This window comes from Microbacterium sp. GQ128 (assembly GCF_059758615.1).
Genome location: NZ_JCAXDY010000003.1, coordinates 339,276 through 569,961, shown reverse-complemented (window position 1 = coordinate 569,961; position 230,686 = coordinate 339,276). Strand labels below are relative to the sequence as shown.

The following is a 230,686-nucleotide window of genomic DNA, read 5'->3' as shown; positions in this document are numbered from 1 at the left end:
CGCGTCCTTGATCTCGGCGCGGTCGTAGAACTTCGTGCCGCCCATGATCTTGTAGGGCACGGCTGAGCGGATGAAGATCTCTTCCAGCGCACGGGACTGGGAGTTCGTGCGGTAGAACACGGCCATCTCGGAGTAGGGCATGCCCGCGCGGTGGAGCGCCTCGACCTCATCGGCGACGAACTGCGCCTCGTCGTGCTGCGAGTAGCCGGTGAAGCCGATGATGGCGTCGCCGTCGCCCTTGTCGCTCCAGAGCTTCTTGTCCTTGCGGTCGAAGTTGTTGCCGATCACGGCGTTCGCCGCGGAGAGGATGTTCTGCGTCGAGCGGTAGTTCTGCTCGAGCAGCACCACGCGGGCGCCGGGGAAGTCGCGCTCGAACTCGCTGATGTTGCGGATGTCTGCGCCGCGGAAGGCGTAGATCGACTGGTCGGAGTCGCCGACCACGGTGAGCGAGGCGCCGGGTTCGCCGGCATCCGCCGTGGGCTCGGGATCGGGCTCGAAGATCATCATGCCGTTCGAGGCATACGGGTCGGGAGCAGAGCCCGCGGCGCCGGAGACCGGGCGCGTGAGCTCGTGGATCAACGCGTACTGCGCGTGGTTGGTGTCCTGGTACTCATCGACCAGGATGTGCCGGAACCGGCGGCGGTAGGTATCGGCGACCTGCGGAAAAGCCCTGAACAGGTAGACGGTCTGTCCGATGAGGTCGTCGAAGTCGAAGGCGTTGGCCTTCTGCAGCTGCCGCTGATAGTCGGCGAAGACCTCGACGAAGACCCGCTCGGCCGGATCGCTCATGTTGGCCTGACGCGCATACGACTCGGCGTCGGACAGCTCGTTCTTCAGCTTGGAGATGCGCGACTGCACGGCTGCCGGGGTGAGGCCGTAGGCGTCGGCCTCGTGCTCCTTGACCAGGCGCTTCAGCAAGGCGCGCGAGTCGCCGGAGTCGTAGATCGTGAACGACTTCGTGTAGCCGAACTGCTGGGCCTCGCGACGCAGGATGCGGACGCAGGCGGAGTGGAACGTCGAGATCCACATGCCGCGGGCGGCGTCGCCGATCAGCCCCTCGACGCGCTCCCGCATCTCGCCAGCCGCCTTGTTCGTGAAGGTGATCGCGAGGATCTGGCTCGGCCAGGCCTCGCGCCCGCGGAGCAGCGAGGCGATGCGGCGGGTGAGCACGCTCGTCTTGCCCGATCCGGCACCCGCGACGATGAGCAGCGCGGGGCCGCGGTAGGTGACGGCCTCGAGCTGCTGCGGGTTCAGGCCGGCGAGGAGATCGTCCTGCCCCGGGGCCCCGGAGGAGCGGGGGCCGACGGATCCGGGGACGATGAGAGGAGCTTCGGTCATGGCCTTATGAGTCTAGGCGTCGGCACCGACACTGCGGCACGAGGATGCCGCGCCGGAGACCGCTGCGGACGGGTGCGCGGGTTCGACCGCGCACCCCTCCGGTCTCAGGCGGTGCGTGTGCGACGTCGGACCGCCACGCCTCCCGCGACGAGGAGAATCAGCGCCAGCGCGATCGCCGCGACCGGGAACTCCGCACCGGTCGCCGCGAGCCCGCCCGCACCGTCGGCGATGCGGATGTCGGCCCAGCCGAGCAGTGCGCCGTCGGCGTCGTACACCGCGATCCGATGCGCACCCAGTGCGGCATCCGTCGGCACCGTCACGGTGATCGCGCCCGCCGCAGACAGCGTGCCGGTCGCGAGCTGCACCGGGTCGGAGTACATCCACACCGCGATCTCCTCGCCCGCCGCGTCCGCTCCGACGGTGACCGTGACCTTCTGACCGCGGGTGGCGACCGAGGGATCGACCGTCACGCCGTTGCGGTTGCCGTCGACCAGATCCGTACCGGGCAGCGGCGGGTTCTCGCCACCGGGGTTCTCGCCACCGGGGTTCTCGCCACCGGGGTTCTCGCCACCGGGGTTCTCGCCTCCGGGGTTCTCGCCGTCGACGCCCGGAAGCGTTCCGGTTCGCAGCGCTTCGGACGCGAAGCCGTCGGCGAACCACCACACCGGACGCTTGCCGTCGACCGACAGCGATGCCGGCGAGGTCGCGAAGCCCTCGTTGTTGATGTCGGGCATGCCGGCCGGACGGTCGTACTGGGCGATGCCCGGCTTGGCAGTGCCGTTGAGGGTGATCTCGGCCGACCGGCCGTGGCAGCCGTCATCGCAGACGGCCCAGAGGGTGCCCCGCACGCTGTCGTAGTCGAGAGCCATCACACCCGCGAGTCCAGGGGCGATCTCCGACACGAGCGTCGCTGAGCCGTCACCGCCGAGCGCGAAGGCGTACACGTGACCGTTGTCCTCGACCGCGACCAGGAACAGTCCGCCACCGTGGCCGGCGTAGTCCGCGGGCTTGTAGGCCGCGCCGGTGTTGTCGTCGAAGAGCTTTCCGGCGAGCGCGGCATCCGGCACCCACTGCACGGCCTCCATACCGAGGTTCGCCCCGACGGCCGGCAGCAGCGCGGTGAGGTCCCACTCCTGCTGGGCGACGAGGTCCCCCTCGGCGGACTCGGGGTCGACCTTCAGCACCTTGTTCTGGTTGACGCCCTTGGCGCCGTTGTCGCGCTCGGACGCCACGTAGACGAAGCCGTCGCCGTCGACCGTGATGCCCTCGGTGTCCGGACCTGCGGCACCCGCATCCGCGGCATCCTTCTGGAAGCGCACGCGCTTGCCCGCATCCCAGCCGTCGACCTTCTCGACCGAGCCGTCGGCGTGCGCCTCGAGCTTCCAGATGCGGCCCTCACCGTTGTCCACGGCCCAGAGGAACGCGCCGTCCGCCGTCTCCTGCACATCCAGTCCCGAGCTGTCCTCGAGGAAGGTCGGGACGCTGTCGAGCACGCGGACTTCCGCCGAACCGGGCCACGGCGAGACCGCGACCTCGCCGGCGCAGACGTTCGCTGCGCCCTTCGTGGACTCGGCCGTGGCGGCGAAGGCACCCGTCGTGTCGGCGCAGCGGCCCCAGGTGACGGCCGCGTGACCCTCGCCCCAGGTCGTCTCGTCGATGACCAGCGCACCGTCGAACAGCCGAACCGCGTCGCCTCCGCCCAGGCCGAAGCCGAGCTGCTCGCGCTCGATCACGAGGTAATCCCCCGCGCCGATGCTGGTGCCGGACGGGATCGAGTACGCGTGGGTGTCGTCGTCGTCCTTCACCACGATGCCCGAGACGTCGATGGCCGCGTCGGTCGGGTTCACGAGCTCCACCCAGTCGTCGGGCGACCCGCCGTCGGACTCGACCTCGTTGAGGCGCACCGGGTTGCCGCAGGCGTTGCGCAGCCCCTTGGTCGAGACCGCGACATCGGCGAAGTCGCCGGAGCCGTCGGCGCACCGCGCCAGGACGCCCGCCGCGTGCGCGGTGTACACGTGCTCGTCGACCGTGTTGCCGTTCGCGTCGCGGATCGTCACGGTGTCGCCGTTGCCGAGACCGAAGACGAAGTTCGCGGGCTGGTCGAAGACGAAGTAGGCGCCCGGCTGCAGCGTCGTTCCGGCCGGCAGCGGTGTCGTCTCGGCCGCGTGACCGGTGGGGTCGCTGTCCATGACGGTCCAGCCGGAGAGGTCGACAGCGGTGCTGCCGGTGTTCGTGACCTCGACCCAGTCGGTGCTGTCGCCGTTCGACTCGATCTCGTTGATCACGACCTCGGGCATGACGCACGAGTTGGCTGCTCCGGGCGTCGAGTGGGCGAGCACGAACGCGCCGACGCCGTCCGGGCAGCGCGCAAGCGTGGCTGCGGCGAAGTCACCGTCGATCGCGGCATGCCCCTCCCACGGGAGGGTGTCGTCGATCTGCGCGCCGGCCGCGTCGAAGAGGCGGATGCGGTCGGCGCTGCCGATGCCGATCGGGTCGCGGAACGCCGCCTCCGCGCCTCCGACGAGACCGATCGTGCCCTCGTCGACCACGAGGAACTCGCCCGCCTCGATCTTCGTGCCGGCCAGGAACCGCCAGCGGTGATCGTCGGAGTTGTCGCGGATCTCGTAACCCGAGATGTCGAGCGCCTCGGTACCGGAGTTGTAGAACTCGACCCAGTCGGCGGGCTGCGAGTCGACCTCGTTGATCACGATGGATCCCGATACGGGAGCGACCGAGCAGTCGTTGGCCGCACCAGGGGTCGCCGCCGTGGCATGCGCCCACTCGCCCGTGCCGTCGGCGCAGCGCGCCCACACCGACAGCGGCGCGGTGTTCTCGTATGCATAGGAGTCGGCCTCGGTGCCGCTCGGGTCGAAGAGCACGACCTCGTCACCCTTGCCGAGACCGAACGGGAAGTCGACGTCCTTCACGAGCACGAGGAACTCTCCGGGTGCCAGCGACGTGCCCGCGGGAGCCGCGCCGAAGCTGTCGCGCTTCTCGTCGGCGACCTTCCATCCCGCGAGGTCGACCGTCTCGGTGCCGGCGTTGTAGATCTCGATCTGGTCGGCGAGGCCGGTCGCCGCGTCGTCGTAGACGATCTCGTTCAGCACGAGGCTCGGGGCGGCCGCGACCGTCTCCGCCGGGCGGATGCCGGGATCGGCGCCGATGGCGGCGGTGGGAGTGGCGAGCAGGGCGGCGGCGCTCAGTGCGCACACCGCCGCGACCGCGGCTGCGGATTGCAGGCGGGGCATGGAGGACTCCTGGTGGGCTCGGCCGGCGGGCCCACGCGGGCCGACCGGACTCAGTCGGGTACCAGCCCAGACCACCGATCCCGCGTGGCCGCCGGGAGTCCGCCCGGTGCACGGAAGGTGAACGGGAGGTGGCGACTTCCGGGCGCCCCGTCACGCCTCGCCCGTTCCGGTCGCAATTTGTGCCGCCTGAACGGGATCAGGGCGGCAGAAAGTGCGACCGGAACACTCCGGGGAACGGATCAGGCGATGCGGGTTCCCGGCGGCAGGCGGCGCGCGGGAGTCCGCGTGCGCGCCCATGCCCCGGCGAACAGCGAGCCGGCGATGACGACCTGCACCCCGAGTCCGACGAACCAGCTGGGAACCGAGGACTCCATGGTCTCTTCCGGAGTACGGTAGCCGCCGTCCGGGTCGCACTCGTCCCAGCGCTGCTCGAGCGGCGATTGCTGCGCGCTGCGCACGCCGAGCTTGATCTGGCCGAACAGATCGACCGGGTAGCCCTCGGGCGAGAACTCCGTGGGCGTGGCATCGGCGAGCACGACGAACGGGTTGGCCGACAGCGCCCACCAGACGTAGTCGAACCGCGGCACCTCGTAGGTGGTGCCGACCTCCCACTCGTCGCAGATGGGGGTGCCGTTCGCGTCGTAGGGGCGGGAGTACGTGGTCGCTTCGCTGCGCACGGCCATGCCGCCCAGCCCGAAGGCGATGAGCGTGCCGAACACCAGGCCGGCGACCACGAGGTACGTCGCTGCGACCGAGAACAGCGGGCGGGCGATGAGTCCGCTCAGGCCGACGCCGATCGCCGCGACCACGATGATCTCGACGGCGAGCACGAGCAGCGACACCAGCAGCACGAGGGCATCCGCTCCCCCGCCCACCAGCGACAGGGCGAGGAACGGCACGGCGACCAGGAGGAACGCTCCTCCGGTCGCGACGGCGGCGAGGAGCTTGCCGAGCATGATGTCACCGGTCGAAGCCGCTGTCACCTGGACCGCTGCGAGCGTCGCAGCATCGCGGTCGCCGTTGATCGCGTTGCCGCTGAGGGTCGGCGAGACCAGCACGACCAGCAGCAGCACGATGTTGACGACGATCGAGTAGACGCCGGCACCGACGAAGTCGCCCCAGGAGTACACCGCGAACGCGAGTGCCGTGACCCCGAGCAGGATGAGGGCGAACACGCCCAGCAGGACGTACCAGCCGACGCTCCGCAGCCGCTGGGTCAGTTCCAGTCGGGCGATGATCCCGATGTTCGCGAGGCTCATGCTCCCGCCTCCGTTCCGGTCGGTGCCGCGGGCGGCGCAGCGGGCGGCGCTGGTGGCGCGGCGGGCGAGGGTGCCGCCGGCGGCGCCGGATGCTGCGGGGCGGAGGCGGCGGCCTGCGGCATCGGCGCCTGCGGCAGGTTGAGGAACGTGTGCTCCAGGTCGCTCTGCGCCGGGGCGAACTCCGCGACGGGCAGCCCCGCCTCCACGAGGCGGCGCAGCGACTGCGCCGCCGCGTCGTCACCGGCGAATCCGACCAGGACGCCGCCACGGTCGGTGGCGAGCGACTCGGGTGCGAGGCCGAGGTTCGACGCCACCTGCCACGTGTCGGCATTCAGGCGTTCCGGCGTCGCGCCCGCCAGCCGCACTCGCCAGGCGCGCACCGAGGTCTGTGCGGGCGCGGCATCCACCACGGCGCCGGCGACCAGGAAGACGGAGTCGTCGACGACCTCTTCGAGTTCGGAGAGGATGTGGCTCGAGATCAGGACCGTGCGGCCCTCGGCGGCCAGTCGGCGCAGCAGCACGCGGAGCTGGACCCGCGCCTCGGGGTCGAGTCCGGAGGCCGGCTCGTCGAGGAGCAGCACCTGCGGGTCGTGCACGAGCGCACGGGCGAGGCCGAGCTTCTGCTTCTGCCCGCGCGAGAGCACCTTCGCGGGAGAGTCCGCGAGCTCCGCGAGGCCGACGAGGGTGAGCAGGTGCTGCGCCCGAGCGGCCGCATCCGGCTTCTCGATGCCGTACAGGCGGGCCGTCGTGACGATGGTCTCCCTCGCCGTGAGCGAGGGCCAGGCGCCGAGCGCATCCGGCATCCAGCCGAGCAGACGCCGTGCAGCGAGCGGGTCGACCGACGGGTCGACGCCGCCGATGCTGATCGTCCCGGAATCGGGCGCGAGGAGGGAGGCGAGCATCAGGAGCAGGGTCGTCTTGCCCGCGCCGTTCGGCCCGACCAGTCCGGTCACGCGGCCCGGCTCGGCTCGCAGGGTGGCCCCTCTCACCGCCTGTACCGTCCCGAACGCTCTACTGACGTCTTGCACCACGATTCCGGTCATGCGGTCAGTCTGGCATCGGGAACACCGGAGGCCGGGGACCTCGGGGCGGATGCTCAGACAGCGAGTCACGCGGGTGACACAATCTCCCCATGCGCACGATCCTCAACATCATCTGGGTCATCCTGGCCGGATGGGCCCTGTTCCTCGGGTATGTCCTGGCCGGCATCCTGCTGTGCATCCCGATCATCACGATCCCCTGGGCGATCGCGTCGTTCCGCATCGCCGCCTACGCGATCTGGCCGTTCGGGCGCGAGGTCGTCAGCAAGCCGACGGCGGGCGTCGGCTCGTTCCTCGGCAACGTCCTCTGGGTGATCCTGGCCGGCTGGTGGCTCGCGATCGGGCACATCGTCTCCGGCATCCTGCTCTGCATCACGATCATCGGCATCCCCATGGGCATCGCCGACTTCAAGATGGTCCCGATCTCGCTCATGCCGCTCGGCAAGGAGATCGTCTCGACCCGCCGCGGCGCCTTCGACCGCACGCTCTGACCTCTGATGCGTAGCCCGCACGCACCTCAGCTGCGGAAGAACGCGACGCCCAGATCGGGGTGGTCGACGAAGACACCGTCGACGCCCTGACGCGCGATGACGCCCCACTCGGACTCGTAGTCCCCGAACTCGGAGCGTCCGCCCGAACCCCGGAACTCCGGCGACAGGAACGCGTTCTCCGGCCGGCACGTCCAGGTGAAGACCTGCAGGCCGCGGGCATGCGCATCGGCGACGATCGTGTTGCCTCGGGCGAGCAGCATCTTCTTGTTCACGCTGATCCCGTCGACGCGTCCGACCAACCCGTCGAGCCCCTGGGGCGTGACGGTCGCCTTGTACGTGAGCGCCTGCTTGCCCTCGGCCACCAGCCGGTCGTAGGGGCGGCCCTTCGCCTCGATGAGGTAGATGTACGACGCGGAGACACCGCGCTCTCGCAGCTGCCCGAGCACCGTCGACTCGAAGCACTCGATCACCAGCGGGAGTTCGCCGTCGGCCCACCCGGCATCTCGCAGCTCACGCTCGATCAGCGGAGCCAGGTCGAGGCCGATGCTGGCGAAGTAGGTGGCGTGCTTGACCTCGAGCACCACGCCGATCTCCCGACCGTGCTCGCTCGAGCCGTCGCGCACGATGTCGAGCACGTCCCGCAGGCGGAGGATGGCCTGCGAGTCGTCGAAGCTCGCACTCGAGACCCGCACCTCGGGCAGTCGCTCGCGCCCGCGCAGGGTCGACAGCTCCGCCCAGGTGAAGTCCTCGGTGAACCAGCCGGTCAGCGCCTGCCCGTCCACGCGCTTGGTCGTCTTGCGGTCGGCGAACTCCGGATGCAGGGCGACGTCGGTCGTGCCCGAGATCTCGTTCTCGTGCCGCACGACGAGGACGCCGTCCTTGGTGGCGACGACGTCGGGTTCCACGGCATCCACGCCCATGGCGAGCGCCAGTTCGTAGGAGGAGCGGCTGTGCTCCGGGCGGTAGCCGGGCGCACCGCGGTGCCCGATGACGAGGGGTGATTTCCTGGGCACGCTCTCAGCGTAGAACACGCCCGGAGCGGCACCACCCGAGTATCGTGGAGGAAAGAGACCTACAACCCCCTTTGGAGTGAGGCCCACCAATGAGCAACTTCGCTTTCAACAACCCTGCTTTCCAGCAGCAGGACCCGCGCAATGTCGCGACATACCCGGGCGGACCGCAGGCTGCTCAGGGCGCGCAGAACGCCTCGCTCCAGCACGGGGCGATGGATGCCGCGGCCAACGCACAGCTCGAGGGCATGTACGCGGCCCCGCCGGCAGGCGCCATCGAGACCGACCGGATGTCCGTCGAGGACACCGTCTGGAAGACCGCCGGCCTGTTCGCCATCCTCCTCGTCACCGCGGCGATCGGCTGGGTGTGGACGCTCGGCGGCGTCGACGCCCCGCCGTACAACCCCGAGAACCCCGCGCCCGTCAACATGCTGCCGTGGATCATCGGCGCGCTCGGCGGCTTCGTGCTCGCGATGGTCATCACCTTCACCTCGCGCAAGAAGGTGCGCCCCGCGCTCATCTTCGGCTACGCCGCGCTCGAGGGCCTCTTCATCGGTGGCATCTCGGCCTTCTTCGAGGTCATCTACCCCGGCATCGTCTTCCAGGCGACCCTCGCGACCGTCTCGGTCGTCGGTGTGACCCTGGCGCTCTTCGCGAACGGCAAGATCCGCGCGTCGAAGAAGGCGACCAAGATCTTCATGATCGCGATGATCGGCTACCTCGTCTTCTCGCTGCTGAACCTGGTCCTCATGTGGACCGGCGTGCTGCCCGAGGGCCAGGAGTTCGGCCTCCTCAGCGCCAACATCATGGGCATCCCGCTCGGCGTCATCATCGGCGTCCTCGTCGTGATCATGGCCGCATACTCCCTGGTGCTCGACTTCGACCAGATCCAGCAGGGTGTCCGCAACGGCGCCCCGCGCCAGTACGGCTGGCTGGGCGCCTTCGGCATCATGGTGACGGTCGTGTGGCTCTACGTCGAGATCCTGCGCATCATCGCGATCGTGCGCGGCAACAACTGACGCGAATCGCCCTTCGAGAGGCCCGTCTCCCCCGTGGAGGCGGGCCTTTTGGCATACCCGGGGAGGTGAGCGCAAGGGGTTGTCGCGCGGCCTCGAAGACCGGCAGTGTTGTCATCACGAAGCCCCGGCACCCCGGGGCTCCCGACACATAGGAGCTGACCATGAGTTTTCTCGGCTTTCTTCTCCTCGGCCTCATCGCCGGGGCCATCGCCAAGCTGATCCTGCCCGGCAAGCAGGGTGGCGGGTGGTTCATCACCCTCCTTCTCGGTGTCGTCGGCGCCCTGCTCGGCGGCTGGCTCGGCAGCCTGATCCTCAACCGGCCCCTGACCGAATTCTGGGACCTGGGCACCTGGCTCCTCGCCATCGCCGGCTCGATCGTCGTGCTGCTGATCTACGGCCTGATCGCCGGTCGCGGCCAGAAGGTCAACGACTGACACCACGCTATCCCTACGCCCGTCCCCTTCGGCAGCCTCGCGCTTCCCGAAGGGGGCGGGTCATTTCTCTGCCCCGGCGGCCTTCCGCTCGAGCAGGGAACGCTCCCGATCGTTGCCCGCGAGCCCCGCGGCGACCGCGAACTCGCTCCTCGCCTCCTCCTCGCGACCGAGCCGCCGCAGCAGCTCACCCCGGGTGGCGGGCAGCAGGTGGTAGCCGCGCAGCGCCCCCGAGCTCGAGAGCTGATCGATGATCCGCAACGCGGATGCGGGGCCGGTGGCCATCGCCACAGCAGCGGCACGGTTGAGCTCCACGACCGGCGACGGCGAGATCCGTCCGAGCGCCTCGTAGAGCAGCACGATGCGGTCCCAGTCGGTGTCGTCGACGGATGCCGCCACCGCATGGCACTCCGCGATCGCGGCCTGCAGGCAGTACGAACCGCGACCTCGACCGAGCGCGTCGGCGGTCGCCAACGCCGCGCGGCCGCGGGCGATGCGCCCGCGATCCCACCGTCCGCGGTCTTGATCGGCGAGCAGCACGGGGTCGCCGTTCCGATCCACCCGCGCGGCGAACCGGGCCGCGGTGAGCTCCATCAGTGCGAGCAGGCCGTGCACCTCGGGCTCGCGCGGCATCAGCGCCGCGAGCACCCGGGCGAGGCGAATGGCCTCGTCGCTCAGCTCGGGGCGCATCCACTCCGGCCCGCTGCTCGCCGCATGCGCCTCGTTGAAGATCAGGTACAGCACTCCCAGGATCGCGCCGAGACGAGCGGCGTGCTCCTCGCGAGGCGGCACCTCGAAGGGTGCGTTCGCCGCCGCGAGGGTCTTCTTCGCCCGCACGATCCGCTGCTGCACGGTCGCCGTCGGTACGAGGAAGGCGCGGGCGATCTCCTCGCTCGACAGGCCACCGACCACTCGGAGGGTCAGAGCGACCTGCGCCTCCTTCGACAGCACCGGGTGGCACGCGATGAAGATCAGGCGCAGCACGTCGTCATCGACGGCATCCGGGTCCCACAGCATGTCCGGAGACTCGGCCTGTTCGCGCTCGAGGTCTTGGGCGAGAGCGGCGACCCGGGCATCCAGTCGCTCCGCGCGTCGCCATCCGTCGATCGCCTTGCGCTTCGCCACCGCCGTGAGCCAGGCCCCGGCGTTGCGCGGCACCCCCTCGACCGGCCATTGCCGAAGCGCATCCACCAGTGCCTCCTGGGCGAGGTCCTCGGCGAGACCGAAGTCCCCGACCATGCGGGTCAGCGCGCCCACGATGCGGGCCGATTCGATGCGCCACACCGCGGCGACCGCGCGCTCCGCCGACCCGTCATCGGGGGCGGAACGCACGGTCTCGCTGTGTGCGGAAGTGTCCATCACTGCTGTGCGCGCTGGGCCTGCTCTTCGCGCCAGCCGGCTTCCTTCTCGATCCACTCGTTGTCGGCCGGGAAGTCCTCGACGCCGGTCACGCGACGCACCTCGAGGAAGGATCCGGGGCCGAGGGGGGCACGGCTCGCCCACTCGGCCGCCTCTTCGCGTGAGGAGACCTCGAGGATCCAGAAGCCGTTGAACAGCTCCTTCGTCTCGCCGTAGGGGCCGTCTGTGATGAGCGGCTTCTCGGCGCTGAAGTCGACGACGAAGCCCTCGGCCGCGTCGGTCAGGCCCTCGCCGGCGACCAGCACGCCGGCCTTGATCATCGACTCGTTGTACTTCCCCATGGCCTCGATGACCTGCTCGAAGGGCATCTCCTTGTATGCCTCGACACCGCTGTCGTCTGCGCGCATGATGAGCATGAACTTCATGATGTTCTCCTTGTTCGAAGGGCCGTCTCTCGACCCTCTCACTACAGACGTCGAACGGGAATGCCACAGATCGACATCGGCGAGAACTTTTTTCTGGACGCTGCTCCGGTCGCACTTTCTGTCGGTTTCAGCGCGGGGAAGCGACAGAAACTGCGACCGGAGCGGGAGCGCAGGTGACGGGAGCGGACGGCTCAGCGACGCGGAGGGGCGGAGGCTGCTTCAGCGATGACTGCCGTGAGGGCGTCGAGGGAGCGCTGCGGGCTCCACGCCGCGGCGACCGACGGCGCCTCTGCGCTCAGAGACGCGAGTCGGTCGGGGTCGGTCAGGAGGGAACGGATCGCCTCGCCCAGCGCGTCGACGTCCCCGCTCGGCACCAGGACGCCACCGCCATGCTGCAGCACGTCGCGGATGCCGTAGCGGGCGTCGTACGCCACCACGGGCGCGCCGTGCAGGAGCGCCTCGACGACGCCGAGCGGCTGCCCCTCGAAAGCGGTCGACGTGACGACGAGCGCGGCGCGGTCCAGGACCGTCCCAGGCGAATCGGTGTATCCGGCGAGCACGATGCGGTCCCCGGCGTCGAGCTCCTCGATCAGGGCCTGCAGGCGTTCCTGTTCCGGACCGCCGCCCCAGATCTCCATCCGGGCGCCCGGGACGTCGGCTGCCAGGAAGGCACGGATCGCATGATCGATGCGCTTGCCGGGCGCGAGGCGGCCCAGCACGACGACGAGCCCGTGCTCACGAAGCTCGTCCCGCGGCTCCACGGGGGCGATCGGATTCGGCACGACACTGTGGTTCGCGGCCTCTCCGAAGCGAGACACCACGTCATCGCGCTGCGTGGCGGTCGGCCAGATCACGGCGTCGAAGCGGTCCGCCAGGCGGAACCAGCGCGTCCAAAGGGTGTTCATGGAGGCGTCCGGCGTGTAGGGCGCCTCCACGTGCATGGTGTGGATCGTGTGGACGATGCGTACGCGCGGGTCCGCCCAGTCCGCGATGAGCTCGCCCAGCTGGCGGGACTCGCAGATCACGACGATGCGACGACCGCCGAGCGCGGCCGTCACGTGTTCCAGCCAGGCGCGGTAGAGGCCGCGGAAGCCGTGCAGGGCCCCGATGACCTCGCCGGACCCGTCGTACACGAGGACCGGCTCGTCGGTGAGGTGCCAGTCGGGGTTGCCCGGGATGACGGGCAGCGCCGCGAACGGCCGCTCGTCGGCATCGCTCAGCACCCGGTACTCGACGTCGGGGTCGGGGGTGACGGCAGCATCCGCCGCATCACGCAGCCACTCGGCCGCTCCGCCGTCGGGCGCGACCCCTTCGTCGAAGAGGTTGCGCAGCCGCGACGGGTCCGCGAGCGCACCCTGCTCCGCGAACGTCTTCCGGTGCGCGGCGTGATCGGCCGCGGTTCCCGGATCGAACGTGAGCAGCTGCGGACCGGCACCGTCGGCGACGCCCGCTCCGGCGAGCTGACGGGCGCGCGCGAGCGTCGCGATCGTGTACCCGCCGTCCAGGCCCGGGATCAGCCGGCTGGACAGCACCAGGTACTCGGCGTCGGGAAGGCCCGGCGCCGCATCGGGGAGCAACGCGCTCCCTACTCCCACTCGATGGTCCCCGGCGGCTTCGATGTGACGTCGAGCACGACGCGGTTCACGTCGCGCACGCCGTTCGTGATGCGGTTGGAGATCTTCGACAGCACGTCGTAGGGCAGACGCGTCCAGTCGGCGGTCATGGCATCTTCGCTCGACACCGGACGCAGCACGATCGGGTGACCATAGGTGCGGCCGTCGCCCTGCACGCCCACCGAGCGCACGTCGGCCAGCAGCACGACCGGGCACTGCCAGATCTCCTGGTCGAGCCCTGCCTTGGTCAGCTCTTCGCGGGCGATGGCGTCGGCCTCACGCAGAATCTCGAGACGGTCAGCGGTGACCTCACCGATGATCCGGATGCCGAGACCGGGCCCCGGAAACGGCTGGCGTCCGACGATCGCCTCGGGGATGCCGAGCTCGCGACCGATCGCACGGACCTCGTCCTTGAAGAGGGCCCGCAGCGGCTCGATCAGCTCGAAGTCGAGGTCGTCGGGAAGACCGCCCACGTTGTGGTGCGACTTGATGTTCGCGGTGCCCGCACCGCCGCCGGACTCCACCACGTCGGGGTAGAGCGTTCCCTGCACGAGGAACTTGACGGGAGCGCCGCCCGAAGCCTTCGCCTCGGCGACGAGATCGAGCTGCACCTTCTCGAACGCGCGGATGAACTCGCGGCCGATGATCTTGCGCTTCTCCTCGGGGTCGGTCACACCCTGGAGGTGACCGAGGAAGGTGTCTGCCGCGTCGACGGTGATGAGACGCACACCGGTGGACTCGACGTAGTCCTTCTCGACCTGCTCGCGCTCGCCCTTGCGGAGAAGGCCGTGGTCGACGAAGACCGCGGTGAGCTGGTCGCCGATGGCCTTGTGCACGAGGGCCGTGGAGACTGCGGAGTCGACCCCGCCCGAGAGCGCCGAGATGACGCGGGCGTCACCCACCTGCTCGCGGATGCGCTCGATCTGCTCGGCGATCACGTTGCCGCTGTTCCAGTCGGAGGCGAGACCCGCCCCCTTGTGCAGGAAGTTCTCGATCACGCGCTGGCCGTGGTCGGAGTGCTTGACCTCGGGGTGCCACTGCACGCCGTAGAACCCGCGCTCCTCATTCGAGAACGCCGCGACCTTGGTCGCATCCGTGGTCGCGAGCACGTCGAAGCCCTCGGGCGCCTTGGCGACCTGGTCGCCGTGGCTCATCCACACGTTCTGCTCCGCGGGCTGACCGCCGAGCAGCGTGCCGCCGTCGCCGGAGATCGCGGCATCCGTCGCGCCGTACTCGCGCAGGCCGGTGTTCGCGACCTCGCCGCCCAGCGTCTGGGCCATGTACTGGAAGCCGTAGCAGATGCCGAGGGTCGGAACCCCGAGGTCGAAGACTGCCGGGTCGAGCTTCGGCGCGCCCTCCTCGTACACCGACGAGGGACCGCCGGAGAGGATGATCGCGACGGGGTTCTTGGCGGCGATCTCTTCGGCCGTGGCCGTGTGGGGCACGATCTCGCTGTAGACGCCGGCCTCGCGCACACGACGGGCGATCAGCTGCGCGTACTGCGCGCCGAAGTCGACGACGAGCGCAGGACGCTGCTGGGTCTCGGACTGTTCGGTCAACGGACACCTTCCGGGGCGGGGGTGGAGGCCTCGGCGGCCTCTCTGGTGGCGAGATAGGTCTTGACTTCACGGGCGACGACCGCCTCCATGAAGAACGACAGCAGCGGCACGACTCCGCCGAGCGCGAGCATGATGAACCGCGGGAAGCGCCAGCGCATCAGGCTCCACATGCGGAAGCACGCGAAGAGGTACACGACGTAGAACCAGCCGTGCGCCACGAGGATGAACAGCGAGAGGTTGAACCCGTCGCCCAGCGAGGTCATCTCGCAGGAGTTGGTCATCGGGGCGAAGAGCGACCACCACTGGCAGTCGGGTCCGGCGAGCACTCCGGCGAACCAGAGCGGTCCTCCGGAGCCCCCCATGAAGAGCTCGAGGTGGATCGGCGTGTACTTCAGCACCATCTCGGTCAGCAGCAGGAGCAGCATGACTCCTGTGATGATCGACGCGATCTGGTAGAACTTCAGCGCACCGCGGATCGCCGGAAAGCTGGCGACTTTCGGTTCGGGCATGCGTCCAGTCTAGCCGCCGCGAATTCGCGTCGAATCCGCCCTCGCCGCGGTCGCGCTGCCCACCCGCGACGGCACAACTTCGGAGATCGGAAGCCACACGCCGGTCCTCGGGCGTTCAGCCCGGCGTGTCTGCCTCGGACTCCGAAGCTGTGCCGAGGAGCGGGGGGGCGGAGACCGACAGGCGACGACGAAGGCCGCCGGGATCACCCCCGACGGCCTCCGCCTGTGTCATCCGACTACCGGATCAGAATTACTCGTCCCGGATCAGAACCACCGCGTGAGCAGTTCCCAGAGCCAGTCGAGGATCGCGCCGACGATTCCGCCGGCACGGTTGACCGTGACCGTCGCGGTCGCCGCATCCCCGTCGGCCTGCGACGCGGCGACGGTGTACTTGCCCGACGGCGCGCTCTTCGGCACGGTGACCTGGGTGCTGAACGTGCCGTCGGCACCCACCTGGACGGTGCCGACCGGGACCGGCTTGCCCTTCTTCGGTCGCAGCTCGATGCTCACCGTCTCACCGGGCACGTAGCCCTCACCGGTGACCTTGAGGCTCTTGCCCGCGGTCACCTTCGACGAGCCGAGGGCGATCGTGCCGGCGAATTCCTCTTCACCGGCGATCGTGAACGGCACCTGCACCGTCGTCCCCGTCCCGGCGACGGCGACGGTGAGCGACTGCTCCCCGAAGACGCCGGAGGGCACCGTGAAGGTGAGGCTCGCGCGCCCGCCCTCGTCGGTGGTGTCGACGACCGCCGGATCGACGGCTCCGGTGGCGAGCGCGGTGTCGCCCAGTGAGAGCGTCACCTCGCCCGGTGCCGGCTCGCCCGCGCTGAACGCCAGCGAGGAGAGCGACACCGTCACCTGGTCGCCGGCGCTGTATCCGTCGGCATCGGCGGGGCTGACCGCCACTCCGACCGCGCGCTGGGCGTAGTCGGGGCTCGCGGTCTTGTTCGCGTCGAACCAGTCGACCATGGACTGCAGATCGATCTTGCCGGTGTCGCGCTTGCCCGCCCCCTCCTTGAAGGTGAAGAAGTTGTCTCCACCCGCGGCGAGGAACGAGTTGGCGGCGACCGTGTAGTTCGCCGCCGGGTCGACCGGCGTGCCGTTGAGCGTCATCGATGTGATCCGTGCGCCCTGTGCCGCGGCGGGGTCGTAGGTGTAGACCAGACCCTCCGAGACTCCGAGTTTCAGGAACGGACGCGCCGAACCCGCCGGCTGCCACTGCTCCTCGAGCACGCCCTTGAGCTGCGCACCGGTGAGCGTCAGCGTCACCAGCGTGTTGGCGAACGGCTGTACCGTCGCCGCCTCGCGATAGGTGACGTTGCCTGCGGGATCGTTCGCGTTGGACGAAGCGTAGGTGAGGTTCGCGCGGATGCCGCCGGGGTTCATGAGCGCCAGGTCGGCGCCCGTGGACCACTGCTGCACGTCGGCGACGAAGTTGCCGATGGTGGACTCGCCACCGCGGTTCTCCGTCTTGCCGTCGCTCTGGCGCGCCCGGTTGAAGTCGGCCGTGATGTCACCGACCTTGATCGCGCCCAGGACGTCGGCCTCGGCCTTGGCCTTGTCGACGATCGCCTGCACCTCGGGAACCGCCGGATACAGCGGCTTGCCCGCCGCGGTGAGGGGCTTGATCTCGTTGGTGATCGAGATCAGGTCCTTGGTCTTCGGGTCGACCTTGATGTTCATCAGGCCCAGGTTCTCGCCGTACTGCCCCGCGGAGACGACCGGGCGGCCGTCGATCACGTGGTTGTAGGCGAGGTGGGTGTGTGCCGACACGATCGCGTCCACGTCGTCATCGACGCCGTAGACGATCTCGCCGAGCGGCGAATCCGGGGTGATGCTCGACAGCTCGACGCTGGAAGCGCCCTCGTGCACGAGCAGGATGACGACATCCGCCTCGCCGTTGGACTCGTCGCCGTCGCGCAGATCGTCGGCGACCGCGTTCACGGAGTCGGCGATGCTGCGGACCTCGAGGTCCTTGATGCCCTCGGGCGAGACGAGCGAGTCGAGGTCTTCGGTGACGGCACCGACGAAGCCGACCTTCACGCCGTCGAGCTCCTTCACCCAGGCCGGTGCGAGCGCGGGCTCGCCCGTCTCGGTCACGAAGACGTTCGAGGAGATGTACTCCCAGTCCGCGCGCTCCTGCACGCGATCGCGCAGGTCTTCCCAGCCCTGGTCGAACTCGTGGTTGCCCGCGGCGCTGACATCGAGACCGGCCGCGTTCAGCGCGTCGATCGTCGGGTTGTCGTCGTTGATGAACGAGGTGAACGTCGATGCACCGATCAGGTCACCGGCACCGGCGAAGATCGTGTTCGGGTTCGCATCGCGGAACTGCTTCACGGCTCCGGCCAGCACGGCGGCACCGGCGGCGGCGCCGTCGGCCTCGATCCGACCGTGGAAGTCGTTGACCGTGACGACGTCGATGCTCACCGGCGGGATCTCCGAAGAGACGCCGACGATGATCGGATCGTGGTCACTGGACCGGTACGGCGTTCCCGACTCGGTGGCGCCGTACGCGTAGCCGCGATCGCTCCACTCCGGCGAGTTGATGCCCCACACGCCTGCGCCCGTGATGGACGTGGTGAGCGACGGCGACGCGATCACGTGGTCGAGCGAACCGAGCTCACCGTCGAACGTGTACGTGTACTGACCATCGGTCTTGTCGGCGACGAGGTCGCTCCACCCCTTCGAGGTGAACACGTCGATCGGGTCTTCCTTGCCATAGGCGTTGAAGTCGCCGATCAGCAGCATGTCGCTGCTGCCGGTGGTCTCCTCGAGCTCGGCGGTGAAGGCCAGGATCGCGTTCGCCTGCTTCACGCGGTCGGCGTTGAAGAAGCCCTGTCCGTCGGCCGGCTCCGCACCTGCGCCCTCGGGCGGCGACTTCGACTTCAGGTGGTTCGCCACCACAGTGACGACGCGGCCGTCGATGTCGAACGCCTGCGCGATCGGCTCGCGCGCGTTGCCCCACACGGTCTCGTCGGTGACCGTGGCGCTGTCGCCCACGGTCTCGACGGCATCCTTCTTGTAGATGATCGCGTTGGTGATGTAGTCGGTCGTCGCCGCGTCGTTCAGCGCGGCGGGCGTGGGCACGTAGTCCCACACCTCGCTGCCGGCGTCGGCGTTGAGTCCGGCGACCAAGTCCTTGAGGGCCGTGTCGACGGGCTTGCCCAGCTTGACCGAGTTCTCGATCTCCATGAGGGAGACGATCTCGGCGTCGAGTCCGTTGATCGCCGCGACGATCTTGGACTTCTGGATCGCGAACTGCGCCGCGTTCGCGGCCCCGCGGGCGTTGGAGTTCTCGCTCTTCAGCGTCGTGAAGTAGTTGTAGACGTTGAAGGACGCGACCTGCACGTCGCCGCCCACCTCAGGCGCGGAGTCGGTGCGCGGGTTCGTCGCCTCGAACCCGACCTTGAGGTCGGCGGACGAGGAGTCGTCGATCGGCACGACCGGCTGCAGACGCCAGTCGTTGAAGCCCCACTGGAGCACGTAGCCGTTGTCGCGGAAGTCGACGGTGTCGCCGTTCCGGACCACCGTGTCCTTCGTGAAGTACGGCTGCTCGCCGGGGTGCCCGCTGTTGGACACCTGGATGGACCAGCCGTCGTCGAGAAGGATGCGGTTGGCGCGGTTGGCCGCGGCGATGGCCGACGCCTCAGCGCCGGGACGCGTGGTCTCGGTGCTCTTCACGGCCAGATCGGCACCGGCATTCAGCCACAGCGTGCCGAAGTTGAACAGCTGGTGGCTGGAGGCGAGGCGGTAGCTGCCCTCGGGAGCGACGTACATGTTCTCGTACTGCTCGCGGTCGGCACCCTGCACCGTGGCGGGCAGCGGAGTGACGGCCGGAACGCCGACGCCGGCGGTCACGACCTTGACGTCGGCGGCTGCGGCGGGGTTCAGCTGCGTCTGCCCGAAGTACTCGCTCACGGAGCCCGTGACCGAGACGAGGTCTCCGATCTCGAGGCTCGGAGACAGTGCGTTCAGGAAGACGAACACGCCGTCGGAGGCACCGGGAGTCGCGTCCGTCGCGCCGCCGGAGCCCTGCGTCTGGATGACGATGCCCTTGTAGCCGCCGGTGCGGTAGTCGGCCGTGACGACGCCTTCGACCTGCACGGTCTTGCCGCTCAGCGGCGACACGTCGGTCGTGCCCTGCACCTCGGCGATGGTGGCCTTCGTCGGCTCGCCGCCCGGGTCGGTGCCCGGGTCGGTGTCGCCGGAGTTCTGCGGGGTGATCGTGGCCGAGAGCGTGAAGTCGGCGCTGTTGTCGTCGGTGTCGACACCTTCGGTGCGGTTCAGCGACTTCACGTCGGTGTTGCCGGCGGGCGGGGTCGCGGCCTTCGTCTCGAACGTGTTGGAGGTGCCGTAGCCCAGCACGTCGATCACGCCGTCGACACCCACGACCGATCCCGGAGTAAGTGTCACCGCGGCCGTGCCCTCGACGAGAGCGAGCGTGCCGTTCGTGCCGCTCGGAGTCAGGGTGCTCGTGGCATCGGGAGCGGGCAGTTCCGCCCCGTTCGCGCCGTTGCTGTTGCCCTGCACGAGGTAGTGGCCGCCGGCCGGGATCACGCCCGTGAGCGGGGCGACGCCATTGGAGGCGCCGGTGCCGGTCGCCGACCGGTACTGCAGCGACATGCCGTCGAGCGTGATCGCCGCCGAGGTCGGGTTGTACAGCTCGACGAACTTGTTCTTGAACGCCGCCCCCGCGCTGCCGCCGGAGAGATACGCCTCATTGATCACCACCCCCGTGCCCGTGGTGTCGGCTGTGGCGGGCACAGCGGCCAGCGAGCCGAGGCTCAGCGCGGCGACGCAGGTCACGGCGAGAGCGCCGATGCGCCCCCGACTTCTACGGTGCGAGACGGGAACCCGGCGGTTCTCGTCGTCTGAAGCGGACATCATCGGTGCTGTCTCCTCGGTCGGGTTCGACACTTCTCAGGACTGTCACGGCGCACAGGGAGAACTCCCAGCGTGCTCACATGGTGCGAGCATACGTAGCGGTCCGGACATCCTCAACGGAGTTTTCCGATTCGTCATCGAGCGCTCACCGGATGGCCTCGACGACCCCTGACGAAGGTCGCTATCGCGGAGAGACGGCACGCAATTGCGCATCGATTCGCGCGCGGATGCGCGCGATGATCAGGGTGTCTTCGCTGCAGCCGCGTCTTCGAACTCCTCGACCTCGCGCTCCCAGGCATCCTTCGCCAGGCGGTACCAGAGGTAGAACGCGAAGCCCGCGAAGATCGCCCACTCCACCGCATAGAAGACGTTGAGCCAGTTCACCGGCGACATCTCATCAGGCGCCGGCGACGAGATGTCGATCAGGCCGGCGGTCGCTGTCGTCGAGGCCAGGTAGGGGCGGTAGACGTCGAGCTGCTCGATGTCGTGCCAGCGGCTGAGGAGAGCAGCCGGCGACATCCGATCCAACCGCTCCGGATCGGAGTGCGGGGGAACCTTGGGCCCCTCGTCGGAGATGATGCGCCCCGAGATCTCGACCACCGACCCGTCGGCACCGGACTCGAGTTCCTTCACTGCCGCATCCGCGGCCTGGCGATCGGCGGCCCAGCCGATCGCGACGGCGATGGACGTCCGTTCGTCGACGCGCAGCTGACCGGTGACCCAGTAGCCCTCGACGTCGTCGTTGAACCGGCTCGACACGACGATGAAGTCCTCGGGGACCCAGGCCCCGGACGTCTCCACACGCTGTCCCACCAGCGGCTCGGGGAGGTACTGCCCCGGCTCGAGGACCTCGGTGAGCTGCTGCACCTGCTCGGTCGCACCGGGCTCGGGCGGATCCGTCTCGATCGCCCGCTCGAGCTGCCACTGCCCGAGCCAGGCGAACACACCGGCGACGAGGAGGCACAGCAGCAGCATGCCGATCCAGCGTCCCCGGAGCATGACCTCACGAAGGGTCGGGGGGAACAGTGCGGGCGTGGTCACGGTGGTGCGCTGAACCTCAGGCCTCGTACGGCGCGAGCACGACCTCGACCCGCTGGAACTCCTTGAGGTCGGAGTACCCGGTGGTCGCCATCGACTTGCGCAGCGCGCCGATCAGGTTCGCGGTGCCGTCGGCGACCGGAGCGGGACCGTAGAGGATCTCCTCGAGCGTGCCGATCCCTCCGACCTCGACCCGGCGGCCGCGCGGGAGCTTCGGGTGGTGGGCTTCCGGACCCCAGTGGAATCCGCGTCCCGGGGCGTCGGTGGCGCGAGCCAGCGCGACGCCGAGCATGACCGCATCCGCACCCATGGCGAGCGCCTTGACGATGTCGCCCGAAGTGCCCACGCCACCGTCGGCGATCACGTGCACGTAGCGGCCGCCGGACTCGTCGAGGTAGTCGCGTCGCGCGGCGGCGACGTCGGACACAGCGGTCGCCATCGGCGCGTGGATGCCGAGGGTCGCACGCGTCGTGGACGCCGCTCCCCCGCCGAAGCCGACGAGCACTCCGGCTGCTCCGGTGCGCATGAGGTGCAGGGCCGCGGTGTAGGTGGCGGCACCGCCGACGATGACCGGGACATCGAGGTCGTAGATGAACTTCTTGAGGTTCAGGGGTTCGGCGACGCTCGACACGTGCTCGGCCGAGACCGTGGTGCCGCGGATGACGAACAGGTCGACGCCGGCGCGGGCGACGGTGTCGTAGAACTCCTGGGTGCGCTGCGGCGTCAGTGAGCCCGCCACCGTGACGCCCGCCTCGCGGATCTCAGCGAGGCGGCTCGTGATGAGCTCGGGCTTGATCGGCTCGGCGTACAGCTCCTGCATGCGGACCGTGGCCGTGCCCTCGTCGAGGCCGGCGATCTCGGCGAGCAGCGGCTCCGGGTTCTCGTACCGCGTCCACAGTCCCTCGAGGTCGAGCACGCCCAGCCCGCCCAGCTGGCCCAGCATGATCGCCGTCTGCGGGCTGACGACCGAATCCATCGGCGCGCCGAGCACCGGGATGCCGAACCCGAAGGCGTCGATGGTCCAGGCGGTGGACACATCCTCCGGGTTGCGCGTGCGCCGGGAAGGCACCACCGCGATGTCATCGAACGTGTACGCGCGACGTGCACGCTTTCCTCGGCCGAGCTCGATCTCCATGGTCACCCGACCAGCCTACCCGGGCGGGGCCGTCGCCTCGGGCAGAGCTCGCGACAGTGCGGAGCGGTGAAGGTCCGCGACGGCATCGGGAAGCGGGCCTGCCGCCTTTCACCCCGATGAGGGGATGACGCCCCTCATCGGCGGGAGCGAGTCTGAGACCGCGGGATCCGAGTGGGTCCCGTTCTCTATGAGAGGTGACTTCATGACCCTTTGGGCCGGTTTCTGGGACATCGTCTGGTGGTTCCTGGCAGCGTTCGTCCTGTTCGCGTACCTGTTCGCGCTGTTCGCGATCATCACGGACCTGTTCCGCGATCACAAGCTGAACGGATGGGCGAAGGCGGCCTGGCTGATCTTCCTGGTCTTCGTTCCGTTCCTCACCGCCCTGATCTACCTGATCGCCCGTGGGGGCGGAATGGCAGAGCGCGGTGCTCGCGACACGCAGGCCACGCAAGCAGCCGCCGCCGACTACATCAGGTCGGTCGCCGGCAGCAGCCCGAGCGACGAGATCGCGAAGGCGAAGGCCCTCCTCGATGCCGGCACGATCGACGCTGCGGAGTACGAGCAGATCAAGAAGCGCGTACTCGCGGGCTGACCGGATGCGAAGAAGGGGCTCGTGGTCTCACATGGCGGCGAGCCCCTTCCCGATCGGTGAGATCAGAGGAGACCCACGCGTCGAGCGGCCTCGACCGCCTCGGCGCGTCCGTTGACCTGCAGCTTGCTGTAGATGCTGCGCAGCTGGGACTTGACGGTATTGGCGCTGACGTACCGACGTCCTGCGATCTCGGCGATGCTCTGATACGCGGGAAGCTCACGCAGCAGCTCGTGTTCCCGCGTCGTGAGTTTCGCGATCTCGACGGGTGCGGTCTGCTCCGACATCGCCAGGTCCGGATGGGCGAGGATCGCCTCCGCCATCGGCCGCCAGGCTCCGAGTCGCTCGATGCGTGCGCGCAGCACGGCAGCCGGCTCCTGCCCTTCCTGGAGGAACGGCCGCACCGCCCTCAGCGGGGCCGCACACATCAGCGCGTTCAGGATCGCCGTCGTCGCCGAGGCGTCGCGACGCTGCCGCTCCGCGTGCACGGCGAGCGCCACCCACGCGGAGGCGAGAGTCAGCGGAGCGGAGCGCGGGGCGCCGTCGGCCAGCGCCTCACGGAGAGCGTGATCGCCCTCCCGATTCGGATGACGGAGGAACGCGACGGTCGCCGTTTCGATGCTGTACTCGCCGAGGACGCGTCGGCTGCGCGCCAGCAGACGGTCGGCCAGGGGGCCGTCACCCTGACGGACGGCGGAGCCCATGGCGGGGATGACGGCGTAGGCGAGGCTGACGAGCGAGGCGGCGAGATCGTTCTCGATCAGAGCCGCAAGGTGCGCGAGCGCGTCGGTGCCACCGCGGCGAGTGAGTTCGTCGAGCGCGAGGAGCGTCTGCGTCAGATGATCGACGCGCGCGCCGGCGCGCGGGCTCCAGCGTCGCAGCACGCTCACCGCGAGAGGATCGGCCCGATGGTACGCCTGCGTCGCCTGGAGGCACACGACCCGCGCTGCCACGTCGTCGCGTTCGTCGGCACCACTGAGCGGGTTTCGTTCGAGCTGAAGGAGGACGGGCTCCATCCCGATCCGACTCGGCGCCCGGGAGACGATCGACAGCGCACTCTCCAGGATCAGCATCCGCAGCCACCGCAGTTCCGAGGTGTCTGCGGTCGGCGAGCCGAGTTGCACGAGGGCCGCGCTCCTGTTCTCCTCCATCTCGCCGTCCCTCGCGCCTGCGGTCCACACCTGCGCGTACTCGAGCAGGAGCGCGGTTCCGCGCGAGACGCGTGCGGCGACGGGCAGCAGTGCCACGTCGCGGGTGCCATCCTGCCGTCGGTTCGCGTGCGCCCAGAGAGCGTCCACGATCTCATCCACCACGCTCGGAGGCCTTCTCTGCGTGGCGCGACTGCGCACACGCAGCAGCTGCGCCGCGCCGCGGCGGTCGTCGAAGTGCGGGATCGCGAGGAGGAGGCCCATATCCGCCTCCAGCCGCTCGCGATCCTTCTGCGCGACCGCGCGAACGGCGCGCATCACGGAACCGGACTCGCCGCGGAAGATCAGCTCGTAGCCATGCTGATCGAGGAATGCAGCGAGAGCGGTCGAGTCGGAGGCCCGGACAGCCTGATCGAGGGCGCGGCGCAGGTCTCCTCTCGCCGAGAACCACTCGGCTGCCGCGGCATGAGCGCTGTTCGCTCGCGGGAGGTCACGGCGACGCTGCTCCGCTGCGAGGAACGCCCAGAGGATCGGGTGGAAACGGAAGGAATCGTCCTTCGTGCGCACCACGAGCATGGTGATCCGCGCGAGCCGATCGAGCACACGACCGGCATCGGGGATCCCCGTGACCTCGACCGCGAGCGCTGCCGACACCGTCCTCGCGACAGCCGACCAGACCAGCACTTCTTCCTGCTCGGGCGTGAGCGGGGCCAGCACCTCGGCGACGAGGTAGTCCGCGACGGGGCGGCTGTCGCCGTCGAAGCGTTCCATCGCCGCACTGTCGCCGGTCTCCAGCAGCCGGCGCACGAGGACGAGCGCCGTCACCCATCCCCCGGTGCGTGAGAGGAGTCCCCGCAGCGTGTTCCCGGCCGGATCCGTCGCGCCGGCGAACAGTGTGGCGGCCTCCTCGGCGGTGAACGCGAGATCTGCTCCGGATATCTCGCGCGTCCGCGCCCATCTCGCGGGCGACGCGGGAAGCGCGTCGAATCGTCCGGCCAGGACCACCCGAAGGCGGGCGTCGCCGCTGTCGATCGCGGACGCGATGGCGTCCATCACGCGCGCCGACCCGCGATCCAGCTGGTCGATGACGAGGTACACCCGGGGGTTCCCCGGTTCCCTGCTCCGCGCGATGGCGTCGAGGACCTGTTCCTCGACGCCGGCGTCCGCGATCCACACAGGGCCGTCGAGCGTCGCCGTCCACTGCTCGAGAAGAGCGGACTTGCCCGAGCCCGCAGAGGCCCAGATGCCCACGATGCGGAACCCCTGCTCGAGAGCGTCGAACATCTTCCGCAGCCGAGGCCGGTCGACCAGGCCGCTGCGATGCACGAACGCAACCGCCTCGGATCCGCGTGAATGAGTGTCCCCGAGATCTGTCATCTCGGTATTATTTCACCTTTTACAGGTGGGTCCGCGTCAGCGTGGTCCACCCCTCATCGTGCGCGAGCCACCCGCTTCTCCTCCCACACGGGCTCGTCCGATTCATAGACCTCGCCGTCGGCCCCGAAGACCAGGAAGCGATCGAACGACCGGGCGAACCACCGGTCGTGCGTCACAGCCAGCACGGTCCCCTCGAATCGCGCGAGCGCCTGCTCCAGCGCCTCCGCCGACTCCAGGTCGAGGTTGTCGGTCGGCTCGTCCAGCAGCAGCAGCGTCGCCCCGGAGAGCTCGAGCAGCAGCACCTGGAACCGTGCCTGCTGCCCGCCCGACAGCGAGTCGAACGTCTGCTGCGCCTGCCGCACGAGTCCGTACCGGTCGAGCGCGGAACTCGCGGCGTCCCTCGGCATCCCGGCGCGGCGGTCGTCGCCCCGATGCAGGATCTCCAGGAGCGTGCGTCCCAAGAACTCCGGATGCGCGTGCGTCTGCGCGAACAGACCGGGCACGACCCGTGCGCCGAGAGTCACGGTGCCGGTGTGCTCGACCGCGCCCAGCTGCTCCCCGCTCGAGGTGACATGACCGAGAGTCGCATCGGGGTCACTGCCGCCGCGGGCGAGCAACCGCAGGAAGTGCGACTTGCCCGACCCGTTGGATCCGAGCACCGCGACCCGGTCGCCGTACCAGACCTCCGCATCGAAGGGACGCATGAGCCCCGTCAGCTCGAGCCGCTGCGCGACCACAGCCCGCTTGCCGGTGCGTGCGCCGCGCAGACGCATGTCGAAGTCCTGCGCGGGCGGGCGCTCCTCGGGCGGACCCGCCTCCTCGAACTTGCGCAGGCGCGTCTGCGCCGCTTGATAGCGCGAGGCGAAGCCGTCGTTCGCCGAGGCCTTGACTTTGAGATTCGCGACGAGGGTGCGCAGCTTCTCGTGCTGCTCGTCCCAGCGCCGTCGCAGCTCGTCGAGCCGATCCAGCCGGTCGGTCCTTGCCTGCTGATAGGTCGAGAAGCCACCGCCGTGCACCCATGCCGTGGCGCCGGCGCCGCCCGGCTCCAGCGTGATCAGCCGGTCGACGGCGCGCGCCAGCAGCTCACGGTCGTGTGACACGAGCAGCACGGTCTTCGGCGTCTGGCGCAGCTGCTCCTCCAGCCACCGCTTCGTCGGCACATCGAGGTAGTTGTCCGGCTCGTCGAGCAGCAGCACCTCATCGGGTCCGCGCAGCAGGGCTTCGAGCGCGAGCCGCTTCTGCTCGCCGCCGGAGAGCGTGGTGAGCTCGCGGTACCGCGCCCGCTCGAACGGGACGCCCAGCGCGGCAACCGTGCATTGATCCCAGACGGTCTCGTGCTCGTAGCCGTCGGCATCCGCGTACTCGGCGATCGCCGACGCGTACGCCATCTGCGTGTCATGCTCGTCGCGTTCGATCAGCGCGTTCTCCGCCGCCTCCAGGGCTTCGGCCGCCGCGCGGATGCGCAGGGGCGCGACCCGCACCAGCAGCTGGTGCACCGTCTCGCCCGCTTCACCGTGGCCGACGAACTGGTCCATGACGCCGAGCCCGCCGTCGATCGTGACGACACCGTCATCGGCCGCCTGATCGCCGCGGATGATGCGCAGCAGCGTGGTCTTCCCCGCCCCGTTCGGGCCGATCAAGGCGCTGGTGGAGCCGGCACCCACCCGGAAAGTCGCCTCGTCGAGAAGCGGTCTGCCGTCGGGGAGCGTCAGCGAGACACTGGAGACATCGATGTAGCCCACGGTGCGTGGCCGTCCTTCCGCCCGCGCATGCCGAGCCGACCAGGCTATCAGGCATGGCCGCCGCGCACCGCCCCGCGCTCAGGCGAGAGCGCTCGAGGTCGGCACAGGAGCCGCGAAGAGATCGAGCACCGGGCAGTGCGCATCCACGACCGTGCGCAGGTTCTCGTACTGCTCGGCGCTGTCCGGACCCGTGATGTCGACCGAGACCCGCACATCGTGGAAGCCGGCCCTCCCCGATTCGTCGATGCCGAAGAGCTTGCGCACATCGAGGTCGCCCTCCGCCGTGATCTCGATCTGGTCGATCGTGAGCCCGAGCGCCTGCGCGTAGAGCCGGTACACGACCACCTGACAGGAGATGAGTGCACCCAGCGCGTACTCGACGGGGCTCGCCGCGACGTCGTCGCCGGCCAGCGCGCCGGGCTCGTCGACGAGGAACCGGTGCTTCCCGGCGCGGATCTCGGTGGCGACGGAGCCGATGCCCCGACCGCTCACGCGGTAGGTGAGCTGTGCGTTCGCGGCGTCTGCGGCGATCCGCTCGTTCCATGCGGTGCCGGCGTCGGTGAGTCGCTGAGCGCGGTCGGCGGGAGTGACATCGGCGATACCGGCGAGCTGGTCCTGGAGGAGAGTCATGGCCCGACGGTAGCGATCCATGGGCTCGGGCGGCAGGATGCCCGTCATCCGGCTTCACACCCGGACACGAAGCGTCACGGATGCGACGATCCGAGTCTCAGGTCACTGCCGGAGCTGCTCGACGCGTTCGGCTTCGATCAGTCGGCGCGGCTCAGACTCGTCAGCACCTCGGTGCGGGGTGCGGAGGGCAGGACGAAGCGGAACTCGGTGCCCACGCCCTCCTGGCTGGTCACATCCATGCTCCCGCCGTGCGCCAGAACGATCGCCCGCGTGATCGTGAGACCGAGCCCGACACCCGGCACGGCGTTGCGCGTGGCTGTCGATGCACGGAAGAAGCGGGTGAACAGCATCCCCTGCTCGTCTTCCGGGATCCCGACACCCGTGTCCTGCACGGCGAGCTCCACTCCCCCGTCGACCAACCGGACGCGGGCACTGACGCGCCCGCCACGCGGGGTGAACTTGATCGCGTTGGAGAGCAGGTTGTCGAGCGCCTGACCGATTCGTCCGGAGTCGATCAGGAGGGGGATCGCGTCGGCCCCCACCTCGGCTTCGATCGAGATGCCCTCGCGCTGCGCGTGCGGTCCCGCGGAGACGACAGCCGATCGCACCAGTTCGACGACATCCGCCTCTTCGCGCTCGAGCGGGAACCGCCCGGATTCGACCTGCGCGGTGAACAGCAGGTCACCGACCAGGTTGAGCAGACGCTTCGCATTGCGCTCGATGATGCCGACGAACTCCTGCTGATCCTCGGTCAGCGGCTGTCCGGGGTCGTTCTGCAGCAGATCGAGGAACCCGATGATCGCGCTCAGCGGCGTGCGGAGCTCGTGGGAGATCATCCCGACGAACTCGTCCTTCATGCGCGCGACCTCGACGGCCCTGGTCTCGTCGGTGAGCACGAACAGATACCCCTGCTGCGCACCCGCGCCGTCTTTGTGCGGGGTGACGGTGACCCGGGCGGGAACCGTCGTGCCGCCCGCCGTCGTCACCTCGATGTCTCCGTCGACCGAAAGGCCGGCGTCGGCCTGGGCGAACAGCGCCTGGATTCCGGGCGAGAGATCCGCATAGCCGGGCAGAAGCTCGTGGTCCGAGCCGGGGCGGTCGGCATTGTCGGCCGCCAGCATCGACAGGACCGCCGTGGAGAAGAAGCGGTCGATGCGCACGGCGTCGCGGGCCTCCTCCGCCGAGAGCCCCAGCAGGCGTTCCGCCCCGGGATTCCAGGCGGTGATCTTGCCGCTGCAGTCCGTCGCGATCACCGCCTGCGCCGTGATCGACGCCCACAGGCTCTCGAACGAGTCCAGCAGTTCCCGGTACTGGCGCTCCTTGTCGCGCAGCTGCACGATCATCGCCACGTTCTCCGACAGCGCCTTGGTGCGCTCGACGACGAGTTCCTCCGCCTGCTCCACGCGCATGCGCTGCTGGCGGGACAGCTCGTTGACGACCGCGGCGACCGCGCAGAACACCAGCGGCCCGACGACACCGCGCAACCACTCGACCGAGGTCGACGGCGGGTCGGCGAAGTACGGCATGAGCAGTGCGATGGAGGTGAGTCCGCCGACGACGAAGACCCAGCGGATGCCCGGGGCAGCCGCGATCCAGACCACGGGGAGGATGACGAGCGAGCCGAAGATCGACGAGGCGCCACCGGTACCGGCACGGAACAGCCCGAACCCGATGATGTCGACCATGGGGATGAGCAGCACGACCCAGCCGTCGTAGACATGGCGGGCGCTCAGCACCACGGCTTGCACGGTCGCTGCGAGGACCAGTCCGAGACCCAGGAGGGCGACGCCGAGATGTGTGAACGGCAGGTCCGCGTTCCCCCAGGACAGGAGCGCCGCGATGACGATGGCGGCGGCGGACGGCAGCTGCTTGACCAGAGGGCTCGGGTTGTCGAACATCCGGTACCACCGGCTCTCGGCCCGGTCGATGGCCGTCGCCCTCACTTCTTCACCTGCTCCACGATCCGATGCAGATCCGCGCCCGTGATCGGCTTCGGCAGCGCGGCATCCGCCGGCGGGTAGTCGGCGGCATCGAGCACCGAGCTGATCACGAGGAAGCAGTCGGGGAACTGCTCCTGCACCAGGCGCGCGCACGCCTGCCCCGAGATCCCCGGAAGCAGCAGATCGAGTACGGCGACCACGGGATCGATCTCCGGGAATGCCGCGATCGCCGACTCGGCGTCATGCGCGATGAAGACGTCGAAGCCCTCGCGCTCGAGATAGCGGCGCAGGAGCGCAGCCTGATCGGGGGCGTCCTCGACGACGAGAGCCAACGGCCTCCCGGTCATCGAAGGAACAGCTCTCGCACGACGACCACGACGATGACGACAGCGAGCGCGAGGGCCGCCTGCGGGATCAGTCGTCGCTCGCGTCGGGCATCCGCGACGATCTCCTCCCGCTCGGCTTCGGGTGACGGTGCAGCGGTCATGAGTCGACGCGTCCGATCTTCTCGGTCTTGATCCAGGAGGCGTCTGCGCGACGCCACTCTTTGATGTAGGAATCCACGGTGATGGCACACAGCAGGGAGCCGTACCCGCAGACGTAGAGCAGGAGCCCTGCGAAGAACCGCCCGCCGGGAAGCGGTTCCACCGCGCGCGCCAGCCAGATGCCCAGCATCGAGATCGGACCCCACAGGTAGAACACCACGGCCCAGAAGATGCGGGACTGATCCGTGAGGCCCAGCCCCACAGCGGCGAGGAAGGACTCGAAAGCCCAGGGGAACAGGGCGATCGCCATCAGGATGAGCGCCCCCAGCCCCGGGAACATGATCGCCTCGCGCCAGGAGTGCCGGCCCGTCCGTGGATCGAGCTGCACCGAGTACAGCATCGAGAACAGGTAGATGCAGGCGGCCGAGATCCACATGAAGCGGAAGACGAACTCCGCGATGTCGCTGTGCAGGAAAAGCAGGGCGAGCATTCCCGCCGCCGCCAGGAGCATGAACGCGGGGAGCAGCAGGATGGTGAACCAGGCCAGCCCGAACGAGAAGCTGCCCAGGTTGTGCTCCCGGCTCGGTCGGAACCACAGCTTGCGGTAGATCGAGGTGAGCTGCACGTTGCCGCGGGCCCAGCGCAACCGCTGCTTCCAGAGGCTGTCGATCGTCCGGGGCTCTTCGGCCAGCACGACGGCGTGCGGCTCGAAGACCATCCGACGACCCTTGAGCTGACCCTCGAACGTCGTCATCGTGTCTTCGGCGAGAGTCCCCGTCGGGATGCGCCCGCCGATCGCCTCGAGGTTCGCCCGCGAATGCAGCTGGGCGCCCCCGGCGAGACAGGCGATCGCGCCACCCACGTTCTGCACACGGCGAGCGGACAGCTGGCCGATCACGTACTCGATCGCGATGAAGCGGGTGAGGTAGTTCCGGTCACGGCTGCCCTCCGCGATATAGGCGGTGACGGCCCCGACCTTCTCGTCGGCGAGATGCCGGCTGAGTTTGCGTAGGGAGTCGCGCGCGAAGATCACGTCGGCATCCATGATGAGCACGGCTTCGGTCCAGGTATCGGCGAGCACCACGTCCAGGCCGTGGTTGAGCGTGTGAGCCTTGCCCTCGCCGCCCTTCTCCCGACGCAGGTGCACGACCCGTCCAGGGTGGGCATCGGCCTTCGCCGCGACGATCGCGGGGGTGTCGTCGGTGGACGCGTCGTCGACGACGAACACGCGCAGGCGCTCGGCGGGGTACTCCAACTGGAGCAGCCGCTCGATCGCCGGGCCGATGACCGCCCCCTCGTTCCACGCCGGGATGATGACGGCGACGTTCGGATGGTACGGCGCCGCCTTGCCGTAGTGGTTGCGGAAGGCATGCACCGGAAGCATGAGGAACTGCAGCCCGGTGTTGATCACCGGCAGCGTGCCGACCAGGACGCACAGCAGGAGGATGACCACGAAGACGGTCTGCAGCCAGGTCAGGTCGGCCATCAGGGAGCCTCCACCGCGTCGAGCAGGGGGATGACACGCGAGTATCGGCCGACCTCGGCGGCATCGTGGCTGTCGGTGGAGGCGACGATCTCTCCCCCGGCACGCAGAAGAGCCGACAGCGCGTCGGCGCCGGGGCACCCCCACTTCTCATTGACCTCGACCAGAGTGTCGGTCTCTGCCGCCGCGCGCGCCCACGCCTCCGTGCGCTCTCGCCCGAGATCGAGCTCGGACAGGCCGATCTTCGGGAGGATCGAGAAGCAGTGGGCGAGCTGGTTGCCGGGATGCCGGCGCATCGTCGCGATGAGCGCGTCGACCAGCTCGTCCAGCACGTCGTCGGGGGCCCAGCCCGCGGCGATCCGCTCACGGACGGCTGTGGGGCCGAGCGGGCCGTCGACGCCCGGGAACTGGTGATCGGCGATCAGGATCCGGTCGACGCCGTCCGGAAGGGCCGGGATGTCGAGCGACCCCGCGGCGTCGAGGATCTTGGCCTCCACGCCCGAGAGCACGGTCAGCCCCTCGGGCACGCGCAGCGCGCGGACGGCAGCCAAGTACTCCGGCACCCACGTGGTGCTCTGGCGCACATGATCGACGAGACGCAGTGTGGTCAGCCCGGCGCGCGCGGCCGCCTCGACGTTCTCGGCGAGCGTCGACACCGCATCGTCCGAGAAGGTCGAGTGCACGTGGAAGTCACCGCGCAGCACGGCGTGACTCACAGCTCCTCCTGATGGCCCGCGTGGGCGGAGACCAGCACATCGTCGACCTCGACGATCACATCCTCCAGGAAGCGCACCGACGCGACCTCGCGGAATGGGACGCGCACCGGCAGCTCGCGTCCGAGGAACAGGTCGGCCACGAGTGACGGGATGTCGACACCGGCCGCGATCGTCAGTGGCAGCGCGCCGGGGAAGCGCGGGTTGACCTCGAGCAGCACGGCCCGGCCGGCCCGGTCCCGACGCAGCTGCACGTTCGCGACGCCGACGAGTCCGATGGCGCGGGCGATCGCTGCCGCCGCGTCCTCGAGCTCCGGATCCTGCAGCGTACGTCCGGCGATGGCGACCCCGGAATCGACCCGCGCGCGGGTGCGGGGCACCGCGGCGACCACGTGTCCCGCCGCATCCGCGATGACGTCGACCGAGTACTCCTCCCCCGGAAGGAAGTCCTGCACGATGAGACCCTCGTCCGTCGGGAGCGCCTCGAGTGCCGCCCGGTCGGGCACGAGGCGCACGCCCCGGCTGCCGGCGCCCTGACGCGGCTTGGCGAAGACCGGGAACTCCCAGTCGACCGCCTGCGCGTCAGAGCCGGCGAGAACCGTGCGCGGGGTGAGTCCGGTCGGCGCGCACCGTTCGGCGAGCGCGAGCTTGTCGAGAGCCGTGTTGAGCGTGTCCGCCGACGGGGCGGCGAGCACGGCGGGCGCGAGTTCCTCCCGCCGCTCGGCCAGGGCGATGAGCTCGACATCGACCGTCGAGATCACGAGGTCGAGCTGATCGGCCTCGACCAGCCGCGCGATCGCCGGCACGAAGTCGTCATCCCTTCCCGGCGGGACCAGGCGACGCTGCTCCGCCGGCACCAGGTAGATACCACTCGCCCAGCCGTCCATGTCGGCGGCGAACACGGTCAGATCGGATCGGCGGAGGAGGGATCGGATCACGGCGACTCCGGCCGGTCCGCCTGCTCCGGTCACCAGCACACGCTTCGTCATCAGCTCTCCCGTCGGCTGAGTTCATGGGCGCCGATGAACTCGGCCGTCTCGCGCACCACTTCCAAGGGTTCGACGGCTGTTCCGCCCCCGAACCGCGACCAGTACCGCGCCGTCGCGGTGACGAACTCGGGCGCCAGATAGTCGCGGCTCGCCGTCTGCGAGCCGAAGCGCTCCAGCAGACGGAGCTTGTCGTCGAGATACTGATCGATCCGCACGAACCGGGTCGGACGGAAGTCGATCGTCGACGACGGGCTCTGGTAGCAGGCGACCGTTCCCACTCGGCGGGTCGCCACGATGGTGGCCTCGCTCACGGCACGGTGATCCTGGTGGCGGTCGTTGCTCGAGTGCGTGTAGACGATCGTCGGCTGGATCTCCTGCACGACCTCCTCGATGAGGCGCACCGTCGAACCGCCGCCCGAGATCTCGGTGTCCACGAGATCCTTCAGGAACAGCCGGGCACCGAGCATCTCCGCCGCCGCCAGCGACTCGTCCTGCCGGCTTTCGGCATCGCCCCCGCGCGCTCCGCGGGAAAGGGTGAGGATCGTGATCTCGTCCTGCGCCCGGGAGTGCGCCGCGAGGAGTCCCCCGACCCCGATCTCGACGTCGTCGGGATGGGCGCCGATCGCGAGCACGCGCTCCTTCGGACGTGCTTCCTCGCGGCGGCGGCGGCCTTCTTCGACCAGTCGCGTGACCGACTCGACGAGCTTGGCGTTGTCGAGAGGCTTGGTGAGGAACTCATCCGCCTGCGCGCGCAGCGCCGAGACCGCGTACTCCACCGACACATGGGCGGTCATCACCACGACGGGCACGGTGGGAACCGTGCGACGGAGCTCGGCGAGAAGCTCGAGCCCGTTGAGTCCGGGCATCTCGATATCGGTCACGACGACGTCGGGCCGCACCTGCGCCACGCGTTCGACAGCGGCCCTCCCGTCCTCGGCGACGTCGACGATGCAGCCGGCGCGCCTCTCGAGCACGGTCTTCACGAGCAGGGCGACGTCCGAGTCGTCGTCGACGACGAGTACGCGAGGAGCATCCTCTGGCATGGGTGCGGCTCTCCTTGGGGAGGTTCCCTGACCGATGGGGATCGGTCGTGCGACCTCGGCGCCTTCATCACCGGGGCCGCTGGGAAAGTCGAGCGGGGTATGTCGATTCTGGCATAGGCCCGCGCGCACCGAGGGAGGCGCATCCGCATGCGTTCATGGACGAGATCGATCCTCGTCGCGCCCGCCGATCGTGCCCCCTCCTGCGTGGCGCTGTCTCAGGATCCGGCCGCCGCAGCGCGCTTCTCCTGCTGGAAGACGCGGATGGCCTCGTAGCGGTCGGCCGAGCGGGCGCGGCGCTTGGCCGCTTCCTCGTCGCGGTTCTTCGGCGGCGCGGTCGTGACGAGCTCGTCGAGGAGGGCTCTCGTCGCCTGTGCGATGTCGGCGACCGCACGGTCGAACACGGCGCGATTGGCACGCGACGGCGCGTTCGCTCCGGAGATCTTCCGGACGAACTGGAGGGCCGCGTCGTGGCACTCGTCATCGGTCGCGGCAGGCTCGAGGTTGTTCAGCGGGACGATGTTTCGGCACATACCGGCACGCTACGCCGCGTCCCGGACAGACGGAAGAGGAGCAGGTCGCGGCACCGGTACCGCAGCAGGGAGGGGATGGTGCGACCGGTACCGCCCTCGCTACGCTCGGGGCAATCGGAACCGCAGCACGTTTCTCGTTCCCCCGTTGACAGGACAGAACATGACGAACCCTCCGTTCCCCGACCAGCCGAACCCCGATTCCTCGGTCCCCGAGACACCGCCGCCGCCACCAGCCGCGCCCGCACCGACCGAACATGTTCCCTCGGCGCCCACGCCGGACTGGAACACCGCACCGGACGGAGTCCCGGGCGCCGGGGTCGGCTCCCCCGCAGACGACCACCCGGCCCCCGTAGGCGCGGCGTACTCCGCTCCCCCTGCCGCCGACTATCCGGCGCCCGGCACCTCGGCCTACGCGCAACCCACCTCCGCGCCTCCGGGGCGGATCCTGTCGATCGTCGGGTTCGTGCTCGCGTTCGTGGTGGCACCGGTCGGACTGATCATCAGCATCGTCGCCGCCGTGAAGCTCGGCAAGACCGGTCAGCCGAAGGGCCTCGCCATCGCCGGCATCATCGTCGGCGCGCTCATCACGATCTTCTGGGTGATCCTCCTGATCGTGCTCTTCACCGCCTTCGCCGCGCTCATCGGCATGTGCGCGGACCTCGGGCCCGGAGTCTGGGAGGTCGACGGCATCACCTACCGATGCGGCTGACCTGCACCGACGACACACAGCGAGAGGGGCCGGATGCGCACAGCATCCGGCCCCTCTCGCTGTCTGACGACTACTTCTTGTAGTTCGGCGCCTCGACGACGATCTGCACGTCGTGCGGGTGCGACTCCTTGAGTCCCGCAGAGGTGATGCGCACGAACTTGCCGCGCGTCTTGAGCTCTTCGATCGTGCGGGCTCCGACGTAGAACATCGACTGACGGAGTCCGCCGACCAGCTGGTAGGCGACGGCGGCGAGCGGGCCGCGATAGGGGACCTGCCCCTCGATGCCCTCGGGGATCAGCTTGTCGTCGCTGGGGACGTCGGCCTGGAAGTAGCGGTCCTTGGAATAGGAGGTCTGCTTGCCACGCGTCTGCATCGCGCCCAGCGAGCCCATGCCGCGGTACTGCTTGAACTGCTTGCCGGACTGGAAGACGATCTCGCCCGGGGACTCGTCGGTTCCGGCCAGGAGGGATCCGAGCATGACGGCATCCGCACCGGCGACGAGCGCCTTGGCGATGTCGCCGGAGTACTGCAGCCCCCCGTCGGCGATCACGGGCACGCCGGCAGGACGGGCGGCGAGAGAAGCCTCGTAGACGGCGGTGACCTGCGGCACGCCCACACCCGCGACGACGCGCGTCGTGCAGATGGAGCCGGGACCCACGCCGACCTTGACGGCATCGACGCCCGCGTCCACCAGAGCCTGGGCACCCTCACGGGTGGCGACGTTGCCGCCGACGATGTCGATGTGCTCGAACGACGCGTCGGCCTTCAGGCGGCGGACGAGGTCGATGACACCCTGGGACTGCCCGTTGGCGGTGTCGACGACGAGCACGTCGACACCGGCGTCGCGCAGCGCCTCGGCACGCTCCCACGCGTCTCCGAAAAAGCCGATCGCGGCACCGACGCGCAGCCGACCCTGGTCGTCCTTGGTGGCGAGCGGGTACTTCTCGCTCTTGTCGAAGTCCTTGATGGTGATGAGGCCCGCGAGCTTGCCGTCTTCATCGATGAGCGGCAGCTTCTCGACGCGGTGCTTCGCGAAGAGCGCGATGACCTCCCCGGCGGCCACCCCGACGGGGGCGGTGACGAGGTTCTCGCTCGTCATGACGTCTTTCACGAAGGTGCTCTGACGCTCGAAGCCCGAGACGAAGCGCATGTCGCGGTTCGTGATGATGCCGACCAGCTTGCCGTCGTCGTCGACCACCGGCAGTCCCGAGATGCGGTACTTCGCACACAGGTTGTCGACCTCTTCGACGGTCGCGTCCTGGGTCGTCGTGATCGGGTCGGTGATCATGCCGGACTCGCTGCGCTTGACGCGGTCGACGTGCGCGGCCTGGTCAGCGATCGAGAGGTTGCGGTGCAGGATGCCGATGCCGCCCTCGCGCGCCATCGCGATCGCCATGCGGGACTCCGTCACCGTGTCCATCGCGCTCGACAGCAGCGGGGTGGCGACCGAGATGCGACGGGTGATCCGGGACGAGGTGTCCGCCTCGCTGGGGATGACGTCGGTGTGCCCCGGCAGGAGCAGCACGTCGTCGTACGTCAGTCCGACGAAGCCGAAGGGATCGTGCTGTTCCATGGATTCTCCTTCTGCGCGAGTCGCGCATGTCCGAGTGCGAGGGGGTGGTCGACGTCGGCCTTTGCGGGGCCGCGGCCCGTATGAAGATTCTAAGCGCGACGCGCCCGAGAACATTCCCGGAGCCGGCCGTTACCGGACCGTTGGACCCGACGGTAGGTGATTCGCAGATCGCACACTACGCTCAAATGCGTCGTCCATCCCTGCGGTTCATACCCGATGCCGCAGTGACAGCACTCACAGTGGAGGTTGCGTGGGACCCACAACAATCGCCGTGCAGCGAAGGCGCCCCTGGGCCGTCGCCTGCCTCGGTATCCTCATGGCGCTCATGGCGTTCCTTTTCCTGCCCCCCTCATCGGCGTCGGCCGAGACGACGGACGACGGGCAGGAGGTCACGGACTTCTACTTCGCCGGTGTCGTCACCAACGCGGATGAGCCGGTAGAAGGCGTCGTCATGTCCATCGAGGGCAACGGCTTCGAAGCCGAGACCGAGACCGACGCCGAAGGCAAATGGCGCCTCTATGTGCCGGAGATGGAGACGTACACCCTCACGGTGGACGAATCCACGCTGCCGAAGGGTGTCATCGTCGACGCGACGCAACTCCCCGAGGGCATTCAGCCCGTATCGGGGACCACCGCGTCGTTCGAGCTCGAATTCGGCCTCACGGGCACAAAGATCGTCAACTTCTTCCTCGGAGCGGGCGAGCGGGTCACCGTGTCGTTCCTCGATCAGCTCCTGTCGCGCATCGTCGGCGGCTTGAACTTCGGGCTCCTCCTCGGACTCGCGTCGATGGGTGCCGCACTCATCTACGGCACCACTCGCCTCTCCAACTTCGCCCACGGCGAGATGGTCACGTGGGGTGCCGTGGTCGCGCTGCTGTGCACGACCTTCTGGAACCTCCCCCTCTGGCTCGGCATCATCGCCGCCGTCATCGGCGGAGCCGCGCTCGGGTGGGCGCTGGATGCCGGGATCTGGAAGCCCCTGCGTCGAAAAGGTCTCGGTGTGGTCCAGCTCATGATCGTGAGCATCGGCCTCTCCCTCGCCCTCCGCTACGGCATGCAGTACTTCATCGGCGGCAACACCTATCAGCTGCCGGGCGCGAGCCCCGAGCCCATCCGCCTCGGACCCATCTCGCTGTCGTACATCGACATGATCGCGATGGCGACCAGCATCATCGTGATCCTCGGCGTCGCGTTCTTCCTCACCAGGACCCGCACCGGAAAGGCGACCCGAGCGATCTCGGACAACCCGCAACTGGCCGCGGCATCCGGCATCGACGTCGACAAGGTCATCCGCACGGTGTGGATCCTCGCGGGGGCGCTCGCCGCGATCTCCGGCATCCTGTGGGCGTACTTCCGCCCCGGCGTGAAGTGGGACATGGGCATGCAGATGCTGCTGCTGATGTTCTGCGCGATCACACTCGGCGGCCTCGGATCGGCGATCGGCGCCCTGATCGGCTCGATCATCGTCGGTCTCGCCGTCGAGGTGTCGACCTTGCTGGGTGTGCCGTCGGATCTCAAGTACGCCACGGCACTCGTCGCGCTGATCATCATTCTGCTGGTGCGGCCGCAAGGCATCCTCGGACGCAAGGAAAGGTTGGGCTGACGCATGGACTTCGGAAGCATCTTCGGCAACACCGCCTCCTATCTCTTCAGCCCGACGACGATCGCCTACGCCCTGGCGGCCACCGGCCTCGCGGTGCACTTCGGCTACACCGGCCTGCTCAACTTCGGTATGGCCGCGTTCATGGCCATCGGCGGCTACGGCTACGCGATCTCGATCCTGACCTTCGGGTTCCCGTGGTGGGCAGGCGTCCTCGTCGGCATGCTGGGCGGAGCGGCATTCGCGCTCATCCTCGGTATCCCGACCCTGCGCCTGCGCGCCGACTACCTCGCCATCGCGACGATCGCCGCCGCCGAGGTGGTGCGGCTCATGTTCGTGACCGAGCTCTTCAAGGACTGGACGAACTCCGCCGGCGGACTCTCCGGGTACCACCAGAGCTTCCGCGACTCGAACCCCTTCCCGCCGGGAACCTACGGCTTCGGCCCGTGGACGTACAACGCGACCGACCTGTGGGTGCGCGTGGTCGGACTGATCGCGCTCGTCATCGCCGTGCTCGTGGTGTGGGCGCTCATGCGCAGCCCGTGGGGCCGTGTGCTCAAGGGCATCCGCGAAGACGAGGACGCGGTGCGCTCGCTCGGCAAGAACGTCTTCGCCTACAAGATGCAGGCGCTCGTGGTCGGTGGTGTGATCGGCGCCGTCGGCGGCATCGTCTTCATCCTGCCGTCGGCGGTGATCCCCGGCAGCTACTCCACCTCGCTGACGTTCTTCCTGTGGACGATCCTCCTGCTCGGCGGCGCGGCCACCGTGCTCGGACCGACGCTCGGCGCGGTGCTGTTCTGGGTGGTGTTCGCCTTCCTCGGCGCACTCCTCCCCGCGATGGCGAACGCCGGATACCTGCCGATGTCCGGCGCACAGGCCGACGTCGTGCGGTACATCGTGATCGGCATCGTGCTGATGCTGATCGTCATTTTCCGCCCGCAGGGCATCCTCGGAAACAAGAGGGAGATGACCTTTGTCAAGTAATGACGACGCGGCTGTCACATCCGCGAAGAGCACGCCCCGCGCGAAGACCCAGGGGCTCGCCGCTGGACCCGCAGCGCCGGGCGTCAAGAAGGTCGACCCGATCCTCGTCGTCGATGCCGTCGAGCGCCGCTTCGGCGGTCTCACCGCGGTCGACGTCGATCACCTGGAGATCCCGCGCGGCGCGATCACCGCACTGATCGGCCCGAACGGCGCCGGCAAGACGACCCTGTTCAACCTGCTGTGCGGCTTCGACAAGCCGAACAGCGGCACGTGGTCGTTCGACGGCACCAACCTGTCGGGCATCCCCTCGTTCAAGGTCGCGCGGATGGGACAGGTCCGCACCTTCCAGCTGACCAAGTCCCTGTCGCTGCTCACCGTGCTCGAGAACATGAAGCTCGGCGCGAAGGATCAGCGCGGCGAGGGCTTCTGGGCGGGGCTGTTCCCCTTCCTCTGGCGCAAGCAGGATCAGGAGATCGAGGCGCGTGCGCACGAGCTGCTCACCCGCTTCAAACTCGACGCCAAGGAGCAGGACTTTGCCGCATCGCTCTCGGGCGGTCAGCGCAAGCTCCTCGAGATGGCCCGCGCCCTCATGAGCGACCCGACCCTGGTGATGCTCGACGAGCCCATGGCCGGCGTGAACCCCGCGCTCACGCAGTCGCTGCTCGAGCACATCCTCGACCTCAAGGATCTGGGGATGACGGTGCTGTTCGTCGAGCACGACATGCACATGGTCCGGCACATCGCCGACTGGGTGGTCGTGATGGCCGAGGGCCGCGTGGTGGCCGAGGGTCCGCCCGACCAGGTCATGGAGGATCCGGCCGTGGTCGACGCCTACCTGGGCGCGCACCAGGACGTCGACCTCGGGGCCGTCACCGGCCGACTTCCGGTGATCTCGGAGGAGGACGCGATCCGCATCCGAGAGCAGATCGAGACCGAGGTCGAGGCTGAGGTCGAGGCCGAAGACGTCGAGGAGGAGAAGGCATGACCGACGCATCCGCGCCCACTCCGGCACCCGCACCCGCCGAGCGCAACGAGATCAAGAACGACGACGTCATCGTCGAGCTGACCGATGTGCACGCCGGATACCTGCCAGGGGTGAACATCCTCAACGGCGCGAACCTCGTGGCCCACAAGGGCGAGCTGATCGGCATCATCGGCCCGAACGGCGCCGGCAAGTCGACGCTGCTCAAGGCGATCTTCGGCATGGTCGAGATCCGCTCGGGCGATGTCACGGTGAAGGGCGAGAGCATCGTCGGTCTCAAGGCCGACAAGCTCGTGCGCCGCGGCGTGGCCTTCGTGCCACAGACGAACAACGTGTTCCCGTCGCTCACCATCCAGGAGAACCTGGAGATGGGGCTGTACCAGAACCCGAAGATCTTCGCGGAGCGGCTGGAGTTCGTCAGCAGCATCTTCGGCGAGTTGGGCAAGCGCCTCAAGCAGCGCGCAGGTTCGCTCTCGGGCGGCGAGCGGCAGATGGTCGCCATGTCGCGGGCGCTGATGATGGACCCGTCCGTTCTGCTGCTCGACGAGCCCTCCGCCGGCCTCTCCCCTGTGCGTCAGGATGATGCGTTCATCCGCGTCTCGGACATCAACAAGGCGGGGGTCACGACGATCATGGTCGAGCAGAACGCGCGGCGCTGCCTGCAGATCTGCGACCGCGGCTACGTGCTCGATCAGGGCAAGGACGCCTATGAGGGCTCCGGGCGTGAGCTGCTGAACGACCCCAAGGTCATCGGCCTGTACCTCGGCACACTCGGCACCGACGCCGCCTGAGCGCGTCACACAGAAAGGGGGGATGCCACGCGGCATCCCCCCTTTCTGTGTGTCCGCGCCGTGGGCGAGCATCCGTCGGGCTTCCCGTGTGAGCATCCGTCGGCCCCCTCGTGCGCATCCGTCGGGAGTTCGCGCATCCGTCGGGTACTCACCCGGCGTTTCTCCCGACATCCGTACAAACTCCCGACGGATGAACCGGGGACACGGACGGGGACGGGGAACCGGACGCGGACCGGGCCGGAGCGAGCCGGGACGAGCCGGGGACGAGAGCCGGGGACGAGCCGGGGACGAGCCGGGGACGAGCCGGGGACGAGCCGGGGACGAGCCGGGGACGAGCCGGGGACGACGAAGGCCCCGGATGCCGAGCATCCGGGGCCTCGTCTGTGCGCTTACTTGAGGCGCGTCGTGGTGTTGTCGGCGCCGAACTCGTAGACGCCGATGGCGGCGCCCTTCGGGTCGTTGTTCTCGTCGAACGTGATCTCACCGGAGAGGCCGTCGTAGTCCGCCGTGCCGCCGCCGTTGATGATGTCGGCGCACTCCGCGTACGTGGTGCACTTCTCGCCCTCGTCGCCGCCGCCGGACACGGTGGCCATCTGCTCGGCCATGTCGGCACCCTCGACGGAGCCGGCAGCCAGAGCCGACAGCGCCATGAGGATGACGGCGTCGTACGCCTCGGCCGAGTAGGTCACGGCGTCGATGGGGTCGTTGCCGTCGGCGGTCCAGACCTCGTTGAGCTGGTCGAGGAAGTCCTGCGGCAGCTCGGCGCCGGCGCGGGTACCCTTCGAGCCCTCGAGGTTGACCGAGACGTCGGTGCCCCAGTCCTTCAGGTTGCCGTCCACGAGGTACAGCGAGCCCGTGTCGACGCCCGCGTTGCCGAGCAGCGGCGCGATGGTCGCGAACTGGTCGTACGAGACGACGGCGACCGCGTCGGGCTTGGCAGCCGCGATCTCTGAGACCTGAGCGTTGAACTGGCCGTCACCCTGGTTGAAGGACGCATCGGCGACGACCTCGCCACCGGTGCCCTCGAACGTCGACTTGATGGCTTCGAACAGGCCCGTGCCGTAGGGGTCGTTCTGGTAGATGATGCCGAGGGTCTTGTGACCGTCTTCGGCGATCTGGTTGCCGAGGACCTCACCCTGCAGGTTGTCGCTCGGTGCCGTGCGGAAGTACAGCGGGTTGATGCCCGAGAAGTCCGGCGAGGTGTTCGACGGCGAGACGGTGAGGATCCCCGCTCCGGCGTTGCCGTCGAGGATGAGCTTGGTGACGCTCGACGATGCGGCGCCGACCATCGCGGTGATGCCCTCGTTCTGGAGGTTGGTGATCGACGTCTCGTACGCCTTGTTGTCGAGGTCGCCCTCGTCGGCGGTGGTGAGGTCGATGGTCACACCGGCGTCGGCCTCGTTGATCTCGTTGACGGCCAGCTGGACGCCGGCCTCCATCGGTGCGCCGAGGAACGCGAGCGAACCGGTCGCGGGAAGCAGCGAGCCGAGCTTGAGCGTCAGATCGACGGCCGGCTTCTCACCGCCTTCGCTCGGCTCGGCGTTCGGCGTGCTGCTGCAGCCGGCGATGACGATGGCGGATGCGCTGATCAAAGCGATCCCGGCGAAGACCTTCGCGGTGCGCGAGCCCTTCAATGCGTTCATGATGCTCCCTTGCGTAACTGAACGTGGATTGTGACCACGGGCGGGTGCTCTAACACTAGGGCGTGGGGCCCGCGCACAGGGGGTGCAAGTATCTCGGTGCGTTAACGATCCGACACCGGGTTTCCGGGCCGGAGAACCGCGGGTTCACACCAGTTCGGGCTGCGCGATCCTGCGCCCTCGGCGGGCGGCGATCAGCAGGTCGACGACGAAGACGCCGATCGCGATCCAGACGATGATGAACCCGGCCCAGCGCTCGGGCGGCATGGGCTCGTGCAGGACCGCGACACCGATCACGAACTGCATCACCGGGGTGATGAACTGGATCATCCCGATCACCGTGAGGTTGATCCTCCGGGTGCCCGCCGCGAACAGCAGCAGAGGGACCGCCGTCGCGACGCCGGCGAATGCCAGCAGCACCGCGTGGGCCCATCCGTTCCCGCCCATCGTGAGGCCTGCGGGGGTCGAGGCGACCACGATGAGCTGCACGACGGCGATCGGGATCAGCCAGAACGACTCCAGGGTCAGACCGCTGACGGCGTCCACCGCCGAACCGATCTTCTTCTTGATGAGCCCGTACACCCCGAACGACGCGGTCAGCGAGAGCGCGATCCACGGGAAGGCGCGGTAGGCCACGACGATCACGACCACCGCGATCGCGGCGATGGCGATCGCGGCCCACTGCAGCTTCCGGATGCGCTCCTTCAACACGAAGACACCCAGCAGCACGGTCGTGATGGGGTTGATGAAGTAGCCCAGGCTCGTCTCGACCACGTTGTCGCTGAGGGTTCCGATGAGGAACACCTGCCAGTTGACGTAGATCAGCAGACCGGCGAGCGCCGTCCACCCCAGCAGCTTCGGCTGCCTCAGGATCACACCGAACGGTGCCCAGCCGCGCGTGACCGTGAGCAGCAGGAGGCAGAAGACGAACGACAGGAGCACCCGCCATGCGACGACCTCCCACGGACCGGTCGGGACGAGGAGGAGGAAGTAGAGCGGGAGCACGCCCCAGAGGAGGTAGGCGGATCCGGCGTACGCGACTCCGGCGGTCTGAGTGGCGCGGGTCGTCTCGGGGGTCACCGCACAACCCTATTCCCGCGGTGGAGGCGCGGAGTGCGCCGGTCGGCCGCCCCGCGGAGATCGGCAGGAATCGGATGCCCGATGGCGGGATGCAGAAGGGGCTCGGATGCACACGCATCCGAGCCCCTTCCGGGACCTGGCCCGCCCTCTTCGAGAGGGACGGAGCCGGGTTCAGCAGATCAGCGGACGACGACCGCCAGGACGTCGCGAGCGGACAGGACGAGGTACTCGTCTGCGCCGAACTTCACCTCGGTGCCACCGTACTTGCTGTACAGGACACGGTCGCCGACGGCGACGTCGATCGGAACGCGGTTGCCGTTGTCGTCGATGCGGCCGGGGCCGACAGCCACGACCTCGCCCTCCTGGGGCTTCTCCTTGGCGGTGTCGGGGATGACCAGGCCACTCGCGGTGGTCTGCTCGGCCTCGACCTGCTGGATGACGATGCGGTCTTCGAGCGGCTTGATGGAAACCGACACGGTCTACCTCTTCTTTCTTGACACTGACACGAAAGACTTGTTCGCACTCTCAACCCGAGAGTGCTAATCCAGTCTATGCGCTGGGCTGGCACTCATGCAATGCGAGTGCCAACGCACGCCGCGATTCACGGGCACGGGCGGGAATAGGCTGAGGGCGTGGAGATGTCCGAGCTGCGTGCCCTGCTGACCCCCGCCGGTCTCGAACTGCTCGACGCGGTCGGGGCCGTCGAGTCGACGGCCGACGTCGCGCGCGCCGTGTCGCGGCTGCGCGCCGCCGGGCACTCCCCCGAGCTGGTCTCGGCGGTCGTCGGTCAGGCGCACCTGCGATCCAAGGCGTCGGCGAAGTTCGGCCCCTTCGCCGCGCGGATGCTCTTCACCAGAGCCGGGCTCGAGCAGGCGACACGGCTCGGGGTGGCCGCACGACATGCACAGCGGATCCGCAGCGCGGGTTTCACGGCCGTGGCCGACCTCGGGTGCGGGATCGGCGGCGACGCGCTCGCGTTCGCCGGAGCCGGGCTCGATGTGCTCGCCGTCGATGCCGACGAGGTCACCGCCGCCATCGCGGCCTACAACCTCGCGCCCTTCGGAGAGGGTGCGGTGGTGCGGCACAGCACGGCGGAGGACGCCTTCGACGACTCGGAGGCCGGGCGCGCGACCTGGATGGACCCCGCGCGGCGCACCTCCGGGCACAGCGAGACCCGTCGCGTGTCCGCCGACGACTACTCCCCCTCGCTGGACTGGGCGTTCGACGTCGCCGCGCGCGTGCCGACGGGCATCAAGCTCGGCCCCGCGCACGACCGCGACGCGCTTCCCGCCGACGCCGAGGCGCAGTGGGTGAGCGCCGACGGCAGCGTCGTCGAGCTGGTCGTATGGAGCGGCGCCCTCGCCCGCGACGGCGTGCGGCGCTCGGCACTCGTGATCCGGGGCGACCGGTCGCACGAGATGACCGCACCGGCCGACGTCGCCGACGAACCGGTGCGCGAGCTCGGCGCGTTCCTGCACGAGCCCGACGGCGCCGTGATCCGTGCCCGCCTGATCGGCGATGTCGCCCGGAGCCTCGATGCCGGGATGCTCGACGAGCACATCGCCTACCTCACGTCGGATGCCGCCCTGACGAGCCCGTTCGTGCAGTCGTTCCGCGTGCGCGAGACCCTGCCCGCCAACCCCAAGGCCATCAGCGCCGCTCTCAAGGCGCACGGCATCGGTCGCATCGAGATCAAGAAGCGCGGCGTCGACATCGACCCTGCGACGTTCCGGAAGAAGCTCGTGCTGCGCGGCGATCAGGAAGCGACGCTGATCCTCGCGCGCATCGGCGATCAGCGGCGGGCGATCCTCGCCGATCGGGTTCCTGCCGCGAGCTGACCGCCACCGCGCTCGGACGCGGTCAGCCGTCGTCGCCCGTGTCCGGGATCTCGATCTGCTCACCCGGCGACACCTGAATCATGTGGGGGTCGTCCACGGCCTCGAGCTCCTCAGCCTCGAGTTCCTCGGCCCCGACCGAGACCGTCAGATACGGCGTGTGCTGGCTCGTGAACCGCAGGTCGAGCGCAGTGACCGCCTCTGTGCCGCCCGTCGCCTGGTCGACCGATACGAGCTCCATGCCGAGCCCCTCCGCGACCGCGGTGTCGACGCCCTTGCACACCACGGGACCGGCGGCATCCACGATCAGGCATCGCTCCGTCACTCCCGCATCCGAGAGCCGATCCGCCAGCCACACCGGCGCGCTGCGGAACGTCCCGACGAGCGAGAGACCGAGTTCGAAGCCATCCGTGAACAGCGACTCGGCGCGGTCGCGCACCTCTTCGGGGAACTGGGCCGTGAGCGAATCCACCCCGCCCCACCGTTGGATGGCGACCAGCGGCTCCCCCGCCGTCGACATCAGCATCGTGGCGTAGACGGTGTCGGAGGTTGCCACCTCGCCCGAAGCTTCGGAGGGCAGCGACAGAGCCGCCGACAGTCCGCGCTCCGTCTCCTCCACGGCGAGACAGTTCGTCTGCGACAACTCATCGACATCGAGGATCAGGCAGGCCACGGATCCGCCATCCTGCGTCGCGTACCAGACCAGTGCGCCGGCGTTCTGCGCGACCGCACGGAGGGAACCGGGGTCGAACGCGTCGGTCGCCAGCTCTCCGCGGCGCTGCTGCTGCTCCGGCGTCAGCGGGATACTCGCGTCTCGCGGCGCGAAGAGCGCCCCGCCGATGCCGACCCCGATGGCGAGGACAGCGGCGGTCGCGGCGATCAGCGCCACGATGGCCCGCCGGCGCGTGACGCCACGGGCCGGCGTCTCCTGCGTCTCCTGCGTCTCCTGCGCATCCCGCGTGTGCGACCGCGTCTCCTGCGCATCCTGCGTCTGCGACTGCGACTGCGTCTCCTCCGCCTCCTCCGCCTTCGCCTCCGGCGCGCCGTGGGGCTGGATCGGGTCGGGAGCGTCCGCGACATCCGCGGTCGGCTGCGCGGTGCCCCCGTCCTCGAGCGCGCGCAGGCGCTCGGATTCCACCTCCGTCAGCTGCCCGCCTCGCCCATAGGCCTTCCGCTGCAGCGCCCGGAGCTCCGCGGTGTCAGTCTCCCCCGGCACCGGAGGTGCCTCCCTCCCGGGTGATCACCAGATACCCGGGCCCCTGATTCGACCTCATCTCGAAGTTCGTCACGCCACCCGTCTCGGCGTCGACGACGTTGAGCACGAGACTCGAGGCCTGCTCCTGCATGGTCTGCGGGTCAGCGCAGGTGACCGGAGCCTCATCGGTCGATCCGTCGTAGATGAGGCACTGATTCTGCGACTCGATCTGCACCGCCGTCCAGATGGGCACGTCGCCGTCGTAGCCGACCACCCAGAGCGAACCGGCCTGGAATCCGTTCTCGGCGAGTCGAGCCGCCGTCTCCGATTCGGCCTCGTTCGCGTAGGTGATGCCGCTGTCGCTCGGGTCGAAGTCGTAGGCGCTCACCGCGACTGCGGGTTCGCCCGACACGGTGAACAGCATCTGCGCACTGACCTCTCGCTGCAGAGCTCCGTCGCCCTTGACCGAGATCGAACCGTAGATCCCGGTCTCGGCGAGAACCTCGGTTCGATCGCACGACGGAACCGTCGCCTCACCCGTGCCCAGGATCAGGCAGGTGCGCTCCTTCGCATCCTTCGTCGCCGTCCAGATGACCACGTCCTCTTGGACACCGAGCGCGCGGATCGAGCCGGGGTCGTACACACCGGCCGCGACGAGCTCGTTCTGCCATGTCTGCTGCTCGGCGGTCAGCTCCACCGCTGCGGCTCCGGACCGGCCGAACGCGAGCCAGCCGACACCCACCCCGATCGCGAGCACCACGACGGCTGCGAGGGCGACCGGCCGCCAGCGCGTGCGCAGCAGGGAGAACAGGGAGCGCCAGGACGACGATGCGGATGCGGTTGCATCGACCGCGTCGTCGCTCGCTGCATCGGCGGACGCCGCCACAGCCGCGTCCTCCGCATCACCCTCGCCGACGGAGACATCGGCGTCGTCATCGGCTGGCGCCTCATCCGACTCGCGCTGGTCGGAAACGGCGTGCTCGGCGTCCGGTGCGGCCCCGGCTGCCGGTGCGAGTCGACGGTCCTCCAGCTCCCGAAGACGTTCGGCTTCGGCCGCCGTCAGCGAGGAATCGCGCCCGTACGCCCGTGCCTGCAGGGCGCGCAGCTCCTCCGACTCCTCCGGCTCGAGCATCCGCTCAGCCGAGCTTCTCGAACTGCATGCCGGCCCAGACCAACCAGCCCAGGCTGTACACCGTCGCGCAGAGCCCGAGCACGAGCGCCCACATCGCGATCGCGCGACTCTCGAGCGGACGACGCAGCGACATGATCGCCGCGATCACCGCCACAACTGCGACGGGGATCCCCCAGCCGACGAAGAACGACGCCCCGAGGGCGACGATCGCGGCGAGCAGTGCCCAGGGTGCGAGCCGGGTGTCGTCAACGGGGATGGCGCCGGTCGTCGGCTCCCACTCCGCCTCGCCCGGGGCATCGATATCGGGCCCGCTCACCACCACCGGCTCGATGCCGACGGGTCCGGTGGGAAGTTTCGTGTAGCCGTCGCGCCGGGCGCCCGGCAGCCGAGGCGCTGCTCCGGGATGCTGCTCGACCTCGTGACTGGCGCGTTCGACGCGCGCCCGCGGCGCCTGGGGAGTCTTCGCGTCGGGCGAGCCCGAGACATCGCTCATGCGGGCACCGCCTCGGCGATCTGGATCTCGGTGACCGGGAGGGTCGAGTCCGCCCCGAACGCCAGTGTCGACGGTCGGCGGCCCGAAGAGATCAGCTCGGCGGCCAGCGCGGCGATCATCGCGCCGTTGTCGGTGCACAGCGACAACGGCGGGATCCTCACCGTGACACCCGCCTCGGCGGCACGTCGGAGCGCAACCTCACGCAGCCGACGGTTCGCGATCACCCCGCCGCCCAGGAGCAGGCGCGGCACCCCCAGATCGGCGCAGGCCGCGAGCGCCTTGGTCACCAGCACGTCGACGACCGCCTCGCGGAAACTCGCGGCCACATCGGCCACCGGCACCTCGACCCCGTCGGCTTCGCAGCGCTCGACCCACCGCGCGACGGCGGTCTTCAGCCCCGAGAACGAGAAGTCGTACCGATGCTTCGCCAGATCCGATGCGCGGGAGAGACCCCGCGGGAACCGGATCGCGTCCGGGTCTCCGTCGGCCGCCGCTCGGTCGATCTCCGGGCCGCCGGGGTACGGCAGCGACAGCAGGCGGGCGACCTTGTCGAAGGCTTCGCCGGCAGCGTCGTCCATCGTCTCCCCGAGCAGTTCGACGTCGGTGGTGAGGTCGCGGACGTGCAGCAGGGACGTGTGGCCGCCGGAGACCAGCAGCGCGATGGTCGGGTACTCGAGCGGCGCGGAATCGGCCGTGAGGATGTCGGCGGCGATGTGTCCCACGAGATGGTTGACGGCGTACAGCGGCTTGTCGATCGAGACGGCCAGGCCCTTCGCCGCTCCCACTCCGACCATCAGGGCGCCGGCGAGACCGGGACCGCTCGTGACGGCGACGGCATCGAGGTCGTCGAGACGCACCCCCGCCTCGGCGAGCGCCGCATCGATCGCGGGCTGCAGTGCCTCGAGGTGGGCTCGGGCGGCGACTTCGGGCACGACGCCGCCGTAGCGGGCGTGCTCGTCCATGCTCGACGCGATGGTGTTCGAGAGCAGGGTGCGCCCGCGGACGATGCCGATTCCCGTCTCGTCGCAGCTCGTCTCGATGCCGAGGACCAGCGGCTCGCTCATGCCTTCGCCTCCTCGGAAGTGTCGTGCGACGCCGGGTGTCGGCGCAGTTCCAGACGCATCACGATCGCGTCGACGTCGTCCGGCTGATAGTAGCGGGGACGGCGGCCGATCTCTTCGAAGCCCTCCGCGAGGTACAGCCCCTCTGCGGCGGGGTTGTCGGCCCTGACCTCGAGGAACACCTCACGAGCACCGCGTGCGGCCGCGGCGGCGAGCAGGGCGCGCAGGAGCGCGCGGCCCCGACCCTGCCCGCGGTGCTCGGCGAGGAGCGCGATGGTCTGGATGTCGGCATCGGCACTGCCACGCAGAGCACGCACACCGCCGTAGCCGATAATCGCGTCGTCGTGCTCGTCGACGAGGTAGCGGCCGTGCGGGCTCGCGAGTTCGGCGGCCATCGTCTCGCGGCTCCACGCGTCGGTCGGGAAGGAGCGCTCCTCGATCGCCATGATCGCATCGAGGTCGTCCGCGGTGGCGTCGCGGAGGGTCATGAGCCGACCTTCTTCGGCGCGCCCGGCACCGTCACGTCCGGGTGGCGCATGTACAGCGGCTCGTCACCCGTGAGTGTCCGACCGGCGGCGAGGGCGCGTGCACCGACGCGCGCCAGGTCCACCGCCGACAGCGTGGCGACGTCGACGCGGCGAACACCCTCGAGGTGCGCGTCGGCGTCCGCCGCCCGCACGAGGACGGTCTCGGCGACCACGTGCGGGATCCCATCGGCATCCAGCCCGTCGAAGACCGTGATCGCGACCTCGCGACGGCGGGCGTCGGTGACGATCGCGAACGGCTGCGTCTCGGTCTCGAGCGCGGTGAGCGCAGCAGCGAAGTGGCTGGGAACCGGGACGACCGGGATGTCGCGTCCGAGCGCGAAGGCGCGGGCCGCGGCGATCCCGATGCGGAGACCGGTGAAGGGGCCGGGGCCCATGCCGGCGACGACATGCGTCACCTCACCGGGACCGGCATCGGCGAGCGCCTCGACGAGCAGGTCGCCGATCACCTCGGCGTGGCCCAGCGGATCGGCGGCGGCCGCCTCGGCGCGTCGCGCCCCGTCGGCATCGATGAGGGCCACAGCAGTACCCAGGGAGGTGTCGACGGCAAGGATCACGTCTCCAGGGTAGCCGTGCATGCGCTGTGAGAGCGGCCCGGGGCGCCCGCTGCCCGTGCCTCAGCCCAGCGGAGCGCGGAGCGGGTAGTCCTGATCCTCGAGGATCACCTGCGAAGCGGCTCCTGTGGTGCGATTGACGATCACCGGAGCCATCAGGTTCACGCTCACGCCTTCTGCGGAGGGGTGGGCGACCACGAGGACCAGCGCATCATCGGCCGAGCCGAGCGCCAGGCTGTCGGCCTGCTCGTCGGAGAGGATCGGCGCGTACTCGCCGAGCACGGTCCGGGGGTCGACCAGGTACAGCCGCAGGTCCACGTCGTCCACGGCCCGCATCGAGAACAGACCGTCAGCACCGTCGACCGGCGCGAGAGCGAAGTCGACGTGCGGAGCGAGGCCCGGAGGGGGCGTCAGGAAGCTGAGCGCGGCGGTCATCGCAGGAAGTCCATCAGCGAGGGCTGCAGCACGCGGGCGTTGACGGCGAGCGCGGAGCGGTACACGAGCTCCTGCGCCTGCAGACGCACCAGCACCTCGATCGAATCGACGTCCTCGACCGCCGTGCGGCGGGATTCGAGGGACACGGAATTCTGCACTGCCGCCTCCTTGGCGCGTTCGATCTGAGACTGGCGGGTTCCGACGGAACCCTGCACCCCGAGCATGGCCGTGCGTCGGTCGTCGATCTCCGCGAGGCGCGGACCGACGTTCGTTCCGGAGCGGAGGTCGGCGACGATCTTGTCGACCAGCGCGAACACCGAGTCGTCACCGGTGCCGAACACCGCGGCGCCGTCGGTGTCGACGCGCACGGATGCCGCGTCGGAGACGCGACGGCTGACCTCGGACCCGGCCACGCCGCTGTACGAGTAGTCCGCGGCGAACGCCGCCGTGTCGGAGGTACCCGCGAACACCGAGCGACCGAGCAGCCGGGTGTTCGCCTGCGTGAGGAGCTCCTTGCGGATGCCCTCGAGCTCGACGGCCAAGGCCTCCTTGGCCGTCGCGTCCAGTGCACCGTCGTTCGCACCCTGGGAGGTGAGGTCGCGGACCCGGCTCAGCAGCGAGGTGCTCGCGGTGATCGCGACATCCGCCGCCGTGACCCACGCGAGCCCGTCGTCGATGTTGCGCGCGTACTGGTCGTTGCGGCGCTGCTCGGCATGCAGGGCGAGGGCGGCTGCCGCGGCTGCCGGGTCTTCGGACGGAGTGGCGAAGGCGCGCTGCGACGTCGCCTGCTCCTGCAGACGTGCCAGCTCCGTGAGATTCGACTGCAGCTGGCGCATCGCCGTCTGCGTCATGGATGACGATGTCACTCGAGAGATCACGATGCTCCTTTATCAGCGTCCGACGAGGCCCGTGCGGTTGATGAGGACGTCGAGCGCCTCATCCACCGCCGTCATCACGCGGGCTGCGGCCTGGTAAGCGGTCTGGTAGGTGAGCAGACTGATCGTCTCCTCGTCGCCGTCGACGGCGGCCACGGACTGCTGCGCCCCGACCGCGGCGACCGCCGCCGAATCGGAGACCTTCGCCCGCTGCACGTCGGCGGCCGTCGCCACCCCGAAGCGCGTGACGTGATCGGACCAGAGCGCGTCGGGCGAGGTGGCGCTCCGCCCGATCTGCGAGATCAGATCGGCATTCGTCGCATCCAGCGCACCGGCGCCCGGTGCGGCGAGCGCCAGCTCAGACGGACTCGTCACGGCGACCCGCAGTCCGAGCGCGGCCGAACCGGTCGTCGGGAGGGTGAAGAAGTCGCCGCCCGGCTGGCCGGACGAGGTGACACCCGCGCGGTGCTGCGCGTTCAGCGCACCGGCCAGTGCCGTCGCCACCGCGTCGTAGGTCGAGGCGAGCTGAGCGAGCATCCCGCCGTCCGCTGCCGGTGCGAGCACGGCGAGCGAACCACCGAGCTCGCCGCCGTCGATCGAGGCCGGGAGGTCGGGGGCGGACGCCCACGAGACGGTGAAGCGCTGACCCGCGTCGATCGAGGCCGGACCGGTGAGCGCGAGGTGTCGGGAATCGGACCCCGAGACCAGCGCGTTGCCACCGACGCGGAGGGTCATCGACCCGTCGCTCTCGATCGTGGCCGCCGCGCCGGACATGCGGGCGACGTTCTGCGCGAGGACGCTGCGCTGGTCCATGAGCTCGTTCGCCGAGCGGCCTGAGGCGAGGGCGTCGCGGATCTCGCCGTTGAGCACGGCGATCTGGTCCGCAGCCGCGTTCACCTGGGTCACGGTGCGCTCGGCCGTCGCGCGCGCATCGTTCCACTGCGAAGCCACGGTGCGGTAGCCGCCGGCGATGTGGGAGGCGAGCTCCTTCGCGGATTCGAGGATGGTGGACGCCGCCGCGCCGGAGTCCGGCGTGTTCGCGAGGTCCTGCCACCCGGACCAGAACTTCGACAGCCGGGCCGCCAGTCCGTTCTCGGTGGGCTCGGCGAGCGAAGCCTCGATCGTGGTCGCGGCCACCGCGCGCGTGGACCAGAAGCCCGATGCGGCGAGCGAGTCGCGGACTCGGGCATCGAGCAGCGCATCACCGAGCCGGGCCACGCCGTCGATCGAGACGCCGTGCCCGGGGAGGGCGCCGACGCTGAATCGGCCCGACTGGGCGATGGCGGCGACCGCAGAGGTCTGCACCCGCTGACGGGTGTACCCCTCGGTCTTCTGGTTGGCGATGTTCTGCCCGACCACATCCATACCGCGTCGCGCGGCCGCGAGTCCGCTGGCTGCGGTGTTCAATCCACTGAAGGTCGACATGATCCCCTTCCGGTCACATCTCGGTGTCGATGATGCGCGCTGCGTCGTCGCGTGCGCGGTCACCGTTCGTCGTGTATTCGCCCGTCTCGTGCCCCAGCGCGGCGAGCGTCTCCTGGGTGGCGCGGAGCACTCCGCTGAGCTGCTCCGTGTTGGCGTCGCGCAGCTGTTCGACCTCGGCGGCGAGTCTGGTCAGCGCGCGCATGTGGTCTGCGAACACCTCCTGCCAGGCTCCCTCCGGCGCATGCGCGACCAGTTCTCGGATCGTCGCGCCCTCGGGAGCCCCCCACTCCTCGGCGACCGCGGCGACCTCGACGGTGCGCGCGAGTCCTGCACCGCGCAGGCGATCGAGGACCTGATCGATCTCGCGGGCGGCAAACTGGATCCACTGGGATCGTCCGGCGGCGAGCAGCAGCTGCTGTTCGTCTAGTTTGAAGAGCAGCATCTCGAGCAGTTCACGCTCTCGCCACAGCTGTATCGATAGTTCGTTGGCTCCCATGATCCCCTTTTCCCCAGTGATCGCCACGCCTGTTAACGCGGCCAAAGGTCACTATCGGCTGCCGCGCCCCTAAGGTTACTATGTGGAACGGCGGTGGGTAGTTCTCCCCATGTACAGATCGCGACAAGTGTGATATGTGCATCTACTCATCTCCTTGGAGCTTCCGGAGTGAATCCAGAGAGGTGGATCATCCCCCATGTCGTCGCGCGCTGAGCGCAATCTCCTCATCGAGAGCAACCTCCCCCTGGTCGGCTACCTCGCTTCCGAAACGCACGCTCGAGCCACTCATATCCCCCGTGACGAGCTGGCGTCGGTCGGAGCGCTCGCGCTCGTGACCGCCGCCGACGCCTTCGACCCGGCTCTGGGCGTGCCCTTCGGCGCCTATGCACGCCGCCGCATCCTCGGTGCGTTCGCCGACGAGATGCGTTCCATGGACTGGGCATCCCGCGGCATCCGCAAGCGCATCAAAGAGACGGTCGCCGTCCGCGAGACCCTCACCGCCGGTCTCGGCAGGACGGCGACAGCCGCCGAGGTCGCCACGGCCATGGGTGTCGCGAAGGATGTCGTCCTCGAAGCCCTCGGCGATGCCGCCCGCACCGTCACCACACTGGAAGATCCCGCCGCACGCGATGTGGCGACCGAGGTCCTGCTGCCCGAGGAATCGGCGCTGGTCGGCGAACGGCGTGAGGTGCTGGAGCAGGCCGTAGCCGCGCTGCCCGAGCGCATGCGCCGGATCGTCCAGAGCGTCTACTTCGAAGAACGCCCCGTGAAGGAGATCGCCGAGGAGCTCGGCGTGACGCATTCCGCCGTGTCGCAGCAGCGGTCGGAGGCCATCCGCCTGCTGCGCGACGCCCTGGACCGGTACTTCGCCGAGGGCGCAGCCCCCGCCACCACCACACGGGTCTCGGCGAGCGCGCGCGATGCGTACTTCACGCGGATCGCCGACGCCGCCAGCGCGCGGATCGCCGGCGTCTTCCGTGAATCGGCCCCCGCCTGACGGCGTTCCCCGCTCACTCGGCTAACGCCCACGCTCCCTCCGCCGATAGGTGTGTGCGGGAGACCACGGATGGTCTCCCGCACAACGAAATTCACGGAGGAGAACCCTTATGGGTATGCAGATCAACACCAACGTGTCGGCGCTCAACGCCTACCGCAACCTGTCCAACACCCAGAACGACGTGTCGAAGTCGCTCGAGAAGCTGTCGAGCGGTCTGCGCATCAACCGGGCAGCGGACGACGCCGCCGGCCTCGCGATCTCCGAGGGCCTGCGCTCGCAGGTCAACGGCCTGAACGTCGCGGCCCGCAACGCCCAGGACGGCATCTCGGTCATCCAGACCGCGGAAGGCGCCCTGACCGAGGTCCACTCGATTCTGCAGCGCGTTCGCGACCTGACCGCTCAGGGTGCGAACGACTCGAACAACGCGAAGTCGCGTGAGGCGATCCAGAAGGAGATCAACACCCTGGGTGATGAGCTCACCCGTGTCGCCGAGAGCACGAACTTCAACGGCATCAAGCTGCTCTCGGGCGGCTCGACGCTGACGTTCCAGGTCGGTGCGGGCGCGGTCGCCGCCGAGGACCAGATCTCGGTCGCCCTGACCAACTTCGCCACCCTCGGAGCGGACATCAAGGGCTACGCGGCGACGATGACGAGTGCGGCAACGTACGGCGCCGCACTCGCGGACATCGACACGGAGATCCAGGCGGTCTCGACCGCACGTGCCGGCTACGGTGCGCTGCAGAACCGCTTCGAGTCGACCATCAACAGCCTCAACGTGTCGGCAGAGAACCTGTCCGCTGCGGAGAGCCGCATCCGCGACACCGACATGGCGTCCGAGATGGTCAAGTTCACCTCGGCGAACATCCTGTCGCAGGCGGGCACGGCCATGCTGGCCCAGGCGAACCAGTCCAACCAGGGCGTTCTCCAGCTCCTGCGCTGATCCACGCCATAGGGTCCGGGCGGCGGCTGCGACCGTCGCCCGGACCCTGTCCGCTCCCGACCTGAAAAGGCGATCATGTCTCTCTCGCTCGACGGCCTCGTCTCCGGCCTGAAGACCACAGAGGTCATCAAGGCCCTGATGGACGTGCACGCCATCCCGCGCTCGCTGCTCAAGGCGAAGATGGATGACAAGAACGGCATCGTCGCCCAGCTGCAGACGCTGAACACCGCGATCCAGAACCTCGCCACCGCCGCGGGGAAGGCCGCGTCGCCCGACGGACTGGCCCGGTTCACGACATCGTCGTCGTCGAACACCGTCACGGTCGCCACCCGCACCGGCGCCGCCCCGGTCTCGGCGGAGATCGTCGTCGACAAGATCGCGAAGAACCACACCATCGTCTCGGCCGCCTCGAACGGGTGGCCCGTCGACCCGCCCGTGATCACCCTCGAGAACGCCAAGGGAGAGCGTCTGCAGATCGAGGCCGACGGCGCCTCGATGCAGGACGTCGCCCAGGCCATCAACGAGGCGGGCTTCGGAGTCGTCGCCTCGGCGGTGCCCGCGGGCCGCGACGCCGACGGCAACCCCCTGCACCGCCTGCAGCTGCGCGCGGCCGACTCGGGCGAGGGCGCTCAATTCCGCGCCTACCGAGGAGATGTCGCCGCGGTCGAGGCAGGCACCGCGTCCGACCTCGCCACCGAAGCGGGAGCGGCGGTCATCGCGGTGGGCGCTGACGCGCAGCTGCGGCTCTGGGCCGGCACCAGTGCCGAGCAGGTGCTGACCTCGTCGAGCAACACCTTCACCGACCTCTTCGACGGCGTCGACGTCACGGTCTCCGCGGCATCCGCCGACCCCGTCACGATCGGCGTGACGGTCGACACCGCGGCCCGCACGAAGGCCTCCGCCGAATTCATCGCCGCGGTCAAAGACATCCTGACGCGCATCGACAACGGCTCGAAGGCGACCGTCGCCGCGAACGCGGGCGAGAAGACGACACTGGGCGTCTTCACGGGCGACAGCACGGTCCGCTCGCTGCGGACGGCGCTCGCCGATGCCATCCAGCATCCGATCGACGGAGTCTCCCCCTCTTCCATCGGCATCTCGACCGACATGTACGGCGTGCTGAGCTTCGACGAGGAGAAGTTCGCCGAAGCCCTCGCGAAGGACCCGGATGCGGTCGCCGGACTGTTCTCCGACGTCGCCTCGCGCGTGCAGGAGACCGCGAAGGTCTACTCCGACAAGTACGAGGGCCTGCTCACGTCCCGCATCACCGGACAGGAGAGCGAGGTGAAGAGCCTCGGCGAGCAGATGGAGCGCTGGGACGTGCGTCTCGCCCAGCGCAAGGCGAACCTGGAGCGCACCTACGCCCGACTCGAGGTCATGCTCTCACAGCTGCAGTCGCAGTCGACGTACCTGTCCTCGCAGATCGCCGCGCTGCCGACCTCGAGCTCGGGGAAGTGAGCATGAACGCCGCCCTGCGCGCTCAGCAGCGTTACCGGGACGATGCCGTCCTGTCGGCACCGCCCGAGCGTCTCGTGACACTGCTCTACGACCGGCTGATGCTCGACATCGAACGCGGCGAGGCCGCACAGCGGGCCGAGGACTGGACCGAGGCGAACGCCCAGCTCCAGCACGCGCAGGCCATCGTGGCAGAGCTGTCCTCCTCTCTCACCGACGACTGGAACGGCAGCGCCGGGCTCCGCTCGGTCTACGTCTTCCTGTCGCAGACCCTGATCGGCGCCAACATCGGGCGCGATCCCGAACGCACGCGCGCCTGCCACGGGATCGTCGCCCCGCTGCGGGATGCCTGGCACGAAGCAGCGCGAACCGTTGCGGAGACGCGCTCGTGAGCGCCGACGAGGAGTTCGGCCGGCGGAACATCGACGAGTGGACCGACCTGCTGGATCGTCTCGAGCTCGACGCCGACCGGATTCTGACGGCCGCCCCCGGAACCGCGGACACGGCCGTCATCGAACCGTGGACACCGCCCAGCACTCCCCTGCCCGTGCACCTCGCCGACCGCGCCCGCCGAGTGATCGAGCGCCAGCGCCTCGCGATGGAACGCACCCGCACGGATCTCGACGACCTCCGCCAGCACCTCGGCGCCGTGGACCGGATCCCGGGAACCCGTCGCCCCGACGCACCCGCCTACCTCGACGTGGACGGCTGAGACCGCTCCCTAACGCCGCGCGCGACCCTGCCGATAGACCAGGGAGAGCACGGATGGCTCGCAAGACTCGGCCAGGGATCGGCCACACCACCACACACGGGGAGCGGTCGTGTTCGATTCTGTGACCATCAACGCGCTGACGAGCGCGCTCGACGGCCTCGCGCTGCGCCAGCGGGCGATCGCCGACAACATCGCCAACATCAACACCCCCGACTACCACGCCAAGCGGGTGCGCTTCGAAGAGGCGCTCGCCGACTCGGTCCAGGCGGGCGACGGGCGGGTCGGTGCGACGGTCGGTGCCTCGCTCGAGCCGACGCGCCTGAACGGCAACAACGTCAATCTCGACACCGAGACCCTGTCCAGCGTCGACACGATGCTGCGCTACCAGTTCGCGACGCAGGCCGTGAACGGCTCGTTCGCGTCGATGCGCGCGGCGATGAGGACCTCATGACCTTCGACGCGATCGGCATCGCGAGCACCGGACTGACCGTGCACCGCAAGTGGCTCGACGCCATCAGCGACAACATCGCGAACATCAACACCGTCACCGCGACCGACGGCGCCGCCTTCCGGGCCCGGTACATCACCGCCCAGACCAGCGACCAGTCGCCCGGGGTCTATGTGGCCGGTGCCGTGCAGGGCAGCGCCGAGGGTCGTCTCGTGCACCAGCCCGACCACCCGCTCGCCGACGCCGACGGCTACGTCCGCTACCCCGACATCGACCTCGGCGACCAGATGAGCCAGCTCATCCTCGCCCAGCGCGGCTACCAGGCCAGCGCCGGCATCGTCGACCGTGCCCGCAACGCCTACGAATCCGCCCTCCAGATCGGACGCAGCTGATGGATCCCCTCTCCGGCGTCGAGGGCATCTCCTCGGCCTTCACCCTCGCCCCGCCCACAGCTCCCGTGAAGGCGGCGGACGACACCGCCTTCGCGAACAGCGTCACCGGCGCGATCGACGAGCTGCGCGCGCTGCAGTCCGAATCCGACGCGCTCAAGGTCGCCGCCGTCACCGGCGACCTCGACGACATCCACTCGGCCATGATCGCCTCCTCGCGCGCTTCGGTCACCCTCGAACTCGTCGCCGCCGTGCGCAACAAGGGCGTCGACGCGTTCAACGAGATCATGCGGATGCAGGCCTGATGCCTCAGGCAGTGAGCAATGTCTTCCAGCGGATCGGACGTGTGATCGCGGGCTTCACCCTCGCGCAGCGCACGATCGCGATCATCGGTGTCGCCGTGCTCGCGCTCGGAATCGTCGCGCTCTCCAGCTGGCTGAGCCGCCCGACCTACACCCCGCTGTTCTCCGGGATGAGCGCCTCCGACGCGAACGCCGTCGTCGAGCAGCTGCGGTCGTCGTCGGTCCCCTACGAGCTCGCCGACGGCGGCGCCACCGTGCTCGTGCCGGAGAAGGACGTCTACGACCAGCGGCTCGCCGCCGCCTCCGCCGGACTCCCCGGTGCGAGCTCCGGCGGATACTCGCTGCTCGACGACATGGGCGTGACCACCTCGGAGTTCCAGCAGTCCGTGACCTACAAGCGCGCCATCGAGGGCGAGCTCGCCGCGACCATCTCGTCGATCGAGGGCGTGACCGCGGCCTCCGTGCAGCTCGCCATCCCGGAGGAGAGCGTCTTCGTCTCGGAGACGGTGGACTCCACCGCATCGGTGTTCGTGGAGACGTCCGGCAGCGCGTCGCTCACGTCGAAGCAGGTCGAGGCGATCGTGCACCTGACCTCCGCGGCGGTCAGCGGCATGAAGCCCGAGAACGTCGCCGTCGTGGACCAGAGCGGCCAGACGCTCTCGGCCGCCGGCGTCGGTGCCACCGGCGGCGTCGACCAGCAGGCCGGCGACTACGAGGCGCGGGTGACGGCGAGCGTGCAGCAGATGCTGGACACCGTCGTCGGACCGGGCAACGCCACCGTGACGGTCGTCGCCGAGATCGACCGCTCTGTCAACGAGCGCGTCGAGGAGACCTACACCCCGGCGGAGGGCGCACCTCCGCTGACCGAGCAGTCGCGAACGGACACCCAGAACGGGTCGAGCTCCAACGCCGGCGTGCTCGGACCGGACAACATCGCGGTGCCGTCGGCCGGCGCGGACGGCACGTCCGAATCCACGGAGACCTCGAAGACCAACGCCGTCAACAAGAGCACCCAGAGCACCTCGACCCCGGCGGGGAACGTGCTGCGTCAGTCGGTCTCGGTCGCCGTCGACGCGGGAGCCGGGGGCGACCTGAGCACCGCGCAGCTGACCGACCTCGTCGAGACCGCCGCCGGGATCGACACCGAACGCGGAGACTCCATCGCGGTCGAGCTCGTCTCCTTCAGCCAGACGGATGCCGAAGCCGCTCAGGCCGCGCTCCAGGCTGCCAAGGACGCCGAGGCCGCCGAACGTCAGGCCGTGCTCCTGAACACCGCGATCATCGCCGCCGCGATCGCTCTGCCGCTGCTGCTGGCGGTGATCGCGGCCCTCGTTCGCATGCGGCGTCGCGCCAACTCGGCGACTGAGTTCGACCAGCTGTTCGGCGAGCGGCCCGCCCCGCTGTCGGCGGCTCTCGACCCCGGTGCGGCCACCACCGCCATCGAGCAGGCGCCCACGACCCCACTGGCTTTCCTGGAGACGACGCCCGACCCCGAGCCGGAGCCGGACCCCGAGCCCGCACAGGTGAGCCTCGAGCGCCGCCGCGCCGAGATCGACTCGCTGACGCGTCAGGACCCGAAGCGCACGGCCGAGCTGCTGCGGACCCTCATCGACGACAGGCAGCACGTATGAGCGGCCTGACCGACCGGCAGACGGCGGCCGTCGTGCTGATGAACCTCGACCGCGCCCAGGCGATCGAGGTGATGAAGCACCTCTCGGAGTCGGAGGCCGAGGCCGTCGCCGCCGAGATCATCGAGCTGCAGGATCTGGACGCCGCCACCACCGCCCAGGCGCTCGGCCAGTTCCACCGGATCGCGACCGGGCACCTGCCGCCCGCGCGCGGTGGCCGCGACCTCGCAGCCGGGCTGCTGGAGGCCTCGTTCGGGGCGGAGCGCGCCGCGGCCGTGCTCGGCAGGGTGGGTTCGGCGTCGATGAACTCGTCGTTCGAGTTCCTCGGTTCGGCCGACCCGGCGCAGCTGGCGACCCTCCTCGACGGCGAGCTTCCGCAGACCGTCGCCCTGGTGCTCGCGCACCTGCCCACCGACCGGGCAGCCGCCGTGCTGGCTGCTCTTCCCGACCCGACCCGCACCGATGTCGCCCACGCGATCGCGACCATGGGCACCGCGTCGCAGGAGGCGATCGCTATCGTGGCCGACGCGCTGAAGGCCCGCACCGGAAGCTTCGCGAGCCGTGATGCTCCGGACACCCTCGGCGGTGTCGAGCCGCTCGTCGAGATCATCGCCCGGTCGGGAGCGACCGTCGAGAAGGCGCTGCTGGCGAGCATCGAGGACCGCGACAGCGCCCTCGCGGAAGACATCCGGTCGCGCATGTTCACCTTCGCCGACATCGTCAAGCTCGACGACCGCGACACGCAGCGGGTGCTGCGCGGCATGGACATCCGCTCGCTGGCTCTCGCCCTGAAGGGCGCCAACCAGCCGATCGTCGACCTCATCCGCCGCAACGTCTCGGAGCGCAACCGCGAGAACCTGGACGAGGAAGCACGGACCCTCGGGCCGGTGCGCATCTCGCAGGTCGAGGAGGCCCGAGCCGAGATCGTGCGCACGATCCGCGCGCTCGAGGCCGCCGGCGACATCACGGTGCAGCGCGCCGACGAGGATGAATATGTCTACTGACGCGTTCTCTCCGGTGCTGTTCCCGCGTCTCGACGGACGCGCGGACGGCGCGGAGCATGCGCGTGCCCGCATGCGGGGCTATGCCGAAGGGCATGCCGAGGGCTACCGCGCCGGGCGGGCCGAGGCCGAGGCGGAGCAGCGGGTCGCCGCCGCGGAGCAGGCGGCCCGCGACGCGGCGGCCGCGCGCGAGATGGAGACCGCCGTGTCCGCCCTGCACGCTGCGGCCCGCTCGCTGGGCGACCGGGAGCGCGAGCTCTCCGCCGCCGCACACGACGAGGTGCTGCGCTGTGCGATCGAACTCGCCGAGCTCATCGTCGGCGCCGAGCTCTCGGACGCCGGTTCATCTGCGGCGGCAGCAGCCCGGCGAGTGCTCGCTGCCGCCGAACCCGCCGAGATCCGCGAGGTGCGTCTGCACCCCGACGACCTGCGCACGCTGCAGACCGCGGACGCGCAGTTGACCGCGTTCGCCCTCGTCGGCGATGACACGCTCGAGCGCGGCGATGCCGTCGCGACACTCGCGCACGGGCACATCGATGCCCGGATCGGCAGCGCTCTCGAGCGCGCTCGCCGCGCACTCGTCGAGGCCGGGTCATGACGGCCTGGACCGCCGTGCGTGAGGCCGTTCGGCCGGAGCGGATCGGCGTCGTCTCCCAGGTGCGCGGTCTGAGCGTGCAGGTGCGCGGCCTCGACGGCGCCGTCGGCGATGTCGTGACCCTCGACGGGGTCGATGCCGAGGTCGTCGCGATCGGTGAGGGCGGCCTGCGGTGCATGCCTCTCGGAGCCGTCGCCGGTCTGACCGTCGGGGCTCCGGTGCGCGGTCGCGGTGGTCCGCTCCGGGTACCGACCGGAACCGCACTGCTCGGACGAGTCCTCGACGGGCTCGGACGGCCGATCGACGGCAAGGGGCCGTTGACGGGCGCGATCCCCGTGAGCCTCGATCACGCTCCGCCGTCGATCATGGGGCGTGACCGGATCGAGGCCCCTCTTCCGCTCGGCGTGCGCGCGCTCGACACGCTCGTCAGCGTGGGACGTGGACAGCGCGTGGGGCTCTTCGCCGGCTCCGGAGTGGGCAAGTCGTCGCTGCTGTCGATGATCGCGCGCGGCACCGAGGCCAAGGTGACCGTGATCGCCCTCGTCGGCGAGCGCGGCCGCGAGGTGCGCGAGTTCATCGAGGACGACCTGGGGCCCGAAGGCCTCGCCCGTTCCGTGGTCGTGGTCTCGACCTCGGACCAGCCCGCGATGGCCCGCATCCGGGCGGCGTACACCGCGACGAGGATCGCCGAGGCCTTCCGCGATGACGGGGCGCACGCCATCCTCATGATGGACTCGCTGACCCGCGTCGCGATGGCGCAGCGCGAGATCGGCCTCTCCGCCGGAGAGCCCCCCGCGACCCGCGGCTATCCGCCGTCGACGTTCTCGCTCCTCGCCGGGCTGCTCGAACGCGCCGGCACCGATCGTCGCGGCTCGATCACCGGCATCTACACCGTGCTCGTCGACGGCGACGACCACAACGAGCCGATCGCCGACACCGTGCGCTCGATTCTCGACGGCCACGTCGTGCTCGATCGTGCACTCGCCCTCTCCGGACACCATCCGGCGATCGACGTGCTCGGCTCCGTCTCTCGCGTGGCGGGGAAGATCACCGCCTCGGAACAGCGGTCGCACGCGGCGACGCTGCGAGCGGTCCTCGCCGCGCGTCGCCGGGCGAACGACCTGATCGATATCGGCGCCTACCAGCCGGGAGCCGACGCGCGCATCGACGCGGCCATCACCCACGAACGGGCGATCTCGGCCTTCCTCACCCAGCCCCTCGACGAGACGAGCCGGATCGACGAATCGTGGCGTCGCCTCGACGAACTCGTCTCCGGCTTCGGAGGTCTCTCATGACACGGTCCTTCTCCCTGGCGGGCCTGCTGCGCGTGCGCGAGATCCAGGAGCGGGCCGCCGCCCAGCGACTGTCCCGCGCGGTGCTCGACGCCCAGCACACCGAGGCACGCGATCGATCCCTTCGCGCGCACCTCTCCGGAGCCGGGAGCGAAGCGGTCGACGTCCGCTCGCTCGCCGCGCTCGCTGCCGCCCGCGTCGCCGGTCGGACGCTCCTCGCCGACCTGACGACGCTGTCGCACCTGCAGGCGCAGACCGTCGACGACGCCCGCACCGAACACGCCGAGGCGAGACGGGCGATGCGCGGACTCGATCGTCTCGCCCAGGCGCACGCCGCGCGGGTGCGGGCTGCCGAGCTGCACGCCGAGCAGGCGGAGCTCGACGAGATCGGATCGCGCACCGATACGGAGGGGCAGTCGTGACCGCCCTCGGCATCGTCGACATGCTCGACGCTCGCGCGTCGCGCCCGACCGGCGGCTCGCCGTCGCGCGGCACCACCCCGGGCGCCGCGGCCTTCGCCGACGTGATCCAGGATGCTGCCCGGGCTCAACGCGCGGATGACGCCCCCGCCGACGGCATCCCTGCTGAGGGTTCGTCGACGGGAAGCACCACGACGGAAGCCCCCACCGAGCCCGATGGCCAGGTTCTCCCCGTGGTCCCGGCGCCCCTCGCCCCTCTCCCGAGCGATTCGGGCACGGCGGCTCCCGTCGAGGGAAGCACCACGGATGCGACCCTCGACCTCGACCTCGACCCGATGCAGCCGCCGGTGGATGCTGCGGAAGACGCGGGAGTGGCGGATGCCCCTGCGGCCTCCGCCGACCTCCCGCCGATCGCGGCGTCCAGCACGGTCGCCGCATCGGTCGATCCGGCTCGCGCCACCGCATCGGCGGGAGCCCTGGCAGCATCAGCCGCGCCGCCCGCCGTCCCCGGGGCATCGCCGCGCACCTCGTCTAGCCCCGGCGTCGGTGCCGCATCCCTGCCGGTCAGCACCGCCGCGGTGGCGGGAGCGTCCGACACGAACAGCACCGCGGCCGACGTCCCGGCCGACGCGGCTCTCCGCCTCGCCCCCGTCCCCTCCAGTGCCGCTGCCGCTGCCGGCGAGCACGGTGCCGTCGCCGCGGCTCCCGCGCCGGCATCGGCGTCGAACACCGACCCGGCACTCCGGATCGCGACGGCCACCGCACCCGACACGGTGGCGTCTCCTGCCGGCTCGGCTCCGGTCGTCGCCGCCCCCGCCGCATCCGCACCCGCCACGGCAGACGCCGCCGGCACGACAGTCGCCGTCACCGCACCGTCTCCCGCATCACCACCCCCGGTCGCCCCGAGCACTCCTGCCGCCACAGCGGCGCTCGCCCGGCCGGTCCCGCTCCCCCAGATCTCGGCGCCGGTCGTCGCACTCGCCCAGGCCGCAGACGGCGATCACAGCCTCACGCTGACCGTGTCGCCCGAGAACCTCGGCCCGGTGACCGTGCGTGCGCACATCTCCGGAGGCGCCATCCACATCGAACTGCACGCCCCGAACGACCTCGGGCGCGAGGCGCTACGTGCCGTCCTCGCCGACCTGCGACGGGATCTCGCGGCAGCGGCACCGCACGCCTCCCTGATGCTGTCGAGCTCGGACGACGGCCCCGGCTCGGCGAACCCGCAGAGCTCGCCGAACGGCGGCTCAGCAAACGGCAACGCCGCGAACGGCAGTGCGGCGAGCGCGGGCGGCGGACAGACCCGCGGCGACGCACCCACCGACCGGAACGCGGGCGCACGACCGAGCACCGACGTCGCCCCCTCCGCGCCAGACGGCACACCGCCCGTCCCCCTCGTCTCGCCGCACGGCGGCATCGATGTCTTCGCCTGATCCGAGAGGAACCCCATGACCACGGTCGACCCCATCACCGGCACCATCCCGCCCAGCGGCGTGCAGACCGGCAGCACCACGCCCCCGGTCGAACGCAAGAAGACGCTCGACTCGGAGGTGTTCTTGAAGCTGCTGGTGACCCAGCTAACCAATCAGGACCCCAGCTCTCCCATGAACACCAACGAGATGATCTCGCAGACCACGCAGCTGGCCTCCATGGAGCAGCTGACCGCACTGTCGGCCACCTCGACCGAGAGCTTCGCGCTCAGCATGCGGCAGACCGCCGCCGCCCTGATCGGCCACGAAGCGCAGTACGTGGACGAAGACGGTGTCACTCAGAAGGGCATCGTCACCTCCGTCTCCTATGCGGGCGCCGTCCCCCTCGTCACCATCGGCGACGCCACCATCGCCCTCGACGCCGTCTCCGGCGTCTCCCTCGTCCCCAAATCCTGATCAGCCCCGCACCCAGAAAGGCACCACCATGCTCCGCTCCCTCTTCGCCGGAATCTCGGGCCTGCGCTCGCACCAGACCATGCTCGACGTCACGGGTAACAACATCGCCAACGTCAACACGACCGGCTTCAAGGCCTCGGCCGTGCAGTTCCAGGATTCGCTCTCGCAGCTGCTGCGCAACTCGATGATGCCGCAGACGAACCTCGGCGGTCAGAACCCCGCCCAGGTCGGCCTCGGCGTGCAGGTCGCCGGCATCAGCACCAACTTCGCCTCGGGCGCACCGCAGCCCACCGGCGTCCCCACCGACCTCATGATCGCCGGCGACGGCTTCTTCGTGGTCCGCTCCGGCGGCGAGACGCTGTACACCCGCAACGGCGGCTTCTCGTTCGACGCGAGCGGCAAGCTGGTCTCGGCCGACGGTGCGCTCGTGCAGGGCTGGACCGCGCGCGGCGGAGTTATCGTCCCTGGCCAGGGCGTCGGCGACATCACGCTCCCCGTGGGTGCGCTGAGCCCCGCCGCCGCGACGACCACCGCGCGGGTGACCGGCAACCTGCCCTCGGGCGCAGCCGTCGGCGACACGCTCGTGCGCGACATCAAGACCTACGACGCGCAGGGCACCGAGACCTCGATGCGTCTCACCTTCACCCGCACGACCGCCGGCTGGGACGTCACCGACGCTGCCGGCGCGCGCACCCCGCTGGCCTTCACCGACGGCAAGCAGGCCGGCGCCTCGTCGATCGTGTCCGGCGGCATCACGGTCGACCTGTCGGCGGTCACCGGCTTCGCCGACGTCAGCGACGTCGCCATCAAGGAGCAGAACGGCAAGCCGGCCGGCACCCTGAGCTCCTACGCCCTGACGAACGACGGCAGCCTCGTGGGCACGTTCAGCAACGGCGACACCGAGGTGCTCGCGCGCATCGCACTGGCCGGCTTCGTGAACCCGGGCGGCCTGGAGAAGACCGGGTCCTCGCAGTTCCGCCCCAGCGGCAACTCGGGCCAGCCGACGCTCGGTCAGGCCGGGACCGACGGTCTGGGCGGCATCATCAGTGGCGCGCTGGAGATGTCGAACGTCGACCTCTCGCAGGAGTTCACCAACCTGATCGTCGCCCAGCGCGGTTTCCAGGCGAACGCCCGCATCATCACCACGAGCGACGAGGTTCTGCAGGAACTCACGAACCTCAAGCGCTGAGTCGCGGCCGCTCGCTGCTTCCCGGGAGGGTTCTCCGCGTGATCGCGGGGAGCCCTCCCGGTCTGCGTTCGGGCACTATCGCGGACGCCCCATTCGAAACTAAGGTTTAGCGCCCTTAACCACGAGTAACGGGGCCCGTACTCGTGGTTAAGGCACCAGCGCGCCGGTTCCGCGCCCACCGGCCCCGTCGCTAACGCCCGACGCCCACCGGCCGACAGTCACCTCCGACAGCCCAGGACGGGCCGTCGGGTCCGCGCTCCCCGGAACGCGGACGGATCTTTCCAGGATGGAGCCCATGATCGTCCTCACGCGCCTGAACCGTTCCCGGTTCGCGGTGAACCCCGACCTGATCGAACGTGTCCAGGCAACGCCCGACACGACGCTCATCATGGTCGACGGTGCGACGTTCGTCGTCACCGAGACGATGGACGACGTGATCGCGCAGATCACCCGGTTCCGGGCCGGAGTGCTCGCCACCGCTGCCGCCCTGATCGCCGCACCCGACGGCGACTCCCGCACTCCCGAGGTCGGTCTCTGATGGATCCGTCCCTCATCCTCGGCCTGATCCTCGCGTTCGGCGCTTTGATCGCCATGATCAACCTCGAAGGCGCGACCATCGGATCGCTGCTGATCCCCGCCCCGATGGTGCTGGTCTTCGGAGCCACGATCGCCGTCGGTATCGCGAGCGGCACCGTGCGCGATGCGCTGCATGCGGTCAAGTCGCTCCCCCGCGCCTTCCGCGGCGAGCGCCGCACCGCGTCGAGCATGATCGACACGGTGGTCGGCTACGCCGAGAAGGCGCGCGCCGAAGGGCTCCTCGCCCTCGAGCAGGGGCTGGAGGACGAGAAGGACCCGTTCCTGCGCCAGGCGCTGCAGAGCATCGCCGACGGCACGGACGCCGAAGACCTGCGAACCCTGCTGGAGGATGAGCTCACCTCGACCGCTGCCCGTAACCGCACCGCCTCACGCTTCTACATGACGCTCGGCGGCTTCGCGCCAACGGTCGGCATCATCGGCACGGTCGTCTCCCTCACGCATGTGCTGGAGAAGCTCGACAAGCCGGACACCCTCGGTCCCATGATCGCGACGGCATTCGTGGCGACGCTGTGGGGTCTCCTGTCGGCCAACTTCATCTGGCTGCCCATCGGCGGACGTCTCCAGCGTCTCGGCGAGCTCGAGCTCGAACGCATGACCGTGCTCATGGAGGGCATGCTGGCCGTACAGGCCGGCGCCCCGCCGCAGTTCGTCGGCGAACGTCTGCGCGCACTCGTGTCCGAGCGCCCCTCCGCCCGCTCCGGTCGGAAGGCTCGCACCTCGGAACCCGAGGAGACGGAGCAGGGGTCATGAGCGTCCGGGCCCGTCGCCGCGTGCCCCAGGAGGAGCACAGCGGTCCGGACGAGCGGTGGATGGCGTCCTACATGGACATGGTGACCGTGCTGATGTGCATGTTCATCGTGCTGTTCGCGATGTCGACCGTCGACCAGGAGAAGTTCGAGGCGCTCAGCGCCTCCCTCGCGACCGGGTTCGGTCAGGAGCCGTCGAAGGACGTGGATGCCGTCACCGGGGTCGTCGTCCCTCCGGAGCTGGTCGACGAGAAGGGCGAGGACTTCGCCGACGTCGACCTGGCGGCCGCGCAGACCGAGTTCGACGAGCTCTCCGCCCTCCGTGAGCGTCTGCGCCAGGTGCTCGCCGAGAACGGCCTCGAAGCCGACGTCACCTTCACGATCGACGAGCGGGGCCTGACGATCGGACTCGTCAGCGCCGAGACGTTCTTCACCACGAACAGCACCACCCTCAGCTCGAAGGCGGTCCTGGTGCTCGATGCACTCGGCTCGGTCCTGGTCACCGCCCCGAACGAGATCTCGGTCGAAGGTCACGCCGACGTCCGCGGATCGGTCGCCCCGTTCCCGACGAACTGGGAGCTCTCGGCCGGCCGATCCACCCAGGTGCTTCGGCACCTCGTCGAGTCGTCCGGGCTGCCGCCGGGGCACCTGAAGTCGGTCGGGTTCGGCGACACGCGGCCCGTCGCGGCGGGTTCCTCGCCCGCGGCGCTGGCCCAGAACCGGCGCGTCGACATCGTCGTCCTCTCGGATGCGAAGGAGGAGGTGCGAGCACTCATCCCCGAAGCGCAGGCCGCGCAGCCGTCCTCCTGACCGTTCCCGCCTAACGCACGCCGATCACCGCCCGATAGTCGGGTTCGTGGTGATCGAGGACAGCGTGCGCTCCGACGTGCGCACAGCGACGGCGACGAAGACCGCCGAGGTCGAGGTGTACGACTTCGGCCGTTCGGCGACCCTCTCGCGCGAGCACACCCGCGCCCTGGAGCTGGCCTTCGAGACGTTCTCCCGGCAGTGGTCGGCGCAGCTCTCGGCGAAGATCCACGTGCGTGCCACCATCGCCGTCGAGCATGTCGGGATGTTGACCTACGGCGAGTACGCCGCCTCGCTGCCGACCACGACGACCCTCATCGTGTGCGCACTGCCCGATTCCGACGAGCGGCTCATCGTGCAGCTGCCGACCTCCGCTGCCACGACCTGGATCGTGCAGATGGTCGGAGGGCGCGCATCGTCGACGTCGGAGGACCGCACCTTCACCCCGATCGAGCAGGCGCTGATCCGCTCGCTCATCGTCGACGCGCTCGACCACCTGACCGGCTCCCTCGACGGATTGCTCCCCTCCGGTGTGACCGTGAGCGGCATCCAGTACAGCTCGCAGTTCGCGCAGGTCGCGGCATCGGGCGAACCGGTCATCGTCGCCCGCTTCTCGATGCGCCTCGCTGGCCGGGCGGTGCCGGTGAGCGTCATGCTGCCGGCGTCGGTCCTCGCCGGCTTCACCGTGCGCACCTCCGACGCCGACCGCGCCGCAGCGCCCGGGCTGGTCCGACGCCAGGTCGAGGTCTCCCCCGTCGAACTCTCGCTGCGGCTCGCTCCGCGCGCGGTGCTCCCCCGCGAGGTGCTCGACCTCGCCGTCGGCGACATCGTCTCCTTCCCGCACTCCGCCGACCGCCCGATGCTGCTCGCCGTGGGCGATCAGACCGTCGCCACCGCCGCCGTGGGCAGCGCCGGCGCCCGTCTCGCATGCGTCGTCGCCACCACCGTCCCCGATCCCGTCTTCGCCGAGGAGCCCGCGTGACCAGCACCACCACCTATGAGTCCGCCGTCGCCGCCGCCTTCGCCGCGTCGCTGCCGACCGCGGCTGCACTGACCGCTCGCGCCTCGCAGGTCTCCGGAGACACCGGCGACGCCGTGATCGTGCAGTTCGTCGGCGAGGCGAGCGCGCAGCTCGCCGTGCAGCTCTTCGACCCCGAGATCCTGGTCGACGGACTCGCGGGCGCGCCCCTGGCCGACCGTCTGCGCGATGCCCTGGAAGCCTCGACGAGCGCGCTGGGAGCCGGCGCGCTGGGCGAGGCCGTGATCGGCGACGCCTCTCCGCTCTTCTCGAACCCGTCGGCGCAGCTGTTCGACCTGCAGGACGACACGGACCGCACGATCGGCCGCCTTGCCGTCGTCGTCACGCGCACCCCGGCAGCGGCATCGAGCCCGTCCCGCCGACTGCACCGCATCGCCGGCGTCGAGATGGAGCTCACGGTCGAGATCGGACGCACGCGGATGGCGGTGCGCGACGTGCTCGACCTGGAGCCGGGCCGCATCGTCGAGCTCGACCGCTCAGCCGGCGCTCCGGCCGACATCAAGCTCAACGGCCGCATCATCGCCCATGGTGAGGTGGTCGTGGTCGACCAGGACTACGCGGTGCGGATCACCCGCATCCTCGAGAACGTCGAGGCCTGACCCTGGACGACCTCCTGCTCGGCCTGCGGGTCGTGCTCTCGCTCGCCGCAGTGCTCGGGGTGCTGTGGTTCCTGCAGCGTCGCGTCGCGCGCACGCAGGCTCGTCGTCGCGACGGTGAGGTCATCACGGTGCTCGGGCGGCAGGGCGTGGGTCCGAAGGCGCAGGTCGTCGTGGTCCAGACCGAGGACGCCCGCTACGTCCTCGGTGTCACCGAACACGGCGTGAGCGTGGTCGACAAGCTGCCGGTGAAGGCCGCTGCTCAGCCCGACGAGGACACCCGTCCCGTGTGGTCGGCGGCGACGTCGGAAGCGGCGTCCGATGCCGAGGAGTTCGACCGCATCCTCGCCGCGACCGCCCGGACCGAGACGACCTCGGCATCGGCCTCTGGGCCGGCTCCGCAGCGCCGCGTCCGTCACCGGAACGATCCGCTGCGCGGCTCCATCCTCTCCCCCGAAACCTGGCGGCAGACCGCCGAGGCCATCCGGCGCACGCGATGAGCGCGTCCCGTGGGGTCGTCGACGGCCGCGCGCTGCGACGTGTCGCACTGATCCTCGTCGCAGCCCTCGTCCTGGTCGCGGCGCTCACGCTGCTCTCCGGCCCCGCCGCCCACGCCGAGGTCACACCCGACGACCCGGGCGAGGGCGTCACGATCGACATCAACGGCGTCGACGGCGGCCCTTCGGGATCGATCCTGACGCTGCTGGGCATCACGCTGCTCTCGGTCGCCCCCGCACTCCTGCTGATGATGTCGTCGTTCACGAAGATCTTCGTCGTGCTGGCGATGACCAGGAACGCCCTGTCGCTGCCCACGATCCCGCCGAACCAGGTGCTGGCCGGGCTCTCCCTGTTCCTGTCGCTGTTCATCATGTGGCCGGTGCTGACCGAGATCAACACGGTCGCCGTGCAGCCGTACATCGACGGCACGCTCACGTTCACTCAGGCGATCGACGTCGGTCAGCTGCCGCTGCAGGAGTGGATGCTGCGCTTCACGCGCGAAGAGGACCTGGCCCTGATGACCCGGATGGCGGGCCAGCCCAATCCCGAGGATCCCTCGAGCGTGCCGATGTACACGCTCATCCCCGCGTTCATGATCTCCGAGCTGCGCGCCGCCTTCATCATCGGCTTCGTCATCTTCATCCCGTTCCTGGTCATCGACCTGGTCGTCGCGGCCGCGCTGATGTCGATGGGCATGATGATGCTGCCGCCCGTGATGATCTCGCTGCCCTTCAAGATCCTGCTGTTCATCCTCGTCGACGGCTGGGGGCTCATCATCCGCGCCCTGCTGGAGAGTTACGGAGGTGTGGGATGAGCCCGGAGGCGGTCATCGACATCGGCACCCAGGGCCTGATCATCGCGGCGAAGCTGGCCGCCCCGGTGCTCGTCACGGCGCTGGTCGTGGGTTTCGCGATCTCGCTGCTGCAGTCCATCACCCAGGTGCAGGAGGTGACGCTGTCGTTCGTGCCGAAGATCGTCGCCGTGGGTATCGCACTGCTCATCGCCGGCAACTGGATGATCGCCGAGATGATCGCCTTCACGAACGAGATGTTCGCCCGCATCCCCTCACTGCTGAGCGGGTGACGACGTGTACATCCCCATCGACTTCGCGTGGCTCGAGGCGACCATGCTCGCCGCGGTGCGCATCACGGCGTTCATCATGATCGCCCCGCCGTTCTCCTACGGGGCGATCCCGGTGCGGGTGAAGGCGATGCTCGCGATCGGCCTGTCCCTCGCCGCGGGCACGGCCGTCGCTCCCGGCTACGAGAACCTCGACACCGGGCCCTTCCTCGGAGCCCTGGTGCTGCAGCTGCTCACCGGAGCGCTCCTCGGCTTCCTCGTGCTGCTGTGCTTCTCGGCTCTGCAGGCCGCCGGCAGCCTGATCGACGTGTTCGGCGGTTTCCAACTGGCTCAGGCCTTCGACCCGCACTCGCTCGTGAACGGCGCCCAGTTCACCCGGCTGTTCCACATCACCGCGCTGACGCTGCTGTTCGCCTCCGGTGGATATCAGCTCATCCTCGCCGGCCTCGCCCGCAGCTTCGAGGCTGTGCCCGTCGACGGCATCTTCGAGGTGGCCGCACCGGCGGAACTTCTCATCGACGGGGTGTCGCAGATGGTCCTGGCCGCCGTGCAGATCGCCGGCCCGCTCGTGCTGGTGCTGTTCCTCGCCGATGTCGGGCTCGGACTGATCACCCGCGTCGCGCCCGCGCTCAACGCGTTCGCGATGGGCTTCCCGGTGAAGATCCTGCTCACCCTGCTGCTGGCCGGCGCCGTGTACGCCGTGCTCCCCGGCATCGTCGACGCCCTCTCCGGGCAGGCGTTGAAGATGATGCAGGGGGTGCACGAATGAGCGGCACCGACACCGGCGAACGCAGCGAGAAGGCCACCGACAAGCACCTCAATGAGGCCCGCAAGAAGGGGCGCCTCTCACGCAGCCAGGACCTCACCGCGTGGCTCGGGATCGGTGCCGCGGCCATCGCCATGCCGGCGGCCATCGCGCTCGGCGCTGCCGCCGGGACCGAGCAGCTCCTCACCGTCACCTCCTTGGTGTTCAGCCCCACACCCGAGGCGGCGCTCGGCGCGCTCGGACGCGGTCTGGCCTCGGTGCTGCCGACCCTCGCGGTGATGCTCGCCGCCGTCGCGATCGTCACGCTGATCGGCGCCGTCGTGCAGGGCGGCGTGCATCTGAAACCGCTCACCGGACGTTTCGAGCAGTTCAACATCGTCACCGGCATCCGTCGCGTGTTCGGGCTGCAGGCGCTGTGGGAGGGCGCCAAGGCCCTCCTGAAGACCGCGGCGATCGGCCTCGCGCTCTGGGTCGTCATCGCGGGGCTGATGCCGGTGCTCACCGCCAGCGGCGCCCATTCGATCTCGCGCCTGCTCGGCACGGCGTCCGAGGGCACGGCCGCCCTGCTGCAGACCGCGATCGCCGTGGGGCTGGTCCTCGCCGCGATCGACATGTTCGTCGTGATGCGCCGCAACCGCAAGCACACCCGCATGACCAAGCGCGAGATCCGCGACGAGAACAAGAGCTCCGAGGGCGACCCGCTGATCCGTCAGCAGCGACGCTCCCGGCAGCTCGCCGTCAGCCGCAACCGCATGATCGCCGCGGTCGCGGGGTCGGATGTGGTCGTCGTCAACCCGACGCACATCGCGATCGCCCTCCGGTACGAGCCCGGTCGCGCGGCCCCCAAGGTCGTCGCGAAGGGCAGCGGCGTGATCGCGGAGCGCATCCGCGACGAGGCCGTGCGCGCCGGTGTGCCCCTCGTGCGCGAGATCACGCTCGCCCGCGCCCTGCACGCCGCGTGCGAGCTCGGCCAGGAGATCCCCGAAGACCTGTACAACGCCGTCGCGCGCGTGCTCGTGTTCGTCGACGCCCTGCGTCGGCGCGGCGCCGCCCGCGGCATCCACACCCTTCCCTACCGGAGGACCGCATGAGACAGCTGTTCGTCAAGCTCATGGTTCCCATCGGAGTCGTCGGCATCATCATGCTGCTCGTCGTCCCGGTGCCGCCGTTCCTGCTCGACATCCTCATCATCCTGAACATCATGTTCGCCCTCGTGATCCTGCTCACGTCGATGTTCGTGAAGAAGCCGCTGGACTTCTCGGTGTTCCCCTCGCTGCTGCTGGTGGCGACACTGTTCCGGCTCGGGCTCAACGTCGCCTCGACCCGACTCGTGCTCGGCGAGGCGTATGCGGGGCAAGTGATCGAGGCGTTCGGCGCGATCGCCGTCGGCGGCTCCCTCATCATCGGCGCCGTGGTGTTCCTCATCCTGGTCGTCATCCAGTTCGTGGTCGTCACCAAGGGTGCGGAGCGCGTGGCGGAGGTCGGCGCCCGGTTCACCCTCGACGCCATGCCCGGCAAGCAGATGGCGATCGACGCCGACCTCAACGCCGGGCTCATCACCGATGCCGAGGCCCGTGAGCGCCGCGCGGAGGTCGCGGCCGAGGCCGACTTCTACGGCGCGATGGACGGTGCGTCGAAGTTCGTGAAGGGCGATGCGATCGCCGGGCTCGTCATCATCATCATCAACATCGTCGGCGGCATCGCGATCGGCCTCGTGCAGCACGGCATGTCGATCGACGAGGCCGTGAGCACCTACAGCCTCCTCACGATCGGCGACGGGCTCGTCACGCAGATCCCCGCGCTGCTGATGGCCGTCTCCACCGGCATGATCGTCACCCGCTCCACGGCGGAGGCCGAGATGGGGACGGCGGCGTCGGCGCAGCTCGGCCAGTCCCGCAACGCGCTCATCATCGCGGGATGCGCCGCGATCATCATGTCGCTGATCCCGCACATGCCGATGCTGCCGTTCGTCGCGATCGGCGCCCTCCTGCTGTTCGTGGCGCAGCGCATCAACGCGAACCAGCAGCGCGAGGAGGCGATCGCGGCCCAGACGCCGTCCGCCGCACCGGCAGACCAGCCGGAGGAGCTGATCGAGAAGATGCGCGTGCACCCGCTCGAGATCCTCCTCTCCCCCGACATCGTCGATCTGGTCACGGGCGGCCCGGACGACCTCCTGGCACGGGTGAAGGCGCTCCGGCGTCGGATCGCGCTCGACCTGGGCCTGATCACCCCGCCGGTGCGCACGCGCGACAGCATCGAGCTCGCGCAGTCGACGTACGTCATCCGCATCGCCGGCGTCGAGACCGGGAGGGGCACGGCTCCCGTCGGGTCTGTGCTCGCGCTCGGACAGGGCCTGGAGTCGCTCCCGGGCACGGCGACCCTCGACCCGGTCTTCGGCCTGGAGGGCAAGTGGATCCCCCTGGAGATGCGGCACAGCGCCGAGTTCGCCGGGGCCACCGTGATCGACCGGGCCAGCGTCATCATCACGCACCTCTCCAGCGTCATTCATGCCCATGCCGCGCGACTGTTGAGCCGGGAGGATGTCCGTCAGCTCACCGACGCCCTCAAGCAGGCGTCCCCGGCCGCCGTCGAGGAGCTCACGCCCGCGCTGCTGTCGCTCGCCGAGATCCAGCGCGTGCTCCAGGGCCTGCTCGCCGAGCGGGTGCCGATCAACGACCTCAGCCGCATCTACGAGGCGCTGGCGTTGCGGGCGAGGACGTCGACCGACCCAGAGGGGCTGATCGAGGCGGCACGAGCCGCGCTCGGACCCGCGATCGCCGCGCGCTTCGCCGATGCGGGCATCCTGCGCGTGGTGATGATCAATCCGCTCCTCGAGCAGGCCATGCTCGAGAGCCTGCGCCCCGGCGACGACGGCACGCAGATCGTCTTCGACCCGCAGCGCATGGAATCCGTCGTCGAGTCGGTGAAGCAGGCCGTCTCCTCGGTGCGCGAAGGCGGCGAACCGGTGCTGGTGTGCGCCCCGTCGCTGCGTCCCGCCGTGCGGCGACTCGTGTCGGCCCAGACCGACGGCCTCCCGGTGCTCTCCTACACGGAGGCGACCTCCGCCGCGCTGACGATCGAGACGGTCGGTGTCGTCCGCGATGCGCCTGCGCCGTCGATCGGCGCCGTCTCCGCGGCAGTAGGCTGAACGAATGCTGGTTTTGACGAGGCGGATCGGTGAGAGCGTGCGCATCGACGGCGACATCGAGATCACGCTGCTCGAGATCAAGGGCGACAGCGTTCGCATCGGCGTGAAGGCGCCGCGCGAGACGCGCATCCAGCGCACCGAGATCATCGAAGCCGTGGTCGCCGAGAACGTGTCGGCCGCGGCCGAGACCGGAGCCGATGCCGAGGACGCGATCGTCGCCGCCCTCGCCAGGGGCCGCGAGTCCCGCCCGTCCTAGTCGGCGCGGCCGCACTCGACGATCAGGCGGTGGCGGCGCCCACCCCTGTCGCCCGTTTCCACTGGTCGCCACCCGCCTCACGCGCACGTCCGGCCGCGCGTGCCGCCTCCGCCACGAGCGCGTCGTAGTCGTAGCCGCAGGTGTCCGCCGCCGCCCATCCGATGCTGGCCGAGCAGCGGATACCGTCGACCGCACCATCGCGTTCGATGTCGGAGATACGGCTCAGCACCGCCCGGATGTGGAACCGGACGGCCTCGTCGCTGGCGCGGATCACCACGATCGCCCGGCCGTCATCGACCCGCTCGGCGTCGGCGAGAGGCGGGAGGGCCTCCTCGATGTCGGCGTGGAAGCGATCGACGATGCGGGCGAACTCCGAGCCGGTCGTGGCCTCGCGAAGGTCGGCGGGGTCGTCCAGGCGCACCTCGAGCACCGACCAGCCGTGATCGTTCTGAGCCTCGGCCTTCCGGAGCCTGCGACGCGCCCGCTGGGCGACGCCGTCGACCTCGGTCTGCTGCGGCGCTCCCACCCGCACCAGCAGCACCAGCGTGAAGGCCGCGCAGGTGCTCACGATGAGCGTGCCGACGGCGTTCATGCCCCGCAGAGCGCTCAGCTGCTCATCGGTGCTCGCAGGGCCCACCGCGAGCGCGCTGATCGCGCTGGCGACCGCCACCACGACGAAGCCGCACGACGCCAGCGCGAGGGGCAGCACGATGTCTCGCGTGACCGGATGCCCACGGAGCAGCTCATAGGCGACCAACCCGGCGAAGACGCCGCTGCCGAGGAAGACGAGGTGGAAGGAAGGCAGGTACCACGCCGTGTCCGAGGTCGCGACGACCAGCACGAGAGCGGTGGCCACGAATGTCAGCACGGGCCACCATGGGGCACGCCGGCCGAAGTGCATCCGCAGGCCGAGCCAGATCAAGGGCTCGACGCACAGCAGGAGAGCAGATGCCGCGCTGCGCAGCGGCTGGAAGTCGCTCTGGTGACCGGCGAGCCAGAGGTAGGCGCCGAGCATGCCGAGGCCGAAGGCCGTTCCCCAGACGATCGTGGCCCGCGACGGACGGGCGAGTGTGGCCAGTCCCAGCACCAGCGCGGTCAGCACGGTCACCACCGCCACCATGCTCGTGGTGATGTCGACGTTGACGGGTACGAGAGGCGTCATGCCTGCACCTCTTTCCTGCGACGGCGGGGGAAGCGGAGTGTGATGGTGGTGCCCTGCCCGAGCTCGCTCGCGACGTCGATGCTGCCGTCATGCGCGACCACGATCTCGCGGGCGATCCCCATGCCGAGACCGGTGCCGGCGATGCCGCCGCGGATGGCGCCGTCGGAGCGGAAGTACGGCTGGAACAGTCGCGGAAGCTCGTCCGGTGCGACACCCATACCCGTGTCGGAGAGGACGAGCTCGGCCTGCGCGCCCATCGCGCGCAACCGTGCCGTGATGCTTCCGCCTGACGGCGTGTACTTGACGGCGTTGCCGAGCAGATTGTCGAGCACCTGACGGAGCCGGAACGCATCGCCGTAGATCACCAGGGAGTCGACGCCGGTGACTTCGAGTCGCTGACGGTTGGCCGTGATCAGCGGGGCCGAGGATGCGGCGGCGGCCTCGAAGACCTGACGAAGGTCCACCGGCTCGAAGGGGTCCTCCGCCGGTCGTCCCGTCTGGTCCAGCATGTTCGTGACGAGTTCTTGCATCCGCTCTCCCGCGTTCGCGATGACCTCGAGCTGTGCGGGCACGCGACCGGGGAGGTCTTCGCGCTCGCGCAGCAGGTCGACATGGCCGACGATCGCGGTGAGGGGGTTGCGCAGCTCGTGCGAGACGATCGCGGTGAGCGCGCGCCGCTCCTCGGCTGCTTCCAGAAGCATCGTGACGTCGTCGATGATGACGAGGGTGATCTGATCGCTCGCTCTCGCGCTGGCCACCGCCTGCGTGGTCACCTCGAGCGCGTGCCACTGCCCGGTGCCGTCGAACAGCCAGACCCTCTCGTCCTGCAGCTTCTCCCCTCGCGCCGCACGAGCGAGCGTCGTGCGCTCCGGTGGCACGGTCGCGCCTCGCCGTCCGTCGTACTCCACGGCCGCGGTGGGCAGCGCGGCGCCGAAGCGGTCGCGTCCGTACAGGGCCCGGTAGGCGTCGTTCATTTGGAGGATGCGCCCCTCCGCCGTGACCACGGCGAGCGCCACACCCAGTGCGTCGATGATCTGCGTCACCCGCTGCTGGTTGGTCTCCGCGCGCTCGGCGGCACGGTTGATCTGCTCCGAGCGCCGTTGGAGCAGACGCCGGGAGGCGCGCGCACGCTGAGCCCCGATCCGCACCGTCACGCCGAGGAAGCCCAGGGTGATGACCGCGGTGAGGACGCGCAGCAGCACGTCGGCCGGGGTGCCGGTGCGTTCGGCGAACAGCACCAGGCACAGGCTGATGAAGGCGATGCCTGCGACCACCCAGGGCATCGAGAAGTACGATGCCAGCCAGACCACCGGGAACACCCAGAGGAAGCCGAGCCGGAGGTCGGGGGCGTTGGTGGTGAGGCCGACCGCGAGCGCGTCGAGGAAGGGCACGACGGTCACGGCGGTCCGCGGGAGACGGTGCCAGGGGACGAGCAGTGCCGCCAGAGTCGTGACCACGATGAGCGTGATCCCCGCCAGGAACAGGGGGACTCCGAGGGTCTGGGGTTTGAAGGCGGCGACCATCACGACGATGGCCACCATGCTGCCGGTGAAGACCAATTGCCAGCGCCAGATCGACACGGTGCGGATCATCGACGCTCGCCCTCCCCCAAGAACCTCAGCTTTATCGCAAGATTACTCAAAGAACGGACAAGCCCGCTCTTCAGGCGGCTCCGCACCCCTAGATTCATACGTGGGGGCCGACGCTGCGACTGGGGAATAGCGCAGAAGCTGGGGCCACGCGAATGGGGATTCGCAGGCATCGGGGCCGCGGTTGGGGAACCGCGGCTCCGCCCCGGTCAGCCCGATCTGTCGTCGGCAGAGGCGAGTCGGTAGCCGACTCCGCGCACGGTCTCGATGTAGCGCGGTCTCGACGAGCTGTCGCCGAGTTTGCGCCGCAGATTCGCGATGTGCGTCTCGATCGCTCGTTTGTCGGGTTCGCTCACGTAGTCGTTCGCGCCGTCGGGTGCCCCCCGCAGTCCGCGCGCGAGATCCGCCTTGCTGAGCACTCGGAGCCGGGCATCGAGGATCGCCGCGAGCAGGTCGAACTCGGTCGGCGTGAGGTCGATCCGCGTCTGCCCGACCAGCACGAGATGCGTGTCCAGGTCGAGGCTGAGGTCGCGGTGCACCAGACCTCGCCAGGTCAGCACCGTGGTGCCTTCCGCCGCCGTCTCCTGCGCGACGGTCGGGGTCGGGGCCGGCGAGGTGTCCGGGTGGATCTCGGCGATGTGGGGGCGCCGGAGAAGCGCCTGGATGCGCGCGCGCAGCTCCCGCGGCCGGAACGGCTTGACGAGGTACTCGTCCGCTCCGGAGGTGAGCCCCAGGACCACGTCCGACTCGTCGGAGAGCGCCGAGAGCATGATGATGAAGGTGTCGCTCACCCGGCGGATGCGTCGGGCGACCTCGAACCCGTCGATGCCGGGGAGATTGATGTCGAGCGTGGTGATCACGGGGCGGTGCTGCTCGATCGCTGCGATGCCCTCCGGGCCGGACCCGGCGAGGTGGGTCTCGAACCCGGCGGCGAGGAACACCTCGTCGAGGAGGGAGCGGACCCCGGGGTCGTCTTCGATGATGACCGCGACGAGCGGGGTTCGCGCAGCCGCCGTCACGTGATCTCCTCGCGCACGATGGTCACGATCCGCGGGGCGTCGGCGTCGAGCTCCGCGGGATCGAGTGCGGCGGGATCGAGGTCGGAGGTGCCGACCGGCCGCTCCAGCTCGATGTCCCACCATGAATCGGCGAGCTCTTCCGCCATGCCGCGTCCCCACTCGATCACGACCACAGAGTGCTCCAGGTCCAGGTCGAGGTCGTCGAGCTCGGCTGCCGACCCGAGGCGGTAGGCGTCGACGTGCACGAGCGGGGCCCGGCCGATGAGGGACGGATGGGTGCGTGCGATCACGAAAGTCGGGCTCTGCACGGGACCGCGCACCCCGAGCCCTTCAGCGAGACCGCGGGTGAAGGTGGTCTTCCCGGCGCCGAGAGGGCCGGTGAGGATCAGGAGGTCACCCGCCCCCAGCTGCTCGCCGATGCGGAAGCCCAGCTGTTCCATCGCCTCGGTCGTCGCGATCTCCCGTCGGCCGAGGAAGGCCGGATCGAGGCTCATGATGCCCGCCGTGGAACTCGGGCGCCGATGCGCGTGACGATCTCGTAGTTGATGGTGTCGGCCGCCGCAGCCCAATCGGCGGCGGAGGGCACACCGAGGGTGGGGTCGCCGAAGAGCACGACCTCGTCGCCGATCGAGACCGGGGTGTCGCCGACGTCGACGACGAACTGATCCATCGCGATCCGCCCGACGTTCACGAAACGGCGTCCGCCGATCGAGACGGGGAGCTTCCCCGATGCGCTCCGCGGCACGCCGTCGGCGTATCCGAGCGGCACGAGCACCAGTGTCGTGTCGCGGTCGGTGCGGTGGTCGTAGCCGTAGGAGACGCCCGTACCCGCCGGCACGCGGCGCACAGCGGCGATCGCTCCGCGGAGCGTCATGGCTGGTCGCAGTCCGAGCTCGGCGGAGCTGCGGTCGTCGAACGGAGACAGGCCGTACAGGCCCACCCCGATGCGCACGGCGTCGAGTCGCATCTCGGGCAGGTCGATGGCCGCGGCGGTGGCGGCGATGTGGCGGATCTCCGGATGGATGCCGAACGATGCGGCCGCCGCGACGCCCTCCTCGAACTTCGCGAGCGCCGCCCTGTCGTCGTCCGCGGAAGTGTTCGAGAGGTGGCTGAACAGGCCGACGACGCGCAGCCGTCCGATGCGTTCGAGTCGCGCGGCTTCGGCGAGCACGCGCCCCCAGTCGGCCGGGGCGATGCCGTTGCGCGAGAGTCCGGTCTCGAACTTGAGGTGCACACCCACCGGTCGGTCGACCGAGGCGGCCGCCGCGGCAGCTTCGAGCTGGTCGAAGGAGGAGATGCCGATCTCGATGTCCTGTGCGGCCGCGTGCTCGAACCTCTCCCCCGGTGCGTGCAGCCACGCCATGAGGGGCGCGTGCACACCCTGCCTGCGCAGTTCGAGCGCTTCGGGGATCTCGGCGACGCCGAGGCGCGTGGCACCGGCGGAGAGTGCGGCGACCGCGGTGGCGGCCGCACCGTGCCCGTAGGCATTGGCTTTGATGACGGCGATGACCTCGACGCCGGTGAGTCGGCGGAAGTGCCGCACGTTGTCGGCGATGGCATCGAGGTCGATGGTCGCCTCGCGGAAGGGGACGGTCACAGCGGGGCTCCTTCGGCGACGACGAACGCCGCGGCGAGACCGGCGTCGTGGGTGAGGGTCAGATGCAGCGTGCGGATGCCCCGCTCCTCGACGACCGCGGCGGTCGAACCGGTGAGGACGAAGTGCGGGCGCCCCGACGGCTCGGAGGCGATCTCGATCTCGGTCCAGTGCACGCCGTCGGAACCGCCCAGCGCCTTGATGAGCGCCTCTTTGGCGGCATATCTCGCCGCGAGCGAGGGAAGGCGCAGCGTGCGCTCGGAGGGGGCGAAGAGCCGCTCCCGCAGGCGCGGCGTGCGGGCCATCGTCCGCTCGAATCGCGGGATGTCCACGAGGTCGATGCCGGTGCCGATGATCACTCGTTCAGCCTACTGTCCTCTCCGAGCCACCCCCTTGAATGCGAACCACCCCCTTGCGTGCGCACGCAAGGGGGTGGTTCGCACACGAAGGGGTGGTTCGCCCCTCCGCCGGAGACGGGCTTACTCGACCGTGACCGACTTCGCGAGGTTGCGGGGCTGGTCGACGTCGAGTCCCTTGGCGGTGGCGAGCGCCATCGCGAAGATCTGCAGCGGGACGACGGCGAGCAGCGGCTCGAACATCGCGCCGGCCAGCGGGATGTGGATGACCTCGTCGGCGAACGGCAGCACGGCGGCGTCGCCCTCTTCGGCGATCACGATCACGCGGGCGCCGCGGGCGCGGATCTCCTGGATGTTCGAGACGACCTTGGAGTGCACGAGCGCGGAGTGACGCGGCGACGGCACCAGCACGAACACCGGCTGCCCCGGCTCGATGAGCGCGATCGGTCCGTGCTTAAGCTCGCCCGCGGCGAAGCCCTCGGCGTGGATGTACGAGATCTCCTTGAGCTTGAGCGCACCCTCGAGCGCGATCGGGTAGCCCACGTGGCGACCGAGGAACAGCACCGAACGGGTGTCGGCCATCCAGCCGGCCAGCTGGGTGACGTGCTCCTGCTCGCTCTCGAGGACCTTCGCGATCTTCTCCGGGAGAGCTGCGAGCTCGGCCACGTCGGTCGATGCGTCGGCGATCGCCCCGCGCACACGGCCCATGTGCAGGCCGAGCAGCAGCAGCGCGGTGATCTGCGCCGAGAACGCCTTGGTCGAGGCGACGGCGACCTCGGGTCCGGCGTGGGTGTAGACGACGGCATCCGACTCGCGCGGGATCGTGGCGCCCTGCGTGTTGCAGACCGACAGCGTGCGTGCGCCGCGCTCGCGGGCGTACTTCACGGCCATCAGCGTGTCCATGGTCTCGCCGGACTGGCTGATCGAGACGACGAGCGTGTCGGCCCCGATCACCGGGTCACGGTAGCGGAACTCGTGCGCGAGCTCGACGTCGACCGCGACGCGCGCCCACTGCTCGATCGCGTACTTGCCGACGAGCGCCGCATAGGACGCGGTGCCGCAGGCGGTGATGATGACGCGGTTGATGCCGACGAACAGCTCGTCGAGGCCGTCGAGCTCGGGGATGACGACCTGGCCGTCCTGGATGCGTCCGCGGATCGTGTTCGCGACGGCCTCGGGCTGCTCGGAGACCTCCTTGGCCATGAAGCTCGACCATCCGCCCTTCTCGGCGGCGGCGGCGTCCCACGACACATCGAACGGCTCCGCCTCGACGGGCGTGCCGGCGAAGTCGGTGACCGTGACGGCCTCCGGCGTGATCGAGACGATCTGGTCCTGTCCGATCGACAGCGCCTTGCGGGTGTATTCGATGAACGCGGCGACATCGGAGCCGAGGAAGTTCTCGCCCTCGCCGAGCCCGATCACGAGCGGGGAGTTGCGGCGGGCGCCGACCACGAGACCGGGGTGGTCCTGGTGCATCGCGAGCAGGGTGAAGGCGCCCTCGAGGCGGTTGACGACACTGCGGAAGGCCAGCTGCAGGTCGCCGCCGTTGCCGGCGTACTCGCGCCCGAGCAGCGCGGCCGCGACCTCGGTGTCGGTCTCGCTGCGGAACACCACGCCGTCGGCGAGCAGATCTTCGCGCAGGGCCGAGAAGTTCTCGATGATGCCGTTGTGGATGACCGCGAGCTTGTCGTCGTCGGCCAGGTGCGGGTGCGCGTTGACGTCGGTCGGGCCGCCGTGCGTCGCCCAGCGGGTGTGACCGATGCCGGTCGACCCGTCGGGCAGCGGCGCGTCGGCGAGCGAGTCGCGCAGCATGGCGAGCTTGCCCGCCTTCTTGCGCATGCCGAGTGAGCCGTCCCCGTCGATCACGGCGACGCCCGCGGAGTCATAGCCGCGGTACTCGAGGCGGGCAAGACCGGCGAGAAGGATGTCCTGGCTGGGGCGCGGGCCCACGTATCCGACGATTCCACACATGGGATCAAGAGTAAGGCGGGTTTTTTGCGAGTCGTCCGTACATTCTCTCGCCCCCGACGGCGCTCAGAGTTTGCGCAGCAGAACGCTCTCCACGTCGTGATCCGCGCCCTTGCGCAGCACCAGTCGTGCACGGTGCCGTGTCGGCATCACGTTCTCGACGAGGTTGGGCATGTTGATCTCATTCCAATATCCGAGCGCCGTCGTGATCGCCTCCTCGTCCGTGAGGTGCGCGAACACGTTGAAGTACGAGGACGGATTGGCGAACGCGGCCTGACGCAGGGCGAGGAAGCGGTCGACGTACCACTTCTCGATGTGCGAGGTCTCGGCGTCGACGAAGATCGAGAAGTCGAACAGGTCGCTCACGGCGACATCGTTCGGGGCCGGCGGCGGCTGGAGGACGTTGAGTCCCTCGACGATGACGACGTCGGGACGACGGACCACGACGTTGGCGTCGGGCACGATGTCGTAGCGCATGTGCGAATAGAACGGGGCCCGCACCTCGGTCGCACCGCTCTTCACGTTCGTCAGGAACTCGATCAGCGCGCGACGGTCGTACGACTCCGGGAAGCCCTTGCGGTCCATGATCCCGCGACGCTCGAGCTCGGCGTTCGGGTAGAGGAAGCCGTCGGTGGTCACCAACTCGACGCGCGGCGTGCCGGGCCAACGGCTCATGAGCTCGCGCAGCAGGCGCGCGATGGTCGACTTGCCGACCGCGACCGATCCGGCGACGCCGACGACGAACGGGGTGGTGGTGTCATCCTCCTGGAGGAACGACGAGGTCGCCGCCCCCAGACGCTTGGTCGCTGTCGCATAGAGGCTGAGCAGACGGCTCAGCGGCAGGTACACCTCGCGCACCTCGGTGAGGGAGAGCCGGTCGCCGATGCCGCGCAGCTCCACGACCTCGGTCTCGGTGAGCGGTTGCTCCAGTCCGGCGGCGAGCCGGGCCCATTCCGCGCGGCCGATCTCCCGATAGGGCGACAGCGGCAGCGTGGGGTCGACGGTGGTCACGGAGTACATCGTATCCGCGTGCTCGCGCCCGGGATGCGCCGGACGCCCCTTCCCCCGCGGGAGGGAAGGGGCGTCCGGGTGCGACGTGCGTGCGTCAGGATGCCGACGCCGCCCGACGGCGGGCCACCAGCAGTCCGCCGGCACCGAGCAGCACCAGAGCGGTCACGCCGCCCGCGATCAGCAGCCCGGCATCGGCTCCCGTGTTCGCCAGACCCGATGCGGCCAGCGTCACGGAGGTGCGAGCCACCTCGACGCCGTCGACGAACACGACGACCGCGTGGCCACCGGCCGGGACGGATGCCGGGATCGTGGCGTTCAGCGTGAACGTACCGTCGGCCGCGGCGGTCGTGCTGCCGAGCACGGTGGGCACGGAGTGCAACTCGATGCGCACGGCGTCGGATTCGGGGTCGATACCTTCTCCCTCGACGCGGATCTCGCCACCGGGACGCAGGTCGCCGGTCACGGTGACCGAGGCCTCCCCCGCCTCGGGGAGCTCGCCCTCCTCGCCGCCGCCCGGCTCGCCTTCGCCGGGCTGGTCGCCACCGACGACGACGGAAGCGGTGTCGGAAGCCGGCGAGCTGCCGACCGAGTTCAGCGCCGTCACGGATGCCGTGTGGGTGCCGACCGCGACCCCGGTGAAGGTGTGGCTGGTGACCCCGGCCGCGATGGCGACGGTGGTCGAGCCGAGCGTGACGGAGTACCCGGTGAGCGGCGATCCGCCGTCGGATGCCGGTGCGGCCCAGCTGACCGTGACGGCATCGCCCACGGCGGTCACCGTCGGAGCCGAGGGCGCGGCGGGGGCGGTCGCCACCGGTTCGACGCCGAGCCCGAAGAACTCGTCGAGTTTCGCGAGCGCCTCGTCGGCGAATGCGAGGCTCGTGGCGCGGCCGGCCGCGTACTGCTCATCCGTCTGGTTCGGCCGCTTCGCGGGGCCCTGCAGGTCGGAGATCCACCACCACTCGGTCATGTACTCGCGGAAGCCGGCCTGGCCGTTGTCCTGGATCCAGTTCTTCGTGACGGGGGCCGCCGTGGCGGAGCCGTCGTAGTCGAACAGGTACGGGACCTGCAGCTTGCGGGCGGCCACCTTCGCGGCGGAGGTGTCGCCGCCGGGGTGGTATTCGACGCGCTGACCGGCACTGCCGTCGAGCACGTACTGCGTCTTGAGGTTCGGGAGGTGCTTCTGCACGAGGTCGCCGTAGAGGTGGGCGATCGACGAGTTGGTGTCGCGGATGTGCGCGTTCGCCCCGCTCCAGCCGTCCAGGCGCAGGTCGAACACGTACACGGTCTTCACGCCGGACTCCGCGGCCTTGTGGTTCACGTCGCGGATCACGGCGCGGGTGTTGTGGCACCAGGTGCCGCCGAACAGGATCGTGTGCTCCCCGTCCGACTCGAGCAGGTCGACGAGCTCGGGGTACGTGATCGACTGGAGCACGAAGTCTTCGGCGTCCGCGTCCGTGAAGATGGTCTCGCCGTATGCGGCGAGGTTGCTGCTGTACGCCGCACGGTGGCGGGAGTTGACCGCGGTCGAGAAGAACTCGTACTGCGACTGCGTGTCCAGCTTCGCCTGGCCGTTCACCGCGACCGCGTCGAACACCGACGCCACCTTCTGCCGATATCCGTCCGTCGCCGCCGAGGTGGCGTCCTCGGTGCCGCCGAGCGAGGCCACGATGCGGTCCTCGACACCCGCCAACTGACGGTCGCCGTCGTAGACGAAGAGGTAGGGGTCGGTCCCCGCGCCGAACTCCGGAGTCGCGTCCTTGTTCAGGTAGCCGTCGACGAGGCGCGTGTAGAGCGCGCCGGCGGCCTCGCCGGCCACTCCCGTCACGAAGGTGCGGATGTCGACGGACTCGCCGTCCAGGAGCGGGTCGAACGTGTAGATCGCATCCACGCCGTACTGCTGAGCGACCTGGTCGATCTGCGACGCGGTGGCGAGTGTGGTCGGATCGCTCGGGCCGCCGAGCAGGAACGCGTACGTGCCGTCGCTGTTCAGGAGGCTTTCGAACCGCTCGAACGTCACGGACTCGAACACCGAGTCGGCGCGGAGGCCGGGGATGGTGTCGGCGAAGTAGTCGAGCGCCGGGGCCGGGGCGGGGGCGGCTGCTGCCGGGAGGGCGGTGAGCCCCACGGCTCCGCCCGCGACGAGAACCGCGATGACGGACCCGGCGGCGAGGCGTCTGCCTCGTGCTGCTGTGGACATGTTGAGGTTTCCTGTTCTCGGTTCGTGTGTGTTCGGGTCAGAGGATGGGGGTGCCGTCGTCGGATGCCGCGGCCGGGACGGACGCACCGGTCGTCGCGCGACGACGCAGCCACCACCAGGTGAGCAGCCCACCGGCGAGGACGACGATGCCGCCGAGCGTCAGCGGCGCCGCCAGCGGGATCCCGGCTTGCACGGGCGCATCGGCGGCGGCGGGCTTCGCGGTCTCCGCCGTCTCCGGCTCCTCGGCGGCGATCTCGACGCCCTCGATCGACTCGGAGGCGGGCGAATCGCCCACGGCGTTCGTCGCGATCAGCGTGAGGTCGTACGTGCCCTCGCCGAGCTCGATCTCGTACTCGGTGGCATCTGCCGGAAGGGCGATCGGCGTGCCCTCGTTCAGGATCAGCTTGTAGCCGGTGAGCGCGGAGCCGCCGTCGGTCGGAGCCGTCCAGGCGAGGGCGAGCGTCGCTCCGTCGACCTCGTGGGAGAGGCCGGTCGGCGCCGTCGGAACGGTAGCCGCGACCGCCGCCTTCTCCGTGCTCGTGTTCGTCGTCGTGGAGGTGGAAGTGGAGTTCGACGTGCCGGCCGCGGGCTTGTCGTTGCCCGTCGCGGGCGGCTGCGCGGGCTTGGGCGCGGGAGCAGGGGCGGGTGCCGGCTTCGGCGCGGGAGCCGGAGCGGGAGCAGGCGCGGGCTTGGGCGCGCCTCCGCCACCGCCGGAGACCGCCGCCGGGGGCGCCTCCACCGTCGAGTCGTAGGGGTAGCCGCCGAGGCCCTCGCAGGCTCCCAGGTCGAAGTTGATCGAGCACAGGTCGCAGACGTCGCCCGCGGCGTGAGCGGCGGTCGGGATCGCGATCGGGGCGAGCAGGAACGCGGCGGAGACCGCGAGGGCGGACAGCAGCCGGGAACGGCGGACGGATTTCATCGGGAGACTCTCTCGTGGATCGGACGGGCGGCGGGCAGCTCGCACTGCCCGATGGGGAGGTCGGCGGGGATGCCGAGGTCGGAGACGACGGGTATGGGACCGGTCTGGGCACGGCGGCGCTCGCGTCGGGAGACCGGCTCGGCCGGGCTCTCGACGGGCGCACGCTCGCCCCGGAAGACGGCGTCGTCAAGCTTCCCGAGGCGGCGGGCGACGATCGTCGCCGCCGTCGCCGCAGCGGTGACGTTGGCCATGGTCGACGCGGTGCCGGCGACGGCGCTGATGGGGATGAGCACGACCAGCACCTCGACGGGCAGTCCGGACGCGCTGAGCACCGCGGTCGCGGTGATGATGGCGGTGCCGGGAACGCCTGCGGTGCCGAGCGAGACGAGCAGGCACAGGCCGGCGAGCGCCACGTAGTCCAATGCCGAGTACTGGATGCCGAGGACGTTGATCGAGAAGACGGCGACGATGATCGGCCAGATGCCGGCGCATCCCGGCATCCCGATGGTCGTGCCGATCGGCGCGGTGAACGCGGCCACATCCTCGGGAACGCCCACCTTGCGGGTGAGGGTGGGGATGGTCAGCGGAAGCGTCCCCACACTCGACTGGGTCGTGAACGCCGTGTACTGGGCGGGGGTCAGCAGACGGAACCACCGGATCGGATTCACGTCGGCGAACACCCGGAGCAGGACGCCGTTCACGACGTAGGCGTCGATGAACGCGATCCCGAGCGCCAGCACGAGTACCAGGAGCAGGGCGAGCACGGTCTCGATGCGCGTGACGGCGGTCGCGGTCGTTGTGGCCACGAGGGCGAGGACCGCATACGGGGTGAGCTCGATGATGAAGCCCACCGCGGTCATGATGACCTTCTTGGTCCCATCGATCACGCTCTTGAACGAGCGCAGGTTCGGGTCGTCCCCCCGGTTGGCCACCAGGTAGGCGACGGCGAAGAGCAGAGCGAACAGGATGATGCCGGTGATGTTGTTGCTGACGAAGTCCCCGGCGACGTTCGAGGGGAACAGGCCGAGCAGCACCTCGTCGAGCGGCTTGATCAGCCCGGTCAGCGTGTCGCCGCTGCCCTCCTGGAGATCGAGCTGCACACCCTGGCCGAGTCCGACGCTCAGCGCGATGGCGAGGGTGAGGACGATGGCGATCGCGTTGGTGAGGAGCAGCCAGAAGGCGCTCGACAACCCGATCGTGCGCAGCTTCACGGCCGATCCCAGCGAGGTGACGCTGGAGAGGATCGAGATGAAGATCAGCGGAGCCACGATCGCCGTGATCACCTGCACGTAGAGGTCGCCCAGCACCGCGACGTACTCGAGGCCGTCGCGGAACGCGATCCCGATGCCGATGCCGACACCGAGGGCGATCAGGACGAGCGAGGTGAATCCCGCACCGCGGCGACGCAGCAGGACGATGCCGACGAACGCGACGACGGTGACGGCGAGCGCTGCGATGGGCAGGAGGACGGTGCTGTCGGGCATGGCGCGAGATTATCGATCTGCTGTGAGTCGCATTTCGGGCAGGTCGATCTGTTGCCATGTGTGACGAACCGTGTCGGCGCCCTGTTCCCGAGGCTGGCCATACGATACGAGCGCGATGGCGGCTCCGGGCGCGAGTAGTCTCTTTCCGTGCGCCTGGGAGTCCTCGACATCGGATCCAACACCGTCCACATGCTGGCGGCCGACGTCCGCCCCGGTGGACGTCCGCTCGCGACGACGAGCGACAGGACGGTGCTGCGCCTCATGCGCTACCTCACGCCCGACGGCGCGATCTCAGAGGAGGGTGTGGTCGCACTCGAGGCCGCCGTGGCCCAGGCGCGCCGCGTCGCCGAGACCGAACGGGTGGATGCGCTGCTCGCGACGGCCACGAGCGCGGTGCGCGACGCGCGCAACGGAGCCGAGGTGATCGCCCGCATCGAGGCGGCTCTCGGGCAGCCGCTGCAGGTGCTCGACGGCGAGACCGAGGCGGAGCTGACGTTCCTCGCCGTACGCCGCTGGGTCGGCTGGTCGGCGGGGCAGCTGCTGCTCCTCGACATCGGCGGAGGATCGCTGGAGATCGCCGCGGGCGCCGAGGAGATGCCCGATGCCGCGGCATCCGTCCCCCTCGGCGCCGGACGCATGACCGTGCAGTTCCTGCCGAACGACCCACCAGGCGAGGCTGATGTCGAGAAGTTGCGCATCCACGCGGCCGAGACGCTCGCCGCGGTCCTGCCGCAGTTCGCCGCGCTCCCCCGGCCAGACCATGTCGTCGGCTCGTCGAAGGCCATCCGCTCCCTGGCGCGGCTGGTCGGCTACCCGGCGCCCGGGTGGTCGGGGACGGAACGGATGCTGCTGCCCCGGGCATCGCTCGGCTCGTGGATCCCGCGGCTGGCGCGGCTGCCCGCGTCGGCTCGGCAGGAGCTTCCCGGCATCACCCCGGATCGCACGTTCCAGATCGTGGCGGCGGCGGTGTCGCTGCATGCCGTGATGACGGCGCTGAAGGTGGAGGAGCTCGAGGTGTCACCGTGGGCGCTGCGCGAGGGTGTGCTGCTGCGCTACATCGAGCAGTTGAGCTGGAGCGACGACCGAAGCTGAGAGCCGCACCGGGGTGCCGCGGCTACCATGACGGCATGCCCTCCGCCACCGCTGCTCCCGTCCGCGCCGGGGCTGCGACGGCCCGGATCGCACTCGTCGGCTACCTGCTCTTCATCGGCTTCACGGTGTGGCTGCCGGCGAACGTCTCGGCGAAGGTCACGGGTCTGGTGGGACTGATGGCGCGGTGGGTGTCGGAAGCCGGCATCGCTCCCTACTATCAGAGCGCCGTGGTTTTCGAGTTCCTCGCGAACGTCGCGCTCTTCGTCCCGGTGGGGTTCCTGCTGCCGTTCGCCTGGTCGCGCCTGCGGCTGTGGCAGGTGGTGCTCATCGGCGCGCTGATGAGCGGTCTGATCGAGTCGGTCCAGGGGCTCATGCCCTCGCGATTCCCCACGATCTCCGATGTGATCGCGAACAGTCTCGGAACGCTCGTGGGCGGCGTGATCGCGGCCCTGATCGTCCTGATCCTGCCGTCCCGGCCCGCGAGGAGCCCTAGGCTGGTGGCGTGAACCCCCCGCACGACGACGGACCTCCGGCAGGTATGAGCCGCCGGGAATGGCGCGAGCGACAGAACTCCGCCGCCGCCACGGACGGGCCGTCCGCACCCGTCGTTCCCGCGTCGACCCCCGCAGAGGATGCCGCACCCCTCGCCGCGATCCTGGGCGCACCGGAGTCGGACGCTCCGACGTCGCAGCTCACCATCCTCACCGTGTGCACCGGCAACATCTGCCGGTCGCCGCTGGCCGAGGTCATGCTGCGGGCCGACCTCGAACCCCTCGGAGTGCGCGTGCACAGCGCGGGCACTCACGCTCTCGTGGGTCACGGCATGCCCGAGCAGGCTCTCGAGCTGGCCGCGCAGGCCGGCGTCGATCCCGCGACGGCATCCGCCCATCTGGCCCGATACCTGGTCGAGCCTCTCCTCGAGGACGCCGACCTCGTGCTCACCATGGCGCGCGAGCATCGGTCGCACGTGGTCAAGATGATGCCGAATCGGCTTCGTCGCACGTTCACGGTCCGCGAGTTCGCCCGCCTCGCGTCGACGTTGAGCACTGACGACGCCCGTGCTGCGGCCGATGCAGCCGGCTCGTCCCCTCACGATCGATTCGCCGCTGTGCTGCGCGCGGTCAACGATCAGCGCGGGGTCACGCCCTCCTCGGGCGAGGACGATGACGTGATCGACCCGTACCGTCGGTCCCGCGAGACGTACGCCCGGTCGGCAGCGGAGCTGACTCCCGCACTGGTCGAGGTCGAACGCATCGTGCGTGCTGCTCTGAAGTGAGCCGTGTGCGCCTCCGACGGAGAGGTGTTCGCCGTATGCTCATTCTCATGTCTGCATCCCGACCTCCCCGCGGGATGTGCGAGGGGATGAAGAGTTGGAACTGAGAGACTACGCGCGCATTCTGCGTGCGCATTGGATCGTCATCGTCGCCGCAACGCTCGTCGGCGCGGCGCTGGCGTTCGGCTGGAGCTCCCTGCAGCCGCGGGTGTACTCGGCCGATACGACCGGCATCGTGACGGCCGTGGGCGGCGACGGCACGAGCGGTTCTGCGCTCGTCGGCAACCAGCTCGCCCAGAGCCGGGTGAAGTCGTACCTCAACCTCGGCTCCTGGCGTGCGGTCGCCGAGCATGCGATCGACGAACTCGACCTCGATGCCTCGCCCGACGTGCTGGTGAACCGGGTCACGGTGACGAACCCGATCGACACCACTGCCTTGAAGGTCACGGCCACCGGGCCCACGCCGGAGTCGGCACAGGCGCTCGCGCAGGCCTGGCTCGACGGCATGGCGATCGAGATCGAGAAGCTCGAGGGCGGCACGGCCGAGACGCCTGCGGCCATCTCCCTCATCGTGGGCGACTCCGCGCGTCTTCCCGGCAGCCCGTCGTCTCCGAACACCCGGCTGAACGTGATCATCGGCGCTCTCGCCGGGCTCGCCCTCGGCCTCGTCTACGCGTTCGTGCGGCACACCGTCGACCGTCGCGTGCGTCATCCTCGCGACATCGAGCGCGAGACGGGCGTCTCGGTCATCGGCACCCTGCCGCTCGAGAAGTCCATCGCCGACGAGCGACAGGTGATCGACTTCTCGCTCGAGTCGCAGCACGGGGTGTCGCACCACCTCATCGAGTCGATGCGCGAGCTGCGCACGAACCTGCAGTTCATCGACGTCGACAACCCGCCGCGCGTGATCGTGGTCACCAGTTCCGTGCCCGGAGACGGCAAGTCGACCGTCTCGGTCAACCTCGCCTCCAGCCTCGCCGCCGCCGGCCAGTGGGCCATCCTCATCGACTGCGACCTTCGTCGTCCGGTGATCGCAGACATCTTCGGGATGTCCCACGACGTCGGTCTCACCGACGTGCTCGCGGGTCGTGCCGAGCTGCAGGACGTGGCGCATCGGCCGTCCCGCGACATCCCGCTGGCCGTGGTCGGCGCGGGGCGCATCCCGCCGAACCCCAGCGAGCTGCTCGGGTCGCAGCGCATGCGCGATTTCCTGGCGGAGATCAGCAAGTCGGCGATCGTCATCCTGGACTCGCCGCCGGTGCTGCCGGTGACCGACGCCGCGGTGCTGGCCGCCGGAGCGGACGGCGTGCTGATCGTCGTCTCCTCGGGGAAGACCACCTTCGACATGCTGCAGCGTGCGATCGACAACATCACCCGCACGACGGGCCGGGTGCTCGGCGTGGTGCTGAACCGCGTGCCCCGCAAGGGTGCGGAGTCGGCGTACTACGGACGCGAGTACTACGGAGCCTACGAGCGCTACGCGAAGGACGACGACGCGAGCACGGAGTCCGAGGCCGAACCCGGCGTGCGCCGTCGCGGCACCGCTCAGGTCTGAGGCCTGCTCAGGTCTGAGGCGGCAGCAGGAGCCCATCGTCGGCGAGCACCTGCACGGCCGTCTGCACGATCGATGCGGGGTCTCCGTCCGCGGGTTCTCCGTGCGCGGCGACCACCGCGTCGACGATCTGAGCGAGCGTGGTTCCGCCGGCGGTCGCGGTCCAGATCGTCGGACCGATGCCGTCGAGGACGTGCACCCGTCCCCCGGTCGGTGTCCGACGCAGCACGACGACGCGCTGATCGAGCACCAGCTCGTCGACCGTCTCCGCGCGGCGGTAGGCCTCGGGCGCTGACGTATCGGCCGCTGACGTATCGGCCGCGGGCACGACTCCGATCGCGATCGGTGGCACCGGAGCAGGCTCGACGTCGAGCAGCTCGTCGATGAACCCGTCGATGCCCGTCACCTCCCGGTAGCGCAGGCGCACGGCGCCGCCGGTGGCCGCGAGCAGTGCGGCGATCCGCTGCAGGGGCGTAGGCCCGTCGGAGAGATAGCTCGTCTGCGGGCCCAGCAGCGCCAGGGCGTCGGCGATGTCCAGCGGTTCGACCTCGGGCTCTTCCGGGCCCTCCGGTGACCGATCGATCACGACGATCTTCGCGACGCGGAGTTCGTCGGGGAGCGGGTGCGATCCGCCGATGCTCGAAAGCGCGAGCTGAGTCTTGGGAACGGTGGCCCGTTCGATGATCGACAGCGGCTTGCGGTACGGCACGACGCGTCCGGTGTCGTCGATGCCGATGGTCTCGTCGCTCACGTAGGCGTATCGCTGGGAGAGGTGCCGCGCCGCCGTCGTCTTGCCCGTGCCGGATGCGGCGCTGAGCACCACGACACGACCGTCGTCGGTGGCGAGTCCGGCGGCGTGCAGCATCCAGACCGGGTCGTGTCGACGGTGCGCCAGGGCTTTGACCGTGACGTCGGTCGAGAGGGCGGACAGCGCGGCGGCATCCTCCGTGTCGGCGGGAACGACGGCGACCGCATCGGCGACGCGATCACCGTCGTGGAGTGCGTCGGCCCAGGCCGCGAGGGCGCGAGCTCGGAAGTCCTCATCGCGCTGAGACGCGTCGATCTCGATGACGGCGCCGACCGCGTTGACGAGGAAGCGATCGGACATGGCAGCAAGCCTATCCACGTTCGTCCGCCCGCCGAGCCGCGACAGCGAATGCACAATGCGCGCAGGAACAACGCACATTGCGCGCTTTTCATCCATTCGCCGGACATTCTCGGGCAGGCGTTCTACGGTGGCTCGCAGTGAGGCTCCTGGGGGATGCAGATGAGTTTCGTGTCGTCTCACTGCACGAAGTCGAGATCTGTGTTGACAGGAGGTCCAGGATGCTTGAATCTATATTCAATACACCGCTGTATCGAGGCATCGGGACGGTGAACCGGGGACGCGACGCGTCGATCGGAACGTCATGACCGTCCCAGCCACAGAGGCGCCGCTGCTGCACTCCAGCACCCTGAGGGGGAACGTCTCGTGAGTCACACATACGCTCAGGTCATCGACGACAAAGAGCTCGCGAAGCATGGCATCCGACGCATCGGAGACCGGCCGGGGCTGCGTTCCCGAGAGCGGGCGTCGGGCGGCGTGCGCCTGCTCACCACGAGCGGAGGGACCTCCGAGCTCCACGTCGACACGACCAGCAGCTACCCCGATCACTCGGTCTTCGCGTTCGTCGAGGCGCAGGCCCTCTGGTCGCGTGTCGAGGGCGAGCCCTGGGTCGAGACCGAGGGAGGCCTCGTCGTCGCCGCACACGGCATCACGCGCCGGCTGCGGTGGGCAGGGCAATGGCGTTTCGTCGCCGCGCTCGTGCCCCGCTCTGCCATCGCCTCGTTCGTGCCGTCACTGCCTCCCGACGCGAGCGTGTTCCCAGACCGCCGGCTTCTGGACACCTCGATGCAGCAGTTCGTCGGGTGCCTGCTGGACACCGACGACAAGGCGTCGGCGATCGAGCAGTACGCGATCGAACAGCTGGTGATGGAGATGTGCGGTGCGGTGCTGCTCGACCGGATCGGCGGCGTCAGCGCCCAGGGCTCACCGCATGCGGTGCTGCGCGAGCGCGCCATCGCCGTGATCTCGCAGCAGTGCGGTGATCCCTCTTTGAATCCGTCCCGCGTCGCGCACGAGGTGCAGTCGTCGCTGCGGCAGCTGCAGCTCGTCTTCTCCGAATCCGGCAACAGCGTCGCGGCGGAGATCCGTCGACAGCGCGCTCGGCTGGCGCACTCTCTGCTCGTCGACAGCCGGTATGACGTGCTGAGCATCGATCAGATCGCGCAGCGCGCCGGATTCCACTCTCCGATGAGCATGCGCAGAGCACTCGACGAGGCCTACCAGGCCACTCCGCGCACGCTGCGCTCCTCGCGCCGGGCCTAGTCGCTCGCACGCAGAACGCACACTGCGCGCAGGTTATGCGCACCCTGCGCGTAGTTCACCGGAACCTCCTTCCTGCCCCTTTCGCCCGCCCTACTTTGATGACCACGAAGAGGCTCCTGGGGGATGCAGACAACGTGTCGCCTCTTCACGACACCGCGGGAAACCGCATCTGCATCGAACAGGGAGGGCACTCACGTGACCGAAGAAATCCAGAAGAACAAGGGCGTCTCGCGCCGCACGCTCGTCAAGGGCGCGGCATGGTCGGTCCCCGTCATCGCGGCAGCCGTCGCCACGCCGCTCGCGGCCGCATCGGTCTTGAGCGACGATCTCGTGCCGGCTCTCAGCGGCCCGATCACCCTCAACCTCGGCCTGCCGCCGCTGACGCTGGCGACGATCAACACGGTGAACACGCTCACGATCTCGAACAACGGCACCGCTGCCTCGCCTGCCGGCGCCACTGCCGTCGTGCAGTACAACCCGGGCCTGCTGAGCCTCAACATCGCCACCGTAGCCGGTGTGTCGGTCGGCGGAGCCGACGGCAACTACACGCTGACACTGCCGTCGATTCCCGCCGGCGGCAGCCTCTCCATCGGCCTGGGCACGACGCTCGACTCGCTGCTCAACGTGGGTCTGCTCACCACACTCCTCGGCGGACCGCAGCAGGTCATGTCCGCGACCGTTACCGGCGACTCCGTCACCGGCAACAACTCGACCTCCGAGAACGTCGGTATCACGCTCCTCTGAGCGGATCCGAGAAAAGAGAGCGTCGGCCCCAGGGCCGGCGCTCTCTTTCGTCTGTGCTGCCGGGTTACCGTGCGCCCGCTTCCTGATCCGGCAGACTCAACACACGAGCGCATCCCGCGCTCCGCGCTCGACGTCGGCGGCTCGGTTGCGGCGGCGCTCAGTATCGGAACGGCCACCGCCGCGACCGCACTCATCGGCACCGACGCAACGCAGGCCGGGTTGCTTGCGGTCGGAAGCGACGAGGTACGAGTGTTGATCGACAGCGTCCTCGCGGCGGTCGAAATCTCCTCCGCCTGATGCGTGCCAGCTCTTTAAACCTCGGAACCGCCAGTTCTGAGTACGTTCGTAGAGGGGGCACGCACTCGGCGCGAAGCCCTCGCATTTCTATGCGTCCTTCTCGTGTGTATAGGCCGCCTAGCCGCGACGACGAGCACGGGCCCGGGTCGGCGACGTGCAAAGGCACCCTAGAGACCTCCATTGGTGCGCTAGCCACCAGGATCGCGACGCGACTAAGCCCCTGTGCGGGGCCCCTGTGCTGACGGATTGCTCGCTATAGCACGAGATACTTCGTCGGCGTTTGCATCCTGACCACCACGTGAGCCCCCGCCGGGTGCGAAATGGTCGGGCCGTGCACCCACCCGCGAACGCAGGTTCGGCCCCTCAGCCGTGGTCGGACCGCTTCCAGACCCGCCATCCGCGCGCGGCACCAGCGCCAGAAGCAGAACGGCCGCTACAAGGCCATGAGAAAGCATCGCGGTGTGAAGCGCCGTGTTCGCCATCGTTACGGACGGCATGACGACCACAGATGCCACCATCCAGACAGGAAGCCTTCCCGCCGCGCGGTCCAGTACGCGCAGGTAAATGCCGAGCAGGAGTCCCACTCCGAGCAGACCCACCCATCCGAACTCCGCGAATCCGGCGGCAAAGATGTTCGCGTTGAGCGAGGATTCGGAGGAGCCCGTGGCGTAGATCGCGATAGTTCGGGCCGGCCCGAACTCGTATTCCGTATCGATAAACGGTGCGAGGATCGAATTGGCCAGCATCGATAAGGGATTATGGCTGTACCACTCGAAGTAGAGTCCGGAGAGACGCGCCGGGGTGTACAGGAAGCGGCGTCCGAAGAGCGACGTGAGGGCTACGGAATCGGTTTGCCGATCGATGAACCAACAGATGAGCAGAAGCGCTGAAGCTCCCCAGAGGAGGGTGATCATCCTTGGTCGCTTTCGCCTGAACAGAAAGATCATGAGCGTGATGGCGACGAGCGAGAACAGCACGGATTTAAACCCGGTGGCCGTGTAGAGAACAAGCTGACCGAGAACGACGAACGGGACGAATCCCCACCGCCGTTGTTGGATGAGGCGGACAAGTATGAGCGGGTTGACGACGTTGGCCTGGTTGGAGACGAGGTATCCAAGGGCAGTCGATTCCGCGATCGCCTCCCGATAGTCGGCTCTTTGGTCGTAGATATCCGCGAGCTGCAGGTACGACAGGCTGATACCGGTCGTCGCCGCGACGTATAGGTACGTAAGTGCGGTGAAGCCGCCCACGACGATCCAGAAAGTGCTGGCGGTCATCCGGATCGGCAGCGGCTCAGCGTCCTTCTTCCGCGCAGAAACCACCAGCGCAAGGGTGAAGGATGCGCCAAGGCCGAAACCGAACTCAACGGCCTCCCATGGCGACATGGGGCCTAGATAAGGGAGCATCAACATCGCAGGACAGACGACCACCACGTACAGCACCCAAAGGATGACGGTGGATGGTCGGCGGGGGGCGCGCGGGAGGAACCAAGCGACGGCGGTCACCGCAAACCAGGAAATGAGCGTGATCTCGAAGGGCACCTCGGTGTAGCGGTATCCGGCGTACGAGAACTTCGGTTGGATGAGTGTGACGAAAACGTGGTGCAGAACGATCGCATAGGTCATCGTCGCTGCTGGGACGATGAGAAGGGTGCGCGCCAATCCCTTGACAACATCGTTCTCTATCACCTGATGAGCTTATCGTCACGGTCAGGTTCTCCACGCTCGTCGGCCCAGGTGCTCAGCTCGGTCGAGAACCAGCGCGCTCGACAATGAACTCCCGCTGCTCCCGGCGCTTCCGAGGACGGCCGGTGAGCCAGCCCATGACCCACTCCACTGGCCCTGTGCCGACGAAGCGCCACCAGAGCCATCCGACGAGGATCATCCCCGGGACGATCACGACCCACCCGAGCCAGAGGTTCTCCGTCGGGCGTCCGTGGGCGGTGTTCCATACAGCGATGAGTCCGACATGCAGGAGGTATAGGGACAACGCCACCTGCCCGCAGGCGATGAGGGGCACGAAGACGGGTCCCCAGAACCGCTTCGCGCCCGGCCTCTTGACTGTCGCGGCCAGCACGACGCACACGTACACGACGAAGACGAGTCCGAAGTCGCGAAGCGTGTCGACATAGTCCCCCGACTGAGCTCGAACGATGTCGAAGTACTCCAGGAGAGCTCGGGCGATGAAAGCGAGGGGCGCCGCCACCGCGACCACCCAGAGGAGGCGATCCCGGCGGAAACCGTGTCGGATGAGGACCGCGCCGAGGAGAAACATAGGAAGCAGGTTCACCACGCGGTACTGCGAACCCAGGAACGTCCACACCATGAGTTCACGCACGGGTGCCGGCGCGGTGTACACCCACGTCCATGTACGTGCTAGCCCTAGGAGCGGCTCACTGATGGCGAACAGCAGGATGATGACGCCGATGACTACCGGGGTACGCGCCAGCAGCAGAGGAGCACCGATGATGATCAGCACCCCGAGGTACGCGAGCACCACCGCCACCCAGGATCCCCAGCTGGCCATCCAGACACCGAGCACGACGAGGAAGAGTCCACGGAGGCACTGGTGGAGCAGCGTCGCGCCGATCCTTCCGCCCCGCCGCCAGACGAGCTCCGCCGACATGCCCATCACAAGCGCGAAGAGAGGCGACGCCACAGCGCTGAAGTTCGAATTCAGGAAGTGCACCGCGGAGGGGACGTTCGGGATGAAAGGTGCGGCGTGCGCGATGAGCATCGCAACGATCGCGAACCCTCGGAGAACGTCGGGCACGATGAAACGCCCACCCTGGGGAACGGCCGCGAGATCGCTTCTCGCATCTCGCGCGACGCGTGCGGAGTTCTGAGGCATGTCCTGACAGTATTGGGTCTACCGAGATCGCGCGACCCGGAGGCCGAGATGACGACATCTGAGTCCCGCCCTGCCCGCCGAAGGCGATCAAAACTATGGATCCACCTGGCACTCGCGCTGGGCCTCACGGCTGTCGTGATCGCTTTCTTGGGGCAGCCATCATCAGGCTCGATGTCCCCGACGCTCGAACCGGGTGATCGGCTCATCGTGAACCGCCTCGCCTACGTCACGTCCGACCCCGCCGAAGGTGACATCGTCGTGTTCCGTCCCGGCGATGCCTGGGGAGAGCGCCCGACGCCCTCGAACGGCCTCAGTGCCGCGGTTTCCTGGGTCGGGGAGGCGACGGGGATCCGGCCGTACGTGCTCGTGAAGCGCGTGGTCGGCGTGCCCGGCGACACGGTCGAATGCTGCAGCGCTGGGGGCGCAATACGCGTCAACGGCGCAGACCTGGACGAGCCCTACGTTCGCAAGGACCTCCCGTTCGTGGCGGGGGAACTCGATTGCGACTCGCAGCCGGCGTCATTGCGGTGTTTTCCCTCTGTCACCGTCCCCGCTGACTCCTACCTCGTGCTCGGCGACAACAGGACGAACTCCGCCGACTCGGCATACCTGTGTCGAGGTGGCGGTGCCACCGCAGACGACTGCTGGCGGTGGGCAGAGAGGGCTCTCGTCGTCGGCGAAGCAGGACCCATCTTGTGGCCGATCAGTCGCTGGGGTGGACCGTAGGAGCCAACGGCCCTGCGCTCAGCGGGCGGATCCGGCCGAGAGCACATCGACCACGCGCTCCGCGGCGTTGCCGTCACCATAAGGCGCCTCCAACGTCACCTCCGGCCTCGGCCGGCGCACGGCGTCGGCGATCTCCGCGGCGGTGTTGGCAAGCACGTTCCATCCGAGCTGCACAGTCTCGACCCACTCGGTCTCGGTGCGCACGGTCGTGCACGGGATCCGAAGCAGGAAGGCCTCCTTCTGCAGGCCACCGGAGTCGGTGACCACCCCTGCACTCGACATCACCGCATTTATGAGATCCGGGTAGGCGAGCGGCGCGTGAGTGAGCAGTGTCCCACGCTGAAGGTTGATCCCGTGCTCGGCTGCCTTCGCTATCACCCGGGGATGCGCAAGAAGCACAGCGGGGCGGTCTAGAGCAGACAGCGCTTCGACGACCGAGGCCAGACGCTGCGGATCGTCGGTGTTCTCCGCGCGATGAATCGTTGCGACATAGTAAGCACCCGGTTCAAGCCCCAGCTCCGCGACCAGACGGGACGGCGCGGCACCGACCTGGTCGCGCATCTCGAACAGAACATCGGTCATCACGTCACCGACCATCACGCTGCGGTCTTCGAGGCCCTCGTGCGCGAGGTGCCCCATAGCAACCTCGGTCGGTGCCAGGAGGACGTCTGCGGCATGATCGGTGAGCACCCGGTTGTGCTCCTCGGGCATACGTCGGTTGAAACTCCTCAAGCCCGCCTCGAGGTGTGCCACCGGGATGTGCATCTTCACCGCGCTGAGCGCGGCCGCGACCGTGGAGTTCGTGTCGCCGTAGACGAGCACCCAGTCGGGGCGATGCTCATCGAACACGGCGTCCAGGGAGGCGAGCATGCTGCCCGTCTGGACTCCATGAGAGCCGCTGCCCACGCCGAGATGCACATCGGGGTCCCCGATCCCGAGGTCCTCGAAGAACACATCCGAGAGCATCGGGTCGTAGTGCTGCCCCGTGTGAACGATGACGTGCTCCACCCCCGCGGCGTTCATCGCACGATGGATCGGAGCGAGTTTTACGAACTGAGGACGGGCGCCGACGACACTGATTACCTTCACGAAACAAGCCTAGGGCGTGACGACGCGTCGCTTATCCGTGCGCCTTGCGCTCGGCTAGCCACATCCCGGGGCCTCGAGAGTCACCGGCGTCTCTCTCACCATTGCCGTATGCTGCACCTCTGGCGCACCGTACCCGTTTGCGGGCTTGCCATCGGCGCCCCGGAACGTGGCAACGATGTTCTGAGTGGAGTTTGGCGGCGAGAGGATGCTGACCCGCACGGCCTCTCGGCCGAGATGAGTCGCACGGGTACCGGCGGTCTCCACTCCGTCGACCGTCAGCGATTCAATGGACGCACCCACCGGCGCATACACGATCACGTCCGTCGCGATGTCACCCGGCCGATAGTACGGGCCGGTGATGTAGCTCGGGAGGGACTCGGCTTCCTCGCGGCTGATGCCGTTGGTGAAGCTGATGGACGTGGTCCAGGTCGGCACGGCGGCGTTCGCCGTGCACTGATCCGTCGTGAGATTCACGGCTGCATCGACGTAGTAGTCCATCTTCGAGCCGGTGGTGTCGTTGAAGTACACGCCGACGGCTGTGACGTCGTCGTTGGTCGTCGGTAGCGTGCCGGAGAGGGCCGTTGCACCTATGGCCGCTCTCTCGTCCTCGTTCGCCGACCAGAAGTGGATCCGGCCCTCATCGACCGATTGCACCAGCCCCTGAAGGAATGCCTTCGGCTCTGGCGCTCCGCCGAGTATCTGGGCGAAGATCGCTGCGGCCGCACCATCGAAGAACGCGTTCGAGTCGACGCCCTTCGGGTAGGAGAAGTAGACCTCGTTGAGCAGCACACTCACTGCGTTCTCCGACGACAACGTCTCACCGGTCGGCACGGAAATCGGCCCCGTCGCGGGCAGCAGGTAGCTGAGGGCGACCGGGTCGATCGACATCACGCCGTCGATCGGATCGTCGAATTTTTCCGCCCACCACGCCTTCGCCAGCCCGGCACTCGTGGGGAAGTCAGCGGTGCCGGTGAGGTTGGCGATCCAACGTCCGAGGATGTCGGAGTAGAGAGCCTCCGATTCGGCATCCAACGGCGCGATCGGTTCCGTCCTGGCGCTGGTGAACTCGGTCGCCGCCGCCTGCCTGACGATCGACAGAGCGCCGCCCTCCGCACGCACCTGGATGAATGACCCCGGGCCTCCCCCACCCGCGCGGAGTTCCGCATTGCCCAGGAACATCAAGAGGTAGTTCCGAGGCCCATCGGCGCCGAGAATACCGGGGAGGAGCTCAAGCGTGTCAGACGCCGCCGCGAGAATGGGCTGCAGTTCGGTGATCGCGTCGGCGACCTGGCCAACCCCTTGCTTCACCTGCGGCAGGAGCGCCGACTGATCGATCTCACCCACTCGCTCGGCCAGCGCGTCTACCGAACCATCTGCCTCGGTCACGATGGAACCGACCGCCTCGAGCTGCGCCAGGTCGATGCGACCGTCCTGAGGGGTCAGGCTGGCAAGACCGATCGAGCTCGCCGGGACGAAGATACGAGCGCCCATCTCCTCAGCCGCCTCGGCGACCGTCTTCACCGCTCGCAGATTCTCAGCGGGCGGGAGCGGGATCGACTCGAGGACTCCCCAGATTCTGCCTCCGGTCGCGGAAGCCGCCTGCGCTGCTTCCGCCTCGAACGCGCGAGCGGCGGCTTCCGAAGCAGCGGTATCGCCTGCGAGCAGTGCGGTGCGGAACTCCGCCGCGTGCGGCATCGCCGCGAGAAGGTGCGTGCGCGCGTCCATCGCCTGCGCGTAAACTCTCGTACCCGCCCAAGCCAACCCGGCTGCCGCCACGATCAGCAGCGCGAGACAGGAGAGCGTGATCCACAGCGCACGCCTCCTCCGGCGAGGACGACGTCCACGACCACCGCTGTCATGTGACCGCGACGGACGGCCGGCGATATGCACGGGTTGCTCGTCTCGCACACCCGACGACTGGTCGCCGAACAACCCTGCCAGACCGTCGGACTGCTCCGGCGCCGCCTGCGTGTTCTGCTGGGCTTGAATTTCTCGCAATTCGCGTCGCGACGGAGGGGGCGAGCTGTTCTCGGGCATCTCACGATCCAATCATCTGAAGCTGCATAACCCCTATTTCCGCCCCAGGAGAACCCGTATGGCCCGGGAGAACCGGCGGACACGGGCGACAACGAGCTGTCGGGCGGGCGCCTCCGTCGCGCCCTCGACCGACAGCATCATCACGTTCGAAGGCCAGATGAGCCGCACGAGCACACGGGCTCGATGGCGCCACGGAACCGTCAGGAAGGCTTTCACGTAGCGGCGTGGGCCGGAAGCAGATCGCCATGCCCAGTCATCGGGTCGTGGCGTCGCAAGTCCGTCGGTGCTCGACTCGCCGTAGATCTCACGGAGCACCTCTCGAAGTACGTATCCCGCTCCGAGGTCATTCGCGGAGCGGATCGTCTCAGGGCCAGCCGCTTCCAGCGCGTGGCGAGCGTTCGCGATCTGCATCGGGCTTGGCTGACGTCCGTGGGTCGGACGAAGCTCGTGCAGGGCGGTCATCACGGCGTGCTCGGATCTGGAGGGGGTCCGCACCCGCACACCGGCGTACGTCCGGGGTTCGGAACGTGCCTGCACGTACTCGAACGCCGTTTCGGGACTGATCGCCATCCCGGGGAAACGCGAGTGGACATCAATGGCGCACCCCCACTCCGCCGGCTGAAGGGTGAGCGAGTGCGGCACACCCGTCCCGAGAAAAGCGGAGTAGAGCGGTGTCCATCCCCAGTCGACCATCGCCTCGGCGAGTCGCACCTCATCCCCGGGGCGAACCCAGCAGTCCACGTCACCCGAGTGCTCTCGCTCCCGCAGCCCCTGAGCGTGCAACGCCGGTCCCTTGATGAAGACGATGTCGATCGCGCTCTCTCTCGCCACCTCGGCGAGCAACGCATAGACCAGCTCGTGTTGCGGCGACTGCAGCCACGGGTGCGCTAGCTCGATCGCGTCTCTGGCGACGTCAAGCGATGCCGTGGCGAGTCCCATTTGCTCCAGCTGACGTACGACCTCGCTGGTGCGCTCGTCGAGTGTCTCGTCAGCTGCGGGCTGCTCCACCATGCTTCGCCAGGTGGCTGCGCCTTCGCCCCAGAGATATGCAGGTGCGCCGGTGCTGATGGGCAGCACCAGCAGTTCGTAGCCCTCTTCGCCGATCGGGTGTCCGACCAGGTCTAGAGCGCCCACGGCGACCGCGCGCCAGGTCATCGTCGGTCGGCTCACCTCGCCAGTACTCATACCCATTCCGCCTCAGCGTGGCGGGATGCGAAGAGACAGAGCAAGAACAGAACGGCATACATTGTGACCTGCACGACAGTCAGCACGATGAGAGCCGCCTCCAAGCCGAAGCCCAACAACCCGGGGAGAAGCACGGCAGCACAGATCAGGACGGTTCGACTTACATCCCAGGCAAGCTGAAGATACTGCCGCTCGAGCACGAGAAGCGCACGCGAGATCGGCGCGACGACGAACTGCGCGAGATAGAAGAGCACCGTGATCTGGGCGTACTGACCTGCCACCGACCACTCCGCGCCGAAGACGAAACCGAACAGTACCGGACCGAAGACCGCCACGACGATCGCCGGGATCACTGCCACGGCCAGCAGACGCGTGGAGATTCGAAGTAGCAGGGCGGAGAGGCGTCCCGAGCGCTCCCGCCGCCGCGTCGCGAACGTGCCTTCGAAGTACTGGCTCACGGCATCGACGACCATGCCGATCGGCGTGGCCAGAACGCGGATGGTTAGCGCATAGAGACCGGCCTCGATCGATCCGTACATCGCGATGACGATCAGAGGCGGGAGCTGTAGCCCGAGGATATTGAGCACCCGAGACCATGTCACGACGAGCGGAAAACGGCGGTAGCGGCGAGCGACGACACGCACGCGCAACAGGGACGGCCGTGGCTGGCGCTCCCCTCGAGTTCCCACCATCCCGACCGAGCTCGCCACCCGCCCCACGAAAATGCTCGACAGCAACCCGAGCGGGCCCACTGCGAGAAGCCCGAGAAGCACGCTGGACAGCGCCTGAGACGTACCCTGGATGCCGTTACGCACGGCGAGGCGGCCGTAGGCGGCGTCGCGGACGAGCGTCGATGACAGCGCGGAATACGCCCCCATCGCCAAGGTCGTCAGTGGGAGCAGCCACCAGTATGCGGAAAAGATCCCCGCCGTCTGGAGCAACGTGTCCAGCCAGGGGCCGCCGAACCACATGACGACAGCCAAGAGCGCACTCATGGCCACCGTGCTGGCGAGGGTGAGGAACGCGAGGGCACGGGCGCTCAGCTCCGCGCGTGGGATGACGATCGCGCGTTCCCAGCTCAGACTGATGACTCCTCCCGCGACCGTCGCCAATGCCGTGAAAGCAGCGAGCGCCCCGAAATCAGAGACGTCGTAGAGACGAGTCAACAACGGCGAGACCGCGAGCAGGGTCCCCTGACCGATGAGGGTTCCGGTCAGAATCCGGGACACTCCGGATTGCAGGAGTGCACTCAACCGTCGGAACACGAACTTCTCATCTCCAGCGGAACCGTTCATAGGAGTCGACCAGCCGCTTGCCTTCGGCCTGCCAATTTAGTTGCTCGACGGCCAGCCGTCGCGCGTTGCGAGAGTGCGCCGAGAGCATTTCGGGGTTTCGGGCGTACTCAGCCAGCGCTGCCGCGACCTCAGCGGGTGACGACGGATCGACGAGGAGGCCGCATTCGTGCTCGGCCACGATTGTCCGCCACAACGGGAAGTCCGAAGCGATGACCGGAACCCCCGCGGCGAAGTACTCGAACATCTTCGTGGGCAGCGCGTCCCTGTGAGCCTCCGTGTCGGCGAAAAGAACGAGGCCGACGCGACTCGAGAGAATGATGTCGCGTGCTTCCTCGGGGCCGACCTGGCCCACGAAGTCGACCTGTCCCCAACCCGGCATGGCCCGGAGCGAGCTCAGGTGTGTCTCCGATAGAGACCCGGCGAGGTTCAGTCGCCACTCTCCGGGTGCCTCGGGCTCTCCGAAGGCGCCGATCATCGTGTCCGAGCCGCGCCGGCCCGCGATGCCCCCGACATACACTGCGGTCTGGGCGCGCTCGTTGATGTCCACCTCGTCGGCCGACGACTCGCTCTCCCTCAGCGGAGGATAGTTGTGCACGACGACGACCTTGTCGGTCGGAAGATGCGCCGCGATCGTCTCGGTCGCGGCAACGCAGACGTCGGCGACGCGCACGACCTGCACGAGCCCTGTCGCGAACCAGCTGACGACCTTTGCCCGAGCGGGCGAGAGATAAGACTTGGTCATCACCTGTATCGGAAGATCCTCGTGCGCGTCGTACACGACGGTGCGCCGGAGCAACCGAAGCACAGGGATATACGGGATCAGTTCAGGGTCATGCAGGTGCACCACCGCAGCGCGAGTACGAATCGCCAGTGTGACGGCCTGCAGGCTCGACAGCAGCATCCGGGCGATACGCCGACGCCGCGGGATGGTGATCACCGTGACGCCCGAGGGCGGACCTTTGATAGCGCTCTTCACAGCGATAAGGGTGACCTCGTAGCCTGCCTCGACGAGGCTCGCGCACTCACGGTAGTGGATGCGGTTGTCCGTCGATGGGTGCACAGAACTGACATGAACGACCGACCGCCGATGTCGGCGGTTTGAATCGGTCTCGTCCGGCGCCGTTGTCAGAGAATCGAGCGCGGACGCGAGACGCGCAGTCAGCACCTCGTGTGTATATGTGGCGTTTACGTATTCGTGACCCTTGCGAGCCAACGCAGCGCGGCTCGCAAGCGGCATGCTGTACATCTCGAACATCGCCTCGGCGAGCGCCGGGCGATCGTCACCGGGCACGGTCAGACCCGATCCTGCTTCCCTGATCGGGTTGTTCGGGGCGCTGCTCGCGAAGATCACCGGACGGGCGGCGTTCAAGTAGGTGAAGAGCTTGTTCGGGCTGATCCCGTAGTTATAGACCGGACTGTCGTGGAGGCTCGCGACCAGACAGTCCGCCTCCCTCGCTCGAGCGATCACGTCACTCTGCGGAATTCGATCCTCGAAAGCGATCCGCGAGGAACTCGAAAGGGTCGTCGCGAAGGCCTGGAGCTGCGGTTTGAGAGGCCCGTTCCCGACGAACCGGAGGCGGGCGTCGACCTCGGGATGCGCGGAGCAGAAGCGGTCGAACGCTTCCATCACCCCGTCGAGAGCGTTGGCGTTGCCGTGAGCGCCGAGGTACATGAAGGTGAACGGCGATTCGTTGGCTTCGGGGAGTTCGACAACTGTCGAGTCGTCGAATCCGTTCGACACCCAGCAGAACTTCGCCGGATCGATGCCGTTCTCCTCGAGATAGCGGTCCACGTGCGGCAACGGCGAGACGACCATGTCCGCAACCCTCGCCAGCTTGACCGACAGACGGCGCATGAAACGCGCGGGTATCCCGTTCGGCGCGAGTTTGCCGAGGTGGACGAGCGCATCGGGCCACACATCACGAATTTCGTACACGAACGGCACTCGGTTGCGCTTAGCGAGGCAATAGCCGACCCACGCCGCTAGTAGATGGACCGTGCTCCCCATGACCGCATCGGGTCTGCGAAGCCCACGCGTCATGCCCGGCAGCAGAGCGACGGCGGTGAAGACGAACATCCCGATGAATCGGCGCGCCATGCTGCGGCCGTACGCGCTGGCACGCACCCAGAGGACAGGGACTCCGTCCTCCATGGTGATCTGGCGCAGCTTCTTTCCGGGCATCGCCTGCGCGCCGCGTGCATGGATCGTGCTCGCCACAATCAGCGACGCGCTCCATCCGTGCGCGGGGAGGTAACGCGCCATGTTCAGGTGGCGTCCTGATCCGCCGTCCTTCGATGGCACGAGGGCGTGATGATTGACCAGCCAGATGTGCCGATCGCTCTCAGCGCTGCGGTCTTCGGGTGTCATTCGGCTGCTCCTACAATCGCCTCGTACTTGCTCGATGCGACGCCCACGTCGTACCGGAGGTATTCATCCAGATCTGTCCCGTACCCGCCGTTGAGTTGGGCGACGAAGAGCGCAGGCAAGTCAGCACCTGCCAGATGGTTGAAGGGATACCCGCCGCCGAAACGTGGATTGATGTCGATCACGCTCGGTACACCGTCGTCGGACACGATGACGTCGACATCCACACTGCCCCGCTGGCCGAGCCAGGTGGTCAGGCGCTCGCCGAGCGCCGAGAAAGGGGTCGCGTCCGCCGAAATTGCCTGGTCGGTCTCGCCCGATCGCATCCGCACCTTTCGCCTCGCGAGAACGGCGACCGGATGCGCGCCCACCCTCAAAGGAGCGACGATGTCGAGACCGAACTCGACACCTTCGAGCGCCGGCTGTGCGATGAGACTGTCGGGTCCGGGACCACCGGATCTCGTCGCCCACCCCACGGCGAGGGACAGGTCGTCCGCGGCAACGTTGATGAGCCCCGAGGAGCCGCTGCCAAAGCGGTCCTTGATGATGATCCTCGGAGCGGAGCGGGCGAGGTCTGCCAGTCCGTCGCGATCCGTGAGCAGAACCGTAGGGGGCGTCGCGATCCCCTCCTCTGTCAAAGCGCGGGACATGAGGAATTTGTCGTGCACGAGATGGTGCCGTTCGCCGGGAACGCCGAGCACCTCCGTGCCGAACTCTCTGATCCGCTGCCCGAGCCCGGAGGTCGCGAGTGCTTCGATCTCGTAGTCATTGACCGAGAACAGCAGCGCCGGACGTATGCCCTCGATCAGGTTCACCATTTCGGGAAAATACCCGTCAGATGCGTATGCCGGCATCAGGTGTCGGTGCGCCGCGTGCGAGTATGCCGCTGAGCGCGCATCGGCGTCTGTGACGTGCACCTCGCCCGACACCCCTGTGCGCGAGAGCGCCTTTTCGAACCAGTCGTGAAGGTAGATTCGGCGCCCCGCAGATCCGATGACGATCCGGAACGTCTGGCCGTCATCCATTCGCATGCCCTGTCGTGATGTCTTTGGTGAGGCGAAGCTTCTTGCCGTCCTGGCGCATCCCCACGATCGAGAAACCGAGGCTCTCATATAGGCGACGCGCCGGATCGTTGTCGGTCGGTGTCTCGAGTTCGAGCACGTCGAAACCAAGACGTCTGCCGTTGGCGATGAGGACGCTCATAGTGTCTCGTCCGAAGCCGTTCTTGTGTCGATCGGGGTCGACGTAGATGTACAGCGACGCGGTGCTTTCTTCCACACGCCGCAGACCGCACATCGAGACAGGGACTCCCTCGGGAGTGACACCCACCCAGTCCCAGCGGTCCGAAGCGGACTTCGCCGATGCGAACCACTGCACCGTTGAGGCGATGTCCGCCGTGAAATCGATCGAGATGCCCGCCCTGACGCGGTCGTCGTTCAGCCAGCCAACCCGCGTCGCGAGATGCTCCTCGGCAAGCGGCACGAGCGAGAGCTTGCTCGTCGATTCCGGACCGAAGAACTCGCTCATCGTGGCCTGGCCCTCCGCCGCGACACCGCGAGGGGTGACGACGGTCTTGGCCGTGAGGAACAGGATCCGCGCGTCGAGCAGGAGGCTTCGCCGCTCCACATACTCCTGGTCCAACCGCAACCTGTCATCCCAGGTCAGCGCGTTGCGACCGCTCACTTGCGCAAGCCCGGTGAGTCCGGGCCGCATCGAATGGCGGCGTTGCTGCTCCGCCGAATACCGGTCGAGGTACGCCAGGCGAAGCGGTCGAGGACCGACGAAGCTCATGTCTCCGAGGAAAATGTTCCACAGGCTCGGGAGCTCATCGATGCTGGTCGCCCGCAGCACTCGCCCGAATCTCGTCATCCGCTGTTCGTTCGATACACGTCCACGAGCGGCGTCGATGGACCGCATCGATCGAAACTTGAGCAGGGTGAATGGGACGCCGTGTCGACCGGGGCGCTGCTGTCTGAAAACAGCCGGATGGCCCAGTGTCAACGTGACGACGATATACGTTACGAGGAGAATGGGACTGAGCACGACGAGTCCCACTGCAGCGGCGGCCGCGTCGAGCCCCCGCTTCACCACGTCGTAGGGACGGATGCGCGCACTCATCGGTTCAGGAAGCCACGGATCGCGGTGACCACGCGCTCGCGCTGCGCCTCGGTCAGAGCCGACCCGCTCGGCAGAGTCAGGCCCCGTGCGAACAGGCTCTCGGACGCACCGCTCGTCTTGCTGCGCGCGCCCTCGAAGATCGGCTGCGCATGCATCGGCTTCCACAGCGGACGGCTCTCGATGTCGTCGGCGGCGAGCGCTGCGGCGAGCTCCGACGGCTCCCAGCCCGTGATCGACGAGTCGACCAGGATCGACGTCAGCCAGACGTTGTCCGCCTCGTCTCCCTCAGCCCCGAAGACCTCCACGCCGTCGACGTCGGCGAAGAGCTGCTTGTACAGCTCACGCATCTCCCGGCGCCGCGCGATCATCGCGTCGAGGCGGGCGAGCTGTGCGCGACCGAGCGCCGCCAGCAGGTTGCTCATCCGGTAGTTGTAGCCGATGTCGGTGTGCTCGTAGTGCACCACCGGCTGTCGGGCCTGCGTGGCCAGGTAGCGCACCTGCTGCGCGAACTCGGCGTCGTCGGTGAGCAGCATTCCACCGCCGGAGGTGGTCATGATCTTGTTGCCGTTGAACGACACGATGGACGCTCGCCCGAAGCTGCCTGCTGCACGGCCGGCGTGCGTGGCCCCCAGCGATTCCGCGGCGTCCGCCACGACCGGCACACCGAACTCGTCGGCGATCGCGAGGATCTCGGTGTAGTCGATGGCCTTGCCGAGCAGGTCGACCGGAACGATCGCCGACACGGTCTCGCCGGCGTCACGCAACTCGACGAGCGCCTCACGAAGCAACGCCCCATCGATGTTCCCGGTCGCGGGGTCGGCGTCGATGAAATACGGCTCGGCCCCCGTGTACACGATGGCGTTGGCCGTCGCCGCGAAGGTCATCGACGAGGTGAGTACCACGTCGCCCGGCTTCACGCCGAGCGTGAGGAGTGCGAGGTGCAGAGCCGCGGTTCCCGAGCTCAGCGCCACCGCATGAGCGACTCCGACTCGCTCGGCGAGCTCGCGCTCGAAGGCGTCGACGTCGGGGCCGAGGGGCGCGATCCATCCGGAACGCATCGCCGCGACGACCGCCTGCTCCTCCGCCTCCCCGACATCGGGGGAAGACATGTAGATGCGTTCGCTCACGCGTCAGCGCCCTTCTGCATACGGATCGGCTCGATCGCCACCGTGTCGTTGTTCCGCGGGCTCGCGTACATCCGGTCCAGCCATCCCGCCTTGTTGAGCCGCTCGGGCGTGATGATGTCGGCCTTCGTGTGCGACACCTTCGGGTGGAAGGGCCGCTCCAGGTTCTCGCGCGATCCCACGAGCTCTTCGTGCAGCTTCTCGCCGCGACGGAGCCCGGTGAAAACGATCTCGACGCTCTTGCCCGACATCGCGATCATGCGCTTCGCGACCTCGAGGATCGACACCGGCTTGCCCATGTCGAGGATCAGCACCTCGCCCGCCCGACCGATGCCGCCCGCCTGCACGACCAGCTGGCACGCTTCGGGGATCGTCATGAAGTAACGCGTCGCCTCGGGGTGGGTGACCGTGATCGGCCGGCCCTCCGCGATGAGTCGCTGGAACGTCGGCAGCATCGACCCGCGGCTGCCGATCACATTGCCGAACCGCACCGACAGGTACCGCATCCCGGTCTCGGCGCCTGCCCAGGCAGTGAGCTTCTCGGCGACGCGCTTGGAATGCCCGAGCACGCTCGTCGGGTTGGCTGCCTTGTCGGTCGAGATGTTGACGAAGGTGTCGACGCCGACCGAACGGGCGGCGTTGATCACGTTGAGCGTGCCGAGCACGTTCGTCTTCCACGCCTCGTCCGGATACTGCTCGAGCATCGGCAGGTGCTTCAGAGCGGCGGCATGGAACACGACCTCGGGGCGACGGTCGACGAAGATGTCGAGAAGATTCTGCTCTTCACGGATGTCCGCGAGGACGACGTCACGAGAGTCGAGCAGCCCGTGTCCGAGCGTCCCGAGCTGAGCCACCTGGAGTCCGGTCTCGTCGCGGTCCACCATGATCAGCTCGCTCGGCCCGTACTTCGCAAGCTGTCGGCACAGCTCCGAACCGATGGAGCCGCCGGCGCCGGTCACCAGCACGCGTCGACCGGTGATGTATCCGGCGATCAGCTCGACGTTCGTGTCGACGGGGTGACGCCCGATCAGGTCCTCGATGCTGATGTCACGCACGTCGGTGACCGACTGCTCCCCCGACGCGAGCGTCGCCAGAGTGGGGGTGACCGCGACCCGCAGACCGGCGCTCTCGGCAAGGTCGCTCAACGCACGCAGCAACGCACTGTCGGCGCTCGGAATCGCGATGACGGCCAGCTTCGCGCCGGTGCTCCGCGCGACCGACGCGATGTCGCGCGTGGTGCCGAGCACTGGAACGCCCCGCAGACGGAGGTTGCGCTTGGCCGGATCGTCGTCCAGCAGACCGACCGGCCGGATGGGCGAGGACGGGTCGGTCGTGACGTTCGCGAGCAGCTTGTCCCCGAGGAATCCGGCACCGATGATCAGTGCCGCCTCGGCATCCGCACCGGGCTTGCGCGCACGCTCGATGGCCAGACGTGCCACGTACCGCACGCCGAACATGAGCAGCAGCACGAACGGGAACGCGAGCAGCAGCGTTCCGCGCGGGATGCCGACGACCGGCCCGATCGGGATCACGATCAGGGACAGCAGCACTGCTTCGACCACGACGATCAACGCCACCGCGCGGACCTCGTCGAAGGAACCGTAGGTGAATCGTCCACGGTAGAGGGCTGTCGCGAAACCCACGGCCATCTGGATGACACCGGCCGAGAGCGCGAGCACGATCGTCGAGATCCAGCCCTGGGCGTCCATCATGAACTCGAAACGGAGCGCGATCGCCAGGACGACGCCGAAAGTCCAGGCGAGCCCATCGACCACCGCAGCCAGCATCCGGCGTCGCCGCTGCTTCACGGACACTTCCGACAATATTGGAATATTGCCAGTAGACGCGTCGATCGACCCATCCGGATTCACGTGTGGAGCCCCCTCAGACTTATTCACTCTCCTGGAGATATGTTCTCACAGCGAATGAGCAGGTCCGTCCGTTATGGCGTTCCTTCACCGTCCGCCGGCGGGTCGGTGCCGGGATCAGTCTCGCCGTCGCCAGGGCCCGTCACCGGCGGAGTGACACCGGTCCCCGGGTCGGTGCTCCCATCCGTGGGCGGCGTCTGGTTCCCGTCACCCTGCTGCTGCTGTTGCTGGGGCTGCCACTGATTCTCTTGCTCACGCTGCTCGCGCTCGATCTCGAACCGCAGCTGGTCCGCAGCCAACGCGACGAACGCGTCCCGGTACGCCGCCAGCGCGGAACGACCCTCCGCCGCCCACAGATCCGCGGCAGCGACACGCGTCGCGGCGTCGGACACGGCCGTGCGCAACGATTCCTCAGCGTCCGGGTAGCGGGCGATCGCCGCATCCGCCGCGGCGACGAACGATGCGGCGTAGGCATCGACCGCCGCGTCGGCCGTGGGGCGAAGCGCATCGAGCCGCTCGCGGACCGCCCGTGCCTCGGCGGTCGCAGCGTCCATCGCGACCAAACGCTCCTGGACGTCGTCGATCGCGCCGCCGACCTCCACGAGCGAGTCCTCGTCGATATCGTCGCGCACATAGTCGGCAGGCAACGAAGGGATGGTGATCCCCGCCAACCCCGAGGCGTACGCATCGACGGCCGCGAGCGCCGTGGCGAGGGCGGCCGCGTCGGTGACCGCAAGCGGCGCATCCTCGAGTTCGCCGGCCGGATCGGCGGCGGTACTCGTCCCGGTGAGCGCGCTGCGGAGCTGCGCAGCCTCCGCCGTCTGCGCATCGATGTCGGCGACGAGGCGGTCCCCCGCGGTCTTCAACGACTGGTGAGCGTTCAGGAGGGCGGCCTCGTCAGCCTCCAACGACTCCACGGCACTCGCGGCCGGGCTGGCCGTCGCCATCTGGATGCCGCCGACGGTGCCGGCGACCGCGAGGGCCACGACGGCGAGGGAGGCTGCCGCCAGCGTGACGGCGTCGATCGATCGCCTCGGGCGCTTCTTCGGACGGGACGACTCATCGGATCCTGCACCTACCGGAACGGCGGTGCGGGCGGCGGCCTCGACCATGTCAGCGAGTGCTCGGGCGTCCGCGTCCGATGTCGCCGATGCACCACTCTGCCTCGGCTCCCCGATCATCTCCCGCAACCGGCGAGCGGTGTGATGGTCGTCCAGCACCGCCGTCCCTGCGTCGCCGGCGCGGGGCCCGTCGGGGAAGAGCTCGTCGAGGTGAGTCATGTCGCCTTCATAGGAATGGGTAGTCTCGGAAGACGATACCGCCGATCGCACCCGACCATGCTGGAGAGCTATGGACATCCATGACTACCTTCGGGTGTTCCGTCGCCAGATCGTCGTGATCGTCGCGAGCATTCTCATCGGACTCTCCACCGGCGCGCTGGTCGCGATGCTCACCCCTCCCCGCTACCAGGCTTCGACCGAGGTCATGGTGGCCGTGCAGGTCGCCGACACCGCCACCCCCGCGGAACGCGCGCTCGCCACCGGCTACGCGAAGCAGGCTGTGGAGACCTACCGCTCGATCATCACGAGCTCGCTCGTGCTCGACCCCGTCGTCGAAGACCTCGGCCTCTCCTCGGCACCCTCCGGCATCAGCGCGTCGGCACCGCTCAACAGCGCGATCATCACGATCAGCGTCAGCGACCGCAACCCGGGGCAGGCCGCGCGCATCGCGAACGCCGTCGCGGAGAGCTTCGCCACCGTCGTCACCGGCACTCTCGAAGAGCGCGAGCAGACCGCCGCGTTCAGCATCCGGATCGTCACCCTCGAACCGGCCCAGGTGCCGACGCAGCCCGTCGCGCCGAACCTCTCCCTGTCTCTCACGATCGGCGCTCTGCTCGGGCTCGCGGTCGGCGTCGGCATCGCGCTCCTGCGCGCGACGCTCGACCGCCGGGTGCGCGTCGCGGCCGACGTCGAGGCGGCCGTGCCGGTGCCGGTGCTCGGACAGATCCCGCTGGACCCCGACACCGGTGAGCACCCCCTCGCCATGAGCACCGCACCGCACGGGCTCCGCGCCGAGGCCTACCGCAGCCTCCGCACCAACGTGCGCTTCTTCTTCTCCGGCAACCAGGGCGTCTTCGTCGTGACGAGCTCCGGTCCGGGTGAGGGCAAGTCGACCACCGCCGCGAACCTGGCGCTCGCCTTCGCCGACGCGGGTCAGCGCGTGGCCCTGCTCGACGGCGACCTCCGCCTCCCCCGCGTGGCCGAGTACTTCGGCATCGAGGGCGGCATCGGACTCAGCGATGTGCTGGCCGGCCGCGTGCAGCTCAACGACGTCATCCAGCGCTGGGGCCGCAGCGCCCTGTTCGTCCTCCCGGCCGGCACCGTGCCGCCGAACCCGGCCGAGCTGCTCGGCTCCCCCGCGATGGAGGGCCTGATCGAGACGCTCACCGAGGCCTTCGACGTCGTCATCATCGATGCCCCGCCGCTGCTGCTCGTGACGGATGCCGCGGTGATCGCCCGCGTGACGACCGGAGCCCTCCTGATCGCCGCCGCCGGATCGTCGCAGGCCAACCGGCTCGCCGATGCGGCCAAGAGCATCGAGTCGGTCGGCGCGAGAGTGCTCGGCACGGTGCTGACGAAGGCTCCGATCACAGCCGCCGCGAGCACGACCTACGGCACCGCCGCGCCGGCGACGCACTGAACACGCGCAGCGCCGGTCGTCCCACCGCCGCTGTGGAAGAATACTGGGATACCGTTTTCACGGCCCGCCTTGATCGGCAGAGGTCGCACTGCATCAGGGGGAATCTGCCGCGTGGAACTTCGCGACTACGTGCGTGTGCTGCACAGAAACTGGATCCTGATCCTCGTCCTGATGGTCCTCGGCCTCGCCGGCGGTGCCGGCTATGCCGCGCTGCAGCAGCCGAAGTACGTCGCATCGACGCAGCTGTACGTCTCGGTCCGCACCGAAGGCGCCGCCACCGGTGACCTCGTGCAGGGCACGACCTTCGCACGGCAGATGGTCACCAGCTACGTCGACGTCGTCGGCACCGCGCTCGTGCTCGAACCCGTCATCGAAGAACTCGGCCTCGACGACTCGGTCTCGGGCCTCAGCAGCCGCGTCACGGCGACGACCCCGCTCAACACCGTCCTGATCGACGTCAGCGTGACCGACGGCGACCCCGAGCAGGCCGCGGCCATCGCCAACGCCGTCGCCGTGAGCTTCCAGGACGCGGTGCAGAAGACGCTCGAGCAGCCCGCGACCGAAGACGCCGTCAGCCCGGTGCGCATCACCGTGACCGAGCCCGCCATCGCCTCCTCCACCCCGACGAGCCCCAACGTGCGCCTGCTGATCATCCTCGGCGGCATCATCGGCCTGGCTCTCGGTCTCGGCATCGCGATGCTCCGCACCGTGCTCGACAACCGCATCCACACGCTCCACGACATCGAGGCAGTCACCGATCGCCCCGTCCTCGGCGGCATCGCGTACGACCCGGATGCCACCAAGCGCCCGCTCATCGTGCACGCCGATCCGCGCAGCCCGCGCGCCGAGTCGTTCCGCAGCCTGCGCACGAACCTGCAGTTCCTCAACCTCGACGCCGGCCCCCGCATCTTCGTCGTCTCCAGTGCAGGCCCCGGTGAGGGCAAGTCGACGACGACCGCCAACCTCGCCATCGCTCTCGCCGAGACGGGTGCCCGTGTGGCCCTGGTCGACGGCGACCTGCGACTGCCCCGCGTGGCCGACTACCTCGGCATCGAGGGCGGCGTCGGACTCACCGACGTGCTCATCGGACGCGTGGACGTGGCCGACGCGCTGCAGAAGTGGGGCACCACCGACCTGTACGCCCTGCCGAGCGGGCAGGTGCCGCCGAACCCGAGCGAGCTGCTGGGCTCGGCCGCGATGGATCAGGTGCTCAAATCGCTCGGCGACTACTTCGACTACGTGCTCATCGACGCGCCGCCGCTGCTGCTGGTGACCGATGCGGCCGTAGTGGGAAGCAAGACCCGCGGCGTCATCCTCGCCGCAGCCTCCGGCAAGACGAAGAAGCAGGAGCTGTCCGGGGCACTGCGCGCACTCGAGAACGCCGGCGTGCAGATGCTCGGCGTGGTCGTCACGATGCTGCCGACCAAGGGCCCGGACAGCTACGGCTACGGCTCGTACACCTACGGGTCGACGCACGACCTGGACGGCGAGACGTCGACGGATCGTCGGAAGGCCAAGCGGGCCAAGAAGGCGAAGAGCGCCAAGAAGCGCGAAACCGCTCGAGTCTGATCCGCCCCGACCGAGCCGTACTACTTGGTCGGCGCCACCCGGAAGACGATGCCGTGATAGAGCACGAAGCGCAGCAGGACCACGATGACGATGCTCGTCAGGTTCACGACGTTGACGGCGACCGCTCCGGGCTCCCGGCCGAGGACCGCGGCGACCGCCTCGACGCCCACCCAGACGAGGAAAGCGCCGATGGCCGTGCACACGGCGTTGGTGACGAGGAACAGGGTGACCTCGGAGACCCGTCCGCGGCGGTCGCGATGGCGGAACGTCCACTCGCGGTTCCCGATGTACGCGTTGACCAGCGCGACGAGCGAGGCGACGATCTTCGCGGCGACGACATCCCATCCCCACGCGAAGACCAGCAGATTGAAGACGCCGACCTCGATGAGGGTGCTCAGAGCGCCGACGACGAGGAAGCGGCTGCCGACGCCGGCGAGGCGACGGATGCGAGAGGGAGGGTTCATGGCTCAACTAGGCTACTTGCTGATCCCCGCGCCCTCCGCCACCCCAAGGACCCTGTGACCCTTCGCCACCTCGCCGTCGTCATGCCCGCCTACAACGAGGTCGAAGGCATCCGGGGCTTCATCGACGAGATCCGCGACTGCGTGTCTCCCCTGGCCGACCGCGTCACCTTCCACGTCGCCGACGACCGCTCCACGGATGCCACGGCTTCGGTGTTCGACGGCGTCGCCGACGTCACCGTCGAGGTGCAGCCCCTCAACCGCGGTCACGGCCCGACCGCGCTCTCGGCCTACCGCGCCGGACTCGCCGCCGACCCCGACGTGCTGGTGCACGTGGACGGCGACGGACAGTTCTACGGCAGCGACTTCACCCGGCTCATCACCGCGCTCACGACCGAGGATGCCGATGTCGTCCACGGCGTGCGCGACGGTCGCACCGACCCCTGGTATCGCAAAGTGCTCACGGGCGCGGTCGGCGTGCTGATCGCCCTCGCCGCCGGACGACGCATCCCCGACGTCAACACGCCGCTGCGCGCCTACCGCCCCGACGCGCTGCGACTGCTCGTCGACGCGACCCCGGCCGACGCCACGGTGCCGCACGTGCACTTCTCCCTCGCCGAGGCCCGCGCGGGCTTCACCGTGCGCTACCTCCGTGTGGCCAGCATCCCCCGACGAGGAGAATCGACCACCGGCACCATGTGGGGGCGCGGGAACGCCGTCACCCTGCCGCCGAAGCGCCTGCGCCGGTTCGTGCGCGTCGCCCTCGTCGAGGCGTGGACGCTCTCACTGCGGCCCTCCGCTCCCCTGCGCAACATCCGTCGACCGGAGACCGTCGCGCGATGACGCGAGCACGCACGATCGTGTTCTGGGCGGCGGCAGTCGCCCTGCTGATCGGGCACGTCATCGTCGCGTGGCACAGCCTCTTCGTCTGGCGCTTCTGGGAGGACGAGGCCTTCAACCTCACCGTCCCGCTCAACCTGCTCGACGGTCTCGGATACTCCAGCGACGGTGCCCTCTCCGGGTCGACCATCACACCCTTCGACCCGCGCATCTCGACCGGTCCCGTCGTGCTCCTGCCCGTCGCCGCGCTCCTCGCGACCGGGATGGACCCGGTGCTGGCGGCACGGCTGGTCCCTCTGGCCTTCTGGGTGGCGCTCCTCGCCGGGCTCGCCGTGATCGGACGGCGCATCGGCGGACGCTGGGCAGCTCTACTCGCTGTCACCGTCCCCCTGGCGTTCACCGCGGACGCCGGGTTCTCCCCCATCCAGGGCCCCGCCGACCTGCTGGGCGAGATCCCCGCGGCGGCGCTCCTCGTCTGGGCCCTCACGCTCCTTCCCCGCCGCGCCTGGCTGGCCGGCCTCCTCGTGGGTCTCGCGATCCAGGCGAAGCTCATCGCCGCCCTCGCACTGCCGGCGTTCGCGATCGCCCTGTGGGTGCTCTCCGACGGCACCGGCTGGGCCCGCGTGCGCGACACCCTCCGGCGGTCGTGGCTGCCCCTCCTGCTGGCCGCCGTGCCGACGCTGCTCCTGGAGCTCGGCGCGCTGCTGTCGCTGGGCCTCGGCGGCTTCGTGCAGCACCTGCGCGACTTCGGTCATTTCCTCCGCACCGGGGGTCAGGGCGACGCCGCGACCACCGTGGTGCAGAAGCTCGGCACACTGGCGGACTCGTGGTCGCTGCCCGGCTTCCTCGCCGTTATCGGAGCGGTCATCGCCCTCGGTCTCGCGATCACCGGCATCGTGCTGCGCTGGCGTGACGCGAGCGCCGCCGACCGGATCGTGATCGCTTACGCTCTGGCGGCCATCGTCGGCGCACTCGCGTTCGTGGGCTGGTGGGCCACCGCCTCCCGACTGCCGCTGTGGGTGCGACACCCCGCACCCGGCATCCTGGCGTTCTTCCCCGTGATCGCCGCGGTCGCTCTGTGGGCCGTGGCCGCCCTGCCGCGCCGCAAGGGCGTCCGTGTCATCGGCGTCGTCGCCGCGTCGGCACTGGCCGCCATCATCGCCGGCGGCGGCGTGGCCCACGTCGTGTCGACGTACGAGCCCCGCACCACGCTGGAGAGCCAGCGGGTCGCCCTCGTGCCGCTCACGGCATGGGTCGAGGCGAACGACATCGAATGGCTGGCTGCGGAGCCCTGGGGGTACGCGGTCGCGCCGATCGTCCTGACGGGTGCGCACGTCGGGCTCTTCGACGCTCCCGCCATGGCCGACGCGCCCCGGCTGACCACTCGGCCCTGCGCGACCGAGACCCTCGTCGACGCCGGCCAATACCGCATCTGCGCGGCGCCCTGACCGCGCAGCTCGGCGACGCTCCGAAGACAGAGAACCGGCCGGCCGCTGAGATCAGCGACCGGCCGGTTCGAGGTTCTGCGAGCGTCAGAGCGCGAGGCGGTCCTGGACGACCTCTGCCAGACGTCCGGCGTAGGCGTGCACCGACTCCGCATCCGCGGCTTCGACCATGACGCGTACGAGCGGCTCGGTGCCGGACTTGCGCAGCAGCACACGACCGGACTCCCCCAGCTCGCTCTCGATGTCGCGCACCGCCTGCTGCACGACCTCGTCGTCGGCGACGCGATCCTTGTCGACGTCGCGCACGTTGATGAGCACCTGCGGGTACACCGTCATGATCGATGCGAGCCCGGCGATCGACTTCTTCTGTCGTGCCATCTCCGCCACCAGGTGGAGCCCCGTGAGGATGCCGTCACCGGTGGTGGCGAACTCGCTCATGATGACGTGACCGGACTGCTCGCCGCCGAGCGCGTATCCGCCCTCGTTCATGTCTTCGAGCACGTAGCGGTCACCGACGGCGGTCTGACGCACCGTGATGCCGTGCTCGCGCATCGCGACGTGCAGGCCGAGGTTGCTCATGACGGTCGCGACGAGCGTGTCGTCGGTGAGGCGTCCGCGCTCCTTCATCGAGACCGCGAGGATCGCCATGATCTGGTCGCCGTCGATGTGGTTGCCCTCGGCGTCCACAGCGAGGCAGCGGTCGGCGTCGCCGTCGTGGGCGATGCCGATGTCGGCCCCCAGACGCACGACGGCCTCGGCGAGGTTGTCGAGATGAGTCGAGCCGACGCCGTCATTGATGTTCCAGCCGTCGGGGTCGGCCCCGATGACGGTCACCTCGGCGCCCGCATCGCGGAACGTCTCGGGCGAGACGCCGGATGCCGCGCCGTGGGCGCAGTCGAGCACGACGTGGATGCCCTCGAGACGGTTCGGCAGCGAGCCGAGGAGGTGCACGACGTAGCGGTCCTCCGCGTCGGAGAAGCGGTCGACGCGGCCGACGCCGGCGCCGGTCGGGCGCAGCATCTCACCGGACATCGCCTCTTCGATGCGCTGCTCGACCTCATCGGGGAGCTTGCGGCCCCCACGGGCGAAGATCTTGATGCCGTTGTCGGGAGCGGCGTTGTGCGACGCCGAGATCATCACGCCGAAATCGGCGTCACGGTCGGCGACGAGGAACGCCAGGGCCGGGGTCGGGATGACACCGGCCTCGAGCACGTCGACTCCCGAGGAGGCGAGACCGGCCGAGACGGCCGACGTCAGGAAGTGTCCAGAGACCCGAGGGTCCCGGGCGACCACTGCGGTGAGTCGCTTGCCTTCGGCCTTGCGAGCCTCCGCAGTACGGCCCTGGCCCAGGACGACAGCAGTCGCCTGGGCCAGGGTGAGCGCCAGGTCGGCGGTGAGGATGCCATTGGCAAGTCCTCGCACGCCGTCCGTGCCAAAGATCGGCATCGGAGCAGTGGACCTTAACGCTTCGAGTACTGAGGCGCCTTACGGGCCTTCTTGAGTCCGGCCTTCTTGCGCTCCTTGACGCGAGCGTCGCGCGAGAGGAAGCCGGCCTTCTTCAGGGTCGGACGGTTGTTCTCCTCGTCGATGCCGTTCAGCGAACGAGCGATGCCGAGACGGAGCGCGCCGGCCTGACCCGAGGGGCCACCACCGGAGATGCGCGCGATGACGTCGTACGCACCCGCGAGGTTCAGCACCGTGAACGGGTCGTTGATCAGCTGCTGGTGCAGCTTGTTCGGGAAGTAGTCCTCGATCGTGCGGCCGTTGACCGTGATCGTGCCCGAGCCGGGGACGATGCGCACGCGGGCGATGGCCTGCTTGCGACGGCCGACAGCGGCACCCGGGACGCTGAGGACGGGGCGGGGAGCCGCCTCGACCACGTCGGTCTCGGGAGTCGACGTCGAGAAGTTCTGGGGGGTTTCGGTGGTGTCCTGGATGTCAGCCACGAGTATGTCCTTAAGTCTTTACGGCGCTTACTGGGCGACCTGGTCGAGGGTGTACGTCTGCGGCTGCTGCGCGGCGTGCGGGTGCTCGGCACCGACGTACACCTTGAGCTTGGTCAGCTGCTGGCGGCCGAGGCTGTTCTTGGGGAGCATGCCACGGATGGCCTTCTCCACAGCGCGGACCGGGTTCTTCTCGAGGAGCTCGGCGTAGGTGACCGACTTCAGGCCGCCCGGGTAACCCGAGTGGCGGTAGGCCAGCTTCTTCTGGAGCTTCTGACCGGTGAGCGCGACCTTGTCGGCGTTCACGATGATGACGAAGTCACCCGAGTCGATGTGGTTGGCGAAGGTCGGCTTGTGCTTGCCACGCAGGAGCGTAGCGGCGTGCGAAGCCAGACGGCCGAGAACGACGTCGGTGGCGTCGATGACGACCCAATCGCGCTGGACTTCGCCAGCCTTGGGGGTGTAAGTGCGCGTCACGATAGTGCTGCTTTCTTGTGTCGAACGGAGAAGTTCGTGAATCCCACTCCGGGGTGGTTCTTCCCGACAGGGAGGAACACGCCAGTGGAGGGCTCACGTTCGGACGATGCGCTCTCCCGCGGACGGGAAAGGCACCAAAGGGAAATCATACGCCACCGGGCGCGGATGCCCAAACCCGCCCCCCCCTCGGCTCGCTCCGGTCGCACTTTCTGCCGCTGTCGGCGGCTGAGAGCGGCAGCAAGTGCGACCGGAGCGGACGAGGGTCGAGTCAGTCGGGCTTGACCGTGACCAGGATCGGGCGGTGGTCGCTCGACCCCTGCGGCAGAGTCGTGATGCGCTCGATCTCGAAGCCGGCCGAGGTCGCGAAGTCGTAGTGCCCGCGGAACACGCGGTAGCGGGTGTACGTGTGGTCGTCGCTGAGCGAGAGGGCGTAACCGTGGTCGCGCACCGCCTGACCGAGGTTCTCCTTGAAGATCGGGTAGTTGTAGTCGCCGACCATGAGCTGCGGCAGTCCCTCGCCGAGGGTCGCGAGCTCGCTGAGCGCTGCGCGGATCTGGTGCCGGCGCAGCGAGTTCAGCGCCGTCAGCGGGGCCGCATGGAAGGAGGCGACGATGAAATCCTGCGCATCGTCGATGTCGCGCAGCCGCGCCCCCAGCACACGCTCGTGAGCGGGCTTCGCGATGCGGTCGTGCAGCGACTTCTTCAGCCCGAGGGTGCGGATCGACTGCAGGTGGTAGGTGCTCGATCGGTAGAACAGCGCGAGTCCGAGCCGGTTGCCCTGGGTCGCATCCGCCAGCACGAGGTCGCCGATCTCTGCGGGCAGCTCCGGAACGTCGCACTCCTGCAGGCACAGGATGTCGGGGTCGTGCTCGCCGACGAGGGCCGCGAGTTCTCCGGCCGCGCGATGCTTCTGGAGGTTATAGGAGATGACCTTCATGACCGTTCCACGCTACTCGCCCAGGCTGTGGTCGGGCTCCGGATCGCGAAGACGGCTCACACCGTCACGACGCGCCCTCGTCTGCTCCGCTCGTGCCGACAGCAGCTCATCGGCGGGGTACCCGACCTCGGTGAGGATGAGCCCTCGGGCCGCCAGCACCTTGAACTCGCTGGTGCGCGTCAGGGCGTCGCGCAGCACCACGAGGTCCTCGACGTCGAGGCGCCCCTCCCCCACGGCCGCGCACGCGCCCACGAGCGCACGCACCATGCTGTGGCAGAACGCGTCGGCCTTGACCTCGGCGACGAGAACCCCTTCGGCGTCGCGCTCCCAGCGGTAGTCGAGCAGAGTGCGGATGGTCGTCGCCTCGTCGCGGGGCTTGCAGTACGCCGCGAAGTCGTGCAGTCCGATGAGGCTGCGCGCCGCGGCATCCATCGCCTGCTCGTCGAGACGCCCGCGGATGTTCGTCGTGTCGTGCCGGCGCAGCGGGTCGAATCCGGCCTGCGCATCGGCGAGACGGTAGCGGTAGCGCCGCCAGACCGCCGAGAAGCGGGCGTCGAAGCCCTCGGGAGCGATGGACGTCTTCGTGACGGTGACGTCGGAGTAGGCGCCGAGCACGCCGCGCATGCGACCGGCGATCGTCTCCGCAGGAGCCAGCGGCGCCCGTCCCTGCCTGGCCTCGATCCGCGCCCACTGTCTCTCGTCCAGGTCGACGTGCGCGACCTGACCGCTGGCATGCACGCCGGCGTCGGTGCGACCGGCGACGACGAACTGCACGTCGGACCCCACGATCCGCGCGAGCGCCGCCTCGAGAGTGCCCTGCACCGTGCGAAGCGTCGGCTGCTTCGCCCACCCGCGGAAGTGGGTGCCGTCGTAGGCGATGTCGAGCCGGATGCGCACGGAGCAAGCCTAGGACACGTCCGCAGACGTGCCCGAGGCGACCTCAGATGCCGCCGTCGATCGAGCGGATCGTGACGGACGGCTCATCCGGCACCATCACCTGGGTCTCCCGGTTCAGGCTCTCGCCGCGGAAGAACCGCTTCGACCGCGGGAACAGGTACCAGACGAACATCAGTACCAGACCGAACGCGAGCGAGCCGACGCCGATCACGAACGTGCCGCCGATGCCGAACAGCACCGTGTACCCGTAGTCGACGTCCCACATGTCGATCGCGGACTGCACGAATGCCCAGGTCAGCATGAGCCCGCCCAGCAGCGGGAAGAGCCCCTTGAAGAAGAACTCCCGCGGCGAGGCGGTCAGGTCCTTGCGGAAGTACCAGACGCAGGCGAAGCCGGTGATGGCGTAGTAGAAGGCGATCGCGAGGCCGAGCGAGAGGATCGAGTCCTGGAGGATGTTGTCGCTGATGAGCGTCATGCCGATGTAGTAGACCGAGGCGACCACGCCCATCACGATCGTCGAGAACGACGGGGTCTTGTAGGTCGGGTGCACATCCTTGAACTTCGCCGGCAGGGCGCGGTACACGCCCATCGCGAGCGTGCCGCGGGCGGTCGGCAGGATGGTGGTCTGCGTCGACGAGATCGCCGAGATGATCACCGACACGACCAGCACCCAGCCGAACGGCCCGAGCAGCCCGTCCTTGATCGCAAGGAAGAAGTCGTCGGCGTTCGCCTCGTTGCCCAGCCCCGTGCCGTCCTCACCGAGCCCGGCGTACATCATGGCCGCGATAGTCACGGCGACATAGGTGAACAGCAGGATGACCGTGGTCAGCAGCGCGGCGCGGCCGGGGATGCGCTTCGGGTCCTTGGTCTCCTCGTTCAGGGCGAGGCACGTGTCCCAGCCCCAGTAGATGAAGAGCGCGAGGAGGATGGCCTCGGTGAAGCCCGACCAGTCGGTGAACGCGAACGGGTTCATCCACTCCCACGAGAACGGCGTGGGATTCGGGGCGGTGCCGGCGAAGAACTGCCACAGCGCGGTCACCACGAAGATCGCGAGCGCGAGGTACTGGATGCCGAGGAGGATGTTCTGGATGCGCTCGCCGATCTCGACACCGCGCCAGCTGACCCAGGTCATCGCCGCGATGAAGAGCACGGCGACGACGACGACGCGCCAGTCGTTGTTCTCGAGGTCCTGTCCGATCAGCGACCAGAAGTAGACCGAGGCGATCTGCGCGAGGTTGGCGAGCACGACCATGCCCGCGACCGCGACGCCCCAGCCGCCCATCCACCCCACCCACGGACCGAACGCCTTGGTCCCCCAGGTGAAGGTGGTGCCGCAGTCGGGCACCGCGTTGTTGAGCTCTCGATACGCGAAGGCGATCAGGAGCATCGGGACGAAGGCGATGATGAAGGCAATCGGTGCCTGCGCACCGACGGCGAGCACCACGAAGCCGAGCGTCGCCACGAGCGAGTAGACCGGGGCCGTCGAGGCCAGACCGATGACGGTCGACCCCCAGAGTCCCAGCGTCCCCGCAGCCAGACCCTTGCCGTCGGGTCGTTCCAGATGAATCGGCGTCGTTGCTGCCATGTCAGAACAGTAGAGCCACCGCGGTTATCGCGTCAATGGTTTCTTTCGCCAACCGAATCCGCAGCCGACAGCGCGATGGGCGACGGAATCCGCAGGTTCAGACCCTTCCGAGCATCCCGTCGGCATGGTCGGCGACCCATTCCATCAACGGCAGCATCCGCTCCATGAGATCGCGGCCCAGCGGGGTCAGGCTGTACTCGACATGCGGGGGCACCGTCGGGAGCGACTCCCGATGCACGAGACCGTCGTCGGCGAGGGTGCGCAGTGTGGAGGCGAGCATCTTCTCGCTGATGCCGTCGACCTCGCGGCGCAGCTCGCCCCAGCGGAGCGTGCCGTCGGAGAGGCACGAGAGCACGAGCACGCCCCATTTGCTCATGATGTGGTCGAGTACGACCCGCGTGCCGCAGTTCTGCTCGAAGACGAACGGCGTGGATTCCTTTATCTGCGCGAAACTAACCGTCATGTGGGTACCTTACTTCAAAGTGGGTACCGTCAGGGCGGAATGCGCGCTGCCCGTCGCGAGGTTGTCGAGGGTGTCACCTACGAAAGGACCCTCATGACCATCCTCGTCACCGGCGCGACCGGCAATCTCGGACGCCTCATCATCGCCAGCCTGCTCGAGCGCGGAGCCGACGCGCAGTCGATCGTCGCCGGGGCACGCGACACTGCCAAGGCGGCCGACCTCGGCGTCCGCGTCGTGCGTCTGGACTACACCGACCCCGCCTCGGTGGCCGCGGCGGTCGAGGGCGTCGACACCGTCGTGCTCGTATCGGGGTCCGAGGTCGGGCAGCGCGTGGCCCAGCACCAGGCTGTCATCGACGCCGCGAAGGCCGCCGGGGTCTCCAAGTTCGTCTACACCAGCGCGCCGAAGGCGACCACCAGCGACCTGGTCCTGGCGCCCGAGCACAAGGCGACGGAAGAGCTGATCGCCGCCGCGGGACTCCCCTCCGTGATCCTCCGCAACAACTGGTACACCGAGAATTACGCCGCCGACCTCGCTCGCGCCGCCGAGACCGGCGTGCTCACCGCCGGCACCGGTGACGGGCGGGTCGCCTCGGCCAGTCGCAAGGACTTCGCAGAGGCTGCGGCGGTCGTCGCGCTCGAAGACGGACACGTCGGCGAGGTCTATGAGCTCGGCGGCGACGTCGCCTGGACCTACAGCGATCTCGCCTCGGCGTTCTCCGAGGTCACGGGGCGCGAGGTCACTTTCGTCCCGGTCTCGTTCGACGATCAGCTCGCGGCGCTCCGTGAAGCCGGTCTGGATGAGGGAACCGCCGGATTCGTCGCAGCTCTCGATGCCGGGATCCGCGATGGCGCCCTGGCCGAGACCGACGGAACGCTCGCGCGCCTGATCGGACGCCCCACCACCCCGCTCGTGGAGGGACTGCGCACCGTCGCCTGATCGCCGTGCACTCGGCGGGTGCCGCTCCCCTCACCCAGGAACGAGCGGCACCCGCCGCCTCACCCCGCGTGCGCCGCCTCGGCGGACTGCACGTGCACGACCGTCAGGGTGATGCTGTCCCGCCGGAGCCCGCGCGCCTCGAGCACAGCCTCGATCGCGACGTGCGCGGCGCGAAGGGCATCCGCCGATCTCGCGTCGGAGTCCACCCCGATCGACGACTCCACCGCGACGCCGTCGCCCACGGGAGCGACCGACACGAGCGGCTCGTCCTCCTGTCGCCCGCCGAGCGCCGCGGCGCCCGCACGGAGCAGGTTGGAGATGAGCGAGCCGGAGCGGTACATGCTGCGGACACCAGGAGTCGCCCGCACCGCTGCCTCGATCGCGGCGGCGAGCGCCGCACGCTCATCCGCCGCCGTCAGTTCTCCTGCGTCCATGACGACACCTCCCTGATGTCCCGGATCGCGATGTCGATCGCGACGACGTTCAACTCGGTGTGTGCGCGAAGTGCCCGATCGACCTCGATCCGGAGCCGATCCGCGATCACGGGGATCGGCTGTCCGTGCAGCGCGCTGGCGTCGATCTCCACACGGATCGGAGCATCCGCGACGGTCACGTCGCCGATGAGGCGGCAGCGCCCGATGAGCAGTCCCTGCACAGTGCTCTCGGTCGCGCGGATGAGTCCGCGCACCGCACCCTCCGTGATCCCGAGATCCGTCGACGGATCCGGGGCATCGAACGGGATGCGTCTGCCCGAGCGCGCGTCCATGGCGATGCCGCTGAGGATGCGGTCGACCCAACTCGCATCGACCTCCGGTTCCGCTGCGGTCTCGGCGGCCATCAGCTCTGCACCCAGGCCGTGCAGTCGTTCGAGTGCGTCCAGCGCCAGCTGACATCCGGGCGACTCGTCGATCGAGCGGTCGGAGGGCTGTCGTCCCGCTTCGAGGTAGTCGGTGAGCTCGTCGAGCGTGTGCCCGTCGAGATCGCTCGGTTCCAGACCGAGACGGCGGACTTCGGGGACGTCTCTCTCGTCGGTCATCGCCACTCCTCCATCCGTACGATCATGTATTTCCGAGCCCGCGCGAGGAGGCCGCGCGCGGTCGAGACGGGGATGTCGAGCTCTTCCGCGATCTCCTCGTAGGAGTAGCCGCCGATCTCGCGCAGGACCCAGCATTCGCGCTGCGCGTCGGGCAGCTCCCGGAGCGCCGCACCGACCGCGGCGACTCCGGCGCGCACCTCGACCACCGTCGACGGCGAGGCATGCAGCGGCGCGGGGCGGTCGATGGAGTCGATGTCCACGACCGGTCGCGTCGCGCGGATGCGATCCACCGCCTTGCGGCCCACGATCCGCATGAGCCAGCTCTTCACCTTCGACGGGTCGTCGAGCTCGCCGAACCGCTGCCATGCGGTGACGAAGGACTCCTGCACGATGTCATCGACATCGGCCGAGGCGTTCAGCATCCGCTGCGTGTACGCGCGCATCATCGGCGTGTATCTCCGCACGAGCACGGCGAACGCTTCGACATCGCCGTCCATCGCGCGCCCGGCGACGATGCCGTCGTCAGCGTGCTCGAGCGCTCTGCGAAAGCGTTCCTCTTCCATCTGTTCCCCACCCCTCGATCCGATCCCCCCAGGGGATTCGGAACGGACGCCTCACCGGATCGGATCCTCGCCGACCGACCTGGGAGTGATCGGGGAGAGACCCGTCCGGGTCCCTCCCCGCACCCGCTACTTCTTGAACGCATCCTTGACGTTCTCGGCCGTGTCGCGGATCTCGCCCTTGGCCTGCTCGGTCTTGCCCTCGGCGACGAGCTTGTCGTCGCCGGTGACCTTGCCGACGGCCTCCTTCGCCTTCCCGGCGACCTTCTCCGCAGCGGCCTTGATCTTGTCCTCAGCGCCCATGGCGTCTCCTTTCCTCAGCGCACCCGTATGTCGGGTGCGTATCCGCACGCGCGTGGTCCGCGCGTGGCTCTGTATCGTCGCCACGACCGGCTACTGCACCCTGGTCGGCGAACGGAAATCCTCGCGCCAGCGCCGATCCGAGAGGTGCAGCAGGATCGGGATGCGGGACCCCAGCAGGTCGTCCCATTCGCCGATCGCCGCCTCGGCCGCCGCGACGACGGTCGCCAGTGGGGCCCCCGGACGCACGGTGACCGCCAGTTCGACCGCGCGCGTCGAGCCGACACGGTAGGTGCCGGTGCGTGCCGAGAGCACGTCGGGTCGCCGGATCAGCGGCTCGGTGAGGACGGCGTCGACCACGTTGCGGTCGACCGTCGTCCGCCCGGTGGCGGTGACGACGTCGAGCACGGTCTTCGAGCGCCCCCGTCGGCGGGAGCTCAGGAACACGACCAGCAGCACCGTCAGCACCACCGCGGCCGCCAGGGCGAGCAGCACCGGCATCGACACCGGGCCGATGCCCATTGCCTGCCACGTCCAGCCTTCGGCTGATTCCCACGCGGCGGCGACCTGGGTCGCCGGCCGCCGCAGCCACGAGGGCGGCTCCCCCGCGGCGAGCAGTCCGGCAGCGAGCGCGACGGCTCCCGCGGCCAGCAGTACCGCGCCCACGAGGAAGAGCACGCTGCGATTCACGAATCGGTTCGTCGCGTTCATGCGACCACTCCGTGCGCTTCGATGACGACGCGCGGGGTGGCCGAGAAGCCGAGCCCCGCGAGGATGTCGTTCGCCGCGTCCTCGGCGTCGGCCACCCGCACGAACACGCCGCTGGTCGGAGTGATGCGGACCTCGACCGTGCGCCGGCCCACGAACACGGCCACGCGACCGCGGTCGACCCCGGCGCGACGGGCGACCGCCGCGGCGATCGAGTCGGCGATCACGCCGTCGTCCACGAGCAGCGCGGTGCGCTCGGTGATGCGCGCGCGCCGCGCCCGGCGCCCGGGCAGCAGTGCGAGCGCGAGGAGCACGACGGCGAGGACTGTGAGCACCCCACCGATACCGAACAGCACCGCCGGCTGCTGCACCCCGACGGAGATCCCCTCGAGCCGGCGCGCGGCCGCGTCACGGAATCCACCGTCGACGAGCCACCACACGGCGCCGGCGAGCAGCGCGATCAGGAGCAGTGCGCCGATGGACGCCACCACCATCGCCGCGGCCGTGCGAGACGTGTACGTCTCGCGACGCAGGACGCGGCGATACGTCGTCTGTTCGTTCGTCATCGCACTCTCCTCTCGGTACTCCGCCGCACGCCCGAGTACCGGACGTCCACGGTGCCGACCTCACGGCCGGCCAGTTCTCGCATGCCGTCGATCAGACCGTTGCGAAGGTCCTCCCCGCCCTCGACCAGGTTCCTTCCGCTCGTCGACGCCGTGGCCACCGGCACGGTGACCGCGATCCGCAGCGCACCGTGCTCATCCGACAACTGCACCCCGACGTCGCGGACCGAGACCCGGGCGACGTCGTGCGCGATGCCGACGGCGAGCCGCTGCAGCGCGCGGGCGGTGAAGGTCGTCGTCCCCACGACGACGCCCTCCTCCGTCCGCGATGAGCGGTCGACCGTCATGAGGAGGAGCGCCGGCCTCGGAAGACCGCGGCGAGCGCCCGCAGGTCGAGCCGACCGTCGATGATGCGGCCGGCGACCGCGCCCACCAGCATCGCCAGGGCCACGAGCACGAAGGCCCAGAAGCCCAGGGCCAGCCAGGTCAACGCGAGAGCGGCCGCAGCCGCCGCTCCGATCACCGACGCGGTCACTGGACTCGCGTCTCCTGCGTGCCGTCGCCCTCGTCATCGGAGGGGATGTGCACGTCGTTCACGGTCACGTTGACCTCGGCGACCTCCATGCCGACCAGTTCCACCATGGCGCGGTGGATGGCGGCGCGGACCTCATCCGCCACCTTCTGCAGGGAGACCGGGTACTCGGCGACGATCGTCACGTCGACCGCGACCTGCGTCTCGCCCACTTCGACGCTGATCCCCTGCGAGAGGTCGGTCGTGTTGAGCGCATCGCGGATCGCCCCCACCATGCGCGCGGCTCCCCCGCCGAGCGCGTAGACGCCGCTGACCTCGCGAGCAGCGATGCCGGCGATCTTCGCCACCACCGCATCCTCGATCGTGGTCTTCCCCGCAGCAGCCCCCAGCTGCGGTGCGACGATCTGGGTCTTGGGCTGAGTGCTGCCGGTCACGTTCGCCATCTCGAGCTCCTTCATCCGTGTGTCCGTTCCCCCTGCGGAGTGCGGGTCGCCGTGCAGCGACACCACTAGGACGGATGCCGGGCGGAGAACGTCACAGATTCATCGGAACGTTTTTCCGATCGCCCAGAGCGAGCGCTCACAGTGCACTCCAAGGAACAGAGTGCAATATTGCACTCTATGAGCGACAGTGCAGATTCATTGCGGGAGCAACGAAAGCGCGAGACGTCCCGCGCACTCACCGATGCCGCACGCCGACTGACTTCCGAGCACGGCTTCGCCGGTTTCACCATCGAAGAGCTGTGCGCCGAGGTGGGTGTATCCCGACGCACCTTCTTCAACTACTTCGAGAGCAAGGAGAACGCGGTCTTCGGGTTCACGACCATCGACTCGCGTCAGGAGGCCCTCGAGGAGGAGTTCGCCTCTCAGCACGGCGACCTGCTCGACGACTTCATCCAGCTGACCATCCGCCGCTTCGAGCTCTTCAACCCGGTCGAGGATGCTCCGGCGATGTTCGCCGTTATCGAGCAGGAACCGCGTCTGCTCAAGGCCGCGTTCGAGCAGCTCGCGAAGAACGAACGCCGCGACATGGGGCTGATCGTCCGCCGCACCCCGGATGCCGCCGACGCCGAACTCCGCGCCGAGGTGATCGTGCACACCGTCGGCGCGCTCGTCCGGATGAGCATGGACCAGCTCCTGCACCACCACTCCACCGAGCCGTTCAGCGACCTCATCGCGCGACGCCTCGACCTCGCCCGCTCTCTCTACGCACCGTCACAGAAAGACCACTGAATGTCCGCCACCGCCACGAAGGATGCGCCCTTCCTGCTCACGAAGCGCCGCATCTGGATCATCTTCAGCGCGCTCATCGCGGGCATGCTGCTCTCCAGCCTCGACCAGACCATCGTCTCCACCGCCATGCCGACCATCGTCGGGCAGCTCGGCGGCGTGGACCACCAGGTCTGGATCACCACCGCCTACCTGCTGGCCACGACCATCGTGATGCCGATCTACGGCAAGTTCGGTGACGTCCTCGGCCGACGCAACCTGTTCCTGGTCGCCATCGCCCTGTTCACGCTGGCTTCGGTCGGCTGCGCATTCGCCACCGACTTCTGGATGTTCGTCGTCTTCCGTGCCCTGCAGGGCTTCGGGGGCGGCGGTCTGATGATCCTGTCGCAGGCGATCATCGCTGACATCGTGCCGGCCAACGAGCGCGGCAAGTACATGGGCCCGCTCGGCGCCGTGTTCGGCCTGTCCGCTGTCGCCGGTCCGCTGCTCGGAGGCTACTTCGTCGACCACCTGACCTGGCAGTGGGCGTTCTACATCAACATCCCCGTCGGCATCGCCGCGTTCATCATCGCGCTGGTCGCGCTGAAGCTGCCGAGCAAGAAGGCCGAGAAGCCGATCGACATCTTCGGTGTGATCTTCCTCTCCATCGCGACCACCTGCCTGATCTTCTTCACCGACTTCGGCGGCGACAAGGAGTTCGGCTGGGATTCGCTGGCCACCTGGGCCTGGGGCGCCGGCCTGATCGTCGCAGCGACGGCCTTCGTGATCACCGAATCGCGGGTCAAGGACCCGATCATCCCGCTCAGTCTCTTCCGCAACCCGATCTTCGTGAACGCGACCGCGATCGGGCTGGTGCTCGGAATCGGGATGTTCGCGGCGATCGGCTTCGTGCCGACGTTCCTGCAGATGTCGTCCGGCACCTCGGCGGCGGAATCCGGTCTGCTGATGATCCCGATGATGGTGGGCCTCATGGGCACGTCGATCTTCTCGGGCATCGCGATCTCGAAGACGGGCAAGTACAAGATCTATCCGATCCTCGGCACGATCATCACCGGCATCGCGATGGTCTCCATGACCACCCTGTCGGCCTCGACACCGATCTGGCTGATCTGCACGTTCCTGTTCGTTTTCGGCGCCGGGCTCGGCCTCATCATGCAGGTCGTCGTGCTGGTCGTGCAGAACGCGGTTCCCGCGGGCGAGCTCGGCACGGCCACCAGCACGAACAACTACTTCCGCGAGGTGGGGGCGTCGCTGGGCACCGCCGTGTTCGGCACGATCTTCACCACGCGCCTGACCGAGAACCTCACCGGGGTCTTCGCCGGGGCCGGAGCCTCGCCGGATGCCGCATCGCAGGCCGCGTCCACGATCGACCCGGCGACGTTGAGCACCCTTCCCGACGAGGTGCGCGACGGCATCGTCACCGCCTACGCCGATGCTCTGGCGCCGGTGTTCTGGTACCTCGTGCCCTTCATCGCGCTCGCACTCGTGCTGTCGCTGTTCCTGAAGCAGATCCCCCTGTCGGATCAGGCCGGACTCGTCGCCCGGGGCGAGGCGATCAGCGGTGAGGATGCGGAACGGCTGGAAGCCGAGCACCGCGGCATCGCCCGTCCGAACGATCTCGCTGCGACGGAGGCTGGACCGGCCGACACGGCTCCCAGTCCGACCGTCCGCTGACGCCGCCGGCGCCCTCGCCCTTCCGATGAAGGGTGAGGGCGCTGTGGTGTCAAGCCCCTCCCCTTCTGCCACGCCATCGGTCATTCTTCACCGTGGGGACAGGTAGGAGAATGATGGAGCACGACCCGGACCGCAGGTTCGCCCTGGTGCACGTCAGCGACACCGATTGGGCGATCCACGATCTGCACTACCCGGAGGGCGACCACCGCCGGGTGGTCTGCACGATCTTCGAGGACGCACCGACGGAGTTCGAAGTCCTCTGGCGACGCGACCTCCCTCTCGCGCTGCGGTACTGCTCCGCCGAGGAGGTCCTCGACGCCGTCCGCCGGTTCCAGGACGCCTCACGGGCGACCCGCCCCATCCCCATCCCACACCTGCCTCCGACGCGCAACCGGGGAGCCGGTCGAAGCGCTCCTCGCTGACGCACCGAGACGCCCCGCTGGACGCGATGTACCGGTGTGCGCAAAACTGACGAGAACACGCCGGCCCTCCCCACCGCCTGGAGCCCCATGTCCTCTCCCGCACCCACCCCCTCGTTCTGGAAGAGCTTCTGGGAGAAGGGCGGCTGGTGGCGAGCGCTTCTCCTCACGGCCGCGTACTTCATCCTCTTCCAGCTGCTCTCGCTGGCATTCACCCCGCTCGCGCTGAACATCGAGGAGCCGAGCAGTGCGGCGGGCATCGCCGTGTTCTATGTGCTCCCCGAACTCGTCGGAGCCGTCATCCTCGCCGCGTTCACCCTCTCGGTCGGGTGGTGGGCGGAGCTCTTCGGCCGGCAGCCGATCCGCGGCAGGGGCTGGATGTGGATCGCCGTCGTGGTGGTGCTGTTGTTCAACGTCCTCCGCTTCGCGACGATCGACTACGGTCGCGCCGGTATCGACGTCGTCGCGACCTGGCTCCTGGCAGGCCTCCTGATCGGCTTCACCGAAGAGGTGCTCACGCGCGGGCTGGTGGTGAACCTGCTGCGGAAGGCGGGCTACCGCGAGGTCGTGGTGGCCGTGATCTCGGCCGCGCTGTTCGCGGGGCTGCACGCGGGCAACCTGCTCAGCGGGCAGAACCTCTTGGCGACCGGATTCCAGCTCATCTACACCTTCGCCTTCGGCATCCTGATGTACCTCGCGCTGCGCGTCACCGGGACGATCATCGCGCCGATCCTGCTGCACGCGAGCACCGACCCGAGCATCTTCCTGCAGACCGCGTACCCGGCCGAGGGTGCACTCACGGCATTCGCCGGGTTCGGCAACATCGCCGTGATCGTCGCCGGCTTCGTGCTGATCCTCTTCATCCGCGGACGCGTGGGAGAAGCACAGCCGGACTTCGCCGGGCAGCGTCCGTCTGCGTAACCGCCGCGCCGAGCGGGTCGACGGCCTGCAGAAATGACAAAACCCCCGGGAAACCGGGGGTTTTCGTCTGTAGCAGGAGCGGGGCTTGAACCCGCGACCTCACGATTATGAGTCGTACATGCAGTGGGCTGATAGGTGTCGGTTGATCGCTGGTTGCCGCGAGCTGTAACCATATGGCTTGTCTCTCAGTATGCGTCCGAGGTCCCGCCTACGGTGGAAAAGTGACCTTCCGCCCCGCAGACCGCGTCTACGTCGATGAGTCGAAGGCCCGCGGGTACTACGTCGTCGCCACTGCCACTGCAATCGGCGGCGTTCAGGCATCCGAACGAGCGCTGCGTGATCTCCGCAAGCCGGGTCAGCGACGCATCCACTTCAAGAGTGAGAGTGACAGTCGACGCCGCCAGATCCTCTCTCGCATGTGCGATCTCGAGGTGCGGGTTTCCGTGTGGGTCGTCAAGCAGCGGTCGGACAAGGAGGCGCGGCCCCTGTCACTCGGTGCACTCGCTGAGGAGGCCGTGCGCGATGGGGTGGCGCAGCTGATCATCGAACGAGACGAGTCCCTCGAGCGCGCCGACCGCCGACTGATCGCCGACACGATCCGCCGCGCTGGATCCTCGGAGATGCAGTATCGACACGTCGCGCCGCACGAGCACCCGCTGCTTTGGGTGAGCGACGCTGTCGCCTGGTGTTATTCGAACGGCGGCGACTGGATCCGTCGCGTTGACGCGATCGTCGAGTCTCGGGTCACCCGCCTGTAGAAACACGTGAGCCTGGCTCGTCTACCGTCCGGAAGACTGCCAGGCTCCGAGGGCTACTGCCCGCCGTGCTTCAAGTGTACCTCGGCCCCTCCACGACAGGCCAGGGCGATCTAGCCCCGACCCGATGACGCGAACAAGACCGGCACGATCCTCGCCAGGCCGCTCCGGCCATCGAGCCCGATACGACAAAACCCCCGGGAAACCGGGGGTTTTCGTCTGTAGCAGGAGCGGGGCTTGAACCCGCGACCTCACGATTATGAGTCGTGCGCTCTAACCAGCTGAGCTACCCTGCCGCGAGGCATCCGTCCGCGTGAGAAGAATGCTGCGAGCCCCGAGTCAGGATTGAACTGACGACCCCTTCCTTACCATGGAAGTGCTCTGCCACTGAGCTATCGGGGCGTGCTGCCCCTCGCGGGGCAACCGTACGAGAATACCATCACTGTGGCGTCCTCATGAAATCCGGGCCGGTCAGTAGGACGTCCGCCCGGCGTTCTCGTTGAGCCACGGCATCGGATCGATGGTCGACCCGTTGACGATGAGCTCGAAGTGCATGTGCGCGCCGTAGGAACGGCCCGTGTTTCCGGTCTTGCCGACGATCGTGCCGACCTTGACGGTCTCGCCGGCCTTGACCTGCAGCGAGCCGTACTGCATGTGCGAGTAGTGGCTCGTGATGACCGACCCGTCGATGACGTGGTCGATGTAGACGGTCACGCCGTACGCGCCGCCCTGCTCGGTCGCGATGCGGACCGTGCCATCGGCGATCGCCTGCACCGGAGCACCGTCGCCGGGGACGAAGTCGATGCCCTCGTGCAGGCGGCCGCTGCGCATGCCGTAGCCGTAGCTCATGCCGACACCGACCAGGAAGGGCCACTGGATGGCCGCGTCGGGGTCATTCGTGAAGATCTCGCCCGAGTAGTTGATGCCCTGCTCGGCAGCGACCTGGACCAGCGAGATGGTGCTGAAGTCGTCGGACCGTGCGAGCGACTCGTTCTCGACGCCCGAGGGTGCGACGAAGGCCTGGATCTCGTCGTCGGCCGCCCCCTTCGCGTCGGAAGCGGCAGCCGAGACCAGCGAGGTGGCCGCGACCGAGGTTCCCTGAACCGCGGCGACAGCCTCGGCGGGAAGAGTCATGGAGACGGCAAGGAGTCCTGCGAGGCTCATCACACCGACGCTCGCGCCGACAGCCACGACCTTGCGGAAGTTGCGCGGGCGACGGGAGGCGACATGCGCGGACGCCTCGGGCTGGGCGGAATCGGCAGCAGACTTGTGCGCGGTGAACGCGGTGGCGGAAGAATCGGCCGTCGGGATCGACCCCGTGCGGAAAGCTCGTGATGCGCGCTCGAAGGCGTCGACGTCATCTTCGAGCGGCAGGTCACTCGCCGGCTCCGGCGTCAAGTCGGCCGGGGCAGCGTCGACCTCATCGCCGACGACGATCTCGATGATCTGCTCCGCCGTGTCGACGGCCGACGGCGTGGCAGGCACATCGGCGATGATCGGCTCGGGAGTCGCGGCGATGAAAGGCTCGACGGGAGATTCGACCACGACGTCGTCGGTGGCCGGTCTCTGGCGTGCGGCGCGACGCGAAAGCGGTGCGACGACAGCGAGGGCGACGGCGGCGGCTTCTGCGGCCACGCTGGGTGCCGTCGTTCCCGCCGCGGAGGCTTCGGGCGCCTCAATGCGGAGTCGGCTGGACCGGCGCGTGGGCGCAGAGGCAGCCTGGGGATTCTCGAAGGGCAAAGCGTTTCTCTCGGTCGTACGTCAAGCTCGGGGGGCAAACTCACACTTTCACCTTCGGGTGGCGAAAGTAACGATCGGGTAAACCCTACCCTGATCAGCCTGGGAATGCCATGAATCGATCAGTGTTTCGGGGCGAGGATCCCGAGCAGACGCGCGTGCACATCGCGTCCTCCCGCGACGAGCATCGGGCGCGGTGACCCGACGTCGATTCTGGAGACGCGGCCTCCCGCCTCCGTGATCAGGAGCGCCCCCGCGGCATGGTCCCAGGGGCGGAGCCCGCGCTCGAAGTACCCGTCGAGTCGCCCGGCGGCGACGTAGGCGAGGTCGAGCGCCGCAGCACCCATGCGTCGGAGATCGCGTGCCATCGGCATGACCCGCGCCACCGTGGCGAGGTCGCCGTCATGGGTGGCGGGGTCGTAGCCGAAACCGGTACCGAGGAGCGCACCCGCGGGAGTCTCTTCGGTCACCGCGAGGCGACTTCCCTTCAACCATGCCCCGTGATCGCGAGCCGCAGTGAAGGTCTCGCCGAGAGCGGGCGCGTCGACGGCTGCAGCGAGCGCCACCCACGACTCCGGATCGGGTTCGCCCTGCACGGCCGCGATGCTGACGTTGTACGCCGGGATGCCGTAGGCATAGTTCACCGTGCCGTCGATCGGATCGACGACCCACGTGATCCCGCTCGCGCCCTGCTCTGCCCCCGACTCCTCGCCGAGGAAGCCGTCTTCAGGGCGGGCGGTGCGCAGGCGCTCTCGGATGAGGGCCTCGACCTCGCGATCGGCATCGGTCACGATGTCAGCGAGCGTCGACTTGGTCGCCGCGAGACGCACGCCCTCGGACCGACGGGTGCGGGCGAGCGCCCCGGCTTCCCGGGCGATCTCGGTCGCGAGCTCGCCGAGCTCGATCTCGAGCGTCACGGCGCGGGCTGCTGCGGTACGGGGGGCGGCGGGGGGAACGCCGGCGGTTCGCCCTGCTGCGGGGTCGGCGGCTGGCCTCCGGCAGGAGCGGGTGGAACGAGGTGGCCACCCGGAGCCGCGGGCGGTGCGGACTGCGGCGGTGCGGGCTGCGGCGGTGCGGGCTGCGGCGGTGCGGGCTGCGGCGCGACCGGGAAGCTCGTGGTGGGCGCTGCAAGCTGCGGCTGCTGGGGCGTCGGGTAGCCGGTGTAGTAGGCGTTCCAGTCGGGAGAGGAGTCGGGAAGCGCCGGCAGCGGGGTGATGCCATCGGCATAGGTCGGCCACGACGGGGCCGCGGCCAGAGCCGGAGCCGCCGAGGACTTCTTCTTCGGCGCGAACAGCGCATTGAGCAGCGGGATGAGCGTGGTTCCGACGGCGACGAGGATCGTCAGCGCGACGACGATCCGCCAGTACAGCTCGCCGTAGTGGAAGGTGTTCGGGAAGGCGAGGAAGAACACGAGCATGCCGACGAGTCCGACCAGGAACGTGACCGTGACGATGTAGATCACTCGCGTGAATGTCGTGACGTGGCGCTGCGCGGCCGGGGTGAACAGACGCACATGCAGGAGTGCGAGCTGAAGGATGCCGATGACGAGCAGCAGCTGGAAGAAGCGCTCCGCCCCGAAGAACACACCCTCTTCGGGAAGCCAGATCTTGACGGCACCCACCAGCAGCGCCACGATCCAGCTCACCATGCTGGCCAGTTGCAGCCAGTCGGGGCGATTCGGTGCGAGGCCCGCCTCGAGGATCGCGATCCCTGCGAAAGCCGCCAGGAGCAGGATCGTCAGGAACGCCCTTCCGATCAGACCGTCCTGGTCTCCCACGAGCACCCAGATGACGCACACGAGCGCTGCGGCGATCAGGGCCCCGATGGCGATCCAGAGCGACCCTCGGATCAGCAGCGACATATTCTTCTTCTCACCCTGCGGCTGCGTGGTGATGTCCGGCTGGGACATGGCGATCCTCTCGTCGAGCGGCGATGCCTTCATCCTGCCACGCGCATCGCCACAGCCGACGGCCGAGCGCCGCACTGAGGAGAAGTCTCCGGAGAACGCCGATGCGGGGAGGAGAGGTCAGCCCGACTTCTTCGCGGATGCGGCGGCGAAAGCGGCGACCCGGGCTTGGGCATCCGGAGTCTCCAGGGCTGCGCCGATCGACCGCGCCTCCTCCGTCAGCTGCTCGACGAATGAGCGTTCGGGCTGCGAGCGCACGAGCCGCTTCGCCTGCCCATACGCGTCGGCCGCTCCGGCGAGCCAGAAGCGAGCGATCTCCTCACCGCGAGCGCGTACGGCATCCGCCTCGGCGGACCCGTCCGCGCCCGTCACGGCCTCGGCCACGAGTCCCCACTCCACCGCCTCCGATGCCGACAGCAGCCGATCCTGGAGCACGAGCTGCAACGCGCGCCGCTGGCCCACGGCTCGGGCGAGCTGCGCCGAGACCGAGAGGTCGGGAGTCAGGCCGATGTTCGCGTACAGGCTGCCGAGCTTGGAACGCGAGCCCACAACCGCGTAGTCGCTGGAGAGCAGGATGCCGAGGCCTCCGCCGGCCGTGGTTCCGTGCGCGGCCGCGACCACGGGCACCGCAGACTCTGTGAGTGAACGGATACCGGCGTTGATCACCTCGGCGAGCGCGGTGATCTCCGCTCCGGACGCGCCCATCGTCGTGGCCATGTCGATGACATCGCCGCCGGCACAGAATGCGGGGCCTGCCGCATCGATGAGGATCGCCTTCACGTTCGGACGCGATGTCGCCTCGGCGGTCGCATTTCTCCACGCGTGCGCGAGGTCGGCGTTGAACGCGTTGAGTCGAGCAGGGCGGTTCAGCGTGAGCCGAGCCATACCCTCTTCGACGGCGAACAGGATGGCATCACTCATGGCTTCTCCTTCGAGCACAGGACGTGTGGTCCAGCGTAACCGCGATCAGCTCTGTTCCCAGACCCGCGAGACGAAGCTCTCCATCCGTCGCCGTGTGCCGTCGAGTCGGAAGTCGACCTGCCCGGGAGTCCTGATCTCGTTGGGCGCGAGCGGGTGCGCCAGACGCACGTTGTCGTGGCAGGAGAGGTCGGCGCACATGTACGTGCCGAACGAGTCCCCCCGTCGCCCCGCCTCGCCGGCGCGCCGTGCGGAGAGGAGCGCGATCTGGTTGCCCGGCTGCATGGTGTGGCAGATGTTGCACATGCCGGAGCGTCCGCGCCCCGGCTCGGTGGCGCGAAGCACGATGCCGACGACCCCGTCACCGTGCGGGATCAGCACGTAGCCTCGGCGAGTGGCGCTCGGATCCTGCCAGGCGAAGAAGTCGAGGTAGTCCCAGTCGATGAGCACGAAGTCGTGCGGCATCTCCATGGTCCGCAGCTCATCGGCATCCGCATTGACGAACGATGACCTGACGTCGGCCTCTGTGAGCGGTCGCATCGCTCCAGTCTATGAACGCTCGACGCCCGACGGCGCCGTGACATCTTCTGCGCCCGCGTCCGACCGATCCCGGATGAGGAAGCCGAAGCCGAACGCGATGAAGAACATGAGCACTCCGTAGACGGCTGCGGGGAGGCTCAGCTCCACGGAGCCGAGCACGGACTGCGCGATCACGATCGCGAGCGTCGCGTTGTGGATGCCGATCTCGAACGACGTGGCGATCGCCTGCCGCTTCCCCACCCGCAGCATCCGAGGGACCAGGAACCCAATGGCGAGGCTGATCAGACAGAACAGCACGGTGATGAGGGCGAGTTGCGTGAAGTTGGCCACCAGCAGCGTCCAGTTCGAGGCCACAGCGCCGGCGATCACGACGATCAGGATGATGACCGAGGCGATGCGCACCGGCTTGTCCATGCCCGTGGCGAACTTCGGCCAGAAGCGCCGCACGAGCATGCCCAGCGCCACCGGCAGCAGCACGATCGCGAAGACCTCGAGTGCCTTCGACCACTGCAGTCCGAGTCGGTCGTCGAACGGCTGGAAGTAGGCGATGGCGAAGTTGGTGATGATCGGAAGGGTGATCACCGCGATGACCGAGTTGACCGCAGTGAGCGAGATGTTCAGCGCGATGTCCCCGCGGAACAGGTGGCTGTAGAGGTTGGCGGTGGTTCCGCCGGGAGACGCGGCCAGCATCATCATGCCGACCGCCAGGATCGGCGGGAGCTGGAACGCCAGCACGAGTCCGAAGCAGATCGCCGGCAGCAGGACGAGCTGGCAGAGCAGTGCGATGATCACCGCCTTCGGCTGCTTCAGCACCCTCGCGAAGTCGGCGAGGGTGAGGCTGAGCCCGAGCCCCAGCATGATGATGCCCAGAGCGACGGGTAGTCCGATGGTGGTCAACGCTGATCCCATGGGACTCAGTGTGACGGATGGAGGGCCTCGGTGTCACCCGTTATCGCGTCAATCGATGCGCACACACGAGCAGGGCGACTAACATGTTAGCCACCCCTCGCGCAGCAGCAACCTGCCGACGACGCCCTGCGATCAGCGCAGGAGCACGGGCCCTGCTGAGGAAGAAGATGATGAGATGAACGATTCGCACGCCTGGCGCCCGCTGATCGCCGTTCTCGCGAACCCGGAGACGCGCCGGGTCGCGGCCGAGGTGATGCTCGGTGGCACCGTCGAGACGGCCACGGCCGACCTCTCCCCCTCCCGACGTCGGCGGGTATCGGAGGCCATCGTGCAGAGCGGACTGGTCGACGCGGAAACCCAGGCACTCGCGCCCGACGTGTTCCGCGAGATCCTTGCATCAGCGCCCGTTGCCCGACGCGAAGGGATCGAACGGTTCACGGACGGGAAGCGAATCCGCCAGTACCCGGCGAACCTGCAAGAGCGCGGCGAGCTCCTCGCCTGGGTCGCCCGCGAGGTCTTCTCCGCCGACGAAGTGCTGCCGGAACGGGAAGTGAATGCGCGGCTACTCCCCTACTCCGAGGACGTGGCGGTGCTGCGCCGATACCTCGTGGACTACCAGCTCGTGGAACGCCGCGCGGACGGCACCGAGTACGCGCTGACGGGCAGCGCCCCGGTGGTGCTAGCCGACGAGGAGCCCTAGACCGCGGATGCCGTCGGCGACGTTGTCGTGATCCTCTGCCGAGGGCAGCCCCGACATCGTCGCGACCGCGACCACGCCCACTCCCTCCACGCGGATGGGCACAGCACCGCCCGCGACGGCGTAGGCAGCGGGATCGAGCCAACCCGGTTCGTGCATATCGCGTCCGCCGTTCTCGATGCGCGCTTCCAGCAGCGCAGTGCTCGTTTCGAAGCGGAGGGCCGTCGCGGCCTTCTTCTCCACCCAGGAATCGTTGTCGGCGGTCGCGCCCGGCAGCGACGCATGGAACAGGATCCCTGACGAGGTGCGAACGTCGACGGCGACCGGGTGGCCTGCTTCGAGTGCTCTTTCTGCGATGAGACGCCCGAGCCCCCATGCGTCCTTGCGGTCGAACCGCCGCAGCACGAGTTCGCGGTGCTCCTCCTCGAGCTGGGCGAGCCTTGCTTCATCGGCCATCGGTGCTGCCTCTCGTAGACGGTTCGGTTCAGACTGTAGCGGGCCTCGGCGACCTGTGTACGACATGAGCGATCGCGATCCGAGTGCCCGTCGAGGAGCCTGCCCGGTGCGCGCCTGCAAAGAGCCGTAGCACGCCGAAAGGCCGCCGACTCGAGTCGGCGGCCTTTCGGACCATCACAGTGATTGGTGAGTTGTACGTAGATCTCATCCTGCCGCGTGTTTCCGGGCCCCTCGTTGTCGCGAGAATCCGCCGATCCTCCGCCTGCTTGGAGATAATCCTCCGCCCGATCAAGACATGCGTCTCGCCTAGTCCGCTACGGCGCTTGAAGCGGCGGCTGATCGCGTCAGCACCATGTGCCGGTTGACCGACCAGCGTTGATCATCTGCGTCGCTGAAGCTCATCGACTCCACGTAGTAGCCGTCAGTCAGAGTGTAAGGACGGAGGAAACCGCCATACTCTTCCACGGATAGGGCATAGTCCCACGCGGTCTTCAGTCGCCTGATGAAGTACTGCCCCGGAGGCAGCACCCGCAGAGTGATGGGAGGAAGACCGGTTTCGCCGAAAAGGACGGCGTCGAGATGAATATCGTGGAAGGTCGAACGCGACTGATTCGAGATCAGAACGCCCAACGCTTTCGGGGAGCTATCCCGGTCGGACACAACCCACGCAGACAACTCGACCGCCTGAGCTCGGGCGGTTCGTTCCCGCTCAGCGCGGTGCCGCTTGCGCTCGAGTACGTACTGCGAACCGGTGAAGACAACAGCACCCGCGGTCACCCATGTCGGAAGATCACCAAACCATTCCACTGCTACTGCTCCATCCGTTGTCCTCGACATAATCATCCGTGCTTACGCCGCGTGATTCGGCTACCGGCCCGCCATGAATCCTTCGGGAAGCCAGGGTGACGGCGAACAAGCGAGATGGCGTGTGCCACCGTGAACTTGCTGCTGCCCGCGCGGTCGCGCTGGTGCGGCGCTGGCCAACTGACTTGAGATGCCGCCCTCCACCCACGTCCGCGAGTCCCGATCGTTGTAACCAGCATCCGACGAACGTCTGAGCATGAGTCGATCAACGGGTGCGCGCCAAGCTGACCGACAAACCTGTTGCAAGGATCCCGGTCACCGCACCGACCGCGAGAGAGGAGGCATTCGCCACTACTTGCAGCTGCCACACCTCCCACAAGCCCGGGACCTCAGCCTCCCCCGTGGGTAGCGTCACCGAAGTGGTGTGTGTGCCCAGCGTGGCCATGAAGAGCCAGATTCCACCCACGACCACGAGGGCGTTCGCGAGGACCCGCCATGTCCTGCGCCTGATCCACGAAAGCACGACTGCGAGAAGTGCCCCCACGAAGCCCGCGGACAGTAGCTGCCCGAAACCTGCCGGGGTGAAGCGATGTCCAACACACTCGAGTCGACGAGTTGATGATACGTGGATGACTGATTCGGCGCGTGTCTCGCTCGTGATCGGTGGGTTCGTCGCCTCGTACTTGAGGTCGCAACGACCATGCACAGAAGTGGACAGCCCAAGTGCGACGGCCTCTTCCGGAGTCGCCGGCCAGCAGCATGCGGCAAGGAGCGCCAGCAACGACACTACGAGAAGGAGCGAAACCCTCCTCCATGGACGCGGCGGAGCAGGTCTCTTCGGGAAGCGCTCGGAAGCCGCATCACGACGGGCCCTGGCTCTTCGCCCACTTACCACAGAAGCGCACCCAAGGCACCATCGTGAACCAGCGCAGCTTCACCGACAGTCTCAGCGATCTGCTGACCAGCTTGTCGTGCCACGCCGAGCTTGCCGACAGCATGAATGCCCTGGAGCCTCACCTGCACACTGTCATTCTGAGCCCCAAGTCTGTAAACCCCTCGAGAACCTAGTGCAGCCTTAGCACTGGTGACTTCAGCTCTGCTCACTTGCCCTCCGCACGCCCTATTACAGGCACCACTCTCGCGGCATGATCCTGGGCGCGAGCCACAACATCGCACCTTGAGTGGCCGCAGGAGCGCGATTGCGTACAGCTGCGGGCCAACACCAGTGTTCACGACGCCGTTGAATGACAGGGCTGGCTGGCACAAGGGTGCGACACGATGGCCTGCTCGTATGTAGCCGCTCGAACCCATTGCGGCCGCACCGCAGGTGTCAATCCGTTGCGAGCACCGGTCTTTCGCCTTTCACGGCCACGTCGCTGCCGCACTCATGTAGGCATGACGAAACACCGCACGCGCGCCGCCTCCACCCGCAAGGATTTCCGCCGCCAAGAGTAAGCGCTCCGCACCTTTTGGCGACAGCACACCTTCGTAAGAATCGCCACACCAACGTGGAAAGCTTTCTGGAAGGTAGCGGGCTACCTTCATGCCGTCCCCGGCCCGAGCACCTACCGTCGTTTGGTCGACTACGTTCTCAACATGGACATCTGGGCTTTCTTCGCTGCCTACAACACGTATTGGGCGGTGCCAGTCTCCGCCGCCCTGGTGGGCGCTGCGGCCGGTGGCGTTGTGGCCTGGTCAAGGTCACGGTCTGAGTCTCGTCGAGCCCGACGCGAACGGTACGGTCACGCGCTTCTTGATGCACTCGGATCGGCACGAGTAGCTGTGCAACGTGAACGCGATAAGGCGTACCACGCCGACGCGCTCGACGCCGATGGGACGGCACCCGCGAACCTGGACGAGCTCCCGACGCCTCTCGTCTTGCGGGGCGAAGCACGCCACATGTGAACTCTCAGCTAGCCATTGGGAAAGGCTGAGCATCGACGTCTGAAGGTCGCGGTAGCGTCCACGCATGCATGTTCCACAGCTTCCTCTCCCCTGGGACGAGGTTGGTTTCCACGAGTTCAACATCATTGTTTCGGCGGCGTGCGACCCAACCACGGCTCGCCCGCTCATGGCGAAAGTGGCGGAAATCGCTAACGGCTACGAGAACCCGGGTGCGCAGACCCGAACCGGAACTGTACCCGACCAGAAGGTGCTGAAGAGCGCCGCACAGCAACTGCCTGCCTTCGCCGGACGCCAGCGAGCCTCGTTGCAAGGCCGCTTGCATGGCGTTCACGGCGCGTACCTACTTGCCGCGGTATCCGGCCTCGGGGCGCTACCCGAACGCCCGGGATCCGATAGCTTCGGCGCCCCCGGACTTTACGACCGTGAAGTGGAATGGCTGAGCCGCCTTGCCATGATGTCGGCCGGGCGCCCGCCGACGTGGGCTGAGGTTCTGGATGCCCTCGACGTAGCGCGCCGGAACCTACTCATCGAGTACTACCTACCGACGACAGGCGATACATCCTTCACCAGGCTCAGACAGAGGTCCGTGATGGCAGGTGACCTAGGCGCTACCTATGCCCCCATCGCCAGGGACCTTGCTGGTCGGCTCCTCGCCTCTGCTGTCGAACACAATCGGGCGATTTCGCGCAGCCACCTCGTGAGGTTTCTTGAGAGTACAGACCTCGCCATCGATGACTATCAACGTCGAATTCACTCGATCCTGATCTCAGCGCGGAACTCAGGATCTCGCCGGCAAATAGCAGAACAAGTGATGGACGCGGTAAGCGTCAGCGCGTTTGTAAACGACCTGGCAGCTGATGCTGGGCTTAGTGACGACGCGTGCATTCGCGACCTGACTCTCTCCCCCTCAGACCCTGCAAGCGGGGCGTCAGATCTTCGCAGTCATCCCTTCATCGCGGTTGAGGGAAGAGCACTACTCCTCCTGCCAAGGCGCGTTGTCTGCGACCGTCACGAGTTACTCGATCACGCGCTCGGCCGTCTTCTCCGCGCAGAGGGGAAATCGCACGGGAACTACCCCGATCTTCGGGCACGAATGCTTGATGATGTAGTCGCCGGGTCGCTGAGCAGGATCCTACCCGGATGCCGCACGTTCGTGGGTGCTGACTGGCTCATTGACGGGCGGCTCCAGGAGCGAGACGTAGTCGCCCTATACGACGACATCGCTATCTGCGTTGAAACGAAGGCGCCGCAGATGATCCCGTCAATGCGCTCAGCGCACACGGATGTTGTCAATGTCCTTCGCCATGACATCAGCCGAGGTGTTGAGCAGGTTGTTTCCATTGCTCGCACCCTCGAAGCGGGTACCGCGGAGTTGGCCGACGGCACGATGTTGCCGCAGGTGCGCCGAGCGTATCGACTTGTCGCTTCGTTCAACGGGTGGTGGGGTATTGAGCTTGCAGTCCACGAGCTCGTTGAGGCCGGGGTTCTCCCCACAGCAGACGCCGCAATGATCATTTCTGCCGATAAGTTCGCCTGCTTCGAAACGCTCTTTGACTCAGCAGCAGATTTCGTCGCATACCTAGATCACAGGCTGGTGCACCAGCGACGTCCGTGGGTCGCTGTGTCCGACGAGTTCGAGATGGTTGGAGGCTACTTCACCAACCCCAGAGACGATTGGAGGAGACGCCCCCCAAAGGACACTCACTACGTCATCAAGCCAACATTCCAAACCGACGTCGACCAGGCAATTCACCGAGCGTACGGGTCCAGCGCTCCCAGATCACGATGGTTGCAGCGGAAGCATAGTCCCCTGATTAGCCGAAATATCGATGCACTCGAGATTTCCCGACCGAAAGAATGGCTACGCGCCTTCTCGGGACTCAGCAGACTCCCCCATCGAACTCAGTGGGAGATTGAAGACGCTCTGGCGCGTCAACGGAGGGCGCCGGTGGGAGCGATGAAGTCTGTCACACTCGCGGATCGTTCCTGCTTCGTCGTCTCGGTGTTCCGCCCCCGAGACGTCACACGTCGCGCATGGGCGAACCTCGTCAACAAGGCACCATCGGGAATACCTGTGATTGCAGTCGATCCCACGGAAGGCAGTGTGCTTGCGATTCGTGGTTTGGATGATGCTGAGCTCTGGATTTCGCCTGAATGGGCACTGGGCTGACCTAGCGCGCCCGCGGTCCGCCCCGCGTCGCCACTACCGCGGCACGACAACCATCACGCCATAGAGCGTGTTCGGCGTCCAGCTGTTCGCTGCCTTACTGTGCTCGAGCCTCAGGGACAGCGCTACCAGACCAGGGGCCGCATTGAACCTGCGAACGGCCTCGACGGCGATTTCTGCCATCTCGTCCACGGCAGCACTCTCGTCTTTGATGAAGTCAGGGTCGCTGGTCGCAAGCAGGAACGCTCCATCGAGTTCCCGCACTCCCCGGTAGATCAGGTCTTGCTGGACATGGTTGGTTTCGCTGATCTCGAGTTGGCGGACGGCGACTCCCGGGTACTCGCGGGCGATTCGGTCCAGGACAGCGGCGACTGGGGCGTGCATTTCAGATTCTTTCTCGTGAGTGGGTGGCGCTCCCCTCTATGCGCGTCGTGTGAACGCGCTGCCTCGTTTCCTTGACGCTTGCATGCTCGAGACGGTGCCAGCCCACACGCTCCTAACAGTTGGGCCGAAATTCGGAGGCGAACCGCGCATCTGGAGGAGAAGGTCGCGCACCCGGTGGCCATGATTCGGATACTCTGATGAGCAGGTAGCACGACATCGCCAGGACAGCCTTCCAGGATGATTCGGCCGGTTCTAGGGCGTCATGCACTAGCCGTTCGAGGGCGTCTCCGCGTGGCGCCGATGTCTGGGATCACATCAGCGGGTCCGGCTCCTCGTTGTGCACGCGAGTCAGCGTTCCGTCCCGCACGGCCACTCACTCAGAGGACTGAGTAGTCGCACGGCACGACGCAGGTCGCGAGTGCGGCGCTGCGTAGGGGCGCTATGGTGTGAGCGACCCTGTACCCGCGAAGGAGAATCATGGCCAAGCCTGTGCAGTTGGACTCGTTCGCCTGGCCGACGCAGTCCGCCGCGTTGGATGCGTTCCGTGCCATCCTCCGTACCTCCGGGTATGCCGTCGGCGACCGAGTCACCGACCCCGTGCACGATCTGATGCTTCGCGAGGTGCTCGAGCGCCACCCCGATGTCGATGAGAAGGTAGGTGCGGGTGTCGACTATTTCTTCATTGGCCGCACTCAGGATGCGTCCGGGGCGTTCGTCGGAAGGGACGCCATCGGCATCTGGATCCACCGTGTCGACGGGACCACCATCGACTTCAGCTACCAGACTGCGGCGAAGGGGCGCTCGGTCCGCAGCGACGCGAAAGAGGCGATGCGGATCGCCCTCCGCGACACGCGCCTCGCTTACCGGGACGCCCGGTACGCGTCCGGGACACCTGTGACGAGCGATATCTCCGGTGCAGTCATCGCCGACAAGGAGGACGCGCACGTCGTCTACCTCGCTCCCGAATGGGGACAGCTGACCTACCAGTTCGCGCAATCGGAAGGCGGGTGGGCGGCCGTCAAGGTCACCGCCGGAGGAGGGACGTCCGCGCAGGTGGGAGGGGCGTTCGCCGACCCAGCTATGGAAGCACGGTGGGTCGCGTTCCATGCCCGCCACGCGACGATGGCACTGGCGACCGCGTCCGAGAACGCTCGTCGCCCGCGCGCGGACGAGACGAGCTGGGTTCCCTAGCCCGCGATGAAGAGCTCCTCAATGAAGTCAGCATGGCCGACAGTCTTCCTGGACCAATGGGTATGGATTCGGTTTGCGGCCGCCGCGAAGGGCCGTCCTCGCGACCCGGACGACGTTCGCGCGTACGAGGCGGTACGTCGGGCCCGGGACGCGGGTGTGGTGTTCCCGTTGTCCGCGACACGGTACGAGGAGACGGGTCGTATCCGCGACCCGCAGCAGCGCCAGGACCTCGCCGACGTGGTTGCACCACTCAGCGAACTTCGCGCGTTGCGTGAGCAGTCCGATCTGATCGCCCAGCAGGTCCTCACTGCGCTGCACGAAACTCTCGCGCGCCCCACGTTCCGCCCCTCCCCGATCCAAACGTTGGGGGTGGGCGCACATTGGGCGTTCACGGGCCGGAACGCGTTCTTCAAGCCCGTCGCGCCGGGCGACCGTGTCGTGGAGGACGTGGACGGTGCGTGGCTTCGACAGCTTGCTCAGTTTTCCGAGTACATGCTGTTCGCCGGTCCCAGCGATGCGGCGCTGCCGGGGCTGGTGAAGTACGGGTACGTGGATCCGCGCGACCTGGAAGCGTCACCCACCAGCCGGTTGGAGCGGGAGCGGGCTCTCGCCGCACAGCTGGACGTCGCCCCGCAAGCATCGGCAACGCTGCTCCGTTTCCTCCAAGTGCGTGAATTGTGGAGTGACCATCGTGCAATCTTGGCGCGGTTGGCTGCCGACTACCGGCTGTCTTTCGCCACGATCCTCCCGACCCCGGACGTGAAGGCGCCGTTCACCGACACGGTCGCCGATTTCATCGCCCGCGTGCCTACTCCCCTGCTCGCTGCCCAGATGAAGCACGACATCTTCCGCCAGCGCCGGGAGTGGACGTGGAACATGCTCCGCGACATCGAGGCGATGACCGTGGCAATCCCGTACTGCGACGTCGTGATGATGGACAAAGACGCCGTTCACCTCGCCGGTAAGGTGCGTGCCCCCGAACGGTATGACACGAGAATGATCACTCAGATGGGCGAGCTGGTTGATGTGCTCCCCGACCTGGAAGCCCGTGTCTCCGCAGACGCGGGTGAGCCCCCAGGATGGAGCATGCTCGGCCCGTACGAGCCGTTCCACACGACGCCGCCGCGGGCACTACGCGCCGATGAAGTGCCCGCCGGGGCGGAGATGCGGCTCGTGCTCGATGACGGGCAGGTCCTGCGGCGTCCCGTCGTCCCCGGCACGGGGACGACGGGACGCTAGGGCCTACTGCACTTCGGTGTCGATGTCGACGTCGACGTCGACGGACGCTGTCACAGGCACGACGACGGGAAGCGGCGTGAGAACATCGAATTCGTTGAGCACCAAGTCATACAGGGCCTTCCCGGCGCGGGAACGCATGGTGACCACGAGGGTGAACTCGATGTCCTCCGTGTCACGAGTGATGCGCCCACCTTCGCGGCTGAGGTGGTTGATGTCGATTTGCGGGTGATCCATCGACGACGCCCGAAGCCGGTCCGTGGAGTGCCAGATCGTTTCCCACTTCCCGAGTTCGCGCAGATCACCCTCGAACCGTCGCGTCGTCTTCGGCGACCGCGACTGGGCGGCGGACGGCAACGTCCATCCTTCCGCCATCCGCGCGGCGATGTCGGTGCCGTCGGTGCGGACGTTCACCACGTGGGAGCGGGATGTGCCGTCATCGGTCTCGAATCCCATGGTGCGCTTATCCTTGTGAGGTCGGAACCTGGCCTCGAGTCCCGCGTTGGTGTACTCGCCTGCCTCGGTCGCGTCCGTCGCGGTGGAGTACGCGACCGTCCAGCTGAGGTCAATGTCCCCTCCGGGAAAGGCCGCCGGGAACGGGAGTGGGAATGCCCGAACTTCGGTGCGGCCAAGGATCCCGTGGTACAGGATAGTTGCCTCATGCGGGTCGCAGGACAGCAGGGTTGCGGCGTCTCCGGCCAGGCGTCCGTGGCCGGCACGGGTCTGGTCGTGGTCCTCTCCGAGTTCGGCGAGATGTACGGCCAATGCGCGCAGCGTGGGGGCGTCCGCTCTACCACCGAGTTCACGGCTCAGCCGCGCCATCAGGTTTGTCACCAGCGGCGTCGAGTAGCTCGTCCCGTGATCGTCGTGGACGATGGAACCGTCAGGGCGGATTCGCCCGAACGGCTGCGCGGGCGTACCCCCGTAGCTGACGACGGCGGGTTGAATCCGATTGCCTGATCGGCCCGGTCCGCTGGCGGAGTAGTATGTTGCGGCCCAGATCGGGGACGAGTCCGGCGCATCGCACGCGCCGACGGTGAGCCCGTTCACCATGTCGCCGGGGACCTGCACCCGGTTGAGGTCTGGGCTGGTGCTGTTGCCGTTGTTCCCGGCCGCGGTCACGAACAGGATGCCCCGGTCGTAGGCGATCTTGTCCAGCACTGCCGTCCACCGGTGCGGTTCGTCGTCGTCGACGGGGACTTTCGGCCCGAGGCTGAGGTTCACGATCTTCGCGTCCGTCGTCTCGACGATGTCGCGGATCTGTGCGAGGATCCACGGATACTCGGCGGAATCCTGCGGGACGGGTGTTGGCATGACCTGGTAGTGGGCTACGTGCGCGGCCGGCTGCCCAAAGGAGCCGCGTGAGCCCACGTCGCCGTAGAGGACCGCCCCTGTGACGGCAGCACCGTGCATTGCGTACCCACCCACCAGCCCGCGGCCCGTGAGGTCGGTCGCCTCGACGAGGTTGCGGAACACGTCGCCGGTGTGGTCGACTCCACCGTCGAAGACCAGTACCTTCGGCAGGCCGGACACGTCGTGAGTCAGGGCGATCTCCCCTGCGGCGTCACTGCCAGCGCCGTCGGCGAACATTTCCATCGCCGGTGCGGGAGTGAGCGAGCGGAGCGGGTTGAACTCGGAGACCGCCTCCACGGCATCCGCAGGCAACTGCAGGGACAGGAACGTGAGCCCATCGACGACATCGGCGTCGCCTGCGACCGCCCCGCCGACGGACTCCACCAGCGAGGTGAACTTCTTCAGCGTCGCCGCGGACGCGCGGACACGTCGCTCCACCGTCGATTCGTCCGGGTCTGGATGGAGTACGGCCTCGAAGGATTGAATACCCTCTGCGGCCGCCCCGCGCTCTTTCGCATGGGAGACCTTGATCTCATTGAACTGACGCAGCTCTTCCGCCGCTTTCGCGAGGCTCGGTTCACTCGCCCCGTGCAGCAGCTTCATCATGTCGGCGACCGCGCCGGCATCCGCGGACAGAAGATAGGACTTCGACACCGACGTCGATTGCCCGGTCACTTCGGTGATCTTTACCCCGTCGCGGACGACGCGTGAGCCGAGCGGGCGGAGCTTCAACTTCTTCACCAGCTGCTGAGGGAACCACGAGTTGGCGAGGTAGTTCGCCCACACTTCGGCCTCGATGACCACGCGTTCCGCGCGCAGCTCCGGGCTGATGTTCTCGATGTCGTTGATGACCTGCTGCAGCTGCGGCTGCAGGATCACACGCGCTTCATCCAGCGTCTTCGGATGGTATTTGTTGGGCCGGCGCGGCGGGCGGTCTGTCGAAAAGGACAGTTCCTCTCCGTTGACGAGCACTCTCCGGTCGTTTCGCTGTTCAGGCATAATTCCCCCTGTTATCGTCGGCGCAGGTCGTTGCCGATGGTTACGTGGCTGACGCCCAACCAGTCCGCGGTCCTGCGCTGTGTCCACCCCATTGTGTGGGCCGCATGCGCGAGCCCTGCACGCACATCCGCAGATTGAGTGGCCCGGCGGCGAGCTTCCGCAGTGATGGCTGTGAGGAGATCGTCGGAGGCCGCACTCGTGCGACCTTCCAACACGATGCGCCGCGAGGCCGTTTTCACCCACACGTCGAGTGTCGACAGCGTCTCCCCCTCGAACGACAGCGCCATCGCTTCCCGCGTCGAGGCTGCCACCTCCAGCCGATCCAACACCTCGTGGGTGTCCAGGAACCGCCTTCGCTCTTCCGGTCCGGGCACACCGAACGCGATCTCCGCGTCGAAACGGCGGAAGATCGCACTGTCGAGAAGCTCTGGGTGGTTGGTTGCCGCGATGAGAAGCCGGCCCGCAGGCCACGCATCCAGCTGTTGCAGGACGACGTTGACGACCCGCTTCATCTCCCCCAGGTCCTGCTGGTCCCCGCGAGATTTCGCGATGGCGTCGAACTCGTCCAGAAACAACACGGCGCCGGCTTCATGGGCGGAGTCGACCAGCTCCTGGAAGTTGCTCCCGGTCTTACCCATCAGGCTGGAGATCAGCGTGGCGAAGTTGACGGTCATCAGTGGGACCTTCAGGCGCGCGGCAACGTGCGCGGCGGTGACAGTCTTCCCGACACCGGGAGGGCCGATGAACAGCACCGTCCGCGAAGGGGTGAGACCGAACCCGCTCAGCTCCGCCGCGGACGCATGCTCGGAGATGAGGAGCTCGACCTGTGCGGACAGTTCCGGAGCCAGGACAACATCCGGGGCGTGCTCGATGATCCGTGCCCATGCGCCCTCGATGGTGGGAGCAGGGGCAGCGCCGCGAAGCGGTGACGCGGTGGCCGGACCGGGGAGCGCGAGCGCCGCCATGAGCGCTTCCTTAAACAAAACCGTGTGATGCACTCCGGCGGGCAGGCGACGTGACGCACGACGCGCGAGGACTCGTGCCCCGTCACTGTCGCCAGTGATTCCTGCGCGTGCGAGATCGACGTACGCCTGTTCGAGAGGGGAAAGTTCGGATGCTGGCACGCCTCAGTTTACCATGCGCATCTCAAGCAAGACAACACTTCGTGGGCACCCTGGTAAGTGAAACTTGATTTGTTTACTCTTCCTTACCAGAGCTGGTATCTCGCCAGAGGGCGCGGACCGTGAACGTCGCTTCGCTGGTGGCCTTCGTCACCAGCGGGATGCTCGCTTCCCCGCCCAGAGACACCCCAAAGGTGAGTTCAAGCTCGTCGGGTGACGCGGCCGTGATGCTGGCTTTCACGGAGGTCATCACGTCATCGCACAGTTTGGCGATGGCTTTTCCAACCTCGCGGACGTTGTCCGCGGTCGTGGACGCGAAACCGTCTCCGCCGCGCAACGGCGATTCGGCGGGCTGAGCAACCTCGATGGTGAACAGTGAACGACCTTCGTCATCCGTGATGATGTGCTGCGACATAGCTGCTCCCTTCCTGACACCGACAGTACCGCCACGCGGCGACAGTCCCCCATACTCACTGCGGGTCGCACGTCGCCCACCCGACCGTTGACTTCGCTGCGTGGATTGTCGGCACAGTTGCGCGCCTGCGAAGGACGTCGACGCATCAGGTCCGATCAGAAGGGCAGGTTGGCGGCACAGGTCCTGGCGAGTGATGACTATTGGCCAGATGCGAATAGCCCGCACGTTCATTGCCCTGCTTGACGGGTCGCCGCAGGGATGTCGGGCAGGAGGTTGCCCAAGTTTCTGGTGATGATGGCGACAACGGCGCTGCTCGCTGCCTTGGCGGTTCTGGGTCGCCATTTTCACGTTTCGGGTGAAACCCGCGTACTTCTGTTCGTCAGTATCTGCCTATCCGCGGTCTGGTGCTTGACGTACTGGGCAGCGCCACTGGTAGGTGCCACAACTCTCCTGGCCGTTGAGCTCATCCCCTGGCCCCTCGCCCTAACCGTCGTGGCATCGGCCTGCTCGTTGGTCCACGGGGCGCGACGCGTAGTCGGCCCGCACCGTGTCGAGGACAGCCCGCACGCGTGAGTAGAACGTGTCAGAGCGGGAGGGAACTAACACCATTCGCCCGCGTGATGAGGATGTCCTCGCCGCCCACTGGCGTGGCCACGTCCACCGTATCTTGAACGGCCGCTGCGTACTTCTGGCCGCTGGTCGCAAGTGTTGGCGTCTGCAAACACGTTCCGTGGCAGCCCTCGTCGTCGAGTTGACGTGCCGTGTGCCATTAACTGTCCTCTGAGGCACGAGGTCAGTCGGAGAGAGCGGCCTTTCGTCGCTGTAGATACTCGGCGAACTTGGGCGCGGTGTAGGCGTACTGCCCCTTCTGGATTCGGTAGAGAACACCCTGGTCTGTCAGGCGCCCCATGAGCACGTTGATGTTGCCGTCGCTCTTCGCACTCTTCCCTCGGATGTCCGCGGTTTTCAAGGGCGGGTAGGGGCACGAGGCGCTGAGCATCAAGACGTCCTGCTCGCTGGGAGTGAGGGTCTCGATTCGTCCGACGTAGAACTCCTCATCGAGGCGCGCGTAGATTTGCTCCTCGATGACGTCGAGCATCTCGGTGGTGAACTGCCGGACGCCAGCGTCTGACGCCGCCTCCCAGAGCTCTGCGCCCCACAGCTGAATGAAGAAGGGGTAGCCTTCGACCTCCTCAAGCACCCGAGCAATGAGGTCGTCAGTCGCATCAATTCCGGTGCCGTCTAGTGGGACGACGAAAGCGTCTCGAGCAGCGCCGGGGTTTCCTTCCAGTTCGCCGATGTTCTCGGCTTTGAACATCCTCTCCGAGTAGGTTCGCGCGCGTTGCAGGTTTGCGCGCAACGTCGGCAGACCACACATCACGAGGGCAATGGGGAGGCCAGACTCTTGCAGTGCATTGACCGCTGCCACGAGCATCGAGAGCGGATGTTCGCCGTCGCGGTCCTTGTCGTCACGAATTACTTGCGCCTCGTCGAGGAGGATCGCGAAGCCCTCATGGCCTGTACTGACCGCTGCCTTCACAATACCGAACAGCGCTTCGGCGAGCTCGGTCTCCTTGGGGCTCCCGCCTGCGAGGCTGAAGGTCACGTCCTCCATCGTCACATTGAGCATCCCGCGCGTAGCGACCCACGCATCAGAGACGTGACCTTTCATTGTGCGGAGCGCCGAGAGTCGACGCTCCGCCGCCTTGCTCAGTGCGACCAGCAACTCGGTGAGTTCCTGCTCAGTGTTGTGCCTGGGCTCGAGCTGGCGACGCACAACAGCCCAGTTCTCAGAGCGGGCGATTGCTTCGAGCTCTTTGAGAAGCACCGACTTGCCCACTCCTCGCAAGCCGGTGAGCCTGAGGTTAGCGGGGATCTCGGGGGCTCCCGCAAGAATCTTCTTGAACCGCGCCATCTGCGGGTCGCGGCCAGCGAGGTGCAAGGGCGCGGTGGCGGCACCTGGTCGGTAGGGGTTCTTCTTCGGCATTTCAGTCATAACAGGAATTCTTTAGGTTTTAAGTAACCTAACAGCAAAACTGTAATGTCTCAACGTCCGAGTTCGTAACGCGATCCTGATTCGAATGCACTTCTCGGCGTCCGTGCTCCCGCGTGCGCCCGGCCCTCTAGCCATCGGGCCTGCCCGCGCAAGTGAGGTGATTGGATTGGCTCATACGCGGGCGGAGACAGGAGTTCCCTCACTGAACGCCTGGAAGCTCGGAAGCGCCCAATGACCCCGTCAAGCACCGGCAACCGCGCCCGCGCCGGTGCCGGCGCCGGCGCCGGCCAGTCCGACCAGACCCAAGTTTCTGGGAACCCCGCTACGCGCGCGCCGTCTGACCTCACATCCAGCGTGTCCTCAGCAACGGCATCCCCGCCGTTCGCTTCGAGCACGAGGGGCGGCGACGGCGCGCCTTAGCGCACGCACGACCCTGGACCGACGGCACAGTATCTTGTACCATCGGCATTGATCCACGATCTGGAGGCCGGGTATGAGAGCGCTCGAACACTCGACGAGCATCGCGCTGCCGGACCAGCGGGTTGCGGTGTGTGGCGACTGGCACGGGAACGTCGGCTGGGCGCGGATGATCGCTCGAGTACTGCCGCGCCTCGCGCCCGACGTCTCGACGTTCCTTCACCTGGGTGACTGGTGGATGCCACCGGCAGAGACCGACGAGGTGTTCGCTGACACCGGCATTGAACGCATCTACGTCACCTTAGGTAACCATGAACCTTGGGACCAGATCACACCTCTTCTTGAGAAGTACCCCGGGGCGGCAGTCCGAATCTCTGAGATCATCTGGCTTCTCCCCCGCCCAGCGCGCCTCACCATCGGCGGCCGAAGCGTCCTCTCCCTCGGGGGCGCCGCGTCTGTTGACCGACAGTCAAGAATAGAGGGGCTGAGCTGGTGGCCGGATGAAGCCATCACTGACGAACAGGTCGCGGCCGCCATCGCCGGCGGCCCCGCAGACCTGATGCTCACCCACGAGCCCCCCGCGGGCACTCCTGTCCGTCCAGTCCGGGAGATCCTGCGCACGAACCCACAGGGCTTCCCGAAGAGAGCGCTCGAAGCGTCCGCGGCGTCTCGAGCACGAGTCAGCGAAGTCTGGGACGCCGTACGCCCTGAGCTGCTCGCTCACGGGCACCTGCATGCGCCGGGTGGCGGCAAGACCGAGGACGGTCGCCGGGTCGCGAGTCTCGGGCGAGAAGGTCAGGAGGCGAACCTCGCGATCCTCGACATGACGTCGTTGAGGATGGCGACACCGAGCCTCGCCATCATCCGAGGGATGGCGGAGCCCCCATGAACAACGTTCCCGTGCGCTCGAGAGAGGATCGGCTCAACGGAGTCCTTAAGGCGTTCCACTCGTGCCAGCTCGACGGACTGCCCGCTACCCCCGCTGCAATCCGCGACGCCTGGGACTACGTCGAGGGACGCCGCACCCTCGACGAGCTCATCGAAGACGTTGCTCGCCGCCGCACTCGTCGCCCCACGGGCGACATGGAGGACGCGTTATGACCGGCGATGAGCGGAATCCGTGGGCCGCGATAGTCGGGCCTTGCTACACGGTGGAGAGCATGGCATGCACGCTCGGCTGGACCGAGGCCGAGGTCATGGACGCAGGCGACGACCTTCGGCTGCTCAGGCTGCGCACCAGCGACGACGTCTGCCTCTTCCCCGCATTCCAACTTCTCAACGGGCAGGTCGTTGACGGACTGCAACAGGTGCTCCGCATCCTGCAGACAGGCGTCAATAGCTCATGGACGTGGGCACAGTGGTTGAACGTCGAGATGCCCGACGCAGACCCGCCCCGCAACATTCAGTACCTCTATGACGGGCGCCTCACTGACGTGATCCGCGACGCCGAGCACGTCGCGTGGTCGTGGCAGTCCTAAGATCGCGGGCCCGGCATCGGCATTTCCTCCCCCAGGTCTCGGACACCGGCTCGGAACCACTCTCCTGCTGGCACCAGGTGTCGTCGCCGAGAGGTACATGGGCTTGGAGACGGACACCGCCCGGTGGAGTTTCGCAGGCGGCAGTGTCCACTTAATTGGAGTCGATCCCTTGAGGATGCCTCCGCACACGATCTGGTGGCGCGGGTAGTTCAGCTATGCCCACGCGGCGGAGTGAGGGACCTGCGGTAGTCACGGATCAGTCGAATCTCGTCCACGCCCGACTGCATGGCTTGCTCAGCCTGCCGCGGTTCACCCCAAGTCTGGACCGTGACCCAAAGAGTCAAGGCGCCCGTTGCCGCGCTGATGATCGCGATGATGTCGTCGTCCAGTGTGTCCAGCCACCACAGGGCACCCCCGATCAGAATGCCGCCAATCACGAAACCGACTAGGAGCGACCGATATCGACCGCCACGGATCGCCCGGAGGTTGCCTTGCAAGCGCACGTTCTCTGCTGCGAGCATGGCGTCGCTGGCCTCTACGTAGGGGACGTAGTCGCGCCCTTCCGCGACATAAATGTCCCCGTTGTGGCCCCGGCCTGTATTGATGTCTCTCATGGGTGCGCTCCTTGTCATCGTTGTTCCCCGCGCATAGGGGGATTTTCAGCAGATCGGACTACTTTTATGAACCACGTCTTCAACGCCGCTGTCCTGGCATCTCGCACAACAGCTGAGCAGCACGCTCGGTTTTCTGAACTCGCTCGGACGGAGTCTGCACTCGCGTCCGACCTGGGGATCAGCCGACACAGGTTGCGGCTGATGCGCTTCGCGGGTTGCGCGCCGCGGGCAACGCGTTTCGACGGCACGGTGTACTACTCGTTCGAGGAGATCAGTATCTGGTTGCGTCCGTATAAGTAGTCGAGTGGAGACCTCGACGCGCCGGGTGCGCGGTCCGAGGTCAAAACCGCGCTCCCGTTCAGCACCGATGCACCGCGGATCGGCTACGATCCCGTCGCGTATGGGAAACCATGGGCTCATGGTGTCAGAGGACAGCTCTACCTCTTGACGTGAGGAGCTGTATGCCGTGGTGCGTGAGAGCAGTTCAGTGCTCTCGGCTCGTTCCTTCCAGACAGCCTCGAACGCACCGAGTTCGCGTTCGACGAGCGCTTTCGCGAGCGTGCAGACTAGCGGTCATAGGCGTCCAGGTATGACAGTTGCGTGTCTCGCTGCGACGCTCCTCGGTCTGCTACGCCCCGACTCAACGAATGCTTAGCGCCGCGTCACGACCACTGCACGAAGAGGCCGATGCACGCCACGGCGTCGACGCCTCACTGCAATCCATGCGAAGCCGCGACCGTGTCCTGAGGATCCTGCTCTTGTGGAGTTCAGAGGGTAGCTGGGATTCGACCGTCCGCTATGGCAGAGGCATTCTCTCCTCGATCAGCTGGCCGTATGAGCCGCTCGTGCAAGTGGCCATGTCCTCCAGACGTTCCGTCACCCACTCCTTCCACTAGACAGCGAAACGATGCAGCCTGCGAAGTGGAGCGAGGAGCGCAGCCGGGACCTAGAGGCCTGACGTGTTTCAACCGCATGAGCGACTGAGTGCTGAGAGAGGCCACACATCGGCGTAACGGAGTGCCGCGAACTACGGAAAGCAACACAGACGAACACCCAAATCGAAGTTCAGCATGCCGAACATTCCCGGCCGGCCTCTTAGGGGTCACTCGATCGCGCGACTATTTTCATGCACCCAGTGCAGCGGATGAACCTCAAATGGTCCCGCAGCACCGCTCTCGATGTAGCGAGTGTGCATTCCGGGGACTGGCGCCGATCATGCGGCCCACAGATCCTCACTCGAATAGCCAAGTTGTGGGGAGAACAACCATGTCTGCAGTCCGCCGTATCGCACCTGTCGTAGCCTTCGCTGCGGCGGCGGTCGCGTTGGTTGCGACGCCGGCGGCCGGAGCTGATCGCCCGACTCCGGAGCGCTTCGACGTGCAGACCCGCACGGTTCAGCTCTCCGACGTCACCAGCGGGACACAGTACGCCGCATTCACGGTTCCGGATTGTGTGACGGAGATCGCGTACGTGATCGATGGTGCCGCCGGTGGTGCGAGCCGCAAGACGGGGACGCCTCAGCGAGCTGAGGGTGGTGTCGGGGCGGTGCGCTCCGGAACCCTTCGCGTCAATGCCGGCGAGCAACTTCGTCTTTACCCAGCACAGCAGGGTTATTCGGCGTTGACCGTAGCCGACACCGGAGATGCGGGCGGCGGAGGCGCCATCGGATTTCGCGCCGGTGGCGGCGGTACCGGCCAGGACGATGGCTGGGTCAACCGTCAAAACGCTGGGGCCGGCGGTGGTGCTAGCTCCGCCATCACACTCGGAGCCACACCGCTCGTCGTCGCCGCAGGTGGCGGTGGCGCGGGAGGCTCCTCGTGGAACTCTGTGACGAATACGGGCAAGGGTGGCGACGGCGACGCGCCCGGGTTCGCGGGCGTCAGCCACCCATCGAGCGGTGGTCTCCTCAATACCGTGGCTTCTGGCCTCGGTGGAAAGGCGACTGAACCGTTCGGAAACGGCGGTGGCGGCGGCGGCGGCGGCGCGGGTTACGTTGGCGGCGGTGGCGGTCAAGGAACAGGAATCGCCAGCCAGGGCGGTGGTGGCGGTGCCGGAGGCACTAGCTATGTTGACGCTTCCCGACTCGGTTCGAGCAGTATCACTGACTTCGGCCTCAGCGCCGCGGATCTGAACCCCCTGGGCGACGGAGCCGTGAAGATCGCCTGGTACGGATGCGCCAGCGTCCTCACGATCAACGGGACCGCCACGACCAGCACGGGAACGACTACACCCGCAGCTGGATGGACGCACTCGCTCACCACGACGGCGTCGCTTCGCCCAGGGAGCGAGCTAGCTCTCGACGCCGAAGGGCGCGCCGATGCGACCCTCGGCGGCTTCGCCAATGCCAGCGTCTCCATTCCCGTCACCGTGACCCAGGCCGCGCGGGAAGGCTGGGTCATGCGCGACTGGACCACCACCACGATGAAGGGTCCATTGGCTACTTGCATCGTGAATGGGGACTCTGCCTCGACGCTCCCGGTGACGAACGTGGACGCGCACTCCTTCCGCATCAGCGTCCCCGCGAACTCGTGGGTCGAGTGCACGTTCGACACTGTCGAAGCAGCACCGGACATGGATGTCGTCTCCGACAGTCATCACCTACTCACCGGAGCGCTGGACCCGACGTTGGTGACGTCGGGCGAGGACGTCGAATTCGGGTACACCGTGCGCAACACCGGCAACCTTCCCTTGAATCTCACCGCGACCGACCCCAAGACCCCGGACCTGGCGTGTGCGGAAACCGCACTATTGCCCGGCACCGTGACCCGCTGCGCCGGAACCGCCTCGATCACCCGTGATTGAGGAACCTGCCAGCACCCGCAATCCCACCCCGATGAAAGGAACGAAATGACTTCGACCAACCCCACCACCACACGCAACCGTCGCACCAAGGGCATCATCGCCATCGGCGCTGGAGCCGCGCTCCTGCTCGGCGGCTCCACGTTCGCGCTGTGGACCGCTCAGTCCAACATCGCCGCAGGCTCGGTCACCGCCGGTAACCTCGAGGTCGCCGTCGCAGACGGCGTCTGGAACGACGTTTCCGCCGAGCACGCGACCCCGCTCGCGATCCCGGCGCTCGCGGACTTCCGCATCATTCCGGGCGACGTCATCGAAGGCGAGTTCCCAGTGGATGTCGCCGCCCTCGGTGACAACTTCCTCGCGGACCTCACCGTCGGCTTCACCTCCCCGAGCGGCGAGCTCCTCGCCGACCTGGAAGGCGTCACCGTCACGTACTCGATCCTCGATGCAGACGGCAACGTCGTTGGCACCGGCGACACGGTCAGTGTCCTGTCTGCGGACAGCGTCGTTGTCTCGCCCGGCGCCATCGTCGTCGACAACCTCCTGGACGGATCCGCACCGGAGCTCACCGCCGTCGTCACCGCGACGTTCGACGTGAACACGCCCGACCAGGTCCGCACCGCCACCGAGGCTCTCCTCGGTGACCTGAACGTCACGGTCGCGCAGAAGCGCGCCTGACCCCAGCAAGGTGCCCGACGCTCCCCAGCGCCCGGGCATCGCACGGAGCCTCACCCCCTCAGGGCCCGTGCATCGTGTAGGTGCCCTCTCCCCAGGGCCCCGCACACCCGTGCAGCGTTCTCCTTCCCGAGACGCGCACACGGCGCCCGCCCCCTCCCCGGGGCGGGCGCCCTCACCCACCGAATCGGAGCATCATGAAAGCGAAGATCCTCGCGTTCACCAGCTGGACGCTGATCGCGCTGCTCGTGGCCGCGGCCCTCGTAGTCGCCGTGCCCCGACTTCTCGGCGGCACCACCCTCACCGTGCTGACAGGCTCCATGCAGCCAGCGATCAACCCAGGTGACGTCGTCGCCGTCATCCCGACCACGCCCGCCGATCTCTCCCCAGGCGACGTGGTTACCTTCCAGCCGAACTCCGGCGATCCGATGCTCATCACGCATCGCATCATCGCCGTGCAGGGCACCAGCACGGATCCCACATTCATCACTCGCGGAGACGCGAACAGCGCAGCCGACGACGAGATCTTCGCCGAACAGGTCCAGGGGCGCGTACTCTACGTCATCCCCTACATCGGCTGGGTGAACAACATCGTCGGTCCCGCCGCACCAATGGTCGTCATCGCCGCTGCGGTCGCGCTCATCATTGCGGGCGGCTACGCGGCGTTCGCTCCCACCCGTCTACGTCCGCGTCCCCTCGAGGAGGTCTCGCAATGAGAACACGAACACTCGGACTCACCGCCGCAGGGGTTGCCCTCGCCGTTGGGCTGTCAGCGGGCACGGTCGCCGCTTGGGTTGGCAGCGATGCCACCGAAGCCACACCGTTCACCTCCGGCGCCTTGACCCTGAGCCCTGACACCGTCATGGGCGTCACGGGACCGTTGTGGCTGGATACCTCTGTACCCGGCGCGCCCGTCATTATCGACCCGAACACCTTCCTCGCGTCCGCTGGCGATCAGATCCGCATGGGCCAATACTTTACCCTCGCCGCTGCGGGCGACAACCTCACCTACCGACTCAACGTCCGCTGGGACGCGGCACCCGCGATTCCCGACGGTGTCACGGCCACGTACACATTGACAGAGAATCCCGGTACCGCCTCACCCACCGTGCACGTTCTGCGAGCAGAGTTGGGTACCTCTGTCACGTTGCCGACCGCCGCCGAGGGCAACCGCAAGTTTCTCTTGGATATCGACCTCCACTACGACGGCTCCCGCCCCGACCGAACAGAGGCACAGGTGGCGCTCACTGACATCGGACAGGTCAGCATCTCTGCCGACCAGATCCGCGAAGGAGGCCAAAGATGACGCGCACACGCACCACTCACGTCCCGCTAAAGAATCGCCGCCGCACAGCGATTGCCACGTCGGCCTCCGCTCTCGGTGCAGCGCTCGTCGCTGTCGCTGTCACGGGTGCAACGTCTGCGCTATGGCGCACGGAACTTACTGCCCAAGCCGCACTCCCCGATGCCGCCGTGCTTTTCGCTGTGAACGGAGAGGAAGCAAATGCTTCCGATCCGACTATCGCCGTCACCTTCGGCACCGCCGAGACGCAGGCCCTACTCGACGAGGGACGCGTCGTCCTTCCCATCGAGGTCGAATCTCTCTCGCAAGGAAACCGTGGCCTCCGATACTCGATCACGCTCCCCACAACTCAGGAGACCGACATCCTGCACTGGGCAGACATGACGGTGTTCCCAGTCACCGACCAGGACCAGTGCACCGTCGACGCCGAAGCTCCCCTCCTGCCTCCCAGTACGGCAACCCCGGTGCCAGCAACGTACTCCGACGACACCACCCCTGTCACCGAATACTGGTGTTTCCAGGCCGAACTTGGACAGCTCCCTGACGTCGGCGTTTACACGTCAACCGCCACCATCACCGGCACACACGCCCTCGGCGACATCGTCGAGACCCAGCCCTGGAACATCGACGTCGCCACCGCATTCACCGCCGCGAACGAACCCACCCACCGCGTCGAATTCACCTACGAGACCTTCCGAGACGGAGCCGAACGATGACTCCCAGCATCCTCATCGCCTCTGCACTCGCCTCCGCACTCGCCCTCGCGGGTCCTGCGACGACGTCGTCCGATCCGGCCCCCGCTCCGGACGTCATCGTCATCGACGACCTCGGAATACGCGAGCTGCCCACACAGTGGTTCTCCGACGCCACGCTCGTCCCTGGTGACAGCGCGGACCGCACGGTCCTTCTCCAGAATTCCCGGTCGCACCCGACGACGGTATCCGTGGCTCTGACGAACATTCACCCGCCGAAGGATGCGTCGCTCCTCGCCGACTTGAACCTGCGATGGGGAACCGAAGCGGCCAGCGTCGCTGAGGTCACCACTACGCCACCTACCCTGGTCGACGCCGTCGTACTCGCCCCGGGTGAACGTCTACCCATCAGCATCGGCTACGACTACAGCACTGACGTCACGCGAATCCCTCTGGGCGCCCAAACACTGACCTTCACAATCAGCATCGAGGCGAGCGACCCTGGTGCCGGTGCGGGGCGCGCCCCTGACCGGGGCGCCGGAACTATCCCCGACCGTATCGGTAACCTGGCCACCACGGGAGCAGAACCTGGTAGTTGGTGGGTTTGGGCGGTCCTCGCCACCGTGGCCGGCTGGTGGCTGATCGCCACACGCCGCACGAAGCGCGAGCCGGACGAAGAACGAGTATCTTCCGGAGTTCTTTTCTAATCACACACGAACGCTCTGCTCGGTCTACCCGACTGACCATCGTCGGAAGCCATCGCCCGGCCGAGGCGCCTCGCAGTGCGTTCATTGGAGAATCATGTCCGCATGGAAGAAGAGCTCGACGTTCTCGGCCCAAGAAGCGACACAGACATTGCTGTCTCGCTGGAGCTCAACGGAATGCACGTTGACGTCACCGTTCGCGCGGTGGCGGATGATGCAGCTTCCGATCGGCTCCGAATGAATTGTGACGCTACTGCTTTACCCGCGATCCTGGAGTACAACTGAGGCATGGATCGTCGAGAGGGCGCGCGTCCCACGGCCTCGGAACAGGTCGCCGACTCCTCGCGTACATCGAGCGACGTCATCACACGTTATCGCGCGGGTGAAAGCCTGAGAGGGCTAGCCGCGTCGACAGGCATCTCTCGGCACCGCATACGACGGCTACTTGTTGACGCCGGCGAACCCATACGCCGACACGAGAAGGTAACACTTCCCAGCGACCCCTCTTGGTGGTTCGAACAGTTCGATAGCGGCCGGTCTGTCTCCGATATCGCCGCCCAAATGGCAACCAACATCATGAACGTGTATCGCCAGCTGAGAGCCCTTGGAGTACCCCCGCCAAGAACTCCTACGTTTGATACGTGGCTCCGCGCCAGAACACGGCATGACGGCTCATGCCTACGCTGGACGGCTAGCTCGACCAACGGGCTTCCTGTCGGGAGGTTTGAAGGTTCTCGTCGCTCGGTTCGACGAACCGTCTGGGAACACGTACGGGGCCCGGTGCCTAAGGGGTCATGGATCGTCCGCACCTCAGAGTGTCCTCACCTCGATTGCGTCGAGGTGTCGCACTTACGCGTTGTCATCCCGCATTCGAGGATTGCCGAGCGAGTCCAATCCCGGAGCTTCCGCTGGGGCGAGGAACACGGAAACGCGAGGCTCTGCGAAAATGACGCGAGGAGCATTCGCAGTAACCGATCCTCGTCCGCGGGCGAGCTCGCCGGTCGATATGGAGTGAGCAAGGCAACCATCCACGCGATCCGGGCCGGACGCCGCTGGGGGCATCTGGAGCCCCACATCTGAGCCTACCCACACCCCGGGGCACCCAACCCGACATCGCGGTCAAGCGCGGCACCGTCGGATCCCGATATCACGCCATCTTCGCAGTCCTGCCGCGGCAGACTCCACGCCAACGCCGGCAAGATTGACTCGGAGCGTGCCGTACGGTGCGGCGAGATCGCAAGGAGGCGCGACCGGCGAGCGTCTGTCGCTCGACCTCGCCGGTTCCCTCGGAGTCAGTGCGCCAACCGTGCACGACATTGCAACCGGCACTATCGCTCGAGCATCATTTGGCCAGCGAAGCTGCTAGGGCGCAGGCGGCTCGTGGGCGGGGACGACCAGCAGCTGTCCAGCCCGAGTGGTAAGCAGATAGTGGTGCTCTTTCGCTTCAAATCGCAGTACAAGCCGCAGCTGGGGTGGAGTTCGACGTGGAAGCTCTACCGCCGCGCCGTCGAGAGCTCCGCCGAAGACGGGAACCCGAGCGCGGCGGACGCGCCAGCGGGACTGTGCGTTGTCTACCTTCGGTCGGCTGAGACTCGACGTTGGAAACATGGCGATCTCCTCTTGCGGCGCGCTGAAAACTTGGCGAAGCGGACTATTGGGCGTAGCACCATATGATCATCCGCGACCGCTCGCTCGGTGCGTCTAGTTCGATGTCGCGAGGCTGGACCACGATATTGTGTGCTCTTTCACCCCACGCTGATGGCCAGATCGCCAGCGTTGGGTGGTAGTCACATTGAGGTATAGGCGCATCCGCAGCGTTGTTGCGGATCGGCGCCTACCCTGCGTTCGCGTGAGTTCGAAGCAGCCGAGGAGAGCCGCACTGTACGAAGGGCAGAACCGTCGTTCTGGCCTTCGCCAGCAAAGAAGAGGTCCTGTGCGCCCCTCGCCGTCTCCAGGTCAGCCCGGCGTCGCCCGCCGCGCCAGTACGGACAACCCTCATCGTTCCGCTAGTTTGGCCCGGCAATAACGCGAACCGCGCCAAACAACCGAGCCGCCAACCGCCCGATCACCATCGAGTGCAGGACCTAGCCGCGTGTCCAGCGCGTCCCGCGTCCACAACGGGGGTTTCAGCTTTGAGGCGGCTCAACGGAACTCATCCGTCGCTATCGGGAGTCACCGTCGCCGCTCCACTGATCGTGCAAATCCTCGCGTCGGTCCAGTCCGAGTTTTCGAAGAAGGCGGTATACGTGGTTCTCGACGGTGCGAATACTGAGGAAGAGCCGATCGGCGATCTCCCGATTCGTCATCCCAGAACGCGCGAGCATCGCGACTTCGTGTTCACGACCGGTGAGTACCGAACTGGATGACGCAGCCGTCACCCCGGTTGGCCTGGGCAGATTCGGCCCGCCGAGAGCGCTGAACGCCTCGACAGTCAGGGGTTTTGCGCCGGCGCTCAACCGGTGCTCATCAATCGCGTCCAATGCCATCCAGGCGAGATGGTTTCCTGGGGCGGCCTCGATATCCTTCAGTGCCGCAAGGATTCCATCCTCGCGGCCGTTGGCCACGGCTACGTGTAGATCGACCTGCGGTTTGAACACCGGGAGTGCGGCTTGCTCATAGATCTCTTGAAGTCGAGTTGCTTCGTCGACTGAATATCTCCTGCGCCGAGCAGTGAGGACCAGCAGCGCCGAGGCAAGATACTGCCCCTCGATGTCGCGCTGCGCTTGCTCAGACAACAATGATTCAGCCGCGTCTGGGTTCTTCTCGGCGTAGAGGATCGATGCCTTTGCGAGTGCACGCATTGACCCCAGCACGGGACGGTACGTGAGCGGGTAATTGTCCATCTCTCGCTCGAGCACCCGGGCGATCTCGAGATCGCCCGCTTCGGCACGGAGGGTCACTCCCATGGCGAGCGTGCGTTGGTAGTAAGCAATCCCGAATGGTCCGGGGGGTCCATCGCCACCGTTCGCGCGAACTCAGCTGGGGTGATGGATGCCGCGACGTGCGAGCCAATCTACCAGTCGGTAAACATATCCGATATGGCTGCGAACGGGTGGACGGTAGACCCTGCAGCCTGTGACAACGTGTTCCCGTATGAGATCTTCTTCGAGGAACCGGATCCGACACTGCCCGATCGCGCTCCACGTGCCACTGGTGAGGATTGGGTGCTTCCGGAATACCTCAACCCTTCTGTGACGGTCGAGTACCAACAGACCCAGCCCGTGATCAACTACGGCGGATCTTTCACCGTTGACCTGGAAGGGCAGCCCGGTAACGTCGAAGTGCGGATCGACACGGACGGCAATGGCGTCTACACGGATCCGGTGGACATCGTGCTGGACCGGACGGTAGCCGTCGGATCGCACCGATTTGAGTGGGATGGGCTCGACGGGGAAGGCAACGCAGTTCCGCTCACGAGGGCGATTAACGTCCACGCAGAACTCGCGGTCGCGGGAGAGATTCATTTTCTCGCCGGTGATGTTGAGGCGCGCATAGGCGGAATCGAAGTGGAAGCGCTCAATGGGCCGTCGGTGGGTACGTTTCCTTTGTGGTGGGATGACTCCCGCATGGGCGACGGGTGCATGAGCCCCACCTTGCAGCCGTGCGTGAGTCCCGTGCCTCCTCAGCTGGTGGGTGAACAAGTCGATTCCCAAGGCGGAGTGCACCCGTGGGGTTCGGCAGGCGTACTCAGTGGTGCCATCTGGGGAAACAACCGGTATATCGATGATTGGACTTTCACGGCCGGGGTGCTCAGTCCCATCCTCGCCCTTGCTCCGGGAGCGATCATCGACAAGACAGCACCGGCCTTGCTCGTGGAGCCGGGAACAATGACCACCCACTCCTGGACGGTGACCAACTCCGGAAATGTGGCATTGATCGACCAAGTTGTCACGGATGACGTGACCGAGGTGCTGGCTGTGGGAGGCATCGATCCTGCCAGCATCTCAGCAACGACCGGGGCGGTGAGATATGACGCAGCCCGTGCCGAGATTGTGCTCGTGACGACGTTGCAGCCCGGAGAATCATCGACAGTCTCCTACGAGGTGGCTATCGACGAGGATGCGGTGCCGTGGTCGACATTCACGGACACCGTCGAGGTCGATGGCTGGGATGCCACGGCTGCGCTAACGCAAGGTGTGATGGTCGCGAGCATCGACCTTCAGAAGTCAGCAGATACTTCACAGCTCGGTGATCCACCGCAGATCGGCGATCTCGTCACTTACACCTTCACTGTCACCAACGACACCCGGGTGGAATTGCACGGTGTTGCGATCACGGATCCTCTTATGGGACTCAGTGATATCGCGATCGAGTGGCCAGGTGACCCGGGAGTTCTCGACGTCGGACAATCAGCGGAAGGCACAGCGACCGTTCGCGTCGCTGCCGCGCACCTGGATGCTGGCGCGCTCTCCAACACCGCGCAGGTGTCGGCGCTCACACCTATCGACACGACCGTGACCGACAGCGCTTCCGCAACCGTTCTCTTGACGCAGGCGCCTACACTCACCTTTACCAAGACAGCTGACGCCTCCGATGTGTCTAGCCCTGCCGCCGCAGGCGATCAGGTGGCGTACTCGTTCGTTGTTGAGAACACGGGAAATGTCACGCTCAGCGACGTAGTGATCGTCGATCCGCTGCCCGGGCTTGGGCAAGTGAACATGCAATGGCCGGGAATGCCGGGGGTCCTAGCAGCCGGCGAATCAGCAACCGGAACAGCAACGCTGTCCTTGACTACCGCTGAGATCGATGCCGGTTCTGTCACAAACACCGCCACAGCTCAGGGCGCGGGTCCGTTCGGACCCGTCAGTTCGGACCCGCAGTCGACAACGGTCTCCCTCCAGCAGGAAGGAGCAATGACTCTGACAAAGACTGCCGACCTGGGGACGCTGCCCCCGTTGCCTATGGCTGGTGACGAGCTCATGTACCGGTTCATCGTCACGAACACGGGGAATGTCACGTTGAGTGATGTCTCCGTGCTTGACGCTCTCCCTGGGCTGGACAGTATCATCATCGACTGGCCTGGAGACGTGGGAATCCTTGCTCCCGGCGAGGTCGCAGAAGGCGTTGCGACGCTGCCTCTCACTCAGGGCCATCTGAACGCCGGGCAAGTGACCAACACCGCTTATGCCGAGGGGACCGCCCCCGACAATGCCGTCATCGCGTCCGATGATGCGACGGCGACCACGCCGCTCCCCCAGTTTGCCGCGTTGCGCCTAGAGAAAAGTCCTGACCTGTCTCAGCTCGCAGATCCCGTGCGCCCTGGAGACCTTCTTGGATACGAGTTCCTCGTCGAGAACACCGGGAATGTCAGCATCACCGACGTCGTGATCAGCGATGAACTCCCCGGACTCGGCCCGATCACTATCAGCTGGCCCGGCCTCCCCGGCGTCCTCGGACCGGGTCAGCAAGCTACCGGTGTGGCGCAGATTTCGATCAGCGAAACCATGATCCTGAACGGCCAACTTCGCAACGAAGCAGTCGCTACCGCAACCAGCATCACTGGTGAGACCGTGCCACCCGGGCGAGCGGAGGCGACCGTTCTTCTCGAAGCAATCGCCGATCTACAGATCACGAAAACGGCCGACTCCTCCGGAGTGAGTGTCCCCGCACTGGTCGGAGAGCCCATCCGCTACACGGTGACCGTGACAAACGCGGGAAACGTCGCCCTCAGTAGTGTGAGCATCACGGACCGGCTGCCTGGGCTGAGTAACCTGGTCTACCGGTGGCCGGGGCAGCCGGGAGTGCTGGCGCCAGGACAGAGCGCTACTGCTACTGCCACGCTCACGCTCGACGCCATGCACATCGCGGAAGGCCGGGTCACCAATGCTGCCTTCGCGATCAGTGAACGAGACGATGGCCTGATCGTCCGTTCCGCGACCTCGAGCGCGACCGTCGTCCTCGACCGCGGCCTCGCAGCAACGGGCGCTGACCTTGCAGGTGCCGCCTCGCTGACGGCCTTCGCGTCCACTGCGCTCATTCTTGGCTTGGTGCTTCGACGACGCGTCCATCCCAGTCCGCTGCAGGCCTAGCAATGCACGTTCGATCGGGGTCAACGCCTACAGCGCGATCGCTCATGACACGCTTCCCTGACGTCGCTACTACTTCACTGACTGCGGCGCACGCTTCGATTCACATCGGCAGGCGGTCCCGCCCCACCCACCGTGAGCCACATCTTCGGCCGTGGCCTCCACTGGCCCAGTTCCTGCACGCGTAGTGCGAGAGCGAGTTCGTCGCCCTACTGACGCGAGCCAGACAGGACAGGGAGACCCTCCCGCGCCGTCAGCGCCCGTCGCCCTTCATTCGACACTCATGTACGCTCACGCAGTCTGTGGGCCGCAGCTTGCGGGCACTAACACCGGCCGTGATGAATCCGAATGGAAGCGTCGACACTGAACTGGTGTCAGGACCCCACGTAACGGGCAAGGCGCGTCTTGTCACCCGCTGCCCCGACTTCGAAGTTCAGTTCACCTCGATGACGAGGTCGCGGGGCTCGCCTCGTGGGGCGGTGACAGCGGAGGAGATTTTCACGAGTGCACTCGTGCCGATCGGCACCGGTGCTCAGGCCGCCTCAGCGTCGTCTCCAGACAGTGAATGATTCGGACGCCGTCATTCAGCAGTTCGAGGATGACGTGTCAAAGGGTGCAGCGCTCACGGATGCCGAGCACGCCACGACCGAGAATCCGGATGCAGTGGCGCGCGCCCGAAAGTTGGAGGCCCCGCTCAAGGGGGAGCGAGTTCTAGCTCTGGTTACCGGGCTCCTCGCGGGTCGGTCTTCGACATCGTTTCGCAGTTCAGTCAGGCGTCCTCAGCGACGGGCTTGTCGGACGTGCCACGTACGGCGCCCCAGTCCCCCACGGAAGGACCGGGCGCATCGTGCCGATCCGCCGTGTTAACACTCGGGTGATCGTCATATCTGGCATGAAACGGCGCTACGGTACGTGAGGCTTTCGAGATTGCCACCAGACGGTCGGCGATTGCGGAAGGGTGCGCGCGTGGGTGCAACAAAGGTTCCATACCGTCGAACGACATTGAGTCTTCGCTGGACGATGATTGTCAGTATCCTGACGGCTTCCGGTGTGGCAGCGGCCATTCCAAGGCGACGAACGCGAACCCGAACTCGAGCACGTGTCGCCACGCTGGCTGCTCTTACTCTGGCCGTCCCACTCGCTCTCGTCGCGCCGGCTCAGGCTGCTCCCTCCTCCGACTCGACGGTGAGGATTAGCGGCCCGTGGGTGACGAACAACGGTCGCGGCGCCTCGCTCTTCGAGGCGGTCGGCGTGCCGACGGCCGGCGCCCCGATCGCCGGTACCACGGGTGCTTCGGTCGAGGCGGTGGTCGGCAGCGCCGCGACCTGGTCGTTCCCCGCGATGGGCTCGGCGGGGCCAGTAAAGTATGGCACCGGCACGCTGGCGCTCTGCCTAACCGGTGTTTCCGGTGCGGTCCATGCCGAGGCGTGTGCGGAGGGGCGAGCCGACCAGCAGTACGCCTGGAGCTACCTCGACCGGCACGACACATCCAAGGGACACGGCATCGGGCCAGCGAGCGACACCTCACGCATCCTCGGCTTCGACGACTCAGGCACGGGCACGCTGACCGCGGAGGAACGCAACCCTGGCTACTGGATGCTGTGGATCTGGGTCAGTCGCGCCCACGACGACGTCACGGTCATGGATCTGCTCACCCCGGTGAAACCGGTCCACTACGTTGCGATGGGAGACTCGTACGCATCCGGGTTGGGCACGCGCGCACCCTGGGCCTACGACAACCTCTGCTTCCAGAGCCCCGAGTCCTACTCCGCTCTGCTCGCCGCGGCAGAGAAAGCCGCCTCATACAAATCGGTCGCGTGCGCACAGGCAGTCGTGAACAACATCGACGCCGCCTCCCAGAGCTTTCTTGGTTTCTTCGACATACAATCCGGACCGCAGCTGAACGCTCTCACACCCGAGACCAACCTCGTCACCGTCTCGGCCGGTGGCAACGACCTCAACTTCGCGCAGATCCTGATCGATTGTGCGTTCAACGAGTTCTTTGACGTCCCCTCGGGCGTCTGCGTACAGGCGATCGAGGCTTCGGAGACGCAGGCGAGGAGTCCCGAATTCCACCAGAGGATGGTACAGGCGTACAGCGCGATCAAGAGCCGCGTTGCCCCCGACGCCCGCATCCTCGTCATCGGCTACCCGCACCTGTTCACCCCCGCGAAAACCCGCCTCGTAAGCGACAGCTCCCGCGCCAGGATGAACGTGGCCGTCGACGTCGCCAACGAGGAAATGCGAGTCGCCGCGACGGAGGCAGGCGTCACGTTCGTTGACGTCCGCCCCAGCTTCGAGGGTCACGGCGCGATCCGCGGCGGCAGCCCGCGCGCCTGGATCAACGACATCGACCCAACACAGCTCATCAACATCCTCCATCCGAACGCCGCTGGCCACGTACACGGATACCTGCCGGCGATCGAATCGGCGTTGCAGCCCGCAGCCCCGCCGAGGCCCTAACCCGGCGCGGCACGGCGAACCGAGGCTCGGTGCCCAACAGCTACAGACAGCCTGCGCATCTCAAGTACTGCAATTCCTGCGCCGGGTAACCGAACGCTGAGCGCGAACGTCAACTCGTGAACATTGCCTCCCGAGAGCACAACCCGCGCTTGCGGTCGGCGCCGTCGATTCTCGGAAGAAACCCGCGCCTTGCTACTGCAGGGCATGCGCGCCCTCCACTGAGCCCCACGACTCACTCGTCGCAAGTTCAGGCACTTGGCCGAAGATTCCGGTGGTGATCACTGCACGCCGCCGGAATATGACACTCGGCGCGGCCAGGACTGGGCGCCTGCACGGGCCGCACCGATACATCGGCACTGCCTTGTCCAAGTTCGTGCTGAGGGCGATCAGCGGCCGGGGACATAGTGACGAGGCCCGTACAGGCCGCGTGTCCTCGAACCTGCTGCACAACCCGCGCTCGCACTTCCGGCTCAGCGGCGACGCCGGATCGTCGCTCGGTGAGCGCGCACCGGCCGCGACCGCATAGGCCTACTGGCTGCGACGAATCCCTTGGAATCCCCTTCGATCCCAAAGCGGACGTTCCACTTACCCGCGTGCAACACTCTTCACCCCAACCCGATGGTCCCCTACGAGGCAGATCCCCTCGAAACATTGGGAGCGTCCCACGGCATCGCACGCGAGGCGTCACGCACACTATCGCGCGGAACATGAGGAAGAAGGTCTCCGCTCCCCCGGATGCAAAGCCACAAAAGCTCATCCGTACTGGTCGGCAGCGCTCGCCAGGTGCGCCACACCCCCTGTCCAACTCGCACCACGATCCCCGAGCGAACAACAACGACCTGGTCGTTGAGAGCGAGCTCACCAAGCCCGCCGAGAAAGACATACAGTTCCTCCGCCTGCGAGTGGGTATGCCAATGACCTGCCTCCTCGCCGGGAGCGAGAGCGTTGACCGTCATCCCGACATACTGCATCAGCAATTCGTGGTCAATCACGCGTCGCCCCTCTCGCGATTCGGCGACGCTGAATCCCCCGAAGTGCTCCCGCCACACCTCAGGCTCCCCGATCTCAAGGACCTCGTAGTCACTCATGTGCAGCACCGAGTTTCGCTTCGCGAGACGACACCGGGGCGAGGAGCGTGTTGAATAGCGCCCGCATCGCGCGTCCCTCGCGACTGGCAGGCATTGTGTCGCCCCGTCCGCGGCGATGCGGATACTCGTCGAACGCCGCCGCCTTCTCGGCGTTCGCCTGCGCGGTCAACGACCGCAGTGGTGGCTCTTCGCGGGCGGCCAGCCATTCGAATGGATTCGTCATACGGTGACACCTTCAGAGTGCGCGGCACTCGGCGGAGCGTCGCGGGCGAGAGCGAAACCGTAACAAGGCCACGACAGCGTCACGTGGCGGCCGCGCGGCAGTACGGTGATGGCCACAGCGAATTGCGTGCGGTTTGGTGCTGCGATAAGTGCCAACCGTCGCTCGCTATCCCGCAATTACTGCCTGGCGGCGATGGAGCGCATCACCGCTCACGTCCATCAACCTCCACTGGCCAGAATCTGACTCACGACAGGAATGGCCGAAACGCGACTCCGGCCACCCCCTGCGCACCGCTAGAGCGGACTGTGCCGCCCCTCGGAGTGCGGACGGCTGGTGTCAGCGCTGCTGGGGTCCGTTCGTGAGACCTGAAGGCCACGGATTGACCGGAGCCCGGCAGTCACACACCGCCAGCCACGAATTCGGATGACTACGAATCGCGTCCGCGCGATACCCCCCGGGGGGGGGGAGTCAACAGCCGTGTCAACGCGAGCTACTTCACGGTATACAACGGTCCGTGTACCGGACCATATCCAGCGCCCAATACGGTGCTCGCGACGCACGTCACCGTTTAAGCACACCGCGCACCGTTCGTTTGCAGGTACCGCCTTTAGGGCGCAGAAACGCTACGCCGGGCGCACATTGACTCCCATATGACGCGGAATGACGCCGCCCGCGCGCGCAAACACTCAGACAGGCCACGGAGAGTGCGCATCGATAAGGCAGTATTGCCCTGTCGGTGAAGGCGAAGGGAACGCACGCTCCGACAAGCACGGCCACCCGCTCCCGATGAGAAGCGTCCTGCGCCACATGCAGGGCGCTCTCACACTTCCCGTCGGGTCGCGACCCAAGCGTCGGTGGCGGCGAACCGCTTGCCCCTGATACGGCCGCGCAGTACGGTCAGTCTCAGGGAGGCGTCGATGTTCATCGGTAGAGAACGCAAAGTCGAACTCGCGGTCGAGACACTCCTCGCGGGGACAAGCGTCGACATTGTCGGACCGCGCAGCAGCGGGCGAACTGCACTGCTCCACGAGCTGCAGCGCCGGCTGGAAGATCTGGGATGGGCCATCATGCGGGTGACCGGTATCGCATCCTTCCGCACACACCCTCTTGCAGCGCTCTCCATCGCGGGTCTCGGCAGCGCCAGCGGGCCCCGGCCGTTCTCAGCCATCGGCGAGGCATTGAGCGCGGTGACATCCATGGTCACGGGCCGGCCCGCTGTCATTATGTTGGACGACTGGGATGACCTCGACGAAAGCAGCTGGGGTGTCGCTCAGGCCGTCCGTCGTCTGTCCGGAACGCCTTTAGTCGTCTCCCGATTGGACGGCCTACGCGCACGACACACACCATCCGGGCTCGCGGCGTCGTCATTGGATCCGGCCTATATGGTGAAGCTCGATCCCCTCCCATTCGAAGTCATGGAACGAGTGCTCACCTCCCGGCTTGGCGCGCCCATCGAAATGACAACCACACAGGAAATCTTCGCGAAGTCCGGAGGCATTATCGGCCTGGCACTGAACATTGCCGACGCAGCCACTCGCGAAGGACGGATCGTGCGGTCTGAGGACGGCCGCTGGCATGCGACAAATACCCTGTGGGCTCCTGGTTTGCAGGGCGTCATCGAAGCGCATCTGGAGAATCTGGACGACGTATCCCGTGACGCCTTGGAGATCCTCGCACTTGTCGGCCTACCCGACTTCGATACGGCGCGCGAACTCATCCCCGCCGAGACCCTCGAATTGCTCGAGGAGCGCGGCCTGGTGAACGTCACCGCGCACGGCCTACGTCAGCTCGTCACAGTGACGCCTCCTCTAATTGTGGACTACGTCCGCAACGTTCCGTTCGCGGCCCGCCACATCCGTCTTCTTGACGTTATCTCGGAACGTGTAGGGAAGAACGACCCGCTCTCCATCGTTGCCGCCGCAGCGAGCGCGGGCGCTGCCGTCCATGAGGGTCAGAGTGCGACCTTGAGCCGGTTGTTGCAAGAACGCCTGCGCAGTCAGAGCATCATCACGAGGCAAGCGTGGGTGCGCGACCCCAGTCCGGGACCAGCGGTCCGCCATCTTCGTGCCTTAATGCACTCCACCGCCCCGCGGGAGGAGATCGTTGCGACGCTTGAGCAAACGGACCTCGCCGACGGTACCCCCTCCGACCGCACGAGTTTCCTTGTCACCCGCGCGAAATGGCTTGCGTACGCGGAAGGCGATCCTGATGGGGCGCGAGAACTACTCGCGCATCCGGCGACAGACGAAGAAGCAGCCATATTCGCGGCGGCGCGCGTGGTGATCGACGCGAGCATGTCCACCATTCCGGAGGCAATGCCGCCGGTTTCTGCGGAAACCACGGAAGCGAAGCTCGCCGTCTCTGAAGCAGAAATGTATCTCGCCGTCATCCACGGTGAGTTCACCGTCGCGCACCGTGTATTCCGTCGCATCGAACAACTCCGACCGGAGGAACCCCACCACGCCGCGGGTGTGTTGCTCGCGTACGCCCTCGTTGGGGAAGGACGAGTCGGCGAGGCGCTAGAGGTCACCGAGCGGGGGATGCTGAACGCGCTGGACCGCCTGGACCTGGATGCCGTCCGCGCATACGGTTCGGCGTACGCGCTCACCCAAGCATTCGTCGGCGACCTGACCGAAGTGGAGCGGGTGCTCGGCATCCTCCTCGCCACCGGCGACTCGTACTCCCTGCCGCGCGGCCACCACATCTCCGTCCTCAACCTCGCCGCAGTCGCCGCCTATCGTCGAGGGGACGTAGCACTTGGCGGGCGGTACACCAGCGAGTTGGAGCATCTGGAATCGGCAGACGGCGCGCTCCCCGCGCAGGCAGCGAGTTGGGCGCGCGCGGAACGAGAGACCGCAGATGGTGATCTCGACGCTTCGGCTGAGATCCTCTGGAAGTCCGCGAACACGCTCTGGGAGCGTGGCGCCCGCTTCTCCGCAGCTCTTGCCTACATCGCCAGCCTCGCCGCCGCCCCCGCTGCCGATAGGTACGCGTTCGCACATCCTCGCCTAGACCTCGTTGAGGGCGCTTTCCTCCGCGCGGGCGATGAATATGCGCTTGCTCTGGTGAAACAGGACCCGCATCTGCTCCGGGACGCCGCCCGGCAGCTTCATGAGAGCGGCCGAATCAGTTATGCGATCTCTGCATTCCGTCGCGCGGGAGAGCTCTTCGGTGATGCAGGCCTGGTTGACGACGCGCGTCACTCCCGTGAGGAGGAGGAACGGCTGCTTGCCAGCACTAGTGGTCGCATGTACGACACGGCGCGTTTCAGCGCGGGAGCGCTGTCGCTATCGTCACGGGAGCGGGAGGTGGCACGTCTCGCCGCAGACGGGATGACGAACGCGGAGATCTCCGCGCTTCTCGTGATCAGCACCCGCACCGTCGAAAGTCACATGCACCGCGTTCTTCGCAAACTGGGTCTCGACAGCCGCACCCAACTCCCCCGGGTGGCGCCCCTCCTACGCGACCGTACGTAAGCGGCCGCACGAACATGAGGGCGTATTCCGCCTGCGTGTCCCACTTACGACCGCAACACATCGCTGTTCTCCGGAGCGTATGGTCCTCATGATGCGGTGCATAAGGCTTGCCACTGTCCTAACGCTCAGCACGAGACGGGAAGCGAGTTCACAGTTGGAGAGACCTCCCGGGAGCGGTTTCGCCACTTTGAGTTCCCGACCGCTGGCTGACCAAAGGGAGAAGCGGGCGGAAGGGGTACACGGCTGGGGGACCTGCATCCGTGCCTCCCGCTCCAGCGCAGGTCTCGGGACGGCTGATGCGCAGGCGTGACGGCGGGAGCCTCTGCCCATCGTCGCGCCGCGCGGAGAGTGAGCGCGGGTGCCGCAGCTACACGGCGGGCGTTGCCGCGAGCAAGGTGACCAGAATGGTCCGGTTTGGCGCCTGGTATGCGACGATGTCGCCTGTAAGACCACCGTTCACTGCGGGTCCGAGTGGTGAAGCAGGGGGGGTACGGAGCGCGTCCTGAACGAATGGTCGATCTCCGAGGACGACCTGCGTGGGAATCGGGTCCTCCTCGAACAACGCCGTGACAAGCATGCCCGGCTCGATCACACCGTCGTTACCCTTGCCCTCGACGTCAGCGCTACAAATAAGTGACCGGCACGAGGCCACCCGCGCACCATCGGACATCGAAAGTCGATCACTGCGGGCCGCGAGCTCGTCGGCCGCCTGCTGGTGTGGCGCGAGCCGCCGGCGGCACTCAAACAATGGAGTCGGTGATCATCCGTTCTCTTGTGACGGCGGCGTCATCTAAGTGTCCATCGAGCGGCGGTCCGACACGACGGCCCAACCAACGACGGGATCTGTGCTGTCAGCGTGCGGGTTGGGCCTCTACGGGTGCGAGCCCGACAAATCTCATTCGATCCTCGCCGTAGTAACACGTCTGCGGCGCGAGGTCTCCGTGCAGCCCTGTGAGCTCCTCGGCGGTAGCCCACCGTTTACGGGTGTCCCGCGCTTCCATCACGACGTATGTGGTCTCGAGTCCGTCCACCCGCACGAGCTGCCCGACCTGCCACGAGTAGATGATGTCGCCCCCGCAGTTGTTGTGCGCAGCGAAGACAGGAATCGTGTCACCGCCTCGGTACGAGGTCATCTCGGAGAACGACCCGTCGCATGCGTCGAGGAGCTCCAACCCACCTTCCTTACCGAGACGAACGCTCGGGGGTTCGGCGGTAGTCGCGTCTTCAACCGCGATCGCTGCGGAGCGCAGAACCCCATAGGCTTTCTCAAGGATCTCCGGTTGCGCCACCTGAACGCAGGCCAACACGACGCCGAGTGCCATCAGACCGATGCCGAGGCTGGTCAGCAACCACCTCCCCAGGGGTCGGCCTCTACGTGGATGAGGTTTCACAGGCACCAGTTGAGCAGGTGCCACGCTTCGACTGAGCCGGATGGGCACAAATGCGGGGCACAGACCTGCCGCACAGGTACTGTAGCGGCAGCGGTGCGTGGGACGAGTCGCTGTATACGTATAATGCGGATCCGCCCACGGGCGTCTTCGCACCGCACGTATCCCGCTCGTCATCGGTGGAAGCCCCCGGCAGAACGCGATAGAGATCGAGAAGGATGCGGCTGGAACGCAGGGGCGCTCCGAGCCAATCCCATCCCCGGTGAACTCGCGTTACGCGCGAGCCCGCCCAGAAGCTCGGCTGTTGTTCGGAGTGCTCTGAGCGCCTCGACGTGGCATGAGCACCAACGCACCGACGGCCAGGAGAGAGAGCCCATATGCGACAGCCCACCATGGGAACCCTGCGCTACCGGTTTCACCGCCTGCGGTTCGATCCGTCTCAGGCAGAGGAACTCTAGAGCCCCTCACGAGCAGCCGGTGGCTGTTCACGCTGATTGGCGTGCATGTGATGAGAGTGACATAGTCACCCTCACGGGTGATCCTAAGTGAAGAGATATCGTCAGGTTTGACTACGAGTATCTCTTCCACCTGGTAGCGCAGGCGCTCGCCGAGAGTACTCAGTTCGAAATAATCTCCGACCTCAAGCTGATCCAGCTCCGTGAACATCATGGCGTTGGTCAGGCCTGAATGAGCAGTGATGACTGCGTGTGTCCCGGCTCCTCCGACCGGGACGGAGGAGCCCGTGAGATGGCCGGCACCTTCAAGGAGGGTAGCTGCGTCAACACCATGATAGATGGGGAGGTCAAGGTGAATGGCCGGGATCGACAGGTGCGAGATCACTTCTGTGCCCTCGACCCTGAGAGTGCCATCGTAGGCGCTGTCCTCAGTCGGGTTGCCCTGTGCCGGGGCTGCGAAAGGATCCCGGAGTAGTCCGAGAGGGAGAGAAGCGTTATAGGCTTTCGCGTCATCGCGGAGTCGCTGCAGTTTATCAATGGGCGTCGAGTCGACGGACGACGCGTAAGTACCAAGGGTGCCCGCCTGTGCCTGAGCGGTGAGCCAGGTGCTGCCCAACGGATAAAACAAGATGCTGACCCCCAGAAGCGCCCCGAGAACGAGGGGTAGGCGCCGGAGCGCCTCGCGGCGGCGGTGTGCTCGTGTTGTGTTCTTGCGGAACTGCGTCTGAGTCATTCATTTAGTCCGGTCATCAGGAATGTGTCGTCGCGGGGTGCGTGAGCGAGGGAGCAGACCCGCTCACGCACCTACGGGACTTCTACTCGTTAGGAGCGAGTTCGGTTCCATCCATCGCCGTGCGGCGCTGACGAACGAGGATCAGCGTGATCCCGAGAAGAATCGCAGCGCCCGCACCACCAACGAAGAACGGGTTGATCTCGACTCCGGTGAAGGGCAACGTGAACCCGCCGTTGTGGGGCGTGTTCACGACCTTAATGACGCCCTGGTCCGCAGGCGCAACCACTTCCACATATATCGGCTCAGCGAGGAGCTCATACCCTGCCGGGGCCTTCGACTCAATCACCCAGTACGGCCGCCAGCCCGGATCCCCCTCCGCCACGGCGGCGCCGTTCGCCCAACCGGTCTGACGCAGACCTGCGAGCTCGACCTGGCCGTTTGCATCCGTCGTGAACGTCGTCACACCGCCCATAGCGATTGGGTTTCGCAGCGCCAGAGCATCTTCCTTCGACAGGAAGACCTGGAAGTCAGCGCCGGCGAGCGGAGCATCCTCTTCGTCCACCTTGAGAATGCTAATCTTGCCCCACTTCGTCGACACCGGGGGCGTCACGATGCCCGCCCCTGCTCGCACCATGGCGGGAGCCGGTCCATTCAGGTAGACCTCGGCGTAGTTCTCGATGTTTCCGTCTCCGATGGCGTTCACCGTCGTAGGGATGACGAGTTGAACCTGGGCAGCCGGGAAAGCTTTCTTCGCCTGCGCAATCTTGACCAGACCAGTGGACGTGAACTCCGCCGTGACCACTGTCCTCCCCGCAACGATGGCCGAGCCGACCGTGAAGTCGGCGGCACTCAAATCAAAGCCCGGAGCGTTGATCACTGAGACTACGGCGTTGTTGGTCGGGTTATACGACAGGCGCTCCTCAAGCGGGTCCACGATCCTGTACCCGCTGATCGGGTCGATGCCGGGGATGTCAGCCCGGATGGTCCACGCCACTCGATCTCCGATAGAGATCGATGGCAGATCCTCCACCGTCTTCGTGACGCCGAGGACCTGGTTCTTTGGGTACACGTGAACGTTGTACATCCAAGTGTCGCGGTCATCGGGGTCCGTCATAGGAACCGTGATCAGAAATGGCTGGGCGGGCACGACGTCTGCGGGGTACCTCGTTTCCGTGACGAGGTACACGCCCAGCGGGAGCTCATCCGCGACGGCCAGCCCCTCATCATCGGTGGTCGCGGTGACGACGTGGTCCTTGTCTAGCCCGACTGCTTGCAGCGCGTCGAGGCCATCCAGTGCTTTCCACCCTGCATTGGTCGTGAGATCATAGGCTTTCAACTTTGCAAATGTGAACGTCACGCCTTGTAGCGGCTCCAGCCCCGTCGTGTCTATGAGTTTGCCGCTGCTTTGCACGTCGCCGGGTCCGGTCACGGGGGTCTTGAACTTGTGGACGCTTACGGAGCCCTTCTGCTCTGGATTCACCGGAATCGTCGGGTCAGCGGATGCAGAGGCTACTGCACCGCCAAGTATCAGGGCGCTGAGAGCCGCTGCTGCAGCTAGCCCGCGCACAAGCACCGATAGCGGTCGTATGGACATGTGCTTTCCTTTCACCCGCCCACCCTGTGATGGGGATGGGCGCGACGGTGAGTGCATAGATATATGAGTGGCCAGCGTTCGTCTGGCCGAGTGGCTAGTGGACGGTAGGACTAGCTGTTGGCGGCATCGATTACGCAGCACCCGCGGCGAATGCCCTGCAACATGGCGGGGCGATGTCGTGAGGCTTGGGTGAAGGTGCGTGAGTGAGGATGTCCCCACTCACGCACCTTCTGGGTGTTACTCGGACTCGACTGCGACGAGCTCGGCCGTGTGAGAAGCCTTCCGACGCTGACGCATAACCATCAGTGCGACTCCAAGGAGCAGCACCCCGCCAGCACCGTAAACGACGAGCGGGTGGACTTCAGTTCCCGTGAACGGCAGGACGAAGCCGCCGTTGTGGGGGACGTTCACCACGGTCTCATCGATGGTGATGTCTGCATCGAGGACCTCGATGTAGAGCGGCTCGGCGAGCAGCTCGAACCCGTCGGGCGCCTTGGTCTCAACAACCCAGTAGGGCTGCCATCCGGCATCGCCCTCAGCTACGGCAGCGCCGTTCGCCCAGTTGGTCTGACGGAGACCGGAGATCGTCACCACGCCGTTTGCGTCGGTGACGAAGGTAGCCTTGCCGCCCACCGTCAGCGGGTTCGTCTTTGCGCGGGCATCCGCTTCCGTCAGGAAGATCTGGAACTCGGCTCCCGAGAGCTTCGCGCCCTTGTCGTCAACCTTGAGGATGTCGATGTTTCCCCACTTGGTTTCCTCCGTGGGAGGGGCAACGGGTCCGCCCGGCTGACCGGGCTGGATGACGAAGCTGGGCAGGTTCGGGTAGATCAGGGCGGAGTTCAGGATCTCTCCGTCACCAACGGTGTTGACGGTGGTCGGAATCACGAGCTGCACCTGCGCGGAAGGGAATGCCTTCTTCGCTGCGGCAACCTTGACAAGACCAGCGGCCGTGAGCTGTCCGGTAACGACGGTCTTTCCGCCGACCGATGCCGTGCCGACGGTGTAGTCTGCGGCGACCAGGTCGAAGCCCGTGGCGTTAACCAGCGACATCGTTGCCGGGTTGGCAGAGGTGTAGGTCAGGCGGGCGTCGAGCGGGTCGACAATCTTGTAGCCGTCGAGAACGGTGCCACCGGGGATGTCGCCGCGGATCGTCCAGGTCACGGGATCGCCAACCTTCACGGCCGACGCGTCAACCACGGTCTTCGTGGAGCCGAGAACCTGGTTCTTCGGGTACACGTGAACGTCGTACATCCACTTGTTGAGCGACTCAGGATCGGTCATCGGGATGGTGATGAGGAACGGCTGGGAGGGAACCACATTGGCGGGATACCCAGTCTCAGTGACGAGATAAACGCCAAGCGGAAGCGAGCTCGCGACCGCGAGACCCGAGGCGGTGGTCGTCACCGTTACAGCGGGTGCCTTCGGTTTGGTGGCGGCAACCGCCGGCGTGAGACCGCTGAGCGACTCCCAGCCGGCGTTTGTGGTCAGGTCGTACTCGGTCAGCTTCGCAAGGGTGAACGTGATCCCTCCGAGCGGCTCGAGGCCGGTCGTGTCCATCAACTTTCCGGTACTCTCGACCCCCGGGCCAGCCGGCGGAGTCTTGAACTTGTGGATGGCAACGGAACCCTTGAGGTTCGGATCTACTGGGATTGTCGGCGCGTCGGGCGCGGCCATTGCACCGGCAGCACCACCGAGCACCAGGGCGCTGGCAGCCGCTACTGCGGCCATCCCGCGCACGAGCACCTTGATCGGTCGTACGGACATGATTTTTCCTTTCATATGCCCGCGGAGATCGCGGGAGTTGTGACACCGAGAGACGGGTGTCGTTCGAAGCCTGTTGGCTTCGGGCTTAGGGGGCTCGCTTACGGGTGATGCGCCACGCGGCGGTCGACGCCAGGAAGACAGAGCCGATGAGGAACCAGAACAGCGATTGCGTCTCAGCCGCTCCGGTGAAAGGGAGCGTGATCGCGCGGTCATCAGTCACGATGATGCGGTTGCCATCGAAGACGATGGCCTGAGGGTTTTGTTCTTGCAAACCGATGTCGACGTTGCGATCCGCGTCGAGTGTGAAAGGGACGGGTTGGGCGAGAAGTGTGTGCCCGTCCGGCGCGGTCATCTCCGCAAGGAGGTACGGCGTGGAGGGTTTCAGCCCGTCGACCGCCACCATCCCGGGAAAGACTTTGGGATCCGCTTGGATCGAAAGTTCCCATTCGGGGTGCGCTGCAGCAACGGCGCTATATGGCCGCAGCGCATCGGGGTGAACGCGATAGGTGACGCCCGGGATGGGTCGGGATTGCGGGTTTAGTTGAATCGGGAGGCCGGCGAACGGGAATACCAGGAAGGAGGAACCTGTAAGCGTGTCGCCCGCGTCGTTGACTTTGAGCACCTCAATCGGCAGGGTCTTGTTGCTTACGATGATGACTGGGCCGTCGAGGCTCACCCTGTCCGAGCTCGCTGGGTCGCTGAGGGTTACTAAGCCGTCAGCATGCAACGTGAATCTCACGTCTTCGTGCAGCCGTTCGTACCCTGAAGGTGCCTGAACTTCGCGCAACCAATAGGTGCCCGGTGTAAGGTCCGATTGCGTGAACAGCCCCGAAGGGGATTCCGCCATGTTTCCGAGACCGCATTCCGGCGGGAGCCACCAACGGTCTTCGCACACTTGGAAAACGGCGCCCGCGAGGGATTTTCCGCTCTCGTCAACCTTCCTTACGGCGAGGGCCGCGGCGTCGACCTCGTTTGTCGCCACCACAGCAATCGGGGTCGGGCTGCTCAGCACCGGAATGCTCAGCTGAACGCCACGCTCAACGGCTGCTGCCGGCTGCCCGTCCACCGTGAACGACACATCACCCCACGAACTTGCGGGACTGGACAAGCTGGGCATGGCGGTATCAGCGCGCTCAGTCACGGTGCACTCAGCACCCACCGGAATCTGGGGGGAGGGAGCTGCACGCCCAACACTTGTGTAGACCACTCCGGTGATCGCTGGCTGGTGTGGGAGCACGCAGGTGTAGTCGAAGGCGAACAGAGCGTTCGGGTCATTGAGAACCGGCTCTACGATCCCATCGCCGATGTCCAGAGCTTTCTCCACAGTGAACGAGCCAGTTGTGTAGACATTCGTGACGGTGCAAGTCACCTGGTCTCCGAGTGCGAGCCGAACTGTGTCTGCGGTCGGCATCACCGGATCACTCGATACGTGGCCAGTAGATCTACACTTCCAACCGACCTGGACATACCCGTTGGCTTGCCCGGTTTCCGTAAGGCGGTAATCACCGGGCTTCAACGTCGCGCTGCTGACACCGGACGGGCCAGTGAGCGATGTTGTCCCGGAGCTCGTCGCGGACAGTGTCCAATCCGAGGGCGAGGCGGCGCCTCCTGCAACTTCCTTAATCAGGGTCAGCGCCGCAGTCGTGTCGTGGCGGTTGGTGAAAGTGCACAAGATCGGAACCGCTTGGAGGGTCGACGCGGTCGGAACAGACGCAATGCTTACCTTCCGCGCGGCAGCGTCGTACGACGCTCCTGTGAGTGCGGCACCTGTGCCGTCCACGCACGAGACCGAAATGAACTTCCATGCGCCCGTCGGCGGGTTCTCTTGGAAGGAGACACTGGAGCCGGAACTAATCGTCCGCGGTCCGACGGACTCGCCGCTCTTGAGGGTGAACTGGTTGGTCGGTGTCGTCCACGCCGAGCTCGCTTCGGAACTGGTCGCGGTGAACGAGAACGCGTCGGCAGGTGCCGCGGCTCCTTCCACCTTCTTGGTTATCGTGACGGGCCGCTCTTGCTCGAGGATCCCGTACACGCAGATTTTGGTTAGCTGCGCTTCAAGAGTCACGTGCTCGGATAGGTCCTGTCCCGACGGTTTCGTCGGGCAGGGAACGGCTTCGGTATCCGCGTTCGTCCCATTGACGACGGTGTTAGCGGCACCCACCTGTGAGTGGAAGATTCGCAGCGTGTAGGGCATGCCGCCCGATGTGACGGAGTAGGTGCTCGTGATGTCGAAGGTCAGGCGGTCCGGGCACGGGGATGTGCCGGGCGCTGTGAAGCACGATGCGCCCGTGAGACTGTTCTGTGTTTCGATGAGCCGCCACGACAGCGGAACGGTCATGTTGTTGAGGGCGGGAATCGTGTACCGCGCTGTGCCCATCAGATACGTGGCGGATTCGTTCCGTTCCGAATAGACCGGGTTGTTGGTGTGACTGATCGCCCCTAGGACGAAGGGCGTCCCGACGACCGCAGACGTAGGTGCCCCGCCGATGACACCGATCTTGCTCTGCAGGTAGTGCATGCTGGTTGTCCCGCCTCCGCACAGCCCGGTGGCGAAGACAGCGCCATGGCTGACTCGGTACCACTGGGCGCCTGCCTTGTTCTCGGGCTCGGTGGTCGCACTTCCCAGCCAGTTGGTCCCCAGGCACTCGGTCGCCCCTCTGGGCCGCGTGGTCCAGTTCGAGTAAGCGAACGTCACCGAGTTGTGGTGCGCCTTCAGCGTTCCGAGGGGAACCGTGGCCGGGGCCGCATCAGCGCTCGGCTCCTCGGCATCTACAGCCGAAGATGCAGGTGCCCCACCAGCAATCACGAAGCAGAGCAGAATCAGAGTGACCGCAAGAGAGCGGCGCGCCCACGTCAGGTCAGCGCCGTCCCGAGGGCAGGCGCTAATCGATTCGAGTACACGGGTCACATCGGAAGTGTCGGCCCGGTCTGCTTGACGTAAGTACGAACGCGTCGATTAGCGGTACCAGCCTCCGGGACTTAGGTACCTGTGGCCAGCTTCGAACTGACTCTCTCTTTTGCGCACACCTCGACGCGCCCGCCATGCCGTGGCGCCCCACCAGTCCGCAACTCAACGATCCGCCCTGCGGACAGCTGCTCCGGTCCAATGCTTATGCGTGAAGGTTCGACTGCTTGTGCACGGACGGCGGGCGTGCTCGCCCAGCCGCTCGTCGTGCCGCAATACGCTGGACCAATCATGCGTTAGAGAAAGCTCGGTCCCACGTGTGCCCGTAAGTTGTGACTCAGTCCTGCCTTGCAGAACCGTCGCGGCGCCCGGGGTGGCACTCATAGAGTGCGTGGGGCGCGGCACGACCGCACCTGCATTCCGTACAGTCGTTCCGCGGGCTGCGGGCTGGGTGGTGGGTGGTAGGTGCTGGGCGCAGCTTCATGAGCCGTCCGCAACGTTCGAGCTGAAAACTTGAAAGGTTCATGGCCACGGCACCCAACATGTCGCGCCGCTGTACCCAAGCGGAGGAACGCATCACGGTTTTTTCGCCTAGGAACGCTCCTCCAAGCGACGGTGTGCGGTCATGCTGGTTTGGTGCAGAGCGGCAGGCGCTCGTGCGATGAATATCAAGGGACGCGAGCCCCGCTCTCTACTTCTCGGCATCAGATGATGTGCCAAGTGTGGCCACTGTGCGCTCTGCTCGAGTACCGATGAATTCCCCGACCCCCCTGACAGAAAGTGTCACTCCGCGCATGCTCGAGCCATCTCCCTCCTCCCATCCCTCACTGTCCGCTCACGCGTTCGCATACCTCAGTGAGGCCATCCTGTCCGGCGAGTTCCCGCCGGGCACCCTCCTGAGAGATCGAAGCGTCGCGCAGCGATTGGGCTACTCCCGAAGTCCCATCCGTGAAGCGCTGTTGCGCCTCGAAGCCGCTGGCCTTGTTGAGATTTCGCGGTCAAGGTACACGCGTGTGACCGACATCCCAGCCGCAGACGTGCCTGCGATTCTCGCCTACGCCGGGCGACTCGTATCGGCAGCCCTGCGAGAGGCGCTCCCCAACCTCAGCCGAGACGCTAGGTACCACCTCGCTCGGGCTGCGGAAAGCATCGCCACGTCTGCTCCCGCACCGGCACTCGCTGGCAGCGTGGGTTACTTCATAGAAGGGGTCTCGGATACCGTCAGCAACCGGCTGCAGCGTTCCCACCTATTAGAAGCCCGACTCGGCGCGCAACACGCGTTACGCGGTGCGCACGCGTCCTTTGCAGGCGAGGCCCCCTCGTCAAGGGTTGTCAACGACGTAGCCACGGCACTCAGCTCTGGTGAGGTTTTGGAAATCGAGGCCGCAACACAGCTTCTGTTCGAGTTGGTTGCTCAGACTCATGCGCGAACCGTCGTGCCTCCGATGAGTCATAGGCACACCGTCAGCGCTCTCTCGTGAACACACGCCACCGCCGAGGATTTCGCTTGGTGCTTTTCTCCGCCCTCCTTTGCACCCTCAGCGGGTGTACCGGGCTCACGAACGACGACTCGTCCTTCACTGTGCCCTCCCTGTCGCCCGCCCCCGCTTTCGACGGCCCGCAATCTGCGCTGTACACGGAAGCCTGGAATGACTCCAGCGACCGGTGGGTGCACCGTGTGCTGTTCGACGAAGCAGTAACCGACGGTGAGTTCACTGAAGGTGCCAACCAGTTCACCGCTTGCATGGCCGCCTACGGCGCGGTCGTAACCACCTTCACTTCGGACGACTATGCCGTGGAATGGCCCACCGGGAAGGCCCCGTCGATTGGAGGCGTCAGCGAAGAAGACATGTGCCTCGTCGAGAGCGGAATGTACTGGGTGGCTCCGCTGGCGGAGAAAAAGCAAGATTGACGTGCGAGCGTGCACGCCCGCAGAGCCAGCTCGCACCGAGCGTCTCGCGCGGCAACTCTTCTACGCCACCCCGTCACCCGCTCACTGCACAGCTAGCGGAGCGCGCCGGAGCCCTTCACATACGACCTCAGCGCTTGCCGGTTTGGGAGAGCCAATTTGCGCATGATGCGATGCATATGGCTCTCCACTGTCCGCACGCTCAAAACCAGACGCGATGCCACCTCCGGATTGGATAGCCCCTCGGCGACGAGCTTTGCCACTTCGAGTTCACGACCAGTTAGGGTGACAGCAGCGACCAGGAACCGTGCGGTGTCGATGTCGGGCCTCGGGAGCTCGGACAAGATGGCCTTCACCTCGTGGTCCGCGTTGCGTGCGAGCCGCTCTTCACCAGCGTCACGAAAGAGATGCGCCGAGCGCCGCAATGCGGCCACGGCCATACCGTCACGCCCAACTTGGTGTAGGCCTTCGGCAGATTTTGCGAGGGCGTGCGGGTCGCCGGCAAATTTCGCGTGCACATACTCAAGCTGTGCTTCGTATAGGGGGCTGGGCACTGCGGGGACATACTCGCGAAGGTTCGTCAACCAGTCTTCACGCGGCGCGATCTCCGCCGCGGCGAGCATGATACTCAACGCGGCCGCGCGGCCGCCCCGCTTCCAGAGTCGATCACCCGCACGCCACAGCACCTCGGCAGCCTCAGCGACATCGCCGTTGAATGCGTGAAGTTGGGCTGACGGCCATGCCGTGTTCTGGCAGGGGAGTATCCCATCCTCGGTGCCCGCGGAAAGCAGGTGCCGGAAATATCGTTCGCCTATGTTCGAGTTGCCTTGACGAATCATCACAACTGCCGCCGCTCCAAGCAAGATCTGCCGCGACTCTATGGGGAGCAACGGAGGCTCACCCGCACCGAGTAGCGAGCCCAGCAGGTCATCAATCGGCTCGTAGTCCCCCGCATTAACGTAGCCGAGGATGAGCCCGGTGCCCCACGCGCGCATCGCGTCGATGTCGAGCTCACTCTTCGCGTCCTCGACCCCTCGTGTGGCCATCGCCATAGCGGCCGCGTGCTCACCCAACCCGAGCAGCGCGAGTACCTGCAGTGCGTGGGTAGAGGGCTCTATCCACGCGACCGCCGGCGCGTCTGCAAGATACTCCCGATAGACGCGCTGCGCGGTGTCGAATCTTCCGGACGCGGTGAGAATCATCACGTGTACATCTCGTAGTGCGGCTCGGACCGGGGCGGGCATGGAGCTGTGGACTTCGAGGAGAAGCTCGAAGTCGTCAGGAATCTCTGCGTGCATCGCCTGAAGGTAGACTCTCGTCGCGCGCAACATTGGGGCGTACTCGCCTACAGACGCCGATCGATCCTCAAGTTCCCTGAGCGCAGCCGTCAGATCACCCTCCACATGAGCGATCCACTGTGCCCGCACCGCGGTGAGGCGCGCGTGATCCAATGCTGTTCCTGGCACAACACGCGCGCTGTCGAACACCGCCTGGATCTGCTCTCGGTCACCACCATCCTGCATGAGCGCCTTCACATAGGAAGCAGCGGTATCTGCCGCGGGCGACCGTTTCCACTCCGCTCGCGCAAGCAAACGGCGCGTCCGTAGCCGCTCCTGCACGAGTCGAACGAACACGGCGTGATTGTCTTTCACCGGGAAATTAGGTTCGCCGAAGTTCGCCAGCGCTTCCTCTCCACATTCAGAGTCGAGGCGCTCCCCGATGAGCTCAGTCAGTCGGATTCGTCGAGCAGTTAGCGTTTCGTGCCGGAAGAACTCAACGAGCAATGGTGGCACAACGGTGACAATCTGCTTTTGGCCGCTTGTGACGAGTTGAATCACCCCACGCTTCTCAAGCATCTCGATGTCCTCCCAATCGACGATCTGTCGGATGGTCTCTACGTCTCTGCCGCCGACAAGCGCGATCATCTCTAGCGCGTCACGGGCCGAAGGGGCGAGGTTGACGAGGTACCTCTCGACGACCCCTCGGAGCGCGGGGCTCCATAGGTTGTGGTCGGCGACCCACATTCCGTTAGTCAATCGCATGCGGCCCTCTTGCACCGCGGCCGTCACCACGCTGAGGAGGACACCGACCAGTCCACCAGATTTCCCGAACAGTCTGCTGAACGTCCCCATCTCGACGGGCTGGCCGAGCACCGATTCTGCAATGGAAGACAGGTCCTCCAAACCCAGTGGGTTCATCTCAATAACCAGCCCGGGAGCGCGCGCGGAACCCGGGATTCCGGTTGCGGCCGGTCCGGCATCGTGGCCCCAGAGTCGCGTGACCACCACTGGAACAGTGTGAGCACGCCTGAGCGCGTCGAGAACGCCCCACGTAGATTCATCCAGGTCATCCCAATCATCGACGACGATGATGGATCGGTGTGAGCGGAGCTCCCTACCCAATGCGTCAGCGACGGATTGAATACCGTTCGGGCGAGGTTCGCCAGCCGGAAGAACCGCCGCGAGGTGTAGAGCGGCCAGAGGGTGCTGCCGGAGTGAAGCAACCCCTCTGACCCGGAGTATCCGCCACCCGGCTTCTTTCATCCGGTCAGACAGCATCTCAGCGAAAGCAGTGCGTCCGCTGCCTCGCCTGCCCACAACCGTGACGCTTTCGCCCTCCTGCAACAGTTGCACGGCTAGGGAGAGTTCGTGGTCGCGGCCAACAAGCGTCGACGAGGCGGGGGGCATCTGATGTCCTTTCGGGAGGAGCTCGATCCCAGACACCCGCGCTGTTCGGGCGCGTCGAGTGACGCTCTCGAGGGGTGGGGACTGGTACCGAGTGTCAGTGAGACCGCCGAGGCCACAGTGCTTCCCACGGAGAACTCAGTGTTCGACCTGCGGTATTTAAGCGGTCGCACCGACCGGTAGCCCACATCCACACTGCACGCTCCGCGCTGCTGCAACGCGCTTGCGCAGTGCATCGCGCTGCTGCAACGCGCCCGATAACACCTAACGCCCGACGGCTGCGTTACACAACGCGCCTCGCAAAACGCTTCGTTGCCGCGCCCGGGAGACAGGATGAGTGTGTGCGGGGCGAAGACGGCTACCGTCTGGCACGCTGCGGGCATCCGACCGCGCAGATAGGTACGACCACCGTATCCGGGCGGACAGCAACGTCGCCGCGAAGCGACATGAGTTCGGGGGTCATACAGAGGCCGGGATCGCCCGTCTCACCCGCTGCGCGGCGGCGTTCGCAAGCCCCCTGCGCCCACAGCGACCCCGACGCGCCCCCAGAGCAAGACAGGGCCGCTCGGTTCAAGGACACTGGCCCTCGAGCCGAGCGGCCCTGTCTCACGTATGCGGGGACGTCAGATCTCGTCCGCCTGGTCTCTGTTTGCGCGCCTCAGGCGTGCACCAATCAGCGCGGCACCGGCCGCGCCCATCACAAGTGCTGCGGCAAGCGCCGTCGTGGCGAGCTCCGCTCCAGTCTGCGCAAGACTCCCATCCTTCGCGTCGGCGACGGCGGGGGCAGACGGGTCAGTCTCCTGAGGGTTGGGGACAAGGGCTTCCGCGGGGGGCTCCTCGTTCTCTGCAGGCTGATCGTTCGCCTTGACGCCCGCAGAGTCGTCGTTAGAGTCCACACCGTCGACGAAGAGTGTCAGCGGTTCTCCCTCGCTGTCAGCAGGTTGGCCGTGGAGACGGGCGGTATTGATGGTCTCGGCCAGCATGTCGTCAATTGTTGACGTGGTGCAGTCGAGCGAGGCGGATTCTCCCGGCTTCAAGGCTCCGAACTCGAGAGCTCCGCACTCGACGCTGGGGCCCGTCTTGCCACCGCTGAGTTCCTCCCGAACCACCCGAATGTCGGCGAGCGGCACGTTACCGACGTTGGTGGCAGTGAGCCGCCACTGAGCGTCAGTCGATACCGGAACCACGGCGTGTTCAATCCAGTTGTCGTCGACTGCAGGATCGCACCCGGTACCGAGGCTGCAGACCTGCTTTGTCAGAACGAGACGAGGGTCATGGACCTGCACTTCCGCCTCATCCACATTGGAGAGTACCCCCGTAGGGAATCGCGAACTGAGCTTCCCCCCGGATGGGTCGACGAAGTCGCTCGTCAGCCTCGCAGCGTTGATGACCCGCTCACCGGTGATTCCCGGAGACATGCAGACGATGCTGGCGCTCGCCCCGACAGCGAGCGTGTCGGCGATGATGTCATCACACTGGGGGGCTTCGTTCGTCCCGCCATCGATCACGTCGGACTCGACGCGGATGTTCGTGAGATCGGTGTTCCCGACGTTCGATGCGGTCAACCGCCAGAAAACGTTGGCGTTCTCTGCGACCTCGGTCGCTTCAGTCCACGCTGCATCATCCTCCGGATCGCAAGCGGATGCAGTATCCGCGACGCAAACTTCCTTTGCAAGGTGCAGCTGCGGATCAAGGACCGAGAGGAACACTGTCGTTAGTGCGCTCACCGTGTCGAGCCCATTAGGCGACTCCACCGCGGTTGCAACCCCAAAGGATAGCCGAGCTCCCGAATCGGCAGGAGTAACGGTTCGCTCATACCTGCTCCGCGTGGGGATGGTGTCGCGACCAGATCGCAGAACGTCACCCGGCCCAAGTTCGGTGGTTGTCCCTCCCGCGGGACGGATCCGCCAACCCATTTCATCGGCGTAGAATCCCCAGTCGGTCCCTGCGACGGCATTCTCTTCACGCTGACAAGCCTTCGTGGTTCCGATGAACTCGAGGGTATCTCCGGCCAGCGCGTACACCGTGGCACCCGTAGTGTTTGCGGCTTGGATGACCGCCGTACCCATCGCCGCGTCACCCGAGCATCGGGTAGAGGTGAGGTCGTCGTACGGGTCCGTCACTTCCAGCCTCACTGAAGGGGGGCTGACGGGCTCGGGTATCAGCGCAGCCATCGCGGCGGTCCCGCCCCCGAGCAGCAATGATGCACTACCGATACCTGCGAGCCAGGCGTACCTTGTTCTACGTTTCAATGTAATCTCTCTCTAGTGATTTCGCGTTCGTTATGCGCTCGTGAGAGATGCCCCTCAACTCCGCCGACAGCCTCGCGTCTATTGATCGACTTGGAGGCTGTCGCGACCGCATAGGTGTTTCGAGTCGCCGCTCCCGGTGGCAAGTGGGGTAGGACTCAAACGACCATCAGGCCGCTTCGACCTGCTTCAGCGAGGCCTATGTGGACCGCTTTGTTCGCCCACGCAGCGCCCCAGGAGGCGAATTCCATCGTGGCGGAACCACTGGTGATGCGGTCAGTAATGCGTAAAAAGTCCGCCCAATTGCGTGCGACGGTGCCCTAGTTGGGTACATGGGTGGACATCGGACGGGGTCGCCTGTAAGTGCTCGCAGAGGATGGAGGCGTACCGATCCACAAAAGGAGCCCGCTCAGATGGGGAACGAGTCGAAGGTTCGATATCTGCACTGGCAGGCGGAGACGTCGAGATATCGGGCACCTCTGGTGCTGTTCCGACAGGCGACGCCTCTGGCATTGGATGCGTCGCCCGCTGCGCGTCTATAGAGAGCCGGATTACCGAGGGAACGGCCACGACCCAGCCTCCACGCGTGCAGCAATAATGGTTGCCTCCACCGCAGATGCCGACGAACCGCGCCGTGTGTGTCCCGGGAGGTCTTGTGAGCGCCACACCTATGGATGCTGGACGATGTATTCAACAAGGTGTTGGTCGCGATGCCGCCCGATTCGCCGTTCGCTGGTGGGGAGCCACTTGGGGACGACAAATACCCGACCATCGTCGGTTGGGACGATATTGCGCATTTCGACGGGGCCACGAAGCAGCGGTTGGCGCGGTGTAACGTTCTGCGCCGTTTCCGTCAACGGATCCACAGCCCCACGAGTGTTGCGCCCATGGCCGCGTAAAGAACGGACCGACGTCGAATTATGTGCATCGCGAAGTGTGAGATGAATAGCGAGTGCCGTCGGGCACCGGAAGCCATCTGTACCTCGCGTCATCCGCACGCATAAGAGGTATCTGCGCGGTCCATTCGCGCGGACCTCGCAGATACCTCTCGCGTGTTAGAGCACCCGACGGCTACAACAGCCTGCTCAACTCTCGGGTCCGGCGACGGCGTTCGAAAATGGAGATGGTAATCAGGGCGAGCAACCCAACCGCCGTGTAGACGACCCCGCTCGTCGTTCCGCCTGCAAAAGGCAGAACCAGCGAGGCGACGTCGGCGATCACGATGCGATTCTTCTCGGTGCTTATCGCCTCAGGGTGATCGCCTGCGCGGCCGATAGACACGGTCATCGATTTGTTGAACGAGAAGGGCACCGGCTCGGCGAGCAGTTGATACCCGAACGGAGCGCGGACTTCGACCAGCAGATACGGTGTGTCTGCTTTCAGGCCAGTGACGCTCACAAGCCCCGCCGACAAGGATGGCGAGCTGGCGACTTTCAGCGCAGAGCTGCTGTGCTCTTCCACCAACCGGTCATAGGTGCCCTTGTTTGCCGGGTTGACCGCGTACTCGACACCCCGTACGGGGACCGCGCCTGCGGGAAGCTCAATTCCTCCATTCCCATTCAGTCCTTGGAAGGGGTAGATCAAGAACGCCGCGCCAGCAAGCTCGACATTCGCTTTGCCGTCCGATCCGACCTTGAGCACCTCGATCGGGCGGAGGGTGTTCGTCACAGTGATCGTCCGGCCATCCAGAGCCACACTCGCATGGTCGGTGAAAAGCGAAACGTCGCCGTCATCGTCGACGCTGAATCGGATGAGTTGTGTCAACGCTTCGTAGCCGGCGGGCGCCCGTGTCTCTTTCAGGTAGTAGATGCCTGGGTCTAGGTTCTCCAGCGAAAAGACACCAAGGAGGTCATTGCGGAATTGCGCCTGCCCGTCGCACTCAACGTTCCAACCGACTTCGCGGCAGAGTTCGAAGGTTGCGCCGTCGAGCAGCGAGCCTGCTTGATCGACCTTTTCGACGATGAGCGCCATGTCAGCAACGACTATCGTCTGCGCGGAGTCGTCGAGGTCCTCATGTCGCGCAACAACGGTGCCATGTGTATCGACGATCTGCTGGAACGCGACCAGCACGTGGTTTTGGAAGCCGATGGGGACCTGAAATGGGACTTCGACGGAACCGTCGCCAGAACTGTCGGTAACGAACTTCGTCATGCCTTCGATCTTCGTTGTCTTCTTCGTCGCCTTGTCCATCAGGACACCATTCACGGTGAACTCGGCATCCGGAGCGAGATTGACGTAAGAGACAGTGTCAACGATCTTTCCACCTGCGGCTGCAAGCGTGTGGTCACCATCCGCCTCGTCCACGGCGACGGTGGAGACGTCTGCGACCGAGATCGATTGCCGCTCGTCGTCCAGGTCCTCATGAGCGGCAACCATGTTGTTGCTCGCGTTGTAGATGCGTTGATATGCGACGAGCGTCTTACCCGCGTAACCGGTCGGCACCGCGAACTCCACATCCACTTCGCCGGCTCCGAGAGCACCGGCCCGGAACGAGGCTGTGCCCACAATGCCCGTGGGCTGGCCGGACGCATGTTCGACCAGTTCTCCCCTGACGGTGTACTGCGCGTTCTCCGTGAGGTTTGCGTACGTGAGCCGGTCGCGAATGGTGCCCCCGTCCTGAGCAAGAGTGTGGTCGCCGTCCGCGGTGTCAGTGGCCTCAGTCGTCACTGTCGCTGCCCGTACAAGCGGCGAGACCGCGAACAATCCGTTCCCACCCGCGCCGCCCTGCGCTGCTCGTCTGGTCGAGGCGTCGCAGATAGTCGTGGGTATCAGAGCGTACTGGAGCACACGCCCGGAGCTGCCACCAGCGGCGCTGAATGTGACGTTCGGCACCGAGGACGCCGGGGACGAGTTCATTGCTCCAGTCTTTTCCAGCCACACGCCGCCCCCACCGCCACCCGCCCCGGGAGGGGCGATTGCTCCCCATGTCTCAGCCAGATATGCGTCATCGCCGCCCTTTCCGCCATCGACAGTGAACGAGATCGGCTGGGGGAGCTGATCGACGCGGACCCGCATCTGGCCACCTGCACCACCACCCGAAGACGACGTGATTCCCCCAGGTGACGCAGGCACGCCGGACCGGCCGGCACCGCCGTTGGCAGCGATCTTGCCTCCGGCTCCGGTAATGACGTTGTAGTCCAGATAGATGATCCCCCCGCCTGCGCCTCCCAGACGGGAGTCTCCGGAACCGACGCCCAGACCACCTGCCCCACCCAGCATGAGATATGGATTTGTGGCGTTGAGACCATGCCGCTCGTCCGGGATCTGCTGACTCACGGCACTGTTTCCCGCTCCGCCGCGAGGCAGGTTGTATGTAGCGGTAACTGAGCCCTTGTATTCGAAGTGGTAATAGGAACCGTTGCCTGAAGCGCCGCCCCCCGTCCAGCTTCCGCCGCCTCCGCCACCCGCGCCGAGACCAACCTCGAAGTTCGCTCCACCGGAGCCGCCCCCGCCGCCGTACGAACCACCACCACCACCGGCGCTCGCGTAGGTGGAACCGTTTGACTTCCTCCCGGCCTGCCCATCCCCACCGTTGCCGACGCTCCGGACGCCTCCACCGGAGCCGCCTGATCCGTGGTCCGAACTCCTGGTGAAACCACCGCTGCCGCCGCCGTCGGTTCCGCCGCCGGCTCCCGAGACGCTACGGCTACCGCCGCCGCCGCCGCCGCCGATGATGCCGCCTCCACCCCCTGCGCTGATGGGCAGGTCAAAGCCAATGCCCGTACCACCGTTTACCCCCGGCGCGCGGAATGAAGTGCCGCTCGTTTGGTCGTGATTCACTGCGCCGCCCGCGAGCCCACCACCGTTGGAGCCGGATTTGGTCGGGCCCGGTGCCGGTTGCGGGAAAGCAACGGTCCTGAGACCTTCGCCTCCGCCACCCCCTTCGCCGCCGCCGCCTTTACCCTTGGCGCCGTCTGCGAAGTTCGAGTCCCACGTCCCATAATTCGTACCGGTTGCTCCGTCGCTACCGCGTCCGACTGTCCCTCCCGCGCCGGAGGTTTGAGCGGCGACGACCGCCGCCGTGGGCTGGTGCTCGTTGGTGAACCCTGTCGCGGACGCATCGATGTCTGCTTCGACGGTGAGGCTCTGTCCAACCATCGCCACGACGCCACCCGTCTGACCATCCCAAGCGACGGGCTTGACCTTTTCCTTCACGACGACTGTGCCCGGTTCGCTGTACATGCGGACAAGTTGCACGGCTTCGCCGACAGGATCGAATTCGTGCGTGACTTTTGAGAGAGTCAGGACGTTTCCCGACACGGCGGTGACGGTTGCGATGTCGTAGCGTCCGAAGGCAGAGCCCGCCACCGACGGTGACGTTCCTGTCATTTGGATAAGCATGACTTCATCGCCTTGCCGGAAGCTCGCTGAGGCTCCCCGTGGCGCACCCCCGACAGTGACTGCGTTGCCCTTAATGCCGGTCACCGCCTGATAGGTGTTGATGATCCCCGACACTGCCGTCTCGCTTGCAGCCATCGCAGGTTGGGTAGCACTGGTTGCTTGCCCGAGTGGTGCCAGCAGCAATGTTAGTGCGACGAGTACTGCTGGCACCCGGGGACGCTGAAACGCGGCGGGTACCGCACGGGCACTCCGCGCGGCATCGGTCTTTGTCACTGCTGTACCCTCAAATCTCGCTCACTGAAAAGTATTCGTCCGGTCCGGTCGGAACTATCGCTCGCATCCGTGCTCACGAACGCGGCGGGGGATTCCGTCGGTGTCGCACACGACACGCGGCCACCGTGTCTTGCCGACCACACGCACTAGCCCATCGTCCTCGGCGCGTCGAGAAGGCATCTGGCCATCCGGGTCGACTCCAGTGCTATGGCAAGCGATATAGGTAGTGGACCGCCCCGCAGCAGTGGGACGGCTCGCCCCTTGAGTGCATGCTCGCGCATGAACAAGGTGCGCCCTCTACGCGGGGGCCGGGCTCCAAGATTCTCGGCTGGCAACCACGCAACGCCGCGGTTCTTGCGTTCAGGGATACGCGGCACTTCACGCGGCGATAGACCCCCACCGTTCGCGTCCTCCGCTACCGACGGTGCGACCCCGAGCTGATGATCATGCGCGCATGGAACGAGTTCCCTGGCCCTTGGTAGGTAGACAGCGTTCTCCTCGACGAACGCTCGCAGCGGACGAGCTCACCGAAGAGTCGAGCGTTTCTAGTCTCGCCGCCCGCCCAGAGGTTCCCCCTCGGTGCACGCTCGAAGGATGCGCCATGGGGAGCGCTCCTCTGCGCCCGGGGCCGCGCGGAGACTACGCGCCAAGATTGAAGAGCATCAATCCACCACCATCGGCGTTTCGATCCCAAGCGCCGCCCGGGCCCCTAGCCGCTACCTGTCGGGTACTCACTAGGCGATGCAGCGTACGACCGGGCGTCCGGTTGACCACCCAAGTGAGGGACGGGTCACTCGCACCACAGGCAGTTCTCGCCGTTCCTCTTAGGTCCACGGTGGCATCCTGATGCCTTCTTCAAGAATGGCACGACTGTCGAGATTTGCCGACGCACGGTTGGCAGTTGCGGAGGCGATACACGTGAGTGCAGGAGACGTTTCGAATCGCCGGTGGACAAAGAGTCGCCGCTGGCCGGCGGCCGCCAGCATCTTGGCAGTGCTCAGCATTGCGGCGGCCACACCGACAGCCCCGTCCCACGCGGATGTCACCTCGTTCGAGTTCACGGGCACATGGGTAGACCAGCCCGACACGATGGTTTCGGGGCTCGACACAGTTAGGGCTGTCTGGCGTTTCGACATCAATGATTCGTCGCCCGCGCCATCAAACCAGCCGGTCCCGAACATTGTCCTTGAAGTGAGTGCTGACAATGCGCACTTCACATCGCTGCCAAGCACGTGCGTGTCCACCGATCTGGACGGTGCAGGCAACAAGGTGCGTCCTCAGTCTTCGTTGTCGGCGGACGGCCGTTCCTTGATCTGCAATCTCGGTACACGCAACCAGGGCACCGCGGAATTCACCCTTACCGGCGTGGTTGCCGACGGCCCTCCCGGCAGCCAGGTCGCGGTCCGTGCCGAATTTGCCGGCCGTAGCCTCGAGCTCCCGAGGATCCCGGTCGTGGCGGACTTCGCTATGGATGCAAAGTTTGACAAGGGAGCTCCCACATCTGCGGCGAGCTCCGAGACGAAGTATCAGTTGGTCTCGTTCCCGTTTTCGCTGAGCCATGCGCGAAGAGCCTCTCCGGGCCCAACGTCGGTCAGCTATGACCTAACCATTCAGGAGCCGTACTCCGCGGTTCAGCTACGTGCCGGGCAGAACTGCGTTCCTTTGGATCGTCGACAGCCTGAGTACCCCTTCTCCAGCGAGGGTTCCCCTCCGGACCGGTCAACGCGTTTCCCTGGTTGCACATTGGAGAAGGTCGGCCCTGCTCTGTTCCGGTTGACGCTGTCCGGACTGGACTATTCCGATGGTCCCGCGCTCGAATCGAACGGTCAGCCTTTGCCCAGCGCCATGAACGTGATTGCCGCGGGCGACATCCTGCTGCAGGTGCCGTGGAAAGCCGCGTCTCAGATGACGCTGAAAGCATCCACCCCCGTCTACACCGCACAGGACGGTTCGACCTATACCGACGACGCGTCGAACAATACCAATGCAGCGCCCATCACCAGGGGAGCGTGGAGTGGTGGATGGGTGCTCTCCAGCCAGCGACCCGAAGGGTATGGGGGTATCTCCTGGACCGACAGCTACCGCGCGCCCGCAGGTGCAGTCGTCATGTCGACGAGCGCCGTGAAAACCCCGCAGAACTACTCCCCCACTGACAACTGGGTCTGCAAAACGTTCGACACGGAGTTCGTCGAGTTCACCGGCGCGCGCGTCGGGCTCGATGGCACAAAGCCCTACTACGACGACAGCTATGACCGTGATATCTGGTACTACACCGGAGAGATGGTCAATGCTCGCACCGGGGCACCCGTAGACCCCAACCTTTTCGAATGCGGGACGACCACGGTTCGCGGTCAGGCCGACGCAGGAAACCCCGACGGCTGGTCGACTACTCCCCCCGATGACCTGTCGACCGTGAAGGCCGTCAAACTGCAGGTGACCAATGATATGGGCCCGATGACGACGGTGCTCAACGGGCTCGTCCATCTCGTCACTGAACAGCGAATCAAACCGACCGCCCCACTCGGTCAGGACATCTGGACCTGGACCTCGAAGCTGAGCGAGGGCGCGAACAGCTGGGAGCTGACTCCCGCAGTGCAAGCCGCCCAGCACCGCACCACACCCGCGAGCCCGACGACCGCGCAGGTCTACCCTGGTATCGCGACGCCCGGGTTGCGGTACTCCTACGCAAGCGTCGGCCGGGACGTCCTTCGCGTCGTCGGCTCCGTACCCGCCATCTCAAAGCGTGTCCTGCAGCGGGAGTACGGACCGGGCACGGTTGCGGATTATCGCATAGACGCTGGCCTTGAGACCGTCCTGGCGCAGCCTCCGACAGCGAGTCTCGTCGTCAGCGACGTTCTGCCTGTTGGCATGGAGTACGTGGTCGGGAGCGCCGAGACGGAACCGATCATCACCGGCGCACCTGCCAGCGGTCAGAAGCTCACCTGGACGTACCGCGACGTGCAACCGAACGAAGCCCCGCAGATCATTAATTTTAAGGCCGCCGTCCCCGATGACGCCGCGCCAGGTTCCGTATACAAGAACACGGCCTCCGCGAGCAGTCAGGGAAACAGCCGCACGGCCTCTGCGACCTTCGTCATCCCCGATTCCGGCTACACGACCCTCACGAAGACTGTCGAGCGGGCCACAGTCAACCTGGACGCCGGGACAGCCGAGAACGATTGGACCCTACGGCTCACCTCCTACGACCCGAACGTTTCTGCGTTCACCGACATTGTCGACATCCTTCCGCACCACGGCGACAGCAGAGGCACAACATTCAGTGGAGACATAACTCTTCGTGCGCCTGTGCAGGCTCCGCCGGGTGCAACCGTCCTGTACACCACCGCGACCGCCGATACCCTCAACGAGGATCCGGCGCACCGCTCCAATGGCCGCATTGGGGAGCCGTCGAAGATCTGGTCCACGGCCTTCACTACACAGGCCACAGCCTTCCGTGTGATCAGCAAGAATCTCAAGTTCCGCGAGGTCATCGAGGTCACGGTGCCCGTCGTGGTTGCCGGCGCCCAAGAGGGCGACGCGTACGTCAACACAGCCGTGGCCCGCGCCTCGAGCACCGCGCTGAGGATGCGAGCTTCCGCCCTGTTCACCGTCGCGGTGACGCCGTCGCTGTCTTGGGCCAAGGTTGGCACTGCATCCTCCAAGGACTTCCTCACCGGCTCCGCCTGGTCGCTGGTCCCGACCAGCGACGCTGGAGTAGACCCGGAGGCGGACGCGGTGGCGCTCGAGGTGGCCGATTGTGTGGCGGAGAAGCCACGTGAATGCGCCGGTCAAGACCAAGACCCGCGTGCGGGCAAACTCACCGTCACACACCTCGCACCGGGGTGGTATCGACTGACGGAGACCTCAGCGCCCGACGGATACGTGCTGAATACGGACGCGTACTATGTGCAGGTCGACGGAAAGACTGCGCTGACTGAACCGGTCGTGAATGTCCCGATTTCAGGTGCCCCCGGCGGCGGAACAACGTCCGATACTGGTGCGGGTTCTTCCGCCACAGCCCTCGCCGCGACGGGCTGGGGCGGTGTGGCGGCGTTCATTGCAGTCGCTGGCCTGCTCCTGCTCGCTGGATGCGGGCTGCGGGTGTTGCGTCGCAACACCGGCAGTCCGGTTGAGGCGTCTGTCATAGAAGCCGACGCGTCCGAGCGCGACGACACCGTCGATCTCAGCAGGGGCGGCCAACGCGTGCGGCCCGGGGATGAACCGTATGCCAAGTCCTGACCATGCACTGCAGTTCCGCAGCTCAGTACCGCATTCTGGTGGACGCACCACATCCGAGAACGCGCGGGCCTACGCTCAGAGAGCCCTCGAAAGCGGCGAACGAGGAGGAACATGATCCCCCACACCGGGACTGGGGCGCTGTCCGCGCCCGGAACACCAAAAAACATCACCTCGGCCAGGGACGTAGTGCTCACCGGGTGTGGGCGCGCATACGTTTTTCCCCCAGAGGTACCTCAAGCGCACCGCTTAGCCGGGCTTGGCCACCCGGACCACCGAGTTGGCTATGTCGAGCCCGGCGACCGAGCATGGCGAGCCCTGAGCCTGGGGAACCTACCGGTACTGACCGCACCCGCCACCCGTCTCGCGGCATTGCGAGCCGTCATCGAATCAGCTGGATGGCGGCTGTCAACCGAGGCGCCCCGGATCAGGCAGCCGCACCTCCGCCTGCCCGTCGCCGCCGGTCATACGCCGCTCGCCGAGCCCCTCACTGTGGTCCTCGGGGCGCTCGGTCGGATTCATCTTGTCCGGCGACTCGCAGAGTCCTCGAAAGAAGAACTCATCGGAACGCTGGGGACTGTTTGGCCCACAGGTGAACAGTTCGCGGCGCTTCGCGTGAGTGACCAGAGCTCGGCACGCACTCTCCATCGGACGCGCCACTCCGCAATCAGTGCGCTCATCACCTCATCGGGATACAGCCCCAGCCCCAGCGGACACTCCACCTCCTAACCATGCCCCACGACGGGCAGCGCCCTCCGGCAGGGTCTACGCGGATGGAACCGCAAGAGCTAGCTCGGGCCATCAGTAGCCGCATGCGTAGCATCCGTTGCATCACGCAGTCGCAGAACGATCGCGTACCGCCCGCAATCGAGAGGATCGGACCGTTCATATCATGGACACGGAGACACTGTCACGGGTTGTGATGTTCGAAGGGCTACCGGGTTCGGGAAAAAGCACCGATTCGCGAGCACTCGCCCACCAGCTGACCGCAGCAGGCGTCGCCACCACACATTGGCCTGAGGGCCGCACGGACCACCCCGTAGACTTCGAACAGGTCGCGCTCCTCAACGACGCCGCACTCGGCCGAGTGCTCGCCGCTCACCCCTCTGAGGCACACGCACTGGAAAACGCCCTCGTCCACGCTGGTCCCGGACATCACACTGTCCGTTATTCCTCCGACAAGCAGTTCTCGGACGCGCTCCGGCGGTCTCTCGCCGCCTACGACAGTTACGACGGACAGGTCTCGCCTGAGCGACACTCACGCGCGCTCAGGTCCAGCTGGGGACGGTTTGGCCGGCGCGCAGACGATGAAACCACTCACATTTGGGAGTGTGTCCTCCTACAAAACCCCGGCTGCATTTTCCTTGCACGCTTCGACCGCCCACCGGTCGAACTGGAGAGCCACGTGTCCGGCCTACTCGCAGCCATCGCAATGAAGAATCCGATGTTGGTGTATCTGGACCCAGGCGACCCCGAGGACACCCTCAAGCGCGCGGCAGCAGAAAGACCTGCGGAGTGGCTCAATTCCGTCATCGAGTACCACACCGGTCAGGGCTACGGTCAGCGTTCTGGACTCACGGGCTTCGAGGGGTACGTGGACTTCATGAGGTACCGCCGAACCGTCGAGGTCGGACTTCTTCCCCACCTGGAGATCCCCACCTTGCACGTGAAAACGAACGAGGTCACAAGCAAAGACCGCACTGAGATGATCCGCTCCTTTGTCACCTCGTCGGATACGTCAGCGCTTCGGACTGACACACCCTGATCGTCGCGCGTCAAGGCCAAGTTATCTGAATCCTCGAGATGCGTCTTGAAAGCTCGAGATGCGTTTTCCTACCGGCGGTGCCGAAGAGCCTCGATCCGCGGGACGTGGCCGCGACGCGGCGACTGTGGCGTCATCGGGTCCGCCTCCCGTCGGCCGTTCATCGCTGTGACGATGCAGAAGATTGCCATCCGATCGCAGTGACCCGAGGAACGGCCACTAACACTTCCGCCTCGCCGGGGCACAGTCCCAGCGGTAGTGGCGCTGGTGGGCTCCGGGTCAGCAAGAAGGCTGGGGTCGCCAGCGCTCACGACCGAAGTCGGAGTGATGTTCCAGGGCGGCTATTACTTGCATGCCGGGCATGTCACGCCCGCGCACGAAGTGCCGGTCCCCGAGGAGGAGAACCTGCTCGTTCGTTCGGGTCAGCGAAACGTTCAGGAGCTTTGCGGCGCTGGTGGCGCCCTTCCCCCCTTTCAGGTCAGCGGCTGCGACCCAGGGTGGTTTGTCTTGCATGAGATCGAAGATCACCGTCGGATACTCCTGTCCCTGAAACGTGTGCGCGGTTCCCGCGGGGAGGTCGATGCCGTATTGCCGGGCGAGCCGTTCAGGCCGCGCCTGAGGAGCGTGCGGCGTGATGAAGCCGACGGCCGGATGCCGTGCGGCGAGCTCAACAGCGATGACAGCCGTCGGATCACACGACCAGGACAGCCCGACACGCTTGAGCTGCCTATATGGGATGCGTGCCGTCTCGATGAATGTGACACGGGGCCAACGGATCGCTTGACCGGTTCCGTGTCGCGGCGCCCGCACCTCGCAGGAACTACGGGAGGAAACCCGGGCTGCCAGCTCCCGCCCTCGATACCTCTGGCTCCTGGCGCGTTCTCATGTGCCGCAGGGTAACTGGTGAACGCGCCTCGCCATGCACAGATCGCTGCATGTAGGCAGGCGCTCAGAACGGATTCGTCTTGGAAATCACACTTGCACCACGCCTGCGCCAGTCGGCAAAGGCGGTCGTCGTCGTTTTTCTCGTACTCACGCTGGCCCTGACTGCCCTCGTCACCATCCGACAGCCCGCCCAGGCCGCAACGCCGGGGCATGGTTACGGGACGTGGGATGACCGCGTCGGCTGGCAGGGCGGATTCGTCGCCCCCGACGGCAGCACTGTGTACTGCATCGAACCCGGCGTCTCGAACCCCTCCGGCGGCACCACCAGCGCCGGGCACCAGAGCAGCGTCCACTCCGACAGCCCCTTCGGGAGTAGGACACTAACGAGCAATGATCTCGCGCGCATCAACTACCTGGTAACCGAGTTCGGACAGACGGGCAGCAACCGAGAGGCGGCTGCCGTCAGCTTCGCGGTGAAGTACATCGCCAACCCCGGAGCAATGTTCAAGTCGCATAGCTGGAACGGATCGTGGGACCTTCCCGGCTACGTGAACTGGGTCTTGCACGGCACCATCGGGGGCTCCGAAGCCGCCGCTGTCGCCGCCCGCGCGCAGGAGCTCATCACCGCCGCCTCCACGGTGACGGCTGGTCCTGTCGGTGGCGGCTCGGGTTCATTGACGTTCCAGGTCGACAACTTCAACAACTACCTCGGCACCATCACCATGGCCGGTACCGCCGGCTCCACGGGCACTGTCACACTCACGAACGGCATCTTCACCACGACCGGATCGAAGACACTCTCCGGCATGCACGCCAACACCCCGTACCCGGTGACCGGTGTCCCGCCGACTGAGGACGGCGCCCCCTACAAGATCTCCGGCACCGGTACGTTCACGGCGGCAGGTACAGGCTGGGAAGGCGCCGTGCACGTCTGGACCACCGGAAGCCAGCAGGTGACCGCTGGTCCCGGCCCCCGTTCCTCCACCCAGTTCACCGTCGCAGGCACCGACCCCACCGACCGGTCCGTCCTTTTCAACCCGGCCCTGTCCACGACCGCGACTGCGTATGTGCAGCCGGGCGAGCACGCAACCGATACCCTGACGTTCCGCACCGTCCCTGACAGCGAAGGGCTGAACAACTTCTGGCCACGCACCGCGGACGGCAGCTACCGCGTCGTGAACGCCGAAGGCACGCTCTACGGTCCGTTCGCGGATCAGCCGACCGAGTCCGAAACGGTTCCGTCCGACGCACTTGTCGCCGGGCACGCGGCTGCCTCAACATCCACCACAGATGGCCCGACGGTGACGTATGAGGCCACCAGCGAGGACCCCGTGGACACCGCGGGCTACTACACCTGGGTGTGGGACATCCACTACGACAACCAGTCCGCCATCACCCGCATGTACCTGACCGACGGTTACTCGTTCACCGACCACTTCGGTCAGACGGTGGAAACCAGCATCACCCCGATGCAGTTCACGGTGAACACCGAGGTCGTCGACAAGGACGTCCTGCTGTCAGGTGCGGCCGCTGACACGGCAACGGTCACCACCGACGGCGTGTGGCTGCAGCAGAACGGACAGAACGTCCCCGTCGTCGCCCGCTGGGACGCCTACTACGACCCTCGTGCCGCAGCGGACATCGCAGAGGTTCCGGGCACGGAGATCCCCGACGAGGCGGTGCACCTTGGCACGCACACCGAGACGGTCACGGACAACGCCAACATCTCGACGCCGACCACGCTCGACGACGGCGCCATCCGGGTGCCGGCGTCCGGCGAAGGAAGCATCGTCTGGGTGTTCAGCATCCTCCGCTCCGACCAGGGAGGCACTGCCGACTACATCGTTGACGTCGTGGACAACTACGGTGTCCCTTCGGAGATCTCCACCATCCTCCAGCCCACGGTGACGACTCAGGCGTCTGCCGGTGGCCGCATCGGCGAAGGCATCCACGACACCGCCATCATCGACGGACACCTGCCGGCCAACGGCGCCCAGCTCACGTTCGACCTGTACCAGGTACCCATGGTGCAGAACGAGGACGGCGCTTGGGTCATCGACTACCCGACGACGGACGACAACGGCGACCCGGTTCTCGACGACGCCGGCGCCGCAGCCACGTTCGAGCCCGGAGACCTGTCCTGGGTCTGCGTACCAGAGAACCTCGTGGCCAGCGACACGGACCAGGCCGGTACCACCGTGACGGAGAACGGCGACTACCCGTCGTTCACCCATGAACTCGAGGAAAACGCAAAGTACCTGTGGTCGGAGAAGCTGTGGTCCACCCCGGGGACGGATGAGGACGGCAACCCCGTCGGAGAGCGGGAACTGATTCACGCCGGCGCGTGCGGCATCGCCCAGGAGACGTCGTTCGCCCTGGACGTGAAGACCGTCGCGATGAGCGAGACCGGAGCAACTACCGGTATCGAGCACGGTGTCAACGTCTGGGACACGGCAGCTCTCACCGGTTACGTCCCCGAGAACGGCCGGATGAACTTCGAGGCCTACCTCGTCCCCACAGGCACCACCGCGTGCACGAAGGAAAACCTCGCCTGGACCAGCGCCGACGTACCCCTCGCCGGCGGCCTCTACGACGAGGAGCACCCGCTCGAAGTGAAGAGCGAACCTCACGTGTTCAACCCCGACGTAGCCTCGACGCTCTATTTCGTCGCCGTCACCTACGACGAGCTCGACCGAGAGGTGAACCGCGGTGTCTGCGGCGACCCGGATGAGACGCTCAGCCTCAAGGGCCAGAAGCTCATCGCCACGGGCGGCACTCCCGCCCCTCTCCTCGTCGGTGGCGCGCTGGCCGCGCTGCTCGCCGGACTGAGCCTCATCATCGTGGGAGCCCGCCGCCGCGCCCGGGCGTAACCATCACAGAGGACTCGCCAGCATTCACTCTGCCCGCCCCGGGGATCATCCACCCCAGCCCCGGGGTGGGCTCTATCGTCCGTTGCTGGTACAGCATCTTGTACTGTGGCACAGGATGCTAGGCCGGGAGCCTTCTTCTCGCGCTACTCGGGCATCCACTTGTGATCGAAAGGGATCCCCATGTCACTCGCCGCATCGCGGACACGTCTCATCACCCTAGGGGCGTGCGCAGCCCTCGTCGTCATCGCCGTCGTCACCCTGGCGCTCGTATCGAGGACGACCCGCGAGACACCGACGGCGGTCGCCACGCGGGCGTTCAACGCACTTGCGGAGCGGGATGCGCCAGCGCTGGCTGCGGTGATTCGCGGGGACGAGGCCTTCGACGCGGCGCTCGAGCACGTCGACGCGATCGAGGAACCCATTGCGAACATTGACGTCGAAGACGTCAGCGACTGGGAAACGGAGGAGGGCTTCGACCAGGCGCGCGTGACGTTCCGCTTCACCGTCGGAGAGACTCCCGTCGACGGTGAGCTCGTGGTCGTGCGTGAGCACGGCGGAGACACGTTCGCGCAGTTCCCGGTCCTTGTGGGCGAGCTGCATCTACCCCGCACCAACGGCGGACAGGCGACACTCACGGGCACCGACAAGAGCGCGGAGGCACTGCACCTCCTCCCCGGCGTCTACGCGGTGACAGCGGAGGAGCCGCTTCCTTTCCCCTACACGCTCGCGGATGACACCGTGATCGTCACACCCGGATCCAGTGCATCTGTCACCCCGGAGCACGACGAAGCCTCAGTACGGGCCCTGCTGACCGAGACGAAGGATTCTGCCGAGGCAGAGGCGACCATCGCCGCCGAAGAGTCCATCGCCAACGGGACCCTTCCCATGGACAGCGCCACGAGCTTCGGACGAGCTGGACGCGGCTTCCACCTCGCCTCGCTCACCGAGGCGTCTCCTCCGTTGTTCGCCGACGGGGTTGTAACGCACCACTACACGGCAGCGTTCGCGGCGGAGCAGTACAACGGCTCTCTCGACCGGGAGTGGACCTCCGTGGCGGGCGCAGCGTCAGTGACCGTCACCATTCCCGTTGATGAGACCGGCGCGCCGCAGGCGTCGCAGGTATCCATCGACGCCAGCGACCTGGTGTGGGGTGCTGCAGGCTAAGCCCAGACTTCGCCGACGAGCTCGTCGACGGTCGTGCCGAACGCTCGACTGAGTTTGAGCCAGGTGCGCAAGTCGCCGTTGTACTTGCCGGATGAGATATTCAGCAGCGTCTGCCGGCTGACCCCTGAGGTCTCGGCGAGTTGCTCGAAAGTGAACCCCGCTGCATGGCGCCGCTCATTGAGAACAGCACGCAGACGCGTCAGATCAGGTTCAGCAACAGCCACCTTTCAAGAACACGCCACCCGCCCTAGAACTACAGCACAGCATCCTGTACTTTCGGCACAAGATCTTTGACCCTGTGCGACGGGAGGCTCGTGAACGTCGACCACTACAGCCCGGACCTGCCGGACGAGGACTGGCAGCGCGTGGAATCGTTCGTGATGAACATCGTCGACGACGCCCTTCCGCACGTCCCCTACTCGCCAGCTGCCGTCACCAACGCCGTCGCCCACCACGTTGACTGGTGCGTCAACGTCGCGGGCCTCTCCCTAAAGCGAGATGCGCTCCTGCGCCGCGACGTCATCGCGTACGCGGTCGACCTGATGCCGACCTCGTCTCCTTCCACACGGGGCCGCCAGCGCGCCCTGCTCCTGAGGATCGGCGAGCACCTCGGGACCGTGGAGACACTACCTCCCCTCACTCCCCTCGCAGCCGCGCCACCCAGCCAGCCCTACACGCCTGACGAGCTCGGCGAGCTGTGTGCGTGGGCCGAGTACCAGAACACCGCGGCCAGGCGCGCGTCCGCGCGCGCACTCGTCGCCCTTGGCCTCGGAGCGGGCCTGCCGACCCGTGACCTGTGCAGCGTTCGAGCTCTCGATGTCGAAGAGTCCGGGACACGCGTGCAGGTGGGTGGCCTGCGCCCACGCACGGTACCGGTCGACCCAGCCTGGGCACCGCTACTCGACGAGGTCGTCCGGAACGCCGACGACGCATCGGCGACGCTGTTTCGCCCTGGCACGCGCTGGCACGCGAACATCGTGACAGTCTTCGTCGACCGCTCCAGCGGGGTCGGTATGCACCCCACTGCTCAGCGGATGCGGGCGACCTGGATCGTGGAGCAGCTCACGGTCGGCACTCCGATGCACCAGCTCCTGCACGCTGCCGGCGTGAAATCCATGGACGCCCTCGTCCGATACGAGAAGTTCCTCCCGCACTACTAAGAGCATGCATCGCTTACCGTGGGCGCGCGCCACCCAATGTCGGGTGCGAGAGCGTGGGCGGGTCCAGCAGCTGCAACTGCTCGCGCAGGAACGCCGCGACGATCTGCCGGGCGGGTGTCGCCCGGTCCGACACCGCCGTATTCGCCCAGGTCACTCCCGCCACGCTCGACCGGCATTCGCGCAGGATCTGCTCGAGGTCCGCGAGCGTCACCCACACCTGCCCACCAAGGACTCTCGACAACCGTTCACGCCGCCACCCGAGGGCCCCTGCGAGAGACCCGTGACTCCGGTCTTCCGCAAGCAGGAACGCCCGCACGCGAAATGCCCCGTGATGCTGCAGCCGGGCCGCTGCGCACGCAGCCTCATCTCGAGGTGTGGAGGTCGGCACCCAGTCACTCGCCCCCGGCCGCCCGAACGTCGACGGATCGAACAAGAAGTCTCTCGGTGCGCGACTCACCACTCGATTCTAAGCGGTGCGTGCGCGACGCACGCACACCACTTCGTCTGTGTGCTTCTATGGCGCATCGACGGTCGTCAGAGCGGTGCTTGCGCGCATATATCCCGCATGACTGTGACTTCTGACCTTCTCGACACGTACGACCCGTTCCTTCCCGCGGACGACTGGGCGCAGATGCGGGACTCGGTCGTCGCATCCGTGCGTCCCTATCTCGATACCCACTCGGAAGCATCGTCGCGACAAGCGCTGGCGACACTCACCGGCTACGTCCATTGGGCGCGAGAGTGCGGTCTTGTCGCCCACGCAGACGACGCGCTCACTCCACGTTTCATCGATCTGTACACGCAGCACCGCTCCTCCCAGATCCGTCCGCAAGGCGCCGCCCGTGAAGCCGCGATCCTCCGCGCACTGTTCAGTGAGGACCCGGCACCCCGTCGGACAGTGGCGCCGCTGTCCCCTTCTGATATCCCGTACAGCGATGAGGACATCACCGAGATCCGCTCGTGGGCTGCCTACCAGCCCAGCACCCGTAAACGCCTCGACAGCACCGCCATCGCCGCCCTCGCCCTTGGCTGCGGCCTCACCGCGAGCGAGATGATGGCCGCGCGAACAGACGACCTCATCATGCGCGATGGCGGCGACCTCGACGTCGAGGTCCGTGGGCCTCGGGCGCGCACCGTCCCTGTGCTGCGCGCGTGGGCGTCACAGCTCGCAGACCTCCGAACCCACGCGAGCGACGCAGATTGGCTCATCGCGCCCGGACGCACAGACCGCGGAGGCCAGACACTCAATGGCCTCCGCCGTGAGCTCGGCGGGGGCCTGCGTCCCGTCCCCCGGCGCATGCGCAACACCTGGCTCGTCACGCAAATGAACGGCGGCACCCCTGCCTCCGTAGTCATGAATGCCGCAGGCCTGCTCGACGCAGCGTTCCTGCGACGACTCGCCCCCTACATCGACATGCCGACCGAGCACGAACAGCGAACGATGCTTCGAAACGGGGGCGCTCATGCGTGACGTGCTCCTCCGCCACGACCCGACGGCCCGCGGCCCAATCCCCAAGCAGACAATCCGCCAAGCGGCCATGGTCATCGACGAGTCCGGACTCGTCGACCTCGTCCTGCTCTGGGAACAACAAGACCGCATATACAAAGGAGGACGACGCCCCTATCTGACGGTCCGCGCAACCCTCATCCTGTGGCTGGTCCTTGCCTGCGAACACCAGCCCATGCACATCCGCCGTGTCGAAGACATCCTCCGAAGCCGTCTCAGGCCGAAAACCGCCGCCATCCTCGGCATCGAACACGACCCTCTCGCTCCGGCTGATGCGCTCTTCGAGCGCGCACGCAACAGCACACGCCGCATCATCAACCTGTTCGACGCCTACCCGCTCCCCACCCGCCAGCGTCGGCTGACCGTGCAGGAGTACCGTGACGCGTTAGAGGACCGCAGGCTCCGAGACGAAGAGATGAAGACCAAAGCGCGCCGCGCGCACATCTTCGCGAACCAGATGCTCGAAGCCACCTACCAGATGCTTCCCGCCCAGTACCGACCCGCGCAGATATCCCTCGCCGTCGACGCCACCCGCTTGAAAGCGTTCGCCCGCGGCATCGGCAAAGAAAGGCTGGCTCGGAAAAAACCGCACGAGAAGATCTCCATCGAGCCCGACCACGGCTTCTACCTCCGAACCGCCGCAGGAAAGCCCACCGACGTGTTCACCGAGGCGCGGGTCCGCGAGTACGCTCTCGAAGCCGAGTTCGCCGTCGTCACCTCCAACGACCCCTCCCAGCCCGACGTCGTGCCGTCCCTCATCGTCGCGTACGACCAGCACCGTCCCGGGGAAGAGCCCGCACCCTCCGCGATGCGCCTGGTGAATTCCCTCATCGAACGCGGGCACACCATCGACCACTTCGTCAGCGACCAGGCCTACCTGCCCGGCGGGAAGCCCCATGAGCTCCAGAACCCGCTCCGTGCCCTCGGAATCAAGCTGGTCATGCAGTACCCGACGAAGGAATGGGCACTCGGCATCCAACATCACGCCCACGGTGCCATCATGGTTGACGGAAATTGGTACTGCCCGTCCATGGCAGAGCATCCCGACCTCATCAACGCCACCCTCGAATTCCGCAAGGGAACCCGGAAGGACGAAGAAGACCCCACCCTCACGAACGAGGAACGGAAGGCGCGTGAGGCCACACGGAACGCTCGCTGGAAGAACCTCATCAACCAGCGCACGCCGTTCCTCGTCACCGACAAAGAGAAGATGGACAGCCGCGGCAAGACAGCGAAGAAGTGCCCCGCGGCCGGCGGCTCCCCGACCGCATCCTGCGACCTGAAGCTCAACCCGAAAGCCGCACAGCCCGGCCGCACCCTGCTCCCCATCCTCAACACCCCGAAGGCACCTGGCAAGCTCTGCACCAACAAGACCAGCACAAGCTTCGATATCACCGACGACGGCAAGTTCGGTCAGCACTACCAGTACGGCACCGACGAGTGGGAATCGATGTTCGGCTACGCCCGCTCCCAAGTCGAATCCGCAAACGACTATGTCAAAGACTCCGCAACCTTCGCCCTCGCGCAGCCAGGTAGGCGACGCATGCGCGGCCGCGCCGCCCAGGCGTTCTTGCAGGTCATGACCATCGCCGCCGCCAACTTGCAGCGCATCCGCGACTTCCTCCTCGAACGAGACGAACGCGCAGGGGAAATCGAAGACGGAATCACCCCACCCACCGCGCGCAGCCGCCGCAGCCGGCGCACATCCGCGCGCACGCGTCTCATGCTCCGCGAAGCACGCCAGGCCCGCCGAAGCAGACGCGGACCCGCGCGCACGTAGACGCGCGCCCCGTTCCTGCTGGAGCACATGGCTCAGTGGCATCCCCTCAGCAATACAGACGGCGCGAGTATGCCCGGATGGCGGGTGATCGGCCTGGATGCGCGCAACAAGGATGTGTTGAGCTCTCCCAGAGTGGTTGAGAGCGGCGCGAGAACGAAAAACGCCCCCGGTTCGGGGGCGTTTCTCTCTGCTTTTCGAGTTTCCTGGAAATCTTTCTTGAGATCCACGAACAACTCTTGGTGGCGAGTGAGGGATTCGAACCCCCGAATGCAGAGCAGTCTGATTTACAGTCAGATCCCTTTGGCCGCTTGGGTAACTCGCCAGAGCGCACCCGTCCGACTTGAACAGCCAACCGGGGGCACGAAAGACAAGCATACCTGCCCGAGGCGGGTGCAAGAAATCGAACCGTCAGCTGCCACGGACCCCGCGCTGGGCATCCGCCGACGACTCCGGAGTGCGCAGCAGACCGCCCTCCGCACGACACGTCGCGGCCGCGATGTCCATTGCCCGGATGAGGAGCACGCGCCATTCATCCAGCGCGTTCGGTGAGTCGGACACCAGCCCGGCGGCGACGGCTGCGAGCGTCGCGTCTCCCGCACCGACCGTATCGATCACGTCACCGGCGAGCGGGGTGATCGGTGCGGAGAGGATGCCAGCGTCCGTGTCGAGCGTGGCCCCGGCAGCGCCCGCGGTCGCCAGCACCGCGGCGGCGCCGATCTCGCGAAGGCGCCCGCGCAGCGCGTCGAGGTCGCCATCGTAGAGAACCGCTGCATCGTCGGCGCCGACCTTGACGATGGCAGCCGATGCGGCGATCCGCTCGAAACCGCGGACGAACTCGACGCGATCACGCAGCATCCCGAGGCGGGGATTGGGATCGAGTGCGACGCGGGCATCCGCGAGGGCGTCGACGAGAGCATCCACCTCTGTCGGCTCGTCGAAGGGGAAGCAGCTGACCGCGACGAGCCCGGCATCCACGATCGCCTCGCGTGCTTCGTCGGAGTAACGGATGCTGCGCTGCCGAGCCGCCTCGTTGAACACGTACTCCGGCTCACCGTTCGCCGCCCGCCGCACGATCGCGCGTGATGAGCCGAGCGGCGCATCACCGGCGATCAGACGCACCCCGTGATCGGACAGATACTCGCGGATGTGCGCGCCGGCCTCATCCTCGCCCACCATGGCGATCAGCGTGGTGTCGATCCCCAGCCGACGAAGGCCCACGGCGACGTTCAGCGCTGCCCCGCCGACGAGCTCGCGCACACCGGCTTGGTCGTGGATCTCGTCGATCAGAGCGTCGCCGATCACGACCACGGACCGGGAGGAGGATGTCTCGTTGCTCACCCGCCGACACTACCGCGCCCCCGGCGCTCACCCCGCACCTCGCACGCGCCACACGATGTCCGCTGCCGATCGAGGCTCCTCCCGGCGACGCGTCCGCCGCACAACTTCGGAGATCAGGCCCGACACGCCGCGCCGACGGCCCAGAGGGCGGCGCGCCCACCGCGATCTCCGAAGTTGTGCACTCGGCGGGACCGGCAACATCACCGAGGGCACGAAAAAGGCCCCGGGGCGAACCCGGGGCCTTCCTCAATCACTCAGCACTCAGTTATAAGTACCGGGGGTGATGTCGTCCGTCGAGAACGCGTCGAAGTCGACGTAGCCGAAGTCACCGTCGGCGTACGCACCGTCGGATGCGAAGATCCGGTTCGGGTAGCGCTCGCTCTTGGCTTCCTCGGTGGCCTCGACCGTGACGTCGCGGTACTTCGAGAGACCGGTTCCGGCGGGGATGAGCTTACCGATGATGACGTTCTCCTTGAGACCGACCAGCGGGTCGCGCTTGCCCTGCATCGCAGCCTCGGTGAGCACGCGGGTCGTCTCCTGGAAGGAGGCGGCCGACAGCCACGACTCGGTCGCGAGCGACGCCTTCGTGATACCCATCAGCTCCGGACGGCCCGACGCGGGGCGCTTGCCCTCTGCCACGGTCTCGCGGTTGATCGACTGGTAGCGCTTGAGGTCGACCATCTCACCCGGCAGCAGGTTCGTGTCGGCGTGATCGACGACCGTGACCTTGCGGAGCATCTGACGGACGATGACCTCGATGTGCTTGTCGTGGATCGGCACACCCTGCGAGCGGTACACGCCCTGGACGCCGCCGACGAGGTAACGCTGCACCTCGCGAGCACCCATGACACGCATGATCTCCTTGGGGTCGAGCGTGCCCACCAGGATCGGCTGACCGACCGTGACGTGCTGCCCGTCCTCGACGAGAAGCGTCGCACGCTTCAGCACCGGGTAGATGACCGGCTCTTCACCGCTGTCGGGCGTCAGGATGACCTTCTTGCCCTTGTCGGTCTCGTCGATCGCGATGCGGCCATCGGCCTCGGCGATCGGCGACGCGCCCTTGGGGGTACGCGCCTCGAAGAGCTCCTGCACACGGGGAAGACCCTGCGTGATGTCATCCGCCGATGCCGAACCACCCGTGTGGAAGGTACGCATCGTCAGCTGGGTACCGGGCTCACCGATCGACTGGGCCGCGATAATGCCGACGGCCTCGCCGATGTCGACGGTCTTACCCGTCGCGAGCGAACGGCCGTAGCACTGTGCGCAGACACCGACGGCGGAGTCGCAGGTCAGGACCGAGCGCACCTTGATGGTCTCGACGCCCAGAGCGACCAGCTTGTCGATCAGCACGTCACCCACGTCGTCACCGGCAGAAGCGAGGACCTCGCCCTTGCTGTCGACCACGTCGGAGGCCAGGGTACGAGCGAACACCGAGTTCTCGACGTTCGCGTCGCGCACCAGCTCGCCCTGCGAGTTCGGAGCGGCGATCGGGAGCTCGAGGCCCTTCGACGTGCCACAGTCCTCTTCGCGGATGATGACGTCCTGCGAGACATCCACCAGACGACGGGTCAGGTAGCCCGAGTCGGCGGTACGCAGAGCGGTGTCGGCCAGACCCTTACGGGTACCGTGCGTCGCGATGAAGTACTCCGCAACCGACAGACCCTCGCGGTACGAGGAGATGATCGGACGCGGGATGATCTCACCCTTGGGGTTGTTCACCAGACCACGCATACCGGCGATGTTCCGGATCTGCAGCCAGTTACCACGGGCGCCCGAGGACACCATGCGGTTGATGGTGTTGTCCTCCGGGAAGTTCGCCTTCATCGCGGCCTGGACCTCGTCGGTAGCCTCGGTCCAGATCTTGATGAGCTCCTGGCGACGCTCGGAGTCGGTCGTCAGACCCTTCTCGTACTGCGACTGGACCTTCGCGGCCTGCTTCTCGTAGCCGGCGACGATCTCCGCCTTGTTCGGCGGGGTGAGGATGTCGCTCAGGGCGACGGTCACACCGGAGCGCGTGGCCCAGTAGAAGCCGGCGTCCTTGATGCGGTCCAGCGATGCAGCGGTCTCGACCTTGGGGTACTCCTCGGCCAGCTTGTTGACGATCTGCGACAGCTTGTTCTTGTCAGCCTGCTCGCGGACGAACGGGTAGCCCTTCGGCAGCGTGTCGTTGAAGATCGCCTGACCCAGCGAAGCGTCCACGAGACCGTGGCGCTCGTAGCCCTCGGGAGCTTCGCCCTCGAGGAAGGTCAGACCCGGGATGCGGATGCGGATCTTCGCCTGCAGGTCGAGGGTGCCCTCGTCCTTGGCCAGGATCGCCTCGCCCACCGAACCGAATGCACGGCCCTCACCGGCTGCGCCCTCCTTGACCGTGGTCAGGTGGTGCAGACCGATGATCATGTCCTGCGAAGGCAGGGTGACCGGGCGTCCGTCGGACGGCTTCAGGATGTTGTTCGAGGCGAGCATCAGCACGCGGGCCTCGGCCTGAGCCTCGACCGACAGCGGCAGGTGCACAGCCATCTGGTCACCGTCGAAGTCGGCGTTGAACGCCGCGCAGACGAGCGGGTGCAGCTGGATGGCCTTGCCCTCGACGAGCTGCGGCTCGAACGCCTGGATGCCGAGGCGGTGCAGCGTGGGTGCACGGTTCAGCAGAACCGGACGCTCACGGATGATCTCCTCGAGCACGTCCCAGACCTCGGGACGGGTGCGCTCGACCGCGCGCTTGGCGGCCTTGATGTTCTGCGAGTGACCGAGGTCGATCAGACGCTTGATCACGAACGGCTTGAAGAGCTCCAGCGCCATCTGCTTGGGCAGACCGCACTGGTGCAGCTTCAGCTGCGGGCCGACGATGATGACCGAACGGCCCGAGTAGTCGACGCGCTTGCCGAGCAGGTTCTGGCGGAAACGACCCTGCTTACCCTTCAGCATGTCGCTGAGGGACTTCAGGGCACGGTTGCCGGTACCGGTGACGGGACGACCGCGACGGCCGTTGTCGAACAGTGCGTCGACGGCCTCCTGCAGCATGCGCTTCTCGTTGTTGACGATGATCTCGGGGGCACCGAGGTCGATCAGACGACGAAGACGGTTGTTGCGGTTGATGACGCGGCGGTACAGGTCGTTCAGGTCGGACGTCGCGAAACGGCCACCGTCAAGCTGGACCATCGGGCGCAGCTCCGGCGGGATGACCGGGACGACGTCGAGGACCATCGCGGCCGGGCTCATGCCGGTCTCGAGGAACGAGCTGACGACCTTGAGGCGCTTGATCGCACGGATCTTGCGCTGGCCCTTGCCCTCGGAGATCTGCAGGCGCAGGTTCTCCGCCTCGGCGACCAGGTCGAACGCCGCGAGGCGACGCTGGATCGACTCGGCGCCCATGTAGGCCTCGAAGTACTGACCGAAGCGGTCCTGCAGCTCGTGGAAGACGTCGTCCTCGGGGCGGAGCGCCCCGACCTCGAGGGTGCGGAAGTCTTCCCACACGCGCTCGAGCTTGGCGATCTGCTCGTCGGCACCCTTGCGGATGAGGGACATCTCCTTCTCGGCGGCGTCCTTCACCTTCTTCTTGGCGTCGGCCTTGGCACCCTCTGCCTCGAGAGCAGCGAGCTCCTCCTCCAGCTTGGCCAGGCGCTCCGCGATCTTGGAGTCGCGGCGGTCGCCGAGCGTCTTCAGCTCGAGACGGATGTTGTTCTCCTGCGTGCCCAGGTCGCGGTGACGAGCATCCTCGTCGACCGAGATGACCATGTAGGCGGCGAAGTAGATGACCTTCTCGAGGTCCTTCGGCGCCATGTCGAGCAGGTAGCCGAGACGCGAGGGCACGCCCTTGAAGTACCAGATGTGGGTGACGGGAGCGGCGAGCTCGATGTGACCCATGCGCTCACGACGGACGGAGCTCTTGGTGACCTCCACGCCGCAGCGCTCGCAGACGATGCCCTTGAAGCGGACACGCTTGTACTTGCCGCAGGCGCACTCCCAGTCGCGGGACGGGCCGAAGATCTGCTCTCCGAAGAGACCATCCTTCTCCGGCTTCAGGGTGCGGTAGTTGATGGTTTCGGGCTTCTTGACCTCACCGTACGACCACGCGCGGATGTGGTCCGCGGTGGCCAGGCCGATGCGAAGCTCATCGAAAGTGTTTGACTCGAGCACTGATTCTCCTGTGTCGGAATTCTTTTTGAGAAGTCTGCTGGGGTGTGCTCGGGAGCGAGGCTCCCGAGCACACCAGCGGATTAGATCTCGTCGATCGAGGCGGCCTCGAAGCGGCTGGAGATGTTGATACCGAGTTCTTCTGCGGCGCGGAACGCCTCATCGTCGGTGTCGCGGAGGTTGACCAGCGTGCCGTCCGCCGAGAGGACCTCGACGTTCAGGCAGAGCGACTGCATCTCCTTCATGAGCACCTTGAAGGACTCGGGGATGCCGGGCTCCTGGATGTTCTCGCCCTTGACGATCGCCTCGTACACCTTGACGCGGCCGAGGATGTCGTCGGACTTGATCGTGAGGAGCTCCTGGAGCGCGTACGCGGCGCCGTAGGCCTCGAGGGCCCACACCTCCATCTCACCGAAGCGCTGTCCACCGAACTGCGCCTTACCACCGAGCGGCTGCTGGGTGATCATCGAGTACGGACCCGTGGAACGTGCGTGGATCTTGTCGTCGACCAGGTGGTGCAGCTTCAGGATGTACATGTAGCCCACGGAGATCGGAGCCGGGAACGGCTCGCCCGAGCGGCCGTCGAACATCTGGGCCTTTCCGGAGGAGTCGATCAGGCGCACGCCGTCGCGGGTCGGGATGGTCGCGTCGAGGAGACCGGCGATCTCCTCCTCGCTCGCACCGTCGAACACCGGGGTGGCGACCTTCGTGCCGGGAGCGGCCTCGAATGCGTCCTTCGGGAGCTTCGCAGCCCACTCCGGAGTGCCCTCGACCTTCCAGCCCTGCTTGGCGATCCACCCGAGGTGGGTCTCCAGGACCTGGCCGAAGTTCATTCGACCGGGGATGCCGAGCGGGTTGAGCACGATGTCGACCGGAGTTCCGTCCGCGAGGAACGGCATGTCCTCGATCGGGAGGATCTTCGCGATGACACCCTTGTTGCCGTGACGGCCGGCGAGCTTGTCACCCTCGGTGATCTTGCGCTTCTGGGCGATGTAGACCACGACGCGGCGGTTGACGCCCGAGCCGAGCTCGTCGTCGCCGTCCTCGGCGTTGAACTCCTTGACGGCGATGATCGTGCCCTGCTCACCGTGGGGCACCTTCAGCGAGGTGTCACGGACTTCGCGGCTCTTCTCGTTGAAGATCGCGCGGAGCAGACGCTCCTCGGCCGAAAGCTCGGTCTCACCCTTCGGCGTGACCTTGCCGACGAGGATGTCCCCGGGGCGGACCTCGGCGCCGATGCGGATGATGCCGCGCTCGTCGAGGTCCTTCAGCAGCTCCGGGCTGACGTTGGGGAGGTCACGGGTGATCTCCTCCTTGCCGAGCTTGGTGTCGCGCGCATCGACCTCGTACTCCTCGATGTGGATCGAGGAGAGGGTGTCGTCCTTCACCAGGTCCTGGCTCAGGATGATCGCGTCCTCGAAGTTGTAGCCCTCCCACGTCATGAACGCGACGAGGAGGTTCTTTCCGAGGGCCAGCTCGCCGTTCTCGGTGGCGGGGCCATCGGCGATGACCTCTCCGACCTCGACGCGCTCACCGGCGTTGACGACGACCTTCTGGTTGTACGACGTGCCCTGGTTGGAGCGGTCGAACTTGCGCAGGTGGTACTCCTGCGTGCCGCCCTCGTCGAGCATGACGACGACGCGGTCCGCGGAGACCTCGGAGACGACACCGGCCTTCTCGGCGGTGAGCACGTCACCGGCGTCGATGGCCGTGTAGCCCTCCATACCGGTTCCGACGAGCGGCGAGTCGCTGCGCAGCAGCGGCACAGCCTGACGCTGCATGTTGGCGCCCATGAGGGCGCGCTGTGCGTCGTCGTGCTCGAGGAAGGGCACGAGCGAGGTCGCGACCGACACCATCTGGCGCGGGGAGACGTCGATGTAGCCGATCTCCTCGGGAACGAACAGGTCGACCTCGCCGCTGCCGCCCTTGGGGCGGGCCAGGACGTGGCTCTCGCGGAAGCGACCCTTGGCATCGAGCGGGGCGTTGGCCTGCGCGATGTTGAAGTCGACCTCTTCGGAAGCCGTCAGGTAGTCGATCTGCTCGGTGACGACACCGTCGACGACCTTGCGGTACGGGGTCTCGATGAAACCGAACGAGTTGATGCGCGCGAACGTCGCGAGAGCACCGATCAGACCGATGTTCGGGCCTTCAGGCGTCTCGATGGGGCACATGCGGCCGTAGTGCGACGGGTGGACGTCACGGACCTCGACGCCGGCGCGGTCACGCGAGAGACCACCGGGGCCGAGCGCGGAGAGACGACGCTTGTTGGTCAGACCCGCGAGCGGGTTGTTCTGGTCCATGAACTGCGACAGCTGCGACGTTCCGAAGAACTCCTTGATCGCGGCGACGACGGGGCGCACGTTGATCAGGGTCTGCGGCGTGATGGCCTCGATGTCCTGCGTGGTCATGCGCTCGCGGACGACGCGCTCCATGCGGGACAGACCGGTGCGGACCTGGTTCTGGATCAGCTCGCCGACCGCGCGGATGCGACGGTTGCCGAAGTTGTCGATGTCGTCGGTCGCGAGACGGATCTCGGCCTTCTTGCCACCGCGGATGCCCGTGAAGGTCTCCTCGGTGCCAGCGTGCAGGCGGACGAGGTACTTGATCGTGGCCACGATGTCTTCGACGGTGAGCACCGAAGAGGTCAGCGGCTGGTCCAGGCCCAGCTTGTGGTTGATCTTGTAACGACCGACCTTGGCCAGGTCGTAGCGCTTCGGGTTGAAGTAGAAGTTGTCCAGCAGCGCGCGGGCGGCCTCGGCGGCGACCTGCTCGCCTGGACGGAGCTTGCGGTAGATGTCGCGGAGCGCATCTTCCTTCGTGACGATCGTGTCCTTCGCGAGCGTCTCCTCGATGGAGGTGTAGCCGGCGAACTCGGCGAGGATCTCCTCGCTGGTCATGCCCAGCGCCTTGAGGAAGACCGTGACCGACTGCTTGCGCTTGCGGTCGACGCGCACGCCCACCTGGTCGCGCTTGTCGATCTCGAACTCGAGCCAGGCACCACGGCTCGGGATGACGCGAGCGGACACGATGTCCTTGTCACTCGTCTTGTCGGGGGTCTTGTCGAAGTAGACACCCGGCGAGCGCACGAGCTGCGAGACGACGACGCGCTCGGAGCCGTTGATGATGAACGTGCCCTTGTCGGTCTGGAGCGGGAAGTCGCCCATGAAGACCGTCTGGGTCTTGATCTCACCCGTGAGGTGGTTCATGAACTCGGCCTCGACGTACAGCGGAGCGGCGTAGGTCTTGCCACGCTCCTTGCACTCCTCGATCGAGTACTTCTCCGGCTCGAGGTACGGGTTCGTGAACGACAGCTGCATCGTCTCGCCGAGGTCCTCGATCGGAGAGATCTCCTCGAAGATCTCGCCGAGACCGCTGTTCTCGTTGACGTCGGTGCGACCCTGCTTCTTGGCCTCGGCGACGCGCGCCTTCCAGGCGTCGTTTCCGACCAGCCAACCGAAGGACTCGGTCTGCAGGGCAAGAAGGTCTGGGACAGTCAGCGTGTCGGAGATCTTGGCGAACGAAAGACGGGAAGCTCCGCGTCCGTTCTTGGTGGTGGTGGATGTGGATGCGTTGCGAGCAGCAGCCAAGGGAATAACCTCCGTGAGCCCCGCAGGGCTTCTCGATTCCTTTGTCGTCAGGTGGAGTGTGCGCCCGGGAACTCAACAGATGCCGACCACCATATGAGGGCAGGGAGAAGCGAGCGCAACTACCAACTATACGCACGATTGTGCGACATGGCAACCTCAATCCTTGACCAATCTCGGATGCTGCGGTATGAGCATCCGAGCACCTCCGTCGAGACCCCGTGTTCGCGCCGAGACCCCGGCCTGCCGATGCCCGCAACGCGGGGTCTCGGCGGAAGACCGGGGTCTCGGCGAGGCAGCTCAGGACGCGATGTTCAGCTCGTTGCCCGGGATCGACGCCAGCAGACGCCGCGTGTACGGGTCGCGCGGGTTCGTGAAGATCTCCTCCGAGGACGCCGCCTCGACGAGCTTCCCGTCCTTCATCACGCACACGTAGTCGCTGATGAGGCGCACCACCGCGAGGTCGTGCGAGATGAAGAGGTAGCTCAGGCCGTACTCGCGCTGCAGGTCGCCGAGCAGCTTCAGGATCTGGTCCTGCACCAGCACGTCCAGCGCCGACACCGGCTCGTCGCACACGATCAGATCGGGAGACAACGCGAGCGCCCGCGCGATCGCGACACGCTGCCGCTGACCGCCGGACAGTTCGGACGGATACCGGCGCAGCATCGACTGCGGCAGCGCCACGTCGTCGAGCAGCTGGCGAACGCGCGCACGCCGGTCGGCGCTGCTCCCCCGCTTGTAGAAGTCGAGCGGCTCCCCGATCAGCCGCTCGATCGTGAACATGGGGTTCAGGCTCGAATACGGATCCTGGAAGATCGGCTGCACCTGCTGGCGGAACTCCTTCGTCTCCGCCTTGCTCAGCGACGCGATGTCCTTGCCCTCGTAGCGGATCAGCCCGCTCGTGGGTTCGATCACCTTCAGGAGCATCCGCGCGGTCGTGGTCTTGCCCGAACCGGACTCCCCCACGATCGCGACGGTCTCACCGCGGGGGATCACCAGCGATACATCGTCCACGGCCACGAAGTCCTCGCCGCGGCCCCGCACCGGATACACCTTGGTGAGGTTCTCGATCTCGACGATGTTGTCGGCGGGCGCTGCGTCGACGACGGCATCCGCCTCCGCGTCCCTCTCCTGCACCCGGAACGCCTCCGGCCGCAGCCGCGCCGCCGCCACCGACGGCGCCGCTTTGACGAGCGACTGCGTGTACGGATGCTGCGGGTCCTCGAGGATCTGTCGGGCGGCGCCCTGCTCGACCACCCTGCCTCGATGCATCACGACCACCCGCTCCGCGCGCTCGGCGGCGAGTCCGAGGTCGTGCGTGATGAGCAGCACGGCCGTCCCCTGCTCGCGGGTCATCTGCCCGATCTGGTCGAGGATCGTCTGCTGCACCGTGACATCGAGCGCACTGGTCGGCTCGTCGGCGATCAGCAGTCGCGGATTGCACGCCAGACCGATCGCGATCAGCGCCCGCTGACGCATGCCGCCGGAGAACTCGTGCGGATACTGCTTGGCACGGCGCTCCGGGTCGGGGAGGCCGGCGGCGGTCAAGGCCTCGACCACCTTCGCCTGCACGTTCTGCCGAGTGGCGAGTCCGTGCGCGAGCAGCGCCTCCGCCACCTGGGTGCCGATCTTCGCCACCGGGTTCAGGTTCGACATCGGGTCCTGCGGGACGAGGCCGATGTCGCGACCACGGATCGTCCGCAGCTCGTGCTCCGGCGCGTGGGAGATCTCCTTCCCGTCGAGCCGGATGCTGCCGGACGCCACCTTCCCTCCCCCGGCGAGCAGGCCGATGATGGCCATGGCCGTCGTCGACTTGCCGGAACCGGACTCGCCCACGATCGCGACGGTCTCACCGGGACGGATCTCGAGGTCCACCCCCTCGACGGCGTGCACGACCCCGTCCAGAGTGGCGAAGTCCACCGCGAGTCCTTGGACCGACAGCAGCGGCTCGGTCGACATCTGATTCTCCTTCGCGGCGCGCATCGCGCCTTCGTCGCGGGCGTTCATCGCGCCCTCGTCCGTGGGTCCATCGCCTCGCGCAACGCTTCGCCCAGCAGGGTGAAGCCGAGCGCGGTGACGGCGATGCAGATGCCGGGGAGGAACGCGAGCCACGGTGCGATCGCGAGCTCGGCCTGCGCGTAGGTGAGCATGCGCCCCCACTCGGCGGTCGCGGGTCCGCCGCCGCCGAGACCGAGGAACGACAGCGCTGCCGCATCGATCACGGCGGTCGCGAGCGTCAGGGTGCCCTGGACGATCACGGGACCGATGGCGTTGGGCAGCACGTGCGACATCGTGATGCTGCCACGGCCGAGCCCCAGGGTCTGCGCCGAGAGCACATAGTCGCTCGATCGCTGCTGCATCATCGAGGCCCTCAGCAGACGCGCGAAGATCGGCACCTGCGACGCCCCGATCGCGATCATGATCGCGAACGGGGTCTGTCCGAGGATCGCAGCGATCGAGACTGCCAGCAGCAGGTTCGGAACCGACAGGATGATGTCGACGACGCGCATGATGAGCGTGTCGACCCATCCGCCGAACGTGCCGGCGAGGAGGCCGAGGATCATTCCGCCGGCGAGCCCCATCGCGGTGGAGATCACGCCGATCATGAGCGATGCCTGTGCACCCCAGATGAGCTTGGACAGCACGTCGCCGCCGAAGCGGTCGAGTCCCAGGGGGAACTCCGGCACCTCGCCGGGGCCGGGGATGTGGGTCGGGGTGATGTACTTCGCGCCGGGCAGTGCCGTCTCCGGATAGGGAGCGAGCCACGGCGCGAGGGCGGCGACGAGGAGGAACAGCAGCACGATGATCGCGCCGATCCACGCCGTCGGATTGCGGCGGAGCCGGCGGAACACGTCTCGCCAGTATCCGCCGGAGCCGTTCTTCAGATCCGCCTGGGCGATCGCGACGGTGTCGATGCTGCCGCCGCTCTCCGCGGACGGGCCCTGGGCGGGCGGGAGAGCGATGCTCATACGACCGCCTCCTTTCGGACGATGGGGAGGGACATCACTGCACCCTCACTCTCGGGTCGATGAAGCTGTAGGAGACATCGACCGCCAGGTTGATCAGCGCGTACGCGATGGCGATGAAGATGATGAATCCCTGGAGCACGGGGAAGTCCCTGGTGAAGATGGCCCTCGCGAGGAACGACCCGATGCCGGGGAACGCGAACACCGTCTCGGTGAGCACCGCGCCCGAGATCAGGAGTCCGGTCTGCAGACCGATGGTCGTGATCACCGGGAGCATCGCATTGCGCAGGATGAAGCGGCTGCGGAGTGTCGAGGATCCGACGCCCTTCGCCCGCCCCGTGCGCACGTAGTCCGCGTTCTGCACCTCCAGCACGCTGGCTCTGGTGATGCGGACGATGATGGCGAGCGGGATGGTGCCGAGCGCGAGCGCGGGCAGGATCAGATGCAGGATGGCATCCCACGCGGCGTCGAACTCTCCGGTGATGATGCCGTCCCACACGTAGAACCCGGTGGGATGGGTCGCGTCTATCCGAGGATCCTGACGGCCATCAGACGGCAGCCATCCGAGCTGCACGGCGAAGACGTACTTCAGGATGAATGCCAGGAAGAACACCGGGATGGTGATGCCGACCAGGCTCATCACCACCGACGCGTGGTCGGTGAACTTGCCGTGCCGTCGAGCGGCCCAGTATCCGAGCGGGATACCGACGCCCACCGCGAAGATGAGCGCCATGACGCTGAGCTCGAGCGTCGCCGGGAAGCGGCGCATGAACTCCTCGACCACAGGTCGGTTCGTCTGGATGGAGGTGCCGAAGTCGCCCTGGAGGAGACGTCCGATCCAGATGAAGTACTGCTCGATGAGCGGCTTGTCGAAGCCGTAGAGCTCGTTGACCCTGGCGACGGCCTCCGGTGTGGCCTTCTCGCCGAGAAGGGCGACCGCGGGGCCGCCGGGAAGGGCTCTGACCCAGGCGAACAGCAGGATGCTGAGCCCGAACAGAGTGGGAATGAGGAACAGCAGTCGCCTGCCGATGGTGCGCAGCACGAAGATCTCCGTCGATCAGAAGGTACGCCGTGCCCCGGTCCCGCACTCGTGCGGAACCGGGACTCGGCATATCAGGTGGTCAGGCCGATTACTTGGTGAGGACGATGTCGGTGAAGACCTCGTCGTTCACCGGGCTGGCCGGGTAGCTCTTCACGCGGGGGTCGAACGCCAGTGTCGGCGCCGGGTGCGCGAGCGGGACGCCGGGGATGAACTCGGCCACCATCTCGTTGATGTCCTCGTACAGCGGCGTCTGCTCCTCGAGCTTGGAGACGCCGCGCGCCTCGGTCAGCTTCTGGAACAGCTCCGGGTTGTCGAAGCCCCACTCGGAGCTCTTCTGCCCGAAGAAGACTCCGACGAAGTTGTCGGTGTCGTTGTAGTCGCCGGTCCATCCGAGGAGGTGGATGCCGTGCTCGGCAGTGCCGGTGGTGCGGTCGAGGTACTCGACCCACTCCTCGGAGACCGGGGTGGTCTCGACGCCGACCTCGGACAGCTGCGACGACAGAACGGTGTAGATCTGCTCGGGGTCCGGCATGTACGGACGCGAGACGTTGACCGGGTAGTTGAAGGTGAGCTTCAGCGGGTTGGCCTCGTCGTAGCCGGCCTCGGCGAGCAGCTCCTTGGCCTTCTCGGGGTCGTAGTCGAACGTCGTGACGTCGGGGTTGTACCCGTTGACGACCTCCGGCACGAACTGCGTCGCCTTCTGGGTGCCCTCGGGGAGCACCTGGCTGATGAGGGCGTCCTTGTCGACCGCGTACGACAGCGCTTCACGGACCTTCGGGTCCTGCAGCTCCGGGATCGCCTGGTTGAACGCCAGGTAGAGGATCGTGAACGGCGGGCGCGACACCATCGTGAAGCCGTCGTCGTCCAGCGCCTTGGTGTCGGCGGGGCCGACCAGGTCGTAGCCGTCGATCGAGCCGGACTCGAGCGCCTGGCGGCGAGCTGTCGGGTCGTCGATCGTGCGGAAGATGATCTCGTCGACCTGGCCTGCCTCGCCCCAGTAGTCGTCGTAGGCCTTGAGCGTGACCTGCTCGCCCGGCGCCCACTCGTCGAACTGGTACGGGCCGGTGCCGACCGGGTGCCCCATCGCGTACTCGGACAGCTGCGGTGCCTCGGCGGAGCCGGCGACCTCATCCGCACCGAACTCCTGCAGCGCCGAGGGGCTCTGCATCGCGAACGACGGGAGCGAGAGCGACGGGATGAAACCGGCGAACGGCTTGTTCAGCTCGATCGTGACCGAGTAGTCGCCATCGGGGGTGCACGACTTGTACACGGCATCGGCCGCGTTGGAGGCATACCCCTTGAACAGCTTGTTGTAGTAGTAGCCGAACGCCTCGGACGCGGCGAGACCGGTCCAGTTGAACCAGCGGTCGAAGTTGACGCAGACGGCCTCGGCGTTGAACGGGGTGCCGTCCTGGAAGGTCACGTCCTCCTTGAGGGTGAACGTGTGCGACATGCCGTCGTCCGACGACTTCCACTCCTCGGCGAGGAGCGGTGCCGGGTCTGCCGTGCCGGGCTTGGTGCCGACCAGTCCCTCGAAGATCTGGCGCGAGACACGGAAGCTCTCGCCGTCCTGAGCGAACGCGGGGTCGAGACTGGCCGGGTCGGAGGATGCCGCGAACACGAACGTGCCGTCGACATCGCCGCCGGCGTCCGAGCCGTCATCGCCTCGCTCGCTGGCGACACACCCTGCGAGGGCGATCGCGGCGATCGTGGCTCCGGTGACGGCGATGAGTCCTCGCCGACGCTTGACTGATTGGTGCATTGTGTGACCTTCCCTGTCGGGCGCTTCGTTGCGCGTCCCGAGGCTTCTTCGCCTCG

197 protein-coding genes and 3 tRNA genes (1 of these 200 running past the window's edge) are annotated in these 230,686 nt (G+C 67.1%); 82 read left to right on the top strand and 118 right to left on the bottom strand.

The genetic code is table 11. The features are described 5' to 3' along the window. The 4 genes from AC6CHX_RS12845 to AC6CHX_RS12830 all read right to left on the bottom strand — a co-directional run. Nucleotides 1–1,338: the 5' portion of an ATP-dependent helicase gene (locus AC6CHX_RS12845; protein ID WP_498273123.1), read on the bottom strand. The gene continues 1,137 nt to the left of window position 1, outside the view; 1,338 of the gene's 2,475 nt are visible here — the first part of the coding sequence; it begins with the start codon at nucleotides 1,336–1,338; its stop codon lies beyond the left edge, outside the window. Between the two features lie 104 nt (nucleotides 1,339–1,442). Then, nucleotides 1,443–4,586: a lamin tail domain-containing protein gene (locus AC6CHX_RS12840; RefSeq protein ID WP_498273122.1), complete on the bottom strand. Its 3,144-nt coding sequence runs from the start codon at nucleotides 4,584–4,586 to the stop codon at nucleotides 1,443–1,445. Between the two features lie 239 nt (nucleotides 4,587–4,825). After that, complete coding sequence (locus AC6CHX_RS12835; protein WP_498273121.1) at nucleotides 4,826–5,845, bottom strand: ABC transporter permease; 1,020 nt, start codon at nucleotides 5,843–5,845, stop codon at nucleotides 4,826–4,828. After that, entirely contained in the window at nucleotides 5,842–6,888 is a 1,047-nt protein-coding gene (locus AC6CHX_RS12830) for an ABC transporter ATP-binding protein (RefSeq protein WP_498273120.1), read from the bottom strand. The genes AC6CHX_RS12835 and AC6CHX_RS12830 overlap by 4 nt, the downstream gene beginning before the upstream one ends. An 89-nt stretch (nucleotides 6,889–6,977) precedes the next feature. Between AC6CHX_RS12830 and AC6CHX_RS12825 the strand changes: the two genes are divergently transcribed. Next, nucleotides 6,978–7,376, top strand: coding sequence for a YccF domain-containing protein (locus AC6CHX_RS12825; protein ID WP_136042745.1), 399 nt, complete (start codon nucleotides 6,978–6,980; stop codon nucleotides 7,374–7,376). A 26-nt stretch (nucleotides 7,377–7,402) separates the two neighbouring features. Here the strand turns inward: AC6CHX_RS12825 and AC6CHX_RS12820 are convergent, their stop codons facing one another. Beyond that, nucleotides 7,403–8,389 carry a glycerophosphodiester phosphodiesterase family protein gene (locus AC6CHX_RS12820; protein ID WP_498273119.1) on the bottom strand — a complete coding sequence of 329 codons (987 nt, stop codon included), beginning with the start codon at nucleotides 8,387–8,389 and terminating at the stop codon, nucleotides 7,403–7,405. Between the two features lie 89 nt (nucleotides 8,390–8,478). Here AC6CHX_RS12820 and AC6CHX_RS12815 point away from each other — a divergent pair, with 89 nt between their 5' ends. Both AC6CHX_RS12815 and AC6CHX_RS12810 read left to right on the top strand, forming a co-directional pair. Further along, nucleotides 8,479–9,405, top strand: a complete 927-nt coding sequence (locus AC6CHX_RS12815) for a Bax inhibitor-1/YccA family protein (RefSeq protein WP_498273118.1) — start codon at nucleotides 8,479–8,481, stop codon at nucleotides 9,403–9,405. Between the two features lie 161 nt (nucleotides 9,406–9,566). Then, nucleotides 9,567–9,839, top strand: coding sequence for a GlsB/YeaQ/YmgE family stress response membrane protein (locus AC6CHX_RS12810; RefSeq protein WP_028502343.1), 273 nt, complete (start codon nucleotides 9,567–9,569; stop codon nucleotides 9,837–9,839). A 60-nt stretch (nucleotides 9,840–9,899) separates the two neighbouring features. Here the strand turns inward: AC6CHX_RS12810 and AC6CHX_RS12805 are convergent, their stop codons facing one another. The 8 genes from AC6CHX_RS12805 to AC6CHX_RS12770 form a co-directional block, all read right to left on the bottom strand. Continuing rightward, on the bottom strand, nucleotides 9,900–11,195 hold the full coding sequence (locus AC6CHX_RS12805) for an RNA polymerase sigma factor (RefSeq protein WP_498273117.1): 1,296 nt from the start codon (nucleotides 11,193–11,195) through the stop codon (nucleotides 9,900–9,902). After that, nucleotides 11,195–11,620: a YciI family protein gene (locus AC6CHX_RS12800; protein ID WP_136042750.1), complete on the bottom strand. Its 426-nt coding sequence runs from the start codon at nucleotides 11,618–11,620 to the stop codon at nucleotides 11,195–11,197. Before AC6CHX_RS12800 ends, AC6CHX_RS12805 begins: the two co-directional genes overlap by 1 nt. Nucleotides 11,621–11,811: 191 nt before the next feature. Further along, a complete protein-coding gene (locus tag AC6CHX_RS12795; protein ID WP_498273116.1) occupies nucleotides 11,812–13,197 on the bottom strand; it encodes a glycosyltransferase in 1,386 nt (461 codons plus the stop codon). A gap of 8 nt (nucleotides 13,198–13,205) precedes the next feature. Continuing rightward, nucleotides 13,206–14,792: a glutamine-hydrolyzing GMP synthase gene (gene guaA, locus AC6CHX_RS12790; RefSeq protein ID WP_498273115.1), complete on the bottom strand. Its 1,587-nt coding sequence runs from the start codon at nucleotides 14,790–14,792 to the stop codon at nucleotides 13,206–13,208. Further along, a complete protein-coding gene (locus AC6CHX_RS12785; protein WP_136042753.1) occupies nucleotides 14,789–15,301 on the bottom strand; it encodes a DUF3817 domain-containing protein in 513 nt (170 codons plus the stop codon). The genes guaA and AC6CHX_RS12785 overlap by 4 nt, the downstream gene beginning before the upstream one ends. A 264-nt stretch (nucleotides 15,302–15,565) precedes the next feature. Continuing rightward, a complete protein-coding gene (locus tag AC6CHX_RS12780) occupies nucleotides 15,566–20,188 on the bottom strand; it encodes an ExeM/NucH family extracellular endonuclease (RefSeq protein ID WP_498273114.1) in 4,623 nt (1,540 codons plus the stop codon). A 237-nt stretch (nucleotides 20,189–20,425) separates the two neighbouring features. Next, complete coding sequence (locus tag AC6CHX_RS12775) at nucleotides 20,426–21,184, bottom strand: SURF1 family protein (protein ID WP_498273209.1); 759 nt, start codon at nucleotides 21,182–21,184, stop codon at nucleotides 20,426–20,428. Between the two features lie 58 nt (nucleotides 21,185–21,242). Beyond that, nucleotides 21,243–22,358, bottom strand: a complete 1,116-nt coding sequence (locus AC6CHX_RS12770) for a GuaB3 family IMP dehydrogenase-related protein (RefSeq protein WP_136042865.1) — start codon at nucleotides 22,356–22,358, stop codon at nucleotides 21,243–21,245. A gap of 202 nt (nucleotides 22,359–22,560) precedes the next feature. Between AC6CHX_RS12770 and AC6CHX_RS12765 the strand changes: the two genes are divergently transcribed. Further along, nucleotides 22,561–22,950 (top strand): SHOCT domain-containing protein, encoded by a 390-nt coding sequence (locus tag AC6CHX_RS12765; protein ID WP_498273113.1) that lies wholly within the window; start codon nucleotides 22,561–22,563, stop codon nucleotides 22,948–22,950. 62 nt (nucleotides 22,951–23,012) lie between these two features. Here the strand turns inward: AC6CHX_RS12765 and AC6CHX_RS12760 are convergent, their stop codons facing one another. The 11 genes from AC6CHX_RS12760 to AC6CHX_RS12710 form a co-directional block, all read right to left on the bottom strand. Further along, a complete protein-coding gene (locus tag AC6CHX_RS12760; RefSeq protein WP_498273112.1) occupies nucleotides 23,013–25,472 on the bottom strand; it encodes a winged helix-turn-helix domain-containing protein in 2,460 nt (819 codons plus the stop codon). A 53-nt stretch (nucleotides 25,473–25,525) separates the two neighbouring features. Next, nucleotides 25,526–27,214, bottom strand: a complete 1,689-nt coding sequence (locus AC6CHX_RS12755; protein WP_498273111.1) for an ABC-F family ATP-binding cassette domain-containing protein — start codon at nucleotides 27,212–27,214, stop codon at nucleotides 25,526–25,528. Nucleotides 27,215–27,292: 78 nt separating this feature from the next. Further along, entirely contained in the window at nucleotides 27,293–27,844 is a 552-nt protein-coding gene (locus tag AC6CHX_RS12750) for an OsmC family protein (protein WP_498273110.1), read from the bottom strand. A gap of 137 nt (nucleotides 27,845–27,981) precedes the next feature. After that, nucleotides 27,982–29,787 carry a sensor histidine kinase gene (locus tag AC6CHX_RS12745; RefSeq protein ID WP_498273109.1) on the bottom strand — a complete coding sequence of 602 codons (1,806 nt, stop codon included), beginning with the start codon at nucleotides 29,785–29,787 and terminating at the stop codon, nucleotides 27,982–27,984. After that, nucleotides 29,784–30,131, bottom strand: coding sequence for a response regulator (locus tag AC6CHX_RS12740; protein WP_498273108.1), 348 nt, complete (start codon nucleotides 30,129–30,131; stop codon nucleotides 29,784–29,786). Before AC6CHX_RS12740 ends, AC6CHX_RS12745 begins: the two co-directional genes overlap by 4 nt. Beyond that, nucleotides 30,128–30,271, bottom strand: a complete 144-nt coding sequence (locus AC6CHX_RS12735; protein WP_168429499.1) for a hypothetical protein — start codon at nucleotides 30,269–30,271, stop codon at nucleotides 30,128–30,130. The genes AC6CHX_RS12740 and AC6CHX_RS12735 overlap by 4 nt, the downstream gene beginning before the upstream one ends. Further along, a complete protein-coding gene (locus AC6CHX_RS12730; RefSeq protein WP_498273107.1) occupies nucleotides 30,268–31,755 on the bottom strand; it encodes a glycosyltransferase family 2 protein in 1,488 nt (495 codons plus the stop codon). The genes AC6CHX_RS12735 and AC6CHX_RS12730 overlap by 4 nt, the downstream gene beginning before the upstream one ends. Continuing rightward, entirely contained in the window at nucleotides 31,755–32,468 is a 714-nt protein-coding gene (locus tag AC6CHX_RS12725; RefSeq protein ID WP_498273106.1) for a PHP domain-containing protein, read from the bottom strand. The genes AC6CHX_RS12730 and AC6CHX_RS12725 overlap by 1 nt, the downstream gene beginning before the upstream one ends. Continuing rightward, nucleotides 32,465–33,454 (bottom strand): ATP-grasp domain-containing protein, encoded by a 990-nt coding sequence (locus AC6CHX_RS12720; protein ID WP_498273105.1) that lies wholly within the window; start codon nucleotides 33,452–33,454, stop codon nucleotides 32,465–32,467. The genes AC6CHX_RS12725 and AC6CHX_RS12720 overlap by 4 nt, the downstream gene beginning before the upstream one ends. Next, entirely contained in the window at nucleotides 33,454–34,497 is a 1,044-nt protein-coding gene (locus AC6CHX_RS12715) for a response regulator (protein ID WP_136042766.1), read from the bottom strand. The genes AC6CHX_RS12720 and AC6CHX_RS12715 overlap by 1 nt, the downstream gene beginning before the upstream one ends. 215 nt (nucleotides 34,498–34,712) lie before the next feature. Next, the gene (locus tag AC6CHX_RS12710) at nucleotides 34,713–35,027 is read right to left on the bottom strand and encodes a DUF2277 domain-containing protein (protein ID WP_498273104.1); all 315 of its coding nucleotides are present in this window, start codon (nucleotides 35,025–35,027) and stop codon (nucleotides 34,713–34,715) included. Between the two features lie 160 nt (nucleotides 35,028–35,187). On the opposite strand from AC6CHX_RS12710, the gene AC6CHX_RS12705 reads away from it, so the two are divergent. After that, nucleotides 35,188–35,736: a DUF4190 domain-containing protein gene (locus AC6CHX_RS12705; RefSeq protein WP_498273103.1), complete on the top strand. Its 549-nt coding sequence runs from the start codon at nucleotides 35,188–35,190 to the stop codon at nucleotides 35,734–35,736. 70 nt (nucleotides 35,737–35,806) lie between these two features. On the opposite strand, the gene guaB is transcribed toward AC6CHX_RS12705, so the two are convergent. After that, nucleotides 35,807–37,309 carry an IMP dehydrogenase gene (gene guaB / locus AC6CHX_RS12700; RefSeq protein WP_136042769.1) on the bottom strand — a complete coding sequence of 501 codons (1,503 nt, stop codon included), beginning with the start codon at nucleotides 37,307–37,309 and terminating at the stop codon, nucleotides 35,807–35,809. 316 nt (nucleotides 37,310–37,625) lie between these two features. Between guaB and AC6CHX_RS12695 the strand changes: the two genes are divergently transcribed. The 4 genes from AC6CHX_RS12695 to AC6CHX_RS12680 are packed head-to-tail and all read left to right on the top strand — an operon-like array spanning nucleotide 37,626 to nucleotide 41,666. Next, nucleotides 37,626–38,912: a branched-chain amino acid ABC transporter permease gene (locus AC6CHX_RS12695; RefSeq protein ID WP_136042866.1), complete on the top strand. Its 1,287-nt coding sequence runs from the start codon at nucleotides 37,626–37,628 to the stop codon at nucleotides 38,910–38,912. A gap of 3 nt (nucleotides 38,913–38,915) precedes the next feature. Further along, the gene (locus tag AC6CHX_RS12690) at nucleotides 38,916–39,893 is read left to right on the top strand and encodes a branched-chain amino acid ABC transporter permease (RefSeq protein WP_136042770.1); all 978 of its coding nucleotides are present in this window, start codon (nucleotides 38,916–38,918) and stop codon (nucleotides 39,891–39,893) included. After that, complete coding sequence (locus AC6CHX_RS12685) at nucleotides 39,883–40,878, top strand: ABC transporter ATP-binding protein (protein WP_498273102.1); 996 nt, start codon at nucleotides 39,883–39,885, stop codon at nucleotides 40,876–40,878. The genes AC6CHX_RS12690 and AC6CHX_RS12685 overlap by 11 nt, the downstream gene beginning before the upstream one ends. Continuing rightward, a complete protein-coding gene (locus AC6CHX_RS12680) occupies nucleotides 40,875–41,666 on the top strand; it encodes an ABC transporter ATP-binding protein (RefSeq protein WP_240745119.1) in 792 nt (263 codons plus the stop codon). The genes AC6CHX_RS12685 and AC6CHX_RS12680 overlap by 4 nt, the downstream gene beginning before the upstream one ends. Before the next feature lie 389 nt (nucleotides 41,667–42,055). Here the strand turns inward: AC6CHX_RS12680 and AC6CHX_RS12675 are convergent, their stop codons facing one another. The 3 genes from AC6CHX_RS12675 to groES form a co-directional block, all read right to left on the bottom strand. Continuing rightward, on the bottom strand, nucleotides 42,056–43,309 hold the full coding sequence (locus AC6CHX_RS12675) for an ABC transporter substrate-binding protein (RefSeq protein WP_136042772.1): 1,254 nt from the start codon (nucleotides 43,307–43,309) through the stop codon (nucleotides 42,056–42,058). Nucleotides 43,310–43,453: 144 nt separating this feature from the next. Then, nucleotides 43,454–44,386 carry an EamA family transporter RarD gene (gene rarD, locus AC6CHX_RS12670; protein ID WP_498273101.1) on the bottom strand — a complete coding sequence of 311 codons (933 nt, stop codon included), beginning with the start codon at nucleotides 44,384–44,386 and terminating at the stop codon, nucleotides 43,454–43,456. A gap of 179 nt (nucleotides 44,387–44,565) precedes the next feature. Next, on the bottom strand, nucleotides 44,566–44,862 hold the full coding sequence (groES, locus tag AC6CHX_RS12665) for a co-chaperone GroES (protein ID WP_028502311.1): 297 nt from the start codon (nucleotides 44,860–44,862) through the stop codon (nucleotides 44,566–44,568). A 156-nt stretch (nucleotides 44,863–45,018) separates the two neighbouring features. On the opposite strand from groES, the gene AC6CHX_RS12660 reads away from it, so the two are divergent. Next, nucleotides 45,019–46,224, top strand: a complete 1,206-nt coding sequence (locus AC6CHX_RS12660; protein WP_498273100.1) for a class I SAM-dependent methyltransferase — start codon at nucleotides 45,019–45,021, stop codon at nucleotides 46,222–46,224. Between the two features lie 22 nt (nucleotides 46,225–46,246). Here the strand turns inward: AC6CHX_RS12660 and AC6CHX_RS12655 are convergent, their stop codons facing one another. From AC6CHX_RS12655 to flgN, 10 genes are read right to left on the bottom strand one after another with little or no spacing between them, the layout of a single operon-like run. After that, a complete protein-coding gene (locus tag AC6CHX_RS12655) occupies nucleotides 46,247–47,437 on the bottom strand; it encodes a hypothetical protein (protein WP_498273099.1) in 1,191 nt (396 codons plus the stop codon). Then, on the bottom strand, nucleotides 47,421–48,548 hold the full coding sequence (locus AC6CHX_RS12650) for a hypothetical protein (protein WP_498273098.1): 1,128 nt from the start codon (nucleotides 48,546–48,548) through the stop codon (nucleotides 47,421–47,423). The genes AC6CHX_RS12655 and AC6CHX_RS12650 overlap by 17 nt, the downstream gene beginning before the upstream one ends. 4 nt (nucleotides 48,549–48,552) lie before the next feature. After that, a complete protein-coding gene (locus AC6CHX_RS12645; RefSeq protein ID WP_136042777.1) occupies nucleotides 48,553–49,041 on the bottom strand; it encodes a hypothetical protein in 489 nt (162 codons plus the stop codon). Continuing rightward, nucleotides 49,038–50,105, bottom strand: a complete 1,068-nt coding sequence (gene tsaD / locus AC6CHX_RS12640; protein ID WP_136042778.1) for a tRNA (adenosine(37)-N6)-threonylcarbamoyltransferase complex transferase subunit TsaD — start codon at nucleotides 50,103–50,105, stop codon at nucleotides 49,038–49,040. Before tsaD ends, AC6CHX_RS12645 begins: the two co-directional genes overlap by 4 nt. Next, on the bottom strand, nucleotides 50,102–50,590 hold the full coding sequence (gene rimI, locus AC6CHX_RS12635; protein ID WP_498273097.1) for a ribosomal protein S18-alanine N-acetyltransferase: 489 nt from the start codon (nucleotides 50,588–50,590) through the stop codon (nucleotides 50,102–50,104). The genes tsaD and rimI overlap by 4 nt, the downstream gene beginning before the upstream one ends. Beyond that, nucleotides 50,587–51,204, bottom strand: a complete 618-nt coding sequence (tsaB, locus tag AC6CHX_RS12630) for a tRNA (adenosine(37)-N6)-threonylcarbamoyltransferase complex dimerization subunit type 1 TsaB (RefSeq protein ID WP_498273096.1) — start codon at nucleotides 51,202–51,204, stop codon at nucleotides 50,587–50,589. The genes rimI and tsaB overlap by 4 nt, the downstream gene beginning before the upstream one ends. Before the next feature lie 60 nt (nucleotides 51,205–51,264). Then, entirely contained in the window at nucleotides 51,265–51,636 is a 372-nt protein-coding gene (locus tag AC6CHX_RS12625; protein ID WP_498273095.1) for a flagellar assembly protein FliW, read from the bottom strand. Continuing rightward, nucleotides 51,633–52,514, bottom strand: coding sequence for a flagellin N-terminal helical domain-containing protein (locus AC6CHX_RS12620; RefSeq protein WP_136042782.1), 882 nt, complete (start codon nucleotides 52,512–52,514; stop codon nucleotides 51,633–51,635). Before AC6CHX_RS12620 ends, AC6CHX_RS12625 begins: the two co-directional genes overlap by 4 nt. Nucleotides 52,515–52,526: 12 nt before the next feature. Then, the gene (gene flgK, locus AC6CHX_RS12615; protein WP_498273094.1) at nucleotides 52,527–53,936 is read right to left on the bottom strand and encodes a flagellar hook-associated protein FlgK; all 1,410 of its coding nucleotides are present in this window, start codon (nucleotides 53,934–53,936) and stop codon (nucleotides 52,527–52,529) included. A 13-nt stretch (nucleotides 53,937–53,949) separates the two neighbouring features. Continuing rightward, nucleotides 53,950–54,432, bottom strand: coding sequence for a flagellar export chaperone FlgN (flgN, locus tag AC6CHX_RS12610; protein WP_136042784.1), 483 nt, complete (start codon nucleotides 54,430–54,432; stop codon nucleotides 53,950–53,952). A 196-nt stretch (nucleotides 54,433–54,628) separates the two neighbouring features. Between flgN and AC6CHX_RS12605 the strand changes: the two genes are divergently transcribed. From AC6CHX_RS12605 to csrA, 28 genes are all read left to right on the top strand, one after another. Then, the gene (locus AC6CHX_RS12605) at nucleotides 54,629–55,429 is read left to right on the top strand and encodes a sigma-70 family RNA polymerase sigma factor (RefSeq protein ID WP_136042785.1); all 801 of its coding nucleotides are present in this window, start codon (nucleotides 54,629–54,631) and stop codon (nucleotides 55,427–55,429) included. Between the two features lie 109 nt (nucleotides 55,430–55,538). After that, nucleotides 55,539–56,369 carry a flagellin N-terminal helical domain-containing protein gene (locus AC6CHX_RS12600; RefSeq protein ID WP_498273093.1) on the top strand — a complete coding sequence of 277 codons (831 nt, stop codon included), beginning with the start codon at nucleotides 55,539–55,541 and terminating at the stop codon, nucleotides 56,367–56,369. 75 nt (nucleotides 56,370–56,444) lie between these two features. After that, nucleotides 56,445–57,827 (top strand): flagellar filament capping protein FliD, encoded by a 1,383-nt coding sequence (gene fliD, locus AC6CHX_RS12595; RefSeq protein ID WP_498273092.1) that lies wholly within the window; start codon nucleotides 56,445–56,447, stop codon nucleotides 57,825–57,827. 2 nt (nucleotides 57,828–57,829) lie between these two features. Beyond that, nucleotides 57,830–58,216 (top strand): flagellar export chaperone FliS, encoded by a 387-nt coding sequence (locus tag AC6CHX_RS12590; RefSeq protein ID WP_376103814.1) that lies wholly within the window; start codon nucleotides 57,830–57,832, stop codon nucleotides 58,214–58,216. After that, complete coding sequence (locus AC6CHX_RS12585) at nucleotides 58,213–58,536, top strand: hypothetical protein (protein WP_136042791.1); 324 nt, start codon at nucleotides 58,213–58,215, stop codon at nucleotides 58,534–58,536. Before AC6CHX_RS12590 ends, AC6CHX_RS12585 begins: the two co-directional genes overlap by 4 nt. 109 nt (nucleotides 58,537–58,645) lie before the next feature. After that, nucleotides 58,646–58,987 carry a flagellar basal body rod protein FlgB gene (locus AC6CHX_RS12580; RefSeq protein ID WP_136042792.1) on the top strand — a complete coding sequence of 114 codons (342 nt, stop codon included), beginning with the start codon at nucleotides 58,646–58,648 and terminating at the stop codon, nucleotides 58,985–58,987. Next, on the top strand, nucleotides 58,984–59,376 hold the full coding sequence (locus AC6CHX_RS12575; RefSeq protein ID WP_136042793.1) for a flagellar basal body rod protein FlgC: 393 nt from the start codon (nucleotides 58,984–58,986) through the stop codon (nucleotides 59,374–59,376). Before AC6CHX_RS12580 ends, AC6CHX_RS12575 begins: the two co-directional genes overlap by 4 nt. Next, nucleotides 59,376–59,678, top strand: a complete 303-nt coding sequence (gene fliE, locus AC6CHX_RS12570) for a flagellar hook-basal body complex protein FliE (protein WP_498273091.1) — start codon at nucleotides 59,376–59,378, stop codon at nucleotides 59,676–59,678. Before AC6CHX_RS12575 ends, fliE begins: the two co-directional genes overlap by 1 nt. Then, entirely contained in the window at nucleotides 59,678–61,306 is a 1,629-nt protein-coding gene (gene fliF, locus AC6CHX_RS12565) for a flagellar basal-body MS-ring/collar protein FliF (RefSeq protein ID WP_498273090.1), read from the top strand. Before fliE ends, fliF begins: the two co-directional genes overlap by 1 nt. Further along, nucleotides 61,303–62,307, top strand: coding sequence for a flagellar motor switch protein FliG (fliG, locus tag AC6CHX_RS12560; protein ID WP_452326005.1), 1,005 nt, complete (start codon nucleotides 61,303–61,305; stop codon nucleotides 62,305–62,307). The genes fliF and fliG overlap by 4 nt, the downstream gene beginning before the upstream one ends. Next, nucleotides 62,297–62,902 (top strand): FliH/SctL family protein, encoded by a 606-nt coding sequence (locus AC6CHX_RS12555; RefSeq protein WP_498273089.1) that lies wholly within the window; start codon nucleotides 62,297–62,299, stop codon nucleotides 62,900–62,902. The genes fliG and AC6CHX_RS12555 overlap by 11 nt, the downstream gene beginning before the upstream one ends. Then, nucleotides 62,899–64,194 (top strand): FliI/YscN family ATPase, encoded by a 1,296-nt coding sequence (locus tag AC6CHX_RS12550; RefSeq protein ID WP_498273088.1) that lies wholly within the window; start codon nucleotides 62,899–62,901, stop codon nucleotides 64,192–64,194. The genes AC6CHX_RS12555 and AC6CHX_RS12550 overlap by 4 nt, the downstream gene beginning before the upstream one ends. Then, nucleotides 64,191–64,613 (top strand): flagellar FliJ family protein, encoded by a 423-nt coding sequence (locus AC6CHX_RS12545; protein WP_136042799.1) that lies wholly within the window; start codon nucleotides 64,191–64,193, stop codon nucleotides 64,611–64,613. Before AC6CHX_RS12550 ends, AC6CHX_RS12545 begins: the two co-directional genes overlap by 4 nt. Then, nucleotides 64,610–66,043, top strand: coding sequence for a flagellar hook-length control protein FliK (locus AC6CHX_RS12540; protein WP_498273087.1), 1,434 nt, complete (start codon nucleotides 64,610–64,612; stop codon nucleotides 66,041–66,043). Before AC6CHX_RS12545 ends, AC6CHX_RS12540 begins: the two co-directional genes overlap by 4 nt. Before the next feature lie 15 nt (nucleotides 66,044–66,058). Continuing rightward, a complete protein-coding gene (locus AC6CHX_RS12535; protein ID WP_136042801.1) occupies nucleotides 66,059–66,496 on the top strand; it encodes a flagellar hook capping FlgD N-terminal domain-containing protein in 438 nt (145 codons plus the stop codon). Between the two features lie 28 nt (nucleotides 66,497–66,524). Next, nucleotides 66,525–67,685 (top strand): flagellar hook protein FlgE, encoded by a 1,161-nt coding sequence (locus tag AC6CHX_RS12530; protein ID WP_498273086.1) that lies wholly within the window; start codon nucleotides 66,525–66,527, stop codon nucleotides 67,683–67,685. Between the two features lie 295 nt (nucleotides 67,686–67,980). Next, a complete protein-coding gene (locus AC6CHX_RS12525) occupies nucleotides 67,981–68,223 on the top strand; it encodes a flagellar FlbD family protein (RefSeq protein ID WP_136042803.1) in 243 nt (80 codons plus the stop codon). Continuing rightward, the gene (locus AC6CHX_RS12520) at nucleotides 68,223–69,032 is read left to right on the top strand and encodes a motility protein A (RefSeq protein ID WP_136042804.1); all 810 of its coding nucleotides are present in this window, start codon (nucleotides 68,223–68,225) and stop codon (nucleotides 69,030–69,032) included. Before AC6CHX_RS12525 ends, AC6CHX_RS12520 begins: the two co-directional genes overlap by 1 nt. Continuing rightward, nucleotides 69,029–69,838 carry a flagellar motor protein MotB gene (locus AC6CHX_RS12515; RefSeq protein WP_498273085.1) on the top strand — a complete coding sequence of 270 codons (810 nt, stop codon included), beginning with the start codon at nucleotides 69,029–69,031 and terminating at the stop codon, nucleotides 69,836–69,838. Before AC6CHX_RS12520 ends, AC6CHX_RS12515 begins: the two co-directional genes overlap by 4 nt. 46 nt (nucleotides 69,839–69,884) lie before the next feature. Continuing rightward, complete coding sequence (locus AC6CHX_RS12510) at nucleotides 69,885–70,817, top strand: flagellar motor switch protein FliM (RefSeq protein ID WP_498273084.1); 933 nt, start codon at nucleotides 69,885–69,887, stop codon at nucleotides 70,815–70,817. Then, nucleotides 70,814–71,473, top strand: a complete 660-nt coding sequence (gene fliN / locus AC6CHX_RS12505) for a flagellar motor switch protein FliN (protein ID WP_498273083.1) — start codon at nucleotides 70,814–70,816, stop codon at nucleotides 71,471–71,473. Before AC6CHX_RS12510 ends, fliN begins: the two co-directional genes overlap by 4 nt. A gap of 32 nt (nucleotides 71,474–71,505) precedes the next feature. After that, the gene (locus tag AC6CHX_RS12500) at nucleotides 71,506–71,970 is read left to right on the top strand and encodes a FliO/MopB family protein (protein WP_498273082.1); all 465 of its coding nucleotides are present in this window, start codon (nucleotides 71,506–71,508) and stop codon (nucleotides 71,968–71,970) included. After that, a complete protein-coding gene (fliP, locus tag AC6CHX_RS12495) occupies nucleotides 71,967–72,782 on the top strand; it encodes a flagellar type III secretion system pore protein FliP (protein ID WP_498273081.1) in 816 nt (271 codons plus the stop codon). Before AC6CHX_RS12500 ends, fliP begins: the two co-directional genes overlap by 4 nt. Then, entirely contained in the window at nucleotides 72,779–73,051 is a 273-nt protein-coding gene (gene fliQ / locus AC6CHX_RS12490) for a flagellar biosynthesis protein FliQ (RefSeq protein WP_017828226.1), read from the top strand. The genes fliP and fliQ overlap by 4 nt, the downstream gene beginning before the upstream one ends. A gap of 4 nt (nucleotides 73,052–73,055) precedes the next feature. After that, the gene (locus AC6CHX_RS12485; protein WP_498273080.1) at nucleotides 73,056–73,817 is read left to right on the top strand and encodes a flagellar biosynthetic protein FliR; all 762 of its coding nucleotides are present in this window, start codon (nucleotides 73,056–73,058) and stop codon (nucleotides 73,815–73,817) included. Beyond that, entirely contained in the window at nucleotides 73,814–74,905 is a 1,092-nt protein-coding gene (locus AC6CHX_RS12480; RefSeq protein WP_136042811.1) for an EscU/YscU/HrcU family type III secretion system export apparatus switch protein, read from the top strand. The genes AC6CHX_RS12485 and AC6CHX_RS12480 overlap by 4 nt, the downstream gene beginning before the upstream one ends. Then, entirely contained in the window at nucleotides 74,902–76,962 is a 2,061-nt protein-coding gene (locus AC6CHX_RS12475) for a flagellar biosynthesis protein FlhA (RefSeq protein ID WP_498273079.1), read from the top strand. The genes AC6CHX_RS12480 and AC6CHX_RS12475 overlap by 4 nt, the downstream gene beginning before the upstream one ends. A 4-nt stretch (nucleotides 76,963–76,966) precedes the next feature. Beyond that, nucleotides 76,967–77,218: a carbon storage regulator CsrA gene (gene csrA / locus AC6CHX_RS12470; protein WP_105711647.1), complete on the top strand. Its 252-nt coding sequence runs from the start codon at nucleotides 76,967–76,969 to the stop codon at nucleotides 77,216–77,218. Nucleotides 77,219–77,240: 22 nt separating this feature from the next. On the opposite strand, the gene AC6CHX_RS12465 is transcribed toward csrA, so the two are convergent. The 11 genes from AC6CHX_RS12465 to AC6CHX_RS12415 all read right to left on the bottom strand — a co-directional run bounded on the left by AC6CHX_RS12465 (nucleotide 77,241) and on the right by AC6CHX_RS12415 (nucleotide 90,517). Beyond that, the gene (locus AC6CHX_RS12465; RefSeq protein WP_498273078.1) at nucleotides 77,241–78,380 is read right to left on the bottom strand and encodes a hypothetical protein; all 1,140 of its coding nucleotides are present in this window, start codon (nucleotides 78,378–78,380) and stop codon (nucleotides 77,241–77,243) included. Further along, complete coding sequence (locus tag AC6CHX_RS12460; RefSeq protein ID WP_452326017.1) at nucleotides 78,377–79,972, bottom strand: ATP-binding protein; 1,596 nt, start codon at nucleotides 79,970–79,972, stop codon at nucleotides 78,377–78,379. Before AC6CHX_RS12460 ends, AC6CHX_RS12465 begins: the two co-directional genes overlap by 4 nt. A gap of 206 nt (nucleotides 79,973–80,178) precedes the next feature. After that, nucleotides 80,179–80,988 (bottom strand): response regulator transcription factor, encoded by an 810-nt coding sequence (locus AC6CHX_RS12455; protein ID WP_498273077.1) that lies wholly within the window; start codon nucleotides 80,986–80,988, stop codon nucleotides 80,179–80,181. Next, nucleotides 80,985–81,482 carry a tRNA (adenosine(37)-N6)-threonylcarbamoyltransferase complex ATPase subunit type 1 TsaE gene (tsaE, locus tag AC6CHX_RS12450; RefSeq protein ID WP_498273076.1) on the bottom strand — a complete coding sequence of 166 codons (498 nt, stop codon included), beginning with the start codon at nucleotides 81,480–81,482 and terminating at the stop codon, nucleotides 80,985–80,987. Before tsaE ends, AC6CHX_RS12455 begins: the two co-directional genes overlap by 4 nt. Then, complete coding sequence (gene alr / locus AC6CHX_RS12445) at nucleotides 81,479–82,585, bottom strand: alanine racemase (protein ID WP_498273075.1); 1,107 nt, start codon at nucleotides 82,583–82,585, stop codon at nucleotides 81,479–81,481. The genes tsaE and alr overlap by 4 nt, the downstream gene beginning before the upstream one ends. Beyond that, nucleotides 82,582–82,941 carry a holo-ACP synthase gene (locus AC6CHX_RS12440; protein WP_091035074.1) on the bottom strand — a complete coding sequence of 120 codons (360 nt, stop codon included), beginning with the start codon at nucleotides 82,939–82,941 and terminating at the stop codon, nucleotides 82,582–82,584. The genes alr and AC6CHX_RS12440 overlap by 4 nt, the downstream gene beginning before the upstream one ends. Before the next feature lie 120 nt (nucleotides 82,942–83,061). Then, nucleotides 83,062–84,909, bottom strand: coding sequence for a glutamine--fructose-6-phosphate transaminase (isomerizing) (gene glmS / locus AC6CHX_RS12435; RefSeq protein ID WP_498273074.1), 1,848 nt, complete (start codon nucleotides 84,907–84,909; stop codon nucleotides 83,062–83,064). A 63-nt stretch (nucleotides 84,910–84,972) separates the two neighbouring features. Next, the gene (gene coaA, locus AC6CHX_RS12430; protein ID WP_136042821.1) at nucleotides 84,973–85,926 is read right to left on the bottom strand and encodes a type I pantothenate kinase; all 954 of its coding nucleotides are present in this window, start codon (nucleotides 85,924–85,926) and stop codon (nucleotides 84,973–84,975) included. An 85-nt stretch (nucleotides 85,927–86,011) separates the two neighbouring features. Beyond that, on the bottom strand, nucleotides 86,012–88,114 hold the full coding sequence (locus AC6CHX_RS12425; RefSeq protein ID WP_498273073.1) for a fibronectin type III domain-containing protein: 2,103 nt from the start codon (nucleotides 88,112–88,114) through the stop codon (nucleotides 86,012–86,014). Between the two features lie 37 nt (nucleotides 88,115–88,151). Continuing rightward, nucleotides 88,152–89,033, bottom strand: coding sequence for a fibronectin type III domain-containing protein (locus tag AC6CHX_RS12420; protein ID WP_498273072.1), 882 nt, complete (start codon nucleotides 89,031–89,033; stop codon nucleotides 88,152–88,154). Next, the gene (locus tag AC6CHX_RS12415; protein WP_498273071.1) at nucleotides 89,030–90,517 is read right to left on the bottom strand and encodes a dicarboxylate/amino acid:cation symporter; all 1,488 of its coding nucleotides are present in this window, start codon (nucleotides 90,515–90,517) and stop codon (nucleotides 89,030–89,032) included. Before AC6CHX_RS12415 ends, AC6CHX_RS12420 begins: the two co-directional genes overlap by 4 nt. 147 nt (nucleotides 90,518–90,664) lie before the next feature. Here AC6CHX_RS12415 and AC6CHX_RS12410 point away from each other — a divergent pair, with 147 nt between their 5' ends. The 4 genes from AC6CHX_RS12410 (at nucleotide 90,665) to AC6CHX_RS12395 (ending at nucleotide 94,437) form a co-directional block, all read left to right on the top strand. Continuing rightward, a complete protein-coding gene (locus tag AC6CHX_RS12410) occupies nucleotides 90,665–91,609 on the top strand; it encodes a Ppx/GppA phosphatase family protein (RefSeq protein ID WP_498273070.1) in 945 nt (314 codons plus the stop codon). Nucleotides 91,610–91,644: 35 nt separating this feature from the next. After that, nucleotides 91,645–92,115: a VanZ family protein gene (locus tag AC6CHX_RS12405; protein ID WP_498273069.1), complete on the top strand. Its 471-nt coding sequence runs from the start codon at nucleotides 91,645–91,647 to the stop codon at nucleotides 92,113–92,115. Beyond that, nucleotides 92,112–92,885 carry an arsenate reductase/protein-tyrosine-phosphatase family protein gene (locus AC6CHX_RS12400; protein ID WP_498273068.1) on the top strand — a complete coding sequence of 258 codons (774 nt, stop codon included), beginning with the start codon at nucleotides 92,112–92,114 and terminating at the stop codon, nucleotides 92,883–92,885. Before AC6CHX_RS12405 ends, AC6CHX_RS12400 begins: the two co-directional genes overlap by 4 nt. Before the next feature lie 94 nt (nucleotides 92,886–92,979). Further along, a complete protein-coding gene (locus tag AC6CHX_RS12395; RefSeq protein WP_498273067.1) occupies nucleotides 92,980–94,437 on the top strand; it encodes a tyrosine-protein kinase domain-containing protein in 1,458 nt (485 codons plus the stop codon). Between the two features lie 7 nt (nucleotides 94,438–94,444). Here AC6CHX_RS12395 and AC6CHX_RS12390 read toward each other — a convergent pair whose 3' ends face one another. Next, nucleotides 94,445–95,542: a PqqD family protein gene (locus AC6CHX_RS12390; RefSeq protein WP_498273066.1), complete on the bottom strand. Its 1,098-nt coding sequence runs from the start codon at nucleotides 95,540–95,542 to the stop codon at nucleotides 94,445–94,447. A gap of 363 nt (nucleotides 95,543–95,905) precedes the next feature. On the opposite strand from AC6CHX_RS12390, the gene AC6CHX_RS12385 reads away from it, so the two are divergent. The 3 genes from AC6CHX_RS12385 (at nucleotide 95,906) to AC6CHX_RS12375 (ending at nucleotide 97,843) form a co-directional block, all read left to right on the top strand. Next, on the top strand, nucleotides 95,906–96,802 hold the full coding sequence (locus AC6CHX_RS12385) for a helix-turn-helix domain-containing protein (protein ID WP_498273065.1): 897 nt from the start codon (nucleotides 95,906–95,908) through the stop codon (nucleotides 96,800–96,802). A gap of 195 nt (nucleotides 96,803–96,997) precedes the next feature. After that, complete coding sequence (locus AC6CHX_RS12380) at nucleotides 96,998–97,546, top strand: hypothetical protein (protein WP_498273064.1); 549 nt, start codon at nucleotides 96,998–97,000, stop codon at nucleotides 97,544–97,546. Between the two features lie 69 nt (nucleotides 97,547–97,615). Further along, on the top strand, nucleotides 97,616–97,843 hold the full coding sequence (locus AC6CHX_RS12375; protein ID WP_498273063.1) for a hypothetical protein: 228 nt from the start codon (nucleotides 97,616–97,618) through the stop codon (nucleotides 97,841–97,843). A gap of 212 nt (nucleotides 97,844–98,055) precedes the next feature. Here AC6CHX_RS12375 and AC6CHX_RS12370 read toward each other — a convergent pair whose 3' ends face one another. After that, nucleotides 98,056–99,531, bottom strand: a complete 1,476-nt coding sequence (locus tag AC6CHX_RS12370; protein ID WP_498273062.1) for a hypothetical protein — start codon at nucleotides 99,529–99,531, stop codon at nucleotides 98,056–98,058. 52 nt (nucleotides 99,532–99,583) lie between these two features. Next, nucleotides 99,584–100,693 (bottom strand): acyltransferase family protein, encoded by a 1,110-nt coding sequence (locus tag AC6CHX_RS12365; protein WP_498273061.1) that lies wholly within the window; start codon nucleotides 100,691–100,693, stop codon nucleotides 99,584–99,586. Between the two features lie 48 nt (nucleotides 100,694–100,741). Between AC6CHX_RS12365 and lepB the strand changes: the two genes are divergently transcribed. Further along, on the top strand, nucleotides 100,742–101,419 hold the full coding sequence (gene lepB / locus AC6CHX_RS12360; protein WP_498273060.1) for a signal peptidase I: 678 nt from the start codon (nucleotides 100,742–100,744) through the stop codon (nucleotides 101,417–101,419). An 18-nt stretch (nucleotides 101,420–101,437) separates the two neighbouring features. On the opposite strand, the gene wecB is transcribed toward lepB, so the two are convergent. From wecB to AC6CHX_RS12310, 10 genes are all read right to left on the bottom strand, one after another. Next, nucleotides 101,438–102,508 (bottom strand): non-hydrolyzing UDP-N-acetylglucosamine 2-epimerase, encoded by a 1,071-nt coding sequence (gene wecB, locus AC6CHX_RS12355; RefSeq protein WP_498273059.1) that lies wholly within the window; start codon nucleotides 102,506–102,508, stop codon nucleotides 101,438–101,440. Between the two features lie 54 nt (nucleotides 102,509–102,562). Then, entirely contained in the window at nucleotides 102,563–104,545 is a 1,983-nt protein-coding gene (locus AC6CHX_RS12350; protein WP_498273058.1) for a DUF4012 domain-containing protein, read from the bottom strand. 33 nt (nucleotides 104,546–104,578) lie between these two features. After that, the gene (locus AC6CHX_RS12345; protein ID WP_498273057.1) at nucleotides 104,579–105,730 is read right to left on the bottom strand and encodes a nucleotidyltransferase family protein; all 1,152 of its coding nucleotides are present in this window, start codon (nucleotides 105,728–105,730) and stop codon (nucleotides 104,579–104,581) included. Beyond that, nucleotides 105,727–107,025, bottom strand: a complete 1,299-nt coding sequence (locus AC6CHX_RS12340; protein ID WP_498273056.1) for a lipopolysaccharide biosynthesis protein — start codon at nucleotides 107,023–107,025, stop codon at nucleotides 105,727–105,729. Before AC6CHX_RS12340 ends, AC6CHX_RS12345 begins: the two co-directional genes overlap by 4 nt. Beyond that, the gene (locus AC6CHX_RS12335) at nucleotides 107,003–109,393 is read right to left on the bottom strand and encodes a glycosyltransferase family 4 protein (RefSeq protein ID WP_498273055.1); all 2,391 of its coding nucleotides are present in this window, start codon (nucleotides 109,391–109,393) and stop codon (nucleotides 107,003–107,005) included. Before AC6CHX_RS12335 ends, AC6CHX_RS12340 begins: the two co-directional genes overlap by 23 nt. After that, on the bottom strand, nucleotides 109,390–110,415 hold the full coding sequence (locus AC6CHX_RS12330) for an ATP-grasp domain-containing protein (protein WP_498273208.1): 1,026 nt from the start codon (nucleotides 110,413–110,415) through the stop codon (nucleotides 109,390–109,392). The genes AC6CHX_RS12335 and AC6CHX_RS12330 overlap by 4 nt, the downstream gene beginning before the upstream one ends. Continuing rightward, entirely contained in the window at nucleotides 110,408–111,508 is a 1,101-nt protein-coding gene (locus AC6CHX_RS12325; RefSeq protein ID WP_498273054.1) for a GNAT family N-acetyltransferase, read from the bottom strand. The genes AC6CHX_RS12330 and AC6CHX_RS12325 overlap by 8 nt, the downstream gene beginning before the upstream one ends. Beyond that, nucleotides 111,505–112,635: a DegT/DnrJ/EryC1/StrS family aminotransferase gene (locus AC6CHX_RS12320; RefSeq protein ID WP_498273053.1), complete on the bottom strand. Its 1,131-nt coding sequence runs from the start codon at nucleotides 112,633–112,635 to the stop codon at nucleotides 111,505–111,507. Before AC6CHX_RS12320 ends, AC6CHX_RS12325 begins: the two co-directional genes overlap by 4 nt. Next, nucleotides 112,632–114,446 carry a polysaccharide biosynthesis protein gene (locus tag AC6CHX_RS12315; protein ID WP_498273052.1) on the bottom strand — a complete coding sequence of 605 codons (1,815 nt, stop codon included), beginning with the start codon at nucleotides 114,444–114,446 and terminating at the stop codon, nucleotides 112,632–112,634. Before AC6CHX_RS12315 ends, AC6CHX_RS12320 begins: the two co-directional genes overlap by 4 nt. A 128-nt stretch (nucleotides 114,447–114,574) precedes the next feature. Beyond that, nucleotides 114,575–115,780, bottom strand: a complete 1,206-nt coding sequence (locus AC6CHX_RS12310) for a hypothetical protein (RefSeq protein ID WP_498273051.1) — start codon at nucleotides 115,778–115,780, stop codon at nucleotides 114,575–114,577. Between the two features lie 70 nt (nucleotides 115,781–115,850). On the opposite strand from AC6CHX_RS12310, the gene AC6CHX_RS12305 reads away from it, so the two are divergent. Then, nucleotides 115,851–117,200 carry a tyrosine-protein kinase domain-containing protein gene (locus tag AC6CHX_RS12305; protein WP_498273050.1) on the top strand — a complete coding sequence of 450 codons (1,350 nt, stop codon included), beginning with the start codon at nucleotides 115,851–115,853 and terminating at the stop codon, nucleotides 117,198–117,200. Nucleotides 117,201–117,311: 111 nt separating this feature from the next. Further along, nucleotides 117,312–118,769 (top strand): tyrosine-protein kinase domain-containing protein, encoded by a 1,458-nt coding sequence (locus tag AC6CHX_RS12300; protein ID WP_498273049.1) that lies wholly within the window; start codon nucleotides 117,312–117,314, stop codon nucleotides 118,767–118,769. 20 nt (nucleotides 118,770–118,789) lie between these two features. On the opposite strand, the gene AC6CHX_RS12295 is transcribed toward AC6CHX_RS12300, so the two are convergent. Continuing rightward, a complete protein-coding gene (locus AC6CHX_RS12295; RefSeq protein WP_136042850.1) occupies nucleotides 118,790–119,233 on the bottom strand; it encodes a GtrA family protein in 444 nt (147 codons plus the stop codon). Between the two features lie 54 nt (nucleotides 119,234–119,287). On the opposite strand from AC6CHX_RS12295, the gene AC6CHX_RS12290 reads away from it, so the two are divergent. After that, nucleotides 119,288–120,073 carry a glycosyltransferase family 2 protein gene (locus AC6CHX_RS12290; protein ID WP_498273048.1) on the top strand — a complete coding sequence of 262 codons (786 nt, stop codon included), beginning with the start codon at nucleotides 119,288–119,290 and terminating at the stop codon, nucleotides 120,071–120,073. Next, complete coding sequence (locus AC6CHX_RS12285; protein ID WP_498273047.1) at nucleotides 120,070–121,518, top strand: glycosyltransferase family protein; 1,449 nt, start codon at nucleotides 120,070–120,072, stop codon at nucleotides 121,516–121,518. The genes AC6CHX_RS12290 and AC6CHX_RS12285 overlap by 4 nt, the downstream gene beginning before the upstream one ends. Before the next feature lie 84 nt (nucleotides 121,519–121,602). On the opposite strand, the gene glmM is transcribed toward AC6CHX_RS12285, so the two are convergent. The 7 genes from glmM to AC6CHX_RS12250 all read right to left on the bottom strand — a co-directional run bounded on the left by glmM (nucleotide 121,603) and on the right by AC6CHX_RS12250 (nucleotide 127,817). Next, nucleotides 121,603–122,961 (bottom strand): phosphoglucosamine mutase, encoded by a 1,359-nt coding sequence (glmM, locus tag AC6CHX_RS12280; protein WP_498273046.1) that lies wholly within the window; start codon nucleotides 122,959–122,961, stop codon nucleotides 121,603–121,605. A gap of 14 nt (nucleotides 122,962–122,975) precedes the next feature. Further along, a complete protein-coding gene (gene rpsI / locus AC6CHX_RS12275) occupies nucleotides 122,976–123,461 on the bottom strand; it encodes a 30S ribosomal protein S9 (RefSeq protein ID WP_017828210.1) in 486 nt (161 codons plus the stop codon). 27 nt (nucleotides 123,462–123,488) lie between these two features. After that, on the bottom strand, nucleotides 123,489–123,935 hold the full coding sequence (gene rplM / locus AC6CHX_RS12270) for a 50S ribosomal protein L13 (protein WP_029261158.1): 447 nt from the start codon (nucleotides 123,933–123,935) through the stop codon (nucleotides 123,489–123,491). Between the two features lie 268 nt (nucleotides 123,936–124,203). Then, on the bottom strand, nucleotides 124,204–124,872 hold the full coding sequence (locus AC6CHX_RS12265; RefSeq protein WP_136042854.1) for an endonuclease/exonuclease/phosphatase family protein: 669 nt from the start codon (nucleotides 124,870–124,872) through the stop codon (nucleotides 124,204–124,206). A 12-nt stretch (nucleotides 124,873–124,884) separates the two neighbouring features. Next, nucleotides 124,885–125,769: a tRNA pseudouridine(38-40) synthase TruA gene (gene truA / locus AC6CHX_RS12260; protein WP_452326053.1), complete on the bottom strand. Its 885-nt coding sequence runs from the start codon at nucleotides 125,767–125,769 to the stop codon at nucleotides 124,885–124,887. 43 nt (nucleotides 125,770–125,812) lie between these two features. Next, nucleotides 125,813–127,354 carry an APC family permease gene (locus tag AC6CHX_RS12255; RefSeq protein WP_498273045.1) on the bottom strand — a complete coding sequence of 514 codons (1,542 nt, stop codon included), beginning with the start codon at nucleotides 127,352–127,354 and terminating at the stop codon, nucleotides 125,813–125,815. A gap of 97 nt (nucleotides 127,355–127,451) precedes the next feature. Next, on the bottom strand, nucleotides 127,452–127,817 hold the full coding sequence (locus AC6CHX_RS12250) for a winged helix-turn-helix transcriptional regulator (protein ID WP_498273044.1): 366 nt from the start codon (nucleotides 127,815–127,817) through the stop codon (nucleotides 127,452–127,454). 93 nt (nucleotides 127,818–127,910) lie between these two features. On the opposite strand from AC6CHX_RS12250, the gene AC6CHX_RS12245 reads away from it, so the two are divergent. Beyond that, nucleotides 127,911–128,756 (top strand): SDR family oxidoreductase, encoded by an 846-nt coding sequence (locus AC6CHX_RS12245; RefSeq protein WP_498273043.1) that lies wholly within the window; start codon nucleotides 127,911–127,913, stop codon nucleotides 128,754–128,756. Nucleotides 128,757–128,815: 59 nt separating this feature from the next. Here the strand turns inward: AC6CHX_RS12245 and AC6CHX_RS12240 are convergent, their stop codons facing one another. The 9 genes from AC6CHX_RS12240 to AC6CHX_RS12200 form a co-directional block, all read right to left on the bottom strand. Further along, nucleotides 128,816–129,190 (bottom strand): hypothetical protein, encoded by a 375-nt coding sequence (locus tag AC6CHX_RS12240; RefSeq protein WP_498273042.1) that lies wholly within the window; start codon nucleotides 129,188–129,190, stop codon nucleotides 128,816–128,818. Beyond that, nucleotides 129,172–129,792, bottom strand: a complete 621-nt coding sequence (locus AC6CHX_RS12235) for an Asp23/Gls24 family envelope stress response protein (RefSeq protein WP_498273041.1) — start codon at nucleotides 129,790–129,792, stop codon at nucleotides 129,172–129,174. Before AC6CHX_RS12235 ends, AC6CHX_RS12240 begins: the two co-directional genes overlap by 19 nt. Next, complete coding sequence (locus tag AC6CHX_RS12230; RefSeq protein ID WP_136042861.1) at nucleotides 129,789–130,355, bottom strand: RNA polymerase sigma factor; 567 nt, start codon at nucleotides 130,353–130,355, stop codon at nucleotides 129,789–129,791. The genes AC6CHX_RS12235 and AC6CHX_RS12230 overlap by 4 nt, the downstream gene beginning before the upstream one ends. A 126-nt stretch (nucleotides 130,356–130,481) precedes the next feature. Further along, complete coding sequence (locus tag AC6CHX_RS12225; protein WP_136042862.1) at nucleotides 130,482–130,655, bottom strand: CsbD family protein; 174 nt, start codon at nucleotides 130,653–130,655, stop codon at nucleotides 130,482–130,484. Nucleotides 130,656–130,745: 90 nt separating this feature from the next. After that, nucleotides 130,746–131,363 carry a hypothetical protein gene (locus AC6CHX_RS12220; RefSeq protein ID WP_498273040.1) on the bottom strand — a complete coding sequence of 206 codons (618 nt, stop codon included), beginning with the start codon at nucleotides 131,361–131,363 and terminating at the stop codon, nucleotides 130,746–130,748. Further along, on the bottom strand, nucleotides 131,360–131,926 hold the full coding sequence (locus tag AC6CHX_RS12215) for a hypothetical protein (RefSeq protein ID WP_498273039.1): 567 nt from the start codon (nucleotides 131,924–131,926) through the stop codon (nucleotides 131,360–131,362). The genes AC6CHX_RS12220 and AC6CHX_RS12215 overlap by 4 nt, the downstream gene beginning before the upstream one ends. Further along, nucleotides 131,923–132,228, bottom strand: a complete 306-nt coding sequence (locus tag AC6CHX_RS12210) for a hypothetical protein (protein WP_498273038.1) — start codon at nucleotides 132,226–132,228, stop codon at nucleotides 131,923–131,925. Before AC6CHX_RS12210 ends, AC6CHX_RS12215 begins: the two co-directional genes overlap by 4 nt. A gap of 38 nt (nucleotides 132,229–132,266) precedes the next feature. After that, complete coding sequence (locus AC6CHX_RS12205; RefSeq protein WP_136042901.1) at nucleotides 132,267–132,458, bottom strand: DUF2273 domain-containing protein; 192 nt, start codon at nucleotides 132,456–132,458, stop codon at nucleotides 132,267–132,269. Beyond that, on the bottom strand, nucleotides 132,455–132,898 hold the full coding sequence (locus AC6CHX_RS12200) for an Asp23/Gls24 family envelope stress response protein (protein WP_498273037.1): 444 nt from the start codon (nucleotides 132,896–132,898) through the stop codon (nucleotides 132,455–132,457). The genes AC6CHX_RS12205 and AC6CHX_RS12200 overlap by 4 nt, the downstream gene beginning before the upstream one ends. A 177-nt stretch (nucleotides 132,899–133,075) precedes the next feature. Here AC6CHX_RS12200 and AC6CHX_RS12195 point away from each other — a divergent pair, with 177 nt between their 5' ends. From AC6CHX_RS12195 to AC6CHX_RS12175, 5 genes are all read left to right on the top strand, one after another. Then, entirely contained in the window at nucleotides 133,076–133,687 is a 612-nt protein-coding gene (locus AC6CHX_RS12195) for a TetR/AcrR family transcriptional regulator (protein ID WP_498273036.1), read from the top strand. After that, a complete protein-coding gene (locus AC6CHX_RS12190; protein WP_498273035.1) occupies nucleotides 133,688–135,358 on the top strand; it encodes an MDR family MFS transporter in 1,671 nt (556 codons plus the stop codon). A gap of 110 nt (nucleotides 135,359–135,468) precedes the next feature. Then, nucleotides 135,469–135,780: a hypothetical protein gene (locus AC6CHX_RS12185; protein ID WP_240745129.1), complete on the top strand. Its 312-nt coding sequence runs from the start codon at nucleotides 135,469–135,471 to the stop codon at nucleotides 135,778–135,780. Nucleotides 135,781–135,867: 87 nt separating this feature from the next. Further along, nucleotides 135,868–136,698: a CPBP family intramembrane glutamic endopeptidase gene (locus AC6CHX_RS12180; RefSeq protein ID WP_498273034.1), complete on the top strand. Its 831-nt coding sequence runs from the start codon at nucleotides 135,868–135,870 to the stop codon at nucleotides 136,696–136,698. A gap of 221 nt (nucleotides 136,699–136,919) precedes the next feature. Then, nucleotides 136,920–137,456 carry a hypothetical protein gene (locus tag AC6CHX_RS12175; RefSeq protein WP_498273033.1) on the top strand — a complete coding sequence of 179 codons (537 nt, stop codon included), beginning with the start codon at nucleotides 136,920–136,922 and terminating at the stop codon, nucleotides 137,454–137,456. A gap of 219 nt (nucleotides 137,457–137,675) precedes the next feature. On the opposite strand, the gene AC6CHX_RS12170 is transcribed toward AC6CHX_RS12175, so the two are convergent. The 8 genes from AC6CHX_RS12170 to AC6CHX_RS12135 form a co-directional block, all read right to left on the bottom strand. Further along, a tRNA-Met gene (locus tag AC6CHX_RS12170) sits at nucleotides 137,676–137,749 on the bottom strand. A gap of 34 nt (nucleotides 137,750–137,783) precedes the next feature. Continuing rightward, nucleotides 137,784–137,855, bottom strand: a tRNA-Thr gene (locus tag AC6CHX_RS12165). A gap of 69 nt (nucleotides 137,856–137,924) precedes the next feature. Then, nucleotides 137,925–139,088 (bottom strand): M23 family metallopeptidase, encoded by a 1,164-nt coding sequence (locus AC6CHX_RS12160; RefSeq protein ID WP_452326067.1) that lies wholly within the window; start codon nucleotides 139,086–139,088, stop codon nucleotides 137,925–137,927. 224 nt (nucleotides 139,089–139,312) lie between these two features. Then, nucleotides 139,313–140,107 carry an inositol monophosphatase family protein gene (locus tag AC6CHX_RS12155; protein WP_498273032.1) on the bottom strand — a complete coding sequence of 265 codons (795 nt, stop codon included), beginning with the start codon at nucleotides 140,105–140,107 and terminating at the stop codon, nucleotides 139,313–139,315. Next, nucleotides 140,104–141,099 (bottom strand): hypothetical protein, encoded by a 996-nt coding sequence (locus AC6CHX_RS12150; protein WP_498273031.1) that lies wholly within the window; start codon nucleotides 141,097–141,099, stop codon nucleotides 140,104–140,106. The genes AC6CHX_RS12155 and AC6CHX_RS12150 overlap by 4 nt, the downstream gene beginning before the upstream one ends. A gap of 117 nt (nucleotides 141,100–141,216) precedes the next feature. Beyond that, nucleotides 141,217–142,017, bottom strand: coding sequence for an enoyl-CoA hydratase/isomerase family protein (locus AC6CHX_RS12145; RefSeq protein ID WP_498273030.1), 801 nt, complete (start codon nucleotides 142,015–142,017; stop codon nucleotides 141,217–141,219). 45 nt (nucleotides 142,018–142,062) lie between these two features. Next, on the bottom strand, nucleotides 142,063–142,554 hold the full coding sequence (locus AC6CHX_RS12140) for an FBP domain-containing protein (protein WP_498273029.1): 492 nt from the start codon (nucleotides 142,552–142,554) through the stop codon (nucleotides 142,063–142,065). Nucleotides 142,555–142,563: 9 nt separating this feature from the next. Further along, nucleotides 142,564–143,463, bottom strand: a complete 900-nt coding sequence (locus tag AC6CHX_RS12135) for a bile acid:sodium symporter family protein (RefSeq protein WP_498273028.1) — start codon at nucleotides 143,461–143,463, stop codon at nucleotides 142,564–142,566. 175 nt (nucleotides 143,464–143,638) lie between these two features. On the opposite strand from AC6CHX_RS12135, the gene AC6CHX_RS12130 reads away from it, so the two are divergent. Further along, a complete protein-coding gene (locus AC6CHX_RS12130) occupies nucleotides 143,639–144,163 on the top strand; it encodes a DUF2087 domain-containing protein (protein WP_498273027.1) in 525 nt (174 codons plus the stop codon). Here the strand turns inward: AC6CHX_RS12130 and AC6CHX_RS12125 are convergent. Together AC6CHX_RS12125 and AC6CHX_RS12120 are read right to left on the bottom strand one after the other, a co-directional pair. Next, nucleotides 144,143–144,616 carry a heme-binding protein gene (locus AC6CHX_RS12125; RefSeq protein ID WP_498273026.1) on the bottom strand — a complete coding sequence of 158 codons (474 nt, stop codon included), beginning with the start codon at nucleotides 144,614–144,616 and terminating at the stop codon, nucleotides 144,143–144,145. The genes AC6CHX_RS12130 and AC6CHX_RS12125 overlap by 21 nt on opposite strands. 306 nt (nucleotides 144,617–144,922) lie before the next feature. Then, entirely contained in the window at nucleotides 144,923–145,423 is a 501-nt protein-coding gene (locus AC6CHX_RS12120; protein ID WP_498273025.1) for a hypothetical protein, read from the bottom strand. 1,966 nt (nucleotides 145,424–147,389) lie between these two features. Here AC6CHX_RS12120 and AC6CHX_RS12115 point away from each other — a divergent pair. Then, nucleotides 147,390–149,495 carry a hypothetical protein gene (locus tag AC6CHX_RS12115; protein WP_498273024.1) on the top strand — a complete coding sequence of 702 codons (2,106 nt, stop codon included), beginning with the start codon at nucleotides 147,390–147,392 and terminating at the stop codon, nucleotides 149,493–149,495. Nucleotides 149,496–149,528: 33 nt separating this feature from the next. Here AC6CHX_RS12115 and AC6CHX_RS12110 read toward each other — a convergent pair whose 3' ends face one another. Beyond that, nucleotides 149,529–149,876 (bottom strand): hypothetical protein, encoded by a 348-nt coding sequence (locus AC6CHX_RS12110; RefSeq protein ID WP_498273023.1) that lies wholly within the window; start codon nucleotides 149,874–149,876, stop codon nucleotides 149,529–149,531. A 477-nt stretch (nucleotides 149,877–150,353) separates the two neighbouring features. Between AC6CHX_RS12110 and AC6CHX_RS12105 the strand changes: the two genes are divergently transcribed. Then, nucleotides 150,354–151,067, top strand: a complete 714-nt coding sequence (locus AC6CHX_RS12105; RefSeq protein ID WP_498273022.1) for a DCL family protein — start codon at nucleotides 150,354–150,356, stop codon at nucleotides 151,065–151,067. Between the two features lie 21 nt (nucleotides 151,068–151,088). Further along, on the top strand, nucleotides 151,089–152,306 hold the full coding sequence (locus tag AC6CHX_RS12100; RefSeq protein WP_498273021.1) for a hypothetical protein: 1,218 nt from the start codon (nucleotides 151,089–151,091) through the stop codon (nucleotides 152,304–152,306). A gap of 3 nt (nucleotides 152,307–152,309) precedes the next feature. Here AC6CHX_RS12100 and AC6CHX_RS12095 read toward each other — a convergent pair whose 3' ends face one another. From AC6CHX_RS12095 to AC6CHX_RS12080, 4 genes are all read right to left on the bottom strand, one after another. Beyond that, entirely contained in the window at nucleotides 152,310–153,716 is a 1,407-nt protein-coding gene (locus AC6CHX_RS12095; protein WP_498273207.1) for a S8 family peptidase, read from the bottom strand. Nucleotides 153,717–154,666: 950 nt separating this feature from the next. Further along, nucleotides 154,667–155,620, bottom strand: coding sequence for an AAA family ATPase (locus AC6CHX_RS12090; protein ID WP_498273020.1), 954 nt, complete (start codon nucleotides 155,618–155,620; stop codon nucleotides 154,667–154,669). A 232-nt stretch (nucleotides 155,621–155,852) separates the two neighbouring features. Next, complete coding sequence (locus tag AC6CHX_RS12085; RefSeq protein ID WP_498273019.1) at nucleotides 155,853–156,191, bottom strand: CU044_2847 family protein; 339 nt, start codon at nucleotides 156,189–156,191, stop codon at nucleotides 155,853–155,855. A 793-nt stretch (nucleotides 156,192–156,984) separates the two neighbouring features. Beyond that, nucleotides 156,985–158,187, bottom strand: coding sequence for an ATP-binding protein (locus AC6CHX_RS12080; RefSeq protein WP_498273018.1), 1,203 nt, complete (start codon nucleotides 158,185–158,187; stop codon nucleotides 156,985–156,987). 493 nt (nucleotides 158,188–158,680) lie between these two features. Between AC6CHX_RS12080 and AC6CHX_RS12075 the strand changes: the two genes are divergently transcribed. The 3 genes from AC6CHX_RS12075 to AC6CHX_RS12065 are packed head-to-tail and all read left to right on the top strand — an operon-like array spanning nucleotide 158,681 to nucleotide 160,082. Further along, on the top strand, nucleotides 158,681–159,493 hold the full coding sequence (locus AC6CHX_RS12075; protein WP_498273017.1) for a metallophosphoesterase family protein: 813 nt from the start codon (nucleotides 158,681–158,683) through the stop codon (nucleotides 159,491–159,493). Then, on the top strand, nucleotides 159,490–159,705 hold the full coding sequence (locus AC6CHX_RS12070) for an antitoxin VbhA family protein (RefSeq protein WP_498273016.1): 216 nt from the start codon (nucleotides 159,490–159,492) through the stop codon (nucleotides 159,703–159,705). The genes AC6CHX_RS12075 and AC6CHX_RS12070 overlap by 4 nt, the downstream gene beginning before the upstream one ends. Before the next feature lie 59 nt (nucleotides 159,706–159,764). Further along, complete coding sequence (locus AC6CHX_RS12065; RefSeq protein ID WP_498273015.1) at nucleotides 159,765–160,082, top strand: hypothetical protein; 318 nt, start codon at nucleotides 159,765–159,767, stop codon at nucleotides 160,080–160,082. A gap of 209 nt (nucleotides 160,083–160,291) precedes the next feature. On the opposite strand, the gene AC6CHX_RS12060 is transcribed toward AC6CHX_RS12065, so the two are convergent. Further along, a complete protein-coding gene (locus AC6CHX_RS12060) occupies nucleotides 160,292–160,696 on the bottom strand; it encodes a hypothetical protein (RefSeq protein WP_498273014.1) in 405 nt (134 codons plus the stop codon). Between the two features lie 1,377 nt (nucleotides 160,697–162,073). Here AC6CHX_RS12060 and AC6CHX_RS12055 point away from each other — a divergent pair. From AC6CHX_RS12055 to AC6CHX_RS12025, 7 genes are all read left to right on the top strand, one after another. Then, on the top strand, nucleotides 162,074–163,498 hold the full coding sequence (locus AC6CHX_RS12055) for a hypothetical protein (RefSeq protein WP_498273013.1): 1,425 nt from the start codon (nucleotides 162,074–162,076) through the stop codon (nucleotides 163,496–163,498). Nucleotides 163,499–163,543: 45 nt separating this feature from the next. Then, the gene (locus AC6CHX_RS12050) at nucleotides 163,544–164,173 is read left to right on the top strand and encodes an alternate-type signal peptide domain-containing protein (RefSeq protein ID WP_498273012.1); all 630 of its coding nucleotides are present in this window, start codon (nucleotides 163,544–163,546) and stop codon (nucleotides 164,171–164,173) included. Nucleotides 164,174–164,367: 194 nt separating this feature from the next. Beyond that, the gene (locus tag AC6CHX_RS12045; RefSeq protein WP_498273011.1) at nucleotides 164,368–164,886 is read left to right on the top strand and encodes a signal peptidase I; all 519 of its coding nucleotides are present in this window, start codon (nucleotides 164,368–164,370) and stop codon (nucleotides 164,884–164,886) included. Continuing rightward, complete coding sequence (locus AC6CHX_RS12040) at nucleotides 164,883–165,476, top strand: hypothetical protein (RefSeq protein WP_498273010.1); 594 nt, start codon at nucleotides 164,883–164,885, stop codon at nucleotides 165,474–165,476. Before AC6CHX_RS12045 ends, AC6CHX_RS12040 begins: the two co-directional genes overlap by 4 nt. After that, a complete protein-coding gene (locus tag AC6CHX_RS12035; protein WP_498273009.1) occupies nucleotides 165,473–166,189 on the top strand; it encodes a hypothetical protein in 717 nt (238 codons plus the stop codon). Before AC6CHX_RS12040 ends, AC6CHX_RS12035 begins: the two co-directional genes overlap by 4 nt. Next, a complete protein-coding gene (locus AC6CHX_RS12030) occupies nucleotides 166,186–166,872 on the top strand; it encodes a hypothetical protein (protein ID WP_498273008.1) in 687 nt (228 codons plus the stop codon). The genes AC6CHX_RS12035 and AC6CHX_RS12030 overlap by 4 nt, the downstream gene beginning before the upstream one ends. A gap of 102 nt (nucleotides 166,873–166,974) precedes the next feature. After that, complete coding sequence (locus AC6CHX_RS12025; RefSeq protein ID WP_498273007.1) at nucleotides 166,975–167,154, top strand: hypothetical protein; 180 nt, start codon at nucleotides 166,975–166,977, stop codon at nucleotides 167,152–167,154. A gap of 1,877 nt (nucleotides 167,155–169,031) precedes the next feature. Here the strand turns inward: AC6CHX_RS12025 and AC6CHX_RS12020 are convergent. After that, a complete protein-coding gene (locus AC6CHX_RS12020; protein WP_498273006.1) occupies nucleotides 169,032–169,775 on the bottom strand; it encodes a response regulator transcription factor in 744 nt (247 codons plus the stop codon). Between the two features lie 81 nt (nucleotides 169,776–169,856). Here AC6CHX_RS12020 and AC6CHX_RS12015 point away from each other — a divergent pair, with 81 nt between their 5' ends. Both AC6CHX_RS12015 and AC6CHX_RS12010 read left to right on the top strand, forming a co-directional pair. Then, nucleotides 169,857–172,898 (top strand): CLIPPER-2 domain-containing protein, encoded by a 3,042-nt coding sequence (locus AC6CHX_RS12015; protein ID WP_498273005.1) that lies wholly within the window; start codon nucleotides 169,857–169,859, stop codon nucleotides 172,896–172,898. Nucleotides 172,899–174,146: 1,248 nt separating this feature from the next. Next, a complete protein-coding gene (locus tag AC6CHX_RS12010; RefSeq protein WP_498273004.1) occupies nucleotides 174,147–175,358 on the top strand; it encodes an SGNH/GDSL hydrolase family protein in 1,212 nt (403 codons plus the stop codon). A 626-nt stretch (nucleotides 175,359–175,984) separates the two neighbouring features. On the opposite strand, the gene AC6CHX_RS12005 is transcribed toward AC6CHX_RS12010, so the two are convergent. Both AC6CHX_RS12005 and AC6CHX_RS12000 read right to left on the bottom strand, forming a co-directional pair. Further along, entirely contained in the window at nucleotides 175,985–176,446 is a 462-nt protein-coding gene (locus AC6CHX_RS12005; RefSeq protein ID WP_498273003.1) for a cupin domain-containing protein, read from the bottom strand. Further along, nucleotides 176,439–176,669 (bottom strand): hypothetical protein, encoded by a 231-nt coding sequence (locus AC6CHX_RS12000; protein WP_498273002.1) that lies wholly within the window; start codon nucleotides 176,667–176,669, stop codon nucleotides 176,439–176,441. Before AC6CHX_RS12000 ends, AC6CHX_RS12005 begins: the two co-directional genes overlap by 8 nt. A 917-nt stretch (nucleotides 176,670–177,586) precedes the next feature. On the opposite strand from AC6CHX_RS12000, the gene AC6CHX_RS11995 reads away from it, so the two are divergent. Next, complete coding sequence (locus AC6CHX_RS11995; protein WP_498273001.1) at nucleotides 177,587–180,145, top strand: helix-turn-helix transcriptional regulator; 2,559 nt, start codon at nucleotides 177,587–177,589, stop codon at nucleotides 180,143–180,145. Nucleotides 180,146–180,996: 851 nt separating this feature from the next. Here the strand turns inward: AC6CHX_RS11995 and AC6CHX_RS11990 are convergent. The 5 genes from AC6CHX_RS11990 to AC6CHX_RS11970 form a co-directional block, all read right to left on the bottom strand. Beyond that, nucleotides 180,997–181,494 carry a hypothetical protein gene (locus AC6CHX_RS11990; protein WP_498273000.1) on the bottom strand — a complete coding sequence of 166 codons (498 nt, stop codon included), beginning with the start codon at nucleotides 181,492–181,494 and terminating at the stop codon, nucleotides 180,997–180,999. Between the two features lie 312 nt (nucleotides 181,495–181,806). Beyond that, complete coding sequence (locus AC6CHX_RS11985) at nucleotides 181,807–182,721, bottom strand: class C sortase (RefSeq protein WP_498272999.1); 915 nt, start codon at nucleotides 182,719–182,721, stop codon at nucleotides 181,807–181,809. Nucleotides 182,722–182,803: 82 nt separating this feature from the next. Further along, nucleotides 182,804–184,315: a SpaH/EbpB family LPXTG-anchored major pilin gene (locus tag AC6CHX_RS11980; RefSeq protein ID WP_498272998.1), complete on the bottom strand. Its 1,512-nt coding sequence runs from the start codon at nucleotides 184,313–184,315 to the stop codon at nucleotides 182,804–182,806. Between the two features lie 237 nt (nucleotides 184,316–184,552). Continuing rightward, entirely contained in the window at nucleotides 184,553–186,079 is a 1,527-nt protein-coding gene (locus AC6CHX_RS11975) for a SpaH/EbpB family LPXTG-anchored major pilin (RefSeq protein WP_498272997.1), read from the bottom strand. Between the two features lie 85 nt (nucleotides 186,080–186,164). After that, a complete protein-coding gene (locus AC6CHX_RS11970; RefSeq protein WP_498272996.1) occupies nucleotides 186,165–188,987 on the bottom strand; it encodes a SpaA isopeptide-forming pilin-related protein in 2,823 nt (940 codons plus the stop codon). A 749-nt stretch (nucleotides 188,988–189,736) separates the two neighbouring features. Between AC6CHX_RS11970 and AC6CHX_RS11965 the strand changes: the two genes are divergently transcribed. After that, nucleotides 189,737–190,465: a GntR family transcriptional regulator gene (locus tag AC6CHX_RS11965; RefSeq protein ID WP_498272995.1), complete on the top strand. Its 729-nt coding sequence runs from the start codon at nucleotides 189,737–189,739 to the stop codon at nucleotides 190,463–190,465. A gap of 26 nt (nucleotides 190,466–190,491) precedes the next feature. After that, on the top strand, nucleotides 190,492–190,896 hold the full coding sequence (locus AC6CHX_RS11960; protein ID WP_498272994.1) for a hypothetical protein: 405 nt from the start codon (nucleotides 190,492–190,494) through the stop codon (nucleotides 190,894–190,896). A 92-nt stretch (nucleotides 190,897–190,988) separates the two neighbouring features. Here the strand turns inward: AC6CHX_RS11960 and AC6CHX_RS11955 are convergent, their stop codons facing one another. The 4 genes from AC6CHX_RS11955 to AC6CHX_RS11940 form a co-directional block, all read right to left on the bottom strand. Beyond that, nucleotides 190,989–193,580 carry a LuxR C-terminal-related transcriptional regulator gene (locus AC6CHX_RS11955; RefSeq protein ID WP_498272993.1) on the bottom strand — a complete coding sequence of 864 codons (2,592 nt, stop codon included), beginning with the start codon at nucleotides 193,578–193,580 and terminating at the stop codon, nucleotides 190,989–190,991. Between the two features lie 620 nt (nucleotides 193,581–194,200). Next, nucleotides 194,201–195,700: a DUF7617 domain-containing protein gene (locus AC6CHX_RS11950; RefSeq protein WP_498272992.1), complete on the bottom strand. Its 1,500-nt coding sequence runs from the start codon at nucleotides 195,698–195,700 to the stop codon at nucleotides 194,201–194,203. 1,197 nt (nucleotides 195,701–196,897) lie between these two features. Next, entirely contained in the window at nucleotides 196,898–200,302 is a 3,405-nt protein-coding gene (locus AC6CHX_RS11945) for a VaFE repeat-containing surface-anchored protein (protein WP_498272991.1), read from the bottom strand. Nucleotides 200,303–201,264: 962 nt separating this feature from the next. Next, nucleotides 201,265–201,684, bottom strand: a complete 420-nt coding sequence (locus tag AC6CHX_RS11940) for a hypothetical protein (RefSeq protein ID WP_498272990.1) — start codon at nucleotides 201,682–201,684, stop codon at nucleotides 201,265–201,267. Between AC6CHX_RS11940 and AC6CHX_RS11935 the strand changes: the two genes are divergently transcribed. Then, nucleotides 201,677–204,679, top strand: a complete 3,003-nt coding sequence (locus AC6CHX_RS11935; RefSeq protein ID WP_498272989.1) for a SpaA isopeptide-forming pilin-related protein — start codon at nucleotides 201,677–201,679, stop codon at nucleotides 204,677–204,679. The two genes, AC6CHX_RS11940 and AC6CHX_RS11935, sit on opposite strands and share 8 nt — an antisense overlap. An 889-nt stretch (nucleotides 204,680–205,568) precedes the next feature. Further along, on the top strand, nucleotides 205,569–206,441 hold the full coding sequence (locus tag AC6CHX_RS11930; RefSeq protein ID WP_498272988.1) for a P-loop NTPase family protein: 873 nt from the start codon (nucleotides 205,569–205,571) through the stop codon (nucleotides 206,439–206,441). A 276-nt stretch (nucleotides 206,442–206,717) separates the two neighbouring features. Here the strand turns inward: AC6CHX_RS11930 and AC6CHX_RS11925 are convergent, their stop codons facing one another. Beyond that, nucleotides 206,718–207,248, bottom strand: coding sequence for an AAA domain-containing protein (locus AC6CHX_RS11925; protein ID WP_498272987.1), 531 nt, complete (start codon nucleotides 207,246–207,248; stop codon nucleotides 206,718–206,720). Nucleotides 207,249–207,403: 155 nt separating this feature from the next. On the opposite strand from AC6CHX_RS11925, the gene AC6CHX_RS11920 reads away from it, so the two are divergent. After that, nucleotides 207,404–210,193: a hypothetical protein gene (locus tag AC6CHX_RS11920; RefSeq protein ID WP_498272986.1), complete on the top strand. Its 2,790-nt coding sequence runs from the start codon at nucleotides 207,404–207,406 to the stop codon at nucleotides 210,191–210,193. Nucleotides 210,194–210,373: 180 nt separating this feature from the next. Continuing rightward, on the top strand, nucleotides 210,374–211,357 hold the full coding sequence (locus tag AC6CHX_RS11915; RefSeq protein ID WP_498272985.1) for a hypothetical protein: 984 nt from the start codon (nucleotides 210,374–210,376) through the stop codon (nucleotides 211,355–211,357). Here the strand turns inward: AC6CHX_RS11915 and AC6CHX_RS11910 are convergent. Next, nucleotides 211,354–211,581, bottom strand: a complete 228-nt coding sequence (locus AC6CHX_RS11910) for a helix-turn-helix transcriptional regulator (RefSeq protein WP_498272984.1) — start codon at nucleotides 211,579–211,581, stop codon at nucleotides 211,354–211,356. The two genes, AC6CHX_RS11915 and AC6CHX_RS11910, sit on opposite strands and share 4 nt — an antisense overlap. Nucleotides 211,582–211,671: 90 nt before the next feature. Here AC6CHX_RS11910 and AC6CHX_RS11905 point away from each other — a divergent pair, with 90 nt between their 5' ends. Continuing rightward, nucleotides 211,672–212,517: a hypothetical protein gene (locus AC6CHX_RS11905; RefSeq protein ID WP_498272983.1), complete on the top strand. Its 846-nt coding sequence runs from the start codon at nucleotides 211,672–211,674 to the stop codon at nucleotides 212,515–212,517. A gap of 13 nt (nucleotides 212,518–212,530) precedes the next feature. Here AC6CHX_RS11905 and AC6CHX_RS11900 read toward each other — a convergent pair whose 3' ends face one another. Then, on the bottom strand, nucleotides 212,531–212,758 hold the full coding sequence (locus tag AC6CHX_RS11900) for a hypothetical protein (protein ID WP_498272982.1): 228 nt from the start codon (nucleotides 212,756–212,758) through the stop codon (nucleotides 212,531–212,533). A 324-nt stretch (nucleotides 212,759–213,082) separates the two neighbouring features. Here AC6CHX_RS11900 and AC6CHX_RS11895 point away from each other — a divergent pair, with 324 nt between their 5' ends. Together AC6CHX_RS11895 and AC6CHX_RS11890 are read left to right on the top strand one after the other, a co-directional pair. Then, nucleotides 213,083–213,988, top strand: a complete 906-nt coding sequence (locus AC6CHX_RS11895) for a site-specific integrase (RefSeq protein ID WP_498272981.1) — start codon at nucleotides 213,083–213,085, stop codon at nucleotides 213,986–213,988. Next, the gene (locus tag AC6CHX_RS11890; RefSeq protein WP_498272980.1) at nucleotides 213,981–215,804 is read left to right on the top strand and encodes a hypothetical protein; all 1,824 of its coding nucleotides are present in this window, start codon (nucleotides 213,981–213,983) and stop codon (nucleotides 215,802–215,804) included. Before AC6CHX_RS11895 ends, AC6CHX_RS11890 begins: the two co-directional genes overlap by 8 nt. A gap of 237 nt (nucleotides 215,805–216,041) precedes the next feature. Here the strand turns inward: AC6CHX_RS11890 and AC6CHX_RS11885 are convergent. From AC6CHX_RS11885 to AC6CHX_RS11850, 8 genes are all read right to left on the bottom strand, one after another. Continuing rightward, nucleotides 216,042–216,126 (bottom strand) — tRNA-Tyr (locus AC6CHX_RS11885). Between the two features lie 86 nt (nucleotides 216,127–216,212). Next, on the bottom strand, nucleotides 216,213–217,142 hold the full coding sequence (locus AC6CHX_RS11880; protein WP_498272979.1) for a PfkB family carbohydrate kinase: 930 nt from the start codon (nucleotides 217,140–217,142) through the stop codon (nucleotides 216,213–216,215). Nucleotides 217,143–217,403: 261 nt separating this feature from the next. Continuing rightward, nucleotides 217,404–221,279, bottom strand: coding sequence for a DNA-directed RNA polymerase subunit beta' (gene rpoC, locus AC6CHX_RS11875; protein WP_029261838.1), 3,876 nt, complete (start codon nucleotides 221,277–221,279; stop codon nucleotides 217,404–217,406). A gap of 80 nt (nucleotides 221,280–221,359) precedes the next feature. Continuing rightward, nucleotides 221,360–224,863, bottom strand: coding sequence for a DNA-directed RNA polymerase subunit beta (rpoB, locus tag AC6CHX_RS11870; RefSeq protein WP_498272978.1), 3,504 nt, complete (start codon nucleotides 224,861–224,863; stop codon nucleotides 221,360–221,362). Nucleotides 224,864–225,160: 297 nt separating this feature from the next. After that, nucleotides 225,161–226,867, bottom strand: a complete 1,707-nt coding sequence (locus tag AC6CHX_RS11865) for an ABC transporter ATP-binding protein (protein WP_498272977.1) — start codon at nucleotides 226,865–226,867, stop codon at nucleotides 225,161–225,163. Further along, nucleotides 226,864–227,829 carry an ABC transporter permease gene (locus AC6CHX_RS11860; RefSeq protein ID WP_376103577.1) on the bottom strand — a complete coding sequence of 322 codons (966 nt, stop codon included), beginning with the start codon at nucleotides 227,827–227,829 and terminating at the stop codon, nucleotides 226,864–226,866. Before AC6CHX_RS11860 ends, AC6CHX_RS11865 begins: the two co-directional genes overlap by 4 nt. Before the next feature lie 34 nt (nucleotides 227,830–227,863). Beyond that, nucleotides 227,864–228,868 (bottom strand): ABC transporter permease, encoded by a 1,005-nt coding sequence (locus tag AC6CHX_RS11855; RefSeq protein WP_136042918.1) that lies wholly within the window; start codon nucleotides 228,866–228,868, stop codon nucleotides 227,864–227,866. Between the two features lie 88 nt (nucleotides 228,869–228,956). Next, complete coding sequence (locus AC6CHX_RS11850) at nucleotides 228,957–230,630, bottom strand: ABC transporter substrate-binding protein (RefSeq protein ID WP_498272976.1); 1,674 nt, start codon at nucleotides 230,628–230,630, stop codon at nucleotides 228,957–228,959. Between the last annotated feature and the right edge of the window lie 56 nt (nucleotides 230,631–230,686).

What these genes read in the sequence shown, in the direction of transcription:
- AC6CHX_RS12080 (WP_498273018.1), bottom strand. Translation starts at nt 158,187, where the DNA reads ATGACTGAAATGCCGAAGAAGAACCCCTACCGACCAGGTGCCGCCACC.
- AC6CHX_RS11965 (WP_498272995.1), top strand. Translation starts at nt 189,737, where the DNA reads ATGAATTCCCCGACCCCCCTGACAGAAAGTGTCACTCCGCGCATGCTC.
- AC6CHX_RS12040 (WP_498273010.1), top strand. Translation starts at nt 164,883, where the DNA reads ATGAGAACACGAACACTCGGACTCACCGCCGCAGGGGTTGCCCTCGCC.
- fliE (WP_498273091.1), top strand. Translation starts at nt 59,376, where the DNA reads ATGGATCCCCTCTCCGGCGTCGAGGGCATCTCCTCGGCCTTCACCCTC.
- AC6CHX_RS12130 (WP_498273027.1), top strand. Translation starts at nt 143,639, where the DNA reads ATGAACGATTCGCACGCCTGGCGCCCGCTGATCGCCGTTCTCGCGAAC.
- AC6CHX_RS12770 (WP_136042865.1), bottom strand. Translation starts at nt 22,358, where the DNA reads ATGGAGATCGAGCTCGGCCGAGGAAAGCGTGCACGTCGCGCGTACACG.
- flgK (WP_498273094.1), bottom strand. Translation starts at nt 53,936, where the DNA reads ATGTCGACCTTCAGTGGATTGAACACCGCAGCCAGCGGACTCGCGGCC.
- AC6CHX_RS11890 (WP_498272980.1), top strand. Translation starts at nt 213,981, where the DNA reads ATGCGTGACGTGCTCCTCCGCCACGACCCGACGGCCCGCGGCCCAATC.
- flgN (WP_136042784.1), bottom strand. Translation starts at nt 54,432, where the DNA reads ATGGGAGCCAACGAACTATCGATACAGCTGTGGCGAGAGCGTGAACTG.
- AC6CHX_RS12335 (WP_498273055.1), bottom strand. Translation starts at nt 109,393, where the DNA reads ATGACACCCGAAGACCGCAGCGCTGAGAGCGATCGGCACATCTGGCTG.
- AC6CHX_RS11975 (WP_498272997.1), bottom strand. Translation starts at nt 186,079, where the DNA reads ATGTCCGTACGACCGATCAAGGTGCTCGTGCGCGGGATGGCCGCAGTA.
- AC6CHX_RS12785 (WP_136042753.1), bottom strand. Translation starts at nt 15,301, where the DNA reads ATGCCCGAACCGAAAGTCGCCAGCTTTCCGGCGATCCGCGGTGCGCTG.
- AC6CHX_RS12760 (WP_498273112.1), bottom strand. Translation starts at nt 25,472, where the DNA reads ATGACAGATCTCGGGGACACTCATTCACGCGGATCCGAGGCGGTTGCG.
- AC6CHX_RS12675 (WP_136042772.1), bottom strand. Translation starts at nt 43,309, where the DNA reads ATGAACGCATTGAAGGGCTCGCGCACCGCGAAGGTCTTCGCCGGGATC.
- AC6CHX_RS12065 (WP_498273015.1), top strand. Translation starts at nt 159,765, where the DNA reads ATGGCATGCACGCTCGGCTGGACCGAGGCCGAGGTCATGGACGCAGGC.
- rimI (WP_498273097.1), bottom strand. Translation starts at nt 50,590, where the DNA reads ATGACCCTCCGCGACGCCACCGCGGACGACCTCGATGCGATCATGGCG.
- AC6CHX_RS12545 (WP_136042799.1), top strand. Translation starts at nt 64,191, where the DNA reads ATGACACGGTCCTTCTCCCTGGCGGGCCTGCTGCGCGTGCGCGAGATC.
- AC6CHX_RS11945 (WP_498272991.1), bottom strand. Translation starts at nt 200,302, where the DNA reads ATGGCTGCAAGCGAGACGGCAGTGTCGGGGATCATCAACACCTATCAG.
- glmM (WP_498273046.1), bottom strand. Translation starts at nt 122,961, where the DNA reads ATGCCGATCTTTGGCACGGACGGCGTGCGAGGACTTGCCAATGGCATC.
- glmS (WP_498273074.1), bottom strand. Translation starts at nt 84,909, where the DNA reads ATGTGTGGAATCGTCGGATACGTGGGCCCGCGCCCCAGCCAGGACATC.
- AC6CHX_RS12515 (WP_498273085.1), top strand. Translation starts at nt 69,029, where the DNA reads ATGAGCGTCCGGGCCCGTCGCCGCGTGCCCCAGGAGGAGCACAGCGGT.
- AC6CHX_RS12680 (WP_240745119.1), top strand. Translation starts at nt 40,875, where the DNA reads ATGACCGACGCATCCGCGCCCACTCCGGCACCCGCACCCGCCGAGCGC.
- AC6CHX_RS12115 (WP_498273024.1), top strand. Translation starts at nt 147,390, where the DNA reads ATGCATGTTCCACAGCTTCCTCTCCCCTGGGACGAGGTTGGTTTCCAC.
- AC6CHX_RS12045 (WP_498273011.1), top strand. Translation starts at nt 164,368, where the DNA reads ATGAAAGCGAAGATCCTCGCGTTCACCAGCTGGACGCTGATCGCGCTG.
- AC6CHX_RS11860 (WP_376103577.1), bottom strand. Translation starts at nt 227,829, where the DNA reads ATGAGCATCGCTCTCCCGCCCGCCCAGGGCCCGTCCGCGGAGAGCGGC.
- AC6CHX_RS12480 (WP_136042811.1), top strand. Translation starts at nt 73,814, where the DNA reads ATGAGCGGCACCGACACCGGCGAACGCAGCGAGAAGGCCACCGACAAG.
- fliG (WP_452326005.1), top strand. Translation starts at nt 61,303, where the DNA reads ATGAGCGGCCTGACCGACCGGCAGACGGCGGCCGTCGTGCTGATGAAC.
- AC6CHX_RS12245 (WP_498273043.1), top strand. Translation starts at nt 127,911, where the DNA reads ATGACCATCCTCGTCACCGGCGCGACCGGCAATCTCGGACGCCTCATC.
- AC6CHX_RS12590 (WP_376103814.1), top strand. Translation starts at nt 57,830, where the DNA reads ATGAACGCCGCCCTGCGCGCTCAGCAGCGTTACCGGGACGATGCCGTC.
- AC6CHX_RS12020 (WP_498273006.1), bottom strand. Translation starts at nt 169,775, where the DNA reads ATGGGAGTGACCCTCCGTGCCGAAGCGGGCGATCTCGAGATCGCCCGG.
- AC6CHX_RS12780 (WP_498273114.1), bottom strand. Translation starts at nt 20,188, where the DNA reads ATGATGTCCGCTTCAGACGACGAGAACCGCCGGGTTCCCGTCTCGCAC.
- AC6CHX_RS11930 (WP_498272988.1), top strand. Translation starts at nt 205,569, where the DNA reads ATGGACACGGAGACACTGTCACGGGTTGTGATGTTCGAAGGGCTACCG.
- AC6CHX_RS12190 (WP_498273035.1), top strand. Translation starts at nt 133,688, where the DNA reads ATGTCCGCCACCGCCACGAAGGATGCGCCCTTCCTGCTCACGAAGCGC.
- AC6CHX_RS12705 (WP_498273103.1), top strand. Translation starts at nt 35,188, where the DNA reads ATGACGAACCCTCCGTTCCCCGACCAGCCGAACCCCGATTCCTCGGTC.
- AC6CHX_RS12350 (WP_498273058.1), bottom strand. Translation starts at nt 104,545, where the DNA reads ATGCCCGAGAACAGCTCGCCCCCTCCGTCGCGACGCGAATTGCGAGAA.
- AC6CHX_RS12765 (WP_498273113.1), top strand. Translation starts at nt 22,561, where the DNA reads ATGACCCTTTGGGCCGGTTTCTGGGACATCGTCTGGTGGTTCCTGGCA.
- AC6CHX_RS12050 (WP_498273012.1), top strand. Translation starts at nt 163,544, where the DNA reads ATGACTTCGACCAACCCCACCACCACACGCAACCGTCGCACCAAGGGC.
- AC6CHX_RS12085 (WP_498273019.1), bottom strand. Translation starts at nt 156,191, where the DNA reads ATGTCGCAGCACATCATCACGGATGACGAAGGTCGTTCACTGTTCACC.
- AC6CHX_RS12105 (WP_498273022.1), top strand. Translation starts at nt 150,354, where the DNA reads ATGGCCAAGCCTGTGCAGTTGGACTCGTTCGCCTGGCCGACGCAGTCC.
- AC6CHX_RS12835 (WP_498273121.1), bottom strand. Translation starts at nt 5,845, where the DNA reads ATGAGCCTCGCGAACATCGGGATCATCGCCCGACTGGAACTGACCCAG.
- AC6CHX_RS12100 (WP_498273021.1), top strand. Translation starts at nt 151,089, where the DNA reads ATGAAGTCAGCATGGCCGACAGTCTTCCTGGACCAATGGGTATGGATT.
- AC6CHX_RS12695 (WP_136042866.1), top strand. Translation starts at nt 37,626, where the DNA reads ATGGCGCTCATGGCGTTCCTTTTCCTGCCCCCCTCATCGGCGTCGGCC.
- fliF (WP_498273090.1), top strand. Translation starts at nt 59,678, where the DNA reads ATGCCTCAGGCAGTGAGCAATGTCTTCCAGCGGATCGGACGTGTGATC.
- AC6CHX_RS12230 (WP_136042861.1), bottom strand. Translation starts at nt 130,355, where the DNA reads ATGGAAGAGGAACGCTTTCGCAGAGCGCTCGAGCACGCTGACGACGGC.
- AC6CHX_RS12285 (WP_498273047.1), top strand. Translation starts at nt 120,070, where the DNA reads ATGACGCGAGCACGCACGATCGTGTTCTGGGCGGCGGCAGTCGCCCTG.
- AC6CHX_RS12840 (WP_498273122.1), bottom strand. Translation starts at nt 4,586, where the DNA reads ATGCCCCGCCTGCAATCCGCAGCCGCGGTCGCGGCGGTGTGCGCACTG.
- guaB (WP_136042769.1), bottom strand. Translation starts at nt 37,309, where the DNA reads ATGGAACAGCACGATCCCTTCGGCTTCGTCGGACTGACGTACGACGAC.
- fliP (WP_498273081.1), top strand. Translation starts at nt 71,967, where the DNA reads ATGAGCGCGTCCCGTGGGGTCGTCGACGGCCGCGCGCTGCGACGTGTC.
- AC6CHX_RS12740 (WP_498273108.1), bottom strand. Translation starts at nt 30,131, where the DNA reads ATGACCGGGAGGCCGTTGGCTCTCGTCGTCGAGGACGCCCCCGATCAG.
- AC6CHX_RS12025 (WP_498273007.1), top strand. Translation starts at nt 166,975, where the DNA reads ATGGAAGAAGAGCTCGACGTTCTCGGCCCAAGAAGCGACACAGACATT.
- AC6CHX_RS12405 (WP_498273069.1), top strand. Translation starts at nt 91,645, where the DNA reads ATGCCCTCCGCCACCGCTGCTCCCGTCCGCGCCGGGGCTGCGACGGCC.
- csrA (WP_105711647.1), top strand. Translation starts at nt 76,967, where the DNA reads ATGCTGGTTTTGACGAGGCGGATCGGTGAGAGCGTGCGCATCGACGGC.
- AC6CHX_RS12255 (WP_498273045.1), bottom strand. Translation starts at nt 127,354, where the DNA reads ATGGCAGCAACGACGCCGATTCATCTGGAACGACCCGACGGCAAGGGT.
- AC6CHX_RS12555 (WP_498273089.1), top strand. Translation starts at nt 62,297, where the DNA reads ATGTCTACTGACGCGTTCTCTCCGGTGCTGTTCCCGCGTCTCGACGGA.
- AC6CHX_RS12305 (WP_498273050.1), top strand. Translation starts at nt 115,851, where the DNA reads ATGGACATCCATGACTACCTTCGGGTGTTCCGTCGCCAGATCGTCGTG.
- AC6CHX_RS12215 (WP_498273039.1), bottom strand. Translation starts at nt 131,926, where the DNA reads ATGACGAACGAACAGACGACGTATCGCCGCGTCCTGCGTCGCGAGACG.
- AC6CHX_RS11850 (WP_498272976.1), bottom strand. Translation starts at nt 230,630, where the DNA reads ATGCACCAATCAGTCAAGCGTCGGCGAGGACTCATCGCCGTCACCGGA.
- coaA (WP_136042821.1), bottom strand. Translation starts at nt 85,926, where the DNA reads ATGTACTCCGTGACCACCGTCGACCCCACGCTGCCGCTGTCGCCCTAT.
- AC6CHX_RS12180 (WP_498273034.1), top strand. Translation starts at nt 135,868, where the DNA reads ATGTCCTCTCCCGCACCCACCCCCTCGTTCTGGAAGAGCTTCTGGGAG.
- AC6CHX_RS12805 (WP_498273117.1), bottom strand. Translation starts at nt 11,195, where the DNA reads ATGGACACTTCCGCACACAGCGAGACCGTGCGTTCCGCCCCCGATGAC.
- AC6CHX_RS12250 (WP_498273044.1), bottom strand. Translation starts at nt 127,817, where the DNA reads ATGACGGTTAGTTTCGCGCAGATAAAGGAATCCACGCCGTTCGTCTTC.
- AC6CHX_RS12125 (WP_498273026.1), bottom strand. Translation starts at nt 144,616, where the DNA reads ATGGCCGATGAAGCAAGGCTCGCCCAGCTCGAGGAGGAGCACCGCGAA.
- AC6CHX_RS11985 (WP_498272999.1), bottom strand. Translation starts at nt 182,721, where the DNA reads ATGACTCAGACGCAGTTCCGCAAGAACACAACACGAGCACACCGCCGC.
- AC6CHX_RS12415 (WP_498273071.1), bottom strand. Translation starts at nt 90,517, where the DNA reads ATGCCCGACAGCACCGTCCTCCTGCCCATCGCAGCGCTCGCCGTCACC.
- AC6CHX_RS12605 (WP_136042785.1), top strand. Translation starts at nt 54,629, where the DNA reads ATGTCGTCGCGCGCTGAGCGCAATCTCCTCATCGAGAGCAACCTCCCC.
- AC6CHX_RS12035 (WP_498273009.1), top strand. Translation starts at nt 165,473, where the DNA reads ATGACGCGCACACGCACCACTCACGTCCCGCTAAAGAATCGCCGCCGC.
- AC6CHX_RS11980 (WP_498272998.1), bottom strand. Translation starts at nt 184,315, where the DNA reads ATGTCCATACGACCGCTATCGGTGCTTGTGCGCGGGCTAGCTGCAGCA.
- AC6CHX_RS12730 (WP_498273107.1), bottom strand. Translation starts at nt 31,755, where the DNA reads ATGGCCGACCTGACCTGGCTGCAGACCGTCTTCGTGGTCATCCTCCTG.
- AC6CHX_RS12140 (WP_498273029.1), bottom strand. Translation starts at nt 142,554, where the DNA reads ATGCGACCGCTCACAGAGGCCGACGTCAGGTCATCGTTCGTCAATGCG.
- AC6CHX_RS12135 (WP_498273028.1), bottom strand. Translation starts at nt 143,463, where the DNA reads ATGGGATCAGCGTTGACCACCATCGGACTACCCGTCGCTCTGGGCATC.
- AC6CHX_RS12690 (WP_136042770.1), top strand. Translation starts at nt 38,916, where the DNA reads ATGGACTTCGGAAGCATCTTCGGCAACACCGCCTCCTATCTCTTCAGC.
- AC6CHX_RS12200 (WP_498273037.1), bottom strand. Translation starts at nt 132,898, where the DNA reads ATGGCGAACGTGACCGGCAGCACTCAGCCCAAGACCCAGATCGTCGCA.
- AC6CHX_RS12185 (WP_240745129.1), top strand. Translation starts at nt 135,469, where the DNA reads ATGATGGAGCACGACCCGGACCGCAGGTTCGCCCTGGTGCACGTCAGC.
- AC6CHX_RS12110 (WP_498273023.1), bottom strand. Translation starts at nt 149,876, where the DNA reads ATGCACGCCCCAGTCGCCGCTGTCCTGGACCGAATCGCCCGCGAGTAC.
- AC6CHX_RS12005 (WP_498273003.1), bottom strand. Translation starts at nt 176,446, where the DNA reads ATGAGTGACTACGAGGTCCTTGAGATCGGGGAGCCTGAGGTGTGGCGG.
- AC6CHX_RS12750 (WP_498273110.1), bottom strand. Translation starts at nt 27,844, where the DNA reads ATGACTCTCCTCCAGGACCAGCTCGCCGGTATCGCCGATGTCACTCCC.
- AC6CHX_RS12220 (WP_498273040.1), bottom strand. Translation starts at nt 131,363, where the DNA reads ATGAACGCGACGAACCGATTCGTGAATCGCAGCGTGCTCTTCCTCGTG.
- AC6CHX_RS12090 (WP_498273020.1), bottom strand. Translation starts at nt 155,620, where the DNA reads ATGGCGGCGCTCGCGCTCCCCGGTCCGGCCACCGCGTCACCGCTTCGC.
- AC6CHX_RS12390 (WP_498273066.1), bottom strand. Translation starts at nt 95,542, where the DNA reads ATGTCCGATCGCTTCCTCGTCAACGCGGTCGGCGCCGTCATCGAGATC.
- AC6CHX_RS12310 (WP_498273051.1), bottom strand. Translation starts at nt 115,780, where the DNA reads ATGACTCACCTCGACGAGCTCTTCCCCGACGGGCCCCGCGCCGGCGAC.
- AC6CHX_RS12535 (WP_136042801.1), top strand. Translation starts at nt 66,059, where the DNA reads ATGACCACGGTCGACCCCATCACCGGCACCATCCCGCCCAGCGGCGTG.
- AC6CHX_RS12815 (WP_498273118.1), top strand. Translation starts at nt 8,479, where the DNA reads ATGAGCAACTTCGCTTTCAACAACCCTGCTTTCCAGCAGCAGGACCCG.
- AC6CHX_RS12070 (WP_498273016.1), top strand. Translation starts at nt 159,490, where the DNA reads ATGAACAACGTTCCCGTGCGCTCGAGAGAGGATCGGCTCAACGGAGTC.
- AC6CHX_RS12465 (WP_498273078.1), bottom strand. Translation starts at nt 78,380, where the DNA reads ATGACGCCTCTCGTACCCGTCAACGTCGACATCACCACGAGCATGGTG.
- AC6CHX_RS12340 (WP_498273056.1), bottom strand. Translation starts at nt 107,025, where the DNA reads ATGAACGGTTCCGCTGGAGATGAGAAGTTCGTGTTCCGACGGTTGAGT.
- AC6CHX_RS12775 (WP_498273209.1), bottom strand. Translation starts at nt 21,184, where the DNA reads ATGCTCCGGGGACGCTGGATCGGCATGCTGCTGCTGTGCCTCCTCGTC.
- AC6CHX_RS12265 (WP_136042854.1), bottom strand. Translation starts at nt 124,872, where the DNA reads ATGAAGGTCATCTCCTATAACCTCCAGAAGCATCGCGCGGCCGGAGAA.
- AC6CHX_RS12650 (WP_498273098.1), bottom strand. Translation starts at nt 48,548, where the DNA reads ATGCTCGAGCCGGAGGAGTCGGAGGAGCTGCGCGCCCTGCAGGCACGG.
- AC6CHX_RS12575 (WP_136042793.1), top strand. Translation starts at nt 58,984, where the DNA reads ATGACCTTCGACGCGATCGGCATCGCGAGCACCGGACTGACCGTGCAC.
- AC6CHX_RS12195 (WP_498273036.1), top strand. Translation starts at nt 133,076, where the DNA reads ATGAGCGACAGTGCAGATTCATTGCGGGAGCAACGAAAGCGCGAGACG.
- AC6CHX_RS11895 (WP_498272981.1), top strand. Translation starts at nt 213,083, where the DNA reads ATGACTGTGACTTCTGACCTTCTCGACACGTACGACCCGTTCCTTCCC.
- AC6CHX_RS12550 (WP_498273088.1), top strand. Translation starts at nt 62,899, where the DNA reads ATGACGGCCTGGACCGCCGTGCGTGAGGCCGTTCGGCCGGAGCGGATC.
- AC6CHX_RS12420 (WP_498273072.1), bottom strand. Translation starts at nt 89,033, where the DNA reads ATGAAATCCGTCCGCCGTTCCCGGCTGCTGTCCGCCCTCGCGGTCTCC.
- AC6CHX_RS12475 (WP_498273079.1), top strand. Translation starts at nt 74,902, where the DNA reads ATGAGACAGCTGTTCGTCAAGCTCATGGTTCCCATCGGAGTCGTCGGC.
- AC6CHX_RS12715 (WP_136042766.1), bottom strand. Translation starts at nt 34,497, where the DNA reads ATGCCAGAGGATGCTCCTCGCGTACTCGTCGTCGACGACGACTCGGAC.
- AC6CHX_RS11955 (WP_498272993.1), bottom strand. Translation starts at nt 193,580, where the DNA reads ATGCCCCCCGCCTCGTCGACGCTTGTTGGCCGCGACCACGAACTCTCC.
- AC6CHX_RS12365 (WP_498273061.1), bottom strand. Translation starts at nt 100,693, where the DNA reads ATGCCTCAGAACTCCGCACGCGTCGCGCGAGATGCGAGAAGCGATCTC.
- lepB (WP_498273060.1), top strand. Translation starts at nt 100,742, where the DNA reads ATGACGACATCTGAGTCCCGCCCTGCCCGCCGAAGGCGATCAAAACTA.
- AC6CHX_RS12150 (WP_498273031.1), bottom strand. Translation starts at nt 141,099, where the DNA reads ATGTCCCAGCCGGACATCACCACGCAGCCGCAGGGTGAGAAGAAGAAT.
- fliD (WP_498273092.1), top strand. Translation starts at nt 56,445, where the DNA reads ATGTCTCTCTCGCTCGACGGCCTCGTCTCCGGCCTGAAGACCACAGAG.
- AC6CHX_RS12330 (WP_498273208.1), bottom strand. Translation starts at nt 110,415, where the DNA reads ATGGATGACGGCCAGACGTTCCGGATCGTCATCGGATCTGCGGGGCGC.
- AC6CHX_RS12325 (WP_498273054.1), bottom strand. Translation starts at nt 111,508, where the DNA reads ATGAGTGCGCGCATCCGTCCCTACGACGTGGTGAAGCGGGGGCTCGAC.
- AC6CHX_RS12710 (WP_498273104.1), bottom strand. Translation starts at nt 35,027, where the DNA reads ATGTGCCGAAACATCGTCCCGCTGAACAACCTCGAGCCTGCCGCGACC.
- AC6CHX_RS12735 (WP_168429499.1), bottom strand. Translation starts at nt 30,271, where the DNA reads ATGACCGCTGCACCGTCACCCGAAGCCGAGCGGGAGGAGATCGTCGCG.
- tsaE (WP_498273076.1), bottom strand. Translation starts at nt 81,482, where the DNA reads ATGAGCCTCGATCCGGCCTTCCTCGGCCGACGGGAGATCGCGACGACC.
- AC6CHX_RS12145 (WP_498273030.1), bottom strand. Translation starts at nt 142,017, where the DNA reads ATGAGTGATGCCATCCTGTTCGCCGTCGAAGAGGGTATGGCTCGGCTC.
- fliQ (WP_017828226.1), top strand. Translation starts at nt 72,779, where the DNA reads ATGAGCCCGGAGGCGGTCATCGACATCGGCACCCAGGGCCTGATCATC.
- AC6CHX_RS12600 (WP_498273093.1), top strand. Translation starts at nt 55,539, where the DNA reads ATGGGTATGCAGATCAACACCAACGTGTCGGCGCTCAACGCCTACCGC.
- AC6CHX_RS12720 (WP_498273105.1), bottom strand. Translation starts at nt 33,454, where the DNA reads ATGACGAAGCGTGTGCTGGTGACCGGAGCAGGCGGACCGGCCGGAGTC.
- AC6CHX_RS12645 (WP_136042777.1), bottom strand. Translation starts at nt 49,041, where the DNA reads ATGAGCGATGTCTCGGGCTCGCCCGACGCGAAGACTCCCCAGGCGCCG.
- AC6CHX_RS12030 (WP_498273008.1), top strand. Translation starts at nt 166,186, where the DNA reads ATGACTCCCAGCATCCTCATCGCCTCTGCACTCGCCTCCGCACTCGCC.
- AC6CHX_RS12625 (WP_498273095.1), bottom strand. Translation starts at nt 51,636, where the DNA reads ATGACCGCCGCGCTCAGCTTCCTGACGCCCCCTCCGGGCCTCGCTCCG.
- AC6CHX_RS12825 (WP_136042745.1), top strand. Translation starts at nt 6,978, where the DNA reads ATGCGCACGATCCTCAACATCATCTGGGTCATCCTGGCCGGATGGGCC.
- AC6CHX_RS12225 (WP_136042862.1), bottom strand. Translation starts at nt 130,655, where the DNA reads ATGGGCGCTGAGGACAAGATCAAGGCCGCTGCGGAGAAGGTCGCCGGG.
- AC6CHX_RS12530 (WP_498273086.1), top strand. Translation starts at nt 66,525, where the DNA reads ATGCTCCGCTCCCTCTTCGCCGGAATCTCGGGCCTGCGCTCGCACCAG.
- AC6CHX_RS12810 (WP_028502343.1), top strand. Translation starts at nt 9,567, where the DNA reads ATGAGTTTTCTCGGCTTTCTTCTCCTCGGCCTCATCGCCGGGGCCATC.
- AC6CHX_RS11915 (WP_498272985.1), top strand. Translation starts at nt 210,374, where the DNA reads ATGTCACTCGCCGCATCGCGGACACGTCTCATCACCCTAGGGGCGTGC.
- tsaD (WP_136042778.1), bottom strand. Translation starts at nt 50,105, where the DNA reads ATGAGCGAGCCGCTGGTCCTCGGCATCGAGACGAGCTGCGACGAGACG.
- AC6CHX_RS12525 (WP_136042803.1), top strand. Translation starts at nt 67,981, where the DNA reads ATGATCGTCCTCACGCGCCTGAACCGTTCCCGGTTCGCGGTGAACCCC.
- AC6CHX_RS12095 (WP_498273207.1), bottom strand. Translation starts at nt 153,716, where the DNA reads ATGCACGGTGCTGCCGTCACAGGGGCGGTCCTCTACGGCGACGTGGGC.
- AC6CHX_RS12000 (WP_498273002.1), bottom strand. Translation starts at nt 176,669, where the DNA reads ATGACGAATCCATTCGAATGGCTGGCCGCCCGCGAAGAGCCACCACTG.
- AC6CHX_RS12060 (WP_498273014.1), bottom strand. Translation starts at nt 160,696, where the DNA reads ATGAGAGACATCAATACAGGCCGGGGCCACAACGGGGACATTTATGTC.
- AC6CHX_RS12830 (WP_498273120.1), bottom strand. Translation starts at nt 6,888, where the DNA reads ATGACCGGAATCGTGGTGCAAGACGTCAGTAGAGCGTTCGGGACGGTA.
- AC6CHX_RS12075 (WP_498273017.1), top strand. Translation starts at nt 158,681, where the DNA reads ATGAGAGCGCTCGAACACTCGACGAGCATCGCGCTGCCGGACCAGCGG.
- AC6CHX_RS12425 (WP_498273073.1), bottom strand. Translation starts at nt 88,114, where the DNA reads ATGTCCACAGCAGCACGAGGCAGACGCCTCGCCGCCGGGTCCGTCATC.
- AC6CHX_RS11995 (WP_498273001.1), top strand. Translation starts at nt 177,587, where the DNA reads ATGTTCATCGGTAGAGAACGCAAAGTCGAACTCGCGGTCGAGACACTC.
- AC6CHX_RS12345 (WP_498273057.1), bottom strand. Translation starts at nt 105,730, where the DNA reads ATGAGTACTGGCGAGGTGAGCCGACCGACGATGACCTGGCGCGCGGTC.
- AC6CHX_RS12520 (WP_136042804.1), top strand. Translation starts at nt 68,223, where the DNA reads ATGGATCCGTCCCTCATCCTCGGCCTGATCCTCGCGTTCGGCGCTTTG.
- AC6CHX_RS12460 (WP_452326017.1), bottom strand. Translation starts at nt 79,972, where the DNA reads ATGATCCGCACCGTGTCGATCTGGCGCTGGCAATTGGTCTTCACCGGC.
- AC6CHX_RS12235 (WP_498273041.1), bottom strand. Translation starts at nt 129,792, where the DNA reads ATGACCGACGAGAGAGACGTCCCCGAAGTCCGCCGTCTCGGTCTGGAA.
- AC6CHX_RS12015 (WP_498273005.1), top strand. Translation starts at nt 169,857, where the DNA reads ATGGATGCCGCGACGTGCGAGCCAATCTACCAGTCGGTAAACATATCC.
- AC6CHX_RS12295 (WP_136042850.1), bottom strand. Translation starts at nt 119,233, where the DNA reads ATGAACCCTCCCTCTCGCATCCGTCGCCTCGCCGGCGTCGGCAGCCGC.
- AC6CHX_RS12800 (WP_136042750.1), bottom strand. Translation starts at nt 11,620, where the DNA reads ATGAAGTTCATGCTCATCATGCGCGCAGACGACAGCGGTGTCGAGGCA.
- AC6CHX_RS11865 (WP_498272977.1), bottom strand. Translation starts at nt 226,867, where the DNA reads ATGAACGCCCGCGACGAAGGCGCGATGCGCGCCGCGAAGGAGAATCAG.
- AC6CHX_RS12240 (WP_498273042.1), bottom strand. Translation starts at nt 129,190, where the DNA reads ATGGACGCAGGAGAACTGACGGCGGCGGATGAGCGTGCGGCGCTCGCC.